The 188,723-nt window shown below is 44.1% G+C and carries 175 protein-coding genes (1 of these 175 cut by a window edge); 8 read left to right on the top strand and 167 right to left on the bottom strand.

The window, feature by feature from the left end; genetic code table 11:
• Window positions 1–197: 197 nt before the first annotated feature.
• The 7 genes from glnA to miaA all read right to left on the bottom strand — a co-directional run bounded on the left by glnA (window position 198) and on the right by miaA (window position 6,838).
• Window positions 198–1,532 (bottom strand): type I glutamate--ammonia ligase, encoded by a 1,335-nt coding sequence (gene glnA / locus BN1765_RS09340; protein WP_050614868.1) that lies wholly within the window; start codon window positions 1,530–1,532, stop codon window positions 198–200.
• Between the two features lie 30 nt (window positions 1,533–1,562).
• Window positions 1,563–1,964 carry a MerR family transcriptional regulator gene (locus BN1765_RS09335; protein ID WP_390621174.1) on the bottom strand — a complete coding sequence of 134 codons (402 nt, stop codon included), beginning with the start codon at window positions 1,962–1,964 and terminating at the stop codon, window positions 1,563–1,565.
• A gap of 155 nt (window positions 1,965–2,119) precedes the next feature.
• Window positions 2,120–2,518 (bottom strand): DUF4262 domain-containing protein, encoded by a 399-nt coding sequence (locus BN1765_RS09330; RefSeq protein WP_050614867.1) that lies wholly within the window; start codon window positions 2,516–2,518, stop codon window positions 2,120–2,122.
• A 15-nt stretch (window positions 2,519–2,533) separates the two neighbouring features.
• A complete protein-coding gene (locus BN1765_RS09325; protein ID WP_390621196.1) occupies window positions 2,534–3,751 on the bottom strand; it encodes a methionine gamma-lyase family protein in 1,218 nt (405 codons plus the stop codon).
• 563 nt (window positions 3,752–4,314) lie between these two features.
• Window positions 4,315–5,253: a stage V sporulation protein K gene (gene spoVK, locus BN1765_RS09320; RefSeq protein WP_050614865.1), complete on the bottom strand. Its 939-nt coding sequence runs from the start codon at window positions 5,251–5,253 to the stop codon at window positions 4,315–4,317.
• A 369-nt stretch (window positions 5,254–5,622) separates the two neighbouring features.
• Window positions 5,623–5,850, bottom strand: a complete 228-nt coding sequence (gene hfq / locus BN1765_RS09315) for an RNA chaperone Hfq (protein WP_050614864.1) — start codon at window positions 5,848–5,850, stop codon at window positions 5,623–5,625.
• Between the two features lie 25 nt (window positions 5,851–5,875).
• Entirely contained in the window at window positions 5,876–6,838 is a 963-nt protein-coding gene (gene miaA / locus BN1765_RS09310; RefSeq protein WP_147554250.1) for a tRNA (adenosine(37)-N6)-dimethylallyltransferase MiaA, read from the bottom strand.
• A gap of 211 nt (window positions 6,839–7,049) precedes the next feature.
• Between miaA and BN1765_RS09305 the strand changes: the two genes are divergently transcribed.
• From BN1765_RS09305 to BN1765_RS09295, 3 genes are read left to right on the top strand one after another with little or no spacing between them, the layout of a single operon-like run.
• Window positions 7,050–8,582: a spore germination protein gene (locus BN1765_RS09305; RefSeq protein ID WP_082195443.1), complete on the top strand. Its 1,533-nt coding sequence runs from the start codon at window positions 7,050–7,052 to the stop codon at window positions 8,580–8,582.
• Window positions 8,579–9,712, top strand: coding sequence for a GerAB/ArcD/ProY family transporter (locus BN1765_RS09300; RefSeq protein ID WP_050614863.1), 1,134 nt, complete (start codon window positions 8,579–8,581; stop codon window positions 9,710–9,712). The genes BN1765_RS09305 and BN1765_RS09300 overlap by 4 nt, the downstream gene beginning before the upstream one ends.
• Window positions 9,702–10,811 (top strand): Ger(x)C family spore germination protein, encoded by a 1,110-nt coding sequence (locus BN1765_RS09295; protein WP_050614862.1) that lies wholly within the window; start codon window positions 9,702–9,704, stop codon window positions 10,809–10,811. Before BN1765_RS09300 ends, BN1765_RS09295 begins: the two co-directional genes overlap by 11 nt.
• A 44-nt stretch (window positions 10,812–10,855) precedes the next feature.
• Here BN1765_RS09295 and mutL read toward each other — a convergent pair whose 3' ends face one another.
• The 7 genes from mutL to tdh form a co-directional block, all read right to left on the bottom strand.
• Window positions 10,856–12,802: a DNA mismatch repair endonuclease MutL gene (gene mutL, locus BN1765_RS09290; RefSeq protein ID WP_050614861.1), complete on the bottom strand. Its 1,947-nt coding sequence runs from the start codon at window positions 12,800–12,802 to the stop codon at window positions 10,856–10,858.
• A 107-nt stretch (window positions 12,803–12,909) separates the two neighbouring features.
• Entirely contained in the window at window positions 12,910–15,537 is a 2,628-nt protein-coding gene (mutS, locus tag BN1765_RS09285) for a DNA mismatch repair protein MutS (protein ID WP_050614860.1), read from the bottom strand.
• A gap of 193 nt (window positions 15,538–15,730) precedes the next feature.
• Window positions 15,731–16,273 (bottom strand): outer spore coat protein CotE, encoded by a 543-nt coding sequence (gene cotE / locus BN1765_RS09280; protein WP_050614859.1) that lies wholly within the window; start codon window positions 16,271–16,273, stop codon window positions 15,731–15,733.
• 298 nt (window positions 16,274–16,571) lie between these two features.
• Window positions 16,572–17,003, bottom strand: coding sequence for a YlbF/YmcA family competence regulator (locus BN1765_RS09275; RefSeq protein ID WP_050614858.1), 432 nt, complete (start codon window positions 17,001–17,003; stop codon window positions 16,572–16,574).
• Window positions 17,004–17,005: 2 nt separating this feature from the next.
• Entirely contained in the window at window positions 17,006–18,541 is a 1,536-nt protein-coding gene (gene miaB / locus BN1765_RS09270; protein ID WP_050614857.1) for a tRNA (N6-isopentenyl adenosine(37)-C2)-methylthiotransferase MiaB, read from the bottom strand.
• A 205-nt stretch (window positions 18,542–18,746) separates the two neighbouring features.
• On the bottom strand, window positions 18,747–19,922 hold the full coding sequence (locus tag BN1765_RS09265) for a glycine C-acetyltransferase (RefSeq protein WP_050614856.1): 1,176 nt from the start codon (window positions 19,920–19,922) through the stop codon (window positions 18,747–18,749).
• Window positions 19,923–19,965: 43 nt separating this feature from the next.
• Window positions 19,966–21,006, bottom strand: coding sequence for an L-threonine 3-dehydrogenase (gene tdh, locus BN1765_RS09260; protein WP_050614855.1), 1,041 nt, complete (start codon window positions 21,004–21,006; stop codon window positions 19,966–19,968).
• An 883-nt stretch (window positions 21,007–21,889) separates the two neighbouring features.
• Here tdh and BN1765_RS20015 point away from each other — a divergent pair.
• Window positions 21,890–22,150, top strand: coding sequence for a hypothetical protein (locus BN1765_RS20015; protein ID WP_147554169.1), 261 nt, complete (start codon window positions 21,890–21,892; stop codon window positions 22,148–22,150).
• A 450-nt stretch (window positions 22,151–22,600) separates the two neighbouring features.
• Here the strand turns inward: BN1765_RS20015 and BN1765_RS09250 are convergent, their stop codons facing one another.
• From BN1765_RS09250 to BN1765_RS08620, 127 genes are all read right to left on the bottom strand, one after another.
• Window positions 22,601–23,467, bottom strand: coding sequence for a 2-oxoacid:ferredoxin oxidoreductase subunit beta (locus BN1765_RS09250; protein WP_050614853.1), 867 nt, complete (start codon window positions 23,465–23,467; stop codon window positions 22,601–22,603).
• Window positions 23,454–25,199 (bottom strand): 2-oxoacid:acceptor oxidoreductase subunit alpha, encoded by a 1,746-nt coding sequence (locus BN1765_RS09245; protein ID WP_050614852.1) that lies wholly within the window; start codon window positions 25,197–25,199, stop codon window positions 23,454–23,456. The genes BN1765_RS09250 and BN1765_RS09245 overlap by 14 nt, the downstream gene beginning before the upstream one ends.
• 206 nt (window positions 25,200–25,405) lie before the next feature.
• Window positions 25,406–26,326, bottom strand: a complete 921-nt coding sequence (locus BN1765_RS09240; RefSeq protein WP_050614851.1) for a dipeptidase — start codon at window positions 26,324–26,326, stop codon at window positions 25,406–25,408.
• 160 nt (window positions 26,327–26,486) lie between these two features.
• Entirely contained in the window at window positions 26,487–26,747 is a 261-nt protein-coding gene (gene spoVS / locus BN1765_RS09235; RefSeq protein WP_003211281.1) for a stage V sporulation protein SpoVS, read from the bottom strand.
• Window positions 26,748–27,139: 392 nt separating this feature from the next.
• Entirely contained in the window at window positions 27,140–27,937 is a 798-nt protein-coding gene (locus BN1765_RS09230; RefSeq protein ID WP_050614850.1) for a TIGR00282 family metallophosphoesterase, read from the bottom strand.
• Between the two features lie 189 nt (window positions 27,938–28,126).
• On the bottom strand, window positions 28,127–29,689 hold the full coding sequence (gene rny, locus BN1765_RS09225) for a ribonuclease Y (RefSeq protein WP_050614849.1): 1,563 nt from the start codon (window positions 29,687–29,689) through the stop codon (window positions 28,127–28,129).
• A gap of 322 nt (window positions 29,690–30,011) precedes the next feature.
• Complete coding sequence (gene recA / locus BN1765_RS09220) at window positions 30,012–31,061, bottom strand: recombinase RecA (RefSeq protein ID WP_075050793.1); 1,050 nt, start codon at window positions 31,059–31,061, stop codon at window positions 30,012–30,014.
• A gap of 293 nt (window positions 31,062–31,354) precedes the next feature.
• Window positions 31,355–32,596 (bottom strand): competence/damage-inducible protein A, encoded by a 1,242-nt coding sequence (locus BN1765_RS09215; RefSeq protein ID WP_050614848.1) that lies wholly within the window; start codon window positions 32,594–32,596, stop codon window positions 31,355–31,357.
• A 16-nt stretch (window positions 32,597–32,612) separates the two neighbouring features.
• Window positions 32,613–33,191 carry a CDP-diacylglycerol--glycerol-3-phosphate 3-phosphatidyltransferase gene (gene pgsA, locus BN1765_RS09210; RefSeq protein ID WP_050614847.1) on the bottom strand — a complete coding sequence of 193 codons (579 nt, stop codon included), beginning with the start codon at window positions 33,189–33,191 and terminating at the stop codon, window positions 32,613–32,615.
• 137 nt (window positions 33,192–33,328) lie between these two features.
• On the bottom strand, window positions 33,329–34,240 hold the full coding sequence (locus BN1765_RS09205; protein ID WP_050614846.1) for a helix-turn-helix domain-containing protein: 912 nt from the start codon (window positions 34,238–34,240) through the stop codon (window positions 33,329–33,331).
• A 20-nt stretch (window positions 34,241–34,260) separates the two neighbouring features.
• The gene (locus tag BN1765_RS09200) at window positions 34,261–35,052 is read right to left on the bottom strand and encodes a DUF3388 domain-containing protein (RefSeq protein WP_050614845.1); all 792 of its coding nucleotides are present in this window, start codon (window positions 35,050–35,052) and stop codon (window positions 34,261–34,263) included.
• Between the two features lie 636 nt (window positions 35,053–35,688).
• A complete protein-coding gene (locus tag BN1765_RS09195; RefSeq protein ID WP_050614844.1) occupies window positions 35,689–35,946 on the bottom strand; it encodes a DUF3243 domain-containing protein in 258 nt (85 codons plus the stop codon).
• A gap of 72 nt (window positions 35,947–36,018) precedes the next feature.
• Window positions 36,019–36,744, bottom strand: a complete 726-nt coding sequence (ymfI, locus tag BN1765_RS09190; RefSeq protein ID WP_050614843.1) for an elongation factor P 5-aminopentanone reductase — start codon at window positions 36,742–36,744, stop codon at window positions 36,019–36,021.
• Window positions 36,745–36,816: 72 nt separating this feature from the next.
• On the bottom strand, window positions 36,817–38,109 hold the full coding sequence (gene yfmH, locus BN1765_RS09185) for an EF-P 5-aminopentanol modification-associated protein YfmH (RefSeq protein WP_050614842.1): 1,293 nt from the start codon (window positions 38,107–38,109) through the stop codon (window positions 36,817–36,819).
• Window positions 38,109–39,386 carry an EF-P 5-aminopentanol modification-associated protein YfmF gene (gene yfmF / locus BN1765_RS09180; protein WP_050614841.1) on the bottom strand — a complete coding sequence of 426 codons (1,278 nt, stop codon included), beginning with the start codon at window positions 39,384–39,386 and terminating at the stop codon, window positions 38,109–38,111. Before yfmF ends, yfmH begins: the two co-directional genes overlap by 1 nt.
• 284 nt (window positions 39,387–39,670) lie before the next feature.
• Window positions 39,671–40,597, bottom strand: a complete 927-nt coding sequence (locus tag BN1765_RS09175; RefSeq protein WP_390621195.1) for an ABC transporter permease — start codon at window positions 40,595–40,597, stop codon at window positions 39,671–39,673.
• 39 nt (window positions 40,598–40,636) lie between these two features.
• Entirely contained in the window at window positions 40,637–41,686 is a 1,050-nt protein-coding gene (locus BN1765_RS09170) for an ABC transporter permease (RefSeq protein WP_050614839.1), read from the bottom strand.
• Window positions 41,679–43,214 (bottom strand): ABC transporter ATP-binding protein, encoded by a 1,536-nt coding sequence (locus BN1765_RS09165; RefSeq protein WP_050614838.1) that lies wholly within the window; start codon window positions 43,212–43,214, stop codon window positions 41,679–41,681. Before BN1765_RS09165 ends, BN1765_RS09170 begins: the two co-directional genes overlap by 8 nt.
• A 469-nt stretch (window positions 43,215–43,683) precedes the next feature.
• Complete coding sequence (locus tag BN1765_RS09160) at window positions 43,684–44,775, bottom strand: BMP family lipoprotein (RefSeq protein ID WP_050614837.1); 1,092 nt, start codon at window positions 44,773–44,775, stop codon at window positions 43,684–43,686.
• Between the two features lie 42 nt (window positions 44,776–44,817).
• The gene (locus BN1765_RS09155) at window positions 44,818–45,543 is read right to left on the bottom strand and encodes a GntR family transcriptional regulator (protein WP_050614836.1); all 726 of its coding nucleotides are present in this window, start codon (window positions 45,541–45,543) and stop codon (window positions 44,818–44,820) included.
• Window positions 45,544–45,771: 228 nt separating this feature from the next.
• Window positions 45,772–48,123 (bottom strand): DNA translocase FtsK, encoded by a 2,352-nt coding sequence (locus BN1765_RS09150; protein WP_050614835.1) that lies wholly within the window; start codon window positions 48,121–48,123, stop codon window positions 45,772–45,774.
• Between the two features lie 164 nt (window positions 48,124–48,287).
• Window positions 48,288–48,518, bottom strand: coding sequence for a YlzJ-like family protein (locus BN1765_RS09145; protein ID WP_050614834.1), 231 nt, complete (start codon window positions 48,516–48,518; stop codon window positions 48,288–48,290).
• Entirely contained in the window at window positions 48,515–49,258 is a 744-nt protein-coding gene (locus tag BN1765_RS09140; RefSeq protein WP_050614833.1) for a ClpP family protease, read from the bottom strand. The genes BN1765_RS09145 and BN1765_RS09140 overlap by 4 nt, the downstream gene beginning before the upstream one ends.
• A 360-nt stretch (window positions 49,259–49,618) precedes the next feature.
• The gene (locus BN1765_RS09135) at window positions 49,619–51,313 is read right to left on the bottom strand and encodes a ribonuclease J (RefSeq protein WP_050614832.1); all 1,695 of its coding nucleotides are present in this window, start codon (window positions 51,311–51,313) and stop codon (window positions 49,619–49,621) included.
• 284 nt (window positions 51,314–51,597) lie between these two features.
• Window positions 51,598–52,467: a 4-hydroxy-tetrahydrodipicolinate synthase gene (gene dapA, locus BN1765_RS09130; RefSeq protein WP_050614831.1), complete on the bottom strand. Its 870-nt coding sequence runs from the start codon at window positions 52,465–52,467 to the stop codon at window positions 51,598–51,600.
• A gap of 27 nt (window positions 52,468–52,494) precedes the next feature.
• The gene (gene dapG, locus BN1765_RS09125) at window positions 52,495–53,736 is read right to left on the bottom strand and encodes an aspartate kinase (RefSeq protein WP_050614830.1); all 1,242 of its coding nucleotides are present in this window, start codon (window positions 53,734–53,736) and stop codon (window positions 52,495–52,497) included.
• 65 nt (window positions 53,737–53,801) lie between these two features.
• Complete coding sequence (asd, locus tag BN1765_RS09120; RefSeq protein WP_050614829.1) at window positions 53,802–54,857, bottom strand: aspartate-semialdehyde dehydrogenase; 1,056 nt, start codon at window positions 54,855–54,857, stop codon at window positions 53,802–53,804.
• Window positions 54,858–55,114: 257 nt separating this feature from the next.
• The gene (locus BN1765_RS09115; protein ID WP_050614828.1) at window positions 55,115–55,708 is read right to left on the bottom strand and encodes a dipicolinate synthase subunit B; all 594 of its coding nucleotides are present in this window, start codon (window positions 55,706–55,708) and stop codon (window positions 55,115–55,117) included.
• Complete coding sequence (dpaA, locus tag BN1765_RS09110; protein ID WP_050614827.1) at window positions 55,705–56,607, bottom strand: dipicolinic acid synthetase subunit A; 903 nt, start codon at window positions 56,605–56,607, stop codon at window positions 55,705–55,707. Before dpaA ends, BN1765_RS09115 begins: the two co-directional genes overlap by 4 nt.
• 150 nt (window positions 56,608–56,757) lie before the next feature.
• Window positions 56,758–57,015, bottom strand: coding sequence for a YlmC/YmxH family sporulation protein (locus tag BN1765_RS09105; RefSeq protein WP_050614826.1), 258 nt, complete (start codon window positions 57,013–57,015; stop codon window positions 56,758–56,760).
• An 80-nt stretch (window positions 57,016–57,095) separates the two neighbouring features.
• A complete protein-coding gene (locus tag BN1765_RS09100; protein ID WP_050614825.1) occupies window positions 57,096–58,334 on the bottom strand; it encodes a M16 family metallopeptidase in 1,239 nt (412 codons plus the stop codon).
• Between the two features lie 40 nt (window positions 58,335–58,374).
• Window positions 58,375–59,334, bottom strand: coding sequence for a polysaccharide deacetylase family protein (locus BN1765_RS09095; RefSeq protein ID WP_050614824.1), 960 nt, complete (start codon window positions 59,332–59,334; stop codon window positions 58,375–58,377).
• A 274-nt stretch (window positions 59,335–59,608) separates the two neighbouring features.
• Window positions 59,609–61,723 carry a polyribonucleotide nucleotidyltransferase gene (gene pnp, locus BN1765_RS09090; RefSeq protein WP_050614823.1) on the bottom strand — a complete coding sequence of 705 codons (2,115 nt, stop codon included), beginning with the start codon at window positions 61,721–61,723 and terminating at the stop codon, window positions 59,609–59,611.
• A gap of 318 nt (window positions 61,724–62,041) precedes the next feature.
• A complete protein-coding gene (gene rpsO / locus BN1765_RS09085) occupies window positions 62,042–62,311 on the bottom strand; it encodes a 30S ribosomal protein S15 (RefSeq protein ID WP_050614822.1) in 270 nt (89 codons plus the stop codon).
• A 140-nt stretch (window positions 62,312–62,451) separates the two neighbouring features.
• Window positions 62,452–63,393, bottom strand: a complete 942-nt coding sequence (gene ribF / locus BN1765_RS09080) for a bifunctional riboflavin kinase/FAD synthetase (protein ID WP_050614821.1) — start codon at window positions 63,391–63,393, stop codon at window positions 62,452–62,454.
• Between the two features lie 33 nt (window positions 63,394–63,426).
• On the bottom strand, window positions 63,427–64,347 hold the full coding sequence (gene truB / locus BN1765_RS09075) for a tRNA pseudouridine(55) synthase TruB (RefSeq protein ID WP_050614820.1): 921 nt from the start codon (window positions 64,345–64,347) through the stop codon (window positions 63,427–63,429).
• A gap of 163 nt (window positions 64,348–64,510) precedes the next feature.
• Window positions 64,511–64,876 carry a 30S ribosome-binding factor RbfA gene (rbfA, locus tag BN1765_RS09070; protein WP_050614819.1) on the bottom strand — a complete coding sequence of 122 codons (366 nt, stop codon included), beginning with the start codon at window positions 64,874–64,876 and terminating at the stop codon, window positions 64,511–64,513.
• An 18-nt stretch (window positions 64,877–64,894) separates the two neighbouring features.
• On the bottom strand, window positions 64,895–65,173 hold the full coding sequence (locus BN1765_RS09065; protein WP_050614818.1) for a DUF503 domain-containing protein: 279 nt from the start codon (window positions 65,171–65,173) through the stop codon (window positions 64,895–64,897).
• A complete protein-coding gene (gene infB, locus BN1765_RS09060; protein WP_050614817.1) occupies window positions 65,170–67,356 on the bottom strand; it encodes a translation initiation factor IF-2 in 2,187 nt (728 codons plus the stop codon). Before infB ends, BN1765_RS09065 begins: the two co-directional genes overlap by 4 nt.
• 19 nt (window positions 67,357–67,375) lie before the next feature.
• A complete protein-coding gene (locus tag BN1765_RS09055; protein WP_050614816.1) occupies window positions 67,376–67,678 on the bottom strand; it encodes a YlxQ family RNA-binding protein in 303 nt (100 codons plus the stop codon).
• A 4-nt stretch (window positions 67,679–67,682) separates the two neighbouring features.
• A complete protein-coding gene (rnpM, locus tag BN1765_RS09050; RefSeq protein WP_050614815.1) occupies window positions 67,683–67,958 on the bottom strand; it encodes an RNase P modulator RnpM in 276 nt (91 codons plus the stop codon).
• Between the two features lie 14 nt (window positions 67,959–67,972).
• The gene (nusA, locus tag BN1765_RS09045; RefSeq protein ID WP_050614814.1) at window positions 67,973–69,133 is read right to left on the bottom strand and encodes a transcription termination factor NusA; all 1,161 of its coding nucleotides are present in this window, start codon (window positions 69,131–69,133) and stop codon (window positions 67,973–67,975) included.
• 34 nt (window positions 69,134–69,167) lie between these two features.
• Entirely contained in the window at window positions 69,168–69,641 is a 474-nt protein-coding gene (gene rimP / locus BN1765_RS09040) for a ribosome maturation factor RimP (RefSeq protein ID WP_050614813.1), read from the bottom strand.
• Window positions 69,642–69,953: 312 nt separating this feature from the next.
• Entirely contained in the window at window positions 69,954–74,261 is a 4,308-nt protein-coding gene (locus BN1765_RS09035; protein ID WP_050614812.1) for a PolC-type DNA polymerase III, read from the bottom strand.
• Window positions 74,262–74,559: 298 nt separating this feature from the next.
• A complete protein-coding gene (locus tag BN1765_RS09030) occupies window positions 74,560–76,257 on the bottom strand; it encodes a proline--tRNA ligase (protein WP_050614811.1) in 1,698 nt (565 codons plus the stop codon).
• Window positions 76,258–76,390: 133 nt separating this feature from the next.
• Entirely contained in the window at window positions 76,391–77,650 is a 1,260-nt protein-coding gene (gene rseP, locus BN1765_RS09025; RefSeq protein ID WP_050616725.1) for an RIP metalloprotease RseP, read from the bottom strand.
• A 22-nt stretch (window positions 77,651–77,672) separates the two neighbouring features.
• Entirely contained in the window at window positions 77,673–78,818 is a 1,146-nt protein-coding gene (gene dxr, locus BN1765_RS09020) for a 1-deoxy-D-xylulose-5-phosphate reductoisomerase (RefSeq protein ID WP_050614810.1), read from the bottom strand.
• A gap of 52 nt (window positions 78,819–78,870) precedes the next feature.
• Complete coding sequence (locus BN1765_RS09015; protein WP_050614809.1) at window positions 78,871–79,659, bottom strand: phosphatidate cytidylyltransferase; 789 nt, start codon at window positions 79,657–79,659, stop codon at window positions 78,871–78,873.
• Between the two features lie 63 nt (window positions 79,660–79,722).
• On the bottom strand, window positions 79,723–80,502 hold the full coding sequence (locus tag BN1765_RS09010; RefSeq protein WP_050614808.1) for an isoprenyl transferase: 780 nt from the start codon (window positions 80,500–80,502) through the stop codon (window positions 79,723–79,725).
• 198 nt (window positions 80,503–80,700) lie between these two features.
• Window positions 80,701–81,258 (bottom strand): ribosome recycling factor, encoded by a 558-nt coding sequence (frr, locus tag BN1765_RS09005; protein WP_050614807.1) that lies wholly within the window; start codon window positions 81,256–81,258, stop codon window positions 80,701–80,703.
• Between the two features lies 1 nt (window position 81,259).
• Complete coding sequence (gene pyrH / locus BN1765_RS09000; RefSeq protein ID WP_050614806.1) at window positions 81,260–81,982, bottom strand: UMP kinase; 723 nt, start codon at window positions 81,980–81,982, stop codon at window positions 81,260–81,262.
• 122 nt (window positions 81,983–82,104) lie between these two features.
• Window positions 82,105–82,989 carry a translation elongation factor Ts gene (gene tsf / locus BN1765_RS08995; protein WP_050614805.1) on the bottom strand — a complete coding sequence of 295 codons (885 nt, stop codon included), beginning with the start codon at window positions 82,987–82,989 and terminating at the stop codon, window positions 82,105–82,107.
• A 170-nt stretch (window positions 82,990–83,159) separates the two neighbouring features.
• Window positions 83,160–83,882, bottom strand: a complete 723-nt coding sequence (gene rpsB, locus BN1765_RS08990) for a 30S ribosomal protein S2 (protein WP_050614804.1) — start codon at window positions 83,880–83,882, stop codon at window positions 83,160–83,162.
• A 242-nt stretch (window positions 83,883–84,124) separates the two neighbouring features.
• Entirely contained in the window at window positions 84,125–84,688 is a 564-nt protein-coding gene (locus tag BN1765_RS08985) for a hypothetical protein (protein ID WP_050614803.1), read from the bottom strand.
• Between the two features lie 9 nt (window positions 84,689–84,697).
• The gene (locus BN1765_RS08980; RefSeq protein WP_050614802.1) at window positions 84,698–85,012 is read right to left on the bottom strand and encodes a hypothetical protein; all 315 of its coding nucleotides are present in this window, start codon (window positions 85,010–85,012) and stop codon (window positions 84,698–84,700) included.
• A gap of 45 nt (window positions 85,013–85,057) precedes the next feature.
• The gene (locus BN1765_RS08975; protein ID WP_230199576.1) at window positions 85,058–86,422 is read right to left on the bottom strand and encodes a DUF342 domain-containing protein; all 1,365 of its coding nucleotides are present in this window, start codon (window positions 86,420–86,422) and stop codon (window positions 85,058–85,060) included.
• Between the two features lie 30 nt (window positions 86,423–86,452).
• Window positions 86,453–87,214, bottom strand: coding sequence for a FliA/WhiG family RNA polymerase sigma factor (locus BN1765_RS08970; RefSeq protein WP_050614800.1), 762 nt, complete (start codon window positions 87,212–87,214; stop codon window positions 86,453–86,455).
• 137 nt (window positions 87,215–87,351) lie between these two features.
• Window positions 87,352–87,849, bottom strand: coding sequence for a chemotaxis protein CheD (locus tag BN1765_RS08965; protein WP_187119433.1), 498 nt, complete (start codon window positions 87,847–87,849; stop codon window positions 87,352–87,354).
• A complete protein-coding gene (locus BN1765_RS08960; RefSeq protein ID WP_050614799.1) occupies window positions 87,842–88,483 on the bottom strand; it encodes a chemotaxis protein CheC in 642 nt (213 codons plus the stop codon). The genes BN1765_RS08965 and BN1765_RS08960 overlap by 8 nt, the downstream gene beginning before the upstream one ends.
• On the bottom strand, window positions 88,483–88,956 hold the full coding sequence (locus BN1765_RS08955; RefSeq protein ID WP_050614798.1) for a chemotaxis protein CheW: 474 nt from the start codon (window positions 88,954–88,956) through the stop codon (window positions 88,483–88,485). The genes BN1765_RS08960 and BN1765_RS08955 overlap by 1 nt, the downstream gene beginning before the upstream one ends.
• A 13-nt stretch (window positions 88,957–88,969) precedes the next feature.
• Complete coding sequence (locus BN1765_RS08950; RefSeq protein ID WP_050614797.1) at window positions 88,970–91,033, bottom strand: chemotaxis protein CheA; 2,064 nt, start codon at window positions 91,031–91,033, stop codon at window positions 88,970–88,972.
• A 22-nt stretch (window positions 91,034–91,055) separates the two neighbouring features.
• Complete coding sequence (locus BN1765_RS08945; protein ID WP_050614796.1) at window positions 91,056–92,144, bottom strand: protein-glutamate methylesterase/protein-glutamine glutaminase; 1,089 nt, start codon at window positions 92,142–92,144, stop codon at window positions 91,056–91,058.
• A gap of 9 nt (window positions 92,145–92,153) precedes the next feature.
• A complete protein-coding gene (locus BN1765_RS08940) occupies window positions 92,154–93,020 on the bottom strand; it encodes a MinD/ParA family protein (RefSeq protein ID WP_050614795.1) in 867 nt (288 codons plus the stop codon).
• Window positions 93,010–94,164 carry a flagellar biosynthesis GTPase FlhF gene (gene flhF / locus BN1765_RS08935; protein WP_050614794.1) on the bottom strand — a complete coding sequence of 385 codons (1,155 nt, stop codon included), beginning with the start codon at window positions 94,162–94,164 and terminating at the stop codon, window positions 93,010–93,012. The genes BN1765_RS08940 and flhF overlap by 11 nt, the downstream gene beginning before the upstream one ends.
• Window positions 94,164–96,200, bottom strand: coding sequence for a flagellar biosynthesis protein FlhA (flhA, locus tag BN1765_RS08930; RefSeq protein WP_050614793.1), 2,037 nt, complete (start codon window positions 96,198–96,200; stop codon window positions 94,164–94,166). The genes flhF and flhA overlap by 1 nt, the downstream gene beginning before the upstream one ends.
• 58 nt (window positions 96,201–96,258) lie before the next feature.
• The gene (gene flhB / locus BN1765_RS08925; protein WP_050614792.1) at window positions 96,259–97,341 is read right to left on the bottom strand and encodes a flagellar biosynthesis protein FlhB; all 1,083 of its coding nucleotides are present in this window, start codon (window positions 97,339–97,341) and stop codon (window positions 96,259–96,261) included.
• Window positions 97,342–98,127, bottom strand: a complete 786-nt coding sequence (fliR, locus tag BN1765_RS08920) for a flagellar biosynthetic protein FliR (RefSeq protein ID WP_050614791.1) — start codon at window positions 98,125–98,127, stop codon at window positions 97,342–97,344. It lies immediately after the preceding gene.
• A 5-nt stretch (window positions 98,128–98,132) separates the two neighbouring features.
• Window positions 98,133–98,402: a flagellar biosynthesis protein FliQ gene (fliQ, locus tag BN1765_RS08915; protein WP_050614790.1), complete on the bottom strand. Its 270-nt coding sequence runs from the start codon at window positions 98,400–98,402 to the stop codon at window positions 98,133–98,135.
• 13 nt (window positions 98,403–98,415) lie between these two features.
• Window positions 98,416–99,081: a flagellar type III secretion system pore protein FliP gene (gene fliP, locus BN1765_RS08910; protein ID WP_050614789.1), complete on the bottom strand. Its 666-nt coding sequence runs from the start codon at window positions 99,079–99,081 to the stop codon at window positions 98,416–98,418.
• Window positions 99,074–99,739, bottom strand: a complete 666-nt coding sequence (locus tag BN1765_RS08905) for a flagellar biosynthetic protein FliO (RefSeq protein WP_050614788.1) — start codon at window positions 99,737–99,739, stop codon at window positions 99,074–99,076. Before BN1765_RS08905 ends, fliP begins: the two co-directional genes overlap by 8 nt.
• A gap of 103 nt (window positions 99,740–99,842) precedes the next feature.
• Complete coding sequence (locus BN1765_RS08900; RefSeq protein WP_050614787.1) at window positions 99,843–100,205, bottom strand: response regulator; 363 nt, start codon at window positions 100,203–100,205, stop codon at window positions 99,843–99,845.
• 18 nt (window positions 100,206–100,223) lie between these two features.
• A complete protein-coding gene (gene fliY, locus BN1765_RS08895) occupies window positions 100,224–101,441 on the bottom strand; it encodes a flagellar motor switch phosphatase FliY (RefSeq protein WP_050614786.1) in 1,218 nt (405 codons plus the stop codon).
• Window positions 101,431–102,432 carry a flagellar motor switch protein FliM gene (fliM, locus tag BN1765_RS08890; RefSeq protein WP_050614785.1) on the bottom strand — a complete coding sequence of 334 codons (1,002 nt, stop codon included), beginning with the start codon at window positions 102,430–102,432 and terminating at the stop codon, window positions 101,431–101,433. Before fliM ends, fliY begins: the two co-directional genes overlap by 11 nt.
• Before the next feature lie 47 nt (window positions 102,433–102,479).
• A complete protein-coding gene (gene fliL, locus BN1765_RS08885) occupies window positions 102,480–102,905 on the bottom strand; it encodes a flagellar basal body-associated protein FliL (RefSeq protein WP_050614784.1) in 426 nt (141 codons plus the stop codon).
• The gene (locus BN1765_RS08880) at window positions 102,892–103,116 is read right to left on the bottom strand and encodes a flagellar FlbD family protein (RefSeq protein WP_050614783.1); all 225 of its coding nucleotides are present in this window, start codon (window positions 103,114–103,116) and stop codon (window positions 102,892–102,894) included. The genes fliL and BN1765_RS08880 overlap by 14 nt, the downstream gene beginning before the upstream one ends.
• 52 nt (window positions 103,117–103,168) lie before the next feature.
• Window positions 103,169–104,140 carry a flagellar hook-basal body complex protein gene (locus BN1765_RS08875; protein ID WP_050614782.1) on the bottom strand — a complete coding sequence of 324 codons (972 nt, stop codon included), beginning with the start codon at window positions 104,138–104,140 and terminating at the stop codon, window positions 103,169–103,171.
• Window positions 104,141–104,212: 72 nt separating this feature from the next.
• Window positions 104,213–104,614: a TIGR02530 family flagellar biosynthesis protein gene (locus BN1765_RS08870; RefSeq protein ID WP_390621172.1), complete on the bottom strand. Its 402-nt coding sequence runs from the start codon at window positions 104,612–104,614 to the stop codon at window positions 104,213–104,215.
• 3 nt (window positions 104,615–104,617) lie between these two features.
• Complete coding sequence (gene flgD, locus BN1765_RS08865; protein WP_050614780.1) at window positions 104,618–105,277, bottom strand: flagellar hook assembly protein FlgD; 660 nt, start codon at window positions 105,275–105,277, stop codon at window positions 104,618–104,620.
• Window positions 105,277–106,863 carry a flagellar hook-length control protein FliK gene (locus BN1765_RS08860; protein ID WP_050614779.1) on the bottom strand — a complete coding sequence of 529 codons (1,587 nt, stop codon included), beginning with the start codon at window positions 106,861–106,863 and terminating at the stop codon, window positions 105,277–105,279. Before BN1765_RS08860 ends, flgD begins: the two co-directional genes overlap by 1 nt.
• A gap of 32 nt (window positions 106,864–106,895) precedes the next feature.
• Window positions 106,896–107,519: a MotE family protein gene (locus BN1765_RS08855; RefSeq protein WP_050614778.1), complete on the bottom strand. Its 624-nt coding sequence runs from the start codon at window positions 107,517–107,519 to the stop codon at window positions 106,896–106,898.
• A gap of 8 nt (window positions 107,520–107,527) precedes the next feature.
• Window positions 107,528–107,974, bottom strand: coding sequence for a flagellar export protein FliJ (gene fliJ, locus BN1765_RS08850; RefSeq protein ID WP_050614777.1), 447 nt, complete (start codon window positions 107,972–107,974; stop codon window positions 107,528–107,530).
• A 1-nt stretch (window position 107,975) separates the two neighbouring features.
• On the bottom strand, window positions 107,976–109,295 hold the full coding sequence (gene fliI, locus BN1765_RS08845) for a flagellar protein export ATPase FliI (protein WP_050614776.1): 1,320 nt from the start codon (window positions 109,293–109,295) through the stop codon (window positions 107,976–107,978).
• A gap of 3 nt (window positions 109,296–109,298) precedes the next feature.
• Window positions 109,299–110,069, bottom strand: a complete 771-nt coding sequence (gene fliH, locus BN1765_RS08840) for a flagellar assembly protein FliH (RefSeq protein ID WP_069203006.1) — start codon at window positions 110,067–110,069, stop codon at window positions 109,299–109,301.
• The gene (gene fliG, locus BN1765_RS08835; protein WP_050614774.1) at window positions 110,062–111,081 is read right to left on the bottom strand and encodes a flagellar motor switch protein FliG; all 1,020 of its coding nucleotides are present in this window, start codon (window positions 111,079–111,081) and stop codon (window positions 110,062–110,064) included. Before fliG ends, fliH begins: the two co-directional genes overlap by 8 nt.
• Before the next feature lie 12 nt (window positions 111,082–111,093).
• The gene (gene fliF, locus BN1765_RS08830; protein WP_050614773.1) at window positions 111,094–112,695 is read right to left on the bottom strand and encodes a flagellar basal-body MS-ring/collar protein FliF; all 1,602 of its coding nucleotides are present in this window, start codon (window positions 112,693–112,695) and stop codon (window positions 111,094–111,096) included.
• 81 nt (window positions 112,696–112,776) lie between these two features.
• Window positions 112,777–113,073 carry a flagellar hook-basal body complex protein FliE gene (fliE, locus tag BN1765_RS08825; RefSeq protein WP_050614772.1) on the bottom strand — a complete coding sequence of 99 codons (297 nt, stop codon included), beginning with the start codon at window positions 113,071–113,073 and terminating at the stop codon, window positions 112,777–112,779.
• Between the two features lie 16 nt (window positions 113,074–113,089).
• Window positions 113,090–113,536, bottom strand: a complete 447-nt coding sequence (flgC, locus tag BN1765_RS08820; RefSeq protein ID WP_050616723.1) for a flagellar basal body rod protein FlgC — start codon at window positions 113,534–113,536, stop codon at window positions 113,090–113,092.
• 2 nt (window positions 113,537–113,538) lie between these two features.
• A complete protein-coding gene (gene flgB / locus BN1765_RS08815) occupies window positions 113,539–113,931 on the bottom strand; it encodes a flagellar basal body rod protein FlgB (RefSeq protein WP_050614771.1) in 393 nt (130 codons plus the stop codon).
• A gap of 583 nt (window positions 113,932–114,514) precedes the next feature.
• A complete protein-coding gene (gene codY / locus BN1765_RS08810; RefSeq protein ID WP_050614770.1) occupies window positions 114,515–115,294 on the bottom strand; it encodes a GTP-sensing pleiotropic transcriptional regulator CodY in 780 nt (259 codons plus the stop codon).
• A 142-nt stretch (window positions 115,295–115,436) separates the two neighbouring features.
• The gene (hslU, locus tag BN1765_RS08805) at window positions 115,437–116,852 is read right to left on the bottom strand and encodes an HslU--HslV peptidase ATPase subunit (protein WP_147554248.1); all 1,416 of its coding nucleotides are present in this window, start codon (window positions 116,850–116,852) and stop codon (window positions 115,437–115,439) included.
• An 18-nt stretch (window positions 116,853–116,870) separates the two neighbouring features.
• The gene (hslV, locus tag BN1765_RS08800; protein WP_050614768.1) at window positions 116,871–117,413 is read right to left on the bottom strand and encodes an ATP-dependent protease subunit HslV; all 543 of its coding nucleotides are present in this window, start codon (window positions 117,411–117,413) and stop codon (window positions 116,871–116,873) included.
• Between the two features lie 25 nt (window positions 117,414–117,438).
• A complete protein-coding gene (gene xerC / locus BN1765_RS08795; RefSeq protein ID WP_050614767.1) occupies window positions 117,439–118,332 on the bottom strand; it encodes a tyrosine recombinase XerC in 894 nt (297 codons plus the stop codon).
• 54 nt (window positions 118,333–118,386) lie between these two features.
• Window positions 118,387–119,700 (bottom strand): FADH(2)-oxidizing methylenetetrahydrofolate--tRNA-(uracil(54)-C(5))-methyltransferase TrmFO, encoded by a 1,314-nt coding sequence (gene trmFO, locus BN1765_RS08790; RefSeq protein ID WP_050614766.1) that lies wholly within the window; start codon window positions 119,698–119,700, stop codon window positions 118,387–118,389.
• Window positions 119,701–120,301: 601 nt separating this feature from the next.
• Window positions 120,302–122,377, bottom strand: coding sequence for a type I DNA topoisomerase (topA, locus tag BN1765_RS08785; RefSeq protein ID WP_050614765.1), 2,076 nt, complete (start codon window positions 122,375–122,377; stop codon window positions 120,302–120,304).
• A gap of 491 nt (window positions 122,378–122,868) precedes the next feature.
• A complete protein-coding gene (dprA, locus tag BN1765_RS08780) occupies window positions 122,869–123,756 on the bottom strand; it encodes a DNA-processing protein DprA (protein WP_069203004.1) in 888 nt (295 codons plus the stop codon).
• 79 nt (window positions 123,757–123,835) lie between these two features.
• Window positions 123,836–124,738: a succinate--CoA ligase subunit alpha gene (gene sucD / locus BN1765_RS08775; RefSeq protein ID WP_050614764.1), complete on the bottom strand. Its 903-nt coding sequence runs from the start codon at window positions 124,736–124,738 to the stop codon at window positions 123,836–123,838.
• Between the two features lie 18 nt (window positions 124,739–124,756).
• Entirely contained in the window at window positions 124,757–125,917 is a 1,161-nt protein-coding gene (sucC, locus tag BN1765_RS08770; RefSeq protein ID WP_050614763.1) for an ADP-forming succinate--CoA ligase subunit beta, read from the bottom strand.
• A 363-nt stretch (window positions 125,918–126,280) separates the two neighbouring features.
• The gene (locus BN1765_RS08765) at window positions 126,281–127,348 is read right to left on the bottom strand and encodes a DUF871 domain-containing protein (RefSeq protein ID WP_050614762.1); all 1,068 of its coding nucleotides are present in this window, start codon (window positions 127,346–127,348) and stop codon (window positions 126,281–126,283) included.
• Window positions 127,349–127,431: 83 nt separating this feature from the next.
• Window positions 127,432–128,796 (bottom strand): PTS transporter subunit EIIC, encoded by a 1,365-nt coding sequence (locus BN1765_RS08760; RefSeq protein WP_050614761.1) that lies wholly within the window; start codon window positions 128,794–128,796, stop codon window positions 127,432–127,434.
• Between the two features lie 34 nt (window positions 128,797–128,830).
• Complete coding sequence (murQ, locus tag BN1765_RS08755) at window positions 128,831–129,745, bottom strand: N-acetylmuramic acid 6-phosphate etherase (RefSeq protein ID WP_261797570.1); 915 nt, start codon at window positions 129,743–129,745, stop codon at window positions 128,831–128,833.
• Window positions 129,746–129,870: 125 nt separating this feature from the next.
• Window positions 129,871–130,725, bottom strand: a complete 855-nt coding sequence (locus BN1765_RS08750) for a MurR/RpiR family transcriptional regulator (protein WP_050614759.1) — start codon at window positions 130,723–130,725, stop codon at window positions 129,871–129,873.
• An 18-nt stretch (window positions 130,726–130,743) separates the two neighbouring features.
• On the bottom strand, window positions 130,744–131,034 hold the full coding sequence (locus tag BN1765_RS08745) for an EscU/YscU/HrcU family type III secretion system export apparatus switch protein (RefSeq protein ID WP_050614758.1): 291 nt from the start codon (window positions 131,032–131,034) through the stop codon (window positions 130,744–130,746).
• Window positions 131,031–133,043, bottom strand: a complete 2,013-nt coding sequence (locus BN1765_RS08740; RefSeq protein WP_050614757.1) for a hypothetical protein — start codon at window positions 133,041–133,043, stop codon at window positions 131,031–131,033. The genes BN1765_RS08745 and BN1765_RS08740 overlap by 4 nt, the downstream gene beginning before the upstream one ends.
• Window positions 133,044–133,089: 46 nt before the next feature.
• Complete coding sequence (locus BN1765_RS08735) at window positions 133,090–133,884, bottom strand: ribonuclease HII (RefSeq protein WP_050614756.1); 795 nt, start codon at window positions 133,882–133,884, stop codon at window positions 133,090–133,092.
• A 71-nt stretch (window positions 133,885–133,955) separates the two neighbouring features.
• Window positions 133,956–134,825 carry a ribosome biogenesis GTPase YlqF gene (ylqF, locus tag BN1765_RS08730; protein ID WP_050614755.1) on the bottom strand — a complete coding sequence of 290 codons (870 nt, stop codon included), beginning with the start codon at window positions 134,823–134,825 and terminating at the stop codon, window positions 133,956–133,958.
• 14 nt (window positions 134,826–134,839) lie between these two features.
• Complete coding sequence (lepB, locus tag BN1765_RS08725) at window positions 134,840–135,391, bottom strand: signal peptidase I (protein WP_050616721.1); 552 nt, start codon at window positions 135,389–135,391, stop codon at window positions 134,840–134,842.
• Window positions 135,392–135,668: 277 nt separating this feature from the next.
• Window positions 135,669–136,013, bottom strand: a complete 345-nt coding sequence (gene rplS, locus BN1765_RS08720; protein WP_050614754.1) for a 50S ribosomal protein L19 — start codon at window positions 136,011–136,013, stop codon at window positions 135,669–135,671.
• Between the two features lie 135 nt (window positions 136,014–136,148).
• Window positions 136,149–136,886, bottom strand: a complete 738-nt coding sequence (gene trmD / locus BN1765_RS08715) for a tRNA (guanosine(37)-N1)-methyltransferase TrmD (protein ID WP_050614753.1) — start codon at window positions 136,884–136,886, stop codon at window positions 136,149–136,151.
• A complete protein-coding gene (gene rimM, locus BN1765_RS08710; RefSeq protein WP_050614752.1) occupies window positions 136,883–137,401 on the bottom strand; it encodes a ribosome maturation factor RimM in 519 nt (172 codons plus the stop codon). The genes trmD and rimM overlap by 4 nt, the downstream gene beginning before the upstream one ends.
• Before the next feature lie 11 nt (window positions 137,402–137,412).
• Window positions 137,413–137,799, bottom strand: a complete 387-nt coding sequence (locus BN1765_RS08705; RefSeq protein WP_050614751.1) for a YlqD family protein — start codon at window positions 137,797–137,799, stop codon at window positions 137,413–137,415.
• A gap of 143 nt (window positions 137,800–137,942) precedes the next feature.
• A complete protein-coding gene (locus tag BN1765_RS08700; RefSeq protein ID WP_050616720.1) occupies window positions 137,943–138,173 on the bottom strand; it encodes a KH domain-containing protein in 231 nt (76 codons plus the stop codon).
• A gap of 13 nt (window positions 138,174–138,186) precedes the next feature.
• The gene (gene rpsP / locus BN1765_RS08695) at window positions 138,187–138,459 is read right to left on the bottom strand and encodes a 30S ribosomal protein S16 (RefSeq protein WP_050614750.1); all 273 of its coding nucleotides are present in this window, start codon (window positions 138,457–138,459) and stop codon (window positions 138,187–138,189) included.
• Between the two features lie 99 nt (window positions 138,460–138,558).
• Window positions 138,559–139,899 carry a signal recognition particle protein gene (ffh, locus tag BN1765_RS08690; protein ID WP_050614749.1) on the bottom strand — a complete coding sequence of 447 codons (1,341 nt, stop codon included), beginning with the start codon at window positions 139,897–139,899 and terminating at the stop codon, window positions 138,559–138,561.
• A gap of 12 nt (window positions 139,900–139,911) precedes the next feature.
• Complete coding sequence (locus tag BN1765_RS08685) at window positions 139,912–140,238, bottom strand: putative DNA-binding protein (RefSeq protein WP_050616719.1); 327 nt, start codon at window positions 140,236–140,238, stop codon at window positions 139,912–139,914.
• A 298-nt stretch (window positions 140,239–140,536) separates the two neighbouring features.
• Window positions 140,537–141,520: a signal recognition particle-docking protein FtsY gene (gene ftsY, locus BN1765_RS08680; protein WP_050614748.1), complete on the bottom strand. Its 984-nt coding sequence runs from the start codon at window positions 141,518–141,520 to the stop codon at window positions 140,537–140,539.
• 11 nt (window positions 141,521–141,531) lie between these two features.
• Window positions 141,532–145,095, bottom strand: coding sequence for a chromosome segregation protein SMC (gene smc / locus BN1765_RS08675; RefSeq protein WP_050614747.1), 3,564 nt, complete (start codon window positions 145,093–145,095; stop codon window positions 141,532–141,534).
• 34 nt (window positions 145,096–145,129) lie between these two features.
• On the bottom strand, window positions 145,130–145,861 hold the full coding sequence (gene rnc / locus BN1765_RS08670; protein ID WP_050616718.1) for a ribonuclease III: 732 nt from the start codon (window positions 145,859–145,861) through the stop codon (window positions 145,130–145,132).
• A gap of 331 nt (window positions 145,862–146,192) precedes the next feature.
• Window positions 146,193–146,426, bottom strand: a complete 234-nt coding sequence (gene acpP, locus BN1765_RS08665) for an acyl carrier protein (protein ID WP_050614746.1) — start codon at window positions 146,424–146,426, stop codon at window positions 146,193–146,195.
• A gap of 101 nt (window positions 146,427–146,527) precedes the next feature.
• Window positions 146,528–147,271 (bottom strand): 3-oxoacyl-[acyl-carrier-protein] reductase, encoded by a 744-nt coding sequence (gene fabG / locus BN1765_RS08660; RefSeq protein WP_050614745.1) that lies wholly within the window; start codon window positions 147,269–147,271, stop codon window positions 146,528–146,530.
• Window positions 147,268–148,215 (bottom strand): ACP S-malonyltransferase, encoded by a 948-nt coding sequence (fabD, locus tag BN1765_RS08655; protein WP_050614744.1) that lies wholly within the window; start codon window positions 148,213–148,215, stop codon window positions 147,268–147,270. The genes fabG and fabD overlap by 4 nt, the downstream gene beginning before the upstream one ends.
• A 23-nt stretch (window positions 148,216–148,238) precedes the next feature.
• Complete coding sequence (gene plsX / locus BN1765_RS08650; RefSeq protein ID WP_050614743.1) at window positions 148,239–149,228, bottom strand: phosphate acyltransferase PlsX; 990 nt, start codon at window positions 149,226–149,228, stop codon at window positions 148,239–148,241.
• Window positions 149,212–149,811, bottom strand: a complete 600-nt coding sequence (fapR, locus tag BN1765_RS08645; protein ID WP_050614742.1) for a transcription factor FapR — start codon at window positions 149,809–149,811, stop codon at window positions 149,212–149,214. Before fapR ends, plsX begins: the two co-directional genes overlap by 17 nt.
• 129 nt (window positions 149,812–149,940) lie before the next feature.
• The gene (gene recG, locus BN1765_RS08640; protein ID WP_050614741.1) at window positions 149,941–151,986 is read right to left on the bottom strand and encodes an ATP-dependent DNA helicase RecG; all 2,046 of its coding nucleotides are present in this window, start codon (window positions 151,984–151,986) and stop codon (window positions 149,941–149,943) included.
• Window positions 151,983–152,870, bottom strand: a complete 888-nt coding sequence (gene sdaAA / locus BN1765_RS08635) for an L-serine ammonia-lyase, iron-sulfur-dependent, subunit alpha (protein WP_050614740.1) — start codon at window positions 152,868–152,870, stop codon at window positions 151,983–151,985. Before sdaAA ends, recG begins: the two co-directional genes overlap by 4 nt.
• Window positions 152,871–152,915: 45 nt before the next feature.
• Complete coding sequence (sdaAB, locus tag BN1765_RS08630) at window positions 152,916–153,578, bottom strand: L-serine ammonia-lyase, iron-sulfur-dependent subunit beta (protein ID WP_050614739.1); 663 nt, start codon at window positions 153,576–153,578, stop codon at window positions 152,916–152,918.
• A 252-nt stretch (window positions 153,579–153,830) separates the two neighbouring features.
• The gene (locus BN1765_RS08625) at window positions 153,831–155,513 is read right to left on the bottom strand and encodes a DAK2 domain-containing protein (protein WP_050614738.1); all 1,683 of its coding nucleotides are present in this window, start codon (window positions 155,511–155,513) and stop codon (window positions 153,831–153,833) included.
• 16 nt (window positions 155,514–155,529) lie between these two features.
• Complete coding sequence (locus BN1765_RS08620) at window positions 155,530–155,892, bottom strand: Asp23/Gls24 family envelope stress response protein (protein ID WP_050614737.1); 363 nt, start codon at window positions 155,890–155,892, stop codon at window positions 155,530–155,532.
• A 249-nt stretch (window positions 155,893–156,141) separates the two neighbouring features.
• On the opposite strand from BN1765_RS08620, the gene rpmB reads away from it, so the two are divergent.
• Window positions 156,142–156,330 (top strand): 50S ribosomal protein L28, encoded by a 189-nt coding sequence (gene rpmB / locus BN1765_RS08615; protein WP_050614736.1) that lies wholly within the window; start codon window positions 156,142–156,144, stop codon window positions 156,328–156,330.
• A 384-nt stretch (window positions 156,331–156,714) separates the two neighbouring features.
• On the opposite strand, the gene spoVM is transcribed toward rpmB, so the two are convergent.
• From spoVM to BN1765_RS08530, 17 genes are all read right to left on the bottom strand, one after another.
• Window positions 156,715–156,795, bottom strand: a complete 81-nt coding sequence (gene spoVM, locus BN1765_RS08610) for a stage V sporulation protein SpoVM (protein WP_050614735.1) — start codon at window positions 156,793–156,795, stop codon at window positions 156,715–156,717.
• A 152-nt stretch (window positions 156,796–156,947) separates the two neighbouring features.
• Window positions 156,948–157,610: a thiamine diphosphokinase gene (locus tag BN1765_RS08605; protein WP_050614734.1), complete on the bottom strand. Its 663-nt coding sequence runs from the start codon at window positions 157,608–157,610 to the stop codon at window positions 156,948–156,950.
• 113 nt (window positions 157,611–157,723) lie between these two features.
• Window positions 157,724–158,371 carry a ribulose-phosphate 3-epimerase gene (gene rpe / locus BN1765_RS08600; RefSeq protein ID WP_050614733.1) on the bottom strand — a complete coding sequence of 216 codons (648 nt, stop codon included), beginning with the start codon at window positions 158,369–158,371 and terminating at the stop codon, window positions 157,724–157,726.
• A 4-nt stretch (window positions 158,372–158,375) separates the two neighbouring features.
• Window positions 158,376–159,254 carry a ribosome small subunit-dependent GTPase A gene (gene rsgA, locus BN1765_RS08595; protein ID WP_050614732.1) on the bottom strand — a complete coding sequence of 293 codons (879 nt, stop codon included), beginning with the start codon at window positions 159,252–159,254 and terminating at the stop codon, window positions 158,376–158,378.
• Between the two features lie 40 nt (window positions 159,255–159,294).
• Entirely contained in the window at window positions 159,295–161,322 is a 2,028-nt protein-coding gene (pknB, locus tag BN1765_RS08590; protein WP_050614731.1) for a Stk1 family PASTA domain-containing Ser/Thr kinase, read from the bottom strand.
• Window positions 161,323–161,327: 5 nt separating this feature from the next.
• Window positions 161,328–162,074: a Stp1/IreP family PP2C-type Ser/Thr phosphatase gene (locus tag BN1765_RS08585; protein WP_050614730.1), complete on the bottom strand. Its 747-nt coding sequence runs from the start codon at window positions 162,072–162,074 to the stop codon at window positions 161,328–161,330.
• 5 nt (window positions 162,075–162,079) lie between these two features.
• Complete coding sequence (gene rlmN / locus BN1765_RS08580; protein WP_050614729.1) at window positions 162,080–163,177, bottom strand: dual-specificity RNA methyltransferase RlmN; 1,098 nt, start codon at window positions 163,175–163,177, stop codon at window positions 162,080–162,082.
• A gap of 2 nt (window positions 163,178–163,179) precedes the next feature.
• Window positions 163,180–164,535: a 16S rRNA (cytosine(967)-C(5))-methyltransferase RsmB gene (gene rsmB / locus BN1765_RS08575; protein WP_050614728.1), complete on the bottom strand. Its 1,356-nt coding sequence runs from the start codon at window positions 164,533–164,535 to the stop codon at window positions 163,180–163,182.
• The gene (gene fmt / locus BN1765_RS08570) at window positions 164,528–165,481 is read right to left on the bottom strand and encodes a methionyl-tRNA formyltransferase (RefSeq protein ID WP_050614727.1); all 954 of its coding nucleotides are present in this window, start codon (window positions 165,479–165,481) and stop codon (window positions 164,528–164,530) included. Before fmt ends, rsmB begins: the two co-directional genes overlap by 8 nt.
• The gene (gene def / locus BN1765_RS08565; RefSeq protein ID WP_050614726.1) at window positions 165,478–165,963 is read right to left on the bottom strand and encodes a peptide deformylase; all 486 of its coding nucleotides are present in this window, start codon (window positions 165,961–165,963) and stop codon (window positions 165,478–165,480) included. Before def ends, fmt begins: the two co-directional genes overlap by 4 nt.
• Window positions 165,964–165,993: 30 nt before the next feature.
• A complete protein-coding gene (priA, locus tag BN1765_RS08560; RefSeq protein ID WP_050614725.1) occupies window positions 165,994–168,402 on the bottom strand; it encodes a primosomal protein N' in 2,409 nt (802 codons plus the stop codon).
• A gap of 5 nt (window positions 168,403–168,407) precedes the next feature.
• The gene (gene coaBC / locus BN1765_RS08555) at window positions 168,408–169,613 is read right to left on the bottom strand and encodes a bifunctional phosphopantothenoylcysteine decarboxylase/phosphopantothenate--cysteine ligase CoaBC (protein ID WP_050614724.1); all 1,206 of its coding nucleotides are present in this window, start codon (window positions 169,611–169,613) and stop codon (window positions 168,408–168,410) included.
• 186 nt (window positions 169,614–169,799) lie between these two features.
• Complete coding sequence (gene rpoZ / locus BN1765_RS08550) at window positions 169,800–170,015, bottom strand: DNA-directed RNA polymerase subunit omega (RefSeq protein ID WP_050614723.1); 216 nt, start codon at window positions 170,013–170,015, stop codon at window positions 169,800–169,802.
• Entirely contained in the window at window positions 170,016–170,630 is a 615-nt protein-coding gene (gmk, locus tag BN1765_RS08545; RefSeq protein WP_050614722.1) for a guanylate kinase, read from the bottom strand.
• A gap of 8 nt (window positions 170,631–170,638) precedes the next feature.
• Window positions 170,639–170,902, bottom strand: coding sequence for an extracellular matrix/biofilm regulator RemA (gene remA / locus BN1765_RS08540; protein ID WP_050614721.1), 264 nt, complete (start codon window positions 170,900–170,902; stop codon window positions 170,639–170,641).
• A gap of 60 nt (window positions 170,903–170,962) precedes the next feature.
• Window positions 170,963–171,838, bottom strand: coding sequence for a YicC/YloC family endoribonuclease (locus BN1765_RS08535; protein WP_050614720.1), 876 nt, complete (start codon window positions 171,836–171,838; stop codon window positions 170,963–170,965).
• Window positions 171,839–172,064: 226 nt separating this feature from the next.
• The gene (locus BN1765_RS08530; protein WP_050614719.1) at window positions 172,065–174,740 is read right to left on the bottom strand and encodes a cation-translocating P-type ATPase; all 2,676 of its coding nucleotides are present in this window, start codon (window positions 174,738–174,740) and stop codon (window positions 172,065–172,067) included.
• 296 nt (window positions 174,741–175,036) lie between these two features.
• Between BN1765_RS08530 and BN1765_RS08525 the strand changes: the two genes are divergently transcribed.
• The 3 genes from BN1765_RS08525 (at window position 175,037) to BN1765_RS08515 (ending at window position 178,479) form a co-directional block, all read left to right on the top strand.
• Window positions 175,037–176,746, top strand: a complete 1,710-nt coding sequence (locus tag BN1765_RS08525) for an Rqc2 family fibronectin-binding protein (protein ID WP_050614718.1) — start codon at window positions 175,037–175,039, stop codon at window positions 176,744–176,746.
• Between the two features lie 208 nt (window positions 176,747–176,954).
• On the top strand, window positions 176,955–177,575 hold the full coding sequence (locus BN1765_RS08520; protein ID WP_050614717.1) for a GNAT family N-acetyltransferase: 621 nt from the start codon (window positions 176,955–176,957) through the stop codon (window positions 177,573–177,575).
• A 142-nt stretch (window positions 177,576–177,717) separates the two neighbouring features.
• A complete protein-coding gene (locus BN1765_RS08515) occupies window positions 177,718–178,479 on the top strand; it encodes an SDR family oxidoreductase (RefSeq protein ID WP_050614716.1) in 762 nt (253 codons plus the stop codon).
• A gap of 185 nt (window positions 178,480–178,664) precedes the next feature.
• Here BN1765_RS08515 and pyrE read toward each other — a convergent pair whose 3' ends face one another.
• From pyrE to BN1765_RS08470, 9 genes are all read right to left on the bottom strand, one after another.
• On the bottom strand, window positions 178,665–179,294 hold the full coding sequence (pyrE, locus tag BN1765_RS08510; protein WP_050616717.1) for an orotate phosphoribosyltransferase: 630 nt from the start codon (window positions 179,292–179,294) through the stop codon (window positions 178,665–178,667).
• A 2-nt stretch (window positions 179,295–179,296) separates the two neighbouring features.
• Complete coding sequence (gene pyrF, locus BN1765_RS08505; RefSeq protein WP_050614715.1) at window positions 179,297–180,007, bottom strand: orotidine-5'-phosphate decarboxylase; 711 nt, start codon at window positions 180,005–180,007, stop codon at window positions 179,297–179,299.
• A complete protein-coding gene (locus tag BN1765_RS08500; RefSeq protein ID WP_050614714.1) occupies window positions 179,979–180,917 on the bottom strand; it encodes a dihydroorotate dehydrogenase in 939 nt (312 codons plus the stop codon). The genes pyrF and BN1765_RS08500 overlap by 29 nt, the downstream gene beginning before the upstream one ends.
• Complete coding sequence (locus tag BN1765_RS08495) at window positions 180,914–181,693, bottom strand: dihydroorotate dehydrogenase electron transfer subunit (RefSeq protein WP_050614713.1); 780 nt, start codon at window positions 181,691–181,693, stop codon at window positions 180,914–180,916. The genes BN1765_RS08500 and BN1765_RS08495 overlap by 4 nt, the downstream gene beginning before the upstream one ends.
• Window positions 181,690–184,896, bottom strand: a complete 3,207-nt coding sequence (carB, locus tag BN1765_RS08490) for a carbamoyl-phosphate synthase large subunit (protein ID WP_050614712.1) — start codon at window positions 184,894–184,896, stop codon at window positions 181,690–181,692. Before carB ends, BN1765_RS08495 begins: the two co-directional genes overlap by 4 nt.
• Entirely contained in the window at window positions 184,875–185,981 is a 1,107-nt protein-coding gene (locus BN1765_RS08485; RefSeq protein WP_050614711.1) for a carbamoyl phosphate synthase small subunit, read from the bottom strand. The genes carB and BN1765_RS08485 overlap by 22 nt, the downstream gene beginning before the upstream one ends.
• Window positions 185,978–187,264 (bottom strand): dihydroorotase, encoded by a 1,287-nt coding sequence (locus tag BN1765_RS08480; RefSeq protein ID WP_050614710.1) that lies wholly within the window; start codon window positions 187,262–187,264, stop codon window positions 185,978–185,980. Before BN1765_RS08480 ends, BN1765_RS08485 begins: the two co-directional genes overlap by 4 nt.
• The gene (locus tag BN1765_RS08475; protein WP_050614709.1) at window positions 187,230–188,162 is read right to left on the bottom strand and encodes an aspartate carbamoyltransferase catalytic subunit; all 933 of its coding nucleotides are present in this window, start codon (window positions 188,160–188,162) and stop codon (window positions 187,230–187,232) included. Before BN1765_RS08475 ends, BN1765_RS08480 begins: the two co-directional genes overlap by 35 nt.
• Window positions 188,163–188,336: 174 nt before the next feature.
• Window positions 188,337–188,723, bottom strand: partial view of a solute carrier family 23 protein gene (locus BN1765_RS08470; RefSeq protein WP_050614708.1) — the end only. It continues 930 nt past the right edge of the window; the window shows 387 of its 1,317 coding nt (coding positions 931–1,317); its start codon lies beyond the right edge, outside the window; it ends in the stop codon at window positions 188,337–188,339.

The raw sequence follows: 188,723 nt of genomic DNA, 5'->3' as shown, positions 1-188,723 counted from the left end.
AAATTACCGCCGATGTTTATTCTCATATATCCGATAAAATTGAGGAAGAGAGAATTGATAAATTCGAGGAATACACTAAGGGTATTTTGAATTAAAAGTGGGTGTAATGTGGGTGCGAAACATATCACCAGCAAATTTATAAAAAACCCCCAAAAATAAAAAACCCTCAATACCAATGGTATCAAGGGTTCCCTCTATCAATACATGGTCATGTATTGTTCTCTCTCCCAAGGGTGGACCTGCGTGCGGAACATATCCCATTCAATCTCTTTTGCTTCAATGAAATGTTCCAGCAGATGATCGCCAAGTGCTTCGCAGATGACTTCGTCTTGTTTTAAGCTTTCAAGCGCTGCATACAATGTGGATGGCAGGTCAGTGATGCCTGCTTCAACGCGTTCTTCTTTTGACATGACATAGATATTGCGGTCGATTGCTTTAGGCGGTGTAAGGTTATCTTTAATTCCGCTCAAGCCTGCTGCAAGCAATACGGCTACTGCTAAATACGGGTTAGCTGCCGGATCAACACTGCGAACTTCAACACGTGTGCTTAAGCCACGGGAAGCAGGGATACGTACGAGCGGGCTGCGGTTTTTGGCTGACCATGCAACATAACAAGGCGCTTCGTAACCTGGTACTAACCGTTTGTATGAATTGACGGTCGGGTTTGTCACAGCTGTAAAGTGTGGTGCATGTTTAATGACACCGGCGATGAATTGGCGGGCTGTATCGCTTAATTCAAGGCTGCCTTCTTTGTCATAGAATACATTGTCTTTGCCGTTAAACAGGGATACGTTACAGTGCATACCGGATCCATTAACGCCGAACAATGGTTTCGGCATGAATGTCGCATGAAGTCCGTGTTTACGGGCAATCGTTTTAACAACCAACTTAAATGTTTGGATGTAGTCGCAAGCCGTTACAGCATCGGCATATTTAAAATCGATTTCGTGTTGCCCTGGAGCCACTTCATGGTGGGATGCTTCAATTTCAAAGCCCATTTCTTCCAGTTCAAGCACGATATCGCGTCGGCAATTTTCTCCTAGGTCTGTTGGGGCTAGGTCAAAATAGCCGCCTTTATCATTTAATTCAAGTGTTGGTTCGCCTTTTTCGTCCAATTTGAACAAGAAGAATTCAGGTTCAGGGCCAACATTGAAGTTCGTAAAGCCCATTTTTTTCATTTCATTCAGCATTCGTTTCAAGTTATTGCGTGGATCGCCGAGGAATGGTGTGCCATCTGTATTATAGATATCACAAATCAATCGGGCTACTTTACCTTTTTCAGAAGTCCAAGGGAAGATTACCCATGTGTCTAAATCCGGATACAAGTACATGTCTGATTCTTCAATGCGGACAAATCCTTCGATGGAAGAACCGTCGAACATCATTTTATTATCCAATGCTTTTGTTAATTGACTTACTGGTATCTCTACATTTTTAATTGTACCTAGAATATCCGTGAATTGCAGGCGGATATACTTAACATTTTCTTCTTTAGCCAATTTCATAATATCTTCGCGTGAATATTTTGCCATGTTCGTTTCCTCCTGTTTCTTTTCCTCTTCTTAATGAAAGAATCTGGACATATCTCCTTGACGCAGCATCGAGCGATTTTTGCTGTTGTGCAACAAATCTGCCCTTAATAATTGTCTCAGTTCTCTGTCCGTCAATTCTTGTTTCACTGTTTCTTGTTTTATGGATGTTTCTTGTATAGATGCTTCTTCTTTAACTGCAAACACTTTCTTAATGCCTGCCATATTTACGCCTTGCTCCAGCAATTCTTTGATCTCGAGCAATGTATCGATATCATTCAGGGAAAAGATCCGCTTATTCCCTTCTGTTCGGGCAGGGGCGATAAGGCCATGCTCTTCATAATAACGGATTTGGCGGGCTGACAATTCTGTGAGCTGCATAACGATACTGATGGGAAAAAGCGGCATGGATCTTCGGATATTTTTACTATCCAAAACTTTCCCTCCTCACTTATTGTTATTTTCATTCTATTCCACGTAAACAATATTGTCAAACAAATGTAAGGTTTTCTGACATTAAATTCTTTTCTAATCATTCGTTTTTCTTTTCTATCTAAAAAAAGTGCACATCTTCATGTGCACTTCGTTCGTTAATCTATAGCTTTATACTGCTCGCAGTATGGATATTGGCAACCCTCATCTTCCGGAAAACGCCCTTCAGAATCCGGGAGTACCAAGCGCAAAAGAGAACGGTCTCCGCTTCTTACTCTTTTGAATTCCACCACTGTATCTTCGATTACATTATTCCAGAGCCCTTCGCGGTACTTATAGCCATCTTTGATATTAGCGATGACTGTGTCCAGGATCAATTCGGCCATCTCTTTCCCGATTGCAAGGACAATCTGAAGATCTTCGTGGTTCAGGTTTTCCCGCATCCCTCTTGTTGCGATATCTGCTAATGGTTTGTCCACTTCCTTATATTCATAGAACCAGCCCTGCTTATCCAATAGCCTTTGCTGTTCTTCAGTCAACACAATTTTTTCCTCCATGCCTTTCCCTCCTGTTTAGAGCGTAATATGCCCTTTTTCCAATAAAGAATTCAGTGCGATCAAAATGGCTGCTTTTACATGCTCATAAGTCAAGCCGCCCTGTACATATGCAATGTAAGGAGGACGCAGTGGGCCATCCGCCGTTAACTCAATGCTCGCTCCCTGGATGAAAGTGCCTGCAGCCATTATGACATCATCCTCATAGCCAGGCATGTAATTCGGATAAGGAGTGAAATGGGAATTGATCGGCGAGGCGAATTGAATCGCCTGGCAAAAAGTAACCATAAGATCGCGGTCATCAAATTGCACAGCCTGGATCAAATCCGTGCGTTCGGCATCCCAGGCAGGAAATGTCTTCATCCCTACTTCTTCAAGAATAGCAGAAGTGAATTGTGCCCCTTTCAGTGCTTGGCCGACAATATGCGGCGCCATAAAGAAGCCTTGATACATTTCTTGCAGCGAATAGAGGGAAGCACCCGCCTCCGCCCCGATGCCAGGGGATGTCAGCCTATAGGCGCACAATTCCACCAAGTCTTCTCTGCCGACGATATAGCCGCCAGTCTTGGCCAGTCCACCACCTGGATTTTTTATGAGAGAACCGGCCATTAAATCCGCTCCGACATGGCATGGTTCCAATGTTTCCACAAATTCGCCATAGCAATTATCAACGAACACAACGACGTCTCTTTTAATTTCTTTAACAAATTGAATCATTTCTTTGATTTCTGCAATGGTATAAGAAGGGCGCGAAGCATAGCCTTTAGAGCGCTGAATGCCGATCATTTTTGTTTTCGGCGAAATCGCCTTCCGGACTTTCTCGAAATCCACAGTTCCATCTTCCAGTAAATCGATCGATTTATAGCCAATCTGGTATTCCTTTAAAGATCCTTTGCCGCTGCCGCGGATTCCTACGATTTCCTCAAGCGTATCGTAAGGCTTGCCGGTAATATAGATCAATTCATCGCCGGGCCGCAGAACGCCGAAAAGAGACGTGGAGATGGCATGGGTGCCCGAGATGATTTGAGGCCGGACCAACCCAGCTTCCCCACCGAACACTTCGGCATATACTTTTTCAAGCGTATCTCTCCCAAGATCGTCATATCCGTATCCAGTCGTCGGAATAAAATGTGAATCGCTCACTTTATGATTCTGGAAGCTTTTCAAAACACGGTATTGGTTCAATTCTACATTTCGGTCCACTTTTTTATGTAAAGGCGCCAACTTGCCTTCCATTCTTTCACTAATCGCTTGCAATGCTTTTCCATACGTTAAATCTTGATACATTCAAATGACTCCTATCTATTTCCTATTCATAACCTCTCCTATTGTACACTGTAACAGCCAGGAATTCACCTTATGCGAAGGATTTCTTCACCTGGGTGATTTTTGGAAGGCTTTGAAAGCATGGTCGTGTTTTCGATTTAGATATTTAAAAAGAAAAATAATGTGTATTATACTTATTGATAATTTAGAACATAGTTTAGTAAGAACTTATACATTGTCACATTTTAGCATACAAAAAAGAGACAGCTTTTGCTGCCCCGTCTTCCATTCAAATACTTCCTGGCGCTTGACCTCCCACTTTCTCTTCTTTGTCTTTACTTGTGTGTTGAAGTGGGGGTTTTAGCGCCAGTTGGCAAGGAATAATGTCATCCAGTCACTCATCAATCGGCTTAAGTTGAGGAGGTTACGATCTATATAATGGTCAGGCTCAAATAAATCTTCAGCGGCATATCGAACAATCGAGAAGTGGTCTACATTACAAAATAAGCGCCGCTCTCCTTAAAGCTTATTGCTTAAAATTGCAAATCCTGCGACCTGATCGTCTGTAGTTCCTTCTTATCGTACATATCGCTCAAAAGAAGCCTCATCGCTTGGGAGCGAATCGATTTCTCAATGGCGTTTCTTACATAGCGGCCATTCGAAAAACTAATCGGACTCCATACGTTCTTTAATTCCAGCAAATGCTGCTCGAATTGCTTTTCCGCTTCTTTGCTGAACTGGTATTCCTTTTCCTTCAGGAGCAACGACGCAATATCCATCAGTTGGTCTACTGTATAATCCGGAAAATCCACCACGATCGGAAAGCGGGAATGCAACCCTGGATTCAGAGACAGGAATTCTACCATCTCTGCTGAATAGCCGGCAAGGATGAGTATAAATTCATGGTGGCGGTCTTCCATATGCTTTACCAGCGTATCAATGGCTTCTTTCCCGAAATCCTTTTCCCCTCCTCTCCCCAATGAATAAGCTTCATCGATGAACAAAATCCCGCCGATCGCTTTCTTGATGAGATCTCTTGTTTTTTGCGCCGTATGGCCGATATATTCCCCTACAAGATCGGCTCTTTCAGCTTCAATCAGATGGCCTTTGCTTAGGACATTCATTTTGAGGAATAATTTCCCGATTAATCTAGCAACCGTTGTCTTGCCTGTTCCAGGATTCCCCTTAAACATCATATGTAAGGCTTGTTTCTCAGCCTTCAGTCCCTGTTCTTCCCTCTTTTTGTTCACATAGATCCAGGCGTATATTTGTTTGATGATTTTTTTCATTTCCTCCATGCCGATTAATACATCCAGCTCTTTTTCGATTTGCTTCAGTTCTTGGTGGTGGCCAGGTATCTCTTGGGCTAAATGTTCTTGCATCGGCGGTTCCTTGGTGATTTTCTTGCGTTTTTGATTGGAAATTACGATATTGATTTGCGCATTATTTCTTTTATTTTTAGAATCACTCATATTAGACACCCCTCAATCACAACTCCGCAACATGCCGGAAATCTAACTTAGCATTCCATTTCCCAGATGTTGCGCTCGACATAAACCGGCAACATCCAACCCTTCTTGGCGTTTACCTTGATGCAATATGGCGAAAAAATGAACTTGCTTCTAAATAACGGGCAGTTACGACAATGGTTGCATGTACAAACAGGAACTTGTCAGATTTTGCGCTTTCCCAAGAAATAGTTTGCCTATTTATATATATTCCCGCTTGCCCCTGAACAGTCTATTTTTTAGGAAGATTTAGGCACAACAAAAAAACAGACTTTAGATGTCTGTTTTTTGGTGCCTCTTTATTTCTTTATTCCTTATTTTTGTCCTTTGTGATTACGCTTCAAAGTTAATTTGGACATTGCGCTGCGGTGCAAATGTTGAAATGGCATGTTTAAAAACGAGCTGTTGCTTGCCTTCACTTTCAAACAAAACAGTAAAATTATCAAAGCCTTTGATTTGGCCTCTTATTTGAAAACCATTCAACAGAAATACGGTTACATACGTACCTTCTTTTCGTAGCTGATTCAAAAATTGGTCTTGAATATTAACAGATGTTTTCATTGCAACAGATCCTCCTCATTATACTCTATTGTTTATTATTCGCCTCTAATGACAACTTTCCTTCAATATAAGCAAGTATTTCCTGAACTTTTTTTGAATAGTCTTCCTCATCCATCATGAACCACTCAAGATCCATTTTATTGCGGAACCAAGTCAACTGCCGTTTTGCATAACGCCTTGAATTTTGTTTCAATTGTTCAATTGCATCCTCGAATGATACGAAGCCATCAAAATAGGCATACAATTCCTTATATCCGATCGCCTGGATCGATTGGCATTCCCTTAAGCCCTGGTCATAAAGAGCTCTTACTTCGTCCACCAGACCTTGGTCGACCATTTGGTCCACACGTTCATCAATCCGTTTATATAAGGTATCTCTTGCTATATTCAAGCCGATCAATGCGGCGTCATATACATATTCCTTTTTCTGTTTCTTAAGCTGTTCGGTCATTGTACGGCCTGTGCAGTGAAAAATTTCCAAGGCGCGGATTACCCTCCGGACATTATTGGGATGGATGGATTCCGCACTGGCAGGATCGACCTCCCGAAGCATGGAATGGACCTTTTCAACACCTTCCGTTTCTGCCAATGCCTCCAATCGTTCTCTATACAACGGATCGCTTACTGATTCAGAGAATGTATATTGCTGCAGGACAGCCTCTATGTATAATCCAGTCCCCCCGACAATGATTGGCAATTTGCCTCTGCCGCTAATCTCTTTAATCGCTGAACTCACAAGCTCCTGAAACTGAGCCACGTTAAAAGGTTCGTCCGGATTCTTGATGTCAATCATATGATGGGGGATGCCTTCCATCTCAGCCGCTGTGATTTTAGCCGTCCCTATGTCCATCCCCTTATATACCTGCATGGAATCGCCGCTGATGATTTCCCCGGAAAACGCCTTTGCCAAATCAATGCTCAAGCGCGTTTTTCCGACTGCAGTCGGTCCCATGATACATATTAGTTTTTGTTTAGTCACATTATTCAACTGCCTTATTTCTATTTGCTTATATAGTATCACAAGATTGCCAGCAGAAGTGTAGATATCGAGGGTTTTCAATCATGGTTATTTTTAAAAATGGCCATTTCCAATTAAGTTATTCCCATAACCAATCCTTTTAAAACTTGAAAAACACTAATATTTTCCCATTTAGAATTGCATACTAACAATCAGTCATATAAAAAAGCAGGTGAAAAAAATGCAGTTCCCGTTTTTCAAAACGAAAAAGCAAAAACCACAAAAGCCGGAGACAAAAACGACAGCAGAGATGGATAAAGTAGAATTAGCAATCACTGATGATCTGGAACAGAACGTCAAGGAAATAAAAAACGCTGTCAATAATAGCGATGACCTTTTGGTCAGGGACCTGACACTGCAAGACAAACAGGCCAAACTTGTATACTTATACAGCCTTGCCGACAATAACGTTATCCAAACGGTATTGGATGATTTATTAAACAGCCAATACCCCCTTTATGAGTCGCCTAATTTTACCTTAGAAAAGATAGAAGGCGAAAACATCCCATCTGAAGTTATTACACATTTATTAACAGGGTTTGTTTTATTGCTTTTCGAGGGCAATCAAACGCCTTATGCTTTTATGGCACAACGGTCCGATGGCAGGCAAGTTGAAATGCCGTCTTCCGAAAACGTTGTCAGGGGTTCTCATGCAGGCTATATCGAGTCCCTGCAAACGAACCTTTTTATGCTGCGGAAGGGGCTTGTTTCGCCAAACTTGACTGTCAAACAGATCGAAGTCGGAAAGGAAGCTAAAAAAACGGCAGCAATCCTATATTTGAATAATGTTGCTAATGAGGATCTTGTCCAGATGATCGAGGAAAGGATTAAAAGTATCGATGTGGATTCGGTTTTCAGCCTGGCAGTGTTGGAAGCCTTTGTCGAAGATTATAGTCTCACTCCTTTTTCACAAACGATGACAACCGAACGGGTCGACCGGACAATAGGAAGTATTATGGAAGGCCGGATTGCCCTCCTATTGGACGGCGATCCATACGCCTCCATCCTGCCAGCCACTTTCACTTCCTTTTTTCAGTCGCCGGAAGATTATAACGTGAGAGTTATGGTGGCATCTTTCAACCGGTTTATCCGCTTCGCTGCGTTTTTCACCGCCATTTTGCTGCCTGCTTTTTACATTGCCATTATCGGCTTCCATTATGAAGTCATCCCGCAAAGCCTGATTTTCACTGTAAAGGAATCGGTGAACAGCATTCCATACAGGCCTTTAGTCGAAGCAGTCATTGTCGAAATTTTCATTGAGCTGATTCGTGAAGCCACATTGCGGTTGCCGACCAAGATTGGGCCGACAATCGGCATAGTCGGCGGTTTGGTCATTGGAGATGCCATTGTTAAAGCTGGATTGGTTTCCAACTTAATGGTGGTGGTGGTTGCATTGACCGCCATTTCTTCCTTTGTGATTCCGAACCCTGAAATGAGTGCAACTGTACGCATTCTACGTTTTCCGTTCATGTTTCTCTCCTCCATACTCGGCATTTACGGCATTATGATCGGCATTGTCCTGCTACTCGGCCATTTATGCAAACTACGGCCGTTCGGCATTCCTTATTTGACTCCATTTGCGCCTTTAAGATTGAAGGAGCTTAAGGACACAATCATCCGCACACCTATTTTCACAATGAACTCACGTCCTGCGGAGACGTTGACAAAAAATAAAGTTCGCGAACGCTTCTCTAGGTGGTGGAAAAAGAAATGAACGAAAAAAATTTTTTGCCTTCTGACCAGATTTCTCAATCACAGTTCTTTTTCTTCATGATTCATTCTCAGGTAGGGCTTACCATACTTGGGCTGCCTCATCTATTGGGTAAAACCGCCGGCCATGATGGATGGATTTCCGTCATTCTGGCCGGTATTTATGTACAGCTATTAGTTTTGCTTTATTACTTCATCATCAAGAAATATCCGGACTCCACACTATTCGATATTATCGTTGATGTGTTTGGGGCTTTTGCCGGCAAATGCCTGAACATCCTGTTAGTGGTCTACTATATCATGTACAGCATCCATTTCATCTATCAATGTACATCGATCTTAAAATTATGGAATTATTACCGGACACCCTTCTGGTTCATGGCTTTACTGCTGATTTTTGTGGGATATTATATTCTCATGGGCGACCTTCTGACGATTGGACGGTTTTTAACCATTTCGATTGTCATTATTTTAACGATGCTGTATTTCATGTTCTGGGATCTAAATGAATTGAATTACCATCATATACTTCCTGTTGGCGAAGCAGGCATATGGAATATATTAAAAGCATCCAAGGATGGTTTCACCGCATTTGCCGGGTTTGAAATATTCCTGTTTATCCATCCTTTTGTCCAATCGGCAAAAAAGAATAAGGCCCGCTTACTTAAGCTTGCTAATATCAGCATTTGGTTTGTATGTTCATTGTATTTATTAACAACGGTGTTCGTTTATCTGTATTTTCCAAACGCAGCCAAAAATGTCGTAAATGCAGTCATATACTTTATTGTGCCGATGCATTTCAATGTGCTTGAGCGTATCGAAGTGTTCTTTATAGCCGCTTGGTCTCTATTAATGGCCACTTCCTATATCTGTTTCCTTTTTATAGGCTGTCTGGGACTAAGCAAGCTGAACCATAAAAACCACCATAACCATTATTTGCTGCCGGTCTCAATTCTCATCTTTATATGCGCCGTAATCATGAATTTGTTTGCAACCAAAGAATTTTTTACTGTATTCAATCAAATTAAAAGCTACTACTCCTATTTTGTAATAGTCCTGGTTCCCATGCTGACAGCCCTTCTGCTACTGTTTAGAAAAGGAAAACAAAAAGGAATGACAGCTAATGAGACATAAAAAAATATGTTTACTCATCCTGATGGTCTCCCTTGCCTTTACTTCAGGCTGCTGGGATGAAAAATTAATAAAGGATACAAGCTTTGCACTCTCAGTAGGCTATGATAAAAAAGACGGGAAACTGATTGGTACATATGGAACACCGGCATCGCCCGTTTATCCACAATCCGGAATCATCACCACCGTTCATGGACACACCGTCCGGGAGCTATCTTTACTTGCAAATGACAAAGTTGTCGAAATAATGGATACCTCCAAAATTAAAGTAGTCTTATTCGGAGAAAAAACCGCCAAGGAAGATGGCATCTATCCATATCTCGATATTTTTGTCAGGGCACCGTATAATCCGATCAATCCGTATTTAATGGTGGTGGATGGAGAAGCCAAGTCCTATATTACCGCAGACATCCCTAATGAAAAAATACCCGGCAATTATTACGCAAAAGTGATCAAAGCACATGTGAAAAGCGGCGTTTTGCCACATGTCAATCTATTAAAAGGGTCGCGGATTTTCCATAATAAAGGATATGATCTTCTTGTTCCCTATTTCATGAAATCCAAGGATAAAACCCCTGTTCTTGATGGTCTTGCGGTATTTAAGGATGATAAATATACAGGACAGCATTTAAATTCGCCGGAAAGTATGTTGTATAATTTGATGAATAAAAACAACAGTAAATCCCAGCCAAATATCGTTGTGAAAACGGCGGCTGGCAACAAGCCGCATATCAAAAATTATGTAACGGTGACTGTTTTGAAATCAAAGCGGAAAATGGATGTCCATATCAAAAATGGAAAAGTAGCAGGAAAAATAAAATTGCATCTCGATGTTGAAGTGATCGAATCCCCGAAATACAATGTAGCAAAAAAAGAAGAATACCTTAAAAAGAAAATTAGCGAAGACTTAACAAAAAAAGCCAATAAGGTTATAAAGAAACTGCAGAAAGCAGACAGTGACGGACTAGGAATCGGCCAGCAGCTCCATTCGTTCGAATACGACCAATTCAAACGCTTGAAATGGAAGGACGGAGCATACCGCGAAGCCGACATCAAAGCAGTTGTCGATGTTACCATCAAAAAACACGGATTAATCGATTAAAAAAGCGTGAAGGTTTCCTTGCAATGGGGAACCTTCACGCTTTTTCACATTACCCTTTTGAACATTTTCTCGATGTCATAGGTCGAATAATGAATGATAATCGGTCTACCGTGCGGGCAGGTAAATGGGTCGGAACTGTTGCGAAGCTGGTTCAACAGCGAGAAGATTTCGTCATTGCGGAGATGGTGATTGGCCTTTATGCTTGCCTTGCAGCTCATCAAAATTGCCGCTTCTTCACGGAGTTTCTTCACATCGACTTTTTTCATCTGCAATAATTGGTCAATGATGCTTTCAATCATTTCCTGTTCATCACCGCTCGGAAACCATTGCGGGTGCGTACGCACGATGAAAGCATTATGGCCGAAATCTTCCAGATAGATGCCAACCTCCTGCAATAAATGCAGGTTTTCCTGGATTTTAATACATTCGTCCGTGGAATATTGCAGAGTGATCGGTACAAGCAAATCCTGCATATCATTGGTGACTTCGCCGACTTTTTCCCGGAAAAACTCATATTTGATCCGCTCTTGGGCAGCATGCTGGTCAATCATATATAACCCTTTTTCATTTTGGGCCAATATATAGGTACCGTGCAGCTGGCCGATCGGATACAAGGTCGGGATTCTGCTTACCGCTTCCGTCCGTTCTCTCTCCGGTTCTTCTGCAGTCTCCATCTGGTCTGCAACCGGTATATCGGCAGGTTCTTCGTCTGGAATGAAGATTTCCTCCATGACTGAAGCACTCTCTTTGTCCTCGTCAATGTTTTCAGGCTTCCGATCCGTTTGCACAGGCATTTGTACAGGAATAGAGGACGGCATATTCCAAGGCCTTGCATCTTCTGCGGCTGTGCTTTCCATGATTACCGTCGCTTCTTTATTAAATAGAGGAACCCTGCTTTCTTTTGGAGACTCTTCTTCAGGCTCTGTCCGATGCTCCAATGTGAAAGATACCTGTTCTGGTTTTGGTGCCTTGACCCTTTTTTCCTGTTCATTCGACGGAATGAGCACCTTTTTCTTGAACTCCTGAATAATCGTGGCGGTAATCAGTTCCATCAATTCCTGTTCCTTGCTCAAACGTACTTCGAGTTTAGCAGGATGTACATTGACATCGACTAATATCGGATCCATTTTAATATCAAGCAGGACGATCGGATATCTGCCGACCGGCAACAGAGTATGATATCCGTCCATAATCGCTTTCGTCAACAGATAATTTTTGATATAGCGGCCATTGACCATCAGCGAGATATAATTGCGGGAAGCCCGCGTGCTTTCTGGATAGGAGATATACCCCTCTATCGAAAAATCGAGGGATTCCGCTCGAATTGGAATCATTTTCTTGGCTAGATTAAAGCCGTATATAGCTGCCAGAACAGCTCTTACATCGCCGTTCCCATTTGTTTGGAGCAATGTTTTGCCATTATGGCTCAACTTGAACGCGATTTGCGGATGTGCTAATGCTAAGCGATTGACTACATCGGAAATATTGCCAAGCTCGGTATGAATGGTCTTAACGTACTTAAGCCGGGCAGGCGTGTTGAAGAACAAATCGGAAACCGTTATTTCCGTTCCCTTCCTTGCTGGGCTTGAGGCCGAACCAATTTCTTTGCCGCCTTCCAGTTCTACCTTTGTTCCCGGGCCATCCCCTGTTGAACTTTCGATCACCAATCGGGAGACCGAAGCGATGCTCGGCAGGGCTTCTCCCCGGAAACCCAATGTATGGATCCTGAATAGATCCTGTTCATTCTTGATTTTGCTGGTTGCATGCCGATCGAACGCCCGGCGGATATCTTCCGCTTCAATTCCATCGCCATTATCTGTAATAGTGATCCTTTGCAAACCTGCTTCTTCCACTTCGATTTCTATGATCGTACTGTTGGCATCGATGCTGTTCTCCACCAATTCTTTCACCACGGAAGCAGGTCGTTCCACCACTTCACCAGCAGCAATCATATTGGACAGGGCATCACTCAATTGGACAATTTTAGCCATACGGTTTCTCTCCTTTCCGATTATAATGACTAGCCGCTTGCCGGCCCGATGTACAAAGCCCGGCAAGCGAGGCATCTACTTATGAATGATGCTTTATGGGAAAAGATTTAATGCTTTTTGGCCTGTTTCTGCAATTCATATAAGGCGTTCATTGCATCCAAAGGCGTCATTTCCAAAATATTTAACGACTTCAGTTTAGAAATCCATGCAAGATCCTGCTTGGAAGGTTTGTCCACTTTCTTTGGCTCTTCTGGCTGAAAAAAGGATAGCTGCGCTTCTTCTTCACGGATTGGCTGCACCGCTGTTGCTTCAGGCATTTCTTTTCGGCTGCTGCTTGCGGAAGCAACCATTTGGCTTTCGTTGCCCTCAAACTGTTGAAGCAACTCATTCGCCCGGCTGATTAATCCTTTTGGCAATCCCGCTAACTGGGCAACATGGATTCCGTAACTTTTATCAGCGGCGCCTTCTTTAATTTTATGCAGAAAAACGACGGCGCCATTTTGTTCGATGGCTGATACATGGACATTGCTGAGTTGTTTCAGCGTCGCATCAAGCGATGTCAACTCATGATAGTGTGTCGAGAATAGCGTCTTGGCGCCGATTTTCTCATGGATGTGTTCGATAATCGCCTGCGCAAGAGCCATTCCATCGTATGTGGAAGTACCGCGCCCAATTTCGTCGAAAAGAATCAGGCTGTTTTGGGTGGCATGGGCGATTGCATGGTTCGCCTCTAGCATTTCGACCATAAAGGTACTCTGTCCGGAAATCAAGTCATCTGCGGCGCCGATGCGTGTGAATATTTGATCGAACACAGGCAGCTCAGCGCGGTCTGCCGGCACAAAGCAACCTATCTGCGCAAGGACTGCCATAAGTGCAACCTGGCGCATATACGTACTTTTACCGGACATATTCGGGCCGGTGATCAGCAGAATATCGCGCCCTTCGTCCATAAAACAATCGTTCGGCACGTACTGTTGCTTTTGCATCACTTTTTCAACAACAGGATGGCGACCGTTACAGATAGCAATTTTGCGGTCTTTATTGAAGATTGGCCGGCAATAATGCCGGTTTTCACTGACAGTCGCAAAACATTGAAGAACGTCTAGCTCGCTCAGCACTTTCGCCAATGCCTGCAGTCTAGGGATATAGGTTTTCACTTTTTCACGCAGCGTTGCAAAAATGGTATATTCCAAATCGATCATTTTCTCTTCCGCTTCAAGGATCAGTGCTTCTTTTTCCTTTAATTCAGGTGTTATATAGCGCTCAGCGTTCGCTAAAGTCTGCTTGCGATCATAACGGCCTTCCGGCAAAAGATGCACATTGGCTTTTGTCACTTCGATATAATAGCCAAACACGCGGTTGAAGCCAACTTTCAGAGACTTGATGCCTGTTTTTTCACGCTCCTGTTTTTCCAGGGCGGCAATCCAGCTCTTGCCGTTGGTGCTGGCGTCACGGTACTGGTCCAGCATATCATCATATCCATCTCTGATCATATTGCCTTCCTTGGTCGATAACGGCGGATTGTCCACCAGCGCCGTCTCTAAAAGCTCGGCTACTTCCTCGCACGGATCCAATTGGTCGATATATTCCTCGAGGACCGTGTCCTGAATGCTTTGCAGCACCTGCACAATCTGCGGAACCTGCTGCAATGACTTTTTCAATGATATCAAATCGCGGGCATTTACATTGCCGAAGGCCACCCGCCCTGACAACCGCTCCAAGTCATATACTTGTTTCAGCGTTTCCCTTAGCTCCTCGCGCGGGAAATAGTGATCTAGGAGGACTTGCACCAATGCTTGCCTTTTCGTTATTTCCGCTACCGACAGCAACGGACGGTCCACCCACTGCTTCAGCATCCGGGTGCCCATGGCAGTCTTTGTTTCATCCAACAGCCAAAGAAGCGATCCATGCTTGCTCTTAGAACGGATTGTTTCAGTCAATTCAAGATTACGTTTGCTATGATAGTCGATTTTCAAGTAAGCATTCGTTTCATATGTCTCGCATGGCTGGATATGGTCAAGGCTTCGTTTCTGCGTCTTAAACAAATAGCGCAGCAACCGGCTTATCGTTGAAAGAAACTTATCCTGGTTCAGATCAGCTGTTATCGTAGAATAGCTGTCTTCCGGGCTGCAGTCGTCTTCGACCGAAAAGACCAGATTGACCCGTTGGGAAAGCTCAAGCTTCAGTTCTTCCGGAAAATCGCTTGCTACGATTACTTCTTTAATGGATAAAGCCGTCACTTCATTCACTACATCAGTGAATGAATCCGGCAATAAGGTCACTTTGTTCTCACCGGTAGACAGATCAGCAAAGGCGAAGCCGAATGTACCGTCTTCAAAACAGGTAATGGTGCCGACATAGTTGTTTTCTTTCTCATCAATGCCGCGGCCCTGCATAACGGTTCCCGGAGTGATCAACTGGACCACTTCCCGCTTAACCATCCCCTTCACTTCACGCGGGTCTTCTACCTGTTCGCAAACAGCTACTTTATACCCTTTTTCAATGAGTGTATCGATATAATTCGAGGCAGAGTGGAAAGGGACGCCACACATCGGTATGCGCTCTTCGCCGCCTCCCGCTCTGCTCGTTAATGTAATTTCTAGCTCCTGGGATGCTTTAATCGCATCTTCGAAGAACATTTCATAAAAATCGCCTAAACGGAAAAATAAAAAGGCATCTTGGTAATCTGCCTTTATCTGTAGATATTGCATAATCATTGGCGTATATGTAGCCATCTTTCTTCAAAACCTTTCAAGACAAATTAAATAGTTTCTACTTATTATAACATACTCCACCGGCAACCTTCGTTATATAAAGTATGGTAAGAAGCAATTGCCGCCCACCCAGTAAGCGTTCACTGCCCTACCGACTTTCATAAAGGAATGTAAAAACAAAAAACTAGGAAGGACTCTTCCTAGTCTGCTAAGCTTACGATTCATTGCAATCAATGATGAACTCTGTATTAATTTCATCTAATTCATCATCATCTACATCGTTGAACCAATCCTCATCATCACAAGCGCAATCGGAGCTGACGGCTACGCATACTTTTGTTTCTCCGACGACTTCCACGAAGAACTCTCTTTCAACTTCCACTTCAACCTTATGGCCGTCTGTGGATATGCAAGCTTCTATGCAATTCGGCTGTTGAACTACTTTTACAATAATTTCTCGATCATCATTATAATTTGGGTCGCGGTACCGAAGATTGACAACATCCGTATATTGGACTTTTTCCGTTTTCACAGCTGTTTTCGTATTCTTATTATACGAGTACCAGATGCTTACATCGAAGCTGCCATTGATCTGAACCGTTTTCCCAACTTTTTTCGCTGTATAGTGGTGATTGATAATCCAGCAACCGAGAATGCTCGAAGGTTGATGTTCAGGACAAATAGTTTCATTGGACTTGGTGAATTTCCGTCCTTTAGCAACCACTGCCTTTGTTATAATCTCTCTGTAATGTGACATGCAGCGAACCCTCCTCATTCAGTTTCATTCCATCCTATGCGTGTTAAAAGACTAGTGTGAGCATTATTTATTTCAACATATGTTATAGGCATTTTTATAATTTATTGTATGCCCAACAGGCCAGAAAGTGCTTTTCCACCCAATGTCTTTCTCTTATATACGCCCTTTTCTTTATATACGTTTCTTCAATAGAATAGAAATGTGTTTGAATGGACGTAGAAAAGGCCCTGCTAAGCAATGCAGGGCCTTTCCTGTTGATTGTATGTTCTCTTGGCGGTCAGTGCCGACAAGTCTTTTATTATGAACAGCTGGAATGCTGTGTATTGCGTACTTGCGAACCTGTTTCGCCACGCAATACATCGCCGTCGGTCGATGCGATAATCAAGTCAGTCACCTTATTGGAAATAGCGGAAGATACCATTTGCAGCAATTCATTGACATCCCCTTGCGATTCCTTGAACTCTTGGACAACAGGTATGCTGTCGATTTCCGCTTCAATCGCATTGATTTTATCCTTCACATGCTTATAGGCATTTTCCTTGCCGTAATGCTCGAAATTAATGGACTGTTTTTGCAGGCTCTTCAAGCTTGCAATCAGTTCGCGGACCCGTTTGTTTTCGTGGATTTGCGCTTCTGCACGTTTAAAAAAATCCACTTCCTCCGTTTCGGCAATCATCTTCGCCAATTCTTCCGCTTTCTTGATTAAATCATCTTTTGAGTATTGTGCCATCCCTATCTCACCTCTACTGTTTCTTCCACCATTTCTCCGTTTAAAGACCATGTTTTCGTGTCGGTGATTTTCACCTTGACGATTGTCCCGATTGCAGATTTAGGTCCAATGAAGTTAACCAGCTTACTCTTAGTTGTATAACCTGCCAACACATCAGGATTTTTCTTGCTTTCCCCTTCAACTAATACTTCAACTGTCTGACCGAGATACGCTTTCATCTTTTCTGCACTAATTTCGTTCACAAGAGCATTGAGGCGCTGCAGGCGATCCCGCTTCACACTCATCGGTACATTATCTTTCATCTTAGCGGCCGGTGTCCCTTCACGCGGTGAGTAAATATACGTATATGCAGCATCATACCCTACTTCCCGGTATAAAGAAAGTGTTTCTTCGAATTGTTCTTCCGTTTCATTCGGATAACCGACGATAATGTCAGTAGTCAACGATAAATTAGGAATAGCCGCCTTGATTTTTGCGACAAGCTCCAGATATTGCTCACGATTGTATTTACGCGCCATAATCTTCAGGACAGATGAACTGCCTGATTGTACAGGCAAGTGGATATGATCGACGAGGTTTCCGCCTTTTGCGAGCACTTCAATTAAGTGGTCGTCAAAATCACGGGGATGGCTCGTTGTAAAACGTACTCGCGGAATATCGATCTTGCGGATTTCATCCATTAAGTCTCCCAGACGGTAATCCATATCCTTGAAATCTTTTCCGTAGGCATTGACGTTCTGGCCAAGCAGTGTGATTTCCTGGTAACCCTGTGCAGCAAGATGCCGGACTTCGTCAATTATTTCCTTCGGATGGCGGCTTCTTTCTTTTCCGCGCGTATATGGCACGATGCAATAGGTACAGAACTTATCGCAGCCGTACATGATATTCACCCACGCTTTGATCTTCCCTTTGCGCACTTTAGGTAGGTTTTCGATGACATCGCCTTCCTTTGACCATACCTCAATGACCATTTCTTTGGACAGGTATGCCTCATGAAGGATATTCGGCAGGCGGTGGATATTATGTGTGCCAAAAATCATATCGACAAACTGATGCTTCTTCAGAATGCGGTTCACGACTGATTCTTCCTGGGACATGCAACCGCAGACACCGATCAATAAATCAGGCTTTTCGAGTTTCAGAGGCTTTAGATGACCAAGCTCGCCAAACACCTTATTTTCGGCATTTTCACGGATTGCGCAGGTATTCAACAGAATCACATTGGCTTCATTCACGTCAAGGGTGGCTTCATAGCCCAACGCCATGAATATACCGGCCATTACTTCCGTATCATGTTCATTCATCTGGCAACCATATGTACGGATCAGGAATTTGCGCCCTTTGCCCATATTTTTAAACTCTTCTGGAATAGTAAAATCGCTGTGGTACTGGACCGCTTCTTTCCCTCGTTTCTTAGCGTCTTTCAGGGAAGGGGCTTCGTATACTTTTTCAAAGTATTTGCTGTAATCTTTTTCAATCTTTTTGTCTTGGTTTTCAGGTGTCAATAATTGAGATTCTTTACGTTGATTTTCATTCATAACGTTGATCCCCTTTCTATAGTATAAAGCTGCCTTTGCAGCTACATGCGATCTATTTAAATGACTGTAAGCTCAGATTGACAGCTTGCACATTCCTCTAGTATAGCGGTTTTGAGAGTATTTAACAATACCGTGGCTTCTGGGGTTTAGACATCAGAAAAAGCCTCTTGCCATCACGCAAGAGGCCCGCTTTCGGTACAGTTGATCAGATGAGCCCCAGTCCCTTTCCAGCTCGTTCGAAGGCATCAAGGGCTTGCTGCAATTCTTCGCGCGAGTGCTGCGCTGTTACAATCGTACGGATGCGCGCTTTACCTTTCGCCACTGTCGGAAAAGCGATGCTTTGCGCAAAAATCCCTTCCTGTTTCAAAGCATCAGATAGAGCAATAGCCAGGGTTTCGTCGCCGACCATTACAGGGGTGATTGGAGTCTCACTGACGCCTGTATTAAACCCTAGTCCATGCAATCCTTTTTTAAAGAAAGTTGTATTTTCCCATAGCCGGTCAATCAGCTGCGGTTCTTCCTGCAGTATATCGATAGCCTCCATACAAGCTATCGTAACTGCAGGCGGATGCGATGTACTGAACAAGAACGGGCGCCCTTTCTGGATCAAATAATCGCAAAGAGTCTTGGAACTTGCCACATAGCCTCCCAATACACCAATCGCCTTGCTTAAAGTCCCGACCTGGATATGGACGCGGCCATCGAGATTAAAGTGGTTGACTGTGCCTCGGCCATTGCTGCCCAATACGCCTGATGCATGGGCGTCATCCACCATCACCAAAGCATCATACTTCTCTGCCAGACGGACGATTTCAGGCAGTGGAGCGATGTTTCCATCCATAGAAAAGACTCCATCCGTTACGATCAGGCGCTTCCTGAATGACTGAGATTCCTGCAGTGCTTTTTCCAGGTCTACCATGTCTACATGTTTATAGACTTTCCTTGCCGCCTTTGTCAATCTGATGCCGTCGATAATGGAAGCATGATTCAATTCATCTGAAATAACGACATCTTCAGGAGACAGGATGGCAGACAGCACTCCTTGGTTTGTTGTGAAGCCCGATTGAAAGACCAATGCCGCTTCTGTATGCTTGAAGTCGGCCAATTTCTTCTCCAACTCCTCATGCATCGTGAATGTTCCGGCAATCGTGCGGACCGATCCTGTCCCCGCCCCAAACTCTTCGACTGCTTTCAATGCCGCTTTGCGGAGCCGCGGATGGGAGGTCAAGCCCAGATAATTATTGGAGGACAATTGGATGTATTCCTTTCCTTCAATCGTCACCCTAGAACCTTGTTCTGACTGGATTGGCACTAAGCCGCGATATGTCCCGGCCTTCTTCATTTCCTCAAGCTCTGCTTGCAGATATTCAAACCCCTTCATATTCTTTCATCTCCCTCACTTATTTTTAACAACTTTTTCAAGATTATGGATGCAGTACTACCTTTCCGCATTTGCCCGCAATCATCAAATCAAATCCCTTCTCGAACTCTTCCAGCGGAAAATGATGCGTGATAATGCGATTCGCCTGCACTTTGCCGGTAGCCAATAAATCGGACACTTGCTGCCATGTTTTGAAGATTTGGCGGCCGGTGATGCCTTGTACTGTCACTCCTTTGAATACAACATGGTTGGTCAGATCAATGGAAACCGGTTTAGTCGGCAAACTCAGGATGGATACTCTTCCTCCATTTGTCACCATTTCAAAACCTTGATTGATTGCTGAAGGATGGCCGCTCATTTCACAAACTACATCGATGCCATTCCCATCGGTCCACTCATTCACCTTCTCGACAGGATTCTCCTTGCTGCTGTCTACAACAAAGTCAGCGCCATTTTTAGCCGCCAATCCTAAACGGTATTCATTGATGTCAATAGCAATGATTTTAGAAGCACCGGCGGCTTTGGCAATTGCTACAGCCATTATGCCAATTGGGCCGCAGCCGATTATAGCCACACTCTTGCCGAGCACTTCGCCGGATAATACAGTGTGAGCCGCGTTTCCCATAGGCTCCTGTATGGAAGCGGTTTCAAAAGGCATATCAATCGGATTTTTCCAAATATTACTCTCTGGCACTACAATATATTCCGCAAAGCTCCCTGGAAGATCGACACCGATAATTTTTGTATTTTTGCATACATGCTGCTTTCCTTCCAGGCATTGAGGGCATTTTCCACAAACAATATGCGTCTCGGCGGAAACATGTTCTCCGACTTTGACTGAGGTAACTTTTGGCCCGACTTCTGCCACTACGCCTGAAAATTCATGGCCGAAAATATACGGCGGGTTAACACGACTTTGGGCCCAGTCATCCCAGTTATAGATATGGACATCCGTCCCGCAAATAGAGGCGGCAGTCACTTTCACAAGTACGCCATCATCTGGAACAGAAGGGATTTCCCTCATTTCCAAACGGGCCCCGTATTCTCTGGCAGACTTGACCAACGATTTCATTTTTCCATTCATGGTGTACATCTCCCCATTTCTAACTGTATATATTTCTATGAATTGATAACATTTTAACATGATAACTATATATTGGAAATATATTGTCCACACCAGAAAGACAAATGGAAGTGCTCGGAATATTTATTTTTATTTCAGGAAAAAAGTTTTATTGGTTATTTTTCTCGTTTATAGGTACACGCCTTGTCCACTTGTCCCTTTTCGGCATATCTTACAGAGAACTTACTTTAAAGGAGATGTTAATGAATGAGCAACATGAATAATGAATCATTCGGCAGAGAAAATGAAAGAAACAGGGAGGAAAGCTTCACTGAAAGCGGCTGTCGCCGCAATCGCTCTTTTCCGGTTCGTGCCAGACTAAATGAGCGCGACTTCTGCCGGGCCGTGAACCGCTGCGAACGCAGAAGAGAAGAATCCAGCTCTTCCAGCTCTTCCAGTTCTTCTAGCTCTTCTAGTTCTTCCAGCTGTTCTCACAATCGTCGCCGCTGTCGCTGCAGAAGAAGACGTTGCAACAGATGTAACAACTGGGGCTGGGGCTTTTGTGGATGCAACGGATTCGGATTCTGGTAAGGCTAAACGTATAGATTCATTGCATGACTCTTTAGAAAAGAGCCGCGGGCATTTTCCGCGGTTTTTTTCGTTCATTTATTCGGTGGGGGTTACATTTACCCCTACAGCGTTAAGCTGCACTACTACGAGCCCTTGAATATCGCTTCATTTGCCTATTGCGTTTTTCGTTTTCATTCTCTTATCGAATGGAAATCTTAACGCCGATTAAATGGATTATTTGCTTATTTTTCAGCCAAATAGGATTCACGCCTTGTCAACTTGTCCCCTTTCGACATATCTTACATAGAACTTACTTTAAAGGAGTTGTTGGTGAATGAGCTTTAGAAATAATGAATCATTCGGTTGTGAAAATGAAAGAAACAGGGAGGAAAACTTCATTGAAAGCGGCCGCCGCCGCAATCGTTCTTTCCCGGTTCGCACCAGACTAAATCAACGCGACTTCTGCCGGGCCGTACGCCGTTGTGAACGCAGAGAAGAAGAAGAGTCAACCTCTTCATTCGAAAGCAGTTCTTCTTTCACCAGACTTAGATGCCGTTGCCGCTGCAGAAGACTCCGCCGCAACCGCAACCAATAAAGAGAAACTTTGAAAAGTGGGGGCATTTATTCCCCGCTGATTTCAAACGGATTCTTACTGGCATTTGATTTGCAGCTTACACTTCTTTGTCTTTACTCTTGAGTTAAAGTGTGAGTCTTTGCGCGAGTTAGAATGGAATAAGAAGATTCCAGTAAGATCCAATGTTTAAATGAATAGCATAAACCTTTTGAGAAGAGACTGCGGGTACTTTTACCGCAGTTTTTTTCATTGCATCAGGTTAAAATTTTAATCACTCGAATTTTTCACTTATCCCCTGATCATTGATTAAATGAGTCAGACCCATTTTCCAGCCATTTAGCGGCAAACAATATATGGTCGGTTAGGGATCGGAATATGGATGTTAAACCGGGAAGCTGATCAATAAAAGAAAAAGGAATCATCAGAAGTACGTCCAGTAAAGGAGTACCCACTGATCATTCCACAAGTTGATTACATAAATTCAGCCAACAACTGATCAAAGTTCTCCTGGCTGAGTTGCAGGTTGCTTTCGGATAAAGGCGTCTGTGCATAACCAGGCACCAGATCTTGATAGGAAGGCCGATTCGTATCCTGATATACAATGCCGGTCACCAAGCTATTGTGCTTCATCAACGTTTGCATGGCTTCTTCACGATTTGAGGAATCGTAGCCTTCAATATCGGCCAGCTTGGTTAGATTTTCTTTAAACCAGTCATACGTATTAATTTTGTTATAGGTTACGCATGGACTAAAGACATTAATGAATGAAAATCCATTATGGTTGATGCCTGCTTCGATGATGCTGATCAAGTCTTTTAAATCAGTTGAAAAGCTTTGCGCTACAAAGGATGCTCCAGAAGCCAAAGCCATTTCGAGCGGCGAAAGCGCTGGTTCAATCGATCCCTGAGGCGTGGACTTCGTTTTGAAACCTGTTCCTGATCTTGGCGAGGTCTGTCCTTTCGTCAAGCCGTAAATTTGATTATCCATGACAATATAGGTGATGTCGATGTTTCTTCTGATGGCGTGGACCGTATGCCCCATCCCTATAGCAAATCCATCACCGTCCCCTCCCGAAGCAATCACCTTCAGGCCGCGGTTCGCCATTTTGACTCCTTGGGCAATCGGCAGGGAACGGCCATGGATGCCGTGAAAGCCATAGGATTTTATGTATCCGGATATGCGGCCGGAACAGCCAATCCCGGAAATGATGGCAAGGTTTTCGGGTTCTAGGCCCAGATTCGCCGCTGCCCTTTGAATTGCAGCCTGGACGGAAAAATCTCCGCAACCCGGGCACCAATTAGGCTTTACATTATTCCGAAAGTCTTTAAATGTTGCCATAAACAAACAACTCCTTGCATGAAGCATAAATTTCTTTGGGCAAAAACGGGTTTCCATCATACTTTAGGATGCTTTGTATCCGGTCCACATGGCCGACGTTCATTTTTATGATATTTGCCAATTGGCCGGTGGCATTATTTTCGATGACCACCACTTTTTTCGCCGAGGCGATCAATGGCATGATTTCCTGCGTCGGGAAAGGATGGATCAAGCGGATATGGGCATGATTGACTTTCAAGCCATCTTGTTCAAGCCTCTGCATGCTCTCTTCGATAGCCCCCCGTGTTGAAATAAATCCAATCATCAATAAATCCGCTTCCTCGTGCTTGGCATTTTTATATACCGGGACAGAAAATGGCAAATGGCTGATTTTTTTCATCCTTTTTTCCATCTGAAGTTTGCGATTTGCGGCTGTCTCCGATGGTTTTCCCGTCTCATCGTGTTCAACGCCCGTCACATGGTGGATGCCGTTTTTCATGCCCGGTAGGACACGAGGGGAAATCCCATCTTCGCTTAATGCATACCGCTTGAAATACTCCTCGCTATCCGGCAGAGACCCCTTCACCAATTTACCGCGCCGAATTTCGACTTTTTCCAATTCCAGTGGCTGCACGGTCTGTTTACCAAGAGAAAGCTGCAAATCTGACAAGATAATTACCGGCACTTGATATTCTTCCGCTAGATTAAAAGCTTCCGCCGTATCATAAAAAGCTTCTTCCACGGTACTTGGTGCCATTACGATTTTCGGTATTTCACCATGCGTTCCGTAAATCATAGCCATAAGATCCGACTGTTCCTGCTTGGTAGGAAGCCCTGTGGAAGGCCCTCCCCGCTGCGTATCCACGATTACCAGTGGCGTTTCCGTCATCCCCGATAAACCGATGGCTTCCATTTTAAGCGAAAGTCCCGGCCCCGCTGAAGCAGTGATTGTCCGGACGCCTGCATAGTTCGCGCCAATGGCCATGGTCGCCGCAGCAATCTCATCCTCCGTTTGGATGACCGTGCCGCCCACCGCAGGCAGCTTCTTGATGAGGTATTCCATGATTTCGGATGCAGGCGTAATCGGATAGGCAGCCATAAAGCGGCAGCCTCCGGCGAGTGCGCCCAAAGCGATTGCATCATTTCCAATCATAAAAAGCCGTTTGCTGCCATCCCCTTCAGCAAGCTTAAGAGGTGTTCCCTGCTCCTTCAACTTTTCCTGCATATAGGCATGGCCGGCTTGGATTGCATTCAGATTCTTCTGGACGACCTGCTCGCCCTTCCTTTCGAAGATTTCGCGTACCACCTCTTCAAAAACGATCAGATCCAGTCCGAGAATCGCACAGGATGCCCCGACGGCCACCATGTTTTTCATCAGTGATGTCCCTAGTGATGCAGCCAATTCAGTGAACGGAACGCTGAACATAGCAGCCTGGCAATCATCCGGCATGGATGGCTTGCACTTTGAATCGGCAATAATGATGCCTTTTGTATGTAATTCTTTATAGTTCACATCGATTGTTTCTTGGTCGAATGCTACCAATATATCTAAATCGTCTGAAACAGACCTTGTTTGCGATGTGCTCACCCGTATTTTATTATTCGTATGCCCTCCTTTGATGCGGGAGGAGAAATGGCGGTAACCATATAGATAATAGCCTAACCTATTTAAAGCGATAGAAAAAATTTCCCCTGTACTTTCGATTCCTTCACCCTGTTGCCCTCCAACTTTCCAAGAAAGCTGATTGATCATAGACCTTACACCCCTTTAGTAACGCTTTAAATAAAACTGCTGATAGCTTATACGGGCTTTCAAGAGAATATAAACAAAGTTTTTTAAATATTTAGATATTTAAAACGACACGTCTCTATCGGCATAGCTAAGCGATTACAATTCTAGCCAAAAGTGCAAAAAAAAGCAATACTATAAGCCAAATAATTTTATAGAATATATCCCTCTCACTTCAGCAATACTCTTTCATAATTACGGAATGCAAAGCCTTCCACTTGCTCCTCTGAAAAATGGAGCTGCAATTCTTCGATTAACAGCGGATATCGGTCAAAGGAAGTAAGCCCGGTCACATGGTGGTCGATCCCATCAAAATCAGAACCGAACCCTACATTTTTTTCGCCGCCTAATGAGCAAATATGATCAATATGGCGAATAATATCCTGTATCGCTGCAGGCCGCCCAAGATGTAGAAATTGAGGGACAAAGGTGATTCCAATCAAAGAATCCCTTTTGATCAATGCCTGTACCTGGCTGTCATATAAATTTCTCGGTGTTTCACATAATGCCCTACAGTTGGAATGCGAGGCAAATACTCGTCCGCCCAATTCAAGACAATCCCAAAATCCAGCTTCATTCAAATGGGAAAGATCAAGCAGCATCTCTTCTTCTTTGATATACGTGACTAATTTTTTTCCTTGCAAAGACAGTCCTGCATTGCGGGGCTCCTTCGCTCCATCGCCATATACATTGGCATAATTCCAGGTAAGGCCCACAGCCGTGACACCCAGGGATTGCAATGTCCTTAAGTTGCTAAGATTCTCCTGTAGACAATCGCAGCCTTCCAAGGAAAGAATAGCGCCTATTTCACCGTCTTCAAGCATGTCATAGTCTTTTTTGCTGCGGATCAGCTTGATATCACGTTCAGCAAGAATCTGGTCTTGCACCTTAATAACCATGGCTAAAACAGCCTGGAAACGCAAGGTTGGGGGAATATGCTCAGGTACGTAAAGAGCAAAGTACTGTAGTTTCGCTCCTCCTTTCCGAAGCCGCGGGAGTGTTACATCCATATCCGCCTCCCTTGTGAACGATAATGTTTCATCCAAAAGCAGCTTCATGGGAACATCACAATGCATATCTATTATTTTCATCGGCATACCCTCCTTCTTTTCTTGGAACCTGCCAAAAGAAAACTCGTTAAATAGATCTTATCTCCCACTAAGCCCGGAAAGCAATAACATTTTTAAAAATTTCCTCCAAAAGCAAAAAAAGCCTGCATGCCGCTTGCGCACTCAGGCTGATTTGCGATTGTTATCTGGGTTCTACAATTAGCTTTATGGCAGTACGCTCTTCACCATCAATCAAAATGTCTGTAAAAGCAGGAATACAGATTAAGTCTACTCCGCTGGGGGCCACAAATCCTCGAGCAATGGCTACTGCTTTTACAGCTTGGTTTAACGCCCCTGCACCGATTGCCTGAATTTCGGCAGCTCCCCGTTCACGCAGAACCCCGGCAAGTGCGCCTGCAACAGAATTAGGATTAGATTTTGCTGAAACCTTTAATATTTCCATTCCTTGCTCCTCCTTGTTTCATACCTCTTTCACTGCCGCTTCAGTGAAGTGCCATGAGTGATTTTCCTCTCATTTTCTACTATATTCATGCTTTGTCCTACTTATGACGGCCTAAAGTGCAAAAGCTCCCTTGCAATAACCGCTTCCTACATTTTCAGTCCATATAAAGCGAATCTTTAATCGGTGGGGGTTTTGATTCCCCCACCGATTAGCAATTGAACCAATCGGATTCTCACTGGCGCTTGATCTCCTCTCCCCTTATACTTCTTAGTCTTCGAGTTTTAACGCTAGTTGAAATGGGATAAAAAAGAACCCTGATTCATGAACTGCCCCCTAATCGTTAAAGTTTGTTTAACAATTAGGGCAGTCCATTTCTCAGAGTTCCTCTGTAATCAATCAAAAAATGGATGATCCTCATTTATTAATATAGGTTTAATACTTTTGGATTGCCCCGTTTTATCATCAACATCAATCAAAACAGCACTCAATTGCGCACGTCCATCTTTGGGCACGGTAAATCTGGCAGGCAAACTGTCAAAAAATTTCTGGATGATCGGCTCTTTCTGCATACCTAGGATCCCATCATATGGACCTGTCATTCCGACATCCGTCATATAAGCAGTGCCTTTAGGAAGAATACGATAATCAGCCGTTTGTACATGCGTGTGTGTGCCGATCACCGCTGATACTTTACCGTCCAAGAGCCAGCCAAGCGCTTGTTTTTCACTGGTTGCTTCCGCATGCATATCGACAAATATGATAGGCGTTACTTTGCGCGCTTCTTCCACTAACTCTTCCGCCTTTTTAAAAGGACAATCAAGCGGCGGCATAAACGTCCTTCCTTGCAGATTGATGACTGCCACCTGCAAAGCATTCCAACGTACATACGTAATTCCCTTGCCCGGCACCCCTTCAGGAAAATTAGCAGGCCGCACAAGATTATTGGCTTCATCAATAAACGTGAAGATCTCTTTATGATCCCAGGAGTGGTTTCCTAGAGTCACGGCATGCGCCCCCCATTCCAGGAACTGGCGGTAAATTTTCTCCGTTATGCCCCGGCCGGCTGCCGCGTTTTCCCCGTTAATAATAACCACTTGCGGTTTATACGTTTCTTTTAACTTTGGCAAATACTGCTGGACCATATCGCGACCAGGCGAGCCAACAACATCGCCAATAAATAATAATTTCATTTCATTTACCCTTTCTGCTTTCGAAACCTGTTTATTTTACATGAAAAGTATACCATATAAAGCGAAACTTCCAATGGCAGGAACTTCCCCCTATATCTATTTGAAGGTACCTCTCGGCGCTGCATGTTTACAAGAAAGAAGGCAAGCTGCCCATACGCAGCTTGCCTTCTTATAGATTGTACACAATCTTTATTTAGCATATTCAACGGCACGTGTCTCGCGAATAACCGTAACCTTAATATGTCCAGGATAATCAAGCTCTTTTTCAATGCGCTTGCGTATATCACGGGCTAATCGATGCGCCTCAAGATCATCGATTTGTTCAGGTTTTACAATAATACGTACTTCACGGCCAGCTTGGATTGCAAATGATTTTTCTACACCATCATACGACTCTGAAATGTCTTCCAATTTCTCCAGACGGCGTATATAATTTTCAAGTGTTTCACTGCGTGCACCCGGTCTTGCTGCAGAAAGCGCATCCGCTGCGGCAACAAGTACAGCAATAATAGAAGTTGGTTCTGTATCACCATGGTGGGACGCGATTGCATTGATCACAACGGGATGTTCTTTGTATTTTGTAGCAAGTTCCACACCGATTTCAACGTGGCTGCCTTCTACTTCGTGGTCAATCGCTTTACCGATATCATGCAGCAGGCCAGCACGTCTGGCCAGTGATTCGTCTTCGCCAAGTTCCGCTGCCAGCAGGCCGGACAAGAATGCCACTTCCATTGAATGCTTCAAGACATTTTGTCCATAGCTTGTACGGAATTTCAGGCGTCCCAGTATCTTGATCAAATCAGGATGCAATCCATGAACCCCCACTTCAAATGTGGTCTGTTCTCCGATTTCCCTAATTTGCTCGTCCACTTCACGTCTCGCTTTGTCCACCATTTCTTCAATACGCGCCGGATGGATACGGCCGTCCTGCACTAGTTTTTCCAGTGCAAGCCGTGCAGTTTCACGTCTGATCGGATCGAATCCGGACAAAATAACTGCTTCAGGTGTATCATCTATGATTAAGTCGATTCCGGTCAATGTTTCCAATGTCCGGATATTCCGACCTTCCCGTCCGATAATACGTCCCTTCATCTCATCATTTGGAAGGGTTACAACAGACACCGTTGTTTCGGCTACATGATCAGCCGCACAACGCTGGATTGCAAGAGATAAAACCTCTTTTGCTTTTTTATCCGCTTCTTCTTTTGCACGCATTTCATTTTCTTTAATCATAATTGCAATATCATGAGAAAGCTCTTTTTCAACACGATCTAAAATAATCGCCTTAGCTTCTTCCCTATTCAAGCTTGCAATGCGCTCAAGCTCTGTTTGCTGCAAACGAACCATATCGTCCACTTTGCTTTCTTTCTCTTCAATATGCTGTTGTCTTTGGTTAAGAGATTGATCCCTTTTCTCTAGGACGCTTTCACGTTTATCCAGTGTTTCGTCTTTACGATCAAGGTTCTCTTCTTTTTGCAGTAACCGATTTTCTTGTTTTTGCAATTCAGATCTTCGTTCTCGAATTTCACGTTCAGCATCAGTACGAAGCTTATGGATATCATCCTTGGCTTCAATCAGGGCTTCTTTCTTCAGAGCTTCGCTTTCTCTCTTCCCATCCTCAATGATACGTTCAGCTTCATTCTTTGCCCCTGCTATTTTGTTTTCAGAAAAAGACTTCCGCACAAAATATCCAACAACTGCACCGAGGAACAGAGCAAGCAAAATGGAGATGATGATAATAATGAGTTCCATCTTTTCACCTCCTCTTGCTATGGAATTATTTTCGATTTTTTTTGTTATGTCGGCATGTATATTGCGGGAGAGCAACATACAGCACATAGGCTTTTTTACAAATGGTTAAATTTGAAAAAATGTAAAATATACATATTAATTGTATAGGTGCATTTTTTCATTGTCAAGGGTTTGTGCCACCTATAGCCTTGAATTTTCAGTCATTAGAACGGCAGGCCTGCTTAGTGTTTGCGGTCTTGTATTGCTTTTCGCCCGCCTTTTTCATTAAACAGCTACACAAGAAGGCTTAACATATGCTGTTAAGCCTTCAGACTACTGTCTATTATTCTTCGAAGTCCAGTTGTTCCTGTTCTTCGGCCGCTTCGTCAACGACGATGTGTTCTCCATCAAGATTGTAATAGTCACGGATTTTCTGTTTGATTTCCAAACGCAAGCCATCATTTTCCTTAAGGAAAAGCTTGGCATTTTCACGGCCTTGGCCAAGGCGTTCATCATTGTATGAATACCATGCACCGCTTTTCAGAACAATATCAAGCTCAGAAGCCATATCGATGATTTCCCCTTCGCTGGAAATGCCTTCACCGTACATAATATCCACTTCTGCTACACGGAATGGCGGAGCCACCTTATTTTTAACAACCTTAATCTTTGTCTTGTTACCGACAATCTCAGCACCCTGCTTCAATTGTTCAGCACGGCGCACTTCAAGCCGAACGGTGGAATAGAATTTAAGCGCACGGCCACCAGGAGTAGTCTCCGGATTTCCGAACATAACGCCGACTTTTTCACGAATTTGGTTGATGAAAATTGCGATAGTCTTAGATTTATTGATGGCACCTGACAATTTACGAAGGGCTTGGGACATAAGGCGTGCTTGAAGCCCAACGTGAGAATCACCCATTTCTCCTTCGATTTCCGCTTTTGGCACTAATGCCGCTACAGAGTCAATAACAATAATATCAATGGCACCGCTTCGCACAAGCGCTTCGGCAATTTCCAATGCCTGTTCCCCTGTGTCAGGTTGGGAAAGAAGCAACTCATCGATATTCACGCCTAAATTTTGCGCGTATACAGGGTCTAATGCATGCTCTGCATCAATAAAGGCTGCTTGTCCACCGTTTGCTTGAACTTCGGCAATGGCATGCAAAGCAACGGTTGTTTTACCGGAGCTTTCCGGGCCGTACACTTCAATAATGCGGCCTCTTGGATATCCACCTACCCCTAACGCTACATCCAAGGCCAACGAACCACTTGGAATCGTTGAAACTTTACGGTCAGATTGTTCCCCCAGCTTCATGATGGAACCTTTACCAAATTGCTTTTCTATTTGTTTTAAAGCCATTTCCAAGGCTGCTTGACGATCACTACTCACTCAAGTTCCTCCTTCAAATTAAAAACTGTAATATTTATAGTTAAAGCTTGATGCTTACATGTCTCAATCAGCTGAATTACTATCTTTACTATATACTTTTTCACAGTGTTTGACAAGCAAAAAGCGAACGTTTATTCGACTTTTTTATTTGCCTTGGCCATGCTTAAAAACCGGGAAATTCCCTAGCAAATGGGTATTTTCGCAAAATAATCCCACACATTTTATCCTTTTTACTTTATGCAAAGATCTATTTACATACAAAAAGGAACTTCCGGAGAAGTTCCTTTAAACTATTAATCTCTCAATGCAGCCAACAAAAGAGAACAGCCTTTTTTTACACTTCGCAATCTGATCTGTTCACGGCTGCTTTGGCCCAGTTGAAGGGGAAAGGCTTGAGTATCCTTTCCAGGAGCGGCTAAACCGATAAACACCGTCCCGACCGGATGTCCTTCAAGGTCATCAGGCCCTGCAACACCAGTAAATGATACAGCATAATCACTATTGAATAAAGTTTTCGCTCCCTCGGCCATCTCTATGGCGCACCGCTCGCTGACAACGCCCTCGGTGATGATAGTCGATTGGCTGACACCAAGCACTTGTGCTTTTACTTCATTAGAATAGGATACCAAGCCGCCTTTAAACACCTTGCTGGCCCCGGGAACAGAAGTCAGCATTTGCTGGAACATCCCCCCGGTCAGACTTTCAGCACTGGTGACGGTGAAATGGCGGCGTTTCAGCTCCTTGACGGCCTCTTCTATGAGAGAAGTTTCGTCCATCCCATAGTAATACTCCCCAACACGGTTTAGGATTTCGTCCTGCACCGACTGGATCATCTTTGCCCCCTCAGTAGAGGAAAGATGCTTTGCTGTAATTCTCAAAGTAACCTCGCCATCCGAAGCCAAAGGAGCAATGGTCGGATTGCTCTGTTTGACCAGCAGATCTTCGATTTTTGTTTCAAGCAGCGCTTCCCCTATTCCATAGAAACGAAGGACGCGAGATTGGATTTTATCATTGTGTTTCAATATCTTCTGTAAAGCCTGCACCCCATAAACGGCGAACATCGGCTGCATTTCTTTCGGCGGTCCAGGCAACAGCATATAGGCATGCGATTGGCTAGTGTACAGCATACCCGGGGCCATACCGTGGTCATTCGGCAAGATTGTCGATTTTTCAAGTACAAGCGCCTGTTTTTTATTATTTTCAGTCATCTCCCGACCTGTACGCTTAAAGTAGAGCTGTATGCTCTGCAACGCTTCCAGGTCGAAAATAAGATCTGCACGCAAATGGCGCGAGATTGTTTCTTTCGTCAAATCATCCTTGGTCGGGCCAAGCCCTCCCGTGAACAAAATGAGCTCGGCCCGGCCCTCGGCCACTTCGATTGCCTGGGCCAGCCGTTCCGCATTGTCGCCTACGACCGTATGATAGTAGACATTTACCCCTAATTCAGCAAGTTGCTTGGACAAATACTGCGCATTTGTATTGGCTATTTGGCCAAGCAATAATTCTGAACCGACTGCGATGATCTCCGCATCCATTCCCATCGCTCCATTTCTATTTGGAATTCTTGAATACGTCCTTGTTCAGGGCAAAATAATCCCATCCTGACCAAATGGTAAAGAACATAGATACCCATAATGCAACCGTAGCAAAATCAAAATTAATAAATGCAAATGGCCAGTTATGCAGTAACAGTGCAGAGACAGCGATGATCTGCGTCCATGTTTTGATTTTTCCAAGCATGTTGGCAGCAACCACTTCTCCTGTCCCGGCAAGGATCAAACGAAGACCCGTTACGGCAAACTCACGGCTGATAATGATAATGACAATCCAAGAAGCGGCATAATTCAATTCCACCAGGACAATCAAGGCCGCAGACACCAATAATTTATCGGCCAAGGGATCCAAAAACTTCCCTAAATTTGTGACCAGATTATACTTGCGGGCATAATGTCCATCTATCCAATCGGTCACCGAAGCAATAATAAAAATCAACGCACCCACTAAATGAGTAACCGGCATTGTCACATCAGCAAAAGAGACGGTCCCCCAATCAAAGTCCACTAGCATAATAATGACAAAAATGGGTATTAAACAGATTCTCGACACCGTAATTTTATTAGGTATATTCAAAGCTAAAACCTCCAGATGAAACTTCCATTATTTAGTTATTTAGATTAAGTGTTATATATACGTCTATCTTTTCAAGACGGACAAATTTATGTAGAAGAACCCGGCATTAGCCGGGCTCCTTTTAGAGTACGGTTAGATTACTCTGCTTTTTGAAAAGCTATGGAGATATTTTGGTTTACACGCTCCGTAGGAGAAATCGCGTATTCCAGCAATTGACCATTTACATAAATATCAGTGGCAGTTGTGTTGCCGATTATCATATCTGCACCTTGGGCGCTAGATAAATCAATCTCTTCGCTTTCTCCCTCTTTCAGCATTCCCTGGTAATAGGACTTGCCCTCCGAGTCCTTAACGCTAACCCACGTCTCGCCTTTTGAAGTTAATTTCAGCTTAAACTCTTTGGCATTCGCAAGTTGATACGAACTATGCTTACCGGAAAAATCGGTAGATTTCAATTCTTGTTTCACATCATCGTCAGTACCTTTAGAATGATCCTTTTTCTTGTCTTTCTTTGGCTTGGATTGATCTTCATCTTTGGCGGTTGTTTTCTCATCCTGGCCTTTATCTTTGGAGTCAGAAGCATCCTTGTTTTCCACCACTTTGACTTGGTCATTTTGGTTGTCGCCGGATGATTGGTTGGATTCGCTGCCGTCCACCAGCTTTGTGGCAACCCACCAAATCAGAATAGCGGCTCCCAGAATAAAGACAACAACGAGAATCTTCGGCAACGCCTCCAAAAGCTTGGATTGCATCGGCGATAGTGTTTTTTTGGATTGTACCCGGGATAACTGTTCAGGTATTTCTTCATTATGGGAAGCAGGGATTTCATTATTGTACTGTTCAAAAAGCTCTTCCGGGTCCAAGCCGACAGCTTCCGCGTATTGCTTGATGAACGCCCGCACATAAAATTTACCCGGCATCATACTATATTCGCCGTTTTCGATGCCAACCAAGTACCGTTTTTGTATCTTTGTTAATTGCTGCAGATCATCGAGGCTAAGGCCGTTCGCTTCCCTAGCGGCTTTTAACGTATTTCCTAATTCAGTCACAAATACACACCTTCTATACTTTAGAAATCAAAGGAACCAAATTCTGATTCCCCAAATAAATGATTTTGGTTGATCGGTTCATATGTAATTTCTTCCTCAGGATCATTGCGCAATTCGATGATATAATCAAAATCATCCAGCGTGTATTCGGAATTTTGAACAAATGCATCTGGATGTTCAATGACCTTGACCGAATTCATCCTCATGATCTCCCTTACCAGCTGCCAGTGCTTTTCATTCGCTCGTCTTGTAGAGACAATGCCGTCAATGATAAATAAATTATTCTCATTGTACTCATCTTGGATCAGTTGACTTCGGATTGTTTGCTTTAATAATGTAGAAGAGACAAAAAGCCAGCGTTTATTGGCACAGACACTTGCCGCAACGATTGATTCCGTTTTGCCTACACGCGGCATCCCTCTGATTCCGATCATCTTATGCCCTTCTTTCTTAAAGAGCTCAGCCATGAAATCGACCAGTAAGCCCAGCTCATCACGCACGAAACGAAATGTTTTCTTATCGTCTGCATCCCTTTGTATATAACGGCCGTGGCGGACAGCCAAGCGGTCCCTCAGCTTCGGCTCGCGAATCTTGATTACTTTTATCGTATCCATAGTGGAAAGGATTGATTCGAGACGCTCAATGTTTTTGCTATCCTTTGCTTTGAGCAGTAAACCTCTTCGCCCTTCATCTACTCCATTGATGGTTACTATGTTAATGGAAAGCATGCCAAGCAATGAAGATATATCGCCAAGCAGCCCCGGACGGTTCTTTTGAATTTCATACTCAAAGTACCACTCTTTACGATCCATTGAATATCCCCCTGTCCTTTCAGACAACCCCTTTAGAATTACATAACTTCTTTAATAATAAATGATTCTACTGGATTATTAAAGAAAAAACATTAGAAAATTAATTTGCAATGCATTTTTCTCTTTTTGTTCATAATTCGCCCTAAAAAGAAGCCCCTAAATCAATTTTATCCGTAAAGTGGAACCGTTATTTTTTACACGTATTCTCCCCGTCGTAAACCTCATCAGGGCATTTAACTTGAACCATAATGCCTCCTTTTGAAAATTGTCGCTTGTAAAAGTAGGCCTATATCTATTAAGTCCGTCTAATAAACTGGAATATGTTATCGATCGTATTGCGGAAAACAAAATCTTGTTGACTGCCATCGGCAAATACGAAGAAAAATTGAACTACAACTGTCCTTTAAAATAATGAAAAAAACGCTATAATTGAACAGCAGTTTATAATGTGAAAAAGCATACAAAAAGATGTATGCTTTTTCTGCAACATTTTATTTAACATGCGCTAAGATTCTACTTCCCTATGAAAAACAAAATAAAGAAGCCTAATTGGCAAGCAAGCGCAGGTGAGGATCCACTTGGTTTAACTACTGATTAGTGGAGGAAAAATAAAACCTGCACCGATCAAAGACCACTTTATTGGTTATGCCCTTTTTCCACTAATTTGACCATCATATTTGCAATTGCATGGCGTTCCTCATCTGAAGCGACTGACCATAGGTCGGCAAGCACTTTTTCCTGATCGTTTTTCGGCGTTACTTGGTTGGCCAGATAATCGCCGATCTCGAATGCTAAATCAGAGATGACACTTTGGGAAATCCCATCGCCTTCTGCGCTCTGCAGACGGTCTCCAAGGAAGTTTTTCCATTGGTCCCAGTTATCTAGGATAGACATGTTAATCACCCTTTCTTACACATAATGTGTGTAGGAGAGGATGGCTTTATGCACGCTTTTCTTGTATTCCAATTAAATATACCAGCCGCCGTTGACTCTCAGGATATGCCCTGTCAGATAAGACGCTTCTTCCGACAGCAGAAACGAGATACTGTTGGCGATTTCACGAGGATCTGCTAAGCGGCCAAGCGGGATCTCTTCTTCCAATGCTTGCTTTTCTCCTTTTGAAAAGGAAGCGAGCATGGGGGTTTCAACCGCGCCCGGGGATACCGCATTCACTCGAATTCCCATAGGAGCCACTTCTTTGCTCAGTGATTTGACAAACGCATTTTGGGCTCCTTTCAGCATACTATACAATACTTCGCAGGAAGCACCGGTATCTCCCCAAATAGACGTGACAGCCACAATACTGCCGGCATGCCCGCGCATTATTTTTGGCAGCAGTTTCTGTACGAGAATAAACGGGCTTATGACATGCAATTGCGTCATGCTATGCAGTTCTTCCCGGTTGACATCGGTCATCAGGCCATAAAGTGAAGCACCGCTGTTCAGGACCAGATGATGCAAAGATAGAATCTGTTCACTTAAAAGATCCGCCCCGTCCGGCTGGCTCAAATCCGCCTGCACAGGAATCGCTTCTATATTGTAATGTTTCAGTTCCTGCAGCAGTTCAGAGATTGCTTCGCCGTTAGAATTATAATGGAGATATAGAGAATACCCCTGTTCCGCCAACTTCAATGCGGTTGCGCGGCCAATGGCACCGCTGGCCCCCGTTATTAACACATATTGATTTTTCATCTTCGTTTCATCCTTCTCTCCGCTCTTTACAAACAAAGAAGGTTCGCTTTTGCAAACCTTCTTTGTTTTGTCTTATTTATTATTCGGCATAACTTGGCAAACCGTCAATCTTTTTTCATTGATCAGGGTTTTAGCCACTTGCTTCAGGTCTTCCATAGTGATGCTCTCCAATAGCGGGACAATATCAAATAAGCTGCTGCCATGGAATGCATAGCCTGTAAATGAATTGGCGATATTCTCAGGCGAATTCAGGGAACGCAGGAAAGAACCGATCTTCTTCTTTTTCGTCCTGTTTAGCGTATCTTCATCCAAACGGCTGCCATCCTTATGGCTAAGGAGATAAGCCATAACCTTCTCCGCCAAAGTGTCAGGGTCTTGGGTATCGCCACCGATTAAGGCGAATCCAAAGTCTGTTTCCTGTGTATATTCGTAAGAGAATGAGCCGTCAATCAATCCTTCTGAATACAAGTCATCATACATGTCGGAACTTTTGCCGAACAGCATATCCAACAGCACATTAACCGTTAATTCTTTTTTGAGCAATTCCTTGCCGTGTTCTTGATGGACTGTTCCTTTAATGCCAACCAAGCATTTTGGCGTTTGCACATTCATTTTCAATACCTGCTTCTTAGAGGCAACTTCATCTTGTTCCGTTACTTTTTCTCGCAGAATCTCTTCTGGCTCGGCAAACTCTTTTTTAGCCTGGTTTCCACGCACCATCTCCATGATTTTTTCAGGGTCGACAGGGCCTACAATAAATAACAGCATATTGCTTGGATGGTAGAACGTATGATAGCATTCATACAGCAAATCTTTTGTGATATGCGATATGCTTTCAATCGTACCGGCAATATCGATTTTCACCGGATGGTTTTTATACATATTTTCAATGGCCCCGAAATAAAGGCGCCAATCAGGATTATCGTTATACATATTGATTTCCTGCCCGATGATGCCTTTTTCCTTCTCTACCGTTTCCTTTGTAAAATAAGGCTCCTGTACAAAATCAATTAATGTCTCCAGGTTTTTCTCGACTTGCGAAGTGCTTGAGAACAGGTACGCTGTTCTTGTAAAGGATGTAAAGGCATTGGCTGACGCCCCTTGCTTCGAGAACTGCTGGAATACATCGCCGTCTTCTTTTTCAAAAAGCTTATGCTCGAGGAAATGGGCAATGCCGTCAGGAACCGTTTTTACCTCTTGTTGTCCAAGTGGGCGGAATGTGTTGTCGACAGAACCGTATTTAGTCGTAAAAGTCGCATATGTTTTGTTAAAGCCTTTTTTTGGGAGGATATAAACGTCCAGCCCGTTTTTTTGCTTCTCGTAATAAAGCACTTCATCTATTTGATTATATACCAATTGCTCCATCACTTTTGCACCTCCGATCCAGTCAAGAAGTAGATTGTATCCAGCTGGACTTTTTCGCCCACAGCAAGGATCTCTTCTCTTGTAACATTTTTGATTTTTTCCAGCCATTCATCCACGGTAACATGTTTTTTGGAAACCACATTATGATACAGGATTTCGATCAGCCCATAAGCATTATCCACCGTCTCAAGCAGCTGATTTTCTATGACTGCCTTTGTCTGGACAATAATGTCATCGGAAAAATCGCCTTTTTTCATGCTCTCCATTTGTTCGTTTATAATAGTAAGCGTCTTTTCGTAATTTTCATTTTGGATGCCTGAAACCACGATCAACAGCCCTTTATGGCTTTCAAGCCTAGAGGCTGCATAATAGGCCAGGCTATTCTTCTCTCTTACTTCCATGAACAATTTCGAATGGGAGAAACCGCCGAAGATCCCATTAAAGACTTGCAATGCATAGTAATCATCGTCACCATAAGTAATGCCTGTACGGTAGCCGATATTTAATTTCCCTTGCATAATAGCCTGCTTCTCGATGACTTCATTTACTTTGATGTCTTGGCGCACATGCGCTGATGCCTGAACTTTCGGCTCTCTTGGCTGCAGCTTGACCAGTTGGCGGCACAGGGACTGGACATACTTCGGATCTACATCGCCTACAACAAATAAATCGAGTTCATCGTTTTGCATGGCATATTGGTAATACTCATACAAAGAGGCGGGCGTAATCGCATCCACTTCCTTTTCGTCCCCATTTACTTCAAGGCCGTACGGTTCATTTTTGCACATTTCTTCTACTAACCGGTTAGACGAATATTTCATTTTGTCGTCATTCAGCGATTGGATCCTTTGCTTCAGCGTCCGCTTTTCCTGTTCTACCTCTTTATCGTTGAATGCGTTATTTGAAGCATGTGGCTTAAATAAAATGTCCATTAAAAGGCGCAAACCTTTTTCTAATAATGGCGTCGGGTCTGATAGAAACTTTTCATTGGCAATCTCCAACGAAAAGGTCATGATATGGTATTCGCCTTTTTTGCCGACATTTACGAATAATGAAGCCCCGTACAATTCTTCCAGATAGGCGCGCAATAGCGGTGCATTCTTGAATTGCTCGGTACTGCTTTGCAAGACATAAGGCAATAAAGCCCGCTTCGTCACAGTTTCCTTTTCCAAAGGCGCTTTCATCTTCCAGACGATACAGTTCGTCTTGTATTTTTCCGTGGGTACGATATGCAATGTATAGCCATTCTCGGTGCTTATTTCATTGGCATGTGACATAGGTAAAACCCCCTGACATTATGTATAGTAGCAATTAATCTTTATTCTTTCTTTCACTTACTAATTATAAACATCGTTTATGTTTATTGCACTCCACCTTCAGTTATTCGTTGCCGAACATTTTTCTCCTGCAAGAATAAGTGAAACTTTGCTAGCGAGGTTTCATCTGTCTCCAACAATCATTCGTTGAACCAATCGGATTGTTAGTGGGAATTGCTTGTTCGCCAATTCGCTAAAAGAAGAAGCCTTGGCTGCTGACAGCCAAGGCTTCTTCCTTTTCTTATTTAACGGCTACCTTTGATATAAGGCTCCCCTGATGCTTTCGGAGCATCGGCGCGGCCGATGAAACCAGCCAAAGCAATGATGGTTAGTACATACGGCGCAATTAATAAGTATACGGAAGGGATATCCTTGAAGAAAGGAAGCGAAGCCCCTACGATACTTAAACTTTGTGCCAGACCAAAGAACAGTGCAGCCCCTAAAGCGCCAAGCGGATGCCATTTTCCGAAAATCATCGCGGCAAGCGCCATAAAACCTTGGCCATTGATCGTTGCATGGCTGAAGTCGCTTGTAACCGTGATCGCATGGATTGCACCACCGATTCCGGCGAAAGCACCGGAAATCATGACAGATACATAACGGATTTTCGTTACGTTCACGCCCATTGTATCAGCGGCCATCGGATGTTCACCGACTGCACGGATGCGCAGGCCAAATGGTGTTTTAAATAAAACATACCATGCGATGAACGGAATGATGATCGCAATATAAGAAATGTAATACACCTTAGAAAAGAAGATATCCCCGATGAACGGAATATCGCTCAATACAGGAATATCTACTTTATTAAAAGCAGTTTCCTGCGGAATCATGTCAGTTTGGCCCTTGTCATAGAATAATTTCACAAGGAATAAACATAACCCAGTTGCTAAGAAGTTGATGGCCACACCGCTGACAACTTGATTGGCGCGGAATGTGATCGATGCCAAACCATGCAGCAATGAGAAAATCATCCCTACAACCATCGCGACAAGGATTGAAATCCAAGGTGTCAAATGCCCTAATGTGTCCCCGAAGGTTAAATTGAAAACGATGGAAGAGAAAGCCCCGAACACCATTAATCCTTCAAGACCGATGTTAACTACCCCAGACCGTTCTGAGAATACCCCACCAAGTGCAGTGAATATTAAAGGCGCAGCCAAAGCAATCATAGAAGGCACAATAATTTGTAAGATTTCTGTAATACTCACTTATTTATCCCCCTTACGATTCTTGCGCTCTAACAGCACTCGAATAAAATAGCTTGATGCGACAAAGAAAATGATGAATGCAATAACAATGTCGACCAATTCGTTTGGAACACCTGCTGCGAATGGCATATTTAATGCTCCCATTTTCAGAGCCCCAAAAAGAAGAGCCGCAAATCCGACACCAATCGCTACGTTGCCGCCTAGAAGGGCAACCGCGATTCCATCGAAACCGATTCCTGTGAAAGCACTTTTCACTTCCACGAATCCAAATGTTCCCAAACCTTCCATTGCACCGGCAAGACCAGCGAATGCTCCGGAGATCGCCATAGATAGCATAATGCTTTTATTGACGTTCATCCCTGCATAGCGTGATGCTTCCTGGTTATAGCCGACAGAACGCAATTCATAGCCTGTTTTCGTTTTTTCAATAATGAACCACATAATAATAGCAGCAATGATGGCAATGATGATACCCCAGTGCAGGCGGGAGAAATCCGTCAGATTTTCCAGGAATGGAGATTTTAACGAAGCGGAGTCAGCCACCATCTCTGTTTTATCTTTGTTATCAGTCAATACTGTTTTAACAAGTGCGTTTGTTACATGCAATGCGATATAATTCAGCATGATTGTAACAATTACTTCATGGACACGAAGTTTCGCCTTCAGGAACCCGGCAATGAATGCCCAGAATGCACCGGCCAAAGCGGCTGTGATGATGGCCAAAGGCAAATGAATAATTTTAGGAAAATCAAAAGTTGTACCGACCCACACAGCGGCAAACCATCCAACGATTACCTGGCCTTCAACCCCGATATTGAACAATCCGGCTCTAAAAGCAAAGGCGACAGCCAATCCTGCCAAGAGAAGCGGAATGAATTGTCTGAACGTTTCACCCACATAATACATTTCTCCAAAAGCACCATTGACTAGAGCCACATATCCATCAATTGGATTATAGCCTGTAATCAGCATAACAATGGCACCGGCAACAAGGCCCAAAATTACAGCTATAACGGGTACCAATATGTTTATGGCGCGTTTATTAGTCATGACTTGTTTCCCCCGTTTCCATACGTTTGCTACCGGCCATCAATAAGCCCAGTTCTTGCTCTGTTGTTTCTTTTGGTTTCACGATTGCCACAATCTCCCCTTCATACATAACTGCAATCCGGTCGCTGACGTTCATGATTTCATCCAATTCAAAGGAAACAAGAAGAACGGCTTTTCCTTTATCGCGCTGTTCAATCAGACGTTTATGGATGAATTCAATGGCACCTACGTCGAGGCCCCGTGTCGGCTGGGCAGCAATCAATAAATCAGGATTCCGGTCGATTTCACGGCCGATGATCGCTTTTTGCTGGTTACCGCCTGATAATGCCCGTGCAAGCGTATGGATGCTTGGTGTGCGCACATCATATTCTTCAATTAGTGTTTTTGCTTTTTGATTAATAGCTGTATGATTCAATACACCATTCTTCGAAAAAGGCTTTTGGTAGTACGTTTGAAGCACGATGTTTTCACTCATGGAGAAATCCAGCACCAATCCATGCTTATGGCGATCCTGAGGGATATGCCCAACAGCGGATTCCGTTACTTTTCGAGGAGAAAGGTTAGTGATATCCTTGCCATTCAATTTGATACTGCCGGATTCTGCCTTCATCAAACCGGTAATCGCCTCAATCAATTCAGATTGTCCGTTGCCGTCGACACCAGCGATACCAACGATCTCTCCTGCCCGGACAGCAAGGTTCAGGTTGTTAACCGCTTTGACATGACGGCTGTCTTTTACTGTCAGGTTCTCGATTTCAAGCACGGCCTGTTTTGGCTGCGGTTCAGCTTTTTCTGTTTTAAAGACAACTTCACGGCCTACCATCAAGTTTGCAAGCTCATCCGTGTTCGTATCTGCGACATTCACAGTACCGATTCCTTTTCCCTTTCGGATAATCGTCACCCGGTCGCACACTTCCATGATTTCTTTTAGTTTGTGTGTGATCAAAATGATTGATTTGCCTTCAGCAATCAGCTTTTTCATAATGGTGATCAATTCTTTGATTTCTTGCGGAGTCAATACTGCCGTAGGTTCATCAAAGATAAGGATTTCTGCGCCGCGGTATAAAGTTTTGAGGATTTCGACACGCTGTTGCATTCCCACTGAAATATCAGCAATTTTCGCATATGGGTCAACACTTAGGCCATATTGCTCCGAAATTTTTCTTACTTCTTTTGCTGCTTCGTTTAAAGAGATTTTGCCGAATTTTGTCGGCTCTTTACCGAGGATGATATTCTCCGTTACAGTCAACGGATCTACCAGCATAAAATGTTGATGAACCATCCCGATGCCAAGGTCGTTGGCGATGTTTGGATTCGTGATCTTAACCGGCTCTCCATTTACACGGATTTCGCCTTTTTCCGGTTGGTACAAACCAAAAAGGACGTTCATCAACGTTGATTTCCCTGCTCCGTTTTCCCCCAGAAGTGCATGGATTTCGCCTTTTTTCACCTGTAGGGTGATGTTATCATTTGCGATGATCCCCGGGAATTCCTTCGTTATATTGAGCATTTCAATAACATGTTCCACTCGTTCTCTCACTCCCTTATATCTTATAGTAAGCATCCATTTGGCTTACCTTTTGTAATGAAAGGCTTTGATTCGGTATACTAATCTATACAGTTTCTAACCTCTTGCTCTCCCTTTACACTAAAAAGAATGAACCTACTATATTGCTTGATCCTTGCAATACTCGCCTGTTTTCAGGGGAAATTATCTAAAAAAGGCCGAATAAAAAGCTCTGTTGGGAAGAAGGCTGTATTTCGCGATACGTTTGGCATCAACTTACAACGACGATCTTCCATAACAAAGCTGCTTAGGAAAAGGCAAAGGAAAGAATGTAAGAAGTCTTACCTCCTACAACCTTTCATTTGCTTTCTCGTAGAAATTAATAGTTGCGCATAATTGAATATTCATGTATAATTAAATGCTTCGACGGAACTTTTATTGAAGGATAAAGAAATGCCGCCGAACAGCATTCCTTTATCCTTTTTTGAACTTAGAATTTCATTTGTTTTAATTCTTTACGAGTAGTTGGCGCTTTTACATCACCGTTTTTAAGTTTTTCTGTCCACTCTTTGATTGCGTTTTGAGTATCTTCAGAAAGGTTGTCGCCAGTTGTTGCTACAGTGATTGCATTATCTTCAAGGCCGTATTTGATTTCTTCGCCGCCAGGGAACTTGCCGTCTTTCGCTTTTTCAGCTAAGTCTGCAACAGCGATGTCAACGCGTTTAACCATTGAAGTTAGTGTTACAGTCATATCTTTGCCGTTTACATTCAATTTGCCTTCGTCAGCTTGGTCACGGTCAACCCCGATTACCCAAATATTTTTGCTAGGATCTGCTTTTTTGATTTCTTTGGCTGCTGTAAACACGCCGTTACCAGTTCCGCCTGCTGCGTGGTAAATGACATCGATTCCTTGAGAGTACATAGAGTTGGCAATTTGCTTACCAACGTCCGCTTTACCAAAATCTCCGGCATATTGGACTTTTACATCTGCTTTAGGGTTTACAGATTTAACACCAGCGATAAAGCCAACTTCGAATTTGTTGATCAATTCTCCATCAACACCGCCGATAAAGCCGATTTTATTGCTTTTTGAAGCTTTAGCAGCCGCTACTCCAACAAGGAATGATCCATCTTCCTCTTTGAATGTGATGCTTGCCACATTATCGCCTTCTACAACAGAGTCAACAATCGCAAATTTAGTGTCAGGGCGTTGTTTAGCTGCTTGGGAGATCGCATCTTCCAATTTGAACCCGATCCCATAAATCAAATCAAATTTATTGCGAACAAGGGTATTGACGTTTGGTGAGTAGTCAGACTCAGCTTTTGACTGCATGTAGTCATAACCGCCTTTTCCCTCTTTCAATCCATTATCTTTACCGTATTTTTGGATACCTTCCCATGCGGATTGGTTGAATGATTTGTCATCCACACCACCAGTATCGGTTACCATCGCTACTGTGAAATTATCCTTCTTGTTTGAGTCAGAGCTTTTGTCGCTGTCATCTTTGCTTCCGCAAGCTCCAAGCAATGTGCCGGCAGCCAATACAAATGATAGCGCTAAACCAATTTTACGCTTCTTCAAAGGTAAAACCTCCTAAATAGATGTTGTTGATTAGCAGATTTTTTAGATTCTTTTTCTTAACACATGAAAGCTGAACTTGTTTGACTTAAAGTAGTTGACTGAATATAGGATCGGACGGTCATTCTGATCATAATGCATCTGTTTCAGAACCAATAAAGCGGTTTCAGGATCACATTCCAGTAAAGGCGAAATCTTCTCATGGTACCCAAGCGGCTCTATATAGGAAACTGCGTATGTAATATTGATGGCTGAATGGCTTTCTAATACATGGAAGATCGATTCTTCCTGGTATGAGAAATCGTGGGGCACATGTTTTTCCAATATTTTGTCCAAACAATAGACCACTGGCTCATCATTGGCAGTCCTAATCCGTTCGATAACCACTAAAGGATCCTCTTTCTTGCAATGCAAAGCTTTCATCACTTCTTCGGTTGGCTCCTCCGTGGAAGAACTCAAAAAGATCGTGCCTGGTTTCATTCCTGCCTGCTTGATCATGCTCGTCACACTGGTCAACTGCTCAATGCCCGAACTGAATAATGGTTTCGAGTTAACAAACGTCCCTACCCCATGCCTGCGGATAATGACATTGTCTTCCTCCAAAATGCGCAGCGCTTCCCTTAAGGTAGCCCGACTGACACCAAGTTGCCTTGCCAATTCAAATTCAGACGGCAATTTTTCTTTCTCTGTGTATACCTCATCTTCAATATCTTTTTTTATTTTCTCTATGACCTGAAGATAAAGGTGTCGATGATCCTGCTTTATAGACATGAAGAGACCCCCAAAACAACTACACCTAAGACATCAGACCTCAGATGTGTTTTCTTTCTACTAACCGTTAATAGATTATCACTTTTCAAAAGAGAAATAAATAGCGTATTTTTTATTTTTTGGTCTTTTTTTTAAAAAAAAATGTGAATTAAGTCCCTTGTAAGCCTTGCCGGGCTTACAAAAGTATAACTTAACTCACAAATATGTTACTCTCAAATTTTTTTCTACTTAAGAATGTTTGACATCCTGGTCGAAGTCATCTTTGCTGACCAAAACGGTTCTCGGTTTGCTTCCTTCATAAGGGCCGACGATTCCGCGTGCTTCCATCTCGTCGATTAGACGGGCAGCTCTTGAATAACCGATCCGGAATCTTCTTTGCAGCATGGATACTGATGCGGTTCCCATTTCTGTAACAAGCTGTACCGCTGAATCGTACACTTGGTCTTCAACTTCCCCGACCACTTCACTTGGTTCATCAGGAATCATGTCTTCTTGATACTGAGCTTTCTGCTGGGAAATGACATAATTCACGACATCCTCAACTTCCTGGTCAGAAAGAAAAGCGCCTTGCACTCGCACCGGTTTAGATGCCCCGACAGGCAAGAACAGCATATCCCCTCTACCCAGCAGCTTTTCAGCTCCACCCATATCAAGAATGGTACGGGAATCGGTCATCGATGAAACACTGAAAGCGATTCTTGACGGAATATTGGCTTTAATGACGCCCGTAATGACGTCAACCGACGGTCTCTGCGTCGCTATGATCAGGTGTATGCCGGCTGCCCTTGCCATCTGGGCCAATCTGGTGATTGCATCTTCTACATCAGAGGAAGCCACCATCATTAAATCGGCCAATTCATCCACTATCACGACAATAAACGGAAGCAGCGGCTGCTTCTCATCATTTTCATTATTTTGCATTTTGACATAATCATTATACCCTTCTATATTGCGGGTACCGGTATGGGCAAACAGTTCATACCGGCGCTCCATTTCGTTCACTACTTTCTTAAGCGCCTGAGATGCCTTTTTGGCGTCTGTCACTACCGGTGCCAATAGATGTGGAATGCCGTTATACATATTCAGCTCCACCATTTTCGGATCGATCATCATCATTTTGACTTCATGCGGTTTTGCTTTTGTCAGAATGCTAGTGATGATCCCGTTGATACAGACAGATTTTCCGGACCCTGTTGCCCCGGCCACAAGCAAATGGGGCATTTTATTCAATTCGGCCATCACGGCTTCACCTGCCACATCCCGACCGAGCGCAATCAACAGCTTGGAATCATTATTCATTGATTCGCTGGATTCGAGCACTTCCCGTAAAGAAACCATAGCAACCTCTGAATTCGGCACTTCAATGCCGATCGCCGATTTTCCGGGGATTGGCGCTTCGATCCGAATGCCTTTGGCCGCAAGCGCTAACGCGATATCATCCGCCAGTGATACAATTTTACTTACCTTCACACCCACAGCAGGATGCACTTCATATTTGGTTACCGCCGGGCCTAGATGGACTTGAGTGACCTTGGCATTGACGCCGAAGCTCGTAAATGTCTTTTCTAACTTGGCTGCATTTTCATGTATCCGCTTGTATTCTCGCGTCTGATCGGATTTTTTTGCTGCATTTAATAATGATAGCGAAGGCAGTTGATATTCGGCATTTTCCATTTCTGAAAAATCCATCGGTACGTGGACTTCCTGGCCATCATCTTCTAAAGTCTGAGTTTGTTTTTCAACCGCTTTTTCCTGCGGCTTATGTAAACTTTCTGCATGTTGTTCAATGCTTTGGCCGTATGCTTTTTCCGTAAACGTACTGATTAATGTTGGCGTTTCTTCTTCAACCACGTTTTCCTGCGCTTGTTCAGGTTCTCTAGGCAGTGATTTCTTTGAGCGTGTGCCACGCGATTTTCTGTCCTGATCCTTTTGTTTAAACTCTTTCAGATCCTCTTTAAAGCCGCTCCATTGATCAGCTGCAAAAATGCGGATCGCTTGAAATAGTTTGTTGAGCGTATCGCCCAATGTTCTTCCCGTGACAAGGATTGCACCCACAATTATGCATAAAAATGCGGCAATTTTTGCCCCGGCTGCCGCAAAAAGAAAATTGAATGCGGCAAATAATACGGCACCAATCATTCCGCCCCCAAGATCACTTACTGGAAATGAAGGACCTTTATCCGTCACTTCCATCCAGAACAGTTCCCATGTATTCAATATAACACTAGGCTTTTCAAACGGCCCTCCCTCTGCCAACATACCGAACAGCCTGACGTGGCTCAATAATAAAATGCTTCCTATTATTAAATAAATTCCGATCAATTGTCTGCGCAATAGATTCGGAATGCTACGCTTCCAAATAAGGAACACACCTATAACAATCAATCCAACCAATAATAGGATGCTCCATTCCCCCATGAAAAAACGGGCAACCAGCGACAACGCATTTCCAAAAGCGCCCAATTGGGCAATGGCGATGATTGCTAAGCCGGCCATCAGCAGTCCAGTGATTTCATATTTCAATGTTCTCTTAAGCTGTGTTGAACTCTTACTGCTTTTTCTTCTTTTTTTCTTTGCCATGTCCTCACCCGTACTTTCTATTCGCAAAACTGAAAAACTGTTTCAATCCCTCTTGTTCTCTGTACTAAACGGCACCTATTCGAGAGAAAAGCAGCCAAAAAGGCTGCTCGTCTAGTTTTGTCCATATGCTTTGCATATGCAACAGTATAACATATTTATACTCATTATTGAATGAGTTCAACATGCCGAATATCAATTGCCGCTCCCGGCTGGAATTCTTCATTGAGATAATCATTCGGGTCGGTACTATGGAGCTGGACAATCGAAAACTGAAATTCAGCAGTCTTTTCCACAGTCATCCTTACCCCTTTATAATAAACATTCGCCTGCGGAGCCGACGATTCCTGCCTGCCGGCAAAAACCCATTCATTCGGCAAAATGGTGTAAATGGTCATTGCAGCAATTCCCCTCCTGTGCGATCTTCCGTCTGTTTTCGGTCATCGATCAGGCTATTCAATTTCTTCATGGCCTGTCCCACTCCTCCGACCGAGTCAATAAGGCCACAGGATACAGCATCGGCGCCTACTACGTTTGTCCCTATATCTCTGGTCAAGTTCCCTTTGGCAAACATCAATTCCTTAAATTCATCTTCGCTCACCTTACTATGCTTCGTCACAAACTGGATGACGCGGTCCTGCATCTTGTCCAGATATTCAAAGGTTTGCGGTACGCCGATCACCAGCCCTGTCAGCCGGATGGGGTGAATCGTCATAGTGGCAGTCTCGGCAATGAAACTATGGTCACAGGATACAGCGATCGGCACCCCAATGGAATGCCCTCCCCCAAGTACGATGCTGACAGTCGGTTTAGAAAGCGAGGCAAGCATCTCCGCAAGCGCCAATCCCGCCTCCACATCTCCGCCAACTGTATTTAAGATAACCAATAACCCTTCTATTTTCGGATTTTGTTCGATGGCCACTATTTGCGGTATGACGTGTTCATATTTGGTAGTCTTGTTCTGCGGCGGCAGCTGCATATGGCCTTCTATTTGCCCGATAATCGTAAGGCAGTGTATTTTGGAATCGGACATTTGCGGCACATTCGTTTGTCCAAGCTGCTGGATTTTATCCAATAAAGATGGCCCTTTGTCTTCCTGTTTTCCATTTTCCTCTGGTGAGGCCTGCTCATTTGCCATAGAATGAATTCCCCTTTCAACTGTAATATAATTAGTATGAACGGAGTGGAATCAATTCATTCCGTGAGAAAACAGCTTGCCTAAAGTAAAACTCTATTTGTGAGGGAATTTATTTATCCCTACCAATCATTAGTTAACCCAACCTGAGGTCTTGATCTCCTGTTTACACTTCTTCGTCCTCGCTCTCTTGTCGAAGCTGGGATATGAATGCCAATTAGAACAGGATAAACGATGCAGAAGGAGCTTATATTAAAAATTTCATCAATTGACAAAGTCGGTCTTTTTCCTTCCGCCGGATGGGCAACAAAAACATAAAAAACAACCGCCACTCGTAAAGTGGGCGGTTGTTTTTTATCTTAATTAGATTTCCATAATGATCGGCAAAATCATCGGCCGGCGCTTCGTCACTTCATACAGATGCGAATTGAGGGCGTCACGAACATCTTGTTTTAGTGTTGACCAATCGAAGTTGCTGGTGCTCACATTCTTTTCAACAGCTTCCTTCACAAGTGTGACGGACTGGTCGATTAATTTTTCAGATTCTCTTACATATACAAAGCCGCGCGTAATAATCTCAGGACCGGAAACAATCGCCTTTGTGACTTTATCCAATGTAACTACGACAATCAGAATGCCGTCCTGTGACAATAGACGGCGGTCCCTAAGGACAATATTTCCTACATCCCCGATTCCGCTTCCATCTATCAAAATATTTCCGGATGCCACTTTTCCTGTGACTGCAATATGATTTTTAATCACTTCCACTGTCTCGCCATTTTCGGCAATGATAATTGAGTCAGCTGGAATTCCGGATTCCTTGGCCACTTTTTCATGGGCAATCAGCATTCTGTACTCGCCATGAATCGGCATAAAAAATTGCGGCTTAAGTAAATTAATCATTAGCTTAAGTTCATCCTGGCTACCATGGCCTTGAACATAGACAGTTTTATTTTTGCTGACTACATTGACATCGGCGCGATATAGCAAATCGATGGCTTTGGTGAGCATCAGCTCGCCGCCTCGTACCGGTGACGCTGCCACAATCACCGTATCATCCGGTCGCAGTGAAATCTGTTTATGATTCTTTTTCGCCATTCTTTCCATCGCTGAAATAGGTTCGCCTTTTGCACCTGACGTGATGATGGCAATCTGGCGGTCATCATAATCGTTCATCTCAGCCAAAGGAATAACTTGGTCTTCTTCACATACAAGGCTTTCTGTGTGCATGCAGATATCGTATATCTGTTTGATTTCCTGTCCGATAATCACCACTTTGCGGTTGCTTTTGGCAGCGGCATTCAACGTATGCTGAATCGTATTGATATTGGAAGCGAACGTCGTCACGATGACACGGCCCATTGATGCTTGAAAGACATCCGTCATATTCCGTTCCACGATGGCTTCCGATGCCGTATTGCCTGGTTTTTCCGCACCCGTACTGTCAGAAAGAAGCAACAGTACCCCTTCCTCGCCGATTTGCGCAAGCTTGCCTAAATCCGCAGCATAAAGTCCTGTCGCAGCTTGGTCGAATTTAAAATCGCCCGTATAGACGATGCACCCTTTCTCTGTATGGATGCAAATGCCTAATGAGCCCGGGATGCTGTGGTTTGTCCGAAAAAAGGAAACGGACGTGTCTCCAAATAACAGCTTGGCATTATGGTCGATTTCTACGAAGTCTATTTTTTTCTTAAACTTGACTTCTTTCATTTTTAATTTAATCAACTCTATCGTTAATTTTGTTCCATAAATAGGAACATTTATATAATTTAGAATATAAGGAAGAGCACCGATGTGGTCTTCATGCCCATGGGAAATGAAGATTCCCTGTAGCTTCTCTTTGTTCTCCATTAAATAGGTTGTATCCGGAATCACTACATCGATGCCAAGCATTTCCTCTTCCGGAAACATTAAACCGGCGTCGAGAACAAATAGCTGCTCATCGACTTCGATTGCATACATGTTTTTTCCAAGCTCACCTTGTCCGCCTAAGGCAGTGACCTTGATTTTGTTTTTTGCAGTTTGATTATTCACATCTTTTCCTCCTAATGAAAGCATTTCCGCTCGTTCAAATTATGTCTATTATACCTTACTTAATTTTTATATATCAACCTTTTACCATGATTGTTGGTTGGGAGACACCCTAAAACGGCGGTCGCTTTTCTCGTCTAAACGTTGGCAGTACAAGCTTTTTCTTCTTCTGAAAATGGCTTATAGAGCAATTTATGTATGTATTTGTATCCAAGATTGTTTTTGCAAACTATGTTGCTGGTCATGTAAGTATATGTATGTATCAGAAGAAAAGCAGGCCGACCAAACAACCGGATCAGCCTGCTTGCTAATTATCTATTCAAAAGATTAGTAAGTGTGTTTCTCTCTTCTGCTGTAAGGGCCACTAAAGGTAAACGGACTGAACCTACATCCATCCCTTTTATCTGTAGAGCCGTTTTAACAGGAGCTGGGCTTGGCGCCATGAACATTCCGGCCATCAACGGGCATAAAGTACGGTGAAGTTCCGCTGCTTTTTGCAGGTTTCCGCTGTAAAATGCCTCAATCATTTCCTGCATTTCATTCCCGATGATATGGGAAGCCACTGAAATAATCCCTGCCGCTCCGATTGAGAGCATCGGAAGAGTAAGATGATCGTCTCCGCTGTACAGCAGGAAATCATCCGGAGTATTGGCGATAATTTCAGTTGCCGAAGCAAAATCAGCGGTTGCTTCTTTGATGGCCACTATATTAGGGATTTGGGACAAAGCAACCACAGTTTCCGGCGCGATCTTTGCCACTGACCTTCCCGGCACATTATACAGCATGACCGGCAATGAGGTATTTTCAGCGATTGCTTTAAAATGTTCGTACAGGCCTTGCTGGTTAGGCTTGTTATAATACGGAGCCACTAAAAGGACGGCGTCTACGCCGATTTCCTCCGCTTTTTTGGTCAATTCAATTGAAGCATACGTGTTGTTGCTTCCGGTGCCTGCTATTATAGGCACACGACCGTCTACAACTTTCACCACATGTTGGAAAAGCGCAATTTTCTCTTCTGTTGTAAGTGTGGGCGATTCGCCGGTCGTTCCTGCTACGACCAGTGAATCAGTCCCGTTTTCTATAAGATAATTGACGAGTTGAGTCGTCTTTGGAAAATCAATATTTCCTTTATAGTCAAAAGGGGTCACCATTGCTGTTGACACTTTCCCGAAAGAAATCATGCTTTCACTCCTAATTGATTGTTTCATTCATTTTTGTATTTTGGTGCTGTGTAACTCGACATGCAGTTCAAAGGCGTCATGCAACGCATTGACTGCAGCCGTCAAGTGTTCTTCTTTTACAAGTACCCAAATGGTCGTATGGCTGTCCGCCGCCTGCAAAATGTTGATCCCTTGCTCTGATAAGGCGGACACTATTTTGGCCGTTACGCCCGGGACGCCGGTAATGCCTGCACCTACTACAGACACCTTCGCGCAATTGCGGATGACCGTCGGATTATAGCCGATTTCCTCGAGAACCTGTATGGCTTTATCCGTCATTTCTTCATTTACGGTGTATACAACTCCGTTCAAAGAAATATTGATAAAATCCACGGAAATAGAGGCATTGGCCATCGCCTTAAATACTTCTGTCTGTAAATTATATTGATCCTTCTTTGCATTGACCCGTATTTGCGTCACACGCGGCATATGCGCGATACCTGTAACCAGTTGGTCCTGCACATCGCTTCCCCGTCCCTGGCGATGGACAGAAGTCACCAATGTACCTAAGCCGTCACTGTAAGTGGAACGGATTCTGATCGGCACTTTCGCCGCCATGGCAATTTCCACTGCCCGGGGATGGATGACTTTGGCTCCTTGATAAGCCATATTGCACACTTCATTATATGTCACGATTGATAAAGCGCGGGCTTTATCTGTTATGCGCGGATCCGCTGTCATTATTCCTTCGACATCCGTGAATATATCGATCCATTCAGCCTGCAGCGCTGCACCAAGGGCGGCCGCAGAAGTATCGCTTCCTCCGCGCCCGATTGTCGTCACATCGCCGTTTCTTGCAATTCCTTGAAACCCTGCAACCACTACTGCATCATGGGTCTCAAGTTCTTTCAAGAGACGTTCGCATTTCATTTCGACGATTTTGGCGTTTGTGTGCTCATTATTGGTGCGGAACCCTGCTTGGGCGCCGGTAAAGGCCGTTGCTTTAATCTGGTGCTCATTCAGCATATTCGCGAAAACAACCGAAGAGATTGTCTCTCCAACAGAAAGAAGCAAATCTTGCTCTCTTCTATTGATGTGCGTGTGCTGGCCCCCGACAAGGGAAAGCAGCGTATCAGTCGCATATGGATCGCCTTTTCTTCCCATTGCAGAAACAACGACTACCACTTTATATCCTTCATTAATAGCTTTTTCAATATGTTTTCTCGCATGTGTTCTGCTTTCTTCATCCTTTACGGACGTTCCGCCGAACTTTTGGACGATTATTTTCATGTTTACACCTCAAATGAACTCAGCCTTCCAGTGGCTGCAAAGGCTGAGATTTTCTACAGGCAGAATTATTTCACCTTGACTATATCTAATTTTAATAAACTTTCCGCTATTTGAACAGAGTTCCACGCTGCGCCTTTTAAGAGGTTATCAGAAACAATCCACATATGGAACCCGCGGTCGTTATCCAAATCTTTGCGAATCCGTCCGACAAACACTTCGTTTTTGCCCACAGAATCGGCTGGCATTGGATAGACCTGATGCTGCGGATCATCCTGGAGGACAATTCCGGGTGCATTCTTCAGGGCTTCTTTCATTTGTTCTACCGTTACGCCTTCCTTCTCCACTTCAATATAGACCGATTCGGAATGGCCCGTTTCGACTGGGATGCGTACACAAGTGGCTGCTACAGGAAGATCGCTGCGATGCATGATTTTTTTGGTTTCATTAATCATTTTCATTTCTTCGAATGTATATCCGTTATCCTGGAACTTATCTATTTGCGGGATGGCATTGAAAGCAATCTGATAATGTTTCTTATCCCCTTTGACAGGCAGGACTGCTGGCGTTATTTCTTCGCCATCCAACAGAGCCCGCGACTGCTCCTTCATCTCCGCTATGGCAGCTGCACCGGATCCGGAAACAGCCTGGTATGTTGACACAAGTACTTTAGTCAAACCGAACTGCTGGGAGATCGGCTCCAAAGCGACAACCATTTGAATGGTAGAACAATTCGGGTTGGCAATAATCCCTTGTTGTTCCTTAAGGTCTTCCTCATTCACTTCAGGCACCACCAATGGCACATTCTTATCCATACGGTATGCGCTCGTATTATCGACAACGATTGCGCCACGCTTGACAGCCTCGGGAGCCAATTGCAGAGAAATATTCCCTCCGGCGCTGAATAATGCAATATCGACGCCCTCGAAGGATTCCGGTTTAGCCTCTTGCACAGTGATATCCTGCCCTTTGAACTTCACTTGTGTTCCAGCAGAACGTGATGAAGATAAAAGAGTTAATTGGCTGATCGGCAGATCTCTTTTAGACAAAGTTGCGATCATCTGCTGCCCTACCGCTCCTGTTGCTCCCACTACTGCTACATGTAATCCTTGTTTCTCTTCCACCGTCTATACCCCATTCCTATCCAAACATTTTTGCCAACGTGAGGAACTTGGCATAACCACCACAATGGCAGTAGCCCTTATGTAAGGGCCATCTTCTACATTGTACGTTTAAATGCTGCTCACATAAATAGCAAATGCCTATATATTTATTAATTTTATCTTAAAGATTTATTTGATTTTATCATATAACATTCGAAAAGGAAGGGATTAATACTCTAAAGTGTATATAAAATTTCCTGTTATCTGCTTCCCGAGGCTTATCTTAGGTATTTTTCAATGATCACCGGCTGGATTTGTTTGCCCTCGATTGCCGCGAGAATGGTATCCCGTATCAGCGTCATATCCGCGACCATGGATTTCGGTTTATTATGAGGGTCGTCTTGGCCATATGGGATAAAATAGATATCTTTAGCGGCCATCAGCGTCATGAGATTAACGCCATTCAGGCCAAGGGCGTCATTCGTGGAGATTCCGAGGACAACAGGGCGGTAATTCCTTAAAGTCGCTTTGGCCGCCATAAGGACCGGGCTGTCCGTCAAGGCATTGGCGAACTTGCTCATCGAGTTGCCTGTAAGAGGCGCTATGACCATGCAATCAAGCGGCATTTTGGGGCCAAGAGGCTCGGCTTTTACGATGCTGTCAATCACCTTGTGCCCCGTTATGGCTTCAAAACGCTTGACCCAATCCTCGCCTTCTCCGAAACGGGTATTTGTATGTGTGACTGTCGATGTGACAACCGGTATCACTTCTGCACCTTCATTGACCAGACGCTCTATCTCCGGGAATACTGCATCATATGTGCAATGGGAACCCGTCACACCAAACCCTATCCGTTTTCCTTGTAAACTCATTTTGCCTTCCCCTTTCTTTTCTCCAGATCTTCCTGCAGTAATTGCGTTAAGACGCCTGCCATGATCTGGCCTGCCGTCTTCGGGGCGACAATGCCGGGAAGACCGGGCGCCAACAGCGCTTTTATGCCTCGTTTTTCTGCATAGCGAAAATCTGTGCCGCCGGGCTTAGAGGCCAGATCAAGGATCAATGTATGGGCAGGCATGCTGGCGATGACTTTCGCTGTCACTATAGCCACAGGAATTGTGTTGATACAGATATCGATATCCTTTACTTTTCCAACTAGTTCGTCTAAATGGAATGGCTTCATGCCCATTTCTGTAATGCGGGCAATATGCTCTGTCTTTCTGACACCAACCCGTACATCGGCTCCCAATGCCCGGAACGTGCGGGCAACGCTCATCCCGGTTCTCCCTAGGCCCAGTACCATTACTTTACTGCCATGGATCGTAAAATCGGTATGTTGTATAGCCATCATAATGGTGCCTTCCACGGTAGGAATGCTATTGTAAATAGCCACATCATCGCGTTCAAACAACTTTACTAATCTACGGTTTGAATGTTTGGTTATTTCATTCAAATAGGCATTGCTGATCCCGGAATACACTGTGCAATGGGCAGGGGTCGCTGCCAGATGATCATGTGTCAGCATAATATCTTCATTCGAAAAGATTGCCTCTACCTTACCTTCCGTATTCGTTCCCGACACAGGTAAAATAATGCTATCTATTTCTGAAAAATCGATTTCGTCCATTTTCTCTTTAACGGCACCCGAAAAGGCATGGTCAAGCTGACCGAAACCGGCCAAAGACAGCTTTGCATCCTGTTCAGTGAGTTTCTTGATCACTTCCAGTTGGCGAGCATCCCCGCCGATGATCGCTATTTGCATACCAGTAAGCATTAAACATCACCTGCTTCTTTTGGATATAAGGAAACCTTCATTCTGTTTTCCATCCCATCATATGAAACACGCATGAAATAGGTGTTTGTCAATATGTAGCCATCCATCCCCAATAGAAAAAAGCGCCTCCCATAAAGAGAGACGCTTTTTCTATTGGCCCGAGTCTTCATACTGTCCATCGGGTATATCGATGATAATCATATCCGCGCCGATTTTTTTGATATGCCTCCATGGCACCCGGATGTCGCTTCCGTTTTTCTTGAAACCGAACCATTTGACCGATGGAATAATCAATGCCACTATTTGTCCATTTTCATTGATCTCCAAGTCCGTCTGACCAAGCACTCCGAGGCGTTCAGCGCGTTTGACATCTACGATTTCTTTGCCGCTCAGTTCACTCAGCCTCATCCTAATCACCCCTTTTTCTCTTATCTATTACATTCATATAAGAAAAGAAGAGATGTTAGAAGTGAATCTCAAAAAAATGGTTACTTGTTGGACTGCCAATCCTCAACTGGTGAAATATAAGCCATCGCATGGTCGTTTGTGAAAACTTGATCGGTTATGTCAGCTACACTTTCCTGCGTAACGGCATCAATCAGTTCTACCATTTCATCCAATGACCGATGTTTGCCGAGCATCAGCTCGTTTTTGCCGTTGCGGCTCATACGGCTATTCGTGCTTTCAAGGCTTAGCATTAAGTTGCCTTTTAGCTGTTCTTTGCTGTTTTTCAGTTCTTTTTCTGTGATGCCTTCTGCTTTGAAAACATCAATTGTATGCTGAATTGTCTCAAACAGGACATCCATCTGTTGGGCGCCTGTTCCTCCATAAATCGTCACCATTCCACTATTCTCATACCCGGAATGATACGAGTAGACTGAGTAAGCAAGTCCCCGTTGCTCCCGTACCTCTTGGAACAAGCGGCTGCTCATGCTGCCTCCAAGAATGTTATTCATAACAATCAGGCTATAGGCGTTCGGGTCTCCGATCGGCAGCCCATTATAGCCCAAACAAAGATGGGCTTGTTCGGTTTCTTTCTTTTTTTGCAGTGTATTGTAATGGAAGACAGGCGTGTTTGCTTGCACATCAGCCTGCTTAGCGCCTTCATACTGGCCGAAGAGGGCTTCCACTTCTTTAATAAACGATTCGTCTACATTGCCGGCAACAGAAATCACCAGACGGTCGGGTGTATACATCTCGTGGACGTATTGCTTCAATGTATCGCTTGTAAACGTAGAAAGCGTCTTTTCCGTGCCAAGGATTGGATAAGCGAGAGGATGGTTTCCGTAAACCGCTTTGCTCAATAAATCATGGACGATATCATCAGGGGTGTCTTCGTACATTTTAATTTCTTCAAGCACCACATTCTTTTCTTTCTTCAACTCTTCAGCATCGAATTTGGAATGGAAAAACATATCGCTTAGCACATTCAGAGCAAAGCTGGCGTGATTATCTAATACCTTCGCATAATAGCAGGTGTATTCTTTAGAGGTGAAAGCATTCACCTGACCGCCGATGCTATCGAAAGCTTCGGCAATCTCTTTGGCATTTCTCGTTTCAGTCCCCTTGAAGAACATATGCTCAAGGAAGTGGGAAATACCGTTATTGTTCTCATTTTCATTCACAGACCCCGCTTTGATCCAGAGGCCGATTGCCACCGAGCGTACAGTCGGGATGTTCTCTAGTACAATTCGCGCTCCATTGCTGCATGTATATTTCTTTATCAAATTAGTTCCTCCCTATATCTTGCTGTTCATCTTTATTTATTCATCGGATTATTCGTTCCTCTTCCAGGGCATCGCTGACTGTCGTGATTTCCAATTGTCTCTTTTTGATACTGGTTATCAGAATATCCAGCGATTTCGCTGTCGGTTCGGTCGGATGCATGAGGATGAATGCACCGTTATGAAGTTTGCTTAATACACGTTGAGTTAAAATGGAAGGCGAAGGTTTCTGCCAATCAATCGTATCTACACTCCAGAGAATTGTATCCATGCCGAGTTTGTCCGCAATCGCTACCGTTTCTTGGCGGAAAGCCCCGCTTGGAGGTGCAAACAACGTACAGTCTTTTCCAGTAACGGCTTTTATGACCTTATTGGTCTCTTCCAACTCTTTTTGTGACAGATTCGATGACAGTGTTTCCATATTGGGATGTGTATAGGAATGGTTCCCTATCTCATGGCCGGCTTCGGCTATCATTTTAGCCAGTTCCGGATTATTTTTGGTCCAGCGCCCTTCCAGAAAGAATGTTGCTTTCACTTGATGCTTTTTCAAAGTAGTCAGCATGCCAGGAAGATATTCGTTTCCCCATGCGACATTGATGAGCAACGAGATAACCGGCTTATCGGGATGAGCCCTGTAGATCGGCTCTGCTTTTAATTGAGACATATGGACATTGGGAGGGATTTGCTTGAAGATCAGTTTCTTCTCATCAAAAACTCCCTTTTTTTTCATTACATCATATGATGCTTTTACATCCACTTTCAAACCATTGTATCCCGGTACAGTCTTCCATACAGAGTCTATCATAGCATTTTTTGGAGCAACTTCATATTTCTTAGCTTTATCCTTGATCTCTTGCATTAAAAGATCATGCTTGGCTGTGGCCGTCATGGCCTCCTGCTTCATGGCCGTCACATATGTATTTATTTGGGGCGCCTGCACAATCAACAGGGCGCTTCCGCTCAGGGCACCCACAATGAGGCGCTGCTTCCATCGACCTTTCATAAAACGTGCCTCCTCACAAATTGAAACTGCAAAACTGCAGCAGGGATTCCTGGCAACCGGATGCATTCACATAGGGTTATACAAGCAATCCTTATTTGTTATATCCTTTGTCAATTTGCCTAAATCAAAACATCCTTTGTACAGTTTTATGAGGAGAAAAACGCCGATAGAAGTGATGGCCCGTAAAAAAATCTGCGCTAAACAAGCTAACAGCAGAAAATTGGATAGAAAAGAACCGTGGTGCAGGCACCACGGTTTCTTTAAAGAAACAAAATCAGCTCATTTGTTCCGCTTCTTTTTGTTCTTTTAAAACAGCTTTGCGTGATAGGTTAACTCTTCCTTGCTTGTCCACTTCAGTGACTTTAACAAGGATTTCATCTCCCAGGCTTACAACATCCTCTACTTTGCCGACACGCTCTGGCGCAAGTTCGGAAATGTGGACTAAGCCGTCCTTCCCGCTGAAAATTTCAACGAAAGCACCGAATTTTTCAATCCGTTTTACTTTGCCCAAATATGTTTTTCCAACTTCCACTTCACGGACAAGGTCTTCAATAATTTGCTTCGCTTTTTGGTTGTTCTCTTCATTTGTAGAGGAAATGAAGATTGTTCCGTCCTGTTCAATATCAATCTTAACTGATGTTTCTTCAATGATTTTATTGATTTGTTTACCGCTTGGTCCAATAACATCACGGATTTTGTCCGGATTGATGGTCATTGTCAAGATCTTCGGCGCATATTTGGAAAGCTCCGTACGAGGTTTCTCAAGTGTCGCCAGCATGGAATCAAGGATGTGCATTCTTCCTTTTTTCGCCTGCTGCAATGCCTCTTTAAGAATTTCTCTGGATAGCCCGTCGATTTTAATATCCATTTGCAGAGCGGTTACACCTTTAGCTGTTCCCGCCACTTTAAAGTCCATGTCTCCAAGATGGTCTTCCATTCCCTGAATATCCGTAAGAATGGTATAATGCTCATCTTTTTTGACGAGTCCCATTGCGATTCCTGCCACAGGGGCTTTAATCGGCACACCGGCATCCATCATAGCAAGCGTACTTGCACAAATGCTGGCTTGGGATGTAGAACCGTTGGATTCCAGCACTTCCGATACCAAACGGATTGTATAAGGGAAATCTTTTTCCGATGGGACAACCGGTTCAAGGGCTCTCTCACCAAGCGCGCCATGGCCGATTTCACGGCGTCCAGGACCGCGCATGAAACCTGTTTCACCCACTGAGTAAGGCGGGAAGTTGTAATGGTGCATAAAGCGTTTAGACTCTTCCACACCAAGTCCGTCTAGAATTTGTACGTCCCCTAAGGCTCCTAATGTACAGATGGAAAGCGCCTGTGTTTGGCCGCGTGTAAATAAACCTGAACCGTGTGTACGTGCAAGCAAGCCTGTCTCAGAAGACAGCGGACGGATTTCATCTGGCTTACGGCCATCCGGGCGGACTTTTTCTTCCGTGATCAAACGGCGGACTTCATTCTTCACAAGCTTGTTTAAGATTTCCTTCACTTGTTTCAGAACTGTCTCTTCCGCTTCCCGCTCTTCATAATGCATCACTACCCGGTCTTTCACTTCGCTGATTGCTTCTTCACGGGCAATCTTTTCTTGTACTTGTACCGCTTTATTAATGTCGTCTTCGCACATAGCCGTTACTTCAGCGACAAGTTCTGCATCCAGTTCATACAGCTCGATTTCTCTGTTTTCTTTGCCGACTTCAGCGACGATTTCTTCTTGGAAAGCAATTAGGCGCTTGATTTCTTCATGCCCGAACATGATTGCTTCAAGCATCACTTCTTCCGGAACCTCATTCGCACCGGCTTCGACCATGTTGATGGCATCTTTTGTACCTGCAACTGTCAGGTTGATATCGCTCTCCTCCATTTGCTGAACGGTCGGATTGATGATAAATTGTTCATTTATGCGTCCGACTACTACGCCAGCGATAGGGCCTTCGAAAGGAATATCTGAAATGGACAGTGCGAGTGAAGATCCGAACATAGCAGCCATCTCAGATGAGCAATCCTGATCCACGCTCATTACAGTAGAAACAACCTGAACTTCGTTTCGGAAGCCTTCGGCGAATAAAGGACGGATTGGACGGTCGATCAGACGGCTTGCAAGGATAGCCTTCTCGCTTGGACGCCCTTCCCGTTTGATGAATCCTCCCGGAATTTTACCTACTGCATACAGTCTTTCTTCATAGTTGACGGTCAACGGGAAGAAGTCAACCGTTTTTGGGTCTTTAGAAGCAACCGCTGTACTAAGGACAGCTGTATCACCGTATCGGATTAAAGCTGCTCCGCTAGCTTGCTTTGCCAATTGGCCAACTTCGACAGTCAATGTTCGGCCGGCCCAGTCAATCGAAAATGTCTTTTTTGTTTGAACCATTTTTCAAACCCCTCTCTACAATCTATAAACGAGAATAATAATATACGTTAGACGAATCATTTAACTCTTTCATATATGTAAAAGCTCTTGTTTACTTAATCACACTAGTTTTATTATGCACGAAAAAATGTATCATTAACAGTATAAAAACAAATATGTATGAACATTTTTTCGATTTTGACCAACTTTCAGAGTTTCAATTCTTTATTTTGGCTATTTTTTCTTTTATTTACAAGAAAAAAGCGGGAAGAATCCCGCTTTTTGTAAGATGGGGACATCCCCATTGTTTTCAAAGTCTTGCTTTGGCAAGGCTTTGGATTATCGACGTAAGCCAAGTTTGTTGATTAGTTCGCGGTAACGAGCAACATCTTTGTTACGTAGGTAAGTTTGAAGGTTACGACGTTTACCAACCATTTTCAAAAGACCGCGACGTGAGTGGTGATCTTTTTTGTGGATACGTAAGTGCTCGTTAAGAGCGTTGATTTCTGCAGTCAAAACAGCGATTTGAACTTCTGGAGATCCAGTGTCAGTTGGATGCGTTTTGTATTCTGCGATAATTTCGTTTTTGCGTTCTTGAGTAATTGCCATTCTTTTTCACCTCATAAATTTTTTAAAATCCCCTGTTGCTGAGCATAGCGTTGGTGATTCGACTAGCCAAGACATAGGTTCATTCTTTTTTAATACGTTCTTTATCATACTCTTTCTTCCGTCAAAATGCAAGACTGACTTCAATGATTCTTAAAATAATGCTTTGTATTTTCTGTATCGCTTTTAATTTGGTCGATCAAAGCCTCAACGGAAGTGAATTTTATTTCCCCACGCAAGCGCTTATGCCATTCGATCGTTATAGAGCTATCGTAAATAGAATCATTGAAATCAATAATGTACACTTCCACGAAAGGTTTATCCGGATGCGTATCATGGAAAGTAGGCTTATAGCCGACGCTGCAGACTCCCATATACCATTTACCATCAACTGCTACGCGGACAGCATAGATGCCAATAGCCGGAATGATCAACTCATCAGGCAATTCTGTATTGGCCGTCGGAAATCCCAGTTCCCGTCCCCGTTTTTCCCCATGAACAACGGTTCCTGTTGTGGCATAGTGCCGTCCAGTCAGCTGATAGAAGGTTTCCATCTCCCCTTCACTCAAAGCCTGCCGGATCCGCGTAGAACTAATTTTGCTATCATCCATGTCGATTCGGCCGATAACGGTCTGAGAGAATGCTCCGCGTGCGTGTTCAGGCAGCGTTTCCATCGTCCCTTTTCCGAATTTGCCGTAAGAATAATCGAAGCCTGCAGTTACATGTTTGACGTGTAAACCGATCAAGAATTGATCCACAAATTCCTGCGGGCTGAGAGAAGCGAATTCAGGTGTGAAATTGGCAATGAATAAATAGTCCACGCCCAGCTTTTCGATCAACGATATCTTTTCCTCAAGGTCTGTTATATAATGGACCGCCTGGTCTTTCTTTAATACAGCCAGAGGGTGCGGATTAAAAGTCATAACTGCTGACTTCCAGCCGTTTTGCTTAGCCGTTTCAATCGCCGACTTGATCACTTGCTGATGGCCTTTGTGGACACCGTCAAAAAAGCCAAGTGCAATCGATAAGGGCGGAAAATCATCTTGGTGCAACTTATGAGGATGATCCAGTTTAATTACGTTCAATTCCCTCTCCTCTTTCCAAAAGAACACTTCTTTTCATTGTAAAGTTGTACGCAGCACTTTTACTGGCTTGATGCAATTTTCTTTGGATTCATGAACTTTATACACAGCAAGTGCAGCCTCTTTATATAGTATAACAAAAGGTTCACCCGGCTGGGTAATAACTGATTCTGGCTTTTCAAGGACAGCGCCGTTCATGACCTTTGCCGCCTGGCGCTCGTCCACACGATGCTCCGGCAAATGCTTCAGCCCCTCTTCAAGCGGTTTCAATATGCCCTCCGCTTCCCCATTGGCAGCAAGTTCCGCCACCTGCTCCAAAGTATAGCAATCTTCCGCATGAAAGCCGGCTGATTGGGTTCGGGTCAAATAGGACATATGGGCAGGATAACCTAACGCTTCCCCTATATCCACAGCCAATGTGCGGATATAGGTGCCTTTTGAACATGCAGCGGAAAAGCGGAATGAAATGGTTTCCCCGCTGAATTCCTCGCGTTCATCCAATAATATCAGTTCTTGGATGGTCACCGTGCGAGTGGGCCTTTCCACTTCCAGTCCGGCGCGGGCATACTCATACAGTTTTTTGCCGTTCACTTTCACGGCTGAATACATTGGCGGTGTCTGCTGGATTTCTCCTGTGAACTGTTGCAGAACGGAGAGGATTTGTTGGCGTGAAATTGTTTTGATGCCTGGCACTGTCTCCAGCACGTCCCCACCCGCATCTTCTGTCGTTGTGGAAAAGCCGATGGTAACTTCCCCTTCATAGGTTTTTCCGGCATCCGTTACATACTCGGCCACCTTCGTGGCTCTTCCTATACAGATAGGCAACACTCCGGTTACATCTGGATCCAAAGTGCCGGTATGGCCTACTTTTTTGGTATGCAGGATTTTTCGCAGTTTGAATACACAATCATGCGAGGTCATTCCCGCCGGTTTAAATAGAGGCAAAATCCCTTCCACGATGCCTCACCTCATCTTTCTATTGAATATAGCCTTATGCGGCTTGAACGCTTAAAAAAAGCCGGCTTCGCCTAGCATCAGAATACAATGCCCGAGAAGCCGGCCCTTATGTATGGGGACTTGCTCAAAAAGAGGGTCCCCTCGGTTCTACTTTAATAAAACCTTATTCTTCGTTTTGTCGATCGTCTGTTTCTGCATGGATTTGGTGAATTAAATGCTCGATTTTATTCCCATAATCGATGGATGAATCCCATTCGAACGTGATTTCAGGCGTAATGCGCAAACGGATGCGTTTTCCGATTTCCGAGCGGATAAATCCTTTTGCTTTTGCCAACCCGATTAATGTATTTTGCTTTTGCTCCTCGTCTCCTAGGACGGACACATAAACGGTTGCTTGTTGAAGATCGCCTGTAACCCTGACATCCGTAACGGTCACAAAACCGATTCTCGGATCTTTTAACTTACGTCCGATGATATCGGTCAATTCCTTTTTCATCTGTTCACCAACACGATTTGCACGAAGGCTCATATTATCACCTCGCCTATATTATACCCATTGAAACTCAGTAATGGTCCTTTCTATTTCAGGAAAAGAATCTACAAATTTCAATGCCTGCTGCAATTCTTTTTCTGCAGCGATTTTGGATGAAGAAACAGTCACTACCGCAATCCTTGTCCGTTGCCATAAATCCTGGTAATCAACTTCCGCCACCGCTACATTGTATTTCTGTGAAAGCCTCCGAAGAATTCGTTGCAGGACGCCACGCTTGTCTTTCAGCGTATGGGCGTCCATAATAAATGCTTCAAATTCCACCGCGGCTATCATTTGCGTTCAATTTCTTCCATTACATAAGCTTCAATGATGTCGCCTTCCTTCACATCATTGAAGTTTTTGATTGTAATACCGCATTCATATCCTTGGGCAACTTCTTTAGCATCGTCCTTGAATCGTTTCAATGCATCGATTTCACCATCATAGATGACGACTCCATCGCGGATCAAGCGTACGCCGCTGTCACGTGTGATTTTTCCGTCAACCACATATGAACCGGCAATTGTGCCAACCTTGGAAACTTTGAAGGTTGTACGTACTTCCGCCTGTCCGATAATCTTCTCTTCGAATTCAGGATCAAGCATCCCTTTCATCGCAGATTCGATTTCATCGATAACTTTGTAGATGATGCTGTGCAGGCGTACATCCACTTTTTCTGATTCAGCAGCCCGTTTTGCGTTGACGTCAGGACGGACGTTAAAGCCGATCACAATGGCATTAGAAGCAGTTGCAAGCATGATATCATGTTCATTGATTGCTCCTACGCCGCTATGGATGATTTTAACTTTCACGCCTTCAACATCAATTTTTTGCAAGGATGCAGCAAGTGCTTCCGCTGAACCTTGGACATCCGCCTTAACAATAAGGTTGATTTCTTTCATTTCGCCCTGTTTCATTTGCTCGAACAAGTTATCAAGTGTCACGACAGCTTTCTCATTCCGTTGTGATTGCAATTGTTGTTGGGCACGTGCTTCCCCTACGTGGCGGGCTGTTTTTTCGTCTTTGAACACAACGAACAAATCCCCTGCTTGAGGAACTTCATTCAAACCTGTAATTTCGACAGGAGTGGATGGAGCCGCTTCTTTAACACGTCTGCCCAGGTCATTGACCATTGCACGTACACGGCCGAAAGATGTCCCTACTACGATTGGATCGCCAATGCGAAGCGTACCGTTCTGGACAAGCAAGGTAGCTACCGGTCCGCGTCCTTTATCCAATTGCGCTTCGATTACTGTACCAGTCGCCAATTTATTCGGATTAGCTTTGTATTCTTCCACTTCGCTTACAAGCAGGATCATTTCAAGCAGTTCATCGATTCCTTGGCCTTTTTTAGCAGAAATCGGAACAAAGATTGTATCTCCGCCCCAAGCTTCCGGCACCAAGCCGTGCTCAGTCAGTTCCTGCATCACGCGGTCAGGGTTGGCTGTTTCTTTATCCATTTTATTGACTGCGATAATGATTGGCACTTCTGCCGCTTTCGCATGGTTGATCGCTTCAATTGTTTGCGGCATGACGCCATCGTCAGCAGCTACTACAATGATTGTAATATCGGTGACTTTCGCACCACGGGCACGCATAGTTGTAAAGGCTGCGTGGCCTGGTGTGTCCAGGAATGTAATTTTCTTATTGTTCACATCGACTTGGTATGCACCGATATGCTGTGTGATCCCGCCTGCTTCACCTTCCGTTACTTTTGTATGGCGGATGCTGTCAAGCAAAGTCGTTTTACCATGGTCAACGTGGCCCATGATTGTAACAACAGCTGGGCGTTCCACGGTGTTTTCCGCTTCATTTTCTTCGCTTGCTGTATATGCTTCAAGGTCAGTCATGTCGATTTTGATTTCTTCTTCAACTTCAACGCCATAGTCGCTGCAGATCAACTCGATCGCATCTTTTTCAAGGCTTTGGTTGATGGTGGCCATCACGCCTAACATGAATAGTTTCTTGATGATTTCAGAAGGTTCGCGATGAAGCTTCTTAGCCAATTCTCCTACCGTTAAAGACTCAGTGAATGTAATCTTTTTAGGCAGTTCTTTTTCTTTTCTTGGCGTATGCATTTGCGGTGTTTTATTGCCGCTGTTATGCTGCTTTTTGTTGTTGCGTTTTTTGTTCTTATTGAAAGGTGTTTGGTTTCCGCCTGGCTTTTTCGCGTTGTTTCCGCCTGTTTTTACAGGTGTCTTTTTCTTAAGCTTTTGCTTATTCACACTGTTTTCGTCGTGGCGGTCTTCATATTTATTTTCAATGGCAACCTTTTCATCATTGGCTCTAGTGTCAGCCTTAGCTGCATTGTTTGTATTTTTCTTTGCATATTGTTGGTCTAGTTTTTGTACAGCAGGATCTTCCATAGTTGACATATGATTGGTTACCTCAATATTCATTTCTTTTAGCTTTTCAATAATCTCTTTGCTTGAAACATTATGTTTTTTTGCGTATTCATATACACGTATTTTGGTCATACGTTCACCCCCGTATAAATTAATGCAGCAATGTTTTCAACTTGTTGGCGAAACCATCGTCAAGCACGGCGATAACCACGCGATGATCTTTGCCAATTGCGTGACCAAGCTGATCTCTACTTTCCACTTTCAAGAGAGGCACATTGTAGAAATTGCATTTATCGGTTATCTTTTTTTCGGTATTGGAGGAAGCGTCTTCTGATAAAAGGACCAGTTTGGCTTTTCCGGTTCGGATTTCTTTCACTACTAGTTCTTCGCCGGAAATGACTTTTCTGGCTCTATTGGCCAACCCAAGAAGAGAGGCCCACTGTGGTTGATTCATGGCTTTACTGCTTCTCCTTTTCCGCTAAATCGATTAAGTCTGCATACAGGCTCGATTCGATTGGGACTTCCAGATGGCGGGCAAGCGAATCCTTTTTCTGAGCGGCCAGAATAGCCGCTTTGTCCAAGGATACATATGCGCCGCGCCCTGACTTTTTACCGGTCAAGTCAATGGAGACATCGCCTTCTTTGGAACGCACGATGCGGACCATTTCTTTCTTGGGCTTCATTTCACCGGTAACCACGCATTTTCGCATCGGAATTTTTTTGCGAGTCGACATCTTATTCACCTCTATTAATCAAGATCTTCATCATGGTCATGGTTGTATAAGTCATCGTAACTCTCATCAATGCTCGCTTGGCTTAGGAAAGATTCTTCCTCTGCCTCTTCTTCTTGGTGTTCTACAGGATAAATGCCTGCTTCTCTTGCATCAGTTTCACTCTTGATATCAATCTTCCAGTTTGTCAATTTAGCGGCAAGGCGCGCGTTTTGTCCGCGTTTGCCGATTGCCAGTGACAATTGATAGTCCGGCACGATGACTGTTGTCGCTTTTTCTTCTTTATTGACAAGTACTGCAAGCACTTTAGAAGGGCTAAGTGCATTGGCGACAAATTCAACTGGGTCTTCAGACCATTTGACGATATCGATTTTTTCGCCTTTCAGCTCATTTACGATCACTTGGACGCGCTGTCCTTTTTGGCCGACACAAGCTCCAACAGGATCCACGTTTTCTACATCCGTATGGACGGAAATTTTCGAACGGTCACCTGCCTCACGGGCAACTGACTTGATTTCTACAGTGCCGTCGAAGATTTCAGGCACTTCTGTTTCGAAAAGGCGTTTCAACAATCCAGGATGTGTGCGGCTCACGAAGATTTGCGGCCCTTTAGATGTTTTTTCCACCTTAGTGATAAACACTTTGATACGGTCATGCGGTTTATAGTGCTCATTCGGCATCTGTTCGCTTGCAGGCAGCAAAGCCTCGATTTTGCCAAGGCTCACATAAATATAACGGTTGTCGACGCGTTGGACGATCCCGTTCATGATATCTTCTTCGCGATCGATGAATTCAGAATAAATAATGCCTCTTTCTGCTTCTCTCACGCGCTGTGTCACAACTTGCTTGGCTGTTTGCGCGGCGATGCGGCCGAAGTCTTTTGGAGTCACTTCCATTTCAACTACGTCCTCAACCGCATAATTAGGATTGATTCTTCTTGCATCTTCCAATGAGATTTCAAGGCGTGAATCAAAGACTTGGTCCACAACTTCTTTGCGTGCCAATACGCGCATTGTCCCAGTTCCAAGATTCAGGTCCACCCTCACATTTTGAGCCTGGTTGAAGTTTCTTTTATATGCGGAAACCAACGCCGCTTCAATTGCATCTATAATTACATCTCTGGAAATGCCCTTTTCTTTCTCCAATAGCAGAAGAGCATCCAATAATTCACTGCTCATTTTAAATCCCCCTGACTAAAGATAGTAACTTATGTTATGAAAAAGTGACAGCTAGCCTTGCTTTTGCTACTTTTTCAGTTGGAATTGAAATTTCTTTTGTTCTTGTTTTAATTTTAATGGAAAGCGTTAGTTCTTTTTCGTTATAAGAAAGCAGCGTTCCTTCGAATTCTTTGCTTCCTTCGATCGGTTCATACGTTTTAACGTTGACGTGCTTACCGATTGCGCCCAAGAAATCCTTTTCTTTCTTCAGTGGACGCTCAGCGCCTGGCGAGGACACTTCAAGGAAATAATTCTGTTCGATCGGATCGACCTCATCTAGCTTTTCACTCAATTTTTCACTGACGATGCCGCATTCTTCGATATCAACGCCAGCTTCTTTATCAATGAATACGCGAAGGAACCAGTTTTTTCCTTCTTTTACGAATTCGATGTCCACCAATTCTAATTGCTGCTGTTCAAGGATGTCTTTCAAGAGTTCTTCAACGATTTCTGTTACTTTTCTGCTCATACCATCCCTCCTATTCCAAATACTTTTTCATTGTCAATGTTGTTGGTGATTGCCGCTTGTTAAAGCATGAACGTATTTTTTATTGATGATATAAGGTTGAGCTATGTACTGAAAGAATATTCTAATCTTGTGTGTCATTCAAACTCCTGTTCCGTCATCAACGTCAAAATAAGGCGATACAATACGAAAGAGTGGGTTTCCCCACTCTCCGTTTGTTCCTCGTCATCAATCATTCTTCTTAAAATATACCATAAAGGCACTATTTATGCAAATAGCGAAACAGCGGCTCGGCGTAAGGATGCCCTTTTCCAATCAGAACAGTGAAAGCTGATTTTGATCAGGGAGCGCATCCAGGCACCCTTGCTTTTCGAGGTATTCGAGGATCGTTTTCGATACTTTCCCCCGTTTTTGCAAGTCTTCCTTAGAAAGGAATTCTCCATCCTCGCGAGCATTCACTATATTGATGGCAGCATTCGTGCCCAGCCCCGGAATCGAATCAAATGGAGGGATCAATGAATCTCCTTCAATGATGAATTCTGATGCTTGGGATTTATACAGATCTACCTTCTGGAATGAATAGCCGCGTTCACACATTTCAAGAGCAAGCTCCAGCACTGTCAGAGTGTTCTTTTCTTTCGGTGAAGCATCAAGGCCCTTTGCGTTGATTTCTTCCATTTTGGCCCTTATAGCCAAGGAACCTCTTGTCATTGCTTCTATATCAAAATCCTCCGCTCGGACTGTAAAGTAGGCGGCATAGTATAGCAATGCATGGTGCACTTTGAAATAGGCGATTCTGACAGCCATCAAGACGTAAGCGGCCGCATGGGCTTTCGGGAACATATATTTGATTTTTTTGCACGAATCGATATACCATTCAGGCACTTCGTTCTTGCGCATTTCCTCTTCAAATTCTTCCGATAGCCCCTTCCCTTTACGGACCGACTCCATTATTTTAAAGGCGAGGGACGGATCCAGGCCTTGATAGATCAAATACACCATAATATCGTCACGGCAGCCGATTACTTCACTCAGCGTACAGATTCTATTAGCGATCAATTCTTGGGCATTTGACAACCACACATCGGTACCATGGGACAAACCAGATATCTGCACCAGCTCGGAAAAAGTGGTCGGCTTCGTGTCTTCAAGCATTTGCCGGACAAATCGGGTACCGAATTCCGGAATGCCAAGCGTACCGGTCTTACACATGATTTGGTCCTCGGTGACGCCCAATGATTCTGGGCCGCTGAATATCTTCATGACTTCAGGATCATCGGTTGGGATTGTTTTCGGATCGATACCGCTTAAATCCTGAAGCATCCGGATCACCGTCGGATCATCATGGCCTAGAATATCAAGCTTCAGGATGTTGTCATGGATGGAATGGAAATCGAAATGGGTCGTTCTCCATTCAGAGCTCTGGCTGTCTGCAGGGTACTGGATCGGCGAAAAGTCAAAGATATCCATGTAATCAGGCACAACGATGATACCGCCTGGGTGCTGTCCGGTCGTCCGTTTGACGCCCGTGCAACCTGCCACCAAACGATCCACTTCGGCATTGCGGATGTGGATATTATGGTCGGAGGCATACCCTTTGACATATCCGTAAGCCGTCTTCTCAGCAACAGTGCCTATTGTTCCTGCCCTGTATACAAAATCCTCTCCGAACAATACTTTTGTGTAATCATGGGCGCGTGGCTGATATTCCCCTGAGAAGTTCAAGTCAATATCCGGAACTTTATCCCCTTTAAAGCCAAGGAACGTTTCAAACGGGATATCGTGCCCATCTTTTGTATAGGCAGTGCCGCACTCCGGACAGTCCTTGTCCGGCAAATCAAATCCCGAGCCTACAGAACCGTCGTCAAAGAACTCGGAGTGCTTGCAATTTGGGCACACATAATGAGGCGGCAACGGGTTGACCTCGGTAATTTCGGTCATAGTGGCAACAAGCGAAGAACCTACCGAACCACGGGAACCTACCAAGTATCCATCATTCAATGATTTTTTTACGAGTTTATGGGAAATCAGGTAAATAACCGCGAATCCATGGCCGATGATACTTTTTAATTCTTTTTCCAAACGTGCTGTGACAATTTCCGGAAGGTCTTCCCCGTATATGCTTTTCGCCATGTCATAACTCATTTTCCGGATTTCCTCTTCCGCTCCTTCAATCTTCGGCGTATAGAGATCGTCCTTAATCGGTTTTATTTCCTCAATTGAATCAGCGATAGCATTCGGATTTGTGATGACAATTTCCTTGGCGGTTTCGCTGCCGAGGAATGCAAAGCAATCCAACATTTCATTGGTTGTACGGAAATGGACATCCGGCAGTTTATGGCGGTTGAGCGGATTTGCGCCGCCCTGTGAGCTCACCAATATTTGCCGGTATATTTTATCGTTCGGATTCAGGTAATGGACATTCCCTGTGGCCACCACTGGCTTATTCATTTTTTTGCCCAGCTTGACGATATTGCCGATGATCGCTTCCAGCGACTTTTCATCACGGACATATTCCATTTCGATTAGATGCGCATAAACTTCCTTAGGCATCACTTCAAAGTAATCATAAAACTCGGCAATCTTCTCAACTTCGTCAGGTGACTTTTGCATCATGCCTTCAAAAACTTCTCCCTTATCGCAGGCCGAACCGATCAGTAGGCCTTCACGATATTTGGAAAGAACCGATCTCGGGATGCGGGGAACTCGATAAAAATAATTAATATGCGCGAATGAAATCAACTTAAAGAGATTTTTTAAACCGAGTTCATTTTTCGCCATAATGGTGCAGTGGTAAGGACGGGAACGCTGATAGGCCTTTCCTTCCCCCATATGCTCATTGAAATCATCATGGTACAGGATATTTTTTTCGGCAGCGTCTTTCAACATCTTGATCAAAAGATGGCCGGTGGCTTCAGTATCATAAATCGCCCGGTGATGCTGTGTAAGTTCAATATCAAATTTCTTTGCCAACGTATTCAAACGATGGTTTTTCATCTCCGGATAAAGGAAGCGGCCTAACTCCAAGGTGTCGATGACAGGATTCGTAGCCCGTTCCATTCCGTTCTTCTTATAGCCGACATTCAGGAAGCCCATGTCGAAGCTTGCATTATGCGCTACGAGAATACTGTCTTCGGCCCACTCCTTGAATCTCTTGAGCACCGTGCCGGCTTCGGGTGCATCGCGCAGCATGTCATCCGTAATGCCGGTAAGTTCAATGATTGTGGCCGATAACGGATGATGGGGATTAGCGAATGCCTCAAATGTATCGATTATTTCTCCGCCCTTAATCTTGACGGCGGCAAGCTCGATGATTGTGTCATAGACAGCGGATAATCCGGTAGTCTCTACGTCGAACACAACATACGTACTGTCATCCAAAGAACGGTGGACTGGATTATACGCAATCGGCACACCGTCATCCACTAAGTTTGCTTCTACACCATAAAGGATTTTAATATTATTTTTTTTGCCTGCAGCGTACGCCTCCGGAAACGACTGCGCTCCTGCGTGGTCCGTTATGGCAACTGCTTTGTGGCCCCATTTGCTTGCCTGGGAAACCAAGTCAGATACGGAGCTGACTGCATCCATCTGGCTCATTGGAGTATGAAGATGAAGTTCCACCCTTTTCTCTTCGCTGGTATCCAATCGCTGCGGAGCCTTAATTTCATTAATGTCATTGGCCATCATCACCAGGTCACGGATAAACGTGTCATTCTGGATGCTCCCCTGCGCCCGCAGCCACATCCCTTTCTTGACAGCATTAAGGATCGCTGCATCTTCTTTATCGCGTGAGAAAACCTTAACCATAATGGAACTGGTATAATCGGTCATCTTAAATGTAAGCAGCGTCCGGCCACTGCGGAGTTCCTTTGTTTCAGCAAAGAAGACATAGCCTTCCACGGCGATTCGGCGTTCTTCATCCATAATATCTTCCATGCGTCTGAAATCAGCGTCGTCTTTGATGGTATAACCGATTTTAAGCGGACCTTCCCACTCGGGAACAGCTGCTGCTTCGGTTTCCTTCTTCTGCATTTCAATGACAGCAGCCTGCGCGCGTTCCGCATCTTCTTTTTGTTTCTGCGCCAGGAATTGCGTATATTCTTCATTTTGTTCACGGATTTCAACGTCTAAATGAAAAGCTGGGAAACCATAGTTCTGATAAACAGAAGAGATCAAACCGGAATATTTATTCTTCAGCTGGCCAGCCTCCGCATGGTTGCGTGCGTGAACAATGATCTTATTGCCGTTCACTTTCGGCATTTGTCCATTCAAAAGCGACAATAAAGCCGGGGAAACGCCCTCAAGCTCAGCCAGGCAATTATTCCAATAATCCTGGACGAGTTCAGGTGTAACCCTTTGGTTACGTGCGGTCATCTGGTAGGATACATTAGCTATATGTGAAAATGTCTTCGTCAACTGTGCAGAAAACATACTTTGTACATCGCAAGGCAAAATATCGTTAACCAAAAATTGAAAATGCCATCTTTTCGATGACCGTTCTATACTGAGCTTAGTGATTTCCGCTTGCTCGAAATACATCACTAAACGATCTTCAGTCAATTGCAGTTGCTGGAGTAAGAGTTGAAATCTCTCCCTGCCTTCATGCGAATTTCGATTCAACTAGACTCCCCCTCTTTCTATTCTATCTCTGTGCGGTAATGCATACAGAGGTTATTATAACACAATCCGTTCCCTTTTAATGAATGCGGAAAATATGCAATAGAACAACGACACGCTAGCCAATGTATTCCTTTTCTTCAACCGCTACACTCGGATCCTTACTGGCGCTTGGCCTTCGCACCCAAACTTATTCGTCTTCGCGCATCAGTTGTGGTGGGTGCCATAGCTCCAATTAGAATAAATAAAAAAACTGACATAAAAGCGGACTTTTATGTCAGTAAACATTTAAAACAATCTATTATCCTAGGATATCAGCTACAAGCTGAGGCAATTCATCCACGTGGACTTCAAAAGATTCGCCGGTCTTACGGTTTTTCACTTCAACAATTGATTCCGCAGCCTTTTTACCGACTGTAATGCGGACAGGAAGACCCATCAATTCAGAATCGGTGAATTTAACGCCTGGACGCTCGTTACGGTCATCCAATAATACTTCGTAGCCCGCTTTTTGCATATCCGCATATAAAGCGTCAGCCAATTGTGTCTGGTCGGCATTTTTCACATTGACCGGAATGATATGGACATGGAATGGAGCCAGTTGCTTAGGCCATACCAATCCCTGCTCATCGTTATACTGCTCTGCAGCCGCGGCCAACGTTCTAGAAACGCCGATTCCGTAGCAGCCCATGATCATCGGCTGGCTTCTGCCATTTTCATCAAGGAAGGTCGCCCCCATGGCTTCACTATAACGTGTTCCAAGTTTAAAGACATGGCCCACTTCAATTCCTTTGGCGAATTGAATAGTACCTTTGCCATCCGGAGAAGCGTCCCCTTCCTGGATAAAGCGCAAATCAGCGAATGTATCGACGTTGAAATCACGTCCATGATTTACATTTACATAATGGAAGCCTGCTTCATTTGCACCGCAAACCCCATTAACAATGCTTTCTACTGCATGGTCAGCAATTATTTTTACACCTTCAACGGAAATCGGCCCTAAAGATCCTACTTCACAATTCAGCACTTGTTGTGTTTCTTCAGGAAGCGCAAGTTCAACGACAGATGCTTCCAAAAGATTTTTCACCTTGACATCATTGACCTCATGGTCGCCGCGCACCAATACAAGAACAAATTCTTCATCCACTTTGAACAGCATGGATTTAATGCAAGAAGTAGCTTCCACATTCAAGAAGGAAGAAACGTCTTCAATGCTCTTTTGGTCTGGAGTCGCCACTTTTTCCAGTTCTTTCTCAGCTTCGCTGCTCTTCTCGTAGTTAGCTACTACAGGAGCCATTTCGATATTGGCCGCAAAATCGGATGAATCGCTATATGCGATCGTATCTTCGCCGATTTCGGATAACACCATAAATTCATGTGTATCTTTACCGCCCATCGCACCGCTGTCTGCAATTACCGCCCGGAAATCCAATCCGCAGCGAGAGAAGATATTGCTATACGCCTGGAAGATATCCTCATAGACAGCATCAAGGCTTTCTTGATTGCTGTGGAAGGAATAAGCATCTTTCATGATAAATTCACGTCCACGCAATAACCCGAATCGCGGGCGTTTTTCATCGCGGAATTTTGTTTGGATTTGATAAAGAGTAAGCGGCAATTTTTTATAAGAATTCAACTCATCGCGCACAAGGCTTGTCACCACTTCCTCATGTGTAGGCCCTAATGCGAATTCCCTGTTGTTGCGGTCTTTCATCCGCATCAACTCGGGACCATAGGAATACCAGCGTTTTGATTCCTGCCAAAGTTCTGCCTGCTGTAAAGAAGGCATCAGCATTTCATTTGCGCCTGTATTGTCCATCTCCTCACGCACGATGTTCTCGATTTTTTTCAACACTCTTTGTGCGAGCGGCAAATAACTGTACACGCCACTTGCAGTTTGGCGGATATAGCCGGCTCTCAAAAGCAGTTTATGGCTTTTGACTTCAGCATCCGCAGGAACTTCCCTTAATGTAGGGATAAACATTTTTGATTGTTTCATTTCGCACCTCTTCTACTGGCTTCTATATTATGAAATATAGTGGATCTATTAATTGATAATATGTAAAAAGCAGAAGCGAAGCTTTGGTAAACTTCTGCTTCTGCCTAAACATTTTACCACACAAATTTGTTTTTTAAAGGAAAAATCTTTGGATATCGTTCCAGGTTACGACCAACATCAGCAACATAAGCAATGCAAAGCCGATAAAATGGACCATTCCTTCTTTTTGGCGGTCAAGCGGTTTGCCCCGCAGCGCTTCAACTCCGAAAAATAATAGCCGTCCTCCATCAAGTGCAGGAATAGGCAACAAATTCATAATCCCAAGATTGATACTCAATACACCGGCCCATCTCATTAATGTCAATACACCGGACTTCGCCACTTCTTCTGTCGATACATAGATGCCGACAGGGCCGGACAGCATATCAATCGAAAAGTTGCCGGTAATTAATTTTCCAAGCATTTCAAAAATGCGGACCACCCAATCATACGTCTCCGTAAAACCGAACGTCAGAACGCTCAAGAACGTTTTTTCAGTAGGCTGATAAACGCCGATCACGCCGATTTTTTGGTTGTCACGTTCAATTTCTTTTGGAGTCACCGGGATTTCTAATGTTTTCCCATCGCGGTCCACTACAAATGTAATTTCTTTTCCCGGATGCTTCTGGATTTCCTCTTGGACATCCAACCAAGAAGAAGTTTCCGCTCCATCGATGGATTGGACTTCATCTCCAGTCTTAAGCCCTGCTGAAATGGCCGCTCCATCAGACGTTAATTTGCCAATCTTGGCATCATCGACAACGACGCCTTGAATGGCTGCCAATACAGTGAAGATGACAATCGCAAAGATAAAGTTCATCATCGGCCCGGCAAAGATCGCCATCGTACGCTGACCGAGTTTTTTAGAACCAAATTGACGGTCCCAAGGAGCGATCTGGTTCTCAACGCCATCCTCCACAATCATGGCTTTTGGATCAATTTTGTATGTCTGGATCATTTGGTCATCATCATCTTCAAAGCCTCTGATGAATAATCCGCGCTCCAGATCCACTTCTTCTACTTCAAGCACTTTAATATCCCGGTATTTATCTTTGTTGTTGAGGATGATTTTTTGGACAGTTCCTTCATTGTTCAATTTCAAGCCCACTCGGTAGCCAGGCTTGATCTCAATCATTTCAGCATCCTCACCGGCCATCCGCACAAATCCGCCGATTGGCAGCAGGCGGATCGTATAAACCGTCTCATTTTTCATAAACGATAGAACTTTCGGACCGAACCCGATTGCGAATTCACGGCAAAGGATGCCCGCTCTCTTTGCAAAAATCAAATGTCCGAGTTCATGCACGAATACGAGAGCCCCAAAAATAATGATAAATGATAGAACTGTTTGTATTGTTTGCACGTATCCACCACCTCTATTTCACAATTGATTGAATATATTTCCTTGTTTCCCGATCCACTGATTGGATCGTCAGCAAGTCTGGATGCAGGATATTGTTATGTGCCTCCATCGCTTGATAGATTAAATCCTCGATCTGCAGGAATGAAATCTGGCCCTTAAGGAACAACGGAACCGCTTCTTCATTGGCCGCATTCAGGACGGTAGGCAATGTTCCGCCGGCTCTGCCCGCATCGTAGGCATATTTCAAGCAAGGGAACCGCTCAAAACTCATCTCCTGAAAATGCAATGTTGCGATCTTAGCTAAATCTAGTCTTTCCTTAGAGGCATCTTTTAAACGGTCCGGATACATTAATGCATAAGCGATTGGCACCCGCATGTCCGGCGTACCAAGTTGGCCCATAATGCTGCCGTCATGGAATTCCACCATCGAATGGATGATGCTCTCTTTGTGCATAAGGACAGAAATCTGATCGTAAGGAAGATTGAACAGCCAATGAGCCTCGATTACTTCTAATCCTTTATTCATCATGGAAGCGGAATCGATTGTAATCTTGGCTCCCATCGACCAGTTTGGATGGTTCAGTGCTTGTTCAACAGTGACATCCTTTAACTGTTCGCGTGTATAATCCCTAAAGCTGCCGCCGGAGGCTGTAATGATCAACCGTTCGATATTCTTATGATTCTCTCCTTGCAAAGCCTGGAATATCGCAGAGTGCTCGCTATCGACAGGGAGAATCTTCACATTATGTTTTTTCGCTGCATCCATTACCAAATGGCCTGCAGTCACCAGTGTTTCCTTGTTAGCCAAGCCGATATCTTTTTTCGCCTCGATTGCCTTAAGCGTCGGATATAAGCCAACACTTCCAAGAATAGCAGTCACTACAATATCCGTATCAGGATGGACCGCCACTTCGACCAGACCGTCTTCGCCGTACGAAAAAGCAACATCCGGAAATTCGCCCTTCAGTTCCTCATAATCTTCTTTTTGTATGACAGAAACTAACTCGGGAGAAAATTCTTTGATAATCTTCTTCGTTAATTCTACGTTCTTTCCGGCCGAAAAAGCAGTCAATTGGAATAAATCGCGGTTTTCCCTGATGATTTCCAGTGTTTGCGTGCCAACCGAACCGGTTGCTCCCAGCAAACTGATTTTCTTCATGTGGTGCGCCCCCATTCTTATTACCATTCCTTATCACTCTCTAATTCCTTCATTACCATAGCTGCAGCAGATATAAAATGGGAAATACAAAAAGCCAACTATCAGAGCGATCCAGAATCCCTCCATGGCCTGGCAGCAGGTTCCCCGAATCCTTAACCCCGTAATGCCGCTTAAAGGCTGATTGGACAAGGTCGCCCAATTGGCCGAAGACAGCGATCACCAAACCCAGCACAAGCATTCTTGCCACAGGTATATCGATGTCTGTAAAGAGAGCGAAGACGAGTGCCACAATCAGACCGGCTATTACACCGCCCAACGCCCCCTCAATTGTCTTATTGGGTGAAATCTCAGGCCACAATTTGTTCTTGCCTATTGCCCGTCCGACAAAATAAGCGCCAGAATCGGTGGCCCATAAAGTAAACAATACAAAGAAAATATGGACAAGCCCTATTTCTCTTGTTGCCATTATATAATAAAAACCCATAGACGTATAAAGAACTGCAATAAGCATAAAACCGGCGTCATCAAATGTAAATGCATTCTTCGACAGTACCGTTACCGCTAATAATAGAATAAGCCCAATCAGCACAAACGTCATTTTTGAAATATCGTGATCGGTGAAAAATTCCATCTGCGCCTCCGGGATCAAGGTAAGCCAAAGCAAAATGAATGCCAGGATGCTTTGAGCCGATGCGATCGGCATTTTATGCATTTTCAATAATTCATGCAATCCGACTGTTGCCATTAAGTAGATTAAAATGGTAAATGGCCATCCTCCATATATAACGACCGGAAGGAAAATAGCTGCGGCAATGACAGCCGTAATAATACGTTGCTTCATAATATGTCTGTTCCTCACCTTCTGTTTCGAACATGCTATTTTACTTTTTAAGATTTTATGCGCTTATAGACCGCCATATCTCCGCGATCTTCGCTGATATTCTTTAATTGCCTCTATAAAATCAGCCTCGCTGAAATCGGGCCAAAGAACATCCGTAAACCAAAATTCAGAATATGCAAGCTGCCATAACATAAAGTTGCTCAATCTGATCTCTCCGCTCGTGCGAATCAACAGATCCGGGTCTACCATATCTTTTGTCATCAGATGCGAAGAAAACATTTCTTCTGTCAAAGGCCCTTCCGGCAATCTCCCCTGTTTGTAATCGTCCAGAATGTACTGGGCGGCCTGGACGATTTCAGCCCTGCTACCGTAGTTGAATGCCAGATTGAGGACCAGCCCGGTATTTTCTTTCGTTTCATTCATGGCGCTTTCCACTGCGTTTCTCGTATGTTTAGGAAGCTTTTCCAATTCGCCCATAATATTAACCCTGACATTCTTTTCAATCAGTTCAGGCAGAAATTTATCGAGGAATTCGACTGGAAGTTTCATGAGGTAGTCCACTTCTGTTTCAGGCCTTTTCCAATTTTCTGTAGAAAAAGCATACAGGGTAAGGATATCGATTCCTACTCTGTCAGCAAACCGGGTCATCCTTTGGACTACCTTCATTCCTTCGTAATGGCCGGCCACTCTTGGCAGTGACCGCTTATTGGCCCAGCGACCGTTGCCGTCCATGATAATTGCGACATGGCGCGGTACCCCAGCATCTTTCATTTCCTCGATACTTTCACTGTCTATATAGGCAGAAGCATTTTTGTTGAACCAACGCTTCCAAATAGCTTTCATAATATAAATCCTCCAATAGGTTCCTTCTAAATAAAGTATGTTGAATCCACTTAATAATATCAGAAAATCTTAAAATATCCTATCGGTATTGTAAAATACATATGTAATCATTAAATACAACGTGCAAAGTATGTGAGCAGCCAAACGGTTATTTGAAGGCAAAAAAGCCCCTGTAACAGGGGCTTTTCAAGAAAATGGTTATACGGCCATAATTTCTTTTTCTTTATCTTTTGCCACTTCATCGATTTTCGCGATATGCGCATCTGTTAGTTTTTGAATATCATCTGAATAGCCACGCAGCTCATCTTCAGTGATTTCATTGGCTTTTTCAAGTTTTTTCAAATCATCATTGCCATCGCGGCGAATGTTACGGATGCCTACTTTTGCTTCTTCCGCTTCTTTCTTCACTTGTTTCACTAGTTCCTTACGTCTTTCTTCCGTCAAAGCTGGGATTGCAATCCGGATGATTGAGCCGTCGTTTGCTGGATTCAATCCTAGATCAGACTTAAGAATCGCTTTTTCAATTTCGCCAAGAATTGTCTTGTCGTAAGGCTGGATCACCAGCAATCTTGCTTCAGGGACAGATATGCCGGCCAGTTGGTTAATTGGAGTTGGTGCACCATAATAATCAACAGATACTCTATCAAGAATAGCCGCATTTGCTCTGCCGGCACGAATGGATGTCAATTCTCTTGAAAGAGCTTGTACAGCCTTCTCCATTCTTTCTTTTGTATGAGTTATTACTTGTTTCGCCATCTTATTTCCCCCTCACTATTGTTCCGATTTCTTCTCCTGTAACAACGCGCTTAATATTGCCTTGTTCAGTGATTGAGAAGACAATCAATGGAATGTCGTTATCCATGCATAAGGATGATGCAGTAGAATCCATTACTTCCAAACCGTCCTTCAATACATCTAGGTATGAAAGCTTGTCATATTTAACAGCATTTTCATCTTTGCGAGGATCTGCATTGTATACGCCGTCCACATTGTTTTTCGCCATCAGAATTACATCGGCTTCAATTTCGGCTGCTCTTAATGCGGCAGTTGTATCAGTAGAGAAATATGGATTTCCTGTACCCGCTGCAAAAATGACTACGCGTTTCTTCTCAAGATGTCTGACTGCCCTTCTTCTGATATAAGGTTCAGCCACTTGGCGCATCTCGATAGAAGTCTGTACACGGGTTTCAATACCCAAATGTTCAAGGCTGTCCTGAAGCGCTAATGAATTCATGACAGTTGCGAGCATACCCATATAGTCCGCTGTTGTGCGGTCCATACCCAACTCGCTCCCGATTTTGCCTCGCCAGATGTTTCCTCCGCCAACAACAACAGCGACTTCTACATCCAATTCCGCAATTTCTTTCACTTGTTGCGCGATTGACTTGATAACTGCGGGATTTATTCCGAAACCATCATTGCCCGCTAACGCTTCTCCACTTAGTTTCAATACAACTCGTTTATATTTCGCGCTACTCATTAGAACCTCCAGCTTCATATCATCCGCCTGGCAACGGCAGATGATAGATAATCATTTCATCTTTAAAAAAAGGGAACACTTGTGTGTCCCCCTATTTATTGCTTAATAGAAAATGAGTGAAATTAGTCTTTTTTAACTTGGCTCATAACTTCTTCAGCAAAGTTATCTTGGCGTTTTTCAATGCCTTCCCCTACTTCAAAACGAACAAATTTAGTCAATTTGCCGCCAGTAGACTCAACAAATTGGCCTACTTTCATGTCAGGGTTCTTAACGAATGCTTGGTCAAGCACACAGATTTCTTCGAAGAACTTTCCAAGACGGCCTTCAACCATCTTAGCAACGATTTTTTCTGGTTTGCCTTCGTTAAGCGCTTGTTCAGTCAATACTTTACGCTCTCTTTCGATTTCTTCTTCAGAAACTGCATCATGAGAGATGTAAAGAGGTTTAAGCGCTGCGATATGCATAGCGATATCTTTTGCAGCCGCTTCATCAGTTGATCCTGCAAGAACAGTCAATACACCGATGCGTCCGCCCATGTGAAGGTAAGCACCGAAAGCATCTGCGTCTGTTTTAGTCACTACTTCAAAACGGCGAAGAGTCAATTTCTCACCGATTTTAGCGATTGCAGAGTTGATGTGTTCAGAAACAACTGCACCGTTGTCCATTTTTTGTTCCATAGCTTCTTCAACTGTAGCAGGTTTGTGGGCAAGGATATGCTCAGCCAATTCTTTTACAAGAACTTGGAAACCTTCATTCTTCGCAACGAAGTCAGTTTCAGAGTTCACTTCAAGAATGACAGCCTCGTTTCCTTTAACAAGGATGTTTGTCAAACCTTCAGCAGCGATGCGGTCGCCTTTCTTAGCAGCTTTAGCGATCCCTTTTTCGCGAAGGAAGTCGATTGCTTGCTCCATGTCACCATTAGTTTCAGTAAGTGCTTTTTTGCAGTCCATCATGCCAGCACCAGTTTTTTCACGAAGTTCTTTAACCATTTGAGCAGTAATAGCCATTATGGATTATCCTCCTTTTTAATATGTACATATATATAAACCATTTCGGTTCCGTACAAATCTCTATTCTTTATTTTGCCAAACCAACGCAATTTTCATACGTAGGCTTTTCCTTGAAAAAAGGTGATAAAAGGCCTTATCCTCTTATCACCTTTTCCTTGTGCTTATACTTAAACTTCTTCTGTAGCAGCTGGAGCTTCAGAAAGGTCTTCGCCTTGTTTCACTTCAAGAATTGCATCAGCAATTTTTGCAGTCAACAATTTAACAGCACGGATTGCGTCATCGTTTGCAGGAATTACATAATCGATTTCATCCGGATCACAGTTAGTATCTACGATACCTACTAGAGGGATGTTCAATTTATGAGCTTCAGCAACAGCGATGCGCTCTTTGCGTGGGTCGATAACGAAAATCGCATCAGGAAGACCCTTCATGTCTTTAATTCCGCCTAGGAATTTCTCTAAACGCTCTTGCTCTTTTTTAAGATTGATAACTTCTTTTTTAGGAAGAACTTCGAAAGTGCCGTTCTCTTCCATTTTTTCGATATCTTTAAGACGCGTAATACGTTTTTGGATTGTTTCAAAGTTTGTTAAAGTACCGCCCAACCAGCGTTGGTTTACATAGAATTGACCAGCGCGGATCGCTTCTTCTTTAACTGAATCTTGAGCTTGTTTTTTTGTACCTACGAAAAGGACAGTACCACCGTTAGCAGCAACTTCTTTAACGAAGTTGTAAGCTTCTTCGATTTTTCTTACTGTTTTTTGTAAGTCGATGATGTAGATTCCGTTACGCTCCATGAAGATGTATTTCTTCATTTTTGGGTTCCAACGGCGAGTTTGGTGTCCGAAATGTACACCAGCTTCAAGCAATTGTTTCATTGAAATAACTGACATGTTTTGTTTCCTCCTAGGTTTTGTTTTTCCTCCGCCTGATTCCTTTTCCATTGAAAACTGTCAAAGACAGCACCTGTCAATGGAATCCTCAAGCGTGTGTATTAACACCATGAACTAATATAGCATACACGGGATACATATTCAAGTGTTCATTTGAACTTTTAAAAATCCTCTGCCATGCTTGCGATCCCTAGCAGCAAAAAAAGGCTTTCCGTTCTCCCTTCAAAAGCCTAGTTGCTTATTCATGTATGGAATTTAAGCAGCAAATCGATTTCATTTTTGCCTTTTCCTAGAGTTCTAGCTATTTCTTCAGATGTACTTCCTTGAGCGTGCAACAATAAGGCCTGCTCAATTAATGCCATTTGGGAATGATCCTGCAGTTGTCTGTTCAATTCCTCTTTGAACAGCTGATTGCCGGGTGGGATATGCTCCTTTTTTTGATGGCCGGCGCTTGCAAGGTCGATCTTGTCGGCTACTTCTTCAACTAACCGCTCTATATGATGGGCCGGCCCTTCATCCGTCTTTGAAGGGCTGGTTTTCGGAATGGCTTTTGCCTTTTTGCCTGTTTGAAAGTGGACAGGCCTGTCCCCTTCTTCTTTTGCCTTCTCAAGGGCAAAGCTCATTTCTCTGTTGCTCTCTTCCAATTCCAAGGAAAAAGCTCCGAGGACTTCTTCCAATTCCCGTTTCATCTCTTCGATGTGGCGTTCGGCCTCTTTATACTGGTTTTGCCGGCTGTATAAAATGATAATCGCCAACAAAGTCACACAATGTACAATAAAACTTATGACTAAAACAAATGTAATCATAGTATCCCTCTATCCCGAAAAATCGATCACATTTCCTTTATAAGGATGATGATTATTTTCTTCTTTATGTATAGGCCCGCGTTTCTTCCGGGCATTTGATTGCCAGCTATTGCCGGAGGCCGAATCCGTTTCTTCACCAATGGCCGTGTATTCTGCTTTGCTCATGGAAGTGATGGATTGCTCTTTTTTCTTCTCTTCCTTTTTCAATTCATGGGAGGCAAAATCATGGGCTATTTGGCTTCTCTGCTGCCATTGTTCCTGAATCTTTCCTGCATCTTGGGTTCGCGGAAGGGCAATCTGCATTTCAATCGCTTTTAAACTCATGCTCTTAATCCCCTATCTTCATTTTTCCCCTAATCTAACTGATTTTTATAGAGGAACAGAAACAATCTCGCCCTGGCTGAGAACCATTTTGACCCTTGATGTGTTGGCGTGGATCTTTTTTGAATACTTGCCAAAATGAAGCTCCGTATTCGGATACATCGTTCCCTGGCTTTTAACGAAAGATTCCTCATGGGCGATCTTTAGTTCCTGCAGGCTGACTAGCTCTTCTTCCAATTCTTCAAGCTGCTTCGTGTATGAGCGTACTGTCACTTTTTGTTTTTCCATCATCATTCGGTCCTGGTTCGATATCGATACGGCAAACTGGTTTTTATTCTTCATTTTTTCAGATAGCGAAGCCAGCTTAACAAGAGATTCATTTAAAACAGCTATCTTCTTTTGCAGCGTTGCTTCCTGTTCCATATAGCGTTGTGAATCACCCGCAAAAATATGGGTATGCATATAATGGTGGTTGCCGAAGTCTAACGCCTCCACACTTTTCAAGGCGGAGATTTCGCCGCCTATCACATGCCCTTTTTTGCATATGACACTGCCGCCGCATTCAATTTTACTGTGGAGTATGGATGAATCCACGTAGACCGAATCACCCGCTTTGCAATGGGCCTGATTCAGATAGCTGGCATAAATATAGGAGCCAGCTTCTGTTATTCCTCGGTTTCCCCCTGCAATGCCCCCTTCGATATAAATGGAACCCCCTGCTTTCAAATGAGAGCCTTCAACAAGCCCGCTCACCTTTATGTCGCCGCCCGCTTGAATCTGATAGCCTGCAGGGACGTCGCCTCTGATGACCACATTCCCGATAAAATCAATATTGCCTGTCTTCAAGTCTAGATCACTGTCTACCTCAAAAATTGGAAACACATTAACCGTATTGGAGGTGATCGATACTTGGCCATCCAGCGTGGCATAGACGTTATTCAGATGGAATAATACATTTTTCCCAGCTTTCCATTTTAATGGCCGTCCATCTTTAGCGGAAAGTATTTTCCCCTTTACATCCATTCCAGGAACCCCTAAGCTGGGCGGAACAATTTCAGCCAGCAATTGGCCGTTTTTCACAGAAGGAATCGTCATTACATTCCTAAGATTTAGAACTTTATCCTCATCATTCCGGCTGTCTATTTGATCTTCTGTCACTTTATTGACAAGATACCCATCCATTCCATTCACAGGCGCATTGCCTTTTGCTACTATTACCGGCTGCAGGATGCTCTGTGGATTTTGTGAGATCATCTCGATTACGTCCGGCTGTATTCCATAGCAGACACCGTTTTTTTTAAGGCATTCATTCACTTGATCGGCCGTTAGGACTTCAGGCACTTGCCCGCCTTCGCCCAAAACGATAGATGCCTCAAGCCCGTTCTGGGAAAATAATACTTCCAGAGATTCCATCACACACAATCCTTCCTTTTACAAGAATGCTTACATAATTGAATTCAGTGTGTTTCTTAACTTGAAAATGGCCTTGGAATGGATTTGTGATATTCTGCTGGTGGATAATTCCATTACGTGGCCGATTTCGGTGAGAGTCAGCTCTTCTTTATAAAATAACTGCAGCACTAGCTGTTCGTTCTTATTTAATTGTGAGATTCCCCGCCCCAAATCCTCTAGCACTTCTTCATGGATAACATGTTCATCGGGCAATATAGCTTTTTCATCCTTGATGTGGTAGGACTTGCCATCATGTTCATCATGGTCCATTTGGTCTTCTACGGAAATGATGTTGGCAAAAAAGTTTTCATTCATAGTGGAAATAACTTCTTCCGGACTGATACCCAGGGTTGCGGCAACCTCTTCAGGGGATACATTTCTCATTTGCTCCTGTTCCAGGCGCTCAATCGCATGCTCAATCTTTTTGGTTTTTTCACGCGCACTTCTAGGAAGCCAGTCTTCCTTTCTGAGCCCGTCCAATATAGTGCCCCGGATGCGGAATGAGGCGTATGTATCAAACTTTAGATCGCGGTCCGGTTCGAATCTTTCAAGCGCATTAAACAAACCCATCATCCCTAAGCTGCGTAAATCATCTCTGCTGACACTCTTTGGAAGGCCTACCGAGATGCGTTGGACATGGTAGGAAACGAGCGGCATATATTTACGGGCTAGAAAATCTCCCGCCTCTCTGTCTTTCGATTCTACCCATTTCTTCCATTGGACAGCTTCATCATCTCTTGCTAGTTGAGCCATTGTTCTCCTCCTTACCCTGGTTATTAATGAGGATATAATATAATCATTTTTATTATACCAAACAAGGATATTTATACCATTATAGTAAATAACAACTTATTTTTATTATTCACAGGAATTCTTTTACGGCTGGGTCATTAAAGCTGTTTCACTCCTTGATTGACGGTTCTTACGGACAATACTAAAGTCTTTGGATCAAATTCGATCGTTCTTCCGCTGTTCCCTCCGCAATCCTCAGCGAGCAGTTCGATGCCCAGATGCTCCAAAGCGGTTTTTACCGCTTCGGTGTTCCTCGGGCCAATCCTCATCATATCGCTGCCAGAAGAGAATTGGAACATTTGGGCGCCGCCCGCAATTTTTGCCTTTAAGCGGCTGGAATGCGCTCCTTCCTTAACAAGCCTTGTCGCAAGCGCCGATACACCAGTATCAGCATACTTGGCCACATTTAGTTGTCCTTGCTTGGCAATCGCCGATTCTGGCAACATCACGTGGACCATGCCTGCGATTTCAGACCGGGCATCAAACAGGACAACACCCACGCACGATCCAAGGCCTGCGGTACGAATTGTGCAGGGAGGGCGGACGATATTCATATCAGCGATGCCCACTTTTATGATTTTCACAGGCTCAATCAACGCCTTCCACCCCCAATGCCAGAAAAAGATTCTTAAAGGAAGCGGGATCAGGCAAAAGGAAGAAGTGCCCGTTCACACTATTGGATGAATTCTCCTCCTCCTCATTCAGAGCTGTATCAATGACGATAGCAACGTCGCTTTCCTGTGAGATTTCCAATAAGCCTGCGGAAATAACGGCACCTGCCATCTCAACGGATAATGCAGGAACAGATGGATACAGATTCAACGAAGTGAAATCCGATAGAGAAGATAAATAAGATCCTGATAAGATATTGCCAAGTTCCTGCAGGGCTGACAGGGCTATTTCCGAATAAGGAGGAGACTGGAAACTGAATTGCCGGTCCCCGGTCATTTGCCGGACAAAATATTCAGCCTGCTCCATGCTTAAGATAAAAAACATGCTTCCCGGCGCGTCTCCTTCTATTCTTAAAAATACAGAAACGACGACGCGTTCCGCCCCTCCGGCCAGTTCCATTACTTCGTCAAAGGAGACAACGCGCACTTTTGGGACTTTCATGTCAATTTTCTTCCCGAGCACAGTGGAGAGTGAAGTTGCCGCATGGCCTGCCCCGATATTGCCGATTTCTTTCAGAATATCCAAATGCATGGTCGATATCTTATCAATATAGGACATTATGAGATACCTTCCCCTCGGTTTTCTCTTGCTTCTTCAGGATTCAACACTTTATATAGATCAATTAAGATCAGCAGCCGGCGGTCCATTTTCACCACGCCTGTAATAAATTCGGCTTCTTCCGCACCAACTATATCCGGCTGGGGCTCTATGTCCTTGTCCGGCAAGTCAATGACATCATTCGCTGAATCGACGATCAAGCCGACTTCCATGCCGTCCAGTGACACAATGATAATTCTAGTCTGTTCCGAGTACTCTACTGGTTCAAGGTCGAATCTGGTGCGCAAGTCGATGATCGGCGTCACTACACCCCTTAGGTTTATTACGCCTTTGACAAAAGGTACGGTATTAGGCACCCGTGTAATATGCTCGACTTTTTCTATTGCTTTTACCTGGCTGACAGGTATCGCGTATTCCTTGCTCTTCAATTGGAATATAATCACTTTTGTATAGCTTTCCACCACTTCTGGCATAACACTGCCCCCTTTACTTGATTAAAGCATTGCAATCGACAATTAATGCTACCTGGCCATCGCCCAGGATCGTAGCGCCTGAAATGGCAAAAACAGAAGTCAAATAATCTCCGAGTGATTTTAAGACGATTTCTTGTTGTCCAATGAATGAATCGACAATCAAGCCTGCCATTTTATCCCCTTTGCGTACAATGACCACTGAAACATATTCCTCATCGCGTTTGAACACAGGGACGTCAAAAATATCAGCCAAATCCAGCAATGGTACCACTTTTCCCCGGAAGTCGATTACCCTTTGATTATGGCCATTCAAGATGTCACCCTTTTTGACAATGGCTGTTTCGATAATAGATGATAACGGAACGGCATATTTTTCTTTCTGTATTTCAACGAGCATGACGGAAATGATCGATAATGTCAGCGGCAATTGAATGGAGAAAATGCTTCCCTGTCCTTCTTTTGAATCAATGGATACCGTACCGCCAAGCGACTCAATCGTACTGCGGACTACATCCAAACCGACTCCACGCCCTGAAACATCCGATATAACTTCTGCAGTCGAGAACCCAGAAGCAAAAATCAATTCATACACTTGGCGGTTGGTCATTTGGGAGGCAGCAGCAGGGGTAATAATCCCTTTAGAAATCGCTTTTCTGACGATGTTTTCCCGATTGATCCCAGCTCCGTCATCTTCAATCTCGATAAAAACATGGTTGCCGCTGTGATATGCTCTGAGGATAACCGTTCCTTCCTCTTCTTTACCGTTTGCCACCCGCACCTCAGGCGTTTCAATTCCATGGTCCAAAGCATTTCTAAGCAAATGGACAAGCGGATCCCCTATCTCATCAATTACGGTCCGGTCGAGTTCCGTCTCGGCACCGACAATTTCTAAATTGATTTTCTTGTTGAGGTCTCTGGCAAGCTGGCGGACCATCCTTGGAAAGCGGTTGAATACAGTTTCGACCGGAACCATCCTCATATTCAAAATGATGCTTTGCAAATCGCCGGAAATACGCGACATTCTCTCTACCGTTTCATGAAGGGCCTGATTGTCCAGCTCTTTGGAGATTTGCTCCAGGCGCCCCCTGTCAATGACCAGTTCTTCAAACAGATTCATTAAAATATCCAGACGCTCTATATTGACCCGGATTGTTTTATTTGTGTTCATGCTTTTGCTGTTCTTTTTTTTCTTTTCTGCCGATTGGGCGTCGCCAGTTGCTTCATTCCCGCTTTCAACATCTGGGATTTCTTTTTCTGTATTCGTTTGTTCATTCGCTGTCTGTCCAAGGCTGCCATTCTTTAAATCTTGCAAAGAAAGCGGGACCGATGCGACAGAAATAATTTCGGAGACTTGCAGGATGCGCTTTTCGACTTCCCCAATTTCTTCTTTTGTTACAAATGTCACAGTGAACTCTGAATCGAATTGTTCTTCCTCTAATTGCTCGGCTGTCGGACTGGTTTTAATGACCTCGCCTATTTTTTCGAGCACTTCAAACACCATGAATACCCGGGCCGCTTTCAGCAGGCAATCGTCGCGAAGCGCCACAGTGATTTCATATGAAGAGAACCCTTGCTCTTTCGATTGTTCCAAAATAGTCAATTCAAACTCGTCATATATGCCCCGCAGCGATTTTTCTTCAGCTGCCGGCGCCAACGCTGCAGCCCCCTCCTTCTTTGAAGACTGCACAGACAGTGGTTCGCCTTTTTCTATGAGCAACAATTTATTGACAACGTCCGTCACATCTTTTTTTCCATCGCCGCCAGCGGCTATATTCATCACCATCTCTTCCAGGTGATCAACGGCATCGAATACAACATCCAGCATTTCTTCATGGACAGACAGCTTATTATTGCGGATGGCATCCAGGACGTTTTCCATTTTATGAGTAAGGTTAGCCAGATCTTCATATCCCATCGTTGCGGACATCCCTTTAAGCGTATGCGCCGCCCGAAATATCTCATTTACGATTTTCAGGTCTCTGGGATTTTTTTCAAGTTCTAAAAGCTGCTCATTGCACAGCTGCAGATGTTCTTTGCTTTCTTCAATAAACACCTCTAAATATTGATTCATATCCATAATGTTGCACCCCTTAAAAAGTTCAGCAATATCGTACGATTGCTTTGGCAATATTCTCTACATGTTCAACTGTATCGGCCAGACCCGCATTGATTACCGATTTTGGCATACCGAAAACAATGGCTGTTTGCTCTGATTCGGCAATGCACTGGACTGGAAGCTCTTTTTTAAGCATCCTCAACCCTTTAGTCCCGTCATTCCCCATCCCGGTCATGACAACAGCAACGACTGGTACTGACCGCAGCATGGATATCGACTCAAACATGACATCCACCGACGGACGGTGCCCATTTCTAGCTTCATCTTTCGTCAATGAGATGAATAGCTGATGATTTTGCTCTACGATTTTCATATGATAGCCGCCAGGGGCAATATAGGCTGTTCCATTTTCAAGAACATCATCCTGTTCAGCTTCTTTGACGCCTATTTCCGATAATTGATCCAACCGGGACGCCAGTGATTTCGTAAAACCCGGAGGCATGTGCTGCACTATGACAATCGGTGCGGCAATGTCTTTCGGAAGCGAGCCCAGTACTGTCTGAAGCGCCCTCGGCCCTCCTGTAGACGTGCCGATCGCCACCAGTTTAGCAAGAGGCCGAAGCCTAATACTTTCAGGTACTTTTTTCCTATTTAGTTCTATTTTACTATAAGAATCAATCGAATAATCTGTTGATTTTGATAAACTACTACTTTTCTTCAATAAATTAATATCCATCTTCGATGCTGCTTTGATTTTATCAAGCAATTGTTCTTTGATTTTATGTAAGTCAAGAGAAATGGGGCCCGATGGCTTGGCAATAAAATCAAATGCTCCATTATGCATAGCCTGCAATGTATTGTGGGCACTCTGTTCATTCACGCTAGAGAGCATGATGATCGGCACCGGGCAATCCTTCATGATAATTGCCAAAGCATCAAGGCCGCTCATAACAGGCATTTCGATATCCATCGTCACGACATCAGGCTGCATGCTTTTCATTTTATTGATGGCATCTAGTCCATTCCTTGCAATCCCTATCACTTCAATCAAGGGATCTTCCGAAAGAAAATCAGTAATAAGTTTTCTCATGAATGCCGAATCTTCTACTATTAATACTTTTATTTTCTTCACGGGGACTACCTACCTTCCAATGAAAAAATGTTTGAATTTATCCAGGAATGCCGTTGGCTGCCTGATGGGTTCTTCTGCTGTTCCGGAAACAAATCCTGCGGCCAATTGCTGCATCGCCCTTGTAATATCTGAATAAGGATACAAGATGGTGAAAGGCATTTGCCTGATTACTGCCTTTTTGACGTATTTACTGTCAGGCAGCGAACCCAGGGCAGCCAACTCCTTCCCAAGGAACCGCCTTAACGTGGTCTGTAGCCTTTTAATCGTTTCCCGGCCTTGCCGTTCCGTCTCAGCGCGGTTGCATAACAGCTTAATCGGCAAATGCTCATTCTTCATATGCAGATATTTCACAATGGAATAAGCGTCCATAATGCTTGTCGGCTCAGGGGTTGTAATGGTAATGATTTCATCCACGCATTGCAGGAACTTGGCGGTTTCCGCTGATATTCCGGCTCCAAGATCAAAAAAAATATAATCATATCGATCTTGAATGGCGGCGAATTCGCCCAAGAACAGACCCAACTCTTCATCATTCATAGAAAACAACTGCGCAAGCCCGGATCCGCCGCTTATAAACTGAAGATTCCCAGGGCCGTCCGTAATAATGTCATCAAACGATAGCCCTTTGGCAAAGAAATCAACAATATTGCGTTCAGCTGTATTCCCCAACAAAATATCGATATTGCCCATTCCAATGTCCATATCGAACAACAGCACTTTTTTCCCAAGCAAAGAGAGCTGAATGGAAAAATTCAACGAAAAATTGGATTTTCCCACTCCCCCTTTCCCGCTTATGACAGCAATGGTCTTGCCATTTTTTTGACCGTTGGCTTGCCCAATCCAGCGGCGCAGGCCTTCAGCTTGATCATTCCTCATATCTGTCTCCTAGCAAGACGTCCACGATGACTTCTGGAGTCGCCTTCACAAGGTCATCGGGAACATTTTGCCCGTTGGTTAAAAAAGCGGTATTGATCGAATATTTGGCCATCATATTGAACATAGCGCCATAGGAGGACGTTTCATCCATCTTCGTAAAGATGAAATAGGAAATGGGGATGCTGCTGAACTGGGCGAGTATGTCTTCCATATCCCGCTGCTTGCTCGTTAGCGATAGCACCAGATAGGTCTCCATGTCATCGCCAAACGACAGCATGTCCTGCAAGTCTTCCACATATTGCGCATTTCTGAAATTCCGGCCGGCTGTATCTATAAAGACAGCATCATAGTGCGAAAACCGTTCGATGGCCTTTTTAAAATCTTCAGCGTTATAGGCTACTTCTAAAGGCACGTTTAAAATCTTGCTGTATGTCTTCAATTGGTCAATGGCAGCGATGCGATAGGTATCAGTCGTGATGAAAGCGACTTTTTTTCTATATTTCAAGGCACTTTCAGCCGCTAACTTCGCAAGTGTAGTTGTCTTTCCCACTCCTGTAGGGCCGACAACATTGATGTATTTCTTTTGGAAAAGTGAAATGGGTTCAGGCAACAATTTCCCCATCAGAAATAGCTTAGCCTTTTGCAGCATCTCCGCTTTACTGGCATTCTGGCCCTCCATCAACGATGCCATCAATTGCTCGATGGTTTCATGGTCTATATCCTGCTGTTCTAAATGCCGTTTGAGCTGCGGAAGATCGCCTGGCAATGTCTCTTTGCCCTGGCTAAACTGAATCTGTTGGATCATTTTTTTCAGTTCCCCCATTTCTTTCAGAACGGGAGATTGCCCTACCTGTTTGGGGCTGAAATCGGCCCTTCCTTGACCAGGAAGCGGCTTCTGCTCTGTGCTTAAACTATGTTGAGCTGGTGTTTTGGTTTTCATATTCTTTTTTTTGCCGGCAGGCATCCGGGTTTCCTGGGGATCGATTGCAGCGATTACCTCAATTCCCCGCTTTTTGAAAAAACCAAGAAAACCTCCTGTAAACGTCACTTTAGAATTGAGGATAACGGCATCCTCGCCAAGCTCGCCTTTAATAAGCGACATCGCTTCAGCCATATTGGCAGCCTGATATTTTTTGATTTTCATTAGCTGACATTCACCACCCCGACACTTTGTATTTCAACATCCGCTTCTAATTCGTTGTACGACAGTATAGGAACCTGCGGAAAATATCTTTCTGTTAGTTGGCGCATATACATTCTCACAGCCGGGGAACAAATGACAACCGGCTGCTGGTCAACCAATGCCAATTCCTCGAGCTTGGATGCGAGCGACGTTAATATTTCCTGTGTATCATTTGGATCCATCGACAAATAATTCCCGTGTTCCGTTTGCTGGACGCCATCAGCAATCATTTTTTCAACTTTTCCCGACACAGTGATCACTTTTAAGGAAGAATCATGACTAAGGTATTGCTCCGTAATTTGCCGGGCCAGGTTTTGGCGGGCATACTCCGTGAGCAAATCTGTATCGGTCGTCATTTTGCCGTAATCGGCAAGCGTTTCGAAAATAATAGGCAAATTGCGGATCGAAATTTTCTCTTTCAACAGTTTTGCCAACACCTTCTGCACATCTCCCACCGAAAGTGGATTTGGCGTCACCTCTTCGACAAGGATTGGCGACGTTTCGTTCAAATGGTCGATCAATTGTTTCGTTTCTTGGCGGCCGATTAGGATATCTGCATTATTTTTGATGACTTCCGTTATATGAGTGGAAACGACACTTGGGGGATCTACGACAGTGTATCCCATCATTTCCGCATGTTCCTTCATATCCTCACTGATCCATTTGGCAGGCAGGCCGAATGAAGGTTCAATCGTGTCAATGCCTTCGATGGAATCATCGTCATTCCCCGGGCTCATAGCCAAGTAATGGTCGAGCAGCACCTCTCCCCTTGCCATTTCGCTGCCTTTTATTTTCAGGCGATATTCATTGGGGTTCAATTGGATATTATCCCTGATTCTCACAGCCGGAATGACGAGCCCCATTTCAATCGCAAGCTGCCTTCGAATCATCACCACACGATCAAGAAGATCCCCTCCCTGATTGGCATCAGCCAGCGGGATAAGCCCGTAACCAAATTCAAACTCGATTGGATCAACGCTCAGAAGGTTGACAACACTTTCAGGGCTTTTCAATTCATCGGTATGCATTTCTTCCTCCATAGTCAGCAATTCCTCTTCATCAGGCTCAGGCGCCCTGCTGTTCATATAGCCCGCCAAAATGAGAAGAAGGCCAAGCGGAATGGTGAATAAATCGCTGATCGGCGTAAATAAACCGAGCAGAATAATGGTACCCCCGGTTACATACATCATTTTTGGATAAGCAAACAATTGGCCGGTAATATCGGCTCCTAAATTTCCTGTCGAAGCGGCTCTTGTGACAACAATCCCTGTCGCTGTGGAAATCAGCAAAGCCGGCACTTGGGATACAATTCCATCGCCGACAGTCAAGAGAGCAAAATGGGTCGCTGCCTCACCGAATCCAAGATCCAGCTGAGTAACGCCGATAATGATCCCGAATATCAAGTTAATAAACACAATGATAATGCCTGCAATGGCATCCCCTTTGACAAATTTGCTTGCCCCGTCCATCGAACCGTAAAAATCGGCTTCACGGCCGATTTTTTCTCTGCGCTCCCGTGCCTCTTTCTCGGAAATCAACCCCGCATTCATGTCGGCGTCTATACTCATTTGTTTCCCTGGCATTGCATCCAAGGTGAAACGGGCCGCCACTTCAGACACCCGTTCCGACCCTTTCGTGATGACGATGAACTGTATAATGATCAGGATGAGAAAGACAACCATCCCTACCAGTACATTACCGCCGACAACGAATGTACCGAATGTTTCTACAACACCGCCGGCATCTCCGTGCGTTAGGATCGAACGAGTCGTTGAAACATTCAATCCAAGGCGGAACAGCGTCAATAACAGCAATAAGGACGGGAAAATTGAGAACTCCAATGGTTCTTTCATATTCATTGTCGTCAGTATAACAACCAGTGCAAGTGATATATTGCAAAGAATCAGTATACTTAATAACCATGTCGGCAATGGAATAATAAGCATAGCCACGATCATAATAACGCTGATTAATACCGATAAGTCTCTAGCTGACATCGCATTCTCCCCTAACAACCTGCATAATAACTACTGTCCGGAAAATTTCTTTTTAACGTTACATTCGTCCCTTTGCTTTATAAACAACAGCGAGGATCTCTGCTATCGCTTTAAAGAACTCTTCCGGTATAATCTCCCCTATTTCGGTTTGATCATATAATGCCCGGGCCAACGGGCGGTTTTCAATCATTGAAATATCGTTCTCGGCTGCAATATACTTGATTTTTTGGGCGATGAAATCAACACCCTTCGCCACTACATAGGGAGCATCCATTTTGGTTTCATCATATTTAATAGCAACGGCAAAGTGAGTTGGATTGGTAATGACCACATCTGCGTGAGGGACTTCCTGCATCATCCTTTGCATAGCCATTTCACGCTGCCTTTGCTTAATCTTCGATTTTATTAAAGGATCGCCTTCAATATTTTTATATTCGTCCTTTATATCCTGTTTGGACATGCGTATGCTTTTTTCGTAATCGAACCGCTGGTACAGATAATCAAGTAAGGCAATAAACAATAAGGCCAACGATCCGAATAAACCTACTTTAAGGGTGATATCCCCTAAGGTAGCCAATGCAGCACCTAGTGATTTTTGGGAAAGCTTCAGAATTTCATCCATCCTTGAATAAATGACCATAAACGCGACGATTCCTACAAGGCCGATTTTCAATAAGGACTTTAATAATTCCACGATTGCACGGACTGAAAAAATCCGCTTAAATCCGGAAATCGGATTTATTTTATTTAATTTGACTTGAATGGCTTCGGCCGAAAATAAAACGCCGACCTGCAGATAATTGGCAACTATGCCGCCGATCATGGCCGCAAGCATCAACGGTAATAGCACATATGCTGCTTTTACGGCCATCGTGACAAAGACCGTCTGGACATTCGCCTCCGTTAAAGGCAGCAACATGAATTTTTCAAATGAAATTTTATAAATGCCGATGATGAGGTCTTTCATATAGCCGCCAAGGAAAGACATTACCCCGAAAGAAGCCAGCAAAACGATTGCCGTATTGACATCCTGGCTTTTGGCTACCTGGCCTTTCTTGCGGGCATCCTGCCTTTTCTTAGGTGTGGCTTTCTCTGTTTTTTCACCGGCAAAAAACTGCAAATCGAGCGATAAAGGAACCATTTAGCCACCTCCCATCCATTGCATCAAGCCGCGCATCGTAACCAGTGTATATTTGAATAACTGTGCAACCCCTGACATAAACACGCCCATTACAATGAATAAAACGACAAAGCTGACAATTAATTTAACCGGCATGCCCACCACAAAAATATTCAGCTGCGGCACAGTTCTAGCCAAGATCCCCAATGCAATATCCACAATGAATAAACTGCCGACAACGGGCAAAGCCATCTGGAAAGCGATGATAAATGCCTTATTGAAACTTTTAACCACAAACCAAAACATATGTTCATTGCCAAAGTGAATGAATAATTGGTCAATCGGTATAAACGAATAACTATTAAAAATCCCGTCCAACAGTAAATGATGGCCGTTGGTGGCAAGAAGAAACAATAAGGAAAAAGTATATAGGTATTGGCCTGTCAACGGACTTTGCGCGCCTGTCTGGGGATCGATTACATTCGCAATGGAAAAACCCATCTGAAAGTCGATCAATCCGCCGGCAATCTGGATTGCTGCCAAAATCATATAAGCGATGAAGCCGATCATTAGGCCTACAGTTGCCTCTTTGAGTACGAGCAGGATAAATCTCGAATCTAGCTCTATCTTTGGAATGTCCAATGTATAATACATGATCCAGGCCAAAAAAATACTTAAACCGATCCGTTGCATGGCCGGCACCGTTTTATAGGAAAAGATGGGCATTGTTACAAAAAAACAAGAAACTCGGACAAGGACCAACAGAAAGCCCGGAAAGGCCTGCAGTGACGGAAGTAAAGATTCCATTTCTGCTACCCTACGAATCTATTCAGGTTGGCAAAAATGTCAGTCGCATAGGAAATCATGCGAGTAAGCATCCACGGCCCAAAAAAGATCAGCCCCAGCAAGACGGCGGCAATTTTCGGCACAAAGGCCAGCGTCTGCTCCTGAATCTGCGTGGTCGCCTGGAATATACTGATAATCAATCCGATGACCAAAGCCAGCAGCATAAGTGGGCCGCTGATCATTAAAACGGTATAGACCCCTTTTTCAGCCATATTAATAACAAATTCTTGACTCATTTCATATCACCAACTAAAAGCTTTGTAGTAGAGATTTTACGACCAAATACCAACCATCGACCAATACAAACAGCAGTATTTTGAACGGAAGGGAAATCATGACCGGAGGCAGCATCATCATACCCATGGACATCAGAACACTGGCCACAATCATATCGATCACCAAAAACGGAATAAAGATCATGAATCCAATCTGGAAGGCTGTCTTGATTTCGCTGATAGCAAAAGCAGGGACTAATGCGGTCAATGGAATATCCTGAGTGCTCTTTGGTCTTTCCAATTGAGCATATGATAAAAACAACTCTAAATCTTTCTCTCTAGTCTGAGCACTCATAAACTCTTTGAAGGGACCAGTTGCCTCTTCGTATGCCTGTTCTAGATTAATTTTCTCTTCGAAGAGCGGCGTCAATGCCTTTTCATTCACTTCTTGAAAGGTCGGGGCCATAACGAAAAAAGTCATAAAGAGAGCAATGCCAATCAGGACTTGAGTGGGCGGCATCTGTTGTGTGGCAAGCGACGTTCTGACAAAGCCCAGCACAATAATGATCCTCGTAAAGCATGTCATTAAAATCAAAATGCTAGGAGCCAACGATAGCACAGTAAAAACCAAAAGCAATTTAACCGAAGAAGACACGGCGGAAGGATCGCTGTTATTAAAAAAACTCATAAATTCATTCATGCCTTGTCTTCCCCTTCTTCTTCATGTACTCCTCTTTCAGTGCTTTACGGTTGGCAGAGAGCTGGTTAAGCTGCTTTTTGAGCTGGTCCGTAAAGGGATCTGCCGTCGCTCCAGTTTCTTTTTTCCTAAGCCCCCATTTTCCGAACACGTCGGCAGATGCCAATTTGGCTTCGGCTGCCGCATTGAATTCTTTCAACATATCGTTGATTTCATCTTTATTTGTCATTTCGTGGAGCAATTGCACATCGTCGCCAACACCAACCACAAATAACTTATTGCCCACTTTAACTACCTGGATGGATTTTGCGTTTCCCAGGCTTGCCCCCCCAAGATTCTGGACCAACTTTCCGTTTTGGTAGCCTTTGCTTCTCTTGTTGACGAATTTAAGCAATACAAATAAGAGCGCTATGACGAATAAAAAAGCAGCCATTACGCGAAATATATCCGAGAAACCAATGCCGGCTGAACTTTCTGCAGAAGATGGAGATTCTGTTTTTTTCGGCTCTTTCGTTTCCTTGGGCTCCTTGCTATGCGAGTAGGCTTCTTTGACAGAGCCTTCCTGGACCTTATCTTCTTGAGCGTATCCTGAGGCCGCAAACATAAAGAAGAAACAAAAAAACAATATTCCTACTACATATTTTTTAACTCTTACAGACAACGTCTTACACCCTCTAACTGCTGTGATGACAACTTTGCGGCGGCCACTGAATCATGGTTCCCAGATGGACGGCCGCCGATGTGCCCTTACGAAAAACTGTGTATTAGCCTAATGTTTTATTGATTGCTTCAAGTACACGGTCTGCTTGAAACGGCTTTACAATAAAGTCTCTAGCTCCTGCCTGGATGGCGTCAATAACCATTGCTTGCTGCCCCATCGCCGAACACATAATAATTTTCGCTGAAGGGTTCATTTTCTTGATTTCCTTTAAGGCTGTTATGCCGTCCATTTCAGGCATGGTAATATCCATTGTCACCAAATCAGGCTGTGTTTCTTTATATTTTTCGATTGCCTGCAAACCGTCGGCAGCTTCACCGACAATTTCGAATCCATTTTTTGAAAGAATATCTTTTATCATCATTCGCATGAATGCTGCGTCATCCACTATCAGAATTTTATGTGCCATTTATAGTACCCCCAACTGTTAACGTAATTTTTTTAAGCGATCGCTCTGGCTGATAATATCCGTCACACGGACACCGAAATTCTCATCGATCACCACAACCTCTCCCTGTGCAATCAGACGGCTGTTGACCAAAATATCTACCGGTTCGCCAGCGAGTTTGTCCAGCTCCACGATAGATCCATTTGACAAATCCAATATTTCTCTAACCGATTTAGTAGTGCGGCCCAGTTCGACCGTAACCTGCAATGGGATGTCAAGAAGCATATCCAAGTTTTTAATGCCCGTTTCCTGGGTCTCATAAGTTTGGAAAGTCGAAAAACTCGCAGGCTGGACATGCACCGGCTGTTTTGGCTGCACGGGCTGTGAAGCGTATTGTTGCTGGGCATGCTGCTGCGGAGCAGGTTCGTATGGCTGCTGCATTTCCTGCGGCCGATATTCTTCTGTATAAGCAGAAGCAGTTTGGGCCTGGACGCTTTCTATTTCGTTTTGGGCCGCATGAATCTCTTCTTCCGCCGGTATGTGATCCTGCTTGCTCACTGGTGCTGTATCAGCAGGTCCATTCAACAATTCACCCACCAGCTCTTTGGCGAATTTGACCGGCAATAGTTGCATAATACTGGAGTCGATTAAGTTGCCTATTTTTAAGCGGAATGAAATTTTCACCAAAAGGCTGTCCGGCGGGATGCTTTCTTCCCCTTGGCCAGCCTCAATATTTAATAAATCAATGCTTGGCGGAGAAATATCCACTTTTTTATTAAAGATGGTAGACATAGAAGTGGCAGCTGAACCCATCATTTGGTTCATGGCTTCCTGAACGGCGCTCAACTGGATTTCACCCAGCAGGTCTTGCGGGTTTTCGCCGTCGCCTCCAAGCATCAAATCGGCAATAATGCTGGCGTCGCTTTGCTTGATCACCAATAAATTAGACCCTGAGAATCCGACCGTATATTCAACTTGAATCGCGACATAAGGATGAGGAAATTCTTCGTGCAACTTATTCCGGTCGATCAGGGACACGGTCGGGGTGGTAATTTCCACTTTTTGATTCAGCAATGTCGATAAAGCAGTTGCCGAACTGCCGAATGAAATATTGCCGATTTCTCCAAGCGCATCCTTTTCCATCATACTTATATAATCATCAATCAGAGGAGAATCCATAAAGTCATCATCGTCATCATCTGTACCTTTGAGCAATGCATCAATTTCATCTTGCGATAACATATCTTCACTCATCATCTTCTTCCTCTCCCCCCTTCACAATATCTAAAATTTGAATCGCCATCTTATTGCCGACTTTGCCCGGCTGCCCCAAGAATTTTGGTATGCCGCCGACCTTCAGGCTGAACTGGCTATTCAAATGCGTATTCAAATCAATTACATCGCCGATATCCAGCTGAAGAAAATCTTGGACCGTAATGTCTGCGGTGCCTATTTCTGCAACTAAAGATACCTTTGCGTTTTTTACTTCCTTTTCGAGTTTTTCCCGTTCATGCGGCAAACGATCCCTCTGTGAAGTCTGCATCCAATAGTGGACGGAAAGCTTTGGTATGATCGGCTCCAGCACGACATGCGGTATACAGATATTGATCATCCCGCTCGCTTCCCCTATTTGTGTATTCAGCGAAATGACAATGACTGTTTCATTCGGCGAAACCATCTGCAGAAATTGCGGATTCACCTCAAACTCCGACAGGATGGGATCAATATCCGCTAACGTCGCCCATGCTTCCTGCAGGTGCTCAAAACCTCTTTCAAACAAATTAGACATGATTTTTGTTTCAATTTCTGTCAGCGTATCGACTTTATTAACGCTCGTTCCCCTGCCGCCAAGGACCCTGTCCAACATGGCATAGGCAATATTCGGATTGACTTCCATGACGATCCTCCCATCCAATGGCGGAACCTCAAAGACATTGAGGATTGTCATCTTAGGAATTGAACGGATAAATTCCTCGTACGGTATCTGGTCGACACTGGCAACGGAAATCTGCACATACGTCCTTAATTGCGCGGAAAAGAATGTCGTCAATAGTCTGGCGAAATTCTCATGGATCCGGATCAAACTGCGGATCTGGTCTTTAGAGAAGCGCAGGGCTCTCTTAAAATCGTAAACTTTTACTCTGTTTTCAACCTCTTCTTTTTTTAGTTCATCGGCATCCATCTCGCCAGTAGACAGAGCTGATAACAAGGCATCGATTTCATTTTGCGATAAAATCTCACTGGACAAGCTTAATCACCCCCCAAAAGTGTCATTTGCATTGAACTGTATCGCTTCTATTGAATGATGGAGGAGGTAACTAACACTTCTTCTACCTTTCCGTCTTGCATAATGCCGTTGAACTTATCCTTAAGCTTGCTTTCAAGGTTCGGCATCCATTGTTCGCCTTCCATTTGCGAGGACTTCCATTGCGAAAGTTCCTTGATGATAATATTCTTCACCTGGAAATTGCGCTTTTCCAATTCTTTTTTGGCGCTTTTACTGTCTGTTTCAATCATAAAAGATATTTTTATAAATCCATTTTCATCTAAATTCGTCGTGATTTCCGGCACTTCCACTGAAGTCTTAACAATCTGGTCAATAGACGGCCCTTTGCTGTCGTCTTTCTTCGTATTAAGCACCATGACCAAAGCGATGGCGGCGACCAACGTGATGACGACTAAAATGATGATCATGATCGTCAGCGGCTTATTCTTCTTCATCTTGTACCCCCACAATCTCTTGCCGTCCGAAAACGCGTATGGATCTATAAAATGCCGAAATGGCTGCTGTCATATCTGCTTCGGACTCGCGCACCAAATATTTATGTCCATTTGTTAATGTAATAGTCGTATCGGGATTGTAGTCAATCCTTTCTATGTACATCGCATTCAGAGAAAACGGCTTGCCGTTTAAACTAGTTACTTTAATCATTTTATGAGGAGCCCAGGATTCAATTAGCCGGGGCTCCTCCCTCCCTTACTCTTTATCGTTTCAGATTGACAAGCTCCTGCAGGATTTCGTCGGATGTGGTGATGATTTTCGTATTCGCCTGGAATCCGCGTTGGGCGACAATCATTTCCGTGAATTCTTCGGAAAGGTCGACGTTGGACATTTCTAGGGTGCTTGAAGCAACCGTACCAGTGCCGCCTTCGCCTGCTTTAGTAAAAATAGCATCCCCTGAATTACTTGTCGGTGTAAACAAATTACTTGCAGACTTTTGTAAACCGCCGGAATTTGCAAATTTAGCAAAAGAAATCGTTCCAGCAACTGATAGTCCCTCGTTTTGAGTTACATCTCCATCTCCATCTCCAACCTTTTCTTCTCCCCCACCATTCTCACTTGTTTTAGTTGCTGGAATAAAACTTACTTTTCCGTCTGGTCCAATTGAGATATCCTTCGCATCTGTAGGGATTTTTATTAATGATTTAGGTTCTTGATTAGCATTTTGACCAGCATTACCTGTATTAGAATCTTGATCGGCATCAGTTTCTTTACTTTCGTATCCCAAAACATATAATCCTTCACTGTTGATCAAATAACCGTTTTTATCTAAATAAAAATTACCTGCTCTTGTATATTTTTTTTCTAATATAGTAACAGCATCATCGTTATCCCCGGTTCCTGGTTTAACCATGGCTTCTGCCACTACAAAGTAGCCATCCCCACTGATCGATAAATCTAATGTTCTTCCGGTAGTTTGTGTGCTGCCAGAAGTTTGAATCGTATCGATTGCTGCCAACTGTGAACCTAACCCCACTTGTTTTGAGTTGACACCTCCTCGCGTACTAGTAGCCGCACTTGCACCAGACAAGTTTTGGCTCAGCATATCCTGAAAGACAACCCGCCCTTTTTTAAATCCATAGGTATTGACGTTCGCAATATTATTCCCAATCACATCCAGCTTTGTTTGAAAGTTTTTCATCCCGCTTATTCCTGCGTACATTGAGCGTAGCATGTTCTTTTCCCCTTTCTCCGGGCCGCTTCTTTCATTCAGCAGGCCCCAAGGCCCCCTTTTAAAGGTCCAGCCTTAATCGATTAGTATAGTTCCATTTATATTGGTAAAAATCTGTCCGGCCGCTTCATTTCTCCCCATTGCCGTGACAACTACTTTGTTTTTAGTGCTTACGATGAGTGCCGCATTATCCAAGAGAACCAGTGAATCGGTGATGCCTTTTTTCTTGGCTTCATTTGTTTTTTCATTCACTTTGTCCCATGTTTCCTGTGAAATATCGATGCCTCGCTGCTGCAGCCTCATAGTGGCATGTTTGCTGATCGATAATTTTTCGGTTTTTGCAGCCGCTTCCCGCAACTGTTCTGAAAATCCGCCATTTGCAATGAAAGGGCCTTGTTTTTGTTTTGTGCCAATTAAAGCGCTGGCATGTATGGGAGGATGCTGAATTTGCTGAAAAGTAGGTTTCAATGCAATCACTCCCTATGCTGAAATTTTCGTGATTTGGTCAGCCGTGATCGTGGTAGCTGCATTGTCGTTCAATTCATACAGCACTTTATTGTCTTTAATAAAGACAGATTTTACGATAGCATGCTGCTCTGTTTCATCTTTTTTCCAGGTGACATTGCGCCCGATCAGCTCGCTTGCCTGCAGCAATGATCCACCGGTGCCAGCAGCAGATCCTGATTGATTCACTTCTGATATATTGGCTGGTTCCAGTTTCGTTCCGTCTTCAAGTACAAAGAAAACAGAACCGTCTTTATATTGAATGGTTTGAATCGTTCCTGTACCTTCCTGAATGCCCGGGTTCCCATTTGGTTCATCTGATTCCTGGATTTTATGCCATTTGACTTCCTTCCCAACGAATTGGTTATACGTAATCAGCTGGCTTTGCTGCTGCATGTTCGCCAGTTTTTCGAAGTTAGTGGCCATATTGGTCATTTGCTCTAAGGATGAAAACTGTGCCATTTGGGCGATAAAGTCTTTATCCTCCATCGGGTTATTCATATCCTGGTTTTGCAACTGGGTCATTAAAATTTTTAAGAAAGCATCTTTACCAAGCGTATCGCCTGTATTTCGTTTAGCTTGCTGCTCTTTTAGATAGTCTGTATATAAAAGAGATTGATTGACTGAAGCTGTCATTAACCTTCCACCTCGCTTTGGTCCATCGCATTCGCGAATTGGGATAAAAATTCATCGTTCTCTTCTGTTTGTTTTTGATGCTGTTGTTGATTTGGCTGTTGCTGCTGGCCTTGCTCCCTGCCCAGATTCCTTTCTTGGGGCAAACTGCCCAACCCTTGGGAAATTTCTATTTTTTCGACATGGATATTCTGGTTGGCAAGCCCTTGCTTCAGGCTATGCATCTGGCTATCCATAATCTCTTTTGCAGTGTTTGTACTTGTCATAATTTTAGCCATCATGACGCCGTCTTTTTGGATCAATTCCACTTTCAAGGAACCAAGATTCTCCGGGTTCAGCCTAATCAATAATTTTTGCGTTCCGTTATGGCTGGTGAAATGAGCTTTGTTCAGTATATTTTCAAACGCTTTTGTAAACTGCTCGGCATTTATTGTTTGTTTATTGCTGCCCATATTCCATACATATTGTTCAACTTTGGTCGTGGGCAAGAATGGATTGTTGGGCGTTGTTGAATCAATCGTCATATCCTTTTTTAGAATTTGACTATCCATATTTGATGAATCAACTTTTAAAGCAAACATATTTTTAGGGATATTTAAACTCGTTTGTCCAGCAAGTAAACGAGGGCTATCCTTTTTCCCAGCCATGTTAAACTGTAAAGTCCCCTTTAATTTATCGCTGAATTCTTCCAATTTATCCGCTAACTCTAGCACTAGCCCTTTTTGAGGATCACTAGTAATCTTATGGTCTGCAAATTGGGTAATCGCTTTTGATCCTTTTAGCAAGTCCATCAATAGTTGCAGCGGATTTTTAGAAGATTTCCCTTCCCCTTGTATAGCTGTACTGGTATTTAATTGCTTTACTAACTTGGTCAAATCATTTCGGCTATTTATTTTATCTATTAGATGAATTAACTCTCCCAAAACGTTTTTTACGGAAACCTCATCCATCGGCAAATTACGATTTGGCACTGTATCTACCGATTGTGGAGTTATAGTTTGACTTTTATTTAAGTCCTTTAATAAAAGAAACATCGATTCAGTATTGGTTTCCCCATCTGTATAAGCACCGAGCATATTATGCTGTTGTAATCCCTCTTGGCCAATAAGCGCATCAGATCCTGCAGCACTGATTTTCCCCTTCTCTATCAAAGGATTTATTCTGCTCTCTTGATTTGACAATTCATTGTTCCTGGAACTTTTGATATATTCAGGCGGCATTTTCGCCATATCGTTCAAGGCTAACCGTTCAATTAGAGTTGTTAACCCAGCAATCATTCCTGCCATGCTGCTGACATCTAAACCCTCATCCTTCAAATCCTCAAGTATTTCCGTTTCTGAGATTGAATGTTCATCAGCCGTTGTTAATGGCAACAATGCCTCCTGCTCTTCAGAAGGTGGATTTAGGATATCTACCAGTTGTTGCAGCAAGTTCTTAGTCCCGTCAGTCTGCTCTTCCCCATTGGTGTTTGAAGGGCCGATCGCTAATTGGTTTGATAATAAATCGCCAAACTTCCCTGTCTCGTCCGGTCGTTTTGGGCTTAATGATGCTCCGCTTGCCGCCATAGACTGAATGGCCAACATATTCATATTTTCACCTCCCTTCCATTTTGCTCTTTCGCCTAATTACCGGAATCTGTCTTTTCGTTTTGGACTGTCAGCTTCTGTGTCAGGCGTGCCGCGACAGCTGGGTCCATTTTCTCCAATATAGCTGCCAACGTATCCGGCTTTAAGTTTGAAAGAAGCTTAACGGCTTCATCCTCCTTCAAACTGGCTATGATGGGCGCCGATTTTTTGGGAGCCATTGATTCGTATGTTCGGATGATGTCTTTATAGGCTTTCTTATTATCATTCTGGACGGCTTTCAGCTCTGTGATCTGCTGCTCGAGCCGTTCCTTCTCAAGATCGCTTTTGTTGATTTGCTTGTCTTTTGTGTCGAGCATACTTTCCAGTTTGCTGATTTTCACTTCGTTATTTTTTATTTCAGCTTGAAGTGTAACGACCTTTTCCTTGTACCGGTCAATAGCTGCGTCCTGGTCACGGTCCATCATCCCCGAAATCACCGGCACCTTTCCTCCGACATCTTTCAACGACTGAAATACATTGATGCCCGCCACCGATGCAACGATAAGGCCCAATAGCAAGGCAAATACGATCGGTATAACAATCGCAAACAAAAACCATTGAAATTTATTGTATGGTTTTTCTTCGGTTTCCACTTCTATTTGCTTTTCTTTTTTCCCCATACAATCACCTAATTCTCTTTGCTCAAAAATGTTTGGATAGACACGTCATCCATCTCAATCTTTTCGATTGCTTTCACATGGTCCTTGAATTTCTTAAAATCTTTTTCTTTCATTTTTTCGTATTTTTTTACTTCCATATTTTTTTCGATGAGCCTATTCTGCCAAATATTCATGTTTTCCCTTGCTTTCATGACTGTTTGTTGGCTGTAGCTAATCAAATTTTCTAGATTATCGGCGAATAATTGATTGTGGCGGATTTCACTGACCGATAAACCGGAAACCAGCTTTTCCTGCTGCAACGCATGCAAATCTTCCTTCTTTTTCAACAGTCTGTACAATTCCTCTGCCGCTATCTCGAATGCTTTGACCGCTTCCCCGTACCGTGCTTGGGCATCATGCTTCTCGTTTTCTTTCAACCCGAGGATTTTTTCGAATTTATAGCTGTAATTTCCCATGTCAGTGAACACTTCCTATCAATTCATTCAGTCTCTTGATGCTCTCTTCCTTGGAAGCAGCTTCTTTTGTTCCTTGCTTCAAAAAAGCGATGATTTCTGGATATTTGTCGATTGCTTCATCAATTTCTTTTGATGAACCTTTCTTATAGGCTCCAATATTTATTAAATCTTCGTTTTCCATGTATTTTGACAGCATTTCGCGCAATTTCTCTGCATTCCGGACATGCTCATCATCAGCAATATGGTTCATGAGCCTGGAAATGCTTTTCAAAACATTGACTGCCGGGAATTGCCCTTTATTCGCTAGATCGCGGTCCATGACGAAATGTCCGTCTAAAATTCCCCGCACCGTATCGGCAATGGGCTCGTTCATGTCATCCCCGTCGACTAAAACCGTATAAAAAGCGGTTATCGATCCGTGCTCATTCGTCCCTGTCCTTTCCAGCAATCCTGGTAAAAGGCCGAATACAGACGGCGGATATCCTTTAGTCGTGGGCGGCTCCCCAACTGCAAGCCCTATCTCTCTTTGGGCCATGGCTACACGGGTAACTGAATCCATCATCAGCAGGACGTTCAGGCCTTGGTCGCGGAAATATTCGGCAATGGCGGTAGCTGTATAGGCCCCTTTAATCCGCATTAACGCCGGCTGGTCAGAAGTGGCGACTACAACAATCGAACGGGATAAACCTTCAGGGCCCAGATCTCGGTCTATAAACTCCCTCACTTCCCTGCCACGTTCGCCAATCAGCCCTATTACATTGATATCAGCAGTGGTATTCCGGGCGACCATCCCGAGCAATGTACTTTTTCCAACTCCGCTTCCGGCAAATATCCCAACGCGCTGGCCTTTCCCGACAGTCAGCAAACTATCGATCATACGGACGCCGACCTCAATGCTTTCGTTGATGGGCGGCCTTTGCATCGGATTGGGGGGCATCCGGTCTGTCCCGACTGTTCCCAGCCCCTTCGGCAAAGATGAACCATCGAGCGGAAAGCCTAGGGGATCAATTGTTTTCCCAATCAAAGCGGATCCCACTTTTATTTCAAGGGGTTTCATCGTGGCTTCCACAAAGCAGCCTGGAGAAATATCATTAACAGCTGTATAAGGCATTAAAATGATATTCTCATCTTTAAACCCGACGACTTCCGCCCTGATTTTTTTTCTGATGGTTTTATTTCCGGCATGGATGAAGCATACATCCCCTACGGAACATTCAGGGCCCTGCGACTCAATCATAAGGCCAACGACTTTCTTCACACGCCCATACCTTTTATAGGTATCCATTTCTTTGATAAAAGGCAGGAGCTGCTTTGCATCCATGCTTTATTCCCCTTCCAGTAGCTCTTCCAGCTTATTCTTTACTTCGGCCAACTGACTGTCGATCGTTGCATCTATCAATCCTGCCGGGGATTCAATAATGCAGCCTGTTTCATTCAACTCATCATCCGGATATAGCACCAAATTGGTTTCTTTCGGAAATATAGCCAGTAATTCTGCCTTTTGGGAAAGCAAGAAATCATAGTGCACCGGATGGACCCTCAATTGTACTTCGGGATAATCCCGGACTTCTTTAATGGCCTTTTTTACCATCGCTAATATAGACTCCGGATGGCTTGCCAATTCGCTGTTTAATATATGTTCGGCAATCCCTACGGCAAGATGCAAAATGGTATCTTCCGCTGATTCCAGATAACTCTGATAGTCTTCCTTGGCAGATTCAACAACCTGCTTTGCAAGTGCAATTTGCTCTCTCATCTCTTCATGCCCCTGCTCGGCACCGAAGCTGTATCCTTCGCTGTAGCCGGCTTCCCGTGCTGCTTCTTCCAACAATTTGCGCTCATGGTTTTCCCAATGCTCTTTTTGCTGTTGGATACGCTCGTGGATACGATGTGCTTCTTGCTCGGCATCAGCAATCCGTTGATCCGCTTCCCTTTGGGCATCCGCCAGCAAATGCTGCCTCATCTGGCCATTCATTTGTGGTTCGCCCTCTTCTTCACTTACTATGTGCCCATATGCCTTAAAGGGGAGAATGGCAATCTTCTTTGTGTTTTCTTCTTCCTGTACAGTCCATGGAGACTTAATGATCCTAGACAATGATGTCATCTCCTCCGCCTCTGGCCACAATGATTTCACCTGATTCTTCCAGTCTCCGGATTACTGCAACAATGCGCGATTGCGCTTCCTCTACATCCCGAAGCCTTACAGGTCCCATATATTCCATTTCTTCTTTAAATGTGTCCACCATACGTTTCGACATGTTCTTGAAGATTATTTCTTTCACTTCTTCGCTGGACACCTTAAGCGCCAACTTGAGATCTTCATTTTCAGAATCGCGGATGACACGCTGTATCGCCCGTCCGTCAAGAGTGACAATATCCTCAAAGACAAACATGCGCTTCTTGATTTCTTCTGCCAGTTCAGGATCCTGGATTTCCAAAGCATCCAGGATGGTCCGTTCTGTCGAGCGGTCGACGCCATTCAGAACATCAACCACAGCTTCTACCCCGCCCGTTTGTGTATAATCCTGGGTAACAGTCGCAGATAGATTCCTTTCAAGAATCTGTTCCACTTCATTAATAATTTCAGGCGAAGTGCTATCCATGATAGCGATTCTGCGTGCAATATCTGCTTGGACTTCCTGGGGAAGCTCCGACAGAATTTGCCCGGCCTGCGCCGGCTCCAAATAAGATAAAATCAACGCGATTGTCTGAGGATGCTCGCTTTGGATAAAGTTAAGGATTTGGGCCGGGTCTGCTTTGCGCGCAAAGTCGAATGGTTTGACCTGCAGGGATGACGTCAGCCTGTTTATGATGGCCGACGCTTCCTCGGATCCCAAAGCTTTCTCGAGAATCTGTTTCGCATAGCCAATTCCTCCCTGGGTGATGTAATCCTGAGCTAGCGCCAAATGATGGAACTCATCGAGAATACTTTCTTTTTCCAGAGAATCCACTTTGCGGACGGAGGAAATCTCTAATGTCAGTCTCTCGATTTCTTCTTCCGATAAATGTTTATAGACAGAAGCTGAGACATCGGGCCCCAAGGAAATCAGTAGGATGGCAGCCTTTTGTCTGCCTGTCAGGCCGGCTTTTTTTTCTTTCTTGGACAACTGCGTTTCCCCCTAATCCTGTGATAGCCAAGTTCGCAATAACTTTGCAAACTCATCCGGTTTTTCTTTTGCCATTTTTTCTAGCTGCTTCCGTTTCATCGTTCCCTCTGTTTCCTGTTCGGCATTGACATCAGGCACATCGAATTCTTCTTGTTCTTCAATGACCAGTTCTTCCTCTTCGATTCTATTTTTGCGCGAACGAAGAAATAGGATTAACAGAATGATTAATGCAGCCAACAAAACGCCGCCTACTATATACGCCCAAAGCGGAATGGCAGTTGTTTTTTTATCATCGAATGTCACTTTGCCGTTAAACGTCTGTACGGATACAGCAATTTTCTGATCGACATCTTCATCGGACAACGGTTCATTTTGTTCATTTTTGTCAATAGTTGTACGGATGATCGTCCCTAAGATTTTATTGATATCATCGATTCTTTCTTGGGGCAGTGAATTGGGATCCTTGGCATTCGGCGGTTCAACCATTACTTGGATGCCTAAATCTTTTACTTTATAAGGACTTTCCACCACTTCTTTTTTAATGCGATTTACCTCATTATTGATTGTTTCTTCTGTTTTCTCATAATCCCCATTATTATCTGAACCTTCTACATACTGTGAAGATGATCCGATTGCATCGGAAGAATCTTCCCCTTGCGGTACCCCACCGGCACCGGCACCTTTGCCGCTGAATGTTTCAGAAAGTTTTTTGGCGCTTATGGCAATGCCGGCCATATTCTCTTCGTCAACCGGCGTCACTAGATTTTCTTCTCTTTTTTCCTGAGAAAAATCGACATCAGCCGTCACAGATGCAACAACCTTGTCCTGGCCCATGATTGTGCCCAGCATCGTTTGGACCTGTCTTTGAATGTCACGTTCAATTTGTTTCTTGACGGCAAATTGGTCGACAATGGAGGAACCATTGGCCAGTTTACTATCGTTATTTAAATCGTAATATTCGAAATTTTGGTTCATAATAGCTATGTTCTCTTCAGGAAGATTCGGGATGCTTTTTGACACAAGATGATATAAGGCCTTTATTTGATCATCTTGAAATCTATAGCCTGGCTTAACCTCAAGTACGATGGAGGCTGATGCCTGTTCATTGTTTTCTGTCACAAACACGCCTTTTTCAGGCATGGAGATCATTACTTTTGCATTCTGGACGCCGTCGATTTGCTTAATCAAATTTGCCAACTCAGTTTGGGTGGATTCAAGTTTCAAGACATTGAATTCATTATCTGTGAGGCCCATTTTGGCATTCTGGCTAAAAAATGAATAGTCAATACTGCCCGTTTCCGGAAGCCCTTCTGATGCCAACTGAACTTTCAGTGTATCCACCTGTTCTTTCGGAACAAGGATGGTCGTGCCATTATCGGCTATTTCTGTTTTTATTCCCTTAGCATCCACATTTTCCTTAATGCTCCCGGTCTCCGCCGGAGAAAGGTCTGAATACAAAGGAATCATCGTCGGCTTTGTCACAAACCAAGAAGCCACAGCGATAAAGACAATGGCCAACACAACGGATCCGATCAATATCCATTTCTGCTTATTTGTTTTATTTCTCCAAATATCTTTTATTTTTTGTATATAAACGTTCACTTTTTCTTTCATCATGTTCCCCCGACCGCTTTGTCATGTTTCTCTGCCCCTCTGGATTTCTCCATAGTATTCAGTACATAGGAATATGATGGCTTACACTTGCATCCTCATCATTTCTTGATAGGCTTCCACTGCTTTATTTCTTACTTCCAACGTTGTCTGCATCATGATATTTGCTTTTTGGGAGGCAATCATCACTGAATGAAGATCAACTTGCCCGCCGTTCGCCAGTTGATTCGTCAGTGCATCGGATTGGATCTGCGTGGCATTCACTTCGTTCAAAGATTGTTTTAACATAGAGGAAAATGTCTTTTGAGCCTGCGCTGGAGTTGTTCTGCCGGCGGTTGTTTGCTGTATTGTATTTAACAAATTTATACCTGATATAGCCATTCTTTCATTCTCCTATCTACTTGCCTATTTCAAGAGCCTTCATCATCATGCTTTTGGATGCATTGAAGACTGTCACATTCGCTTCGTATGAGCGTGTCGCACTCATTAAATCCACCATTTCCCTCAACGGATCAACATTGGGCATATGCACATACCCATTTTCATCGGCATCTATGTGATCAGGGTCATACACCAGCTTGGAAGGAGATTGATCTTCAATGACCTTTGTTACTTTCACTCCTTGTCCAGCACCCGAACCCATCGCTTTATTCAGATAAGAAGAAAATGAAGCGTTCCCTGGTTGGAAAACAACAGATTTACGCTGGTATGGCTGCCATTTGCCATCTACATACTTGCCTCTGGTCGAATCGACATTGGCCATGTTGCTCGAAATAACGTCCATACGCAGCCTTTGGGCCGTCAATGCAGAGGCTGTACTGTGCATGCTGTCAAACATCCCCATCATTATTTGCCTCCCCTTATGACATTTTCCAACGATTTTAACTTGCCATTCATCCGGTCGATCAAAGCGTTATAGTAAATTTGATTCTCTGCCATATCGCTCATTTCTTTATCAGCATCAACGGAATTGCCGTTATTGTTATAGGATATATTCCCCTTCACATAAACACCGGGCATCGATTGGCCATCGTTGGATAAATCAAAATGCCTGGCATCACTTTTATTGGTAGAGAACGAATCCATTTCTGTATCAAGCATTTTTTTAAAAGAAACGCTTTTTGCTTTAAAATTGGGTGTATCTGCATTTGCCAAATTGTCAGAAATGACTTTTTGCTTAGTGCTTGCATAATTCAATGCATTTTCCAAATGTGCAATAGTGCCCGAAAAAATCGACATACTTTTCACCTTTCTATTCATTTACTAATTGTCATCATCCCACTGTACTTTAATATACATTTTTGTAATATATAACCATATATACAAATTACATAAAAAAAGGGCAATAATAAAGATGCGCTGACAATATTCCTTAATATTGACATAAATATACTTTATTGTTTAAGGGACTTATATAATAGGTCTTGATTGTCTAATTTTGCTGATATATACATAATAATGAAAATAAGCAAAAAAAAACGCCTACTATTTACCTATTTTAGACATATATAGCTTTTTAAGCAAAAGATATGCAATTTATCAAAAAAACTATAATTTATCCTTATATTGGAATTTTTTATTTGGAATCCAGTTAAAACAAGCGATTATTAAGAAAAATCGACTTTTTTCCTTTTTTCCGAGTGAAAAAATTCACCATTTCAATAGTCAATAAGACTTATTTTTTAGGAATTTTTCCTCAAAAAAAACCCTAAAATTCTCAAAAAATTTTAGGGTTTTAGACATATTAATAATTCAGTTGCACGTCCGAGCGTGATATTTCATAAATAAGCCAGCCATATTGTAATGGCTGGCTTATTTAAAATTAATGGTTTTTCAATTTTTCTAATTCGACAAGGAATTTATTGTTCAATACTTTGATGTATGTTCCTTTCATTCCAAGAGAACGGGATTCGATCACGCCAGCGCTCTCCAGCTTACGAAGCGCATTGACAATTACAGAGCGGGTAATGCCGACACGGTCTGCAATTTTAGATGCAACCAACAATCCTTCGTGGCCGTTTAACTCTTCGAAGATATGCTCGATTGCTTCTAGCTCGCTGTAGGACAAAGAAGAAATGGCCATTTGAACCACGGCTTTGCTTCTCGCTTCTCCTTCAATTTCTTCTGCTTTTTCGCGAAGGATTTCCATCCCTACTACGGTTGCGCCATATTCAGCCAAGATTAAATCATCGTCTTGGAATTTTTCTTCAAGTCGGGCCAAGATTAGTGTTCCCAATCTTTCGCCGCCTCCGATAATCGGAACAATCGTTGTAAGCCCGTTCACGAATAAATCTTTGTTTTCTACTGGGAAGGCAGTGTATTCACTGTCTACTCCTAAATTGGAAGAAGTAACTTGCAGATTGAACAAGCTGTTTGTGTATTCTTCCGGGAATTGGCGGTCTTCAAACATTTTCTTCATACGTTCATTTTCAATTTGTTGGTTGATCGCAACGCCAAGCAGCTTTCCTCTTCTGCTTACTACATATACATTGGAATCGATTACTTCACTTAAGCTTTCTGCCATTTCTTTGAAGTTTACCGGCTTTCCAGCTGCATTTTGAAGCATTGCATTAATCTTTCTAGTTTTTTCAAGTAAATTCATGAAAAAGTTCCTCCTAATTGGTGCCATATTAAATTTTATGTGTAATTCTATATTTGCTTGATCTATCACTTGAAAATAACGTTTTGTGAACTATAATCGAAAACTGGTTAGATAAGCTGGCAGGTTGAATCTCTGGACTGCATTAAAGGATAAATTGGCTGAGATCTTTATTCTTCGAAATGGTTCCTAGTTTTCCCTCCACATATTGAGGTGTAATCACGATTTTCTCCATCGTGATATCAGGAGCCTCGAAAGAAAGATCTTCCAACAGTTTTTCCAGAATGGTGTGCAATCTGCGAGCACCTATATTATCTGTATTTTGGTTCACTTCATACGCTACTTCCGCAATCTTACGAATAGCATCGTCAGAAAATTCTATTTGTATACCTTCTGTTTCTAATAAAGCTTCATATTGTTTCAAAAGAGCGTGGTCTGGCTCATGAAGAATACGCTGAAAATCCTCTACTGTCAGCTTTTGCAACTCAACGCGGATTGGGAAGCGCCCCTGCAGCTCAGGGATCAGGTCGGAAGGCTTGGCGATATGGAATGCTCCGGCCGCAATAAACAGCATATGGTCTGTTTTTACCGGTCCATATTTTGTAACTACTGTAGAGCCTTCAACAATCGGCAGAATATCTCTTTGCACACCTTCACGCGATACATCCGCAGATGAACCGCCTGAAGACTTGCTGGCAATCTTATCAATTTCATCAATAAAGATAATGCCCGTTTGTTCCGCCTTGACAACCGCTTCCTGAGTGACTTCGTCCATATCGATCAACTTGGATGCTTCTTCGTTCGTAAGGACTTTCCGCGCTTCTGAAACAGTCAGTTTACGCTTTTTCCGTTTTTTGGGCATCAGGCTACTGAAAGCATCCTGCATATTCATGCCCATCTGTTCCATACCGGAACCTTGCAGCATGTCGAACATGGATGGCGGCTGTTCTTCCACCTCAACAGTCACGTACACTTCTTCAAGCTTTCCAGCATCCAGGTCACGCTTGACGGCTTCACGTTTTTCCTTCTTGCTGGCTTCTTCCGCTGTTGATGTGTCGTCTTTGCTTTCATCTGTTTCAGCAGCTCCGCCGAAGAACATTTCAAGTGGATTTTTGAAAGAAGCCGATTTCTTCGCAGATGGCACCAACAATTCCACCAATCTATTATTGGCATTCTTTTCAGCCAAGTCCTTAACACTCTGCATTTTTTCTTCTTTAACGATCCGAATCGATGTTTCCATCAGGTCTCTAACCATCGATTCCACATCTCTTCCCACGTAACCAACCTCGGTGAACTTGGTCGCTTCTACTTTTACGAAAGGTGCAGCTACCAACTTCGCAATTCTTCTGGCGATTTCGGTTTTACCGACTCCCGTAGGGCCGATCATCAAAATATTTTTTGGAACTACTTCTTCCCGCAGGCTCTCTGGGAGCATGCTTCGTCTATAGCGGTTCCGCAGAGCAATCGCTACAGCGCGTTTGGCATCATTTTGCCCGACAATATATTGGTTCAGTTTATCGACAATCTGTCTTGGCGTTAGATTTTCACGGTTAATCTTCATCATAGTGGCCACCTTTTTTTATAATTCTTCAATTATAATATTGGAGTTCGTAAAAACGCAGATCTCGCCGGCAATCTCTAAAGAAGCATGTGCGATTTCTCTTGCGGATAAATGATCCCCGGAATATCTTTTCAACGCTCTGCCAGCACTTAACGCATAACTTCCGCCTGAACCGATCGCCAGCATGCCATCATCAGGCTCTATGACTTCGCCAGTTCCTGATACTAATAATAAACTGTCCTTATCCATGACGATCAGCATCGCTTCTAGCTGTCTTAACATTTTATCGCCGCGCCATTGCTTGGCAAGCTCGACAGCCGCACGCTGCAGATTACCGTTATACTCTTCAAGTTTCCCTTCGAACATTTCAGAAAGAGTGAATGCATCGGCTACTGAACCCGCAAAGCCCGCAAGAACCTTCCCTCTGAATAATCTTCTGACTTTTCTCGCTGTGTGTTTCATTACAATCTGATTTCCTAGAGTGACTTGGCCGTCACCCGACATGGCACATTGCCCTTTGTGTCTAATGGCAAAAATAGTAGTTGCATGAAAATTTCCCATGGTATTTCTCCTTTCAAAACAGGCATTAAGCCCGCGGATGTGAAGATTGATATACTTTTTGCAGCTGATCTTTCGTAATATGGGTGTAGATCTGTGTGGAAGACAGATTTTCATGCCCCAAAAGCTCTTGGACAGAACGCATGTCTGCTCCATTGTTCAGGAGATGGGTGGCGAAGCTGTGCCGAAGCATATGGGGATAAAGTTTTCCGTCAACACATGCATGCTCGATCGTTTGTTTTAAAATATGCCTGATTCCTCTTGGAGTTATTGGCTCGCCCCGTGAGTTCACGAACACATAGTCATGCTCTGCTTTTTTCATGAGTTCTTTTCGAGCGCCATTCATATATTTATGCAAAGCGTTGGCTGCATATTTCCCAAAAGGGATATAGCGGTCTTTTTTTCCCTTTCCGTGAACAAGGATGGTTTCAAGCGCAAAGTGGATATCCTTTATTTGTAACCCACAGCACTCACTCACCCTCATTCCGGTGGCATATAACAATTCTATTAATGCCAAATTCCTTTGTCCAAGTGTGGTTTCAGGAATGGAAGCAAGCAATTGCACGATTTCTTCTTCGTAAAGGAATTGGGGAAGTTTTTGTTCTTTCTTTGGAAGGGCAACCATGGTAAAAGGATTTTCGTCCACCATCTCTTCCCGCATCATCCATTTATAGAAGCTCCGCAAACAAGACGTCTTCCGCGCAATTGACTTTTTAGCCAAATTCTTGCTATACAGTTTGGTTAAATACAGCCGTGCATCAAAATAAGAAACCATATGTAATCCATTTATAGCTTGCTCAGAAATGAACAAGAGAAACTCGTTAATATCTTGGCGATAATAGTCAATCGTATAATCAGAATAGTTTTTTTCTAACTGTAAATATTGTAAAAATGACAGCATTGCTTCATCGTAGCCTTGCATTTTATCACCTCGCATGGGCTACTAAATAGTAACATAATTCAGTAGCCCACGCAATTAATAACTCAAACTTTTCGCAAAGTTCTGAATTGTTTCTAATGCTCGTTTAGCATGCATTTCATTACGCTCTTTTTTGCCTCTAATCTTTTCAGGCAGTTCAGGGAATAAACCAAAATTGGCATTCATCGGTTGGAAGTTCTTTGGATTCGCTGTCGTGATGTACTTAGCCATACTGCCGATTGCCGTTTCCGCAGGGAACTCCACCGTTTCTTTGCCGAGTATCGTATGGGCAGCATTGATCCCAGCGATCAATCCTGATGCTGCTGATTCCACGTATCCTTCCACACCGGTCATTTGTCCGGCAAAAAATAAATGAGGATTATTTTTTGTTTGATAAGTGGCCTTAAGAACATTCGGCGAGTTGATGAATGTATTTCGGTGCATAACTCCGTAACGGACAATTTCAGCGTTTTCCAGGCCAGGAATCAACCGGATCACTTCTTTTTGGGCGCCCCATTTTAAATGAGTTTGAAAACCTACGATATTATACAATGTTCCTGCAGCGTCATCCTGGCGCAATTGGACAACTGCATACGGCCGTTTGCCCGTGCGCGGATCTTCGAGGCCGACCGGTTTTAAAGGGCCAAAAAGCATTGTTTTTTTACCTCTTGATGCCATTACTTCAACAGGCATACAGCCTTCGAAGAAGATTTCTTTTTCAAATTCTTTTAGAGGAACCGTTTCACCTGAAATCAACGCATCATAAAACACATTGAATTCTTCTTCAGTCATCGGGCAATTGACATATGCGGCTTCCCCTTTGTCATAGCGGGATTTCACATATACCTTGCTGAAGTCAATGCTTTCCTTTTCAATGATTGGGGCAGCCGCATCATAGAAGTACAAATGATCTTCCCCTGTCAATTCAGCAATCTTTGCCGATAAATCCGGGCTTGTAAGCGGACCAGTCGCAACAACAGTGACACCATCCGGCAGTTTGCTTACCTCTTGGTTAAGCACCGTTACATTCTCATGGTTCTTCAGCGCTTCAGTGATATACCCTGCAAATTCATGGCGATCCACCGCCAATGCACCGCCGGCTGGGACGGAGCTCTCATCTGCCGCTTTCAGGATCAATGAGTTTAAATGGCGCATTTCTTCCTTTAAGACACCTACCGCATTTGTCAGCGTGTTGGCTCTTAATGAATTGCTGCAGACCAATTCTGCAAATTTATCCGTGTGGTGCGCCGGCGTCATTTTAACTGGCCGCATTTCGAAAAGGTTTACTTTTATGCCACGATTAGCAATCTGCCAGGCTGCCTCGCTGCCTGCAAGGCCTGCGCCTATTACATTTACTGTCATATCACTCATACTAAAACCTCCAAAAAAGAAATAGTTACGTATCGTACGTATTACACAATTTTTCAAATTCTGTATATTGAACAGAAAAGGCTCTTTCATCTAAAATCGCAATCTATGTTGAGTCATGAAAAATCCTGTAAAGGGTCTATTGGATGCCATTCGATTTTACTATGAGAGACTTAGTTGGTTGGAACAGCCAACAATGTATCTAAAGGTATATCAATATGTTTTACTTCGTATGGTTTTATTAACCAGTATGTGTATTTTCAACATCGAAAGAAAAACAAATACCGTATAATCCCTTTTAATACTATTTCAATAAAATAACTGAACCGAATGCCATTATATCCTTTTTGTTCTTATTTTGTCCATATACATTTCACACAAAATTGACTCTTTGTTGAAAAAGTGCACTTAACAGAGAATCCTTTATTATGTACAGGTTATTTTCTCCAGATCATCGCTTTGTTAAACTGTGCTTTCTTTCATGAAAACAACTGTACGTGAATAACACTATAACAGTTTAACAAATATTCTTTAAATTTGCCTTATAAAATGCTTCACAAAGCCAAACAGCGTTTTCTCAAAAAAAAGCAGGCGATTGAATCGCCTACTTTTGCGGTGCTTCTTTATAGTCACATTCCGTACATTGCACTTGAACGCCTTTTTTAAGCTTTTTCTCCACCAATAAGCTTTCACATTTAGGGCATTTGCGGGCAATCGGTTTATCCCATGAAACAAAATCGCATTCAGGATATCGGTTGCAGCCGTAGAAAACGCGTTTTTTCTTGCTTTTTCTTTCGATGATTTCACCTTTCCCACATTTAGGGCAAGGTACATCAATCGCTTTAACGATCGGTTTTGTATTGCGGCATTCCGGAAAATTACTGCAGGCCATAAATTTGCCGTACCGGCCCATCTTAAAGACCATTGGGCTTCCACACAGCTCGCAATCTTCCCCTGCCGGTTCATCCTTGATTTCTACTTTTTCCATCTCGGCTTCCGCTTTTCTGAGATGGCCTTCGAAATCACGGTAGAAATCATCAATGACTTTTTTCCATTCTATTTCTCCAGCTTCAATATTATCGAATTCTTCTTCCATATTCGCAGTGAATTCCACTTCAAGAATTTCCGGGAAGAATTCCATGATTAGCTGGGATACAATTTCACCTAACTCAGTAGGGATAAAACGCTTATTGTCCAAGGAAACATAGCCGCGTTTTTGGATGGTATCGAGCGTCGGTGCGTAGGTGGAAGGCCGGCCAATGCCCAGCTCTTCAAGTGTCTTGACCAATCGCGCTTCTGTGTACCGTGGCGGCGGCTGTGTGAAATGCTGTACAGGTTCGATGTCTTTTGAAAAGACGATGTCGCCTTCAGCCAGTTCCGGCAGATGGTTGTCTTTTTCTTCTACATTATCATCGGTTCCTTCGACATACACTTTCATGAAGCCCGGAAATTTTATCTTTGACCCGGTTGCTCTGAATAAAACTTCATTATTCTCCAGGTCAACACTCATCGTATCGAGAATAGCAGGTGCCATTTGGCTTGAAACGAACCGTTCCCAAATCAGACGGTAAAGCCGATGTTGGTCTCTTGAAAGGAATTCTTTCACTGAAGCCGGATCTTTCATTGTGCTGGTCGGCCGTACAGCTTCGTGGGCATCCTGCGTTTTGCCTTGTTTCTTTTCTTTTCGTTGCTCTGTCAACACATACTCTTTTCCGTAATGGCTTTCTACATATTGAGCGCATTCGGCCACCGCAACGTCGGATATTCGTGTTGAATCGGTTCTCATATATGTAATCAAACCGACTGTGCCTTCTTTGCCTAAATCGATTCCTTCATACAATTGCTGGGCTAGCATCATCGTTTTCTTCGCCCGGAAATTCAATTTACGTGCAGCTTCCTGTTGCAGGGAAGAGGTCGTAAAAGGAAGCGCTGCATTTCTTTTTCTTTCTTTTTTTGTTACAGAAGAGACCCTGAATTCATTGCCTTTCAGATGCCCTTGGATTTTCTTTACATCCTGTTCGGATTGAAGAGGAATCTTTTTCCCTTGATAGCTGAAAAACGAGCCCTCAAAGCCTGTCGTATCCTTTTGGAAATGTGCTCCGATCGTCCAATACTCTTCTGGTTTGAATTCCAGGATTTCTTTTTCGCGGTCGATAATCAGTTGCACAGCCACTGATTGCACACGGCCTGCACTCAACCCTTTTTTCACTTTCTTCCATAGTAAAGGGCTGATATTGTATCCTACTAATCGGTCTAGGACTCTGCGCGCTTGTTGGGCGTCCACCAAGTCCATATTGATTGGTCGTGGATGTTTGAAGGATTCCTTAATGGCATCCTTGGTGATCTCATTAAATACAACCCGGCATTTTGAATCTTCATCCAGGTTCAACGATTTGGCCAAGTGCCAGGCAATCGCTTCACCTTCTCTGTCGGGGTCAGCCGCGAGATAGATTTTTTTGGCTTTTTTAGCCGCTGTTTTAATGTCTTTTAAAATGGGGCCCTTTCCCCTGATCGTAATATACTTAGGCTCAAAATTATGTTCTATATCAACGCCCATTTGACTTTTGGGCAAATCTATAACATGTCCCATTGATGCTTTTACTTTATACTTTTTCCCAAGGTATTTTTCAATTGTTTTTGCCTTGGCTGGTGATTCCACTATGACAAGATATTCTGACATGCAAAATCCTCCTTAAGAGGTTATTTAAATCTCCACTATTATTAATCATTCAATTTTAATTTGTCAACGTATTGCACACGGGTGCAGTTTAGTTATGGTAATCTGAACATGCTGCCATACGTGGCAAAGTGCAATTTTAATACTTACATACTTATGTGCCTTTTGGCAAATAAAGCGGTTTATTGGATTGAAAACCAGAAAGGCCGGCTTGATGCTCAATTTATAGTAAAACAAAGTATATTTCAAGCTATTTCGAATTCTTTCCAAGCAAATTTCTTACAAATTTCATATTTACACATATTCCACCAACTGTAAACAATAACTTTATATTCCATTGCAAAAAAAATAAAACAAGCAATGGTTTTCCGCTTTCATTGCTTGTTTTATTTTTTTACATACACCTTTTTCTTCATTATATATATTCATTCATGGCATAAGAAACATCTCTTTCCTCCTCCCTTTTACTCAAGGGAAGCTATCGTTGAAATCCTTTAGGTAAATGAGACAAATTCATCTTCAATATCTTTTGCCTGATACACCAACTTTGCTCCTTCCTGTATGAGTTTATGCGTCCCTACCGAATAAACGCCCAAAATCGTTCCAGGCACTGCATATACTTCTCTTCCCTGTTCTAAAGCAAGCTGGGCAGTAATCAGCGAACCGCTTCGTTCCTTAGCTTCCACGACCACTACACCTCCGCTCAAGCCGCTGATAATTCTGTTCCTTAAAGGAAACATATACGGCTGGGCTTTGTGGAAAGGCGGCGTTTCAGAAATCACCAATTGATTGCCCATCATCTCCAAAGCCAATGGGACATTTTCCTTCGGATAAATATGGCATAGGCCGCCTGCAAGCACACCGATGGTTTTCCCTTCATTTTCAATAGCGGATAAGTGGGCAAAACGGTCTACACCAGAGGCCAAGCCGCTCGCGATTACATACCCTTTTCGGATCAGCGGCGGCAACAGGCAGTCAATAGTATCCTTTGCATAGATAGACGGCTTCCTTGGGCCTACAACTCCCAAGATTTTGGGTTCTTGGAGCAGGTCGCTCTTCCCTTTTATATACAAAATCCAAGGCGGCTGGAAAATCTGTTTTAATTGCAGGGGATATTCAGGATCAAAAATAGTGAGGATTTGAATGTTGTGGCGTGCATATTGATGGCTCAGCTGTTCGACATCAATACTGCGAAGATCGGATAAAAAGTGATTAAGTTGAACGGATGTATGGGAATAGAGGATTCTTGACCAATCTGTCGGGGAAGTCTCCTGAAGATGAAGAAGCTGCGGGTCTAAGCGGAGAATAGCTGCTATTCCCTTCCAGCCGATTCCCCGGCAGTGATGGAGCAGCAATAAATTATTTTTGAACGGATCCAGCATATGTTCATGCCTCCTATAGTTAGGTATACAAAAGCACACCCCCCAAATTTGAGGGGCGTTAACTCATTCGGATTCCCAATTAATGTGTTTTACATTGATCGTACAAGCCTTTTTCTTTCAGTACAGAAATAAGTGTTTCACCCATTACAGAAGGTGTTTCAGCCACTTTGATTCCGCATTCGTTCATGACGCGGATTTTTTCATCAGCTGTCCCTTTGCCTCCGGAAATAATGGCGCCTGCATGTCCCATGCGCTTGCCTGCTGGCGCTGTACGGCCTCCAATGAAGCCTACTACAGGTTTTGTCATATTTTCCTTCACCCACTGTGCAGCTTCTTCTTCAGCTGTTCCGCCGATTTCGCCGATCATAATTACAGCGTAAGTCTCCGGATCTTCATTAAACGCTTTCAGAACATCGATAAAGTTAGTGCCGTTAACCGGGTCCCCGCCGATTCCTACCGCTGAGGATTGTCCCAGGCCTGCTTGTGTCAACTGATGGACAGCTTCATATGTCAAAGTGCCTGAACGGGAAACGACGCCGACATGGCCTTTTGTATGAATATATCCAGGCATGATGCCAATTTTACATTCATCAGGTGAAATAACGCCAGGACAGTTTGGTCCGATCAATCTTGTTTTCTTGCCTTCCATATAACGTTTAACTTTTACCATATCCAAGACAGGAATATGCTCTGTGATGCAAATAACCAAATCCAATTCTGCATCGACAGCTTCTAGAATGGCATCAGCTGCGAATGGAGCAGCTACATAAATAACTGAAGCGTTTGCACCAGTTTGTTTGACTGCCTCGCTGACTGTATTGAATACCGGGACGCCTTCCACTTCTTGCCCGCCTTTTCCGGGTGTAACGCCGCCGACGATTTTAGTGCCGTATTCAAGCATTTGTTGTGTGTGGAAACGTGCCGTTGATCCTGTAATCCCTTGTACAATGACCTTTGTGTCTTTATTAATTAAAACGCTCATATTTCTCCCCCCTGCCTATTAACCTACTAATGATACGATTTTTTGTGCGCCGTCAGCCATCGATTCAGCTGCTGTAATATTAATGCCTGAATTTTTAAGAATTTCTTTGCCTTCTTTTACGTTTGTTCCTTCCAAACGCACAACAAGCGGTACTGTTAATCCCAATTGCTTCGCTGCTTCTACTACGCCTTCCGCAATAATATCGCATTTCATAATGCCGCCGAAAATATTAACAAAAATGCCTTTAACATGCTCATCGGACAGGATGATTTTGAAGGCTTCAGTTACTTTTTCTGCAGTCGCGCTGCCGCCTACATCAAGGAAGTTGGCAGGATCCCCGCCGTAATGTTTGATGATATCCATTGTGGACATCGCAAGACCGGCTCCGTTGACCATACAGCCGATGTTTCCATCCAAAGAAATATAGCTTAAATCATATTTGGAAGCTTCAATTTCCTTTGGATCTTCTTCATCCAGGTCACGGTATTCAACGATATCTTTGTTGCGGTAGGTAGCATTATCATCGAAGTTTAATTTTGCATCAAGCGCCATTACCTTGCCATCGCCGGTAACGACCAATGGATTGATTTCAGCAATTGAACAATCTTTTTCGATAAAAGCTGTATATAAACTCAACATGAACTTGGCAGCCTGTCCAATCAGTTCATTCGGAATATTAATATTGAATGCTATTCTTCTAGCCTGGAAGCTAGTCAAGCCCACAATAGGATCGATCTCTTCTTTAAAGATTTTTTCCGGTGTTTTTTCCGCTACTTCTTCAATTTCTGTGCCGCCTTCTTCAGATGCCATCAGCACCACTCGAGAAGTTTGGCGATCCAGTACTAGGCCAACATAGTATTCTTTTTTAATGTCGCATCCTTCTTCAATCAGCAAGCGCTTAACTTCTTTTCCTTCAGGGCCTGTTTGATGAGTTACGAGTGTCTTCCCAAGAATCTCGTCCGCGTATGTACGTACTTCATCAAGATTTTTTGCTACTTTTACTCCGCCTGCTTTACCGCGTCCGCCTGCATGGATTTGAGCTTTAACAACACATACTTGTGTCCCAAGCTCTTTCGCAGCTTCAACCGCTTCTTCCACAGAAAATGCTACCTTGCCATTCGGTACGGCAACCCCGTATTTTCTGAGGACCTCTTTACCTTGATACTCGTGGATATTCATATCCCATCCTCCTATCAGCGTTCGTTCCCAGTATAAAACATGCAATTTCCAATGATTATTTCCAACAAAATGTTACAAAATAAACTAGATTGCGCTTTCATTGTATAAAATGTCAAAATACTTGTCTAGCAATTACTCTCAAAAATAGATAAAATATGTTTTTAGTATAAAAATAGGAAAATAAATTTTTCTAGTAAACAGCTGTACTATAACGCCAAGAAAAAAATGACAGTTCCCTTTTATTTTGCTTTAATAAAGTAAAATAAAAGAGAACTGGTGTTTTTGATTATCCTCCGATTTTTAATTGAACCATTCAGATTCTTACTGTCGTTTGGTCATCACTAATGCGCTGAAACAGAAGGCTTAGTGCCGTTTAGAAGGGACTAAAGAAAAAGAACAACCCGGCCCTATTTTTTCTAACAATCCCAAATCTTCATCAAGAATATGCCCTACTACATTCACCTTTGGGTCAGCCGGCAAATCTTTTTTGGCAAGCTGCAGTTCACCGCTGTATCTGCCATAATGATCATTATCGAGCGTAATGCTCCCCCTCTGTCTTACAACAGTGTTTTCCCTTATTATTTGTTGCCCCGGCATCGCGTACATTCTTGATGTTTCAGACCGGACTACATCCCTTGAAGGGTCCATTCTGCTTTTATGCACTTGCAGAATCATTTTTTTGCTGGCGGCATCCTGTGTCAAAATGCTACAACGCAATGGAATGGAGCCTTCTCTTTTTCCTTTGAACTGCTGCAGGCTGCTTTCGAAGAGTCCTCTGTCGCCGATTACTATTTTATCAACATAGCAATCCATTAAATCAAGATACGCATAAAAAGAAGAGGCATCCCGATGTTCCTCCAGTGTCGGCAGCCGTTTATAAAGCGGTCCCCTTAATACATCTCCGGGAATGAAAGCCATCACCGTCAATCCTGCCGACTTTAGCCATTTATTTTTCTCAATAAAATAATCACGGTCTAACCCAGTCTCAGGGCGCGGATAAAAATTATGCCATGCTTCTATGTGTTCCTTATTCAATCCCATCCACTTTAAGCGTTGTAAAAAAACAGGGTCCAGTGTACTGGCATTTAAAGCAACTTTCATTTTTTTCGAAAGTTCCACAATGATTTCCGATTTAAGTCCATAGTCGATCCTAACCCCTGTCAATCCCCACTCTGCTAGGGATTGTATATCACCCAAATCGATTCCCAGCGCTTTTAAAGATGCAGGGGATAAGTCCGCCATCAGCTCCATGTCCAATTTCCTTGTTTGCACCGCCAGTTCCTTCAAAAGCCCACTATATAAGGAGTGGTCATCTTCCGGGATATGAAGGGAGGTAAAAACGGAAGTGAAGCCTGCTTCTTTCATCTCTTTCAGATACTGCCATTGATCTTCCAGGCTTTGCTGGCCTATATACACAGATATACCTAACACGATTATCCCTTCTTTCTCTATTATTCATTTTCCGGTTAAAATAAAGAACAAGGAGAAAAGAATCCTCCTTGCCGCTTTTTTGATTATTCCATATTTTCCACCATTTCCTCTTTGAAGCCGAACAGATAGGTAAAGACAAATCCTGCTGCATAAGAAATAACAAGGCCGAGGAAATAGTATACATATTTATTTTCAGCAATCAGCGGAATCAGCGATAAGCCTGAAACCCCTATACCGGTTGCTGCCGTATGCATAATTGCCTGGAAAGCGCCTCCAAATGCCGCGCCAAGGCAGGCAGTCAGGAATGGCCTTCCGAGCGGAAGCGTGACACCGTATAAAAGCGGTTCGCCGATTCCAAGGAATCCAACTGGAAGGGCTCCCTTGATGATATTTCGCACTTTTTTATTTTTTGTTTTTGCAAAGACCGCAAGCGCTGCACCCACTTGCCCCGCCCCGGCCATGGCCAGGATCGGCAAAATCGGAGTCACACCGGTTGAGGAGATGAATTCCATATGGATTGGCGTCAAGCCTTGGTGCAAACCGACCATTACTAATGGAAGGAAGGTACCTGCCAAAATAGCCCCGGCAAATGCGCCGCCGACATCCAGAATCCAATTGATCGCCCAAATAATGCCGTCTGATAACCAACCGCCCAAAGGCTGAATGACGATGAGCGTAACAAATCCTACAAACAACACCGAAATTAAAGGAGTAAAAATAATATCAACTGCATTCGGTATTACTTTCCTTACATTTTTTTCAGTAAATGCCATCAGCCAAGCTGCCATAATGACAGCAAACAGACCGCCGCGGCCAACGACTAACGCGTCTCCGAACAGATGGATATTGGCAAGTGCAGGGTTGAAAACAAATATGCCTGCAATCGCTCCCAATGCCGGCGTGCCGCCAAACTCTTTAGCTGTATTCCAGCCAACAAGCACCCCAAGATAGGCGAATATCCCTCCGCCGATGAACAGCAGGATTTGGAGGATCGTTCCTTCTCTATCCGCCCCGGCATTCACGGCAAAATTGGAAATCCCGTTTATAATACCGGATGCCACTAAAGCCGGAATCAGCGGGATGAATATATTCCCGATCTTCCGCAATAGATTTTTGAACGGTGTACTATTTTTCGCCTTAATCTGCGCTTTTGTATCCCGGGCAACCGTATCGCTGTCAGCTGCCACTTCCCCGGCCTTCAAGCCAGTCATCAGGCTCATTTCGCCGGCTACTTTTGTCACAAATCCTGGTCCGACAATAATTTGTAAGGTTTCATCATCAATCACACCCATCACGCCGTCGAGCTTTTTGATTTCCGGCAGATTCGCCTTGCTGCTGTCACGCAATGATAGCCGCAGACGGGTCATACAATGATTGATTTGACGTATATTCTCTTTGCCGCCAACTTGATCCAAAATGTCTCCCGCAAGTTTCTGCTCCCTTTTCATCATGCTTCCCCCTTAAGTATGACTTTTTCTTATTCTATAATGTCTGTCTGATAAAACCCTTTGCACGGTCCAACTTTTCGGCTGCTTCTTCAAGCGTACAATCCGTCAGCAGCATCACGATCGCTGTTTTAACATTCCCCTCGGCGGATTGATAGTATTTTTTTGCTTGCTCGTATGGCACCTCCGTCGCTTCCATGATGATGCGGATGGACCGCTCCACCAATTTGGCATTGGTTGGCTGGACATCAACCATCAGGTTTTTATAAACCTTTCCGATGCCAATCATACTGGCTGTGGAAATCATATTGAGCACCAGCTTCTGTGCGGTTCCTGCCTTAAGGCGCGTCGAACCAGTGAGGATTTCAGAACCTGTTTCAATTTCAACCGCAAATTGGCTGTATGCACTGATTGCCGCATTGGCATTGCAAGCGATACTGCCTGTGGAAGCGCCTATTGTACGGGCATACTTTAGTCCGCCTATTACATAAGGAGTCCGGCCGCTTGCGGCAATTCCAATTACCATGTCTTTTTCAGTCAGCTTCAATTCCTTAAGCTCCTTTACGGCAAGCTCTTCAGAATCCTCCGCTCCCTCTATGGCTGCCAAAAAGGCTTTCTCCCCGCCTGCAATCAACCCCACTACCATTCGAGGGTCCGTGCCGAATGTCGGTGGGCATTCAGCCGCGTCCAAAACACCGAGCCGGCCGCTTGTGCCCGCTCCGAGATAGATCAATCTCCCTCCTTTGTTGAAAGATTCTATTGTAAGCTGGACGATAGCTTCAATATTCCCTAATTGGCTTTCGATGGCTAACGGCACCGAGCGGTCTTCCTCATTCATGATGGCCAGAATTTCACGTATGGTCATTGTATCAAGATCCATGGTGCGTTGATTTCTATTTTCTGTGGTTAATCTTTCTAACATATTATCCCTTCTTTTCTTGGTTGCTTTGATTGCGCTTTCATTATAATCCTCCAGAAATTTAAAATCAATAAATTATTATTATTTATTGAAATTAAATTTCATCAAGCGGAAACAAAAAAACATATTTATAGTACGATATGCTTTCTTTGTTTGTTTTATTTCCGCTGCTCTATGATTTTTTCGCGCGACTGGTTCAATAAATCCACTATTTTCTGGTCCATTAAGCGAAAAATGCTTAAATAAAGGGTATCGATGATATTCAAATGCGTCATTCTTGAAGCGATGGTTCCTATTCTATGTTCTTCCTCGACATGCGGAGTGCATAAGGCTATGTCCGACAATGCCAAAAGTGGCGATTTTTGCAGTGTGGTGATCGCTATTACAGTTACTTTGCGGCTTTTGGCATAATGGGCTAGCTCCACTACTTCTTTTGTCTTCCCCGAAGTGCTAATCAAAACAAGGACATCGGACTCTTTCATCATCGTGACAGCGGCGACCATATAGTGAAAATCCGCCGATGCTTGGGCATGGAATCCTAATTTCATGAGTTTGTACTGTGCATCGACTGCAGGCGCATATGACCCTCCTACGCCAAAAAAAGCAATTGTATTGGCTTTCAACATTTTTGCGACCGCCTCATCCAACTCTTTCCGATCCAGCGTATGTAATGTTTGTTCAATGGCCGATTTATTGAAATAGGTGACTTTATGGAATAGGCTGCTGGACGTATCATTGCTGTGGATCAATGAAAAATCATTGATATTCCCATCCGACTGGTTTTGTTCCTTTGCCAGTTGGACTTTTAATAGCTTGAAACTGCGTATCCCTATGCTCTTGCAAAATCTGATGACGCTTGCCTCGCTGGCATCGGCCTGCTGCGCCAGTTCTTTGGTCGTCATCGTCGGTATATATTCTGGTTGATTAAGGACATAATCCGCCACTTTTTTTTCTGCTTCAGTCAATGAAGACCGTTTGTTTTTGATTTTGGACAATAATGATAAATCGCTCATGAATTCGCCTCCCATGCCTTATTTTAAAGTATGGGAATTCTTTTTGCCAGCCTCCTTGTCCAATCTATAGAGAAAGGCGAATACTTCGGCCACGGCTTCATAGAGCTGGGGAGGAATGGCTTCATTGATATTCAGCTTGCCGAGCAGCTCGGCAAGGCTGGCATCCTCCTGGATCGGTATGTGGTTCTCTTTGGCGCGTTCGAGGATGCTTTCTGCTATTTTTCCCTTCCCTTTTGCGACCAGTCGTGGCGATACATCCTTCTCACGGTCATATTTTAAGGCGATAGCCTCTTTACGCTTTTCTGTCATATTTTTATATCCACCCCGTTATAAGAACTTTTCTTTCCATAGAAAAGGTGGTTGGCCAGGGGCTTTTCTGCCGCCTTCGAGAGTGGTTTTTCAAAGGACAGCCCCGACAATTGGTATCCGACCGCTTCCAGATTCGTTTTAATCCTTTCCATGAACGGAGTCGACAAATCCTTCAACAGTCCTGCCTGCTCATTTTTGATGTCAATTTTTATCACTTTGTTTTGGACTGTCATATCAACGACTATTTCATCCACATGTTCAAGCTGCAGATAAAACAGCACCCGGCAAAAGGAAGCATCAATCTCTCCATTGTCCTTCTGCCTGCCGCTCCACTGCATGCTTAGCTCAGTCGAATAGCCTTGAAACGACAAAGGAATCTGGACAAAGTGGTGCAGAAGAGGGCCAGTTTGATAAGAAAGAAGCTGCTGGGCCGTTATTTTTTGGACTAATAGTTCTGCGTGTTCTTTGACGGCAGGATTTTGGGTTTCGGCCAGTACTTTCATCAACAAGGGCTTTAGCGTGAAAAGATTCTGCTCCTTTAGTGCCTCCCCCTTTGCCGTATGGGCCAGATAATGCTCGAAGTCTAATCCCAGCAGTTTTATTGTTTGCTTTAATTCTTTGGCCAGCATCGTGCCCGCTGGCTGATTCAATTGCTGTTGTTCCTGATACAGCACCTTTTTGACCAATTGGCGATCCCATTGGTTATAAACCGTTTTTTCTTCATGCTCCAAACTTTGCGAGAGAATCTGGATAATTTGCTGTTTTGGAAACAGATAGTCTTTATCCATCCCCCCGCCTTCGGATAAAAGCTGCAGGCTTTGTTTGGTTGAGGCGATGCCTGTAGCTGCCGATTGTATATATTGCAAAAGAAACTTAGCTGTAGAATAGACTGCCTTCAGTAGATTCCCTGCTTCTCTTCCTTTTTTAGAGCTCATATCAGAATGGGAAGCTGCGCTTGCCATTTGGCTTCTCGCCTTGTTCCCTGCCAAGCGTACCCTGGTTCCGCGGTCGGCAGTCAAATCAGATGATGCCCATTCCTGTTGTACGGCTTTCCACAATTTTTGTTCCGCGCTTCCTGGTTGGCTTTCCATCAAACTTCGGGAGATCAATGGTTTCAATTGCTCGATCGCTTCGCCCTGAGTATTGCTTTGATTTGGCTTCATTTGCGCAAGCAGCGTTATCGCTTCCTGGACAGCCGGATTGCGTATGAAAGCAGACTGCTTTCCCATTAACTGCAGGCTATTGTACACCACTTCTTCCTGCGGGAGATTTTCGGGAAAGAAGCCGATGTTTTGCAAAATCCTGAATAAGCGGTCGCTTAATTCGCCTTTCGATGCGAGCCAAGTTGATACAAGCTTTTGCAATCCTTGTTCTGCAACCTTTTCCTCAGGAGACTCCAACATATGCGATAGTAAAGCCTTTAAAGTTGCCTCCGAATCATTCTGAGGCGTCTCCAAAGCCTGAAGCGCAGATTGCAAGGTTTGCTGAAGCGGCTGATTATGATCAATCGATAAAACGGCCTTAAAAATAGATTCTGTAACCGGAAGGCTCATTGTATGCAACGTTTTCAGCACTTGCATTGCCTCTGCGGGCCGATCCGCTTCATTGGTCAATTGGAGTGCCACCATGAATTGCTCTTTCGCTACCGGTATTTGGTTACGGACAACAAATTGTGCAAGCGCGGCGTTTTCCTTTGTGGCAGGCAATGACAGATGCTGCAATAGCTGGGATGCCATATCTTTTATACTTTGCGGACTGCCTTCACTTTGCATGACCTTAAGTGCGGTCATATCCCCTGTTTGCTGAACCTGAAACCAATACTTGCGGCCGACTGCGATCGGTGCATCCAATTGGGCGGTTAACCGCATATTGCCAATCGTTATATCGGCAGTCTGGTTGCTATAGATTTTATTAACCTTTGCATACACCAGCTGCCCATCTTTTAAGGCTGGGACGGAAGAATTTGCCGGATGGTTCATGCCTCCTTGCGCAATGGCGGATGTTTGCATAAAATCACTCCTACTCATTCTGACAATAGCTTTTTAGATTGAGACCTTATTCTTCGGTTGAAAAAAGAGTATGAGCCACCTCTCTTACAGGGGCGAAACTTAAACGATGAAGTGGGGTCACCCCATAATGCCGTAAAGCTTCCAGATGTTCTTTTGTCCCATATCCCATATTCTTTTTGAAACCGTATTGCGGGTATTGCTCATCATATTCTTGCATAAGCCGGTCACGGGTTACTTTAGCAACAATAGATGCAGCCGATATCGATACGCTTTTACTATCGCCCTTTATGATGGATTCCTGCGGCAATTCCACCGGCAGCTTCATGGCATCAATCAAGAGATAATCCGGCGCTGTCTGCAATTGATTGATTGCTTGGAGCATAGCCTGTTTCGATGCTTCATAGATATTGATGGAATCAATCGTTTCACACGGCACGATTCCAATTCCAACAGCTATAGCAGCTTCAAGGATTCTTTCATAATAAATCTCTCTGTTTTTCTCGCTGATTTTTTTGGAATCATCCAATCCAAGCAAAACAAAATCCTCAGGCAAAATAACGGCTGCTGCCACGACAGGCCCTGCGAGCGGGCCGCGGCCAACTTCATCTATACCGGCAATCGCCTTGTACCCTTTGGTCCGTCCTTCTTGTTCATATGTAGTCATTGTCGCCCATTTATTCTGCAAATCTATTTGGTGCTGATACTTTTTCTCCCATTGCTCCACGGCTTTCTGGACCCCTTTGCGCGTGTCTTTCTTGCATTCCAACAAAAAAGGATGGTCCGGTTTGTCGATTTTCTGCAATTCTATTTTTATATGCTGTATACTTACAGGCTTCTCCATGTTTCTCCACTTCCTATTATGTGTTATATCGGCCTGGCCATAAAAAAATAAAGCTCCTTATGAAAAGGAGCTTATTGTTCATGTTCTTCTTCATCTGTAGGGGGCATTTCCAACGTGATCCTGCCCAATCTTACCGCTCTGAGTTCACGGATGATCAATTCCGCCGTTTTATCGTAATCAATCATGCCGCCGCCGGCAAGGACGCCTCGGTTTTTACCGATTACATCGAATAACTCGACAATATCCTCAGGGATTTCCTCCAGATTGAACCGTTCTTCCAATGTGCCCGGATATTCCTTTTCCAGGAAGCGCAATGCATAAATTGCCAAGTCCTGTTGATTCAGAAGAGTATCTTTGATCGCTCCGGTGACCGCCAAACGTTTTCCGATTTCTTGGTCTTCGAATTTAGGCCAGAGAATGCCGGGAGTATCAAGCAGTTCTAATTCTTTGCCGACTTTGATCCATTGTTGGGCTTTGGTCACCCCTGGCATATTTCCCGTCTTAGCGATATTCTTTTTGGCCAACCTATTGATGAATGTCGACTTGCCTACATTGGGAATGCCGACAATCATTGCCCGGATGGCTCTTGGCTTGACACCCTTTGCTTTTAAGCGCTCCAGTTTTTCTTTCAGGATTTCTTTTGACACAGCTGTGATTTGTGATAAACCGTTGCCTGCTTGCGAGTTGATTGCCAATGCTTTAATACCTTTTTCTTCAAAGTAAGCAAGCCAAAGGGCTGTTTTTTGCGGGTCTGCCATATCCGCTTTATTCAATAGAACCAATCGCGGTTTATGCTGGATTATTTCATCGATCATTGGATTTCTGGAGGACAGGGGCAGCCGCGCGTCCACCAATTCATATATAATATCAACCAATTTCAGTTTTTCGGTTACTTCTCTTCTAGCCTTGGCCATATGGCCTGGAAACCATTGAATTGCCACTGGTATCCACCTTTCTATTTAACGATTCTCATGTCTTTAACCGGCCAATAAACAACGCTTGTCTTGCCCACGACATCGTCCATGGAGACAAAGCCGATTTGCCTTGAGTCTTTGGAATTTCTGCGGTTGTCCCCCATCACAAATAGATGGTTCTCCGGCACTTTATCTTGCCCTGTTAATTCTGCAAGCGTAAAAGAGTTAGTCAGCGGGCCACCGACCACCTGCTGTTTATATTCATCCAGATAAGGCTCTTTATACGCTTTTCCATTCACATATAAAACATCATCTTTATACTCAATCGTGTCCCCGGGCAGGCCGATGACCCTCTTGATATAATCTTTCTTTTCAGGGGCATGGAAAACGACAATGTCGAACCGATCCGGGTTGCCGATTTTATAGCCGATTTTGTTTACAATCATTCGGTCTTTATCGTGTAAAGTAGGCGTCATGGAATAGCCGTCGACCACGATAGGAGCCAAAAGGAAAAAACGAATGATTGCCGCCACTGCGACTGCAATCAGCAGGGCCTTAATCCATTCCCAAGTTTCATTCTTCTTCTTTGCCAACCATCTCACCAGCCTGTAAAGAATATTTTCAGGTAGCTCCATGCTACGGAAGCTATCATTAGTATAAAGAGCACAGCGGACTAAAGTCAAACAGACGCCGCATATCCATAAGCTCCATGATATGTACATGCGAATCCCGTTGAAGATCTCATCTGCCATTCAACCGGATTCTTCAGCTATTCTTATTTAGTAAAAAAAGAGCTTGATAAATCAAGCCCTTTTTTCTTCTTGTTCATGTATTTCCATCTATAACAGCTACGCTGCCAGTTTTGGAAAATTAGCGAATTTCTTTAATACGAGCTGCTTTACCGCGAAGGTTACGCAAGTAGTAAAGTTTAGCACGACGTACTTTACCGCGACGTACTACTTCAAGGTTAGCGATTTTTGGTGTGTGTACAGGGAATGTACGCTCAACGCCTACACCGTAAGAAACTTTACGAACTGTGAAAGTTTCGCTAATTCCACCACCGCGACGCTTGATCACTACGCCTTCGAAAATCTGGATACGCTCACGAGTTCCTTCTACTACCTTAACGTGTACACGTACTGTGTCACCAGGGCGGAAAGATGGAAGATCTGTGCGTAGTTGTTCTTTAGTGATTTCGTGAATTAATTGTTGCATCTTTTTCAACTCCTCCTACGGATGCTCTTGCAAGCCATTTATCTTACAGCGGAACATCGGTTATCAGTGACAAGGAAATTACCTTTCCAAGCCACGAAATTTATATTATCATACATCTTTCCCTTATGCAAGAGCTCACTGATTCTTTTTCATTTCTTCCAGCCACTTTTTTTCTGCGGGCGTCAGTTCATATGAATCCAACAAATCGGGTCTTCTTGTCAAAGTTCTTCTTAAGCTTTCTTTTTTCCGCCACTCTTCAATTAACTTATGGTTGCCAGACATTAAAGCATCGGGCACCTTCATCCCGCGGAAATCATACGGACGGGTGTAATGGGGGTGCTCCAAAAGCCCTGAGGAATAGGAATCAAGCACCGGGGAGTCCTCATTCCCGAGCACTCCCGGCAGCAGGCGGACGACGCTGTCTATAACGACCATCGCTCCAAGTTCGCCGCCGGTCAACACATAGTCTCCGATGCTGATTTCATCCGTCACCACATGTTCCCGTATCCGTTCGTCATAGCCTTCATAATGGCCGCAGATAAAAATGAGATGGTCTTCCTTGGCAAGCTCTTCTGCTTTTTTCTGGTTGTAGCGTTCTCCCTGAGGGCAAAGCAGGATGACACGGGGCTTGCTTGCCTCGCTTTCAGAACGGATATGGTCCACTGCATCAAAGATTGGCTGTGCTTTCAGAACCATCCCCGCCCCCCCGCCATACGGGTAATCATCGACGGTATTGTGTTTATTGTCGGAAAAGTCCCTGAAGTTGACTACATTATAAGAAGCTGCTTCTTTTTCTTGGGCTTTTTTTAGGATGGACGAGCCAAAGACACCGCTAAACATTTCTGGAAAAAGAGTTAATACATCTATTCTCATGATAATAATCCTTCCATTGGTTCAATGGTGATCACTTTATCGGCGACATTGATGTCCTTTACTACTTCAGCAATATAAGGGATCAGTATTTCTTTTCCTCTTTTGCCTTTAACGACCCAAACATCGTTCGCTCCCGGAGTCAGGATTTCACTGATGGTTCCTATTTCCTCGCCCGCAGTTGTCACAACGCGGCAATCGATGATTTCGTGGAAATAGTATTCATCCTCATCTAATTCACCCAAGTATGATTCCGGCACTTTTAACATGCTCTCCTTGAATTGGACTACATGATCCATATTATAATAGCCCTCAAATGATAGCAGATCGAAATTCTTATGTTTTCGATGTGAGGTGATGATCAATTTCAGCGGTTTCGGCTGGCCTTCCTTAAACAAAAAGAGGGCATTTCCGACTTTATATCGTTCTTCCGCAAAATCAGTTTGAGAGATGACTCTCACTTCACCTTTTAATCCGTGTGTATTTACGATTTTTCCAACATTAAACCATTTTTCCACTTTTTACACCTCTACCTGATTTCTGTCACTTTTCCATCGGTTACGATGATGGCCTTCGCCCTTGTCAGCTCTTCCCAATCACTGCCCACTTCCACTTCGACTAATGCTTCGACTTCCCTTTCTTTCAGCTCGCTGCCGACAGGGAGAATATCCAGTTGCTCTACCTTATATTCAAGCAGTTTTATTTTCTCCATACGGTTGGAAATTTCTTTTTCAAAATGGATCTTCAAACTAACCGGTGGCACCTTTTTTGTCTTTTCGATTTTTTTCATTTCAAATTTGAGCTGATCGATTTCCTTTTGTAACTGTGCGTGCTGATTATGATATTTTTCAAGGAGCTGATTCTTGCTGTTCTCAGTTAGAACCTGATTAACAGTAATGCTTTGTAGAATCTTCATGAATGCCCTCCTGACTCCATTCCGTTTTTCCTTCAGTATGTATAAGATCCTCCATCCCGTCTCTTAGCGGGCTGCAGTGAAAAGAAAAATGTATAAATGCTTCTATTATTTTATCATACCAAAAAAGGAGGGGATTAGCCCTCCTATTCGGAAATCTCAAGATAGATTTTCTTTTGTTGCGCTGATCCTGCTGCATAGATGACAGTACGAATCGCTTTCGCAACACGTCCTTGCTTTCCGATCACTTTGCCCATATCGTCCTTATGGACAGACAATGTATAAGTGACCGAAGCTTCGTCTTCCTGTTCTCTGATCGAGATATCTTCCGGATGATCTACAAGTGACGTTACAATTGTTTTGATGAGTTCATTCACCATAAAAGGTTTCTTATTTGCCTAGTTTAGCATTGTGGAATTTTTCCATGATGCCTTCTTTAGACAAAAGGTTACGGACTGTATCAGATGGTTTAGCACCATTTGAAAGCCATTTAAGTGTAAGTTCTTCATTGATTTTTACTTCAGCAGGTTGAGTTACAGGATTGTAAGTACCAACCACTTCGATGTAGCGACCGTCACGTGGTGAACGAGAATCTGCTACTACGATACGATAGAAAGGAGATTTTTTTGCTCCCATACGTTTTAAACGAATTTTAACTGCCATTTTAAAAAGCACCTCTTCCGAATAGTTTCACACAAGATAATATATTATCAAAGATATTATTAGTTTGTAAAGGTTTTTTTCTTAACAGTGCCAAAAACCTTACATGAAAGGAAGTTTAAATCCTTTTTTCTTGCCTTTTTGCATATTGGTCATCTGTTTCATCATCTTTTTCATCTCATCGAACTGCTTCAACAAGCGGTTTACTTCTTGGATGGTTCGCCCGCTTCCTTTGGCAATCCGTTTACGACGGCTCGCATTGATGATTTCAGGATTTTCTTTCTCCTTAGCGGTCATCGAACGGATGATGGCTTCCACATGCCCAATTTGCTTCTCATCAATGGATACATTATTTAGGCCCTTCATTTTGTTGGCTCCAGGAAGCATTTTCAACAGATCATCAAGAGGCCCCATATTGCGGACCTGACCCAACTGCTCCAGGAAATCATCAAAAGTAAAGGACTGGGTCCGGATTTTCTTCTCCAGTTCTTTGGCTTTTTCTTCATCCACATTGGCCTGCGCTTTCTCGATCAGCGAGAGCATATCGCCCATGCCGAGGATTCGGGAAGCCATTCGCTCTGGATGGAACACTTCCAATGCATCCAGTTTCTCGCCCATACCGACAAATTTTATCGGAGTATTTGTTACAGAGCGGATAGATAAAGCTGCACCGCCTCGAGTATCACCGTCAAGCTTCGTCAAGACAACCCCGGTAAGCCCGAGTTGTTCATTGAAACTTTGTGATACATCAACAGCGCTTTGACCGGTCATACTGTCCACAACAAGGAAAATCTCATCAGGTTGAGCGACTTCCTTTACATCCTTCAGTTCTTTCATTAAGTCTTCATCGATGTGTAGACGGCCTGCCGTATCAATCAGCACATAATCATTATGCTGCTCTTTCGCTTTTTCGATGGCTTGTTTTGCAATTTCCACCGGGCTCACTTGATCGCCAAGCGAGAAGACCGGCATATCCAATTGCTTGCCAAGCGTTTCTAACTGTTTGATGGCTGCAGGACGGTAAATGTCCGCCGCCACCAGCAATGGTGAACGGTTATATTTTTTTCGAAGCAGATTAGCAAGCTTACCTGTAGTGGTTGTTTTACCGGCACCTTGCAGCCCTACCATCAAAATAACGGTTGGCGGCCGTTTGGCGACGGCAATCTTGCTTTGCTCTCCACCCATAAGGAGTGTCAGCTCTTCTTTAACAACCTTTACGACCTGTTGGCCCGGGGTTAAGCTTTTGAGAACTTCTTGTCCAACTGCTCGTTCACTGACGGATTTCACAAAATCTTTGACAACCTTAAAGTTAACATCGGCTTCCAAAAGAGCGAGCTTTACATCGCGCATCATCTCTTTTACATCCGCTTCGCTAACCTTCCCCTTGCCGCGGATTTTTTGCATCGTGCTCTGCAGTCGGTCGGCTAATCCTTCAAATGCCATGCATGCCGCCTCCTAATCCAATTTCTCAAGTTCGGTAATCGTATCAAGCATTTTCTTATGGTCTGACGAAGCAACCGCTTCTTTTAACTGTTGATTAAGAGTACTTCGCTTTTGAAATTTCTCAAATAATAAAAGCTTTGCTTCATAATCCTCAAGCATTGCTTCCGTTCTTTTTATATTATCATAAACTGCTTGCCGACTGACATCATATTCTTCGGCAATTTCACCTAAGGAGTAATCATCTAAGTAATAAAGCGCCATGTAGCTCTGCTGCTTTTCTGTCAATAACGACTGATAGAAATCATACAGATAATTCATCCGCGTCGTCTTCTCAAGCATATGTTGCTGCATACGTCGCTCCTCCTTATGTTAAGTAAAAATCCTTTACGACTTATAGTTTACATCCAAGCAAATAATATGTCAAGAAAATTTCTTTACAAACCAAAAAGCCGGTGCCAGTCCTATTTTTTCGTTAGAAAAAATAGGAGATATGCGGCAGAAATAAGACGGGCTGACCTGCTCCCTGTCAAGAAGACAGCGGAAATAACAAAACTACTTTTCGCTGTGCTCTGCAGTCCAGCAAAAAACAATTCATCGAAAAAAGGCCCTTCTTCAGAGAAGGACCTCTTCTAATTGGCTACTGTTCGTTTTCAACCATATCGGCAAACAGGCCGTATACATATTTTTCTGCATCGAATTCCTGGAGGTCGTCCATTTTTTCACCCAAGCCAACGAACTTAACCGGTATATTAAGTTCATTTTTAATGGCCAACACAATTCCGCCTTTGGCTGTTCCATCCAATTTGGTCAGCACGATGCCTGTCACATCGGTTGCTTCCTTGAACATTTTTGCCTGTACCAAGGCATTTTGCCCGGTAGTGGCGTCAAGAACAAGGATGACTTCATGAGGGGCTCCTGGAATTTCCCGCTCAATGACTTTCTTAACCTTTTCCAGCTCTTTCATGAGATTTACTTTATTTTGCAAGCGGCCGGCTGTGTCGCATAACAGAACATCGACTTTGCGCGAACGCGCTGCTTGGACTGCATCATACATAACCGCGGCCGGGTCGGAACCTTCTGCCTGCTTCACGACAGTAACTCCAGTACGTTCTCCCCATACCTCAAGCTGTTCAATCGCCCCTGCACGGAATGTATCGCCGGCAGCCAGCATAACATTTTTGCCTTGGCTTTTATATTTATGGGCCAATTTACCGATTGTGGTCGTTTTGCCGACGCCGTTTACGCCCACAAAAAGGATGACCGTTAAATCATGGTTCAAGTCGATGCTAGGATCCTGATCTTCGTTATTCCGGTAAATATCCACCAGTTTTTCGGAAATCACTGATTGGACCTCTTTCGGGTCTTGGATATTGCGACGTTTAACTTCCATTTTTAATTCATCGATCAACGTCATTACCGTATTGAAGCCTACATCGGCGGTGATGAGGATTTCTTCCAGTTCTTCGAAGAAATCCTCATCGACTTTCCGATAGCGGGCAAGAAGGCCATTAACCTTCTCCGAGAACGATGTCCGCGTTTTCGCCATGCCGTCCTTAAATTTATCGCTGCTTTGATCAGGAGCAGACGTGAATTTTTCCTTCAGTTTCTTAAAAAAGCTCATTTTTTCACTTCCTATTTTATTTGTTCTGCAAGCTCGGGATCATCCATCCGTACTGAGACGAGCTTCGATACACCCGATTCCTGCATGGTTATGCCATAGAGCACATCGGCTGATTCCATCGTCCCTTTGCGGTGGGTGATGACTATGAATTGTGTCCGTTCGGAGAATTTCCGTAAGAACTGGCTGAATCTGTACACATTCGCTTCATCAAGCGCTGCTTCGACTTCATCGAGAATACAGAAAGGCACAGGACGCACAATCAGGATGGAGAATAACAGAGCAATTGCCGTCAAGGCTCTCTCTCCGCCTGATAACAATCCAAGGTTCTGCAATTTCTTTCCTGGCGGCTGGGCGATGATTTCCACGCCGGTATTCAAAAGATCTTCCGGTTTCGTCAGCTTCAGTTCAGCTTTACCGCCGCCGAATAATTGCCGGAACACAGTGCCGAACTCAGCTTTAATCCCCTCAAATGTCTCTTCAAAACGGCGCTTCATTTCCACGTCCATTTCATCGATGACCTGGAAAAGCGTATCTTTAGCCTCAATCAAATCTTCACGTTGTTCCGTCAAGAAACTGAATCTTTCATAAACCCGCTCATATTCATCAATGGCGCCAAGATTAACGGTGCCCAATTCATCGATGGCCAGGCGGATTAGCTTCACCTTTTTCTTTGTCTCTTCAGGTGAATGGACAAGCGGGTGTAGCTCTTTAGCGGCCTCGAAGGTAAGCGCATATTCTTCCTGCAAGTGATGCAATCGGTTGTCAAGCTCGACATCCAATCGATTGATTTTGACTTCTTCGTCCTTCATCACTTCTGCAAATCCTTTATGTCTGCGTTTCAGTTCTTGCAGCACTGCCTCTTCTTCCTCAAGCAGAACAGTTAAATTCTGCCGTTCCTCGCGGCGCGCAGCAATCAAACGCGATGTTTCTTCTTTGTCATGCAGCTTGCGTTTCGCTTCTGCCTCCAGCTTCTCTTCTCCTGAAGAACTTGATTTCATATGGTCCGACAGTAAGTCGAGGTCTTCCTGGGCTTCTTTTTGTTTTTTCGTCCAGTGGGAAAGATCCTGCATAATCCGACTGTGCTTTTCCCGGATGCTTTGCCATTTTTCATTTCGCGAGGCAAATGTCACTTTAAGCTCATGCAATTCGTTTGTCAGCTCTTCTTTGGATGTTTGCTGCACTTGTTTTTTGGTTGTCAACTGATCGATTGTTTCCTTTTGGAGCTTCAGTTGTTCATCGCAGCGAAGAAGAAACTCGCAAAGCTCTGCTAATCGTTTCTGCTTAGCTTGAATATCACTGTCCAAATCCTCTTTTTCGAGATCATAAAGGGACAAGCGGTCATTCATATTGCGCTCTTCGATTTCCACCTCGCGCAAGTCGCCGTTAATGCTTTGTTCCTGCATGCGCAGGTTTTCATGGGTTTCCCGCATTTTTTCTTGCTCATTAACAGCCGCTGCTATGGATTCCTTCAAGCTTTTCACTTCTTTTTCAAGGGAAAGAGTCTTCTCCTCCATCTGTGGGAGTTTAGCCTGCAACTCTTCTAATTCCGCTTTTCTTGATAGAAGCGAGTAATTCTTTCCTTTTGAGCCTCCACCAGTCATACTTCCACCTGGATTGACTACATCCCCTTCCAGCGTCACCAGCCGGTATCGGTACTGCAATTTCTTGGCTAGTTCATTGGCGCCTTTCAGGTCTCTAGTAATGACTACGGTACCTAAGAGATTGCTGACGATTGAAGCGTATTTATCTTGGTAGGCAAGCAATTGTGAAGCTACCCCTACATAGGAAGGATGATCCATGATAACTTGGAGCTGATGCTGGGGAATGCTTCTTTCCTTAATGACCGAGAGCGGAAGGAAAGTAGCCCTGCCGTAAGAATGCTGCTTTAAGAACTGAATGGCCCGGCGCGCATGCTCCTCTGCACTGACCACTATATGCTGAGTCGCTGATCCAAGCGCCGTTTCGATCGCTAGATTATACTCTTTTGGCACTGTGATCAATTCGGCCACTGCGCCTTCAATTCCATCCAGCTGCTTAGATTTTAATACTTCCTTTACACCTTGGAAAAACCCTGCATATTCATTTTCCATTCCTTGCAGGATGTCAATTCTGGACTGGCATTGCTGGACGTATTGATAAGCTTTGTAAAGCTTCTTTTCCTGTGCCTCATATTTCGTTTGCCATTTTTCCAGTTGATTTTTCGTTTCGAAGGAAACTTGTGCATGCCGGTCCATCTTTTCTTTCAACTCATTCAAACTGTGCGACAATTCAGAGCGCCGCTTGGCAATGGAGGCCCGTTTGGCGATGAATCCTTCATTTTCCTGATCCAGCCTGTTGTTTCGTACCTCCGTTTGCTGAAGCTGCTGTTCGATCATCCGTTTTTCATTCTTAGCGGCCGCCTGTTGATTCAACCACTCAATATAGTCACTTTTCAATGTTTCTATTTCATCTTCAAGGCTTTCGCTGAACTGCGAAAGCCCAGATTCTTTTTTGGACAGCTGCTCCTTAATGGCAGCTACTTCAGAAGCTGAGGCGTCGAGAAGTTTTTGGGCTTCTTCCCGCTCGACTGAGAGCCGGCTCAGTTGCTCCTTTGCTTCTTCGATCGTTTCTTCTAATTGCCGCCTGCTTAAGGAGGCGTTTTTTTTCCGCTCGATCAGGACATTCTTTTTCCCTTCAAGCTTTTCCAGCTCTTCTGTCGCCACCAAGAGCACTTCCTGCAGGTCATGGATGGATTCATCCAAAGCTGCAGCCTGGTCCCGTAGCTTAACGATGTCGCTTTCTTTCTTCTGAAGGTCGGCATTCAATGCCTGCTCCTTGTCCTGATGGATTTGATATTCTTTCGATAACATTTGCCAATTTTCATGAAGCATTTCGATTTCATAAACTGTCAGGGCCACTTCATATTCCCGCAGTTCTTCTTTCTTCTCCAAATAATCCTTGGCTATCGATGCCTGAATCTTTAATGGTTCAACCTGGCTCTCTAGCTCATGCAGAATATCCTGGACACGATTGAGGTTCTCCTGCGTTTCTGTCAGTTTCCCTTCGGCTTTTTTCTTGCGTGTCTTATATTTAAGGACACCTGCAGCTTCTTCAAAGATGATTCTGCGCTCTTCTGCTTTAGAGCTGAGAATCTCTTCCACCTTCCCTTGGGAAATGATCGAAAAAGCTTCGCGGCCGAGGCCGGAATCCATAAAAAGGTCGATTATATCTTTCAAGCGGCATTGTTGTTTATTTATATAAAATTCGCTGTCGCCAGCGCGTGTCACTCTTCTCGTCACGCTCACTTCATGAAAATCAATCGGCAGGAAATGATCCTGATTATCAAGTGTGAGTGTGACTTCAGCAAAATTCAATGATTTGCGGGAATCACTTCCGGCGAAAATGATATCTTCCATCTTCGAGCCGCGGAGCGACTTGGCGGACTGCTCGCCCAGGACCCAGCGGATTGCGTCTGTTACATTGCTTTTCCCGCTGCCATTAGGCCCTACCACTGCTGTCACACCGTTTACAAAGTCAATTGAAATACGTTCCGCGAACGATTTGAAACCTATAACTTCTAATCTCTTGAGGAACATGTATTATTTCCCCTTTCAACACCTATGTTTATTTCTAATTGCTGTTTTTAAGAAGGGCAAGAGCCTGTTGGGCAGCTTTTTGCTCAGCCTCTTTTTTTGACCGGCCAATTCCGGTCCCTTTCATATCCCCGTTCAGGAACACTTTGGATACAAACTCTTTGTTATGCGCCGGTCCCTTTTCCAAATGGATTTTATATTCGATGGTTCCAGCTCCATCACGCTGCACCAATTCCTGCAGCTGACTTTTATAATCCATCACATGAGAAAAAGCACCTTCATCAATTTTAGGAAATACTGTTTTTTTAAGGAATTGCAATGCAACTTCCATGCCTTGGTCCAGATACAGTGCGCCAACAAACGCTTCAAAAACATCTGCCAATAGCGCTGGTCTTTCACGGCCCCCTGTAAGTTCTTCACCCTTGCCCAGCAAGACATAACGGCCAAACTGCAGCGCATGTGCGAATGTGACTAATGAAGGCTCGCAAACGATGGCAGCGCGCAATTTAGTCAATTCTCCTTCGCTCATCAACGGGTATTTCTTGTACAGATACTGGGAAACCGTCAATTCCAATACTGCATCTCCTAAAAATTCAAGCCGCTCATTATCTTCATAAGGCTTGCGACGATGCTCATTCACATAAGATGAATGGGTAAAAGCTTGTTTCAATAGACGTTCATTCGTAAAATGAAATCCTATTTCTTCTTGCAATTGCTGATATTTATTATACTTTCTTACAGATTTTTTTTCTTTATCGCTCTTTTGCATAACATCCTCCGAAACCACAAAAATAACAACAGATTGAAGCGGGACCAATGCATCCCCTCTTCAACGGAACAGTTGTTTTTTCATTCATCCTTTTAGTATGGTTCTTCTGTGCAGCAAAGTATATCCCATAATGCCGCATAAAGAAAATAAACTCTATTTGCGTTTATCTTTCTTAATTCTACATGAGAGATTAAGGATAAGAAAGATAAACTGTTGCAAAAACGGAAAAAAGCCTGTTTCCCCTCTTAAAACGGGCGATTACCATCCACTAAGATAGTAGATTCGCCGCCTTATCAAAAGGATCAACAGGCTTCATCAATAAATGATTGAATTACATATTGCTCTTTATGTAATTAACGGCGTCTCCAACCGTTGCGATTTTTTCTGCATCTTCGTCGGAGATTTCCATCCCGAATTCATCTTCAAGCTCCATAACTAGCTCGACTACATCAAGAGAATCAGCGCCTAAATCTTCTTTGAAAGAAGCTTCCAACGTTACTTCTGATTCTTCGACTTCTAGACGGTCAACGACGATTTTTGTGATACGCTCAAAAACATCTGCCACTCAAATCACCTCCCTTCAAGTCATTATAGAATATTTCACTCTTTAAATAAACACGTTTTTCTTACATTAACATAAATTGCTTCAAAGTTGCATAGTACAGCTTACATTACCATGCCGCCATCGATTGAAAGCGTCTGTCCCGTCATATAGGCGCTATCGTCAGAAGCCAAGAAAGCAACTACTTTTGCGATATCCTCTGGTTCTCCGAAACGTGCCAAAGGAATTTGGCTTAGCATTGCATCTCTGACTTCGGCTGGCAATTGTTCTGTCATATCGGTTGAAATGAAGCCTGGCGCTACGGCATTAACCGTGATTCCACGCGCCGCCAGTTCTTTGGCTGTGCTTTTTGTCAAGCCGATCACTCCAGCCTTGGCAGCTACATAATTAGCCTGGCCTGGATTTCCGCAAATGCCCACAACAGAAGCCACATTGATGATCCGGCCCTGACGCTGTTTCATCATTGTTCGGGTTACACTCTTTGTGCACAGGAAGACACCCTTTAAGTTTGTATTAATAACGGTATCCCATTCTTCTTCTTTCATACGCATCAATAGATTATCACGCGTCACACCGGCATTATTGACTAGAATGTCAATCCGGCCGAATTCCTCGATGACCGTTTTCATCATACTGGCCACTTCATTGGCATCTGCCACATTCGAACGGATAGCAAGCCCTTCTGAACCCAGGGCCTTCACTTCCTTTAACACCTCAAGCGCTTTTTCTTCATTGCCGGCATAGTTGATGACGACTTTGGCGCCCTGGCTTGCCAATTCGATGGCGATTGCCCGCCCAATTCCTCGTGAGGCTCCCGTTACAACTGCTACTTTGCCTGATAGTTTCATTTTGCTTCCTCCTTTAGCGCGTTCACTGTCGATTGGATCTCTTCTTCCGTGCAGGCATTGAATATGCGGACGTTTCGATTTGTCTTTTTAATAAGGCCGCTCAATACCTTGCCGGGACCGATTTCGATAAATGTATCGACGCCAAGGTCTATCAATTTCTCTACGCAATCCTGCCATAATACAGGAGAATACAACTGCTCGATCAATCGTTTTTTCATCTCTTCAGAAGATGTGACAGGCTCAGCAGTTACATTTGAAATGACAGGAACAGAAGAATCATGCCACTGCTTGGCAGCGAAAACTCGTTCAAGATCGGAAGAAGCGGGCTTCATTAGGCTTGAATGGAACGGGCCGCTTACCTCCAGCGGCAGGACGCGTTTCACGCCGATTTCTTTTGCTCTTTCGCCCACTTTTTTGACTCCTTCGGCTGAGCCGGAAACAACGATTTGTCCTGGGCAGTTAATATTGGCCAACTGAACAGGATGGCCTTCTGCTGTAATTGCAGAGGTAAGGCCTTCTAATTTTTCCCGGTCAGCACCCAATACTGCAGCCATGCCGCCGAGGCCCGCCGGAACCGCTTGTTCCATGAATTCCCCGCGTTTACGGACAACAGAAACGGCATCTTCAAAGGAAAGGACGCCTGCAGCAGCCAACGCACTGTATTCGCCTAAACTATGCCCGGCAACATAGTCCGGGTTTACTCCCAGTTCCCTAAATCGGGATAGAACGGCCATAGAGGCAGTCAACAATGCCGGCTGTGCATTTGCAGTCAATGTCAATTCTTCTTTAGGGCCTTCAAAGATCAATTTACTGAGTGGAGCGTCCAATACATCATCCGCCTTGGTGAAGTACTCCTTCACTTCCGGAAACTGTTCATACAATTCTTTTCCCATGCCGACAGTTTGGGATCCCTGGCCAGGAAAAACAAAAGCCAATTTAGCCATCATTTTCTCTCCCTCTACATTTATTATTCTTTCTCTTGATCCATGTAACCCTGTATGGTTTCAGCTACTTCATTTTGAACCATTGTTTTTGTTTGTCTGATTGCGTTGTAGAATGCGTTGCTATCAGAAGAACCATGGGCCTTGATGACAGGCGCTTTCAAGCCGAAGAGCCCTGCTCCGCCGTATTCGGAGTAATCCATCTGTTTTTTGATTTCCATCAATTCAGGCTTTAGCATAGCAGCAGCAAGCTTGCTCTTGAAATTGCTCATCATCGCTCCTTTGATCATTTTGAACAGATTGGAAGCTGTCCCTTCGATCGTCTTCAACACCATATTACCTGTAAAGCCATCCGTAACTACCACATCAGCAACACCGTTCATCAGATCCCTGCTTTCAACGTTTCCGATGAAGTGGATCGGCGCTTCGCTTAACACAGTGAATGCCGCTTTCGTTAGCTCATTCCCTTTCTTTTCTTCCGTGCCGATATTCAGAAGGCCGACTCGCGGTTTTTCGATTCCTCTTACTTTTTGGGCGTAGACTGAACCCATGATAGCGAATTGAAGGAGGTGTTCCGGTCTCGCTTCCGCATTGGCGCCGACATCCAACAAGACAAAACCGTCCCCATTTAGCGTAGGAAGCGTCGGAGCCAAGGCCGGACGTTCAATCCCTTTGATCCGTCCGACCACAAATAATCCTGCAGCCATCAATGCTCCCGTATTCCCTGCGGATATGCAAGCATCTGCCTGCCCCTCGGCAACAGCCTGGGCAGCCAATACCATAGACGCTTGTTTTTTTCTTCTTACAGCGCGCACCGGTTCATCTGTCCCCAAAATCTGTTCATCCGTATGCATGATGGTCACCCGCTCATGCGGCGTTATGTATTCTTTAATTTGATTCTCATCACCGACTAATACAATTTCAATGTCGTCAAATGCCTTGACGGCGGCCATTGCTCCGAGCACTGCTTCCTTCGGGGCATGGTCGCCTCCCATAGCGTCAATTGCGATTTTCATTATAGCTGTCATCCTTTTTATCCGTATTCGATCTATACATTTCAAACGTCCCTTTAAATACAAGTTCATTGCCGACGGTGCTGTTCACTTCAACCAAAGACCGATTGTTATCCGTGTCCAGGTTCATCACTTTAGCTTTTGCCACAACTCTTTCATGAAGCTTGACCGGCGTGGTAAAGATAATATTGGCCTTGGCCGTCAGTGTAAACTCATCGTTTATTATCGCCACTGCCAAAGAATTGGCTTGGGCAAATAGATGATGGCCTCTGGCAATGTTGTTCCTTGTAAATACATGCTCTTTCTTTATATCTAGAATAGATATGCCGCTTTTATCCAACTCTATATCTATGACATCGCCGATCACTTCATCGATCGTCAATGCCCTAATCTCATCACTGTGGTTTTGTTCGGCCACATGCTTTATTCTTTCTCTTAATTCAGGGATTGATAACTCCAAACGATCCAGACGGATGGTTTGGACACTCACTGAAAATTTGTCTGCCAATTCTTCGTCCGTTATGAATGGATTTACCGAGATGGTCTCCTTCAGTAAAGCTTGGCGGTCTTTTTTTTTCCGTTTCATTTCTTTCTCTGTCACCACCCGAAGTATTATGACTAGGTACTAACAGTAGTATATATATATTAAAAAAAGATTGCAAGATATTGTGAGCAATCTTGCAATCTATTTTTTTAAATATCGAGACGGCAGCCATCAATCCAATTTACCTTCCGAAAAGACGCCGGACTCTTCAAGATAACTTCTCAATAGAGCGTAATGCTGGTCATGCCAGAACGCTTCACTGTTGACGAGCTGTGCGGCATCTTCCCTGGCTGTTGCTAGAATGCGATAGTCATGAATAAGATCAGCAACCTTGAATTCAGGCAATCCACTTTGCTTCCGTCCGAAGAAATCTCCCGGACCGCGCAACTCAAGATCCTTTTCAGACAGCACAAAGCCGTCTTGCGTCTCCGTCATGATCCGCATGCGTTCTTTGCCATTTTCAGATTTCGCATCACTTATCAAGATACAATAAGATTGGGCGCTTCCCCGCCCCACTCGGCCGCGCAGTTGATGCAGCTGTGACAGTCCAAAACGATCTGCGTCATAAATGACCATGAAAGACGCGTTAGGGACGTTTACACCAACCTCTACAACCGTTGTCGAAACAAGGATTTGGATTTCATTGGAACTGAATGACTGCATGACTTCATCTTTTTCCGCAGGCAAAAGTTTGCCGTGCATTAAACCGACACTGTATTTGCCGTAAAAATACTGAAGGAGCATATCAAATACTTCAATGGCATTTTGCAGGTCGAGCTTCTCCGATTCGTCGATTAACGGACAAATCACATAAGCTTGCCGCCCTTGCTGCAATTCTTTTGCCATAAAGGCAAGAATGCGATCCAGCATGTCATGCTTCACCCAAAACGTTTCAATTGGCTTTCGCCCGGCCGGCAATTCGTCAATGATGCTGACATCCATTTCCCCGAATGCTGTGATGGCCAAAGTGCGGGGAATAGGTGTCGCCGTCATAAACAGCACATCAGGATTTTCCCCTTTTTCCCGCAGGATTCTTCTTTGGTTCACCCCAAAGCGGTGCTGTTCATCCGTGATCACCAATCCAAGTTTCTTGAAGAAGACCTCATCGCCAATCAATGCGTGGGTTCCAATCAGGATATCAATCTTTCCTTCTTTTAAATCTTCCAACAGTTCCCGCCGCTTTTTGCCTTTGACGGACGAAGTGAACAATGCTACTGTGACATCTGCATGCCGCAACAGTTCCTGCAGTGATTGGGCGTGCTGTTCCGCTAAGATTTCCGTAGGGACCATCAATGCCCCTTGATAGCCAGCAGCAACCGTACACAACAAAGCAATAGAGGCGACAACGGTTTTCCCTGATCCAACATCTCCCTGTAAAAGGCGATTCATTCGATGGGGCGATTCCATATCGGCCACTATTTCATCTACAACACGTTTTTGTGCGTTCGTAAGCGGGAAAGGAAGGCTTTCTATATAAGCTTGTATTCTGCCTTTGTCATATGCATGGGCTATGCCTGGCGACCCTTGCCGTTGAATCCGGCGAAGGGCCTGCATCTTCAATTGAAATAGCAAAAGTTCTTCATATGCCAGCCTTCTTCTCGCTTGCTTTAGATCTTCCGGGGAGTTAGGGAAGTGCATATTTTTCAGCGCGTCCTTCTTTCCCATCAAACGGTATTTCCGCAGGATAGCATCCGGAAGATTGTCAACAATCTCATTTTCAAATTGTGCGAACGCGCCGGTAATGAACTTGCGCAATCCTTTGACTGTTATGCTTCCTTTGGTCGAATAAACCGGTTCAACCGTTTGCTCGCGCCCTTTTTCCCCTGCCAGATACTCTGTTGCATTGATTGTCATCCTATTGCGGTCCCATTTGCCGCTGATCGTTATCCGCTGCTGCAGAGCAAATTTATTCTTTAAATAATGCTGATTGAAAAAAACAACAGTAACAAGGTACCTGTCCACCAGCAATTTAAACGATAATCTAGATTTTCTTTTGCCATAGAAAACAACGGAAGGGGTACTATGGATGATTCCTTCAACCGTCACTTTTTCATCCTGTACCGCTTCTTCCAAGTCTTTAAGACGATAATCTTCATAACGGAACGGCAAATACTCCATGAGATCACCGACTGATAAGATTCCCATTTCTGCAAGCGCATTTGCCGTTTCTCCGCCAATGCCTTTCATTACATTTACAGGGCTTTTAAGTGGTGTCATTTTTCTTTTTTCAGTGACATCCCGAAGATTTTAGCTTCCAGTTCGCGGCCCGTCGGTGTCGCCGCTAAACCGCCCTGTGCCGTTTCACGCAAGGCTACCGGCATAGTTTGGCCGATTCTATACATGGCATCGATCACTTCATCGCAAGGAATCCGGCTCTTGATGCCGGCAAGGGCCATATCGGCTGCCACAACAGCGTTGGCCGCGCCCATTGCATTCCGTTTTACACATGGCACTTCAACAAGGCCGGCTACAGGGTCGCACACAAGCCCAAGCATGTTTTTTAGTGTAATGGCCATTGCCTCCGCACTTTGCGCTGGCGTCCCACCAGCCATCTCCACAATCGCTGCCGCCGCCATTCCTGCCGCAGAGCCAACTTCAGCCTGGCATCCGCCGGCTGCACCTGAAATGCTGGCGTTATTGGCCACCACGTATCCGAAAGCGCCTGAGGTCAATAAAAACTCGATCATTTGCGTACGGGTCGGATTCAATTTAGGCACTAATGCAAACAGCGTCCCAGGGACTACGCCCGCAGATCCTGCTGTCGGCGTTGCACAAATAGTTCCCATGGCAGCATTGACCTCATTTGTGGCAACTGCCTTGCTGACTGCGTCCAATAACAGATGGCCGGAAAGCCCTTTGCCTTCAGCGATATACTGTTGAAGCAGGACCGCATCCCCTCCCGTCAAACCAGAATGAGAGTGCACACCCGCCAATCCTCGTTCGATCGCTTTTTCCATGACTTCAAGATTCCGTTCCATTTTTTCATATATTTCCTCTTTAGAACGGCCTGTAACTTTCATTTCTTGTTCAACCATTATGGCTGATATTTTTTTATTTTGGCTTTCCGCCAATTGTATCAGTTCAGCAACATTTTTGAACATGATGCACCACTCCTTATTTTTGCAAGCGCTCTCAAACCTTGAGCCTTAATCAACTATCTTGGTCACAGCCAGTATATTCGGCAATTTTTCTAATTCGGCCAGAATTTCATCGTCGATATTCTCATCAACTTCAATGATCATCAACGCTTTTTTACCAACTTCCTTCCGCGACACTTCCATATGGCCGATATTCAGTTCGTGTTTGGCCAATAAATTTGCAACATTGGCTATGCAGCCGAATCTGTCTGTATGTTCCACCAATATGGCCGGATGTTCCCCGGATAATTTTAGTTCGAATCCATTCAACTCAATGATTTCGATGGTGCCTCCGCCAATAGAAATACCGACAAGCTCCATTTCGGAACGTTCATCGCCCATGTGGATTCTGACTGTGTTCGGATGATCGGTCACAGCCTCTTCTTCGAAAAATTGTATATTCATGTTTTGTTGTTCGGCGATTTTAATGCTATCAATGATCCGTTCATCATCCGTATCAAAATCCAAAATGCCGCCAATAATGGCAACATCCGTTCCATGGCCTTTATACGTTTTTGCAAATGAACCGAATAAATGTACATTCACCCATGAAGGCTGCCTTCTGAAAAGGCTGCGGGCTACTTTCCCAATTCTAGCTGCACCGGCTGTATGTGAACTGGAGGGACCAATCATGATCGGGCCGATGATATCGAATACACTTTTATATTTCATATAATTCCCTCACACCTTATGATTATTTTTGGCAGTAACTGTCAAGCACATCTATTATAATATAGTTTATCGTTTAACTCATGCATTTCACTTTCTTGCCTCTGAATGGGTGGAATGACTGACATTAAAAAAAGGATTTAACCGTAAAACAGGAATAGAAGCCGATGCTTCTATTCCTGTTTTACATACGATATTATATCCAGTTTTCAACCGTTGTGTGCAAGCGATAGCCAATCCTTGGCAAGCACCGCTTTACTCAACGGCAAAAATGAATGAATACAACGGTTGGCGTCCGTTATGCACTTCCACTTCCACGTCCTCAAACTTCTCTTCACAGTATGAAGTTAGTGTTTCAACTTCCTCTTTAGAAACATCTTCACCATAGATGATTGTAAGGATTTCGGAATCTTCATCGATCATATGGGCAAGCAGCTCTTCAGCGGCTTTAACCTGATCTTTGTTCTTATTCTTGATCTTACCTTCCTGGATACCCATGAAGTCTCCACTTTCGATGTCGAGCCCTTCAATCTTCGTATCTCTGACAGAGAAGGTAACTTGTCCTGTTTTTACATGAGTGAGGGCCGTATTCATAGCTTTTTCGTTTTCTTCCAGTGAAAGAGCTGGATTAAAAGCAAGCAGTGCGCTCATGCCTTGGGGAACAGTCTTTGAAGGGATAACAATGACACGGTCATCAACAAGTTCCACTGATTGTTGTGCAGCCATGATGATATTTTTGTTGTTTGGAAGAATAATGACGTTTTTTGCGTTCACTTCTTGTATGGCCTTAACGATATCTTCCGTGCTTGGGTTCATTGTTTGTCCGCCTTCAATCACCACTTTCGCGCCGATGCTCCGGAATAAATCAGCAACTCCTGATCCCATCGCTACAGTCACGATGCCGAACTCTTCCTTTTTCTTAGGCGCTTCTGCTTTAACATTGACAGGAGACTCTGATTTGCCGACAATGCTTGAATGCTGTTCACGCATATTGTCAACCTTGATCTTGATCAGGCTTCCGAATCTTTGTCCGTAATTCAAGCACTCGCCAGGCTGTTCGGAGTGGATATGGACTTTGACAATTTCATCATCAGAAATAACCAGCAAAGAATCGCCATATTCACTTAGATGATTTCTGAATTCCTTTTCATCGAAAGGATGTTTCTTCAGCTTGTCCTCTTCAAAGCGAACCATGAATTCCGTACAATAACCAAACACGATATCTTCCGTATTGATATGCCCTTGGACGCTCATATGATGCTCTGCGCTCACTAGCTGATCCATTGACGGCTGTTCAGCCATGGAAATTTCTCCGGTCTTTTCGCCTTTCAGTTGGGCAAGAAATCCTTCATAGACGAAAACAAGCCCTTGGCCGCCGCTGTCTACTACGCCAACCTCTTTGAGGACGGGCAGTAATTCAGGTGTACGCTGTAAGGTTGCATTCGCTTCTTTAACGATTGCTTCCATGACCGTTACAATATCGTCTGTCTGTTCTGCTGATTGGACTGCCGCTTTGCTTGCCTCTCTGGCAACCGTCAGAATCGTTCCTTCGACAGGCTTCATGACTGCCTTGTAGGCTGTATCAACGCCGGCAACAAACGCATCAGCGAATTCCTTTGCGTCGATGATTTCTTTGTGTTCGATTTTTTTTGCAAACCCTCGGAACAATTGGGAAAGGATGACACCAGAGTTCCCTCTGGCACCCATCAACAAGCCCTTGGATAAGGCAGACCCCACTTTTCCGATATGCGCTTGAACATTGTTCTGTACTTCTTTTGCTCCCGAAGTCATGGATAAATTCATATTCGTTCCAGTATCCCCATCGGGCACGGGAAAGACGTTCAATGCATCGACCAATGCTGCATTGGCTGACAGCTGACTTGCACCCATGACGATCATTTCTGCAAAACGCTTTCCATCTATACTTGTAATTGACACAAATGTTTCCTCCTTACTAAGGGTTCGTTACACGAACTCCCTGCACAAAAATATTAACGGAATCTACTGACAAACCAACCGTCTTGTCGAGAGTGTACTTGACTTTAGACTGTACGTTATGAGCTATTTCCGAAATTTTCGTGCCGTAGCTGACAATGATGTACATATCGATATGAACAGAATCTTCATCCTGACGCACAATTACACCCTTAGTGAAGTTTTCTTTTCTAAGAATCTCTGCAATTCCGTCTTTTAATTGTTTTTTACTAGCCATGCCGACTATGCCGTAGCAATCAACGGCTGCTCCGCCTGCAATGGTAGCAATAACGTCGATAGATATATCAATTTGCCCGAAATTAGTTTTCAATTCGATGGACATAAGTTATTCCCCCTTTGGAATATACAGCTTGACTACAAACAGTTTACTATAACAATAAAGTTTTTAAAAGTTTTTCTCTGTTTATTATAAAGCAATATGCCAATTAATATGTCAAGGTTTTTTTCTTGAAAGCATCTTCTATCACCTATTGCATTTAGATTTTATGTGTGGTACATTATTTAAGTATTTGAATATTGACTTAAGAACTTTTGATACTTAAGCTCGCTGTAGTTGGGAGGGAATTTATATATGTCACGTAAATGTGTAATCACAGGAAAAGGCCCTAAAGCTGGAAACAAACGTTCACACGCTATGAACGCTAACAAACGTACTTGGGGCGCTAACGTTCAAAAGGTGAGAATCCTTGTTGACGGAAAACCTAAACGCGTATATGTTTCTGCAAGAGCATTGAAATCTGGTAAAGTTGAACGCGTATAATAATGTATAGGCATCCATTCATTTGGATGCCTTTTTACATGTATAAAAAAGAAAACATCACTTAAGCAGGCCCATTGCTGCTTAAGTAATTTTTCAATAAATTAGTTTCAAGTAGAATATAAAACTTTGATTTGTTGGAGGGCATTCATCCCCAACTGAACATTCGCTAAACCTACCTTAATTCTTGCAATCACTTAATGCCCCGCTGACACTCCCTCTCCAGGTTAAAGCAAACCGTTTAGCGCCAGGCGAGTGAGGGCGGAACAAAAGAAAAACTCGGTGGAATGAATTCTGATTTTGCAGAATCCATTCCACCGAGCAATCGGAAGAAAATTACATAGCAACCTTTATGGGGTAAGGTCATAGTCGGATGCTTTTTATGCTTTATCCCTTTTTAAACGCGCCTAACATTGCCCTCACTAATCCCCCTAGAAATCTCGGGAGTTTAATTGTATAGAATTTCATAATGTCCCTCCTCAATGAGTGAACCTTTGCCGGGAGACAAGAATGGCACCCACCGGCATCAGCTGAACCGACTGGAACTCCTTAGGAACAATTAAGCCCTAAAAAATCCTATCTTTTGTTTCGCTATTTATGAAAATGAAAAATGGCAATGATCAAGTATCTTGATCTGTACTGCTTATGACTAATAATATGCCGGTTCTAAATGAAAAATGACCATTTTCAGAAATAAGTTCATTACTGATGCAAAGAGTGGAACCCAGGGCAATATCTTTATCTGCCAAAGGGTATTTAAAGCCCGACAGAGTGAGCCCTTCCACAACTGGGCTCATCGGCAAAAAAGAAATATACTTATAGCGCTGCTGCTTCCTGATTGTATAGCTTCCTGCCGCGCGTGCAGTCATACTATTGGATTGGTCCACAATTCGGACTTCTGTACGCGGGAAAAGGGATAAAACCTTATGGCTGAGCAACAGCTGGATGCCGCCCATCGTGTGGTCCATCCTTCCTCCGGTATTGCCGAAGATAATGATGGTTTCAGGTTCCTTGCTCAATGCCCAGTGAAAAGCTAAGCCTAAATCGGTGTCGTCCTTTTCGGAAGGATACTGAAAAACAACAAAATCCTCTTGCTTGATTATATCCAGATCCGAAGGCTCTACTGAATCAAAATCGCCAAATACAATATTCGGCTTTATGCCTTGTGACAGCATAGATGATATTCCTCTGTCTACGCCAACCCACAGTGATGGTGCAGGCCATGCTTTTAGGTCCGGGAGCTGATCAATGGGACCGCCTGCTACGATATAAATGGTTTTCATTAGCATGCCTCTCCTTTTCCTTATCCTTCAATCCTCCAAAGGAGCCTAGGATTTTTATGTAAAAAAACAACCGGCATGGGATTGCCGATTGCCGGTTGTTTATCCACAAGGGCTTATTCCCCTCTGATCGCTTGTATAGCTTGTTTTCTATCCTCTTGGTTATAAATAGCCGATCCTGCAACCAAAACGTTTGCTCCGGCTTCTATGCACAATTTAGCCGTATCTGCATTAACGCCCCCATCGACTTCAATCTCAAGCCCCGGATTTTTTTCGTCTGCCATTTGTTTCACTTGTTTGATTTTAGTCAGCACTTCCGGAATAAATGATTGGCCCCCAAATCCAGGGTTAACGCTCATCAACAAGACCATATCAATATCCTTAATGACGTGTTGGATTGTCGAAACCGGAGTAGCCGGATTTAGCACAACGCCCGCTTTGACACCACAGGACTTAATTAATGAAAGAGTGCGGTGAAGATGCGTGCATGCTTCCACATGAACGGTGATATAATCAGCGCCAGCAGCCGCAAATGCCTCTATGTAAGCATCCGGATTTTCAATCATCAAATGGACATCCAACGGCAATTTAGTGACCGGACGGATTGCCTCAACAATCAAAGGCCCGATTGTGATATTAGGAACAAAATGCCCGTCCATTACATCTACGTGGATATAATCGGCGCCTCCGCGCTCAACGTCTTTAATTTCCTCTCCTAAACGTGCAAAATTAGCTGATAAGATAGATGGAGCAATTTTGACCATGTTTTTAATACCTCGGCTTTCTGTCTCTAATTTCTGCTAAAAAATCTAAATAATGCTGGTAACGGAATGGCTGGATGGAACCATCGGCGACCCCCTCTTTCACCGCGCATCTCGGCTCCTTATCATGAAGGCATCCGCGGAACTTACAATGGTGGCTCGCCCTTTCTATTTCTGGGAAACAATCGGAAAGTTCAACATCCTCCATTGTAAAGTCGAGGGATGAAAAGCCTGGCGTATCAGCGACCAGACCGCCTTCAACCGGGATGAGTTCAACATGCCTTGTAGTATGTTTACCACGGCCTAAGTGGGAGGAAATATCATTTGTCTTTAAGTTCAAATGCGGCATCAACGCATTCAAAAGAGAAGATTTCCCCACCCCGGACTGGCCGGCAAACACGCTTACTTTGCCTTTTAAATAAGGCAAAAGAATGGCTGTCCCCTCCTCGGTGACAGAAGAAGTGGCAATAACCGGATACCCAATTTCCCGGTATTGCCCGATGGATTCCTGAATGGCGTCCTTCTCCTCCTCAGACAGCAAATCCATTTTGGAAATGACAATAACGGCATCTATTCCGCTATCCTCTATCAATACAAGGAATCTGTCCAGCAATACTGTATTGAAGCTCGGCTCGACTGCGGAAAAGACGAGTATGGCTTGATCCACATTGGAAATCGGCGGACGGACCAGCTCGTTTTTCCGTTCAAGGATTTCAAGAATATACCCTTCGCTTTCCTTGTCGTATTGATAAATAACATTATCGCCTACGAGAGGTGTAATTTTCTTTTTGCGGAATACACCCCTCCCGCGGCATTGAATATACTTTTCCCCGTCACTCACATAATAGAAACCACTTAATGCCTTGACGATTTTTCCTTCATGCATAGCATCACTCCTAATCACAAACGCTCACTAAAAAATAGCATTATTCCGCAGGATATGGAATCTCTTCTTCAAGGATGACTTTTCGATCGCGCATTACCTTGAATCCTGCCTTTCTGTTTGGTTCAACTGTAAATTCAAGCGGAATCTTTTTCGTTTCAGTAATTGATTCCGTCCTGTATGGTTCCGTCATCGTGTGATTCAAATCCTGGATATAGATTTGGACTTCCTGCGGCTGGCCTGGGACAAGCGGCTCATAAGGAATGGTAACTTCCTTTACCACCGGTTTTGGAGGCGGCTCTTCTTTCCCTTTCGAAATGTCCACATGCACCTTGCTGTATTTATCCACCTTGGCAAAAGCACTTGGATATTGGGAAACCACCCTTCCCTCAGGAACCGTATCAGAAGAGACTTCCTTCTGGACAATCTGCAATCCACTTTCGCTTTCATATTGGTCAAGCTCAGCTTGGGTGTAGTTCAATAAATTTTGGACTGTCACCTTTTCTTTCCCTTTACTCACTTTCAATTTCAGGACTGTTTCAGAGGGGATGAGCTTCGTGCCAGAAAGCGGGCTTTGTTCCATAATGGCTCCAGCCTCCGTATTGTCATCATACACTTCTTCAATTTCTATGTCTTTAAATCCGAAACCCTCCAATAGGGTTTTAACGTCTTCATATTGCCTGTCCCTGAAGTCGCTCAATTCAATTTTCTTTTTACCTTTACTGACGAATATATCAATCGAGGAACCTTCTTTCACGGTAGCGCCTATTTTCGGCCTTGTGCCAATGACTTTATTTTCCTCAATCTTGTCATTCTCCATTTTTCGGGTTTTTCCGATTTTAAACCCTTTATTTAGCAGATCCACATAAGCATCGTCAAAATCTTTGCCTTGGACATTCGGTATTTTGACTTCCGCCGGCTCAAGCAGCTTCGGCAACACAGTGATTGCCAATATGCCCAGGACAATTAATGTGATAATAGTCACAATTAAAGTTGTAAACAGCCGTTTTTTAGGTTTTCTTTCTTTTTTCTTAGGCTTGTCTTTCTTTTTTTTAGGCTTTTTTTGTTTCTTTGCGGATTGCTCAGGTCCTTTTTCTTCCGCAAGGTGGTTCTTCATGGTATCACCATGGACAGGCAGCATAATGATCGTATCGTCCATTTCAGGTTCATGCCGGTCCTCGGCAATTACCGGGATCGCCTTTGTTGCATCCATATCTTCCGGGATGGCAAAAGGTTGTTCGTTTTTCCGGTAAGGAAGCAAGGCAGTCTCTAAGTCTTCCTTCATTTCATCCGCATTTTCGTAGCGATGAAAAGGATCCTTTGCCGTTGCTTTCAATATGATGTTTTCAACGCTTTGCGGGATGGACGGATTCCATCTTCTCGGCGATGGCGTGGTCGATTGAAGATGCTTCAAAGCAATGGAAACGGCACTTTCACCTGAGAAAGGCAAGCGTCCTGTCAACAGCTCAAACATAACAATGCCCATCGAATAGATATCTGACTTCTTATTGGCCATCCCACCCCGTGCCTGTTCGGGCGAGAGATAATGGACAGATCCCAGTACGGCATTGGTTTGCGTGATGCTAGTCGCGCTTAAAGCCGTGGCAATTCCGAAATCCGTAATTTTCACGTGCTCATTTTCGTCTATCAAAATATTCTGAGGCTTAATATCACGGTGGATGATGCCATGCTGATGGGCATGGGACATCCCTTCCGTAATCTGCCTCATGATTGAGACGGCTTTCTCGACCGGTATATTGGGATGGGTTTGTATATATTGTTTCAGTGTCATACCACTTACGTATTCCATGACAATGAAATAAATATGATCCTCTTCGCCGACATCATATATGCTCACTACATTTGGGTGGGCAAGACTTGTGGCGGATTGTGCCTCGCGGTTAAACCTTTTGATGAATTCCTCATCATTGGAAAAGTCCATGCGCAAAATCTTGATCGCCACTTCCCTTTCAAGGATCATGTCTTCAGCAAGGTAAACATTTGCCATGCCTCCACCGCCGATCATCTCTATGATACGATAGCGGCCGTAAATTCTTTTACCGATCAACATGGATATCACCCGCTTTCTCTAACATGATTGTACTGTATAAGCAAGAGGGTTATATTGTCTTCTCCACCATTTTCATTTGCTTTTTCAATTAAGGCATCTGCTTTCATTTCTATGGAGCCCGATTGCTCGATCACCTTGCCCAGTTCGGATTCATTTACCTTATTGGAAAGGCCGTCCGAACAAAGCAGCAGGCAGTCTCCTTCTTCGAATACGATTGTACTGATATCCATTTTGACAGTAGCTTCTGTTCCGACTGCCCGCAGGAGGACATTTTTCCGCGGATGATGCTCTGCATCTTCCCGGCTTATTTGGCCGCTCCGCACTAATTCGTTCACTAATGAGTGATCTTCAGTGATTTGCTTAAAGCCGTTTTCATTGTATATGTAACAGCGACTGTCGCCAATATTGGCAATCGTCGAAAATCGTTCGGTACACACGGCCGCAACAACTGTAGTGCCCATGCCCTGGCATTCTGAATGAGTCTCGGCATGTGTGAAGATGCGCTTATTCACTTCGTTGATATGTTCTTCCAACCACCGCTCTGCATCTTCCGGCAAATGGATGCCCTCTGCGTTGCTCCATGCCTCTTTCAAGTAAGAGATGGCCATGGAGCTGGCTACATCACCAGCTCTATGCCCCCCCATACCGTCAGCTACCACTGCAAGAATTCCATCTTTATTCGTGTAGATTCCGCCATTATCTTCATTATGCTGGCGGACTTTACCGCGATCAGTTCTAAAAACAGCTTCCATCCTGGTCACCTCGTCTCTTCTTTTCTCTCCTTCGCACGAAGTTGTCCACAAGCTGCATCGATATCATGTCCTTGTTCTCTGCGGACTGTCACGTTAATTCCTCTGGCCTTCAGCGTTTTCTCGAACAAATCAATTTGTTCCCTCGGTGTTCTGACATAATTGCGCTCAGGCACATAGTTTACCGGAATTAGGTTCACGTGGCATTTTAAGTGCTTGATTAAATTAGCAAGCTCGATTGCATGTTCAACCTGATCGTTTTCGCCGCCGAATAGTCCATATTCAAACGTAATGCGCCGGCCTGTTTTCTCAGTATAATATTTCACCGCTTCCATCAGATCAGGAAGCTTATAGGCTTTATTGATTGGCATCAATTTTGAACGCAACTCTGTGTTCGGCGCATGAAGCGATATCGCAAAGTTGATTTGCAGATTTTCGTCTGCGAACTTATAAATTTTCGGAATAATTCCACTTGTAGATACTGTAATATGCCGTGCACCGATATTCAAGCCTTTTTCATGATTGATGATCTTCAAGAAGCCCATCATATTGTCATAATTGTCGAATGGTTCGCCGATTCCCATGATGACAACGCTTGAAACACGTTCGTTCTTCTCGTCGAGCGCTTGCTGTACACGGATGACCTGGGCGACGATTTCACCTGCATCCAGATGGCGCTTCAAGCCGCCAAGTGTGGAAGCACAGAATGTACAGCCGATCCGGCAGCCAACTTGTGTAGTTACACAAACGGAATTTCCGTAATCATGGCGCATCAAGACAGTCTCGATCGAATAACCATCTTGAAGTTCAAACAAAAACTTCATTGTTCCATCTGAAGACGTTTGGTTAATAATCGTTTTCAAAGTTGTTAATGTAAAATGCTGATCAAGTTTGGCACGCAATTCTTTGGAGAGGTTTGTCATCTCTTCAAAACTTTTTACACGCTCTTTATACAGCCATTGGAAAATCTGGTCGGCACGGAAGGGTTTTTCGCCATTCTCTACCAACCATTGTTTCATCTGTTCCGGCTGAAGTGAATAAATGGAAGGCGTCAGGGTTTCATTAATCTTATGCAAGGGAATTCTTTTTTTATTTTCTACTGTCATTATTATTGATCCTTCTTTCTAAAACAAGCGATGAAAAACCCGTCGCTCCCCAAATCCTGGGGAAATAACTGCAAGCTGTTGTCCGATGCGAAACGGCGAACCTCTTCAGGCAGTCTATTTTTCAAAGTTGTATCTTTACTGAATTGGGGATGTTGCTTCAAAAAGGCTTCTGTAACTTGGTCGTTTTCTTCCTGGTCCACGGTGCATGTACTGTAAACAAGTAATCCTCCGTCTTTCAATAGAGGAGCCACTGCCGCCAGGATATCTTGCTGAATAGCGGCAAGCCGGTGGATATCTTGCTCGTTTTTCGTATATTTCACATCCGGTTTTCTTCTCATTACACCGAGGCCGGAGCATGGCGCGTCAACCAATATGGCATCGAACGTCTGCGGATCGAATAGCTCCCCGGCCTTGCGCGCATCATGAGCGGAAGCTGTCACATTGGCGAGGCCCAGACGTTCTGCCTGTTGCTTGATCAGTTTTACTTTATGTTCATGAAGGTCCAGTGCATATACTGTCCCTTTTTCCATTTTTTCCGCTATGGCAGATGTTTTGCCTCCTGGAGCAGCGCAACAATCAAGGATTGTATTTTTATCTTTTGCATCTACAGCGTAGGCGACTAGCATGGAACTTTCATCCTGGATACTGAGAAAGCCTTCTTTATAGGCATTCGACAAGGCTAGGTTTCCTTTCAGACAAGTGATCCCTTCCGGTAGAAAACGGATCGGCTCAACCGAAAAACCTTCTTCCTTCAGCATTTCAAGGACTTTTTCCCTTGAAGCTTTCGAAATATTCACTCTGGCAGTCTGCTTAGGATGTTTCAAATTGTACTGGCACATATTTCTTGTGCGTTCCTCTCCATATTGTTCCATCCATCTTTTTACGATCCATGCCGGATGGCTGGTTTCAATGGAAATCCTTTCGACAGGGTCGGACAGTTCATCCAGCGAACGGACGCCATTCCGCTGAATATTGCGCAGAATGCCGTTCACTAAGCTGGCAATCCCTTTATGTCCCCTTCTTTTGCTGATTTCTACCGCTTCAAAAATGACGGCATGATCAGGAATTTTATCCAAATAATGCATTTGGTACAACGAAAGCCGAAGCAGAATCCGGACCCATTGATCCATTTTTTTGCTGTTCTTGATATATGGCTCTAGATAATAATCAAGCGTCAATTTATATTGGATCGTTCCATACGTAAGTTCTGTCAGGAGCCCACTGTCAGCAGGAGAAAGATGATTTTTATTGATGACTGTATTCAAAAGCAGGTTGCTGTATGATTGATTCTTTTCTACGGAAAGGATCAGATCCAAGGCAAGCTCCCTTACATTTTTTCCGGCACTCTTTTTACTCATGTTCCACTCCCAGCTTTTCACCCGTCACGATATGGGAACCAGCGCCGCGCAAATAATCACGGCTTGTCATTTTCTTTTTCCCTGACGGCTGCAGTTCTATTATTTTGATCGCTGTTTGGTTTCCGGACTTGATGACCAATCCATCTTCCTCAATCGCTATTATTTCACCCGGCGCTCCGGAAGCCGATGTTTTTGTTTTTTCCGCTTTCCACACCTTCATAACTTTGCCGTCATAGAGTGTGTAAGCAACGGGCCAAGGATTCAAGCCGCGGATTTTATTATAGATAGTCTCTCCATCTTGGGACCAATCAATTTTCTCTTGTTCACGTTTAATATTGGAAGCAAATGTAGCTTTGCTGTCATCCTGTTTAATTCCCTGCAATTCACCGTTCAGCAGCTTGGGCAGCGTCTCAGCCAGAAGGTCGCAGCCTGCTGCGCTCAACTTATCGTGCAGAGTGCCGACATTATCATCCTCAGCAATGGCTACTTCTTTTTGAGTGAGGATGTCGCCGGCGTCCAGTTTTTCAGCCATATACATGATGGTAATGCCCGTTTTTTCTTTGCCTTCCAAAATCGCATAGTGAATAGGCGCTCCGCCTCTAAGTTCCGGCAGAAGCGATGCATGGACATTAATGCAACCATATTTTGGCGCTTCCAACAGTTCTTTCGGGAGGATTTGGCCGAATGCTGCGGTTACCACCAGATCAGGCTTCAAGTCGAGGACCTTGGCCAATTCTTCGGGATCACGGATTTTTTCCGGTTGATAAACAGGAATATTATGTTTCAACGCTTCCACTTTTACAGGGGGAGGCGTCATTACTTTTTTCCGGCCAACCGGACGATCCGGCTGCGTGACAGCTGCAATTACGTCATATCCTTCCGCCAAGATTCGCTGCAGAACCGGAACGGAAAAATCCGGCGTGCCCATAAATACGATTTTTGTCATTCTTCTTCATACCCTTCCAATTCTTCTTCATCAATATAACGGATTACTTTTGAGGTGAAAAGCACACCATCCAAGTGATCCATTTCGTGGAGGATGGCCCGGGCAAAAAAGTCTTTAGCCTCAGCTTCATACCAGTTGCCGTCGCGGTCCTGCGCCTGAATCTTCACATAGTCAGGACGCTCCACCTCTCCGTATAATCCAGGAAAGCTCAGGCAGCCCTCTATATCGACAGCTGCGCCTTTATAATCAATGACCTTAGGATTGATCATCTCAAGTGTTCCTGTCTCTTCATCTATTTCAACAATGGCAATACGACGGCCAACCCCGACTTGAGGAGCTGCAAGGCCGACGCCATCTTCTTTAATCATTGTTTCATACATATCATCCAACAGTTTCGCCAATTTTTTGTCAAAAACATCTACTTTTTCGCATTTCTTCTCCAATAAATCATTGGGAGCAAGAACAATCGGTAATATAGCCAATTCATTTCCTCCTGAGTGTACTGCACCGTATTACATCATAATCTGCGGATTTTGGTCAACCACGATTTTTAATCCTTTATGGGCAGAGTCTTGTTGATAGTGCTCAATAATATTGTGCAATATATGGTTCAAATTCGGTTCACGTTTGTATTTTATCAGACATTGGTACCGATATCTATTATTGATGCGTGAGATTGGCGAAGCGGATGGCCCCAGGATCACCGCTTGGGGAGAAAGTCCCTTTCTGAGGTAGGATGTTATTTTTTCCGTTACAGAAACCACCTTCATTAAATCTTCATCAGATACTGTCACCAGCGTAATATAGAAGAAAGGCGGATACATATTTGTTTTGCGGACCATCATTTCTTGCTGATAAAAATCCTCATAATTTTGCTTCGCCGCCAAAACAATCGAATAGTGTTCCGGCGTGTAGGATTGGACGACTACCTCGCCGGGCAGTTCATGTCTGCCTGCACGGCCGCTCACCTGAGTAAGGAGCTGGAACGTTTTTTCCGATGAACGGAAATCCGGTAAATACAGCATCGTATCGGCTGATAGGACACCGACTAATGTGACGTTTGCGAAATCCAGCCCTTTGGCGATCATTTGCGTACCGAGCAGGATATCTGCTTGCCCTGTGCCGAAAGCTTTCAAGAGCTTTTCATGGCTGCCTTTCCTGCTGGTGGTATCCACGTCCATCCGGATCACCCTCGCTTGCGGCAACAGCTTCGCCAGCTCTTCTTCGACCTTCTGTGTGCCTGTGCCAAAGTAGCGGATGGCTTCACTTCCGCATGCCGGACATGAAGAAGGCATGCCCTCTTCATGTCCGCAATAGTGGCATTTAAGGCTATTTGAATATTTATGGTAAGTCAGCGATATTTCACAATTCGGGCATTGCGACACTTCCCCGCAGCTTCGGCACATGACAAAGGATGAGTGCCCCCTTTTATTGAGCATCAAGATTATTTGTTGTTTCTTTTCAAGCCGGTCAATCATCTTTTCCATTAGTACTTTGGAGAATACAGAGCGGTTTCCGGCCCTCAATTCTTCACGCATGTCCACAATTTCCACTGAGGGCATCGGCCGTTGGTTGACTCTGCCTGCCAATTGCAAATATTTATAGACCCCTTTTTGGGCGCGCGCTGCTGATTCCAATGTTGGTGTAGCACTCCCCAAGACAACGGGGCAACGATGGTAAAGCCCTCTTTCTATCGCCACATCCCGCGTATGGTAGCGCGGTGTTTCTTCTTGCTTATAACTTGCTTCATGCTCTTCATCGATAATGATGATGCCGAGGTTTTGAAATGGAGAGAAAATGGCGGAGCGTGCGCCGACAACTACCTGCACTTCTTTCCGAAAAATCTTCCGCCATTCATCGTATTTTTCGCCGATGGACAGGCCGCTGTGGAAAACAGCCACCCGGTCTCCAAACCGTTCCTTGAATCTCTGGACCATCTGTGGCGTCAAGGATATTTCCGGGACAAGCATAATCGCTTCCTTGCCTTGCTTTAAGGCTACATCAATCGATTGGAGGTATACTTCGGTCTTTCCGCTTCCCGTAACGCCTTCGAGTAAAAACACATCGTTCTTCTCCTCGTCGATGCTGGCCTTGATCGGGGTAAAGGCTGCCGATTGTTCTTCGGTCAATGGCAGATGGCTTTTGTGCTCAAATACACGGTCTTGGAAAGGGTCTCTGTAAACCTCCGTTTGTTTAATGCGTACCAGCCCTTTTTCCTCCAGCCCTTTGACCGCGCTATCTCCACAGTTGACCAACTGCAACAACCGTTTCATGGCGATCGGGTCAGGGTATTCCAGGAAAAAGTCAATCAGCACCCTTTGCTTGCGCGCACTTTTGCTGATTTTTTCCTTTGCTTCCCTTAGCTCCTCTGTCGTTACAGCCAGTTCGACTGTCCGCTCTGTTTTTTTATTGAGCTTGTTTTTCACTTCATATTTGGCTTCGATATGCCCGGCTTTCAGTTCCTTTTGGAAAATGCGGGCACTGGGATGCTCCATAGCCGCTTCAAACTCTACCTTGTTCTGGGACGCAAAATAAGGTTGGATCTCCGGATCGACCAGATGCAACGGGCCTGAAAGCACCAAGTATTTTTTATATTTTGCCTTGAGTGCTGCCGGCAGCATAGCTTGGAAAGCAGCGATTTTAAGGCATAAAGTATTCGTTGTCAACCAATCTGCCAAATGGAGAAGCTCAGGTGTCAATGCCGGCTCCAGATCCTGAATGGAATAGATTGGCTTTAAGCGGCCCGTCTCTTCTCCTTCGCGCACTGACGTTACGAACCCTTGGATTGTCCGGGGACCGAACGGAACGAGCACCCTCATGCCCGGTGTCAGCATGCCGGCCCATTTTTCGGGAATTGTATAGTCAAATTCTTTATCCGTCTGGCGTACTGGTACATCCACAATAACGGATGCTATTTCCATATTGATCAATCCTTCTTCAATAAACTGGCCGCTTTCTGCAAAATTCGGACGGCCACTTCATTTTTTGTCATCGTTGGAATTTCTGTCACTGTACCGTTCCTTTCATAGATAGTGACCGCATTCGTGTCACTGCCGAAACCGGAACCTGCTTCTGCTACATTATTGGCTACAATCATGTCGGCGTTCTTTTTTTCCAGCTTCGCTTTTGCGTATCGTTCAACCTGTTCCGTCTCTGCGGCGAAACCGATCAATACCTGATGTTTTTTCCGCTTACCCACTTCCATCAAGATATCCTTCGTCCGTTCCATTTCGATCGCCATGTCGCCGTCTTGTTTCTTTATTTTTTGGCGATGGGTTACTTTTGGGCGATAATCCGCTACTGCGGCTGTTTTGATGATGACATCCTGGCCATCCATTTCACGCATGACTGCATCAAACATCTCCTGAGCGCTCTCTACCCGCACCAAATTTACTCCGGCAGGCGGATCCAAGTGGACAGGACCGGAGACCAATGTCACTTCAGCGCCCATGGCCACGGCTTCCGCCGCCAATGCATAGCCCATCTTCCCTGATGAATGGTTTGTCAGAAAACGGACGGGATCGATGGCTTCCCTTGTAGGTCCCGCTGTAATAAGTACTTTTTGCTTTTTGAGAAGCTGTTCCTGTTTCTCGCGGTAAAACCGATCCAGCTTGTCTACAATCGCTTCAGGTTCTTCAAGCCTTCCTTTACCGGTATACCCGCAGGCAAGATACCCTTCTCCCGGTTCTAGGAAATGATAGCCGAAACCAGCCAATGTGTTCATGTTCTTTTTCACGGCCGGATGTTCATACATATGTACGTTCATAGCCGGAGCGATGAAGACATCCGAGGTAACAGCAAGCATAATGGTTGAAATCATATCGTCCGCAATGCCATTGGCCAGTTTTCCGATGATATTGGCTGTAGCAGGTGCCACCACCACTGCATCTGCCCAGTCTGCCAGATGGATATGCGCGACCACTTCAGGATTGTTTTCCTGAAAAGTATCCGTATACACTTCATTTCTAGAAAGCGCCTGAAAGGTAATCGGCGTGACGAACTTCGTCGCTGATCCGCTCATTACCACTCTCACATTCGCTCCGTGCTGAGTAAGCTTGCTTGTCAGCGCCGCTGCCTTATACACAGCGATTCCACCCGTCACACACAATAGTATATTTTTATTTTTCAGCATGGTTTGTTCCCCCTGGTTATTACTGATTCTATTATGCAGGATGCCATCCAATAATTCATCTTTTTCAGAGCGACAGCATAGCACAGCGCAGGGCAAAGCCGCTGTTTTTTTAAACTGCCTTCACTCTTCTGCCATTTTTCAAAAAGAGGAACCTTGCCGACATTGACAAGGTTCCTTTTGGTACAATTATGCGTTTGTTTGTTCAGATGATTCTACCTTGTACGTTAGGATTCCTGCATTGATTTCTTCAAGCGCTTTTCCCACGCTCTTATGGGAAACAGTCTTGGCAATGCGTTGGTCATCATTGATTTGCATAACGCGAGCGCGCTTAGCAGCTACTGATACAAGCGAATACTTAGAATCGATCTTGTTCAGCAATGAATCGATAGAAGGATATAACATTTATTCAACCTCCAGCATATTTAAATATCGTTTTGCAACCCGTTCTCTTTTACAATGTTCTGCAGTCACAATCGCTTTTATTTTATCACAAGCGGACTCTATTGTATCATTTTCGACCACATAATCATATAGATCCATCATTTCAATCTCTTCTTTAGCCGTTTGCAATCGTTTGGCAATAACGTCTCCTGATTCAGTCCCGCGGCCCACTATGCGGTTTTCCAATTCAGAAAGGCTTGGCGGCGCAAGAAACAAGAAAAGGCCTTCCGGGAATTTTTCCCGCACTTGGCGGGCTCCCTGCACTTCAATTTCAAGGAACACATCCTTGCCTTCCTCAATTGTTTGGCGGACATAATCAACGGGCGTCCCGTAATAATTGCCGACAAACTCAGCGTATTCAAGCAGTTTTCCTTCTTTTATGAGCGCTTCAAATTCCTCGCGCGATTTAAAGAAATAATCAACGCCGTCGCGTTCGCCGTCGCGCGGTTTTCTCGTTGTCATGCTGATTGAATATTCAAATGTAGTATCAGGCTGATCGAAAAGCTCTTTGCGGACTGTGCCTTTCCCCACCCCTGATGGACCTGATAATACAATGAGTAATCCTTTTTCTTTCATAACTTCACTTATCCTTCCTCTACGCTAACTTCACGGTCATGGAGCCTGGAAGCAACCGTTTCAGGCTGTACAGCCGATAATATAACGTGATCGCTGTCCATGACAATGACTGCCCTCGTCCTTCTTCCATATGTGGCATCTATGAGCAGCCCCTTATCTCTCGCTTCTTGTATGATACGCTTAATCGGAGCCGATTCCGGGCTAACGATTGAAATGATCCGATTGGCAGAAACGATATTCCCAAAGCCGATATTTATTAACTTAATTGACATACTTGTCCCCCAATTATCGTATGACTAGTGTGGCCCTTCCAAAGAAGCTGTAAACGATTTTTATTCGATATTTTGTATTTGCTCTTTCATTTTTTCAAGCAAACTCTTCATTTCGACAACTTCAATCGCAATTCTGGAATCATTGGCTTTCGAACCGATTGTGTTGATTTCCCGGTTCATTTCCTGGACAAGGAAATCCAGTTTCCTTCCGATCGCTTCGGAACTTTCCAATGTTAATCTCACTTGGGATATATGGCTGTTCAGCCTGGTGATTTCTTCATTGATATCCGCTTTATCGGCGAAGATGGCCACTTCATTCAACAATCTCGTTTCGTCGATCATGCCCGCTGTCCATTCAGCCATTTTTTGCTGCAGCCGTTCACGATAAAGCTCGATGACACTCGGAGCAAAAACGGATACCCGCTTGGCTGATTCATCCAATTTTGACAGTTGGGTGAGGATATCTTCTTTCAATGCTTCCCCTTCCGCTTCTCTCATGAGCATCAATTGCATCGTCGCCTGTCTGACCGCCTCGAGAATGGTTGCCTCGATTTCAGGATTAGAAGCTTGCTTTTCCTGGATCGTGAAAACGCCCTCCAGTTGTGGGAGATTAAATGGAGTATGGTCGGTTTTTATTTGGTACAGCTTTTCGATTTCATCCATCTTGTCCATATATTGCTGAAGAAGCGGCCAATCCACTTCCAGTTGCTTATGGATGAGCCCGTCTCCTTCCACATTGACAAATAGCTCAATCCGGCCCCGTTTAATGTGGGCAGCCAGGTGTTTCTTGATTTTATCTTCCAGCACCAGCAGTTGGCGCGGCATACGTATATTATATTCACAGAAACGGTGGTTGACCGTCTTCACCTCGACATGGACCTTCATTTGCTCGTTCTCGCTTGTTCCTCTTCCATAACCTGTCATGCTTACAGCCATTGATTCCACTTCCAATTCTAGTACATATATGTAGGTACGCCCTCCAAAAACATTTTTTGCAAGGCCCTCTTGTTCACATTTTATATGTCAAACTCATACTGCCGATATTTTGAAGGATGATTTCGACGAAGGCCAAAATCACTGGAAACGTGTGTATTTTTTGACAGTAATCAATAATAAAAAGGTAATAGAGAATACTCTACTACCTTTTCAAGTATAGCATAATTCACTTGTTTTTTCGCAGTAAAAATGAACCCGCCAGTAAAAAAGTTGGCAATGAGGATAACCCGATAATCAGCAGCCAGTCCCTCGCAGGTATGCTCACCGTCTTGAAAATGCCCTGCAGTGCAGGTACATATACCACCGCAACCATCATTGCCATAGAAACTAGCACAGCCCAGACCAAATACATATTGCCAAATGGATTGCGGGCAAATATACTCTTCTCGCTTCTGCAGTCAAACACGTGAATCAGCTGTGCCAATACAAGGGTAATGAAAGCGATAGTCTGCGGATAATTTTCCCAATCAGGTTGGTTGTTTCTCGCTGTTATAAATGCCAATAAAGTGACGCCGCCGATCAAAAAGCCCCTTGAAATGATTTTCCAACCCAACCCTCTTGAAAATACGCCTTCCCTTGGATTGCGCGGCCGCCGTTTCATTACGTCTCCCTCCGGCTGGTCCAGACCTAAAGCCATAGCCGGCAATCCATCCGTCACCAGATTGACCCAAAGGATTTGGATCGGGTATAAAGGCAGCGGCAAAGCCAATATCATCGCAAACAGCATCACGAGGATTTCACCAACATTGGAAGCCAGCAAATACCGGATGAATTTGCGGATATTCTCATAAATATTGCGCCCCTCTTTGATAGCTGACTTAATTGTGGCAAAATTATCATCCAGCAAGATAAGTGAAGATGCTTCTTTCGCCACGTCTGTTCCCGTTATGCCCATGGCTATCCCAATATCAGCTGATTTGATGGCAGGGGCATCATTGACGCCGTCGCCGGTCATAGCCACAATATGTCCTTTGTTTTGCAAGGCCTTTACAATCTTCAATTTGTCTTTTGGCGATACCCTTGCAAAGACAGCGACCTCATCCACCATCTCTTCCAGCTCAGACACCGGCATGTCCATCAGCTGCTTGCCTTCAATAACCCGTTTACCCTTTTCCAGGATTCCCAGTTGGGCAGCGATTGCCGAAGCGGTTGTCACGTGGTCGCCAGTGATCATGATTGTTTTGATGCCTGCTTTTTTGCACTCCGCCACCGCTTCCTTCACTTCAGGCCTTGGCGGATCGATCATTCCCTGCAATCCGATGAACGTCAAATCTCTTTCCGCTTCATCCTCTCTCCTTATTTGCCCGGCCGAAGGGATTGCTTTATAGCCAATGGCAATAGTCCGCAGCGCCTGTTGGGCCAATCGGTCAACCGCTCCCTGCACCTGATTGTTGACAGTAGCATCCGTATATTGCACCTTGCCGTCCCAAAGAATGGACTTGCACCTGCCAAGCAAAACATCAGGGGCTCCCTTCGTAACAATAAACTGCTTGTTGTTCCGGTCTTGGATGACCACACTCATCAACTTCCGGCTTGAATCAAACGGAAACTCTTTAATAATGGTGAATTCCTGCAGAAGCGATTGCCGTGAAATACCTGCTTTCAAGGCGGCAACATGTATGGCTCCCTCTGTCGGGCTGCCATCCACGACTAGCTTCCCTTCCTTTTCCGCCACCTCGGAGGTATTGCACAATAAGCCGAATGTGAGTAATTGCCTCAATGATTTATCCTCTTTGCCGACCTCTTTTCCATCCACTAAGAAAGATCCTGTCGGTTCGTCGCCTTTGCCTGTAACGCTGTATAACTTGCCCGATTGCCAGGCTGCTGTCACCGTCATTTTGTTTTGTGTCATCGTTCCTGTTTTGTCCGAGCAAATCACGGAAGCGCAGCCTAAAGTTTCGACTGCCGGGAGTTTGCGGACGATGGCATTTTGTTTGATCATCCTCTGGACACCCAGCGACAGGGCAACGGTGACAATGGCCGGCAGCCCTTCAGGTATGGCTGCAACCGCCAAGGATACGCCGGACAGTACCATCGTGTATAACGCATTGCCTTGCAAGACACCCAAGGCGACCACCAATACAGTGAGAAAAATGGCAGCAACAATGAGAATTTTACCTAGCTGTTCAAGTTTATGTTGGAGCGGGGTAGTCAACGATTCCGCTGTCTGAAGCAAATCAGCGATCTGCCCCATGGCCGTCTTCATCCCAATCGAAGTGACTACGCCAATCCCTTTGCCGCGCGTGACCATCGTTCCCATGAAAGCCATGTTTTCTTCATCGCCGATGCTGTTGATTGTTTTGAAAAGGGGCTGGTCACTTTTGCTGACGGGAAGAGACTCTCCGGTCAGTGCCGATTCCTCCACTTCCAGAGAAACCGCTTCAATGATGCGTACATCCGCGCCTATGCGGTCTCCCGAACTGAATTTAACAATATCTCCAATAGTCAGCTGCTTCGCCGGGATCCGGAGCCATTTCCCCCCTCTCAGTACAGCTGTCTGCGGTGCGGACATTCGTTTTAAGGCATCAAGGGATTTCTCTGCCTTCCGTTCCTGGAAAAAGCCCAGAGCCGCGTTTATAAAGACAATTGCGATGATGGCGATCGCATCGATGTACTCACCCAATAAGCCTGATATCAAAGTAGCGGCCAAGAGAATAATCACCATGAAATCTTTGAACTGGGCAAAAAACAGAAGCAGAGCCGATTGCTTTTCACCTTCATCCAATTCATTGTATCCATTCATTTGGGTACGTTTTGCCGCCTCTTTCTCATCAAGACCTGTTTCACAGTTTGTCCGCAAAGACTTCTCAAGATCACTTACACTCATCTCTCTCAGTATCATTGCTTCATCTCACTTCCATTCGTCACAATAAAGAGTTGTCCTTCTTTAAACCATGCTTATTCAGACTCACGGGAATTAATGCTATACTTATGAAGAAATAGCCCGTTTTGCGGTTATAAAAAGCGAAGGCTGTTCCCGCCATTTATATTGCTTGTTTTCAAGCCCTACTTTCTGCTGCCTGATTTAGAACCAATAGAAAAAGGCAAAGCAGCCGGAATTCAATAGAATGGTTTAGTCCGCTGTTTCCATGTATATGCATGGCGGCAGTGATTATTATCGTAAAGGAAGATTTGCCTATGTCATTTGATGGTTATTTTACAAAAGCAATGTGTGAAGAATTCACTGAACATATCACGGGCGGCCGGATTAATAAGATCCACCAGCCATACCCGAATGAGATCATTATGCTGGTGCGGGCAAACGGCAAAAATCAAAAAGTGCTGCTTTCAGCCCACCCAAGCTACAGCAGGGCGCAACTGACTAATGAATCTTATGAAAATCCACAAGATCCGCCAATGTTCTGCATGCTTCTGAGAAAGCATTTAGAAGGTGCGATTATCGAGCGGATTAGACAAAAAGACCAGGATCGCATCCTCATTTTTGAGTTGAAAGGACGGACTGAAATCGGTGACGTAAGCTATAAATCGCTCATCATCGAAATCATGGGCCGGCATAGCAATATTGTGTTGGTCGATAAGGAAAACAATATGATCCTGGACAGCATCAAGCATATCTCGCATGCGGTGAATACATACCGCACAGTCTTGCCGGGGCAAACGTATACTTTTCCTCCGGAGCAGCATAAGCTGGATGCACTAACAGCGAGCGATGACGATATCAAAAGAGCCCTTCACTTCAATGAAGGCAAGCTGCAGCAGCAAATTGTCAATGCATTTGCAGGCATCTCGCCGCTCCTTGCTAAGGAAATTCTTTTTAAAAGCGGGCTTCCAACAATTGAAAACGTTCTGTCAGGGTTCCACCAGGTTATGGGCTTCTTTAAAGAGAGATCCTACACACCGACCATGGTTGCCACCGATAAGAAAGAATACTTTTATTGCATCCCGCTTGATCATCTGGAAGGAAGCAAACACCAATTCGGCACGTTGAGCGAGCTGTTGGACCGTTTTTATTTTGGCAAAGCCGCGAGGGACCGCATCAAGCAACAGGCACTTGATCTTGACCGCTTCATTGCCAACGAAAAGGAAAAGAATGAAAAGAAAATCGGCAAATTGGAAAAAACGTTGCAAGACAGCGAAAAAGCCGAGCAATATCAATTGTACGGAGAACTTCTGACTGCCAATATGCATCAGTTGAAACAAGGAATGAAGGAAATTGCCGTAACGAATTATTACGATGAACAACAAGGCACCGTGACCATTTCGCTTGATCCGCAAAAGTCGCCTTCTCAAAACGCCCAGAAGTTCTTTACAAAATACCAAAAGGCCAAGAACGCCAAACTGGCTGTAACGGAGCAAATTGCGCTCGCCCAGGAAGAAGTTGATTATTTCAATATCCTTCTGCAGCAGCTGGATTCGGCCCAACCAAAGGATATCGAAGAAATCAGAGAAGAACTTCAGGAAGAAGGCTATCTGAAGCAGCGGCACAAAAAAGGATTCAAAAAACCGAAGAATGATAAGCCCTCATTAGATGAATACCTGTCATCGGACGGCGATCTCATTCTTGTAGGGAAGAATAATAAACAAAATGAATATTTGACCAACAAGGCCAGCCGCCGTGATGATATCTGGTTCCATACAAAAGATATTCCGGGTTCCCACGTGGTTATCCGTAATCCGGAACCAAGCGAACAGACGATTCAGGAAGCTGCCGTCCTGGCTGCCTATTACAGCAAAGCGAAGGCGTCCAGCGGCGTTCCCGTCGATTATACGCAAATACGGCATGTGAAGAAGCCAAAAGGAAGCAAACCGGGATTTGTAACCTACGATCACCAAAACACTATCTATGTAACACCGGACGCCGACCTGGTGCTGAAATTAAAGAAATAAAACAAAACCTCTCCTTATTTCGGGAGAGGTTTTATTTTATACGGTTGAACCTACATACCTATATTCTTGAAATCATTTGAAAATCTGAAAACAACGAGTGCGGATGAGAGGCGTTTTTCAATGCCTGATGAACAAAAAATTGAAAAATATCTTTTTATTTAGACGATCCACCTTTATAATAAGTGAAAAATAAGGAGTGGTGGTCTATATGCGGATAGAAGAAATGTATAGTCAACTGCCCGAATTAGAGACAGAGCGGCTGCTGCTCCGAAAGCTGACAGCGGCAGACACAAACGATATGTATGAATATACATCTAACGAGAATGTCAGCGCCTATGTAACCTGGGACCGCCACCAGTCGCCCGCTGATACGGATCGTTTTATTCAATTCGTCCTCAATCAATATCGAGGCCAAAAGATCGCTCCTTGGGGGATTGAATATAAACAGGATAAAAAACTCATTGGAACCATCGACTTTGTCAAGTGGAATCCGGCCCATTACACGGCTGAAATTGGCTATGCTATTTCACAACGATATTGGGGCCAAGGGATCACGACAGAGGCAGCCCAGGCGGTTATTGAGTTCGGCTTCACCAATATGAGGCTTCAGCGCATTCAAGCCCGCTGCCTTTCCGAGAATATCGGCTCTGAAAAAGTAATGGTGAAATGCGGCATGCGTTATGAAGGTACTTTGAGAAAATCCATGCATGTAAAAGGGAAACAACGTGACATCAAGGTGTATTCCATCCTTTTTGATGAATACAAAGACAGAAAAGCTGCGCTTAATACCATTATCCATACACCATATCATCCATTTGCATCCCCTTAAAAGAAGGCTCTGTTCGTAGACATTGTTGCTTGTTTTGGAATACACTTTCTTATATCAAAAACAGAGCCGTTCAGTTGAATGAAGACCAAAATTTCTGAATAATATAACACAAAGATAATCCATTATTAAGGGAGTGTTGTACTTGCGGGTATTGGTGACTGGTTCAACAGGTCAACTAGGTTCAGCTTTGCTAAATCAACTAAAAGGTTCCGACTATAAAGTTAAAATAACTTCGAGAAGAAAACCTGAAAGAATTGGACATTTCGAGTGGGTTTATAGCGATTTATTATCTGGCGAGGGTTTAGAAGAAGCCGTAAAAGATGTAGATGTCATTATTCACGCAGCAACAAGTCCAATAAAAAATTCGAAAGATATCGAGGTTACAGGTTTTGAAAACCTTTTAAGTAAGCTGAAATACATAAAACATTTTATTTATCCGTCAATTGTAGGCATAGAGGAAATACCTCTGAAATATTATAAGCTTAAATACAAAGCAGAAGAATTGTTAAAGAATAGTTCTATTCCTTATACAATAGTTCGTGCAACTCAGTTCCACGACTTTGTAGAAAATTTATTTTTATCAAAGCCTCTCTTTAAAAGATATGTTATCCCTGGTAGCATTAAATGCCAAAGCGTCAGTGTTGATGAATTTGCCAAACATTTAATTGATTTAATTAATAAAGGTCCTCAAGGAAGAATTGATGACTTTGGCGGACCGGTTATCATGACGTTAAGAGAGATGGCGGAGCTGAAAATTAAGATAAATAATGAAACAAACAAAATTTTCAGCATTTCTTTACCAGGAAAACTATACAAATCTTTCTGCGATGGGAAAAATACCAATTCCTTTCAAAAAGCAGGGGGGATTACATTTGAAGAACATCTAGGTAATAATAGGGTTTGAGGGATGATGTACATGGACAGATGCTGCGGCAATCCTTTTTTAACAATAGTTTAACAACAAGTACAGCCACTTCCTATCTGGAGGTGGCTTTTTCTATATATTAGATAAAATTAAGCGATAGCAACAATCCTTACGAAAACAGCCTAAAAGAAAGAGGCTTGAAATAATCAGCCTCTTCCAATTTCTTATGCCATCCAATCCGTGGATTGCGGGTTTTGCCGCCATTTTGTCAGTTTATAAACATCTTCGTTGGTAATATAGCCATTCTGCTCAGCAACCCGCACCAATGTGCTGTAATTGCTTAACGATATGTTTTCAATCCGGGCTTCGCTCAACATTTCTTTACCCTTTTCAAGCTCATATGTAAAAATCGACACGACACCAAGCACTTCGCAGCCCGCTTCACGTAATGCATTGACTGCTGTGATCACACTGCCACCAGTGCTTATTAAATCTTCTATTACGATCACTTTTTGTCCAGGTGCAGCAAGTCCTTCGATTTGATTTCCCTTGCCATGCCCTTTCGCCTTGGAACGGATATAGCACATCGGCAATCCAAGCAGATCGCTTACCCAGGCTGCATGAGGAATGCCAGCTGTAGCCGTCCCGGCGATCAACTGGGCTTCTGGATATTTTTCTTTTATGATATCTGCTAAACCGGAAGCAATTTGTTTCCGCAGCTTCGGATAGGATAATGTTAACCGGTTATCGCAGTAAATCGGCGATTTCATGCCTGAAGACCATGTGAAAGGGTCATTAGGCTGTAAAAAAACGGCTTTAATCTCTAATAATTGTTCTGCAATTTGTTCTTTCATGATCATTTCCCCTCCCAGGATGATTTCACCATTTTATAAGCAGTTGAAACACAAGCAGCTTTTGTGATGGAACGGCCGACGACAATAGCATTTGTCCCCCATTTTTTCGCTGCATCCGGTGTTGCGATCCGGATTTGATCATTGCTGTCATCGTCTGCCAACCGGATACCGGGTGTAATAGTGAGGAATTCCTCTCCCAATTTTTCGTGAATCTTTTTCACTTCCCATGGCGAGCAAACAACGCCATCTAAACCCGCTTCTTTTGCCAGCGCTGCATAATGGAGCACGCTCTCCTCTAGGGTAGAGTCGATTCTTTGCTCTCTTCGCATCGCCTCTTCCGATGTGCTGGTCAATTGGGTGACCGCGATCAAGAAGGGCCGTTTTTTGCCTGGTTTTGTTCCTTCTTCCAACCCAGCCAATGCTTCTTCCATCATTTTTCTGCCGCCTGCGGCATGTACATTGACAAGATCGATGTCCAATTTGGCCAGGCCTTTCATTGCCTGCCGGACTGTATGCGGAATATCGTGGAGCTTGAGGTCCAAGAATACTTTATGGCCTCTTTCTTTTAGATCGTTAATGATCGCCGGACCATTCTGGTAAAATAATTCCATGCCCACTTTCACATACAGCTGTTCATCACTGAACTGGTCCAGGAATCGGTTCACTTCCTCCATATTGCTGAAATCAAGCGCCACTATTAATGAGTTGTTCATTTTTCCAGCTCCTTCCCGTACATTCGGAGATATGGGCAATTCCCAGTTCATCTAAAAGTGACGGCAACCGTTCGATAATAGCTGGGCATACAAATGGATCAACGAAATTAGCTGTGCCTATCGCTACTGCACTTGCCCCTGCGTATAAAAACTCGATTACATCCTCCGCTGTCATAATGCCTCCCATGCCGATAATCGGGATATTGACTTGCTGACTTACCTCATGGATCATCCGGATGGCTACAGGCTTGATAGCAGGCCCTGATAGCCCGCCGGTAGAATTGGCGAGGATCGGCTTAGCCGTTTTGAGGTCAAGCCTCATTCCGAGCAATGTATTGATCATAGTGAGTCCGTCGGCGCCGCCTTCTTCGACTGCTGTTGCCATCTTTGTAATATCTGTGACATTTGGTGATAACTTAACATATACAGGCACTTTGGAGACCTCTTTGACCCTTCTTGTCAGGTCCCGGGCGGTTGCCGGATCGGTGCCGAACGCTATGCCCCCTTCTTTTACGTTCGGGCAGGAAATATTCAGTTCCAATGCAGCCACATTGTTCGCCGTACTGATATGCTTGGCGACTTCGACATATTCCTCTACCGTTGAGCCGGCTACATTGGCGATAATCGGCAGGTCATAACGCTCCAGCCACGGTAATTCGTGTTCCATTACATGCTGCAAACCTGGATTCTGCAAGCCGATGGCATTCAGCATCCCTGCATGCGTCTCAGCCACACGCGGTGTGGGATTTCCGAACCTCGGGTGAACAGTAGTCGCTTTGATCATCATGCTGCCCAGTTGATTCAAATCATACAGCTCTGCGAATTCCTTGCCGAACCCAAAGCAGCCTGACGCCGGCATAATGGGATTTTTTAATGATAAACCGGGAAGTTCTACATTCAATCGATTCATAAGACCACCTCTCCAGCACGGAAAACAGGTCCGTCGCTGCATACTTTTTTATAGTTTAGGCCGGGCCGTTCATCTTTTGTCTTGCATACACATGCATAGCAGGCGCCGATGCCGCATCCCATCCTTTCCTCTAGCGACAGGAATACCCGGCTTCCGGGGTATGTATTTTCAATGGCACGCAGCATGGCTGCCGGACCGCAAGCGTACAATACATCATAAGACAGCTTTTCTTTCTTGATTACATCGGTCACAAAACCTCGGTGCCCGTACGTCCCGTCGGCTGTAGCGATATAAACATCCGCAAATTCCCTGAATCTCTTTTCATAAAAGACCGCTTCCTTTGATTGGAATCCAAGCACCGTTACTACTCGCACTCCTTTTTCAGCCAATCGCAAGCCCAGTTCATATAAAGGCGGGACTCCAATGCCGCCTCCGACAAGCAGCGCTGTTTCTCCTGGAGCAGCTTCTTCCAAGTTGAAGCCATTCCCCAACGGCCCGAGCACATTGAGTGTATCGCCCTTGCCGTATTGCGACAGAAGCGATGTCCCTCTTCCTTCCGCACGGTAAACCAAAGTGACGCGCCCGCGTTCCTTGTCGATCGAACAAATGCTGATTGGCCTTCTCAATAATGGCTCAAAACCAGTTCCGATCTTCAACTGGACGAATTGTCCAGGTGTGCCCATCCGGGAGACGAGCTCACCGCTAAGAGTAAGCTCATATATGGACTGGGCGATCTGCTGTTGCGAAATGATCGTCATATCTTCTGTTTTGATCATTGAAGTGCCCCTTCCTTGATTGATTGGTTCATTGGGCTTGCAGAGAAATTCATCGATTCGATGACCCTTAAAAGAGCCTCGGCAGTATCCAAAGATGTCAGGCAGGCTACGCCATTTTCCACTGACTCGCGGCGGATGCGGAAGCCATCTCTTTCTGGCTGTTTGCCTTTCGTTAAGGTATTGATGACAAACTGCGCTTCCCCGTTTTTGATCACGTCAAGCAGCGTCGGTTCTGATCCGCCGATTTTATTAATTTCTTTCACCGGGATTCCTGCCTTTTTCAGGAACGAAGCTGTGCCGCTGGTGGCGATCAGCTGAAAGCCGATTTCATGGTACCGTTTCGCCAGCTGAAGCGCCTCTTGCTTATCCTTATCGGCGATTGTCAACAGCACGGACCCATGGCCCTTTATGGAAATGCCGGAGGCCACGATTCCCTTATACAAGGCTTTTTCCAGAGTGATATCCTTGCCCATAACCTCTCCTGTCGATTTCATTTCCGGCCCAAGGGTAATATCGACCCCGCGCAGCTTAGCGAATGAAAACACCGGCACTTTCACAAAGACACCTTTTTTCTCAGGAACCAGGCCTGTTTGATAGCCTTGGCTCTCCAGGCTTTGCCCCAGTATCACTTTTGTCGCAACATTCGCCATTGGGACATCTGTGATTTTGCTCAAGAACGGCACCGTTCTGCTCGAACGGGGATTCACTTCTATGACGAAAACTTCCCCGTCGCAGACGACATACTGAATGTTCATAAGTCCTTTGATGTTCAGGCCTTTAGCCAGTCTGACCGTATAATCGACAATTTGATTTTTGACCGTTTCCTGCATCTGTTGCGGAGGATAAACAGCGATTGAATCGCCAGAGTGGACGCCAGCCCGTTCAATATGCTCCATAATGCCAGGGATCACTACTCTTTCACCATCTGATATCGCATCTACTTCTATTTCTTTTCCTGTCAGATAGCGGTCGATTAGTACCGGGTGCTCAGGATTGACTTTTACTGCGTTTGTCATATAGACAAGCAATTCCTGTTCTTTATATACGATTTCCATCGCTCTGCCGCCCAGCACATAGGAAGGACGGACAAGGACGGGATAGCCGATTTCTGCGGCGATTTTTACTGCTTCTTCAACTGAAGTAGCAGTTTTGCCTTTCGGTTGGGGAATCTCCAACTCCTGCAGTGCACGCTCAAATTTATTGCGATTTTCAGCCCTGTCCAAGTCTTCCAATGTGGTTCCCAGTATGCGAACTCCTCTTCTTACCAATTCATCGGCAAGATTGATCGCTGTCTGGCCTCCAAACTGGACGATAACACCTTTCGGCTGTTCCAAGTCAATGATATGCATGACATCTTCAACCGTAAGCGGCTCAAAATATAACTTATCTGAAATACTGAAGTCAGTCGAAACGGTTTCCGGGTTATTATTCACGATGATTGCTTCATAACCCGCCTGCTTGATGGCCCACACGGAATGAACGGTCGCATAATCGAATTCCACTCCCTGGCCGATCCGGATTGGGCCCGAGCCCAAAACAATCACACTTTCGCGGTCAGTCACAATGCTTTCGTTTTCATCTTCATATGTTCCATAGAAATACGGGGTTTCCGATTCGAATTCAGCCGCACATGTATCTACCATCTTATAGACAGGCATCATGCTCTGCTGCTTGCGCCATTCATAGACTTCCTGTTCGTCCACATCCCAAAACTCGGCAATCGTTTTGTCCGCAAAGCCCATTTGTTTTGCTCTTTTTGTGATTTCCGCATTGAATGGCGCAGATTTGATTGAATGTTCAAAGTCGACGATTTTGCTTATTTTATTGAGGAAGAAAAGGTCAATCTTACTCCACTCATGTATCGTTTCGATTGTTATGCCTCTCCGGAGTGCTTCTCCTATATAAAATAAACGTTCATCTCCTGCTTTGCGGATTCTTTTTTCAATCAGTTCGTCTGTTATGTTTTCACGGCCATCAATCCCTAGATGGAACATACCCGATTCCAGTGAACGGACAGCTTTCAGCATGGATTCCTCCAGTGTTCTGCCGATTGCCATCACTTCTCCGGTTGCTTTCATTTGTGTTCCCAAGCTTCTGTTTGCACTTTCGAATTTGTCGAAAGGCCATCTTGGAATTTTGGTTACCACATAATCGAGTGCAGGCTCAAAGCTGGCGTACGTCCTTCCAGTGACTGGGTTCAGCATTTCATCAAGCGTCAGGCCTACAGCGATTTTGGCCGCAAGCTTGGCAATCGGATATCCTGTCGCTTTTGATGCCAAAGCGGAGGAACGGCTTACCCGGGGATTCACTTCGATGATATAGTAGTTAAAACTATGAGGATCGAGCGCAAGCTGTACATTGCAGCCGCCCTCGATTTTCAAAGCGCGGATGATTTTCAGCGAACAATTTCTCAAAAGCTGGTATTCACGGTCACTGAGCGTTTGGCTTGGTGCGACTACGATGCTGTCTCCGGTATGGACGCCGACAGGATCGATGTTTTCCATATTGCAGACGACAATCGCATTGTCATTTCCGTCTCTCATCACTTCATATTCAATTTCTTTAAAACCAGCTATGCTTTTTTCGATTAAACATTGGCTGACAGGACTATTTTTAAGGCCGCTCGTTACGATTTCTTTCAATTCTTCGTTGTTCGTACAGATGCCGCCCCCGGTGCCGCCCAGGGTGAAAGCCGGCCGTACGATGATCGGGTATCCTACCCTTTCCACAAAACGTTCGGCTTCTGGAAGCGTATGTATGATATCACTGTCCGGGACTGGTTCTCCCAATTCATTCATTAAATTGCGGAATAGATCACGGTCTTCAGCCTGCTGGATGGCAGATAGTTTTGTCCCTAAAATTTCTACATTACATTCATCCAGGATCCCTGCTTCCGACAGTTCCACCGCCAAGTTCAGGCCGGTTTGGCCGCCTAATGTAGGCAATAACGCATCCGGACGTTCCTTGCGGATGATTTTGCTGACAAACTCCAGTGTTAATGGCTCAATGTAGACAGCATCGGCAATTTCCGTATCCGTCATGATGGTTGCCGGATTGGAATTGACGAGAATGACGCGGTATCCTTCTTCTTTCAAGGCCATGCATGCTTGTGTTCCGGCGTAATCAAATTCTGCCGCCTGGCCGATGACAATCGGGCCTGAACCTATGACTAGTATACTTTTTATATCTGTACGTTTTGGCATTGTATTTCTCCTTCCGCTTTAGAACGTTCGATCATAGCGATGAATTGGTCGAATAAACCATTGGCATCCTCTGGGCCAGGTGAGGCTTCCGGATGGTATTGCACTGTGAATGCCGGGTATTCCTTATGCCGCAGCCCTTCTACCGTCCCGTCATTTAGGGCAATATGTGTGATTTCCAGTTGGGTGCCCTTCAATGAAGCTTCTTCTACGGCATACCCGTGATTTTGTGATGTGATGGCGATTTTGCCTGTAGCCAGATCTTTCACAGGATGGTTGGAACCGCGGTGCCCGAATTTTAATCGGAACGTATTGGCATGATTGGCAAGGGCAAACAGCTGGTGGCCCAGGCATATGCCAAAGATAGGCACTTTCCCTTGTATGCCGCGAATCATATCAATCGCTTGCGGTACATCTTTCGGGTCCCCTGGTCCATTGGAAAGCATAATCCCATCCGGACTGAGATTTAATATGTCTTCAGCTGTTGTATTGTACGGCACCACTACTACATCGCAATCACGTTTATTCAATTCACGGAGGATTCCATGCTTCATGCCGAAATCCACCAGAACGACCCGTCTACCTCTGCCCGGGCTCGGATAAGCGCGTTTAGTAGATACTTTCTTGACCTGGTCAGTGCACAGGACGGTAGCGCGCAGGGATTCTATGACCGTATCAGGATGCTGTTCGATATTGGCCAAAGCCCCCTTCAATGTTCCGTGCTTGCGGATAATCTTTGTCAATTTACGGGTATCGATGCCTGAAATGCCAGGGATGCCCTTCATTTTGAAATAGTCATCCACAGAAAATTCACTCCGCCAATTTGACGGAAAATCCGCCACTTCTTTCACGATAAAACCGGAGATCGCAGGATTGATGGATTCAAAATCATCGCGGTTAATCCCGTAATTGCCGATCAGCGGGTAAGTCAGGGTCACGATTTGCCCGCAATAGGACGGATCGGAAAGGACTTCCTGGTAACCAGTCATTCCTGTATTGAAAACCACTTCTCCCATACGGTCGACATTTGCACCGAAAGCTTCCCCTACAAATACTGTTCCATCTTCCAATATTAATTGTCTCTTCACGCTTTCACTTCCTCCTTTTTCCATGCAATCTTACCGTTCACCATTGTCAGTACCGGCCAGCCTTTGCACACCCAATCGGCAAAAGGCGTATTCTTGCCTTTAGACGCAAATTCCTGCACATCGATGGCTTTCTCCTCATTTAAATCCAGTAAGACGATATCTGCCTTTCCGCCAGCTTCTACTCTTCCTGCCTCCAAATTGAAAGCCTCTGCCGGTTTGATTGTCATCCATTTGAGCAGTTGAGGAAGCGTCAGGATATCCTTTTCAACCAAATGTGTATATAAAAGCGGAAATGCTGTTTCGAGGCCCACAATGCCAAATGGCGCCATCTGCATGCTTTGACTTTTCTCTTCAGCCGAATGAGGGGCGTGGTCTGTGGCGATAAAGTCGATTGTTCCATCCAACAGTCCTGCAATCAATGCTTCCTTGTCTGATTTCCCGCGCAATGGAGGGTTCATCTTGTAATTGGTGTCCAACCCAGGAATATCATCTTCGCAAAGAAGCAGATGGTGCGGAGTTACTTCTGCTGTGACGTGTATGCCAGCCGTTTTGGCATCCCGGACTGTCCGGACAGAAGCAGCCGTAGAGATATGGCATACGTGATAGTGGCAGCCGGCCGCTTCTGCAAGCAGCACATCACGGGCAATCTGCACGGATTCGCACACTGATGGGATTCCGTTCAACCCATTTTCACGAGAAAACGTTCCTTCATGCACACATCCTTTGTTGATCAAGGTGTTCTCTTCACAATGCGCCACAATCGCCATATTTAATGAAGCCGCTTTTTCCATCGCTTTCAGCATCATATCTGCCGATTGGACCCCTACACCGTCATCGGTAAAGGCAAAAGCGCCTGCCTCTTTCAATTGCTCAAAGTCCGTCAATTCTTTTCCTGCTTCGCGAATCGTGATGCTCGCATAAGGCAGAACATTTACCAGTGCGGTTTGTTCAATCCGGTCCACCAATTGTTCCATATGCTCTCTCGTATCAGGGACAGGACGGGTATTCGGCATGGCAGCGACTGTCGTGAATCCTCCCCTGGCAGCTGCTTTCGTTCCAGTTTCGATTGTTTCCTTATGCTCTCCGCCCGGTTCGCGCAGATGGACATGCAAATCAACGAAACCTGGCGAGACCACCAAACCGGTTGCATCGATGACTGTTTTTACTGAAGCATCGATTCGATCTTCTATAGCAATAATCCGGCCGCCTTCTATCAGAATATCTTTCTTTTGTAGATCTCCGGCTCCATCAAATAACTGACCATTCTTTATAAGTGTTTGCATGTACAATGCCTCCTTTTGTGATTTCCATTGCCCTTTTTAATACAGCCATACGGACATATACGCCGTTTTCCATCTGTTTAAAAATTCTGGAACGGCTGCATTCAATCAAATCTTCATCTATCTCTACATTCCGGTTCACTGGAGCGGGATGCATGATAATGCTTGCGGGCTTCATCATTTGTTCGCGCTCTTTTGTCAAACCAAACATATGTAAATAATCTTCCTTGCTCCCTGCCATTTCCGATGCATGCCGTTCATGCTGGATGCGCAGCAGCATGACCACATCTGCTGTTGCAACTGCCTCATCGAGTGCTTCATATTTGCCTGAAGGGATGCTGGCATCAAACCAATCTTTCGGGCCCGAGAACACAACCTGCGCCCCCAGCCTTGCCAATGCATCCGCATTGGAACGTGCTACACGGCTGTGCTTAATGTCTCCTACAATCGCAACCTTCAATCCTTCGAAGCTGCCAAACTCTTGGTAGATGGTTAAGAGATCGAGCAGGCATTGCGTCGGATGATGACCGCAACCGTCACCCCCATTGATGACCGGGATATTCACTTTGCCGACGAGCTGGTTGAAATATTCCTCTTCCGGATGCCTGATCACGACCGCATTTGCACCGATGGACTCCAATGTTTTGACCGTATCATAGAGCGATTCGCCTTTTTGCACAGAGCTCGTCGACACTTCAAAGGGAATGACGTCCATACCCATCCGTCTTTCAGCAACTTCGAAACTGACTTTTGTCCGTGTACTATTTTCAAAGAATAGATTTGCAATGAAGGTTTGTTGAGGCACCGCATAAACCCTTCCGTTTGAAAAATCGGCAGCATCATTCAATATGCTATAAATCTCTGAGACTGATAATTCATTTGTGGTCAATAAATGTTTCATGGAAAGTCCCCCTTAGAATTTTAGTAATTAAAAAGCACCCTCATCTGTCAGATGGAGGGTGCTTCAAAAAAGGGATCAGGATTACAAGATTTGTCCTTGCAGATATGCCATGATCCTAGCTTTTAATGAACACCCTTGTTAGTCTCTCTGGACTGCTTTTAAAAGGTGATTATGCTACTGAATGATCTTTTCTTCCACAAGAGAAGATTGTTTTTCTTTCCCCGGCAACACTTGATTCAGAATAACGCCGATGATAGCTGCGAGGGCCATTCCAGATAGGGAGAATTTACTTCCTATTTGGATGAATGCCCCGCCGATCCCTAAGACAAGGATGACTGATGCAATAATTAGATTGCGGTTCACGCCAAAGTCGACACGGTGGTCGATCAGCATCCTCAAACCGCTTGAAGCGATGATGCCGAAAAGCAGAATGGATACCCCGCCCATGACTGCTTGCGGAATGGATTGGATCAGGGCTGACACTTTACCTACAAAGCCAATCAGGATGGCAACCAATCCTGCTCCGCCGATAATATATACGCTGAAAGCTCTTGTAATCGC

The sequence above is a fragment of the Bacillus testis genome (assembly GCF_001243895.1).
GTDB classification, from domain to species: domain Bacteria; phylum Bacillota; class Bacilli; order Bacillales; family DSM-1321; genus Bacillus_AD; species Bacillus_AD testis.
The sequence above is the reverse complement of the archived record's forward strand: the minus strand, read 5'-3'. Positions and strand labels throughout refer to the sequence as shown.

Excerpts from the sequence above, each read along its gene's own strand:
- mutS (WP_050614860.1), bottom strand. The coding sequence starts at position 15,537 with ATGGCTACATATACGCCAATGATTATGCAATATCTACAGATAAAGGCA.
- BN1765_RS09015 (WP_050614809.1), bottom strand. The coding sequence starts at position 79,659 with ATGAAGCAACGTATTATTACGGCTGTCATTGCCGCAGCTATTTTCCTT.
- fabD (WP_050614744.1), bottom strand. The coding sequence starts at position 148,215 with ATGGCTAAATTGGCTTTTGTTTTTCCTGGCCAGGGATCCCAAACTGTC.
- rsgA (WP_050614732.1), bottom strand. The coding sequence starts at position 159,254 with ATGCATGAAGGAAAAATCGTCAAGGCATTAAGTGGTTTCTATTATGTG.
- BN1765_RS09065 (WP_050614818.1), bottom strand. The coding sequence starts at position 65,173 with ATGATAGCCGCGGTGGAATTTGAAGCATTTATTATGGACGCCCATACG.
- rnc (WP_050616718.1), bottom strand. The coding sequence starts at position 145,861 with ATGCAAAAGAGCGATAAAGAAAAAAAATCTGTAAGAAAGTATAATAAA.
- fliP (WP_050614789.1), bottom strand. The coding sequence starts at position 99,081 with ATGAATGAATTTATGAGTTTTTTTAATAACAGCGATCCTTCCGCCGTG.
- rpsP (WP_050614750.1), bottom strand. The coding sequence starts at position 138,459 with ATGGCAGTTAAAATTCGTTTAAAACGTATGGGAGCAAAAAAATCTCCT.
- fliF (WP_050614773.1), bottom strand. The coding sequence starts at position 112,695 with ATGAAAGAAAAAGTGAACGTTTATATACAAAAAATAAAAGATATTTGG.
- spoVK (WP_050614865.1), bottom strand. The coding sequence starts at position 5,253 with ATGAGTGATTCTAAAAATAAAAGAAATAATGCGCAAATCAATATCGTA.
- BN1765_RS08985 (WP_050614803.1), bottom strand. The coding sequence starts at position 84,688 with ATGATTACATTTGTTTTAGTCATAAGTTTTATTGTACATTGTGTGACT.
- BN1765_RS09115 (WP_050614828.1), bottom strand. The coding sequence starts at position 55,708 with ATGAGTTTACAAGGAAAACGGATAGGGTTTGGTGTGACGGGTTCCCAT.
- BN1765_RS08750 (WP_050614759.1), bottom strand. The coding sequence starts at position 130,725 with ATGAGCGATTTATCATTATTGTCCAAAATCAAAAACAAACGGTCTTCA.
- BN1765_RS09140 (WP_050614833.1), bottom strand. The coding sequence starts at position 49,258 with ATGGCAAATGAGCAGGCCTCACCAGAGGAAAATGGAAAACAGGAAGAC.
- ftsY (WP_050614748.1), bottom strand. The coding sequence starts at position 141,520 with ATGAGCTTTTTTAAGAAACTGAAGGAAAAATTCACGTCTGCTCCTGAT.
- recG (WP_050614741.1), bottom strand. The coding sequence starts at position 151,986 with ATGACACCACTTAAAAGCCCTGTAAATGTAATGAAAGGCATTGGCGGA.
- dpaA (WP_050614827.1), bottom strand. The coding sequence starts at position 56,607 with ATGCTTACTGGTATGCAAATAGCGATCATCGGCGGGGATGCTCGCCAA.
- sdaAB (WP_050614739.1), bottom strand. The coding sequence starts at position 153,578 with ATGAAATATAAAAGTGTATTCGATATCATCGGCCCGATCATGATTGGT.
- BN1765_RS08880 (WP_050614783.1), bottom strand. The coding sequence starts at position 103,116 with ATGATTAAAGTAACTAGTTTAAACGGCAAGCCGTTTTCTCTGAATGCG.
- pknB (WP_050614731.1), bottom strand. The coding sequence starts at position 161,322 with ATGTTGATCGGTAAAAGAATTTACGGCCGCTATCGTATCATAGAGATG.
- BN1765_RS09055 (WP_050614816.1), bottom strand. The coding sequence starts at position 67,678 with ATGAATCAACCACAGTGGGCCTCTCTTCTTGGGTTGGCCAATAGAGCC.
- tsf (WP_050614805.1), bottom strand. The coding sequence starts at position 82,989 with ATGGCTATTACTGCTCAAATGGTTAAAGAACTTCGTGAAAAAACTGGT.
- fliL (WP_050614784.1), bottom strand. The coding sequence starts at position 102,905 with ATGAAGAAGAATAAGCCGCTGACGATCATGATCATCATTTTAGTCGTC.
- fliE (WP_050614772.1), bottom strand. The coding sequence starts at position 113,073 with ATGGCTATATCAGGTATAAATTTGTTAAATACAATACAGCAAACAACC.
- BN1765_RS08475 (WP_050614709.1), bottom strand. The coding sequence starts at position 188,162 with ATGAAACATTTATTGACCACAAATGAATTATCAGTCTCAGAGATTTAT.
- BN1765_RS08855 (WP_050614778.1), bottom strand. The coding sequence starts at position 107,519 with ATGGGGAAAAAAGAAAAGCAAATAGAAGTGGAAACCGAAGAAAAACCA.
- sdaAA (WP_050614740.1), bottom strand. The coding sequence starts at position 152,870 with ATGTTCAAAAATGTTGCTGAACTGATACAATTGGCGGAAAGCCAAAAT.
- cotE (WP_050614859.1), bottom strand. The coding sequence starts at position 16,273 with ATGTCACATTACAGAGAGATTATAACAAAGGCAGTGGTTGCTAAAGGA.
- BN1765_RS08875 (WP_050614782.1), bottom strand. The coding sequence starts at position 104,140 with ATGCTACGCTCAATGTACGCAGGAATAAGCGGGATGAAAAACTTTCAA.
- BN1765_RS09300 (WP_050614863.1), top strand. The coding sequence starts at position 8,579 with ATGAACGAAAAAAATTTTTTGCCTTCTGACCAGATTTCTCAATCACAG.
- pyrH (WP_050614806.1), bottom strand. The coding sequence starts at position 81,982 with ATGAGTAGCGCGAAATATAAACGAGTTGTATTGAAACTAAGTGGAGAA.
- BN1765_RS08960 (WP_050614799.1), bottom strand. The coding sequence starts at position 88,483 with ATGTCCTATATTGATAAGATATCGACCATGCATTTGGATATTCTGAAA.
- BN1765_RS09105 (WP_050614826.1), bottom strand. The coding sequence starts at position 57,015 with ATGAGGCTGAGTGAACTGAGCGGCAAAGAAATCGTAGATGTCAAACGC.
- BN1765_RS08950 (WP_050614797.1), bottom strand. The coding sequence starts at position 91,033 with ATGGATATGAATCAATATTTAGAGGTGTTTATTGAAGAAAGCAAAGAA.
- BN1765_RS09250 (WP_050614853.1), bottom strand. The coding sequence starts at position 23,467 with ATGGCAACATTTAAAGACTTTCGGAATAATGTAAAGCCTAATTGGTGC.
- rimP (WP_050614813.1), bottom strand. The coding sequence starts at position 69,641 with ATGAGCAGAAAAGTAACAGAAATCGTTGAAGAACTCTTGAAAGACATC.
- BN1765_RS08955 (WP_050614798.1), bottom strand. The coding sequence starts at position 88,956 with ATGCCAGAAGTGGTGGAAAGCTATACAAAAGTGATTATATTCCAATTG.
- BN1765_RS08735 (WP_050614756.1), bottom strand. The coding sequence starts at position 133,884 with ATGGAGAAGCCTGTAAGTATACAGCATATAAAAATAGAATTGCAGAAA.
- BN1765_RS09265 (WP_050614856.1), bottom strand. The coding sequence starts at position 19,922 with ATGAAGGGGTTTGAATATCTGCAAGCAGAGCTTGAGGAAATGAAGAAG.
- sucD (WP_050614764.1), bottom strand. The coding sequence starts at position 124,738 with ATGAGCGTTTTAATTAATAAAGACACAAAGGTCATTGTACAAGGGATT.
- xerC (WP_050614767.1), bottom strand. The coding sequence starts at position 118,332 with ATGCAAGGCTACGATGAAGCAATGCTGTCATTTTTACAATATTTACAG.
- flhA (WP_050614793.1), bottom strand. The coding sequence starts at position 96,200 with ATGTCAGCTAGAGACTTATCGGTATTAATCAGCGTTATTATGATCGTG.
- fliR (WP_050614791.1), bottom strand. The coding sequence starts at position 98,127 with ATGGAATCTTTACTTCCGTCACTGCAGGCCTTTCCGGGCTTTCTGTTG.
- smc (WP_050614747.1), bottom strand. The coding sequence starts at position 145,095 with ATGTTCCTCAAGAGATTAGAAGTTATAGGTTTCAAATCGTTCGCGGAA.
- coaBC (WP_050614724.1), bottom strand. The coding sequence starts at position 169,613 with ATGCTGAAAAATAAAAATATACTATTGTGTGTGACGGGTGGAATCGCT.
- BN1765_RS09330 (WP_050614867.1), bottom strand. The coding sequence starts at position 2,518 with ATGGAGGAAAAAATTGTGTTGACTGAAGAACAGCAAAGGCTATTGGAT.
- BN1765_RS08535 (WP_050614720.1), bottom strand. The coding sequence starts at position 171,838 with ATGGCTGTAAGCATGACAGGTTATGGAAGAGGAACAAGCGAGAACGAG.
- BN1765_RS08525 (WP_050614718.1), top strand. The coding sequence starts at position 175,037 with ATGTCATTTGATGGTTATTTTACAAAAGCAATGTGTGAAGAATTCACT.
- fliY (WP_050614786.1), bottom strand. The coding sequence starts at position 101,441 with ATGATGAGTGAAGATATGTTATCGCAAGATGAAATTGATGCATTGCTC.
- spoVM (WP_050614735.1), bottom strand. The coding sequence starts at position 156,795 with ATGAAATTCTATACAATTAAACTCCCGAGATTTCTAGGGGGATTAGTG.
- flhF (WP_050614794.1), bottom strand. The coding sequence starts at position 94,164 with ATGAAAATCAAAAAATATCAGGCTGCCAATATGGCTGAAGCGATGTCG.
- BN1765_RS08605 (WP_050614734.1), bottom strand. The coding sequence starts at position 157,610 with ATGAAAACCATTTATATCGTAGCAGGCGGTCCCATTGATCAGCTCCCG.
- spoVS (WP_003211281.1), bottom strand. The coding sequence starts at position 26,747 with ATGGAAATATTAAAGGTTTCAGCAAAATCTAATCCTAATTCTGTTGCA.
- BN1765_RS08520 (WP_050614717.1), top strand. The coding sequence starts at position 176,955 with ATGCGGATAGAAGAAATGTATAGTCAACTGCCCGAATTAGAGACAGAG.
- rpmB (WP_050614736.1), top strand. The coding sequence starts at position 156,142 with ATGTCACGTAAATGTGTAATCACAGGAAAAGGCCCTAAAGCTGGAAAC.
- pnp (WP_050614823.1), bottom strand. The coding sequence starts at position 61,723 with ATGGTTCAAACAAAAAAGACATTTTCGATTGACTGGGCCGGCCGAACA.
- rnpM (WP_050614815.1), bottom strand. The coding sequence starts at position 67,958 with ATGTCGACTCGCAAAAAAATTCCGATGCGAAAATGCGTGGTTACCGGT.
- BN1765_RS09010 (WP_050614808.1), bottom strand. The coding sequence starts at position 80,502 with ATGAAAGCTATTTGGAAGCGTTGGTTCAACAAAAATGCTTCTGCCTAT.
- BN1765_RS08585 (WP_050614730.1), bottom strand. The coding sequence starts at position 162,074 with ATGGAAGCTGTTTTTAGAACTGATCGCGGTAAAGTCCGCCAGCATAAT.
- BN1765_RS09175 (WP_390621195.1), bottom strand. The coding sequence starts at position 40,597 with ATGATTGCTTTGGCTGCGCCTTTAATATTCACTGCACTTGGTGGGGTA.
- BN1765_RS08500 (WP_050614714.1), bottom strand. The coding sequence starts at position 180,917 with ATGAATCGATTGAATGTAGAACTTCCCGGTTTATCATTAAAAAATCCC.
- mutL (WP_050614861.1), bottom strand. The coding sequence starts at position 12,802 with ATGGCTAAAATTGTCCAATTGAGTGATGCCCTGTCCAATATGATTGCT.
- BN1765_RS08975 (WP_230199576.1), bottom strand. The coding sequence starts at position 86,422 with ATGGAATCTCTGGAAGTATTATTTTCCCAGAACGGGCTTGAGGCATCT.
- BN1765_RS09240 (WP_050614851.1), bottom strand. The coding sequence starts at position 26,326 with ATGAAAATAATAGATATGCATTGTGATGTTCCCATGAAGCTGCTTTTG.
- yfmF (WP_050614841.1), bottom strand. The coding sequence starts at position 39,386 with ATGTCACATGCCAATGAAATAAGCACCGAGAATGGCTATACATTGCAT.
- glnA (WP_050614868.1), bottom strand. The coding sequence starts at position 1,532 with ATGGCAAAATATTCACGCGAAGATATTATGAAATTGGCTAAAGAAGAA.
- rsmB (WP_050614728.1), bottom strand. The coding sequence starts at position 164,535 with ATGAGTAAAAAGAGTGCCGGAAAAAATGTAAGGGAGCTTGCCTTGGAT.
- rbfA (WP_050614819.1), bottom strand. The coding sequence starts at position 64,876 with ATGAGCCTTCGTGCAAATCGTGTTGGTGAACAGATGAAAAAGGAATTG.
- rpsB (WP_050614804.1), bottom strand. The coding sequence starts at position 83,882 with ATGTCAGTTATTTCAATGAAACAATTGCTTGAAGCTGGTGTACATTTC.
- rpe (WP_050614733.1), bottom strand. The coding sequence starts at position 158,371 with ATGGTCAAAATTGCTCCATCTATCTTATCAGCTAATTTTGCACGTTTA.
- fliQ (WP_050614790.1), bottom strand. The coding sequence starts at position 98,402 with ATGAGTCAAGAATTTGTTATTAATATGGCTGAAAAAGGGGTCTATACC.
- BN1765_RS09215 (WP_050614848.1), bottom strand. The coding sequence starts at position 32,596 with ATGGATGCGGAGATCATCGCAGTCGGTTCAGAATTATTGCTTGGCCAA.
- BN1765_RS09135 (WP_050614832.1), bottom strand. The coding sequence starts at position 51,313 with ATGCTTTCATTAGGAGGAAAAGATGTGAATAATCAAACTGCAAAAAAC.
- hslV (WP_050614768.1), bottom strand. The coding sequence starts at position 117,413 with ATGGGAAATTTTCATGCAACTACTATTTTTGCCATTAGACACAAAGGG.
- flgC (WP_050616723.1), bottom strand. The coding sequence starts at position 113,536 with ATGGGGATGTTTGACAGCATGCACAGTACAGCCTCTGCATTGACGGCC.
- BN1765_RS09305 (WP_082195443.1), top strand. The coding sequence starts at position 7,050 with ATGCAGTTCCCGTTTTTCAAAACGAAAAAGCAAAAACCACAAAAGCCG.
- BN1765_RS09245 (WP_050614852.1), bottom strand. The coding sequence starts at position 25,199 with ATGATCAATCAGCTTTCTTGGAAAGTTGGAGGGCAACAGGGTGAAGGA.
- BN1765_RS09325 (WP_390621196.1), bottom strand. The coding sequence starts at position 3,751 with ATGGAAGGCAAGTTGGCGCCTTTACATAAAAAAGTGGACCGAAATGTA.
- BN1765_RS08530 (WP_050614719.1), bottom strand. The coding sequence starts at position 174,740 with ATGATACTGAGAGAGATGAGTGTAAGTGATCTTGAGAAGTCTTTGCGG.
- ffh (WP_050614749.1), bottom strand. The coding sequence starts at position 139,899 with ATGGCATTTGAAGGATTAGCCGACCGACTGCAGAGCACGATGCAAAAA.
- rpoZ (WP_050614723.1), bottom strand. The coding sequence starts at position 170,015 with ATGTTATATCCTTCTATCGATTCATTGCTGAACAAGATCGATTCTAAG.
- carB (WP_050614712.1), bottom strand. The coding sequence starts at position 184,896 with ATGCCAAAACGTACAGATATAAAAAGTATACTAGTCATAGGTTCAGGC.
- BN1765_RS09150 (WP_050614835.1), bottom strand. The coding sequence starts at position 48,123 with ATGGCAAAGAAAAAAAGAAGAAAAAGCAGTAAGAGTTCAACACAGCTT.
- hslU (WP_147554248.1), bottom strand. The coding sequence starts at position 116,852 with ATGAAGATTAACCGTGAAAATCTAACGCCAAGACAGATTGTCGATAAA.
- BN1765_RS08760 (WP_050614761.1), bottom strand. The coding sequence starts at position 128,796 with ATGAAAAGGGAGCAGAAACTTGCGGGAGACATTTTGGATCAAGTTGGC.
- BN1765_RS09200 (WP_050614845.1), bottom strand. The coding sequence starts at position 35,052 with ATGGATCGTAAAGAGTGGTACTTTGAGTATGAAATTCAAAAGAACCGT.
- pyrE (WP_050616717.1), bottom strand. The coding sequence starts at position 179,294 with ATGAAAGAACAAATTGCAGAACAATTATTAGAGATTAAAGCCGTTTTT.
- dapA (WP_050614831.1), bottom strand. The coding sequence starts at position 52,467 with ATGATTTCTTTCGGGAAAGTGTCAACAGCAATGGTGACCCCTTTTGAC.
- fliJ (WP_050614777.1), bottom strand. The coding sequence starts at position 107,974 with ATGGGAAATTACAGCTATAAATTCGAAAAAATCCTCGGGTTGAAAGAA.
- BN1765_RS08940 (WP_050614795.1), bottom strand. The coding sequence starts at position 93,020 with ATGAGGAATGATCAAGCTGAAGGCCTGCGCCGCTGGATTGGGCAAGCC.
- flgB (WP_050614771.1), bottom strand. The coding sequence starts at position 113,931 with ATGTCGATTTTTTCGGGCACTATTGCACATTTGGAAAATGCATTGAAT.
- BN1765_RS08480 (WP_050614710.1), bottom strand. The coding sequence starts at position 187,264 with ATGCAAACACTTATAAAGAATGGTCAGTTATTTGATGGAGCCGGAGAT.
- dprA (WP_069203004.1), bottom strand. The coding sequence starts at position 123,756 with ATGCTGGATCCGTTCAAAAATAATTTATTGCTGCTCCATCACTGCCGG.
- BN1765_RS08980 (WP_050614802.1), bottom strand. The coding sequence starts at position 85,012 with ATGAGTTTAAAAGCGATTGAAATGCAGATTGCCCTTCCGCGAACCCAA.
- BN1765_RS09195 (WP_050614844.1), bottom strand. The coding sequence starts at position 35,946 with ATGTCTATCCTAGATAACTGGGACCAATGGAAAAACTTCCTTGGAGAC.
- fapR (WP_050614742.1), bottom strand. The coding sequence starts at position 149,811 with ATGAAACGGAAAAAAAAAGACCGCCAAGCTTTACTGAAGGAGACCATC.
- flhB (WP_050614792.1), bottom strand. The coding sequence starts at position 97,341 with ATGGTTCCTTTATCGCTCGATTTGCAGTTTTTTGCCGGTGAAAAAACA.
- BN1765_RS08745 (WP_050614758.1), bottom strand. The coding sequence starts at position 131,034 with ATGACAGAAAAGCGTAAAGAGGCTATCGCCTTAAAATATGACCGTGAG.
- nusA (WP_050614814.1), bottom strand. The coding sequence starts at position 69,133 with ATGAGCAGTGAATTATTGGATGCTCTTCTGCTATTGGAGAAAGAAAAG.
- rny (WP_050614849.1), bottom strand. The coding sequence starts at position 29,689 with ATGGAACTCATTATTATCATCATCTCCATTTTGCTTGCTCTGTTCCTC.
- BN1765_RS09275 (WP_050614858.1), bottom strand. The coding sequence starts at position 17,003 with ATGGCACAATACTCAAAAGATGATTTAATCAAGAAAGCGGAAGAATTG.
- BN1765_RS08970 (WP_050614800.1), bottom strand. The coding sequence starts at position 87,214 with ATGGCTCAACTAGCAAGAGATGATGAAGCTGTCCAATGGAAGAAATGG.
- BN1765_RS08740 (WP_050614757.1), bottom strand. The coding sequence starts at position 133,043 with ATGCAAACATCCGCCATTGCGCAAGGAGGCATGAACCATCCGGCAAAT.
- frr (WP_050614807.1), bottom strand. The coding sequence starts at position 81,258 with ATGGCGAAACAAGTAATAACTCATACAAAAGAAAGAATGGAGAAGGCT.
- sucC (WP_050614763.1), bottom strand. The coding sequence starts at position 125,917 with ATGAATATCCACGAGTATCAAGGTAAAGAGGTCCTCAGAAAATACGGG.
- fliI (WP_050614776.1), bottom strand. The coding sequence starts at position 109,295 with ATGGATGCAAAGCAGCTCCTGCCTTTTATCAAAGAAATGGATACCTAT.
- dapG (WP_050614830.1), bottom strand. The coding sequence starts at position 53,736 with ATGAAAATAATCGTCCAAAAGTTCGGCGGAACGTCCGTAAAGGATGAA.
- rlmN (WP_050614729.1), bottom strand. The coding sequence starts at position 163,177 with ATGACAGTAGAAAATAAAAAAAGAATTCCCTTGCATAAGATTAATGAA.
- infB (WP_050614817.1), bottom strand. The coding sequence starts at position 67,356 with ATGACCAAAATACGTGTATATGAATACGCAAAAAAACATAATGTTTCA.
- ymfI (WP_050614843.1), bottom strand. The coding sequence starts at position 36,744 with ATGAAAAATCAATATGTGTTAATAACGGGGGCCAGCGGTGCCATTGGC.
- yfmH (WP_050614842.1), bottom strand. The coding sequence starts at position 38,109 with ATGGAGCAATTGGTATATAATCAAATAGATGAAGTGCTTTATTACGAG.
- BN1765_RS08860 (WP_050614779.1), bottom strand. The coding sequence starts at position 106,863 with ATGAATATGTTGGCCATTCAGTCTATGGCGGCAAGCGGAGCATCATTA.
- remA (WP_050614721.1), bottom strand. The coding sequence starts at position 170,902 with ATGTCAATTAAGTTAATAAATATCGGCTTTGGGAATATCGTTTCTGCC.
- BN1765_RS09145 (WP_050614834.1), bottom strand. The coding sequence starts at position 48,518 with ATGACCATTTACACCATTTTGCCGAATGAATGGGTTTTTGCCGGCAGG.
- BN1765_RS20015 (WP_147554169.1), top strand. The coding sequence starts at position 21,890 with ATGAGCTTTAGAAATAATGAATCATTCGGTTGTGAAAATGAAAGAAAC.
- plsX (WP_050614743.1), bottom strand. The coding sequence starts at position 149,228 with ATGAAAATCGCAATTGACGCTATGGGAGGCGACCATGCCCCGAAGGAA.
- BN1765_RS08900 (WP_050614787.1), bottom strand. The coding sequence starts at position 100,205 with ATGGCACATAAAATTCTGATAGTGGATGACGCAGCATTCATGCGAATG.
- trmFO (WP_050614766.1), bottom strand. The coding sequence starts at position 119,700 with ATGAGTGATATGACAGTAAATGTAATAGGCGCAGGCCTTGCAGGCAGC.
- BN1765_RS08685 (WP_050616719.1), bottom strand. The coding sequence starts at position 140,238 with ATGCTTGAGAAGACGACGCGGATGAATTATCTGTATGATTTCTATCAG.
- BN1765_RS09295 (WP_050614862.1), top strand. The coding sequence starts at position 9,702 with ATGAGACATAAAAAAATATGTTTACTCATCCTGATGGTCTCCCTTGCC.
- BN1765_RS08620 (WP_050614737.1), bottom strand. The coding sequence starts at position 155,892 with ATGTCCATCGAATTGAAAACTAATTTCGGGCAAATTGATATATCTATC.
- BN1765_RS09155 (WP_050614836.1), bottom strand. The coding sequence starts at position 45,543 with ATGTCTATAAAGCAGGATCATCGACACCTTTATCTTCAGGTCATAGAG.
- BN1765_RS09030 (WP_050614811.1), bottom strand. The coding sequence starts at position 76,257 with ATGAAACAATCAAAAATGTTTATCCCTACATTAAGGGAAGTTCCTGCG.
- fmt (WP_050614727.1), bottom strand. The coding sequence starts at position 165,481 with ATGACAAAAATCGTATTTATGGGCACGCCGGATTTTTCCGTTCCGGTT.
- BN1765_RS09230 (WP_050614850.1), bottom strand. The coding sequence starts at position 27,937 with ATGAAATTATTATTTATTGGCGATGTTGTTGGCTCGCCTGGTCGCGAT.
- gmk (WP_050614722.1), bottom strand. The coding sequence starts at position 170,630 with ATGAAAGAAAAAGGATTACTCATTGTATTATCAGGTCCATCAGGGGTG.
- tdh (WP_050614855.1), bottom strand. The coding sequence starts at position 21,006 with ATGAATGGAAAAATGAAATCGTTGGTCAAGTCTGCCAGAGAATACGGG.
- BN1765_RS08705 (WP_050614751.1), bottom strand. The coding sequence starts at position 137,799 with ATGAAGATTCTACAAAGCATTACTGTTAATCAGGTTCTAACTGAGAAC.
- trmD (WP_050614753.1), bottom strand. The coding sequence starts at position 136,886 with ATGAGAATAGATGTATTAACTCTTTTTCCAGAAATGTTTAGCGGTGTC.
- miaB (WP_050614857.1), bottom strand. The coding sequence starts at position 18,541 with ATGAATGAAAATCAACGTAAAGAATCTCAATTATTGACACCTGAAAAC.
- BN1765_RS08495 (WP_050614713.1), bottom strand. The coding sequence starts at position 181,693 with ATGATCAAAACAGAAGATATGACGATCATTTCGCAACAGCAGATCGCC.
- fabG (WP_050614745.1), bottom strand. The coding sequence starts at position 147,271 with ATGAAACTATCAGGCAAAGTAGCAGTTGTAACGGGAGCCTCACGAGGA.
- codY (WP_050614770.1), bottom strand. The coding sequence starts at position 115,294 with ATGAATTTACTTGAAAAAACTAGAAAGATTAATGCAATGCTTCAAAAT.
- hfq (WP_050614864.1), bottom strand. The coding sequence starts at position 5,850 with ATGAAAACATCTGTTAATATTCAAGACCAATTTTTGAATCAGCTACGA.
- rpsO (WP_050614822.1), bottom strand. The coding sequence starts at position 62,311 with ATGGCAATTACTCAAGAACGCAAAAACGAAATTATCGCAGAATACAAA.
- BN1765_RS09095 (WP_050614824.1), bottom strand. The coding sequence starts at position 59,334 with ATGAAAGGTCGATGGAAGCAGCGCCTCATTGTGGGTGCCCTGAGCGGA.
- flgD (WP_050614780.1), bottom strand. The coding sequence starts at position 105,277 with ATGACAGCTTCAGTCAATCAATCTCTTTTATATACAGACTATCTAAAA.
- pyrF (WP_050614715.1), bottom strand. The coding sequence starts at position 180,007 with ATGAACAACTCATTAATAGTGGCGCTTGATTTCAGCAATATGGAGGAA.
- priA (WP_050614725.1), bottom strand. The coding sequence starts at position 168,402 with ATGGAAATAGCATCCGTTATTGTGGATGTACCAGTACGCCAGACGGAT.
- topA (WP_050614765.1), bottom strand. The coding sequence starts at position 122,377 with ATGTCAGAATATCTTGTCATAGTGGAATCACCAGCCAAGGCAAAAACA.
- dxr (WP_050614810.1), bottom strand. The coding sequence starts at position 78,818 with ATGAAGAAAATCAGTTTGCTGGGAGCAACCGGTTCGGTTGGCACGCAA.
- rplS (WP_050614754.1), bottom strand. The coding sequence starts at position 136,013 with ATGCAACAATTAATTCACGAAATCACTAAAGAACAACTACGCACAGAT.
- BN1765_RS09170 (WP_050614839.1), bottom strand. The coding sequence starts at position 41,686 with ATGACTAATAAACGCGCCATAAACATATTGGTACCCGTTATAGCTGTA.